The sequence below is a fragment of the Chromobacterium sp. HL1 genome (assembly GCF_057418835.1).
Window position 1 is genome coordinate 4182125 of record NZ_CP162399.1, and the last position, 227230, is coordinate 4409354.

The following is a 227230-nucleotide window of genomic DNA, read 5'->3' on the forward strand; positions in this document are numbered from 1 at the left end:
CAAGAGCAGCACGCCGGGCAAAATGCTGCTGGGCGCTCGCATCGTGGACGCCAAAACCGGCGCGCCGATGACGCCGGGACAGGCGGCGCTGCGCTATCTCGGCTACTTCGTATCCTGCTTCCCCTTCTTGCTGGGCCTGATCTGGGTGGGCCTGGACGCGCGCAAACAGGGCTGGCACGACAAGATCGCCGGCACCGTGGTGGTGCGGGCCAAGCGCCTGGGCAAACAGCCTGTGCGCTTTGAGCAACAAGCCTGATTTTCCCTCGCGCCGCCGGCCCCGGCGGCGCGCTTTCCTGCCCCTCCCCTCCCTAAGCCCGCGCGCAAGCCCCATCTCCTCTTTATTTCCAACTGCCATTAAGTACGGCAGAAAATAAAATTAAAGGTTATATAACTACAGGGCAGCAGCGGTTACCGCCGCGGCTCGCACATCGCCATTGGGCCTGGGCGTCCCACCGGACGCTCCAACTTCTCTGATGTTATTGATCTCAAGGAGTCCAAACATGACTATCGATCGCGATCAAAAATCCGGCCTGTTCATCGTCAGCTACAACGTCAACAAACCCGGCCAGGCGGGCGGCCTGAACCTGCGGCTGGATCTGACCGTGTACACCCCGTCGCGCCATATCACCGGCCGCGCCACCATCACCCACGCCACGCTGCAGCCGCTGGTGTTCGAGCACCCGATCCAGGGCCGCTACGAAGAGCAGGGCCGCGATATCGAACTGCATCTGGTGGGCGCGCCGCGCCTGCACGAGCAGCACGCGCAAAACCAGGCCCACGCGGCCGGCCACGCGCTGCTGGAACAGTTCTTCTTCGACGGCCAACTGAAAGACGGCTGGCAAGCCGGCAACAACTCCAAGGCGCGCTACGCCTTCTTCCAGAACCAGCAATGGCACGAGCAGCTGGGTCAGGAAGTGCGCCTGGCGGATGAAATCAACAACGCGATCAAAGCGTTGAACCTGCGCTAAGCGCATGCGCCCGGTTCCGGGACCGGGCCATCCATCAGTACCCGAAGCCCGCCCCCAGGCGGGCTTTGGGCGTCTTGACGCGGACTCAGGGAAGAAGCGGCAAGCGGCAGCGCAGTCATGGCCGGGCCTCCTCAGAGTGCGGAGACGGCAAGGGGGACGGTAATAAGAAATGAGACAAATAGCGGATGAGCATGGGGCCTCCTTCTTCGAAAAGATCGGCCCGGCACCCGTTTCCACTCGGGTGGCGGGCAGGCGGCAGGGGTGGAAAACCGACAAGAAGGCAATCGGCAGGCGCTAGGCCTCCCTGCCACCCCCCGCCTTGCAGACGTGGAATGGCTCAGACGCGCGCATACAACGCGTCTGCCTTCTTAACAGCAATACGGGTTTCCACTCCCGGTGCTGCTATGGCGGCAGCACGGCAAGGATTGTTGCTTGCCTGTCCATCAGGGTCAAGGCCATGGCGATCAGCGTAAAAATAACACCCCGCCTGGGCGGGTGTTGGCCTGCAATGGACGAAGCTGCTCGGAAGTTCTCTACCTATCGCCCTCTTCCCGTCCATCCTCGACATCGTCCTGAGCCGGGAAGAACACATGCTTGAAGACGGCCAGCCGCACCGGGTCCAGCCGCCTTTCCGCGACGCTCAGCACCGCCTCGGGATCGAAGTCATCGCTGGCCTCGTAAACGAAAAACGGCTCCTCATCGTCAAGCTCGTACACCGCAATCCGCAAAACGCCGTTCGGGCGCAGTTCCAGCTTGAGTTGCGCCATGGGGATGGCACTGCTCACCAAATCGCGTTCTTCCATTTCAAACCCGCTTTCCCACAACGCTCATGCCTCCCTCTCAGCATAGGCCAGAGGCGGCGGGACGCCATCCGCCGTCCAAGCGCGACCCGCCGCGCAAACGCCTCATCAGCGCGTTCTCGCCGCCCGGCCTTAAGGACTGGCATGCGGCGCTTGCTGATAGCCTCGCGCTCGCCTATCTTCACAATCCAAATGGCATTTAAAGATGAAAGATAATTGCCATTTGTATAAATAGGCGACATTTAAGCGCCATTTCACGACGCTAACGCCTCGCCGGCAAGGCCGCTCGCTTGCCGACGGTTCTCAACCATCACCCAAAGGAGCGCCATGCATCCCCCACTCAACTTCCTGTTCCGCCGCGTCGCGGCCTTGCTCGCCGTCAGCGCGCTGTCGCTGACCGCCGGCGGAGCGCTGGCAGCCAATATCAGCGGCAGCCTGCCCAATTACAAGGACAGCGGCATCACCTTCAACTATGTGGAGCAAAAAAGCGGCGGCTCCGGCCCCGGCGCGCGCGGCATTCGCATTTACATCGCCGGCGGCCGCGACCAGAGCTACAAATTCAGCCCCAATCCCCACGACGATCCCTGGTACAACAAGAACCAGATCAAGTTCTACCGGCAAGCGGCCGAGGCGCTGGCGGACGCCTACCTAGCCAAGAAGCCGAACCCGGCCTTCCCGCGCTACGGCTTCAAGTCCACGATCAACGGCATCGAGTACAGCTACAACCAGCCGTGAGCGACGGCAATGCCCCCAGCTCATTAGCCTGTTTGAGATGACAAGCCATTGGTGGGTATCGCCTGCGGCTCCACCCACCCTACGCGCCGCTCGCCGTAGGGTGGGTGGAGCCGCAGGCGATACCCACGCGGAAACGCGCTCGACATCACCGGCCTGTTTGATTTCTGATCATTGGCGGGCATCGCCTACGGCTCTGCCCACCCTACGCGCCGCTCGCCCTAGGGTGGGTGGAGCGAAGCGATACCCACGCGGAAACGCGTTCGACATCACCGGCCTGTTTGATTGCTAATCATTGGCGGGTATCGCCTGCGGCTCCACCCACCCTACGCGCCTCTCGCCGTAGGGTGGGTAGAGCGAAGCAATACCCACGCGGAAACATGCTCGACGCCGCCAGCCTGTTTGATTGCGGATCATTGGCGGGCATCGCCTACGGCTCCGCCCACCCTACGCGCCGCTCGCCGTAGGGTGGGTGGAGCGAAGCGATACCCACGCGGAAACGCGCTCAACATCGCCGGCCTGTTTGATTGCTAATCATTGGCGGGCATCGCCTACGGCTCCGCCGACCCCACGCACCGCTCGCCGTAGGGTGGGTGGAGCGAAGCGATACCCACGCGGAAACGCGCTCGACATCGCCGGCCTGTTTGATTGCGGATCATTGGCGGGCATCGCCTGCGGCTCCTCCCTCCCTACGCGCCGCTCGTAGTGGCGAGGATGGAGCGCAACCGTACGGAAGCTGGGTCTATCTACTCACTCCTTGTGATCGAATCCCCCCGCTCCCCAAACTCGGTGCCCTCGCCATCTCCCCCGGCCCAATCTTCCGGCAACACGCCATGCCTCACGTAACGATGGAAGGAAGACCATGGCCAGTCCGCAAGTGCGGAGACGTAGCCATGTTTGAGCGGGTTGTTGTGGATGTAATCGATATGGCGGGCAAAGTCTTGCTCATCCCGCAAACGGTGCTCCCAATAACGCCGCTGCCAGACATGTCGCTCGCCCTTGCCACGGCGCGAAGCGGAGATTCGCTCTACCGCCGGCAATGATCGGGTAAACATGGTTTTGATCAAACGCCAACGCAGAGGGTAATCCACGTCAACAGCCGGTAGAGTCCACACCGTATGCAGGTGGTCGGGCATGATCACGATGGCCTCAACCCGGAAGGGATGGCGGCGCAAGGTGTAACGGAAAGCTTCACGCAGGGCCTCAACATGGTCGAGCAGCAAACGCTGTCGCCTATCAGCCAAGTTGACGGTGAAGAACCAGCTGCCGCCGGCGCTGCGGTCGCGTCGATAATTGGACATGGGCTCTCCTGACAGAGCTAGGGTCTGTCCATGCTAACAAGCAAAAGCCGCCCCTAGGGGCGGCTGCGCAGTCTGCTCAAGCCGGTTCGCCGCCGTCCGCGCGGCGGCGGGTTTGCAGAATGGGCGGCGCCCATTGCTCTCCCGGCCGCTTCTTGCGGGTGGCCAGCGTCAGCTCCGACGGCGCGAAGATATTGATGTTGTGGGTGTTGGGCGTGGTGATCAGGTACTGCGCCTCGGTGGCTTTGAGGAAGCCGGCGACGCGGTCGATGTTGAAGATGTCCAGGTGGGCGAACGGCTCGTCGATGAAGACGAAGCCGGACGGGTTGGACTCGTCCATCATCAGGCCGATCAGCAGGATCAGCGACTTCATCACCTGCTGGCCGCCGGAGGCTTCGCCGTCGTTCATGCCCATCAGGCCCTTCTGGTCGAAGTTGAACTTGAGCACCAGGCCGGCCTGGGCCAGCGCCGCGTCGTCGTTGGACAGCTGCGGCAGTTCCACTTCCACCTGGATGCCGGCCAGTTCGCCCAGGCGCTTGACGTTCTGACCGTAGACGCGGACGGTGGCGCGCAGCTTGCCCATATAGGCGGCGCGCGCTTCGTCGGTGAGTTCGCGCGAGCGGTCCACTTCGCTCTGACGGCGCTGCCGCTCGCGGTCCAGGCCGGTCAGGTCTTCCACCAGCTTGTCCTTCAGGGCCAACACGGCTTCGTCCTGCTCCCAGTCTCCGCTTTGCAGCCTCTCTTCCAAGTAATTGAGCTGGTGCTTGGCGTCGGCGGCGGTGTCGAACTCGCTTTCGAGCGCCGCGACGTTATCCGCCGCCAGCGCCGCATCGGGCAAGCGCTCCGCCCATTCGCGCAGCTCGGACAGCAGGCGGCGCACTTGGCGGCGCGCCTGCTCCACTTCCTGCTGTTTTTGGCGGAAGGCGGCCAGGCTGTCCTGTTCGCGCTGGCAGACGCGGTCGTGCGCCAGCCTTGCGTCGCTGTAGCGTTGGTCGGCGGCTTCCTTCTCCGCGCTGACCAGGCCCAGCGCCGCGCCCAGGCGGGCGATTTCGCTTTCCAGCCCCTGCTTGCGCGTTTCCAGCGCGGCGAACTCCTCGGCGCGGCTGTCCAGCTGGCGGATGGCGTCCATGCCGCCCAGGTATTCGGCCAGGCCGGCGGCTTCGCGCGTGGCGGCCACCAGCCGCTCTTCATCGGCCAGGATGCGGGTGTTCAGCGCTTTCAATGCCTCGCGCACCGCCAGCAGCCGCGATTGTCGGGCGGCTTCGCCGAAGGCGAACTCATGCGCCGGCACGCCGATGTGGCGCGCGCCGCGGCGTTCGCGGAAATAGCCGTCGCGGGTGATCCAGTCGCCGCTGACGTCGGCGCCCTGCTCGGCGTCGTCGACGCGGCTGACGCTGTTCAATTGCCGATACAGCCATTCCGGCGCGTCGGCGGAGAAGCGCACCACTTCCATCAGGCTGCCGGCGTTGGCGCGCGGCGGGCTGCTGCGCTCCGGCACCACGAAGTGGCGGTAGCGCAGTTTCTCGCCGATGCGCCAGGCTTCGCGGCGGTCGGATTCGCGCTCCAGCAGCACCACGTGGCGATAGCCGCGCAACAGCGCTTCCACCGCCGCCTGCCAGTTGGGGTCCAGCACTTCCACGATGTCGGACAACATCAGGTGGCCGATGCCGGCCTCGTCCAGCGCGGCCTTGAACTGGCGCACGTCTTCCGGCGCGCGGCCGCGGCCTATCTCCAGCGCCTCCAGGTGCTGGGAGCTGTCCTGGCGCTGCTTTTTCAGTTCGCGCAGGCCGTCTTTCAATTGCTCGGCTTCGCCGCGCAAGGCGGAGAGCTTGTCGGCCAGTTGGGCGGCGTCGGCGCCGTATTCCTTGCTGGCCAAGGCTTGCAGCCGGTCCCGTTCCTTGAGCTGGCCGGCCACGCCGGCGTGTTCGCCCTTGGCCGCCATAAAGGCTTCCTGCGCGCCGACACGGGCGGTTTCGGCCGCCTTGCGCGAGGCGTCGGCAGCCACTTCCGCCGCCTTGAGCTTGGCCACCAGTTGCAGGGTGTCGGCGTGCTCGCCCTGGGCCTGGTTCAGCGTGTGGAAGTTGCCGCGGTAGTTTTTCCAGACATTGCCGAGCGCGGACTTGGCGTCCAGATAGGCCAGCACCGGCAGCGCCTCGTCGCGCAGCCGGGCGATGCCGGTTTGCAACTGCCGCCATTCCAGATAGCGGTTGGCGCGGGTCTTCATGGTTTCCACCCGCGTCTGCAGCGCTTCTTCCTGACGGCTCAGCGATTCCAGCTCCAGCTCGGTGGCGCGCTGCTCGTCGCGGGCGCGCTGGTAGTTGTCCAGCACGTCCTTGTCGCCGAAGACCTGGAACACCAGGTCCAGCAGCTGGCGCGGGCTGTATTCGGTGAGCTTGTCGGTATCGCCCTGTTCCAGCGCCAGCACTTCGGCCACCGCCGGGGTCAGGCCGGCCATTTCCAGCCGGCGGCGGTATTCCTGCACGCCCATCCATTGGGCCTGGCCTTCGGCCAGCTCCAGCGGCACGTCGTCGTCCAGGATGGCGTAGTGGCGCACCCAGTCCCCGCCCTGTTTCTTGACCCGGCACAGCAGGGTGACGGCGTCCGCGACGATGGGGAAGAAGGGCGTCGGATACAGGCCGCCGCTGGGGCGGCGCGGATTGTCCACCACGCCGCGCAGATAGGCGAAGGGTTCCTTATTGTTGCGAACGTAGCGCTTGTAATCGCGCTTGCCCGAGCATTTGATCGCCAGCAGGGTGCGCATCGCGTCCAGCAAGGTGGTCTTGCCGGAGCCGTTGGGGCCGATGATGGTGACGATCTGCGCGTCCAGCGGCACGGTCAGCCGCTGCCAGAAGTCCCAGTGCACCATTTCCACCGATTTCATCTGGAACATCAGCGCGTCTCCTCGTGGGCCGCGTCCTCGTCCGGCGGCAGGTCAAACAACGGGCCGGCGGAGTCGTCCGCCTCCGCGGCGGCGTCCAGGCCGTCCTCGGCCGCTTCCGCGCGCTTGTCGGCCAGCGCGTCGCGGCCTTCACGGCGCAGCAGCACGTCGGCCAGCGCGCCCTCGATGATGCGCGGCGCCAGCTGGGCGTAGTCGATCATCAGGTCCAGCATCGGCCCTTCGTCCAGCCAGCGGTTGCGGCGCACGATGAAGCCCAGGTTGACCAGGCGGCCCAGGTTGGCGTTGAAGCGGGTGCGGCCGCCCAGCGCCTTGCCGAAGTCCGCGTAGAGCGCGTCCTCGGACACGCCGGTGGACACGGCGTCGCCGGTTTCCAGCGGCTTTTGCGCGCCGAACATATCGCTCTGATTTTCCTTGCCGGCTTCCACGCGGGCGATCTGGCGCTCGCGCTTGGGCAGGATGATCAGCGACCACAGAATGACCAGCAGCGCCACGCCGTCGCGCGGCAGGCCCAGATTATTGTTGAGCCAGGCGTCGCCGGAGCCGAACACCGGCTCGGTCATTTCCGGCAGCAGCGCCACGGCCACGTGCTCGGCGTAGGGGTTCTCCACCAGGCGCAGGCCGACGGCGGCCAGGCTCTTGTCCAATTCCAGGCGGAAGCTGTCGTCCAGCAGCGCCTTCTTCGCCAGCGCGTCGCCGCGCGGCACCACCCGGTGCGCCAACAGACGGGCGGTCAGGGTTTTGATTTCTGTTTCCATTAAGAACCTTTTTGGGCCGCGGCCACCAGTCGCGCGTCGGACAGCGACGCCACTTCCGGGTGGTCCGGCTCGATCACGCTCTCGCCGCCTTGCAGACTGAACGGCAGCTTGGCCAGCGCGGCGACAATGCTTTGGTCGTTGCTGGTTTCCGGATCCCCGATCAGGGACAGCAGCGACAGCCGATAGGCGGTTTCGTTGTAGCTGTCGGCCAGCACCGCCTGGCTGATGTGGGCGTCGGCCGCGCCGGACATGCCCAGTTCCAGCAAGGCGTCGTACATGGCCTCGGCCTCCAGCAGGCGCTCCATTTCCGGCGCGTCGGCCAGCGGCGCGGCTTCTCCGCCCGGCAGCGTCATGGAGCCGGCCTTGGCGCGCTCGCGCGCTAGCAGTTCGAATTCGGCCACGTCGGCCAGCTCCGGCGTGGACAGGAAGGCGGGCTCGGGGGCGATGGACAGACAGGCGTCCAGCTTGTGCGCCAGCTGGCCGGCCGCCATGCGGCGCAGCCAGTCGGCGATGTCGGTGGAGGTCAGGCCGGAGCCGCCCAGATGCACGCGCTGCGCGGCCAGTTGCGCCAGCCGGCGCTCAAACGTGCCGGCCAGGGCCAGCATGCGGCTTTGCGCCAGCGCGATGGCCTGGGCCTGGTTGAGCACCAGCAGGCTCAGCGTGTCGTCCTGGGTCAGGCTCTTGACCACCTCGGTGGATTTGGCCACCCAGCGCCATACCGCCTCCAGGCGGTGCTGGGCGGCGCGGATGCGGAACTCCGACTGCGATTCCAGCGCTTCTTCAAATTCCGCGTACAGCTCGTTCAGGCGCGCCAGCAGGTGTTTGAGCGCTTCGTCGGAAACCTGGCCCACCGCCTGGCCGGCGGCCACCTGGCTGGTCAGATAGCCCAGCTCCACGTCGTCGCCGGCGAAATCCACCATGGTGGCCAGCGCCGCCAGCGCGACGCGCGCGCCCTCGGACAACTGGTAAACGCCGCCGTCGCTGTCGTAGACCAGCAGGCCGCCCTCGCGCAGCCGGCCCAGGATGGTGGCCAGCTTGGTGTCGTTCAGATAGGCGAAACGCTGGGCGATTTCCTGCGGCGTCCATAGCGGCGCTTCGGCGCGGCCGCCCAGTTCCCGCAACACCAGCAGCCGCATCAGCACTTCTTCGTCGCCGCCGCGGAACAGGGTGACGAAGACGGCGAGATAAGGCCAGGCGCCGGTCAGGCGCGACACCGCCTGCAAGGAGGCGGGCTCGATGCCGGGCTGGAAGAAGTCGGAGAGAGAATCCAAAGGCACTCCACCACGCGCGCGGGCGTGGAATGGCAAAAGCCATGATTGTCCGGGGGGCATGCTCGTTCGTCAACGCATGTCCGCTCGGCGGCCCTATCTTGCCCGGGCCGGTTTGGCATAAGATTCGACGACAGAGCCGCACACCGCAAGAGGAGAACCCATGTACACCCACCGCCAGCCCTTGCTGTCGCCCAGCCTGGGCAGCCAGCGCGACCTGACCAGCTTCCATTTCGGCGTGCCGCAAAGCGGCCAGAAAATCTATATCCAGGCCAGCCTGCACGCCGACGAGCTGCCCGGCATGCTGACCGCCTGGCATTTGAAGCAAGGCTTGCAGCGGCTGGACGCCGCCGGCCTGCTGCGCGGCGAGGTGATCCTGGTGCCGGTGGCCAACCCCATAGGCCTGAACCAGAACCAGAGCGAGAAGCCGCTGGGGCGTTTCGACCTGCAAAGCGGTCAGAACTTCAACCGCTATTACCCGGTGCTGTCCGAGCCCATTTTCGAGGCGGTGAAAGCGCAGTTGGGCCGCGACGGCAAGGCCAACACCGCCTTGATCCGCGCGGAGGCGCGCCAGCAATTGGGCGCGCTGCGCGCCGACAGCGAGCTGCAATCGCTGCGCCACACGCTGATGAAGCTGGCTTTCGACGCCGACGTGGTGCTGGACCTGCATTGCGACTGCCGCGCCGGCCTGCACCTGTACACCGGCACCCCGCTGTGGGAACAGTGCGAGCCGCTGTCGCGCTACCTGGGCGCTTGCGCCACCTTGCTGGCCACCGATTCCGGCGACCATCCCTTCGACGAAGCCTGCGGCCAGCTGTGGTGGCAGCTGCGCGACCTGGCGGCGGCCGAGGGCCTGGACGTCCAGATCGACATGGCCTGCCTGGCGGTGACGGTGGAACTGCGCGGCGAAATCGACGTCCATCACGATTACGCGCGCCGGGACGCGGAAGGCATCCTCAACTTCCTGCGCCACCGCGGCGTGATCGCCGAAGCCGCGCCGCCGCAGCCGGAACTGCCCTTCCCGGCCACCCCGCTGGCCGGCTCGGAAAACCTGTACGCACCGCACGCCGGCGTGGTGGTGTATCACGCCCAACCGGGCAGCGAGGTGGCCAGCGGCGAACTGCTGGCCGAGGTGATAGACCCGATAGGCGACCGCTGCAGCGAGATCCGCGCCAACCGCCCCGGCATGTTGTACGCCACCAGCGCCCGCACCTACACCACCACCGGCCTGTCGCTGGCCAAGGTGGCCAGCCGCGAGGCCTTCAAATCCGGCAAGCTGTTGTCGGCCTGATACTGAAAGGAAAACCGCATGAGAATCTTGATATGCGCCGCCGCGCTCTTGGGCCTGAGCGCCTGCAGCCAGACCAAGCCGCCGGAGCGCCCCGCAGTGGGCATGGCCAATCCGGCCTCCGTGTATTGCGGGGAAAAGGGCGGCAAGCTGTTGCCGCAAAAAGACGCCCAGGGCAATGAGTACGCGCTGTGCCAGCTGCCGGACGGCCGCACGGTGGAGGAATGGACGCTGTTCCGCGCCGATCATCCCCAATAAACCGGCTTATCCACAGCCAACGGCCAAACTCAAACTTATCCACAAAAACCCAACCCGCCGGCCATCGCGCGCCGGCGGGTTTGCTCTTTCTTCAGCGGGGCCGGGCTAGGCTTACTTCAGACTGCCCGACAGGAAGGCCTTCAAGCGCTCGCTCTTGGTGTTGCCGAACACCTCGTCCGGGCAGCCCTCCTCCTCCACCCGTCCCTGGTGCAGGAACATCACGTGATTGGACACATTGCGGGCAAAGCCCATCTCGTGGGTGACCACGATCATGGTGCGGCCTTCCTCGGCCAAGGCCTGCATCACTTTCAGCACCTCGCCCACCAGCTCCGGGTCCAGCGCCGAGGTGGGTTCGTCGAACAGCATCACTTCCGGCTCCATCGCCAGCGCGCGCGCAATCGCCACCCGCTGTTGCTGACCGCCGGACAGATGCGCCGGGTACTTGTCCTGCGCGCGCTCGTCCAGGCCCACTTTGCGCAGGTATTTGACCGCGCGCTGGGTGGCCTCCTCCTTGGAAATCCCCAGCACGTGCACCGGCGCCTCGATGACGTTTTCCAGCACCGTCATGTGCGCCCACAGATTGAAGTGCTGGAACACCATGGCCAGCTTGGTGCGCATGCCCTGCAATTGCTTCTGGTCCGCCGGCGTCAGTTCGCCGTTCTTGGTGGCGGCCAGGCGGATGGGCTCGCCATTGAGGCTGATGCTGCCCTGGTTCGGTTTTTCCAGGAAGTTGATGCAACGCAGAAAGGTGCTTTTGCCGGAGCCGGATGAGCCGATGATGCTGATCACGTCGCCGGCCTTGGCGGTCAGCGAAACGCCCTTGAGCACTTCGTGGCTGCCGTAGCTCTTGTAGATGTTCTGGATATTCAGCTTGTCCATCTTCATAGTCCGTTTCTCAGGTTTTCGCCGGCTGCAAATAAGCCAGCCATCTGGTCTCGGCCTTGCGGAACAGGCCCACCAGGATGAAGGTGACGCCCAGATAGATCAAGGCGGCCAGGCCGAAGGCGTTGAAGGAGTCATAGGTGGCGGCGTTGACGTCGCGCGCCACTTTCAGAATGTCCGGCACGGTGGCGGTGAAGGCCACGGTGGTGGCGTGCAGCATCAGGATCACTTCATTGCTGTACGCCGGCAGCGCGCGGCGCAGCGCGGACGGAATGATCACTCTTCGGTAAAGAGTGAACTTGCTCATGCCGTAGGCGCGCCCGGCCTCGATTTCGCCGTAAGGGGTGGCCTTGATCGCGCCGGCGAAGATCTCGGTGGTGTAAGCGCAGGTGTTGAGCGCAAACGCCAGGATGGTGCAGTTATAGCCTTCCCGGAAGAAGTGGTTGAGGAAGCCCACTTCCCGCACCACGTCCAGGCTGTACATGCCGGTGTAGAAGAACAGCAGCTGCACGTAGAGCGGCGTGCCGCGGAACACATAGGTGTAAAACCAGACGCTGCGCGCCAGCCATTTGACCTTGGACACCCGCGCCACCGCCAGCGGGATGGACACGATGAAGCCAAAGGCGATGGACAGCACCAGCAGCCACATGGTGACGGCGAGGCCGGACAAATGGTAGCCGTCCGACCACAGGAAGGGACGCCAGTATTGCTGAATGATGTCTATCATAGCTCGGCCTCCCGCACGCCCATGGAATAACGGCGTTCCAGCCACATCAACACGAAGTTGGACACCGTGGTGAGCAGCAGATAGATCGCCCCGGCCACCAGGGTGAAGAAGAACACTTTGTAAGTGCTCTTGCCGGCGTCTATCGACACTTTGACCACGTCGGTCAGGCCGATGATGGACACCAGGGCGGTGGCTTTCAGCATCACCTGCCAGTTATTGGAAATGCCCGGCAGCGCGAAACGCATCATCTGCGGGAACTGGACGCGGGAAAACACCTGCCAATGGCTCATGCCGTAAGCGGTGCCGGCTTCCAGCTGGCCCTTGGGCACGGAGATGAAGGCGCCGCGCAGCGTTTCGGTGAAATAAGCGCCGTAGATGAAGCCCAGGGTCACCACGCCGGACACGAAGGGATTGAGGTCAATCCGCTCCATGCCCTGCCATTCGGTCAGATGATTGATGCCGATCTGCAGGCTGTAAAAAATCAGCAGCATCAGCACCAGATCCGGCACGCCGCGAATCAGCGTGGTGTACAAGGTGGACACGCCGCTCAGCAAGGGATTGCTGGACAGCTTGGCCCCGGCCCCGATGAGGCCGATGAGGAAGGCCAGCAACAATGACAACACCGCCAACTCCAGCGTCACCAGCGTGCCGTCCCAGATAATGGAACCGAATCCATGCAAAAACATGCTCTTCCCCTTTCAGGGCGGCGGCGCGCGCCGAACCGGCCCTGACTTGCGCAAAAGACGAGCCGCCGACAAAACGGATGGCCCACTCCGGCCACGGAGGCGCTGCGGGTTCCAATGCAGCGGTTTTGTCGGCGGCTTGCGGCTTAGAACATGTTTACGATCCGCGGCGCGTCGTGGACGCCTTAGGCGATGAGGACTCTGGCTCGCAAGATCGTAAACACACTCTTAGAGCCCGTTCGAAGCCTGCCGCGCGGCGGCCTTGCATGCTTGAACGGGCCCTTGCCGTTTACTTGCCGTAAACGTCGAAGTTGAAGTATTTCTTTTCAAGCTTCTTGTAGGTGCCGTCTTTGAGCATGCCGGCGATGGCCTTGTCGATATCGGCCTTCAGTTCCTTGTCTTCCTTGCGCAAGCCGATGGCGGCGCCTTCGCCCAGGGTCTGCGGGTCAACCAGCTCTTTGCCGGCAAAGGCGAAGCCCTTGCCTTCCGGCTTCTTCAGGAAGCCTTCGTCCGCCTGCACCGCGTCTTGCAACGAGGCGTCCAGACGGCCGGCCCCCAGGTCGGACAGCACTTGGGTCTGGTTCTGATAAGGCACCACTTCCACGCCGGCCGGCGCCCAGTGTTTCTTGGCGTAGGCTTCCTGGATGGTGCCTTGCTCCACGCCCACGCGCTTGCCCTTCAGCGAAGCCGGAGTCGGCATCAGGCCGGAACCGGTCTTGGCCACCATGCGGGTAGGCGTGTTGAACAATTTGGCGGAGAAGCTGATTTCCTTCATCCGGGCTTCGGTCACCGACATCGAGGACAGCACGCCGTCGAACTTCTTGGCTTTCAAAGCCGGGATCATGCCGTCGAAATCGTTTTCCACCCACACGCACTTGGCTTTCAGGCGCTTACAGATTTCATTGCCCAGATCGATGTCGAAGCCCACCAGCTGGCCGTTGGGCGCCTTGGATTCAAACGGCGCGTAACTGGCGTCCACCCCGAAGCGGACTTCCTTCCAATCCTTGGCCCATGCGCCGATAGACGCGGTCATCAGACCCAAAGCCATCACAGCCAATGCTTTCTTCATTTGCTTCTCCTCATAGACTTCATCTACAGCCAACGGTGAAAATCCCGAGCCGACAGCCGGGCATATGCATTTCACAAGTTAAAGCGCACGGGGCTTTTCGCCCTCTGATCCGGCATCGCCCCCGTGGGGGCTGAGCGCTTCATGTTATATAAATAGAGCAATTTGTCTATACCGTCTCCGCCGCCCGCCGCCCACGCCGCTCTTATCTAAGCTTACGTCATGCTGTCATGGAAAATTAATGACTTGGTATTTCAGCGCCAGGGCGAATTTGCGGCTTGTTGAGGACAAAATACAACATCCAGACACCCACTCAAGTAACGCTTGGTATCGGAATGGGTGTACCTGCAAGTGAAAAAGTCTTCATGTGAACAAGCCGCTTCCTCCCGCCGAAGGGGCTGTTCAAATGGCAGACAAGGACAAGGCGGACCGGGAAGAACGCGGGAAGGGTAATGGGCCGCAGCCCTGAAGAATGCGGGAAGGGACAAGCGCCGGCCCAGCGCATGGCTGCACCGCGGCTCCGTCTTTGTCTCGGCCGATCGGCTCAGGCCAGCTTGCGCACCTCGGTGGCCTCGGGCGCCAGTTCGACGCCGTCCGCGTCCCTGGGCGACATCAAGGGCACGGGCTGGCCGGTCCGCTTGTCTATCAACAGCGAATGGCCTTCGCCCGCCTCGAACAAATGCCCTTCGCCCCACTGGCGCAAGGCCAGCACCACCGCGAACAGGCTTTCCCCCTTGGCCGTCAACACATACTCCTGGTAAGCGGAGCCGTCCGAGGCCGCCTGGGTGGCGAGCACCTCGGCGTCCACCAGCTTGCGCAGCCGGTCGGACAGGATGTTGCGGGCCATGCCCAGGCCGCGCTGGAAATCGCCGAAGCGGCGCACGCCGTCGAAGGCGTCGCGCACGATCAACAAGGACCAGCGATCCCCGATCACGTCGACGCTGCGCGCCACCGGACATGGCTCCTGATTCATGGTGTTGTGGCGCGTCATGGGCTCTCCTTGGGTTCTGCGGCGGCGGGATCAATCAGTTGCATTTTAAAACTACCTGCCCTAGCATTCAATCGGTTTCACTTTGCAACCAGATTGAACGGACTCGGAACCATGAACGCCAGGCACGCCCCATCGCCACTCTTGAAACACAAGCCAGCAAACACGCCCGCCGGCCTGGTATGGCTGTTCGCCGTCGCCAGCGGCCTGAGCGTGGCCAACGTCTATTACGCTCAACCCCTGCTGGACGCGCTGGCTCGGGATTTCGCCATCCGCCAGGCGGCGGTGGGCGGCGTGATCACCGCCACCCAGATAGGCTGCGCGCTGGCCCTGCTGCTGCTGGTGCCGCTGGGCGATCTGCTGGAACGCCGCCGCCTGATGGCGGCGCAACTGCTGGCGCTGGCCGCCGCGCTGACGGCGGTGGCCATGGCGCGCTCCACCCCGGCGCTGCTGGCCGGCATGCTCGCGGTCGGACTGCTGGGCACGGCGATGACGCAGGGGCTGATCGCCTACGCGGCCAGCGCCGCCGCGCCGCATGAGCAAGGGCGCGTCGTCGGCGCGGCGCAAAGCGGCGTCTTCATCGGCCTGCTGCTGGCGCGGGCGTTCTCCGGCGCCGTCAGCGACCTGGCCGGCTGGCGCGGCGTCTACCTCGCCGCCGCCGGGCTGATGCTGGCGATTGCGCTGCCGCTGTGGCGACGCTTGCCGCCGCTCCCCGCCGCCGCGAACGCGATGCGCTACCCGGCGCTGCTGGCCTCCATGCTGGACTTGCTGCGACGGGAAAAAACGCTGCAAGCGCGCGGCATGCTGGCGCTGCTGATGTTCGCCGCCTTCAACGTCTTCTGGAGCGCGCTGGCGCTGCCTTTGAGCGCGCCGCCCCACGGCTACTCCCGCACCGCCATCGGCGCCTTCGGCCTGGCGGGCGCGATAGGCGCGCTGGCCGCCGCCCGCGCCGGACGCTGGGCCGACGGCGGACATGGCCAGCGCACCAGCGCGGCGGCGCTGGCTTTATTGCTGCTGGCCTGGTGGCCGCTGTCGCTGATGCGGCAATCGCTAGGCGCGCTGCTGATCGGCATCGTGCTGCTGGACCTGGGCGGCCAGGCGCTGCACGTCACCAACCAGAGCCTGATTTTCCGCGCCCGGCCAGCAGCCCATAGCCGGCTGGTGGGCCTTTACATGCTGTTCTACGCCGTTGGCAGCGGGCTGGGCGCCATCGGCGCAACGGCGGCCTACGCCCATGCCGGCTGGCAAGCCGTATGCTTGCTGGGCGCCGCCGTCAGCCTGCTGGCCCTGCTGTTCTGGTGGGCGACGCGCGGCGTCACCCCCGCGGCGGCGGACTGAAATGAAAAAGGCCAGTCGCGAGACTGGCCTTCTTGCTTGCCGTGGATGCCGGCGCCTGGATGAAAGAACCCACCCAAAGTCTAGCGGGCTAGAACGAGACAAGGCGAAAACGCACTCACCGCGTCACATCCCTCGACGCCCAGCAGATCGTAAACAGGCGCTTATTCTTCCGTCGTGTCCTGATGCATCGCCGCATCCGGAGTAATCATGGTCTGACGCGCGGCGGCGGCTTGCTGCTGCGCCTCTTCCACCTGCTTGCGCTGCTCCGCGCGCACCACGTCCAGATAGGACATGATGGCGAAAGTCAGCTCGCGGGTGCCTTCGTGGTTCAGCGCGGAAATGCTGAACACGCGCGGCGCCTTGAGATCGAAGCCGAAACGGTCGTCCGGCTGCTCTTCCGGCCAGCCATAGGCTTTAAGGAAGGCGGACACCGTCAGCTCGCGCTCGTCCGGCGGCAGCATATCCACCTTGTTCAACACCAGCCAGCGCGGCTTGCCGTGCAGTTCGTCGTCGTACTTCTTCAGTTCCTCGACGATGGCGCGCGCCTCGCGCACCGGATCCACGTCGGGATCGAACGGCGCCACGTCCACCACGTGCAGCAACAAGCCGGTGCGCTGCAAATGCTTGAGGAAGCGGTGGCCCAGGCCGGCGCCTTCCGCCGCGCCTTCGATCAGGCCGGGAATGTCGGCGATCACGAAGCTGCGGGTATCGTCCATGCGCACCACGCCCAGATTGGGGTGCAGCGTGGTGAACGGATAATCCGCCACCTTGGGACGCGCCGCCGACACCGCGCGGATGAAGGTGGACTTGCCGGCGTTGGGCATGCCCAGCAGGCCCACGTCGGCCAGCACTTTCAGCTCCAGCTTCAGCGTGCGCTGCTCGCCCTGCTCGCCCGGCGTGCACTGACGCGGCGCGCGGTTGGTGGAGGATTTGAAATGGATGTTGCCCAGGCCGCCCTTGCCGCCGCGCGCAATCATGATGCGCTGGCCGTGATGGGTCAGGTCCGCCACCAGCTCGCCGGTGTCATGGTCGGTGATCACCGTGCCCACCGGCATTTTCAGGTCGATGTCGTCGCCGCCCTTGCCGTAGCAATCAGCGCCGCGGCCGCGCTCGCCGTGTTCGGCCAGGTATTTCTTGACGAAGCGGAACTCCACCAGGGTGTTGACGTTCTCGTCCGCCACCGCGTACACGCTGCCGCCCTTGCCGCCGTCGCCGCCGTCCGGGCCGCCGAAGGGCACGAACTTCTCGCGACGGAAACTGGCCACGCCGTTGCCGCCGCGTCCCGCGAATACTTCAATGCGGGCTTCATCGATAAATTTCATGTTTTCAACCTCTGTCTTGCGAGGAGTCAGGGGTCAGGATGGACTCGCGGCCACCCTCACGCCTTGCCCCTCAGGGTATGAAAAAAGCCCTATCGCAGGATAGGGCTTTCTCGGTCACTAGAAAGCGAAAAATTATTCGCCGTCTACGCCGGTGTACGGAACCACATTAACGATCTTGCGCTTCATTGCACCTTTAATGGTGAATTCAACGTAACCGTCAACCTTGGCGAACAAGGTGTGATCCTTGCCCTGACCAACGTTTTCACCTGCGTGGAAGCGGGTGCCGCGCTGACGCACGATAATGGAACCTGCCGGAATCAGTTCGCTGCCGTAAACCTTAACGCCCAGGCGTTTGGCTTCGGAGTCACGACCGTTGCGGGAGCTACCGCCTGCTTTTTTGTGTGCCATGACTGTTTATCCTTACTTCGAAATCGCGTCGATGCGGATTTCGGTGAAGTTTTGACGATGACCCTGATGTTTCTGGTAGTGCTTGCGACGACGCATCTTGAAGATGCGGATCTTGTCGCCACGACCGTGGGAAACAACGGTGGCCTTAACAGTGGCGCCGGCAATCATCGGGGCGCCTACAACAACCTGTTCACCGTCAGCAATCATCAGCACTTCTTCAAGTACGATCTGGCTGTCGACGTCTGCAGGTATCTGTTCTACTTTGAGTTTTTCACCAACGACAACTTTGTACTGCTTGCCGCCGGTTTTTATGACCGCATACATTCGCATGAGCTCCTGAATATAAAAATCTCGCCGCCTATTGCGGGAGAACGCGAAACTATACGGACACCCCGTCAACTTGTCAATGATTTCATCGACTTAGTCCTAAGGAGTACGCCCCGTGGCGGCTGGAGGGGCTTTTCTGGTAACATTCCAGCCTTTGGCGTACCCATCTCAAATAACTGGTTGAAATCGTGTCCACCCCGCTTTTCCGTACACTGATAGCCGACGACATGCAGGCCGTAGACCGCGTCATCCGCGCCCGGCTGCACTCCGACGTCGTCCTGATCCGCCAGGTAGCGGAATACATCATTTCCGCCGGCGGCAAACGCCTGCGCCCGGTGTTGACGCTGCTGTCCGGCCGCGCGCTGGGTCACAACGGCGAACAATTGCACGAGCTGGCGGCGATGATCGAATTCATCCACACCGCCACCTTGCTGCACGACGACGTGGTGGACGAATCCGACCTGCGCCGCGGCCGCGAAACCGCCAATGCGCTGTTCGGCAACGCCGCCAGCGTGCTGGTGGGGGACTTCCTCTACACCCGCGCCTTCCAGATGATGGTGACCACCCGCAATATGGACATCCTGGCGGTGATGGCGGAAGCCACCAACATCATCGCCGAGGGCGAGGTGCTGCAGCTGCTCAATATCGGCAACACCGACGTCACCGAAGACGAATACCTGCGCGTGATCAAGTACAAGACCGCCAAGCTGTTTGAAGCCTCCGCCCGCGTGGGCGCGCTCAGCGCCGGCGCCAGCGCCGAACAGGCGCAGGCGATGGCCGAATACGGCATGTACCTGGGCACCGCTTTCCAGATCATCGACGACGTGCTGGATTACAGCGGCGACGCCGACACCATAGGCAAGAGCCTGGGCGACGATCTGGCCGAAGGCAAGCCGACCCTGCCCTTGATCTACACCATGCGCAACGGCGGCCCGGAAGCCTCCGCCATCGTGCGCGACGCGCTGGAACACGCCAGCCGCGATCGTTTCCAGGACGTGCTGGCTGCGGTACAATCCTGCGGCGCGCTGGACTACGCCCGGGCGGAAGCGGTCAAGGTGGCCGAACAGGCCGTGGCCGCGCTGGCGCCGATTCCGGAATCGGACACCCGTCAGGCCTTGGTGGAGTTGGCCCGCCTGTCGGTGGACCGCAGCGCCTGACCCAGCAGTTTTTCTAAGCGTCTCCGTAGTTAAATGGATATAACGGCCCCCTCCTAAGGGGCAGTTACAGGTTCGATTCCTGTCGGGGGCGCCACTTACACTTCCAAAGCAGTCCGAGAAAATCCAAAAACCCGCACCAAATAAGGCTTTGCGGGTTTTTTTACGTCCAAAGCAGTCCGAAACCATCCAAACAAAGCCGGGGGTACGCGGGGGTATTTTTGGTGGTATCTTGTGTACCCCCAGATTTCGATACCCCCAAAGCGAGGAGTACCCCCATGCCCCTAACCGACGCCGCCATCAAAAACGCCAAGCCCCGAGAGGATGGCAAGCATCTCAAGCTCACCGATGGACAGGGGCTGTCTCTATGGGTCATGCCGACAGGCGCGAAGTATTGGCGGCTGAAATATCGTATCAATGGCAAAGAGAAGCTGCTGGCGCTGGGCGTATACCCGGAAATCAGTCTGAAGGAAGCCAGGCTGAAGCGCGATGATGCCCGCAAGCAGATCGCCGATGGCGATGATCCGGCGGCAATGCGCAAGATGGATAAGGTGATCAAGTTGGCCGCCGCCGCCAACACGTTTGAAGCCATCGCGCTGGAATGGCATGAAAGGGAAAGCCACGAATGGTCCGCCGCCCACAGCGAGCGCGTCCTGTCGGCCATGAAGACCCACATCTTCCCTTTCATCGGCGACAGACCCATCAACGACATCCGCCCGCTTGAATTGCTGGAGGTGCTGCGCAAGGTGGAAAGCGCCGGCAACATCGATACCACTAAGCGTCTGCGGCAACGCTGCTCAGCAGTCTTCCGCCTTGCCATCCTGACCGGCCGCTGCGACAGCGACCCGGCCGCCCCCCTGACCGACGCCCTCAAGAGCCAGCAATCCACCCCGCGCAAGGCGCTGATGCGCGAGGACATCCCCAGCTTTCTGGAAGCGCTGGAGAAATACGATGGCAACGTACAAACCAAGCTGATGATGAAGCTGATGCTGCTGACCTTCACCCGCGTCGGAGAAATGGCTATGGCCAGGTGGGAAGAAATCGACTTTGATAAGGCGCTGTGGACCATCCCACCAGAGCATCGCAAGCTACCGGAGAAATCCAAGAAAACCGCGCCGCCTCATCTTGTTCCCCTTTCGCAGCAAGCCATCGAAGTGTTAAAACAGCTAAATAGCATAACCGGTGGGCGAGAACACTTATTTCCAAATCGCAACAATCCACGTCGCTCAATGTCACCTGAGACTTTGCGGCGCGCACTTCATAGCATGGGTTTCAAGGGTAAAGCAGATGTGCACGGATTCCGCTCGACAGCTTCGACCATCCTCAATGAGCAGGGCTTCAATCCAGACGCCATTGAGCGGCAACTGTCTCATATTGAAGGCAACAAGGTACGAGCAGCATACAATCGAGCAGAATACATGGAGGAAAGGAAGAAGATGATGAGCTTCTGGGCCAACTATCTAGAAAATCTATAAATAGGGTAACTTAGGCCATCCTCAATATTCAAACGTGACAGAGCGAGATAATTGATGAACATAGATATAAACACAATTTCATCTAGACTAAAGCAACTGCGAGAGTCTCTAGCATATTCTATTCAGGAGGTTTATGAACTGACGGGAATCAGCTCCGAGCACTTGATAAATATTGAGGCATGCAAATCCATACCATCTGGTGACGACATCTTAATCCTGGCAAGCTTATATAGCTGTGATTTCAGATCAATACTAGACAATCAACTTCCTGCCCCCGCCGAAAAAACAGAAATCCTATTCAGACGCTTTGGCAATAATTTCTCCACAGAAGATCGCCGAACCATTCAGGAGTTTTTATATCAATGCCACAATGAAGAATGGATGCAAAACTCATTAAATAAAGAAAGGCTTAAATTTCGGCACTCACCAACTGGAAAACTACACAAAGAACACGGAGAAAATTCAGCAATAGCGCTGCGTAACCTACTGCAATACAAAGCAAACCAAGTCAATAGGAACATCTACGATGACTTTAGAAAAATCGGCATCCACATATTCAGATGGAAGCTCACCAACCCTGAAATATCTGGACTATATATTAGAGATAAAATTGCAGGGCACTGCGTGCTAATAAACTACAACGAGGATACTTATAGACAAAGATTCTCCACAGCCCACGAAGTGGCACATGCAATCTTCGACTCAGCATCCGAATTCACAGTCACTTTTGAAAATAACAGTAAAAAATACTCCAAAAATGACCTACAAGAGATAAGGGCCAATGCATTTGCATCTAACTACTTGATGCCAAAATCAATACTAAAACAGCTAAGAATATCTGACAAAGACAGCATTGTATATTGGTCAAACCAACTTAATGTCAGCACATCTGCTTTAGCCAAAGCACTAAAAGACGCTAGACTCATCGACGAAGAGCAAGCAAGAATAATAAGAAGTACAAAAATTAGCGCATCTGAAAAAACAGATCCAGAAGCACCAAATTACTTAACTAAAAAACAGAGACAAAGAAGGCTAGATCTTCTAGAAAGAGGGCTATCCGACTACTATGTTACTCTTTGCTTTGAAGCACATGACAAAGCCTTAATTAGCACCGGACGCCTCTCAGAGATCCTTAGAGTTGACATTCTTGAGCTTGATGAAATTTGCTCTATTTTTGGAAGAACCATCAGCCATGACATTTAACCCAAGGCAGTTCAATCCAATGGTCGTAACTGACACCTGCAGCATTTGGAATATACTGTCAGCACAAAAGCTTTACAAGGCATCATTCGGAACAAGCTTACTATTCCTAACCACACCAATGGTTATTTTCGAATGCCTAAAAAAACCAAGAAAATCTACATCCCCAGAAAATGAAGAGCTAATAAGACGCTTACAAGATGCGAGAAAGCAGGGGAAATTTTCTATGCAGCAGTGCGAGCTATCAGAACTACTAGAGATTGCCAAAACTGCACCACTACAGTTAAACAGTGGTGAACTATCATGCTTAGCGATGGCCTCCAAAATAAAATCCATTGCGTTCATGACTGATGAAAAGCGCGCCCGAAGATTTGCAGAAACGCGCTTGGGTCTATACGTGGAAACCACAGCGAAACTATATGGCTGGCTTCACTACCATCGCCACCTTACCGATGCAGACCATCAAGAATTAATTGCAGAGCATGAGAGATATGAAAAGCGCCCCCTGACGGTTCACCTTAACAAAGCATACATAACCGCCCATGAATGCCGCCTCAAGGACAGGGAAATGAAGCAATAACACGCCCCCACCCAGCGCGCGCTATCGAAGCCCCGCCTCGCCCCCGCACTTCATGGGCCGCTAATCATGCAGCTGCATGAACCCGTGCCAGGCCCTTGCCGTATGGCCTGGCGCGCCCTTGTCCCCCCGCCCGGATTCATGCGTTTTCATGCACGCTATGCATGCAGTCGCCGTGTTCGCTGACCGCCCCCGCTTCGCGTTTCCCTGCTGTCCCCCGTTTCCTTACCGCTGAGTCCGTCCTAGCCCGTCCACCGCCATCCGATGCCGTTCCGTGGCGGGCCATTTTGCGCCCGCGTTCCTGTGTTCCCGCCCGTCGTCAAGAGCAAAATCCGCGTTTTTTTGGCATTTCAAATTTTTTTGTTGTGTGGGAGCGCGGCACAACCCAACCCCAAAACCCGGTTTGTCATTTCTGAAATACTGCGTTCGCTGATCGGCGTATCCGATGCCATCCACTGATATCCACCTCCACCGACAAGGACGCTTCATGACCGCTGTTGCCGCTTCGCCCTCTTCTCAACCGCTGCGCTTTCTGCGCTTGCCGGAAGTCATCGCCACCTGCGGCCTGTCCCGCTCGTCGGTGTACGACGCCATCAAGCAGGGCCGTTTCCCGGCCCCGGTGCCGCTGGGCGGCAAGAGCGTGGCCTGGCTGTCCTCTGAAATCGAGAGCTGGATGGCGGCACGCATCGCGGCCCGCCGCGCCTAACCCCACAACTTCCCGGACTCAGACCATGCATATCCAGAACCCCACCACCCAAACCCGTCTCGCCGCGGCCGTGGCCGAGCTGGCCGAACGCCAGACCGCTTTTGAACACGCACTCGACGCCTGGCAGCAGTTGACCAGCCAGACCACGCGCCGTGAGCACACCGCCGCCGCGCTGCGCATGGAGGCCGAGCAGGCGCGCAAGGATTGCCGCCAAGCGATGCGCTCGACCTTGGGCATCCCCACCAAGGCGGTGCGCGAGCTGAAGCACAAGGAGATGGCCAACCTGGAATTGGCCGAGGAAACGCTGAAGATCGCCGAGGAAGAGAAGATTCAAGCCGAGATCCAGCATGAAGCGCTGTTCGAGCAGCGCAAGGCGCTGGCCGAGGCGCGCGACGCGCTGGAGCGCCAGTACTGGGACGCGGTGCTCGACGATCACCTGCCCCAATGGGGCGAGCAACTGCCGGTGCTGACGCTGCTGCTGACCCAAGCGCCGCCGGCCTGCATCGAGCGTGTGTTCGGCAGCGCAGACTGGCACCGCGAGGAAGAGCAAGTCCATGCCGTGCTCAAGCCCGGCGCGCTGCAGCAGACGCTGTGCAACGCTTCGCCGGCGGCCCCAGACACCCTGCTCGCCCGCTTGAACCAGCCGCTGCCGCCGCTGGCCACCCCGCCGCTACAGCAACACAACGTGATTGCCCGACAGCGATACCAAGCCCAGCGCGACGCGCAGTACCAAGCCCTGATCAACCGCTAACCGAGACGAGACATGCAGAACCCCACCCGCCACGCGCTGAACCAGTTCATCGACCACTATTACCACGAGCTGGAACAGTACCGCGCCCAGGACAGCCTGTACGCCACCCCCACGCCCCAAGCGGCGCAAGCCCGCCTCAACGCGCTGAAGGCCCGCAGCCGGCTGCTGTCCGCGATCAACCTGCTCGGCGTTTCCGAGATCCGCGGGCAGGCCAAGCACTTCGATATCGCCGGCACCTTGGCGGCCACCGTCGACACCCAGCGCCATGAACGCCAGCCGGCCGGCAAGACCTGGCGGCCGGCGCAGTACCACTGCCAGCAAACCAACTTCGACGCCGCCTTCAGTTACGACACGCTGGACGCCTGGTGGAGCGAGAGCCAGACCCCGGCCGGCTTTGAAGCCCGCGCGCGGCAGGCGCTGGAACGCCGCATCCTGCTGGACCGCATCATGATCGGCTTCCACGGTCTGCAGCGCGCGCCGGACTCGAACCGGGCCAGCCATCCGCTGTTGGAAGACGTCAATCTCGGCTGGCTGCAGCAGATCCGCGAGCAAGCGCCGCAACACTGGATCGAGGGCGCCCGCATCGGCGAGAGCGAACGCTTCCGCTCGCTGCATCGCCTGGTGCGCTATGCGCTCAAGCAGCGGCTAGCCCCGGCGTGGCGCGATGATCCCGGCCTGGTGGTGCTGGTGGGCGCGGACTTGCTGCCGGATGCGGTCTGCGACGCGAATCCCCAGGACGACCTGGTGTTTCACAAACAGCGCCTGGGCGGCCTGCAAGCGGCGACGGCCGCCTTCTTCCCCGGCGACAGCATCTTGATTACCCGGCTGGACAACCTGTCGCTGTACTTCAATCAGCACGCCAGCCGCTACCACTACCACGAGGAGCCGTCGTTGAACCGGGTGGAGTTCTATCACGCCAGCCACGACGCCTACGTCGTCGAAAACCTCGCCGCTTGCGTGCTGATTGACGCTGTTGAAATCGTCGACTGAAGGAGATTGCATCATGGCCTTCCCTTGCCCCTTATGCGGCGCGGTGTCGCGGGTGCGGACCAGCCGCATGCTGAGCGCCGCGACCAAGGAGATTTACTACAACTGCAGCAACGATGACTGCTGCCACCAGTACAAGACGCTGGAGGGCGAGCCGATCACCCTGGCCCAGCCCATCCACGGCGGCGCGCGGATTCCGCCGGAGCGGCTGCGCACCTTGCCGGGCCTGTCGCCCTCACCTCGGCAAGCACTGATGGTGACGCCCGGCCGCGTGCGGCATCGCGTCCTGGGCTAAACGCCATGGCTCGCCGGCCGGCGGGCCATGTAGTCCCCCTGAAACCGACCTTGAATATCGTTGGCTGAAATGGATTTAATTCACTTATTTAATATTGAATGGCGAATTTAATAAAGTGCCCGCTAAAACCCGGCCCCATTCCCGATGACTCCGCTCCACGCTTTAGCAATATAACCCCCGATGAAATACGCGAATCTGATCTCCCATGCCCGCCAGCGAATTGACAAGCCCGCTCGATTGCGGCACCATCTTTACGTCGCATTCAAAACAGCGACCGGGTTTGGCGACCCGAGCATAGAGGCGGACACCCGCCATAATGGCGGCTTTTTTACGTCCGTTAGAAACACCATTGGTACGTCCTTTTCTATGACAGGCCATGGTGGGGATACCCTAGGGTATGCCGGTGCCTCTATGCCGGTTCGCCAACCTCGCCATGCGCCTGTCACTCCCATTTGGCGATGGGAAGCAGGTCTTCTGACCATAGAGGAGGCTTTCATGCCTAGTATCACCCTACGCGCTTTCCGTGCGCTGTTCCCCCAAGTTGCCCGTCCTGTTTCCACGCTGCCCAACGAAGCCGAAGCCCGCGCGCTCGCCGCCTTGCTGGTCGCCCAGGGTCAACGCGCCTTGATTCATCGCACCGCCGCCGGTTTCGCCGTGGAGGTGCTGGCATGAACGCCCTGATCCTGTCCGCCGTCCATCACCAGCTGGCCCAGCTACAGCAGCTGGCCGACACCCCCGAACATGCCGCGCTGCGCGAGCCGCTGAGCCAACTGGCCAGTCTGTGCCGCCGCATCGAACACACCGTCAGCGCCGGCGTCTCTCGTCTGACGCGCACCGGCGACGGCCTGCAAGGGCTGGTCGAGCTGCTGGACTGCGCCGAGAACCAGCCACTGCCGGCGCAACGCCTGGCCGGGCTGCTGGCGCCGCTGCAGCAACAAGTCATCGACGCCAGCGCCGACATCGGCCAACTGCTCTAAGGACACCCCATGACCGCACGAATCCCTCTCCCGCGTATCTGGCGAGACGCCCCCGGCTTGTCTGGCGGTGCCCCCACTGCCCTCGGCCAATGGTTTGACCAGCTCAAGGAGCAGATCGACTTGCACGACCTGGCGGCCCGGCTGGGCCTGAAGCGTCAGGGCAAGGGCAACTATCACAGCCCGCATCACCCGGACAGCCACGCGTCGCTGTCGATCTTCGCCGACGGCCGCGGCTGGAAGGACTGGAGCGGCGACGCCGGCGGCAGTTGCATCGACATGCTGCGCTACTGCCAGCCGGAGTTGGACACGCCGTTGGCGGCCGCGCGCCTGTTGGGCGACTGGTACGGCCTGCCGCAACCGAAACCCGCAATGAAGGACAAGGCCGCGCCGGTGCGCAAGTCCACCCTCGACTACATTGGCGAGCGCTGCCTGGCCCAAGCCGATGCGGCCATCGCCTACCTCGTCGGCCGGGGCATCGATGAAGCGGTGATCCGGCGCGCGCTGCGCTGCAAGACGCTGGGCTGGAACGATTGGCACAGCGCCAAGATCGCCGCCGGCGAAGTGGGCCACGGCGGCGCGGCCGTCGCCTTCCTGGTGCGCAGCGGCGGCCGGCTGGCGGCGGTGGATCTGCGCTATGTCGATCCGGCCTTGAACGGCGGCGTGAAGACCCAATGCCAAGGCGCGCGCGAGGGCCATGGCTGGTGCAGCGACCCGCAACGGCTGCAGCGCGCCCGCCTGGTCTATCTGGTGGAAAGCCCGATCAATGCGCTGTCGGTGGAGAGCTGCACCCCGCCGGACGTGGCGGCGCTGGCGCTGCGCGGCGTCGGCAATGTCGACAGCCTCGATTGGACCGTATTGCGCGGCAAGGCGGTGCGGGTGGCGCTGGACCATAGCGACCCGGTGAACCCGGCCAGCGGCGTGCGGCCGGGGCTGGCGGCAGCCTGGCGCTTGTCGGAGAAGCTGACGGCGGCCGACATCGGCCATTTGCTGGTGGACATGCAGGACTGGGACGAAGGCGAAGACCTCAACGACGTGTTGCAACGCCATGGCAAAAACGAGCTGACCGCACGTTTGCGCAAGCTGGAGCCGTGGCTGGTGCCCGGTATGCCCGGTGGCGGCGAACGGCTGGAGGGCACGCGACGGGTGCAACTCCCCGGCCATGACTGGGCGGTGTACTGGCGTTTCCGGGTGAAGGAGGACTTCACCCAGTACGTCGACGAGTTCAAGACAGACGACGACGGCAACCGTTCGGAGACGCTCGGCGACCTGTGTTCCTTCCGCGTCGCCAGCCTGTCGCGGCTGCGCATTCAAAGCCATCTGGCCACCATCAGCGGTGCGGCCGACCATCAGCCGGAAACCGTGTTCGGCGTCAGCGCCCAGCTGGCGCGGCATGGGGTGACGCTGCAGCGCGAAGTGGCCACCGACGACAAGCTGTACAACCTCGAATGGTGGAAGAGCCGCTTCGGCGCAATCTGGAAGCCGGCGCAGTTCCAGCGCCTGGTCAACCTGATGGAACGGGCCGCCGACCTGGGGGCGCGCGACGTGGTCAACTTCGTCGGCCTGGCGTGGAAGGCCGGCGCGCTGACGGCGCAGGAGGGGCAGGACTGCTATTTCGTCGAGCCGCAGAAGCAATGCCTCTACTACAACCTGACCTTCCCGCGCGGCACCACGCAACAGGCGCGCACCGTGATCCAAGCCTATCAGGACACTTTCCGCGACAATGCGGCCGCCATCCCCCTGGTGTGGGCCCTGGGCGCGCACCTCAAAACCCTGCTCGGCTTCTATCCGCACTTCCAGATGCAGGCCGAGAAGGGCTCGGGCAAGTCCAAGCTGCTGGAGAGTCTGCAAACCACCCTGGCGTTTCAGGTGCTGTCCGGGCAGATGCTGAAGACCGACCACCGCCGCCGCGCCTCGGTGTCGTTTACCTCTCAGCCGGTGGGCTGGGATGAATTCTCCAAACTGCCGAAAGCGGTGCTGTCCGACATCGACGCGCTGCTGCAGTCGACCTATCGTTTCGAGTTCACCCGCGTCGGGGCCAGCCTGACGCCCTACCTGATGTGCGCGCCGGTGCTGCTGGCCGGCGAGGAAGTGGACGTCCAGAGCCTGCAGTCCAAGCTGTGCCGCAGCAGCCTGTCGGTGGCGCGACAAGGCGCGTTGATTCCGCATGATCTGCCGGCCTTCCCGCTGTGGGCCTGGCTGCAGTTTCTGGCCGACGTCGAGCCGGCCCGGCTGCGCGACCTGCACCGCCATTACCTGGGCCTGTGCGAACGCCACAGCCGCGCCCCCACCGGCGACGCCACCGCGCGGCGGATGATGGAGAACTACGCCGCCCTGCTATGCAGCTGGGCCTTGCTGTGCGAGTTCGCCGACCTCGACCCGCAGCAAGGCGGCTTCATCGAAGACCTGATGGCGGAAATGAACAGCCATATCGTCGACACCGACGGCAGCCGCCTGCCCTGGGTCTGGATCATGGAAATTCTGCTGTCCGAGCTGGAGGCGCGCCGCTTCGACTACCCGCACTGCTGGGACCGGGTCAAACTCCCGGACGGCCGCAGCGAGATGGCGCTGTTCCTCCGGCCGAATCACGTCATGGACCATCTCTCCACCGCCCCGCACCTGCGCGCCAAGTTCGACACGCTGCCGGTGAAGACTGGCCGCATCTTCAAGCATCAGCTGCTGCAAAGCCCGGTGGTGCTGGCCGACGGCGTCGAGAAGACCATCCACGGCCGCCGCCAGGGCCACCTGACCGCCCTCAGCCTGCCGCAACTGGAAAAGCTCGGCCTCTACGCCGCGCCGGACATCCAGCCCTAAGCCCAAACCAACCCACCCTTCCCATCGACAGCCCGCCTTGTGTGGGCTGTCACGCATTCCCCCGCTCAAACTGCAAAATTGCGGAGCCTTTTACACATCAAATATGACATTGACAACACAAAACCAGCGAGAACGGCCGGAAATCGCCGGTTTCCGCGCCATTGGGTAGGGGAGGATGTAAAAAAATTCCGTGGATTGGCCCTTCTCCACGACTTAAGTCATTGATTGTTGAGAAGAACCCATCCACGGTTTGCCCTCCGAAATCCACGGTTTCCCCTCAAACTTCCACGGTTTGCCCCAATTCTTCCACATCGGGGTTTTAGCCTTTTACGGCCTCTAAGTACTTCTTCTTATTTTAAAAACAAAGAGATAGAGATAAAAAGCAATGAAAAAGGAAGGAAGGGGCCATCCACGGTTTCGGAGCGCTGCTTAAAAATTAATCCACGGGTTTGCCGGCGGAAGTCGTGGAAATGGTGGATTCGCCCTTCCCTTCATGGCATTGATTTTATTGAGGTTTATGCGGCATCCACGGAATCGGGGGGAGAGGCCGTGGACAACCCGTGGATGAAAAGCTTTTACAGGACAAAGACTTAGGGTCTGATCCACGGTTTCGGGGGGATTTTAGGTGTGTGTGTCCGGCTGAGCGGCGAGAAAGACGCGATTTACAATTGACTGCTAACGGCCATGTGCTATCGATGGCAAGAACGCTCAAAAGCGGCCACCATGCGCTTTTAGAGCATGCTATTACGTCTTACTCGGCGTGCCGATGGATGCGACTATTGAACCTAAGAGAAGTACTCTAAAGGCGAGGAATCAATCACATGTGACTATGCACTCTCAGCTGCGGCGCGTTGAATAAGCTGCCCTATCTCCAAGACCAGGAAAACGACAACAACATTACGGGAGTCAAGCTCATAATAGGCCTTGAAACCCACGGGCATAGAACTGTAATCCTCCAATTCTTCGGTACGACGGTGGGTGAACCCCGACGGAGGACTGGCGCATGCTGTTCGCAGATGGGCAAGGATGTTTGCACAGTTCGACCGACGGGCATATGTAATGTGAAAGAAGAACTTGCAGGTGTCATACCCCAGCAGCTTCGTGAAGTGCGAGGTGAGATTGCCCTTTGTGACATAGTCAGTGATGAGTGCCTCGATTACAGCGAGAGTTGCCGAACCCTTACTAATAACCAGGTCTCGCTCACCGACCCCGCCTCGTTGAGAGAATCCGCCACGAGACTGGTCTTCTACCGCCCATTGATTAAGCCACAGACGCGAGCGTAAGACTTGCTTCAAGACTGCTGAAATATCATCCTCTAATCGAACCATACCGAGCGCTCTCATCATCGGCGCTAATGCGACGATGCTGGCACATGCCTCCCGAACCTGTTCAATTAAGTAACACTCAAGGCTACCTCGTGACTGAAGGACTTCGGCTTGCTCAACAGCCCCCAATCTGGAGAAGGCATCAAATGCATGACGGATACCTGGTACAGGGTCATCATCCAACAACATATTCGGGGCTGTAGCGTACGGCCGGTGGGTGTCGATATTCGCCCGAATAGCTGAAAGAAGGTCAGAGCGTCCAAATGCTCTCTCAGCTTCAGTAAGCACAACCAAGGCTTCTCTCTTGCGGCCCAGACGTGCCATTGCAAGCGCCCGGAATCCCTCAATACTTGCGTCATGGCTAACATCGCTCAGGTCCATCAAGAGCTGAAGGCTTTCCCGAGCTTGGCCGACGGCAAGCAGCAACATTGCTCGGTTGACGTCCAGGGCCTTCAGGTCTGCCGGCGAGTGCTGGACTAGTGGCCGAGTTTCTTGCTGTGCTTCGGCAAGGTAGCGCTTTGCTTGCGTAAGCGCCTCTCCCGACAGGAGTCCGAAACTATCGCCTCTAAGTAGGCGGGTAACTCGACAAGCAAAAAGATTTATGGAGTAGGACGTAACGCCACGGTTCCGTTGACTTAAGTCCAAAAAAATGGCTTCTGCAGTAGTTGGATTACCATCCGGCTTCTTCAGCTCAGCTATACCTCGGTAGAACTGTAGTAAGTCCCTCCCTTCGCGCCGGATAGCTTCACTCAGGTTCTCTGGAAGGCTGTAAGAGGAAATGGCGGGCCAGTCCTGACGTAGCAGCAGCATACGAAGGGTTGCTCGAAGCGTCGCAACTTCGCGACCCGGCACAGGCCCCCAAGTACTAGCATCACGCTCTGCTGTTATAAACACCTCCGCAACTTCGGGCAGTTCTGCATTCAGTAGTGCATCAACTCGCGCTTGCAACGCCGGCAAACTCCACACTTCAGGCGCATTTTCTGGGGTCAAGGTTTGCAGACGTCTCTTGATTTGCTCGTGAAAAGCGACGGGCGTATTTGCAATGATGCCGGCTAGGACAATAGGCTCATCAATTTGGCAAAGTTCAGTCACAAGCTGCTGGAGTGAATTTCCCTGCAGTCGTCGAAGTGCCGCCGCCAAATCTAGTGCGATTGGCTGCTCCTCCCCCCGCGTGAATCCGAAGCCAGGTCCTGGAACAAATGCATCGACCCTGCCACGCTGTGGTTGGTCCGTTGCACCAGCGTGGACGGCATTAGATAGCGCATCCACAAGTTCTTTCGGCACTTCTGTTGGCCACCCCGCCATGGCCCGGGACAATAAACGAATATGTATCATGATACGTCGGGCCAACAAGTTCAGGAATGAAGGCTGCTCATCTGCGGCTATTGGTGCGGACTGTAGCCAGGCCCGGACATCTACAGCCCCCAAGAAGCGACTACGAAGGGGCTCCTCACATCTCAAAGCAAGGGAAACAAACGACTGTGCGGCAGGCAAGCCGAGTTGGGTAAGTTCCACAGGCTCGCTCTGCAGAAGCAATACGTCTAGGTAAAACGAGACAATCTCTGAAGGGTCAATACGGTCAGCCCCCCCACTCTCAGAAAAATAATCGAGTGCCGCACAAAAACCTGTCACTTTGTCGGTGCCGGTCGAAGCCGATGCAACTAATGCGGCAAATACTTCGTCCTGGATACTTGTGGCTGCTGATGCCAGAACCTGCCGCAGCAATGACAACATTGCTAAACGCCTAGGATTCAACGCCAGTTTGTAGATGTACCGATACAACGCCGCCAATTCAGTAGCAGGCACTCTTTCTGCATCAAGATGACCACCCAATAACGCAATAGCGTCTTCGAACGCGAGCATTGTCGTTGTGTCATTTGCTTGAGCTTGGAAATCACGGTTCCAACCGCCTGAGTTGAACTCCCAGCTTGCGATGAGGCTGCACGCCAATGTACAGGTAGCCGGAGCCATCAACATGTCAGCAAGCAGCACCGGCGCTTGCCGGGCTCTCAATACGAGCAGTTGAAGCAAGGCTGGGCGCTCAACGACAAACTCCATCAACCGGGAAGCCAGGTGCTTTGGATCGAACGTAGCATCCTGAATTTCATTTAGAAGTACGCACAGTAGACTTGTGCCTCTAGTCCCCAAGTATTCGTGGAAGGTTTGCTCAGCGACTCTCCGTGACATCCAGTCCACGCGTTCAAGCGTCGTAGCAGGTACTAATGGAACGACGCTTTCCGCATCTGCGGCTCGATGCGGATATAGCAAGGTTATCGGAGCTCTAGCAGCCTCTCTAAACTCAGTCCAGCCAGGCGAGGTTGTGACTGCCGTGAGTACGGCCAAGCCAACCTCTACGAATTCTTCGAATGAAGCGGGCTCAAGATAACTACTCATTTGAAATGATGGAGAATTTAGGAGCTTCCAACTATCTATCCAGCGACTTAGGCGTTGCTGGGCGTCATCTACGCCGGAACCGGTTGAAGCGTCTACGGGCGTATCCCATAGTCTTGCAGCTATCCAAGGGCGAGAGATACACGCAACCGCACCGGGCTGAAATTGTTGTGTGACGATACTGTTAGCTATGACCTGAAGGTCACCTTCAGGGCTAAACCCGTCCCGCAGCTTGAATTCATCCTGATACCGTGCCTCAACCAACAATTTGAATGCGGTTTCGGTGGCCTGTGGCTGAAGACTGGCCCTCGCAAGGTCATCTGGTACAGAGAATCGCCCCCATGTATGACGAATCCATCCTCGCGCAACCAGTTCGTCGAACGACGGCGGAGGGAATAGCCCATCGAAGCTAGGTGAATCTGGAATAACCTGAACAGAAATCATTACTTGCACGGATGGTGCTTGGGAATCAGGTGCTGCGAAGTTATTTCCGTCCAGTACGCCGTGCTGATCTTCTTCAATCGTGGGAGGCATTGCCTCTAGCTCAGGCGAAGGGGGAGTCCAGGTGAGCGCCTGTCTTTGAGCTGCTTCTTCATATACAACTCGAGCTCGGTCGATGTCATCACCGGGCAAAAATTCAAGGTTCAACAAGAGGTCAACGAGTTCTTTGTCCGAAACAGAAGGACGGACCACCAAGTCCCCCACCCCCCTCATCGTTGAATGCGCGGGCAAAAATCGCGCTAGTCTCTCTCTCAGCATGCTACGTGTCTCAGCCGGCACTTGAGTGCTCTCGATTCGCCTCATCGTTCTTCCTTCCTCTGCACTTTTTGATTTTCACACGAAGGGACACGAATGACTAAGTCATTTCATTCAGTATGGAAAGCTATTTCAGGAGAAGTAACAGCCCCCCCCTGTCAATCTGTTTTAGGTCAGAAAGCAAGCTTCAATTTGGAGCGTCTGCTTTTACTACTGCTTTGGATCGATAGCGGCCATTCCTGCCAGAAAAAATCGCACTGGGGGTACATTTAGGGGTATCTCATCGACAGCAAAAAAAGAAATCAATTTATAAACAGTTGCTTTTAAAATCAATTCAATCCCTGTCGGGGCGCCACCTCTGCTTGCAAAGCAGCAAGCGCCGCAGATCAAACAAGCCGCGACCGGCAAACGGCGCGGCTTTTTTACGCCATGTCCTCCCCCTCAGCGCCGTCCGGCGCGATCCGGCCGCCCGCGCACAGCCCGGCCAGCTCGGTCCTCACGAATTGATGCACCGGATCGTCGTTCACCCTGGGATGCCATAACAACTCCACATCGATCCGCAAGCTCGGTTCGTCGATCTGCGCGCGCGCCATGCCCGCCTGATGCCGGCCGACGATGGCGCAGACCACGGAGGGCAGCACCGCCACCGCCGGCACCGCCGCCAGTATCGGCGGAATGGCCAGCAGGCTGGCGGCGCGCGCCAGGACGCGGCGCTGCAAGCCGCGCAGTTGCAGGTAATGGTCTATCAGGCTGAGCGCTTCGCCGATGTAAGAGGTGTAGACATGCGGCCAGGCCGCCACTTCCTCCGCGCCCACCACGGCCGGCAATTGCAGCTGTCCGCGGTGATAGAGGCAGGCGAAGCCGCTGCGCAGCAAGGGCTGGCGTTCCAGCCGGGGCGTGGGGAAGGGAAAGTAGCCGACGGCGTAATCAATCTGCGCCGACTCCAGCGCCGCCAGCGCCTGAGCGGCGGACAAGGCCGCCACATCCACGCTCAGGCCCGGCGCCCGCTCGCGGCAGGCCCCGAGCAAACCGGGCAGCAAGGCGGCTTCCAGCGCGTCCGGCAAGGCCAGCCGCACCGTTCTTTCCACGGTTTCCAAGTCCACGGGCCGCTGCCGGAACAGGCGCTCGCCGGCGCCCAGCCAGGCTTCCAATTCAGGCAGCAAGGCCTCGGCGAACGGGGTGGGCATCATGCGCTGGCCGTGCCGGTACAGCAAGGCGTCCTGCAACTGCTCCCGCAGCTGCTTGAGCAGATGGCTGACCGCCGGCTGCCCCAGGCACAGCAGCCGCGCGCTCTGGCTGACGCTGCGCGTGCTCAGCAGCGTGTGCAAGGCCACCATATTGTTGAGATCCAGGCGGCGCAGCCAGACCGCGTCTATATCAGTCATTTCGATAGATGCCATGTAAACAATCGATTTCATTGAATTATAGCCGGCTCCGATAATGGGGACACCCTCCCGAGCCCCGAGCCCATGAACGCCGAACGCACGCAAGCCACGCCCTGGTATCTGATTTCCATCATGCTGATCGCCTGTCTGGAGTTTTTCCAGAACGGCCTGCTCAACTTCGCCTCCAGCCAGGTGATGGGCGGCGTGGGCGCCGCGCCGGAGGAGTTCAGCTATGCGGCCATGGCTTACGCCAGCGCCGCCGTTCTGGTGCTGTTGCAACACGAATGGCTGAGCCGCCGCCTGGGGATGCGGCGCTATATCCGCCTGTCCATCATCGTGTTCGGCGTCGGCGCACTGACCTGCGGTTTCGCCAATAGCCCCGGCCAGTTGATACTGGGCCGGGCGCTGCAAGGCCTGGGCGGGGCGGCTTTCTTCACCGCGGCGCGGGTGGAAGTGAACGCGCTGACAGACAAGAGCAAGATGCTGGGCCTGCTCTGTTTCGGCTATGCGCTGATGCTGGGCTCCGCCTGCGGCCCGCTGCTGGGCGCGGAACTGATCAGCCGCCAGGACTGGCGCTGGATTTTCTTCGCCGTGCTGCCGGCGCTGGCGCTGGCCTGGCCGGCCACCCGGCTGCTGAGCCAGCGGGCGGAACCTGCCCATCCGCACACCCAGGGCTCGCGCGCCTTCCTGTGCATGATTGTCGGCGTGCTGGCGCTGCAATGGCTGATTCAACAGCTGCCCTACGATTTCTTCTCCCGCCCCGAATGGCTGCTGGCCATCCTCGCGCTGGCCTTGCTGGCCGGCTGGGGCTGGCAATACCACCGCCGGCGGCACCCGCTGCGCAAGAAAGCCCTGCTCCAACTGCGCTACCTGGCCGGCCTGGGCTTTTACAGCTGCTGCTATCTGCTGGTTTCCGCCAACAGCTACATCCTGCCGGTGATGGCGCAGCAGGCGCTGGGCTTTGACCTGCCGACGACCGGGCGCTTGCTGTCGGTGAGCTTTGTCGCCGGCATCCTGTTTTCCACGCTCTACGCCTTCTTATTGCTCAAGCGCCGGGCGCGCGGCGTGCGCGCCATGATGGCGGCGGCCTGCTGCCTGCTGCTGCTCTACGGCGTGCTGATGTCCGGCCTCAATCAAAACGCGCCGGCCAGCCTGATCGTAAGCATCCTGATCTGCAACGGCGGCTTCATGTCCCTGTTCATCATGGCGGTGGCGCAGGCCACCTTCAGCCATATCGATCAGCCCGACTTCGCCCGCGCCTACCAGACCAAGAACATCGTCCGTCAGCTGTCGCTGTCCATGGGGGTGGCCGCCAGTACAGTGTTTCTGCAAGCGCGCAACGCCTTGCACTACCAGCGCCTATCCGAGGGTTTCAGCGTGCTCAACCCGGCGTTCAACGCCGCGCTGGACCAATTGCAGCAAGCCTTGCCGGAGCTGAGCGCCAAACAAAGAATGGCCGTGCTGGCGGGGCAACTGACGCAGCAATCGCAATTGCTGTCCTGCCTGGACTTCTTCCGGCTGGAATGCGTGATGGCCATAGGTCTTATAGTGATAGTGCTGTGGCAGCAAAGCCTGGGCCGGCAAGACTCCGGCCCGGCCGCATCCAAGCCTTTATGAGCAAGGAGATCCAAATGCTATATGGACTCACCCCGCTGGGGGTCTTTCATACCGCCGTCAGCCTGCTGGCGGTCGCTTTCGGCGCCATCGCGCTGTGGCGCGACGGCAGGATCAGCCCGCGCAATCGCCTGGGCCAGGCTTATGTGATCGGCACCGTGATCAGCTGCGTCACCGCCCTGGGCATTTTTCAGCACGGCGGCTTCGGCAAGCCGCACGCCTTGGCCCTGATCACGCTGGTCGTCCTGCTGCTGGCGCTGCTGGCGGAGTTCAAGGGCCTTTTCGGCGGCAAGGCCGCCCATGCGTCCGCCGTCGGCTTGTCCGCCACCTTCCTGTTCCATTGGATTCCGGCCGTCACGGAAACCTCCACCCGCCTGCCCTTGGGCCATCCCCTCTTGTCCAGCCCCGACGCGCCCGCCCTCCAGATCGCCACCGGCGTCCTGCTGCTGCTCTTCATCGCCGGCGCCGCCCGGCAGTGGAAAACCATCAACGCGGCCTTGAAAGCGGGCGCGGGATGACCACATGCAAGCCATGCTCAAACTGGATATCAAGATACGAGCCGCGCAAGCGGCGGACCTGCCGGCCCTGATCGGCGTCGACGCCATCGCGCAGCGGGACCCCGCCCGACGCAGGATGCTGGGCGAGGCCATCGCCGCGCAAAGCTGCTGGCTGGCCGAGGCCGAGGAGGCGCTGGGCTATGGCATTCTGGACCGCTCCTTCTTTCAACAGCGTTTCATCCCGCTGCTGATGGTGGCGGAAACCGCCAGAGGCCGCGGCGTGGCCAGCGCCTTGATGGCGGAGTTTGAAAGGCGATGCGCGGGCGACAAGCTGTTCACCTCCGCCAATGAATCCAATCTGCCGATGCGGCGCTTGCTGGACAAGCTGGGCTTCCGGGAAAGCGGACGCATCGACAATCTGGACGACGGCGACCCGGAGCTTGTGTTCATGAAGCGGGCTGCGCGCCCAGCCGGTTAAGGCGCCGGCTGCGGCCAGCTCAGCTCGAAACGGCTGCCGCCGCCCACGCGGCTGCAACGGGCCTCGCCGCCGTGAGCCAGCGCGATGGCGGCCACCACCGCCAGCCCCAGGCCGCTGCCGCCCTTGCCGCTTTGCCGCGCCGCGTCCGCGCGGCGGAAGGCCTCGAAGGCGTGCGGCGCGAAATCGTCTGGAATGCCCGGCCCCTCGTCCTCCACCCGCAAGCTGCACAGGCCGTCCTCCATGCGCAGCCGCACCCGCACCAGGCCGGGCTGGGCGTAACGACGCGCATTGTCCAGCAAGGCCAGCAGCGCCTGGCGGATTCGCACCGGATCGCAATGCGCCGGACACTCGTCCAGATCCAGCACCGCCTGCAAGCCGGCCGCCAGCAAGGCGTCCTCGAACACCTCCACCACCGCGCGCACTTCGGCGGCCAGATCGGTGTCTCGCATCTCTATGTCCAGATGCCCGCTTTCCGCCAGGCTGATCACGCGCAAATCCTCGATCAGATGCGCCAGGCTCTCCACCTGGGCCAGCAGCCGGCGGAACTGGTTCTCGTCCGGGGTGAACACCCCTTCCGCCAGCCCTTGCAGCCGTCCGCGCAGCACCGTCACCGGGGTGCGCAGCTCATGGGCGATGGCGGCGTTCCAGAACGCCTGTTCCTTGGTCATGCGCTGCAACTGGTCCGCCAGCGCGTTGAAGTCGTCGGCCAGCGCCGCCGCCTCGCGCAGCGAACGGTCCCCGGCCGCCGCCCGCGCGTCCAGATCGCCCTGAGCCACGCGGCGTATGCCCTCCGCCACCGAGTTGAGCGGCACCAGGATGCGGCGCGCCAGGCGCAGGCCCATCACCACCGACAGCGCCAGGCCCGCCACGGTGCTGGACAGCAGCCACACCCACTCCGGCATCGTCATCTTCCAGCCCGGCGTCTCGAAATGCACCGGCCAGTAAGTCATCGCCACATAGTAGAAAGTGAAGCCGGTCACCACCACCAGCACGGTCACGCAGAAGGCCATCGTCGCCATCGACAGCGCGATCTGCCGGCTCAGCCCCTCCAGCCTCATTCCGCGCCCCACAGCTTGTAACCCACGCCGCGCACGCCCACCGGCACGCCGTCCACGCCGCACTCCTCCAGCTTCTTGCGCAGCTTGCTGATGTGGCTGTCCACGGTGCGCTCCAAGGCGTCGCCTTCCGGCAGGCAGGCGGCCAGCAGCTCGGCGCGGCTGAACACCCGCCGCGGCGCGCGCGCCAGTTGCGCCAGCAGTTTGAATTCGGTCAGGGTCAGCGTCAGCACATGGCGCTGCTTGCCGGCCTGCACAGCCACTTCGTGGTTTTCCAGATCGATCTCGAACGGCTCCGCGCGCAGCACGCGCGGCTCCGCCTGACGCGCGCCGGACATGGAGCGGCGCAGCACCGCCTGCGTGCGCGCCACCACCTCGGCGGGATTGAAGGGTTTGACCACGTAGTCGTCCGCGCCGATGCGCAAGCCCATCAGCTTGTCGATGTCCTGGTCCAGCGCCGTCAGCATGATCACCGGCGTGTCGCCGCGGTGGCGGATTTCCGCCAACACCTGCCAGCCGTCGGCCCGCGGCATCTGCACGTCCAGCAAGACCAGATCCGGCTTCAGCGACAGATGCAGCTCCAGCGCCTGCCGGCCGTCCGCCGCGTGCGCGCAGCGCATGCCGCTGCGGGTCAGATAGGCGGTGAGAATCTCCGCGATCTCGGGTTCGTCTTCAGCGACGAGGATCAAGGCCTGACGGTCTTGAGCCCCGCCGGACGGTCGCATTGTCTGAGTCATGGCGCCGATTTCGCATCCTGTTTGCATCTCCATCGAATCTCCATGCTACCACACGAAAAACCCCATCCGGCCCCGGCATACTGCCGCATATTTTTTACGGGCGGCCCGCCGCCCAAGCCTGATTGGAGTGGAAATGAAGAGTAAACGAGCCAGCCTCTACGGCGGCGGCTGCCTGCTGGCGGCGGCGCTGCTGAGCGCCTGCGGACAAGCCGAGACCCAAGCGCCGCCGCCGGCGATCCCGGTGCGCACCCTCAGCGCGGCCCCGGCCCCGCTCAAACAGAGCGAAGACCTGCCCGGCCGCGTGGCCGCGGTGCGGGTGGCGGAAATCCGCCCCCAGGTCAGCGGCATTGTGCTGCGCCGGCAATTTGAGCAAGGCACCGAGGTGCGCGCCGGCCAACCGCTGTTCCAGATCAACCCGGCGCCGTTCAAGGCGGAAGTGGACACCGCCGCCGCCGCGCTGCAACGCGCCGAGGCCGCGCTGGCGCGCGCGCGGGTGCAAACCGCCCGCCTCAAGCCGCTGGTGGAAACCGACGCCGTCAGCCGCCAGGTTTACGACGACGCCGCGTCCCAGCGCGATCAGGCCGCCGCGGACGTGGCCCAGGCGCGCGCCGCGCTGGCCCGCCGCCAGCTGGACCTGAAATTCTCCCGCGTGGAAGCGCCCATCTCCGGCCGCATCGACCAGGCCCTGGTCACCGAGGGCGCGCTGGTGGGCGGCGCCGACGGCGCCCCGATGGCCCGCATCCAACAGATAGACCAGGTGTACGTGGACGTGCGCCAGCCGGCGGCGGCGCTGGAAACCGTCCGCCAAAGCCTGGCCGCCCAGCCGGACAGCGCCGGCGGCGGCCTGCCGGTGTCCATCCTGCGCGACGACGGCACGCCCTACGGCCTCAACGGCCGCATCCTGTTCTCCGGCGTCAACGTGGACGCCGGCACCGGCGACGTGCTCTTGCGCGTGCTGGTGGACAACCCAGAGCGGCGGCTGCTGCCCGGCATGTTCGTCCGCGCCCGCGTGCCGCGCGCCAGCTACGCGGCGGCGCTGACCGTGCCGCAGCAGGCCGTGGTGCGCATCGGCGGCAAGACCCAGCTGTGGACCGTGGACGCCAAGAACCAGGCGCGGCTGAACGTGGTGGAGCTGGGTGAACTGGCCAACCGCCAATACCGCATCCGCTCCGGCCTGCGGGCCGGGCAGAAGGTCGTGGTCGAGGGCATGGAACGCCTCGCCAACGGCGCCGTGGTGGCCGCCAGCGAAGCTGCGCCCGCGGCCAAGCGCTGATCGAAGGAAGCCGTCATGTCTCAATTCTTCATCCGCCGCCCGGTGTTCGCCTGGGTGATCGCCCTGTTCATCATCCTGCTGGGGGTGATCGCCATCCCGCAGCTGCCGATCGCGCGTTACCCCTCGGTGGCGCCGCCCTCGGTCACCATCACCGCCAGCTACCCCGGCGCCACGCCGCAGACCATGAGCGACGGCGTGCTCAGCCTGATCGAGCGCGAGCTGTCCGGCGTCAAGAACCTGCTGTATTTCGAATCCTCGGCCGATACCTCCGGCACCGCCCAGATCACCGTCACCTTCAAGCCGGGCACGGACCCGGAGCTGGCCCAGGTGGACGTGCAGAACAAACTCAAGGCGGTGGAGCCGCGGCTGCCCGCCCCGGTGCGCCAGAACGGCGTGATGGTGGAATCCGCCTCCTCCGGCTTCCTGATGCTGATCGGCCTGCGCTCGGACAGCGGCCGCTTCGACGAAGGCGCGCTCAGCGACTACCTGTCGCGCAATATCGCTGAAGAACTGCGCCGCATCGAAGGCGTGGGCCGCGTCCAACAGTTCGGCACGGAACAAGCGATGCGCGTCTGGGTGGACCCGGCCAAGCTGATCACCTACGGCCTGTCCATGAGCGAGCTCACCGCCGCCATCGCCCAGCAAAACGTCCAGATCGCCCCCGGCAGCCTGGGCGCCGCGCCCGCCCTGCCCGGCCAGCGCGTCACCGTGCCGCTCACCGTGCAAGGCCAGCTGACCGCGCCGGAAGAGTTCGCCGCCATCGTGCTGCGCGCCAACGCCAACGGCTCCAAAGTGGTGCTGGGCGACGTGGCGCGGGTGGAGATAGGCTCCCAGGGCTATAGCTTCGTCAGCCGCGAAAACGGCAAGCCCGCCTCCTTCGCCGGCGTGCAACTGGCGCCCGGCGCCAACGCGGTCAAAACCGCGGAAGCGGTGCGGGCGCGGCTGGCCGAGCTGAGCACCTCCATGCCGGCCGGCATCAGCTACTCCGTGCCCTTCGACACCGCGCCCTTCGTCAAGATCTCCATCGAAAAAGTGATCCACACCCTGCTGGAAGCCATGGTGCTGGTCTTCCTGGTGATGTATCTGTTCCTGCAAAACGCGCGTTACACCCTGATCCCGGCCATCGTCGCCCCGGTGGCCATGCTGGGCACCTTCGCCGTGATGCTGGCCACCGGCTTCTCCATCAACGTGCTGACCATGTTCGGCATGGTGCTGGCCATCGGCATCATCGTGGACGACGCCATCGTGGTGGTGGAAAACGTGGAACGGCTGATGGCGGAAGAAGGCCTGTCCCCGCGGGACGCCACCTCCAAGGCCATGAAGGAAATCACCGGCGCCATTGTCGGCATCACCCTGGTGCTCACCGCCGTCTTCATCCCCATGGCCCTGTCCAGCGGCTCCGTGGGCGTGATCTACCAACAGTTTTCCCTGTCCATGGCTGTGGCCATCCTGTTCTCCGCGCTGCTGGCGCTGACGCTGACCCCGGCGCTGTGCGCCACCATGCTCAAGCCCATCCCGCAGGGACACCATGAAAAGCGCGGCTTCTTCGGCTGGTTCAACCGCCGCTTCGCCCAGCTCACCGCCTGGTACGAAACCCGCGTAGGCCGGCTGATAGGCCGCGCCGGCCGCGTGATGCTGCTGTTCCTGGCCATCTCCGGCGCGCTGGCCGCCGGCTTCAAGGCGCTGCCCTCCTCCTTCCTGCCGGAAGAAGACCAGGGCTATTTCATGACCAGCTTTCTCTTACCCGCGGACGCCACCGTCGAGCGCACCCGCGACGTGGTTAAAACGCTCGATGACCATCTGGCGACGCGCCCTGCGCTCCAGTCCAGCATCTCCATCATCGGCTACGGCTTCTCCGGCTCCGGCCCCAACGCGGCGCTGAACTTCGCCGTGCTCAAAGACTGGAAGCAACGCGGCGACAGCAGCACCGTGGAAGAAGCCATGCTCGCCCAACATCGCCTGTCCGCCGCCACGGAAGGCGCGGCGATGAGCCTGCTGCCGCCGGCCATCGACGAACTGGGCACCAGCTCCGGCTTCAGCCTGCGGCTGCAAGACCGCGCCAACCAGGGCCACGCCGCGCTCAAAGCTGCCGAAGCCCAATTGCTGGAACTGGCCTCCCGCAGCAAAATCGTCCAGGGCGTCTACCCGGACAGCCTGCCGGCCGGCACCAGCGTGCGCCTGGACATAGACCGGCAAAAGGCCGAGGCGCTGGGCGTGTCCTTCAACAGCGTCAGCGACACCCTGTCCACCGCCATGGGCTCCACCTACGTCAACGACTTCCCGCACGCCGGCCGCATGCAGCAAGTCATCATCCAGGCCGACGCGCCGGCGCGCATGCAGCTGGACAATGTGCTCAAGCTCTACGTGCGCAACGCCAGCGGCGGCATGGTGCCGCTGTCCGAAGTGGTGCGCCCGGCCTGGTCCGAAACCCCGCTGCAACTGGTGCGCTTCCAGGGCTACCCGTCCGCCCGCCTGTCCGGCGGCGCCGCGCCCGGCTACTCCAGCGGCGCGGCCATGGCCGAGATGGAACGGCTGGCCACGCAACTGCCGCCCGGCTTCGCCCTGGCCTGGACCGGCCAATCGCTACAGGAACGCCAATCCGCGGCCCAGGCCCCCATGCTGATGGCGCTGTCCATGATCGTGGTGTTCCTGGTGCTGGCCGCGCTGTACGAAAGCTGGGCCATCCCGCTGTCCGTGATGCTGGTGGTGCCGCTGGGCCTGATCGGCGCCATCGGCGCGGTGATGCTGCGCGGCATGCCCAACGACGTGTTCTTCAAAGTGGGCCTGATCACCGTGATTGGCCTATCCGCCAAGAACGCCATCCTGATCATCGAGTTCGCCAAACAACTGCATGAAGAAGGCAAGAGCCTGGTGGACGCCGCGGTGCAAGCCTCCCGGCTGCGGCTGCGCCCCATCCTGATGACCTCGCTGGCCTTCGGCCTGGGCGTGCTGCCGCTGATGCTGGCCACCGGCGCCAGCGCCGAAACCCAGAACGCCATCGGCACCGGCGTGTTCGGCGGCATGGTCACCGCCACCGTGCTGGCCATCTTCTTCGTACCCGTATTCTTCGTGGTCGTGATGAGCGCGCAAGCGCGCATCGCCAACTGGCGCAAGCCGCGTCCGGCCGCGGAACAGAAAGTTGAATCATGAAAGCGCTCCTCCCTCTGGCCCTGGCCTTAAGCGTCTCCGCCTGCTCGCTGACCCAGCCGCTGCGCAAGCCGGAGCCGCCGGTGCCGGCCCGCTACGCCACGGCGGCCGCGGACGATGCCAACGCCAACGCCGCCGACCTGGGCTGGCGCGCCATGTTCGGCGACCGCCGGCTGCAAAGCCTGATAGAGCTGGCGCTGCGCAACAACCGCGACCTGCGCCTGGCCGCTCTCAACGTGGAAGCCGCCGAAGCCCAATACGGCATCCAGCGCGCCGCGCGGCTGCCGTCCGTGGACGCCGGCGTCGGCCTCAACCGCCAGCGCAGCCCGGCCAACCGCGAAACCGATCCGTTCACCCCGGCCGCCGTGCAAAACCAGTATGGCGTCAACGTGGGCGTCAGCGCGTTTGAAATTGACCTGTTCGGCCGCGTGCGCGCGCTGTCCGACGCCGCCTTCACCCGCTACCTGGCCACCGACCACGGCCGCCGCGCCGCCCAGATCGCCCTGGTGGGCGCGGTGGCGGACGCCTACTTCGCGGAACGGCTGGCGCGCGAACAACTGGCGCTGGCGGAACGCACCCAGGCGGACTGGCGGCAATCGCTGGCGCTGGCGCGCCGGCTCAAGGACGCGCAACAGGCCGGCGGCCTGGACGTGGCCCAGGCCGAAGGCCAAGTGGCCAGCGCCGACGCCGACCTGGAAGCCCGCGCCCGCGCGGCGGACCAGGCGCGCAACGCGCTGCGCCTGCTGCTGGGCGCGGAACCGCCGGAAGAGCTGCCCGAGCCGCTGCCGCTGGACCGCCAGCCGGTGGTGACCCGGCTGGCCGCCGGCCTGCCCTCCGAGCTGCTGTTCCGCCGCCCGGACATCCTGCAAGCCGAACAACAGCTGGAAGCCGCCAACGCCGACATCGGCGCCGCGCGCGCCGCCTTCTTCCCGCGGCTGTCGCTGAGCACCTCCGCCGGCTTCCTCAGCCCCGGCCTGCGCAATCTGTTCGACGGCGGCCAACACGTATGGAGCTTTGCGCCGCAAATCAACATCCCGCTGTTCCAGGGCGGCCGGCTGCGCGCCGAACTGCGGCTGGCGGAAGTGCGCAAATCCAGCGCCGTGGCCGAATACGAACGCGCCATCCAGATCGCCTTCCGCGAAGTGGCCGACGGCCTGGCCGGCCGCGAAACCTTCAGCCGCCAGATAGACGCCCAGGCGCGCGCGGTGGCCAGCGCCGAGCGCCGCGCCGACCTCTCCGGCCAGCGCTACCGCGCCGGCGTGGACGGCCGGCTGGAACTGCTGGACGCCCAACGCCAACTCTACGCCGCCCAACAAGGGCTGCTGGACCTGCGCCGCGGCGAACTGAGCAACGCCATTGCGCTGTACAAGGCGCTGGGCGGCGGCCTCACCGAAAAGTAAGAACGGCGAAAAACCCCTGATGCTGCGTCGGCGCGCCTTGCCTCAGAGATTGTGTTGGCCGCTCTAAGAACGTGTTTGCGATCTCGCGAGCTAGGCGAAAACCGCTGAGAAAGCGGAATGTACGCGGGGTACATCAGCATTTCGAAGGTGTACTCACCGTGTAACGCTCCACGACGCGCAGCAGATCGTAAACAGGTTCTCAGCGCCACTTACCGCACACCCCCATCCCCTCCTTTCGCGCGGCCCTAGTTGGCCGCGCTCTTTTTACCCCGCCTCCCGCCTTGCAATCCCGCGCCCGTGGATACAAACATAAAGCTGTACCACCCCATTGGCCGCATCAAGATGAAGCTTCTCTCCCAGCTCTCGCCGCGCAGTTTCCGGCTGCGGCTCAGCCTGCTGTTCGGCGGCCTGTTCCTGCTCGCCTCCCTGCTGGACACCGCGCTGGAGCCGCAACTGAACCAGGGCCTGCTGCAAGACAAGGGCGAAGCCTTGCAGGCCACCGCGCGCGGCATCGCCAAATCCCTGGCCGCCGGCCTCAGCCAAAGGCGGCGAGAACTGGCCCTGCACACCCAAACCCCGGTCTTCCTCAGCGCCCCGCTGGACAGCCCGGCGCTGCGCGGCGGCCTGGAACACATCAGGCTGCACAACCCGGACTACGCCTGGCTGGGCGTGATCGCGCCGGACGGCCGCATCGTCTCCGCCAGCGGCAAAGCGCCGTCTCCCCGCATTGAATTCGCCGCCCCGCTGCATGACGAGGCCGGCAAGCTGCGCGGCGCGCTGGCCGCCCAAAGCGCCTGGGCCTGGGTGGCGACGCTGATCGCCGACCGCCTGCCGCGCGGCAGCGCCGGGGACGCGCCGCAAGTCTTCATCGTCAACCAGAACAACGCCCCGCTGTTCCCGCCCGGCGCGCCGGGCCAGGCGGACATGCCCGCGCCGCTGAGCGGCCCCGGCTACCAACAGGGCGACTGGGCGGATGGCGAAACCTACCTCTACGCCGACGCCGCGATAGACGACGCCCCCGGCCCCGGCTGGCGCGTCATCGTCCGCCAGCCGCCGCCGCAAGCCTTCGCCGCCCTCAGCCGGCTGCGCTCCGCGCTGACCCTGCCCGGCTTGATCATCACCCTGCTGCTGATGATCGTGGTCTACCGGCTGGCCGCCGCCTTCAGCCGCCCGCTGGAAACCCTGGCCCGCACCGCCCAGCGCGTCAGCGCCGGCGACGAAGAAGCGGACTGGAGCTTGCGCAGCGGCGCCCGCGAACTGCAACAACTGGCCCAGGCCATGCGGCAGATGACCGCCGCCCTGCTGGCGCGCCGCGGCGAACTGGCCGCCGCCAACGCCGGCCTGGAACAAAAAGTGGAGGAACGTACGGAGGCGCTGAGCCAAGCCAAACGCCAATTGGAGGAAAGAGCGGCGCAACTGGAACAGATGGCCCGCCACGACGCGCTGACCGGCCTGGGCAACCGCATGGCCGCCACGGAATGGCTGACGGCGGAATACCAGCGCTACCACCGCAGCCGCGCGCCCTACTCAGTACTGCTGCTGGATGCCGACCACTTCAAACGCGTCAACGACAACCACGGCCACGCGGTGGGCGACCAAGTGCTGCAACAGATCGCCGCCGCCCTGAACGGGGCGGCCCGCGCCACGGACTTCACCGCCCGCTACGGCGGCGAGGAGTTCCTGCTTCTGCTGCCGGACACCGACGCCGAAGGCGCGCTGGTACTGGCCGAACGAGTACGCGCGGCGGTATCCGCCGCTTCCGACACCGCCGCCGGCGTCGTCACCGTCAGCATAGGCGCGGTCACTGCGCGCGACGACGACGCCACCCACGAAACCATCGTCCAGCGCGCGGACGAGGCTTTGTATCGGGCCAAGGCGAATGGGCGGAATCGGGTGGAGCAAGGGAAAATATAAAAGAGAAATTTTTACACGAAGCGAAGCAGCACTCTTACACCTCTATATGGCACACCAGAGATGTCTGCCTAGTGTCGACATGCACAACAAGGTTTCCGAATCCAAAATTTTAATATGCGAACTCTCATCAGACATATGCAAGCAACTAACCGGCGGGAAGAATATTCAGCGACTGATTGCTTAGTATCGCTCTTGTTTCACCGCTACCAGCGTATTATTGGCCTAGTTCTATCGTAACCTCTACTTTCCAGACCCCTCTTAACATATCAATAATCTCTTACCTTCCCCCTTCAAATTGGAAATATCACCATCTATGTTACGTCAACTTAATTCATCAAATAAACACACAGCTCAACTAATCTCTGTGCCTTACATCGCAACACTCTATCACCTAGCAGCATAAAGTTGAACATATAAGAGACAGCGAAGCTCAAAACGTATATCATCTAGCATGATAAAATATGTCATAATTCAAGAATCACTTTGACTTTACGGAGTAGTATCGGGTGCTCTAGATCAATGTCTTTCGCTCGCTCGTCCACTCCAGACCAAAATTTGTCACTTCACTCGGAGATTTTTAATGTCAAGCGCTATGTCACACCCTGCTGCAAGGACATTCTCAGTGGTAGACTTGGTTGATGCGTCCATTGAAGGTCGAATTCGCATTCCAGAGTTTCAACGACCATTGCGGTGGCAATGGCAAGACGTACAACGTCTTTTGGATAGCATTGTCAAAGGTTATCCAATAGGAAATTTACTACTCTGGAAGAGACGAGCTCCTGAGGCCAATGTAAGTCTAGGAGCATTAAAAATCAATGCTCGGGAATTTGACGAAGGATGGTGGGTTGTTGATGGACAACAAAGAATTACAAGTTTAGCAAATGCCCTCACCATCGATGGATTTAATGACGATCGCTTTTCATTAGCATATGATCTTAAAAAAGGATGTTTTGTAAAACCAGGCAGAACCGAAGATGGATTTATTATTCCACTTCCAATTCTTTTTGATCTTCAGCAATTAATACGTTGGTTTACAAAAGATCATCCTGAGGCGAGTGAAAAGCTTGATGAAGCATCACGTGTAACAAGAGCCATACGCGAGTACACTATACCAGCATATTTAGTATCGCAAAATGAAGAGGCTGTATTGCGTGATATTTTTGATCGAATGAACAATTATGGAAAACGATTAAGCTTGGCAGAAGTATTCTCTGCACTTCACCCAGGTGACTCGACAAACACCAGCCCAGAATCATACTTTCAAAAAATTGCTCAAAGCATCAACGTAGACTTACGATTTGGTCTAATTGATGATGACACTATTATGCGTGCAATTCTCGCGAGACGAGGAGGAAATGTCACAAGAGATATACGAGTTGAGTTCACTGAGAACACAAGAGACAGTAGAGACTTCGGCAACGAAGGGCCTGAAGCTGCTTATATAAATGGAGAAAATGCGTTAAATCTTGCCATCAAATTTTTACAAAAAGAAGCAGGAATCCCTCACTTTGCATTCCTTCCCTACCGTTACCTTTTAGTCGTATTAACAAGATTTTTTGCACACTTCCCGGAGCCTAAACCAAGGACAAGGGAACTATTACGGCGTTGGTTTTGGCGTGCGGCAATGGTTGGCCCGGGGCCATTCTCTGCAAGTTGGACTCAAGCAGCGCGAGTACTAGCCACTCGCATCATAGCCAACAATGAAAACCAAAGTATAAACAAGCTGCTTAGCACCCCCATAGACAAAACAACATCGCCACCAAAACTAACAGGATTTAAAACTAGTGCAGCCCATAGCAGAATAATCATGTCCGCCTTATGGGATTTAGCTCCTCGTTCTCCATTAACAGGCGAAGTATATGACATACCTAAGTTGTCTGATGCAATAGATCAAGATGGAACACTCGCAAGTATAGCTCAACGGCTGTTTTCTAGAGAACCTGAAGATTACAGAGGTCTTGCGGCTAATCGATTTATCATTCTTGAGCCTGAACTACCCAATTCGCTGTATAGCCTTTTTATTACACAACAAATTGGTATACAATGCACTCCTGATGACCTTCTTAACTCACACGGCATTAGTAGCTTTTCACTTCAAGCTCTAACATCTGATGATCGTCCCTCATTTTTTGAATATCGCCAAAAAGATCTCGCAAGCATTGTTAAAGAATTTCTAGAAAAAATGTCAGGTTCAAACCTAGAAGACACCCCCTCATTAGACAGCCTCAACCTTGATGATGAATTTGAGGAGCGAGACGATGCCCTTACATGAAGAACAGTTTTGTGTTTACCTGCACGATCAGCTTGTTGGCCGAATTCACCGCATACAAGACACCACTCGATTCTTTTTTGAAGATGACTATTGGAACAACCCTCAACGTCTTGTGTTAGGGCTACGCTTTGAGGACTTTCCAAATGCGAAACATCAAAGCCACTTACGTCTACCGGTGTGGTTCTCTAATTTATTACCAGAAGGCATTTTACGAGAATGGATTGCACAAGCTAGAGGAGTATCTGCACAAAGAGAAATGGAGTTACTAGATCAAGTCGGTCATGACTTACCCGGAGCGGTCCGGATCATAAAATCTGATTATTTACTTCCAACAAATCTTCAAAGCGATCCAAACCTTCTAGACGATCATGACAAAACGAAAGAAAACCTCTGGAAATTCTCTCTCGCAGGGGTAGGTCTAAAATTCTCAATGCGCGCACAAGGAGAACGCTTAACGATTCCAGCAATTGGAAATGAAGGTGATTGGATTGTCAAATTACCAGATGCAATTCACTCCGCTGTTCCGCAGAATGAATTTGCCATGATGAGCTTAGCCAAAGCCGTAGGAATTAACACTCCAGACATTCGCCTTGTTCATAGAGACCACATTGATGGCCTACCTGAAAACTGCTGGCCCAACAAAGAGGTCTTTGCTTATGCAATCAAACGATTTGATCGCGGACCGAATAAAACCAGGATTCACATAGAGGACATGGCCCAAGTCCGTGGATTCTATCCAGAATATAAATACAGCGGTTCATTCGAAACAGTTGGCGCATTAATATTTCGTGATCAAGACGAAAAAAGCCTGCAAGAATTCTCTCGCCGAATGGCCTTCAATATTTTAATAGGGAACGGTGATGCTCACTTGAAAAATTGGTCACTCATCTATAATGACGGGCGCATTCCATCGTTATCCCCAGCATACGACATTGTATCCACCTTTCCATATCGACCAGACTCTGCGGGCCCCGAGTATTTAGCATTGAAATTTGGAAAAACAAAGGACTTTCAAAGTGTAAAAATCAGCGCCTTTGAAGCCCTAGATAGAAGACTAACCGCCAATGCAAACCTTGCCGACATCGCGAACGAAACCATAAAAAAAACCATCCAAGAATGGCAAATTGCAGCAGACATATTATGCAACACCCCATTGACAAGCAAAAAAATATTCCAATTTATGCATGAACGGTCAAAACAATTAACGCGCTAACCTTTTGAAACACCTAAAGTTTAATCAACCATTAATTTCAACACCAGACTATTAATAAGTACATACTTAACAAATCATCGCCTTAGAACATCAAGGAATCGTATCTAGCTGCCGCCACCCTTGACGCCCCCTCCCAGCCTGTTTAGGCTTGGTTCCGCGTCGTGCTCAATCACGCGACGCAGGGCTTGCAAACCCATAACTGACTTTCCCGCAGACACGACAGTCCGCTTTGGCACTGTTACGTCTGCTGCCACGCCGTACCCATTCGGGGCGGGCCGTGGCAGGGAATCCGAGAGGATTGCCGGTCACTGGAAAGTCAGCCGGTTTTGCAACCTTGTCATGTGCCTGCCCTAGCCTCGCCTGGGCAGGTTTCCAAAGATGACATGGAGACCGTGATGACCTTCTCTACCTTTCCCCCCGCAATGCCGCCGCCCGCCTGCCCCCATGACGCAGGAGAACGCCCCGAACCCGCCGCCGCGCCGGTGATGGAGCAACTGCATTCCTGTGCTCAGCGCTTGCCCGCCGCCGCCGGCAATGTGCTGCTGCTGGGCGATCTGGGCCGCCAATTGAACGATTGCTATATCCAGCTGGACTCCGCCTTGCTGAGCGGGGTGATGGACATCCGCGCCGCCCACACCGGGCTGTTGGCACTGCTGACCTTGCTGGAACGCCGCGACGAGCCCTTGCTGTTCAGCAGCGAGGAGGCGCTGGCCTTGCTGGAGCCGATACAGCAGCGTTTGCAACGCGGTCTGGAGCACGTCAACGGAGTGTTGTGATGGCGGCCAAGGAGAGCATTGTCATGATGAGGCTGCTGATCCAGCACCACGACGTCCTCAAACGCGCCGCCAGTTTGATCTCCGCCTATGAAGAGCGCATCGGGGCCATTGCGTTGACGGACGAGCACCCGGACCATCCGGCCGACACCGCCAGCATTCATCTGGAGATCAGGCGGGCGCAGGTGGGTTTTGAGCTTTGGGACCAATGGCGCGGCGAGCACGAGCCAGCCCGTACCGCCTTGTTGCGGATGTGGGCGTCCGGGAAGTGGACCAACCGCGACACCTGTGTGCGGCAGTGTTATCGGCTGGCGGGCTTCAGCAATATGGTCACCGCCCGCCAAGCCTTGGTGGGCGCTCCAATGCCGGAGCCTTTGGCCGTCCAAAGGCAACACACCATGTGGGGGACGCCGTAGCCGGCTGTCCGGCGGTGTGGCGTCAAACTCGTTTCCGCGCGGGTATCGCTGCGCTCCTCCCACCCTACGGTTGGAGCCGTGTTTGAGGCCGCGTTTGGGTAGGGAGGGTGGAGCCGTCAGGCGATACCCACCCAATAGGCGGCTGTCCGGCGGCCTGTAGCGTCAAACCGTTTCCGCGTGGGTATCGCTACGCTCCACCCACCCTACGGTTGGGGGCGTGGGGCGTTTTAGGCGCAGCTGCCAAAGGCCTTCAGCTTGTCCACATCCACCAGCGTGATGTCGCGTCCGTCCACCTGGATCAGCTCCGCCTCGATCAACTGGTGCAACATCCGCGAAAAGGTTTCCGGGGTCAGGTTCAGCCGGGAGGCGATCAGGCTTTTATTCACCGGCAGCGAGACCTGCGGCGTGAGGCTGCCGCCGTCTTCCGGGAGGTGTTGCAGCAGATAGCCAATCACCCGCTGCAAGGAGCTTTCTATGGAGTAGCGCTCCACGTCCCGCACCAGGCCGTGCAGGCGCAGCGACAGGCCGGCCAGCAAGCGCCGGGCGAAGGCCGGATCGTGGTCTATCGCTTGCAGGATGCCGGCCGCCTCCACCTTGAGCAGCATGCCGTCTTCCAGGAACTGGGCCATCACCGGGCAGGGCCGGCCCAGGAACATCACCGCCTCGGCGAAGCTTTGGCCAGGGTGGATGATTTCCATCACTTTTTCACTGCCCTGCGCCGAGGACAGCGCCAGCTTCACCCGGCCGTACACCACCAGGAACATGCCGTCGCAGGGGTCGCCCTTCTGGAAAATCACCTGGCCCTTGAGGCCGCGTAGTTCTTGGGTATGCGGCACCAGCGCCTGGATCTGCTCCGGGGACAATTGCTGGAACAGCGGCTGGTGGCGCAGGAAGGATGGAATGTCCAGATGGCTCATGACGGTGTGGCTCGATAATGGCGGAGGCTTACACTATAAAAGCGCGCTCCGCCAAGGGCCATGGGCCATTGGCAGCAGCGGCCTAGTTCGATGTGATTAGAACCTGTTTACGATCTGCTGCGCGTCGTGGAGCGTTACACGGTGAGTACGCCCTCAAAATGCTCATGTACCACTCGTACATTCCGCTTTTTCGATCGTTTTCGCCTTGTCTCGCTCTTGCTCGCGAGATCGTAAACACGTTCTTAGAAAAAATCTCGCCGGCAGCTGCAATATGTTGAAGCGTTGCATGGATAGGTGGGGAACCGCGTATTCGAGGTTTTGAACCATCATCCCTCTCAAAGAGATCGTAAACAGGCTCTACGGCGCTCGCCTCAATGTTGGGCCGCCCGGCTCCACGGCGTCAGCTCCGGCCGCGCGTGGCGGCCCGGCTCCACGCCGATTTCCGCATCGCTCAGATAACAGGCCGGGTCCGCCGCCCAAAAATCTCCGCTCAGCTCCCAGGCGCGCACCCGGGTATTGCCGTTGCAGATATCCAGGTGGCCACAAGCGCCGCAACGGCCGGCCACCGGGCGCGGGGATTGGCGCAGGCCGCTCATCAGCGGGTGTTGCGGCTGTTGCCATATCGCGGAAAACGGCCGTTCCCGCACATTGCCCAGCGTCACTTTCCACCACATGGTGTCCGGGTGGACGTTGCCCAGGTTGTCGATATTGGCGATGTGGACGCCGCTGGCGTTGCCGCCCCAGCGCCGCAGCGCCCGCAGCAGGGTGTCGGCGCGCTCCGGATAATGCCGGCGCGCCCAGTGCAGCAGGTAGACGCCGTCCGCGTCGTTGTTGCCGGTGACGAAGTCCCGCGGCCGGCCGGCGTCCAGCTGGGCCAGCGCTTGCTGGATCAGCAGCTCCAGCGCCCAGCGGCTGCGGGCGTGGCGGGCGTCGTCCGCGCGGTGCTTGTTGCCGCGTCCGGCGTAGTTGAGGTGGGAGAAATAGAACTTGTCGATGTCTTCGTCCGCCATCAGTTGCAGCAGCGCCGGCAGGTCCGCGGCGTTGTCTTCGGTCATGGTGTAGCGGATGCCCACTTTCAGGCCGGCGTCGCGCGCCAGCCGCAGGCCGCGCAGCGCCAGTTCAAAGCCGCCGTCCAGCCGCCGGAAGCGGTCGTGGGTGGCGCCGATGCCGTCCAGGCTGACGCCCACATAATCAAAACCGATGTCGGCCAAGACGGCGACCTGGTCTGGGTCCATCAGGGTGCCGTTGCTGGACAGGCCGATATAGAAGCCCAGCGCCTTGGCGCGCCGGGCGATGGCCGGCAGGTCCGGCCGCAGCAGCGGTTCGCCGCCGGACAGGATCAGCACGCGCACGCCGTAGGCGTGGAGATCGTCCAGCACCGCATAGGCTTCGTCGGTGCTCAGTTCGCCGGCGAAGTCGCGGTTGGCGGAGGTGGAGTAGCAGTGCTGGCAGGTGAGGTTGCAGCGGCGGATCAGGTTCCAGATCACCACCGGGGCTTGCGGCCCGGCGGGCATGGCGCGCCCTGGCGGCGGGACCGCCGCCGGTTCGCGCAGCAGGCGCAGGTATTGGGTCAGTCGCAACATGGCCGGCTCCGTCGCGGGAAGATGGCTCAGTGTGCGGCCGGGGGCGGCGGCGGCTCCTTGATGCGGGTCAATGGAATCCGCAGCGCCTCAGAACCTGTTTACGATCTGCTACGCGTCGGCGATACAGCGTTGAAACCGGCTTCGAAATGCTCATGTACCACGCGTACATTCCGCTTTCTCAGCCGTTTTCGCCTTGTCTCGCCCTAGCTCGCGAGATCGTAAATACGTTCTCAAAGCCTCAGGCCCGTTTTCTTCAAAATCCGGCTGGAAAACAGCACTTCGTGGCCGCGGCAGGCCTCGCCCAGCAAGGCGCGCGCGTCGTCCACCGCGGCCAGCACCGCCGGCCGCTCGCTGCCGTGCAGCATGGCGAACAGGTTGTACGGCCAGCCCGGCCGGCGCGGTCGGCGGTAGCAATGGCTGACCGCGTCCAGGCCGCCCAGTTGCGCGCCCAGCGCGTCCACCTGTTCGTCGGTCACGTCGAACACCGCCATGCCGTTGGCCCGGTAGCCGATGGCGTAATGGTTGGGCACCGCGCCGATGCGGCGCACCACGCCCTGCTCCAGCCAGCGCGCCAGCCGCGCCGTCACTTCGGCCTCCGCCCAGCCCAGCCGCCGCGCAATGTCGCGGTAGGGCTGCCGGCACAGCGGCAGGCCGGCCTGGGTGGCGCGGATCAGCTTCCGGTCGTCCTCGCTCAGCGCGGCCGGTTCGCCCGTGCGCCGCGCGCCGGCGGCCGCGCCCACCGGGGCCGCGCCGCCCACCTGAAAACGCATGCCCACAAAGTATTCCCGCTCTTTGGGAAACAGGTTCACTTCCAGGCCGGTCACCAGTTCGATGCCGCGCCGGGCGGCGTCGATGGCGGCGGCGCTGTCCGCGGCCAGCACAAACCACATATTGAGCCGGTGTTCCCGGCGGTAGTTGTGCGCCACCGCCGGCAGCGCGTTGACGGCGGCGGCCACCTCGTCGAAGCGCGCTTCCGGCGCGGCCAAGGCGGCCAGCACAAAGCGGCCGCCCAGGCGTTCTATCTGGTACATCGGCCCAAAGCGGCTGAGCACGCCGGCGTGCAGCAGTTGGCGCAAGCGCCGGATCAGGCCGTCTTCGCCCAGGCCCAGGCTGCGCCCGGCCGCCGCGTAGGGACGCGACACCAGCGGGAAACCGCCTTGCAGCCGGTCTATCAGCCGCGCGTCCAAGGCGTCCAGCGTGTCCAGCATTGCCAGCGCTTCAGGCGTATCCATAACAGGCTCCGGTTTGTTTGTAGCGCCGGGTGGAGCGCAGCACCGCCTGCGGCAGCCGTTCCAGGCCGTGCCGGCGGCGGATGTCGGCCAGCGCGGCGTCCAGGCTTTGCGCGTCGCGGGCGTGGACCATGGTGAACAGTTGGTAGGGCCAGTCCGGCGGACGCGGCGGACGTTCGTAGCACAGGGTGACGGCCGGCTCCGCCGCCAGCGCCAGCGCCACGCGCTCGCGTTCGGCGTCGTCGTCTATCCGCCACACCCACATGGCGTTGGCGCGGTAGCCCAGTTCCTGGTGGCGCACCACCATGCCGAAGCGGCGGATGACGCCTTGCTGCCGCCAGTGGGCGATTTGCGCCAGGGTCTGGGCCTCGCTCAGCGCGCATTGCGCGCCCAGCGCTTGATAAGGCCGCGGGGTCAGCGGCAGGCCCGGCGACAACGCCGCCAGCAGCCGCTGGCGCTGGCCGGCGGACAGGCCGGGGTCGTCCGCCGCCGCCGGCGCTTCCGCCGCCGCGGCGGACTCCGCCAGGAAGGAAAAGCCCAGGTCGATGTGGTATTCCCGCAGCAGCGGCAGGTCCAGCGGCGGGATGCCGGTGGCCAGGCGGATGCGGCTCAGCGCCGCGGCCACGCCGGCCGATGAGGCGGCGGCGACGACGAACCACAGATTGTAATGATGGTCCCGCCGGTAGTTGTGGTTGACCTCACGCTGGCGGCTGACGAAGGCGGCCACTTCTTCCAGCCGCTCCGCCGGCGCCGCCATCGCGGCCAGGGTGCTGTTGCCCACGGTGTTGGGGGCGAACACCGCGCCGACGCGGGCCAGCAGGCCGGCCGCCTGGGCGTCTTGCAGCGCGGCCAGCAGCCGGGCTTCGCTCCAGCCCTCCTCCATGCCGACGGCGAGCGCGGCGAAGGGGCGCGGCAGCAGCGGAAAACCGCGCTGGCTGCCGTTGATCAGCCGCAGCAGGGCCGGATCGGCGTCTGAAATTACCATGGCTACATCCCGATGCGGCTGGCGCGCCAGCTGAAGAAGATGCCGGACGGGCTCTGCGCCGGCAGTTCGCGCAGCACTTTGAGGCTGGCGGTGTCCACCACCACCAGCTTGTCGTCGTCGCGGCTGGACAGCCACACCGCGTCGCCGCGCGGGGTGAACTCCATGTGCAGGATGGCCTTGCCCGGCTTCAGGGTGGCGATCACGCTGCGCGTGGGCACGTCGATGACTTGCACCTTGTCGTTGTCCGGGAAGGCGAAGTTGACCCAGACCCGCCGGCCGGACGGTTCCGCCATCACGAACACCGGCTGACCCAGCACCGGGACGGCGGCCTGTTGCGCCCAGCTGCGGTTGTCCGCCAGCAGCACTTCGTGGCGGCCGATGGCGGGCAGGAAGGCGTAATCGCCGGCCAGCGCCCAGCCGCGCAGATGCGGCATCTTGTACACCGGCAGCGGCTGCTGGCCGCGGCCGTAGCCGGCCAGGATGCGGCGCACGCCTTGTTCCGGCCGCCAGGTGTCCAGCAGGGACAGGCCGTCTTCGCCGTAGAGCCCGGCCACGAAGTAGCGGCCGTCCATGCTGGCCAGGCCGTCGTAGGGGCACTTGCCGGCGTCGCGGTAGCGGGTCAGTTTCGGCTGGGCCGGGTCCGCGGCGTCCAGCACATTGATTTCGTCGGCGTCGAACAGCGCGTAAACAAAGCGCCGGCCCGGCAGGTCCGCCAGGCCCACCACGCGCGAGGGTTTGCCGTCCGCGCCCGGCGCGGCGGGCACCGAGGCCAGCGGCGCCAGCGTGGCGGCGTCGAACAGGCGTACGCCGCCCGGCTGGTAGTTTTGCGCGGCCAGCACGCGGCCGTCCGAGGAGATGGCGCCGCCTATGCTGTTGCCGGCCTGCACCACGCGCCGTTCCAGCCGCCGGCGCAGCAGGTCCACCTTGCTGATGGCGCCGTCGCGGCCAAACACGTAGGCGTAACGCGCGTCGCGCGAGAACACCACCGAGGCGTGGGACAGATCGCCCAGCCCTTCCACCCGGCCCAGGCTTTCCGCGCGGGTGTTGTCCACCACTTGCACGCTGCCGCTGGCGCGTTCTATCACCACGCCCAAGTCGCCGGTGCCGCGCGGCGCGGCGCAGCCGCCCAGCAGCGCGGCCAAGGCCGGGATCAGGGCGGCGCGCCCTGCTTTAACCAGTAAACCAGCCATATCGCTTCTTCTTCCGTCAGAAAAGGCCGCCAAGGCGGCATCGGGGTGCCGGGCCGGCCGGCCAGGATCACGGCGGCCAGGCCGGCGTCCGGTTTGTCCTTGAGCGCCTCCGGCGTCAGCGGGCTGCCCAGGCCGCCGCGCAGGCTCAGGCCGTGGCAGGCGCCGCAGTCCTGGCGCGCCAGGTGGCGCAGCTGGGCCGCCCGCTCCGGCGCGGGGGCCGCCGGCGCGGCGGCGACGGCGCCGCAGAGCAGCAGCAAGGCCGCCGCCGCGCCGCGGATCAGCGGTTCAGGATCCATTGCACCATGGCCTTGAGTTCGGCGTCCGGCACTTGCGGGTTGGGCGACATCGGCACCGGGCCGAAGCTGCCGGAGCCGCCCTTTTTCACCTTGTCCATCAGCTTGAGGGCGGCGTCCTGCCCCTTGTACTTGGCGGCCACCTGCTGGTAGGACGGCCCCACCAGCTTGGCGTCCAGCGCATGGCAGGCCAGGCAGTTGTGCTGCTTGAGCAGCGCTTCCGGCGCGGCGGCCGCGGCCGGCAGCGCGTGCAGCGCCAGGGCGGCGCAGGCCAGGATCAGGCTTGTTTTCATTGCGTTCTCCTCCGCCCGCCGGGGCTGGCCCGGCAGGCGTGCTGGCGGGGTCAGTAGATGTCGTGCTGGGTGTTGTAGACGTTGAATTTGCCGGTGGGGGTGACCAGGCGCGGGTCCTTGATCACGGCCTTGAGCTTGCGGGTTTTGTCGTCCACCACCACGATGGCGGATTGCTTGTCCTTGGCGCTCCACACCGAGAACCAGACTTCGTCGCCGGCCTTGTTGAATTCCGGCTGCAACACGCGTTTGGCGCCGTCGCTCAGGCCGGACCATTCGCCTATCGGCAGCATGGAGAAGCCCTTGTCCAGGTGCTTGATGTCGAACACCGCCACGCTCTGGCTGAGCTTGGCGTCCGGGTTGAACACGGTGTCCACCCACAGATTGGCGGATTGCGGATGGGTCTTGATGAAGAGCGAGCCGCCGCCCTGCCCTTTGAGCGTGCGCACCACTTTCCAGGCCTGGGCCTTGTGTTTTTCCGGATCGGTGCCCACCAGGCTGATGCTGTCGTCGCCCAGGTGGCTGGTGGCCCAGACCGGCCCGTATTGCGGATCGGTGAAGTTGGCGCCGCGGCCGGGGTGCGGGGTTTTGCCCACGTCCACCAGCGCCGCCAGCTTGTCCAGCTTGGTGTCCACCACCGCCACTTTATTGGAGGCGTTGGCGGCCACCATGAAGTAGCGGCCGCTGGCGTCGAAGCCGCCGTCGTGCAGGAATTTGGCGGCGTCTATGGTGGTGGTCTTGAGGTTGGCCAGGTCCGAGTAGTCCACCATCATGATCTTGCCGGTTTCCTTGGCGTTGACCACGAATTCCGGTTTGTAATGGCTGGCCACGATGGAGGCCACGCGCGGTTCCGGGTGGTATTCGTTGTCCACCGTCATGCCGCGGGTGCCGACGATTTTCAGCGGCTTGAGGCTGGCCCCGTCCATGATCACGTATTGCGGCGGCCAGTAAGCGCCGGCCACGGCCAGCTTGTCGTCGTAGCCGCGGTATTTGGAGGTTTCCACCGAGCGCGCTTCCAGGCCGATGCGGATTTCCGCCACGCTGTCCGGCTTGGCCATCCACAGGTCCACCAGATTGATCTTGCCGTCGCGGCCGATCACGTACAGGTAGCGGCCGGATTTGGACAGCCGGGAGATGTGCACGGCGTAGCCGGTCTTGATCACGCTGACGATCTGTTTGCTGTGGCCGTCGATCAGCGCGATTTCGCCGGCGTCGCGCAGGGTGACGGAGAACAGGTTGGAGATGTCCAGCTGGTTCTCCTTGCGCCGCGGACGCTTGTCCACCGGCACTTGCACTTTCCAGGTGGCCAGCATGTCCTGCATGCCGAACTCCGGCGGGGTGGGCGGCTCTTGCTGCACGTAGCGCGCCATCAGGTCCACTTGCTGATCGTTGAATTCGCCGGAGGTGCCCCAGTTGGGCATGCCGGCCGGGGAGCCGTATTTGATGAAGGTTTTCAGGTATTCAGTGCCGCGCGCCAGGGTGATGTCCGGCGTCAGCGCCTTGCCGGTGGCGCCTTTGCGCAGCACGCCGTGACAGCCGGCGCAGCGTTCGAAGTAGATTTGCTTGCCGCGGGTGAATTCCGCCTCGGTCATCGGCGGGGCTTTGGCGTTGGCGTTCTGGTGCATCGCCTCGCCGGCGGGCGGGGCGGCGGTGTCCGCCCAGACGGGGGCCGCGGCCAGCGGCAACAGGGCGAGCAAGACGCTCTTGGTGAACAGGGACTGCTTCGGAGACTTAAACTTCATGGCATGCGCTCCAGCGTTAGGAATAACCCTTTTGCGAGCATGATCATCCCGGACGCATATGGACAGCCTTGATTCGAATCAACGCTTGCCGGAGCCGTCCTGTCCTGTGACCGGGGAATCCTCCAGGCCCCAGTCGCCGTATTGATACCAGTCGTCGCCCAGCACTTCCGCCGGATGTTGGGTGCGGCTGGAGCCGTTGCCGCATTGCAGGGAGTGGGCGGGGCAATAGAGGTCGCAGCCCCAGCAGATGCGTTCGGGGTGGGCGGGGTGCAGCGGGAATTTTTTGGCCATGGAACTCCTTGATTACTTGTTCAACTATGCCAGTTCGCCACTTTTAGGACTTTGCGTGTCATCAACGAAGCAAGCCGGTATGCGACGCTACCCCCGCTCCCTTCAAGCCTGCCGTCGGGTGGCAGGCCCGAGGTTTTAAGCGGCTGCCTGTTCGAGCAGCGCGACGTTAGCGCGCTGCGAGTTCAGCCGCGCCTCGGGCCTGACGGGACCCGGCGGGAAGCCGTAGGCCAGGCTTGCAGGGCAGCCTTTGGGGGACTACGTGCGAATCTTTGATTCGCTCAGTGATAGGGGAATTTGGCCGCGCAAATTCCCCTTCCTGCCCGCCGGGCAGCCCCGGCAATCAAAATCATCATCCGCGCAGCGGATACAAAAAGTTGATTCGCCCCAATCTCACGACGTCAGACTGGCATACAGCCTGGTCAACGCCTGCGGCAACCTCTCCGCCTGCCTCACCAGCGCATAACCATTGCGGCCGAATAAATGCGGCAGGTAGTCGCCCGCCTCCCTGTCTATGGTCACGCAGAACGGGGTCAGGCCGGCGCGGCGGGCTTCCAGCACCGCCTGGCGCGTGTCTTCTATGCCGTAGCGGCCTTCGTAGTGGTCCAGATCGTTGGGCTTACCGTCCGAGATCAGCAACAACAAACGGCGCTGCGCCGGCCGCTCGCTCAGGATGCGGGTGCACTGGCGGATGGCCGCGCCCATGCGGGTGTAGTAGCCGGGCCGGATGGCGAGGATGCGGCCGCGGGCGGCGTCGTCGTAACGGTCGGCAAAGTCTTTGAGGATCTGCAAGCGCACTTCCTGCCGCCGCAGCGAGGAAAAGCCGTACAGGCCGAAGTCGTCGCCGCTGGCGCTCAAAGCCTCGGCGAACAGCAGCAGGCTGTCGCGGATCACGTCGATCACCCGGCCGGTTTCGCCCAGCCAGCTTTCGGTGGACAGCGACAGGTCGGCCAGGGTCAGGCAGGCCAGGCTGCGTTCGCCCGGCGGCCAGTCCTGGTACAGCGCCGGTTCGCTCAGCGCCGCGCCGCCGCGCCGTTCCGCGAGGAAGCGGATCAGCCGGTCCAGGTCGATGTCCGGCCCGGCGGTTTCGCCGCTGCGCCGGCGGCGTTCCGGCGCCAGCGCCTGGAATTGCCGCCGCAGCCGGCGCGCCAGCGGCTGCAAGCGTTCCGGCAACGGGGCCGGCGCGGCGTCGCGCGGCAGCATCGGCCGCAATAGGCAGTGGTCCTCCACCAGGCATTGCCGCTTCCAGTGCCATTCCGGCAGCTTGATGCCCGGTCCCAGCGGAGTGTCGTCGTAGGCGGCGGCCGGCAGGTCCAGATCGAAACGCAGCCGGCTGCCGCGGGTATGGGCGTCCTGGCCCAGGGTCAGCCGGTTCATGTCTTCGGCGGCGATTTCGCCGTTGCCGTCGTCGTCGTCGTCGTTGTGGCGGTTGACTTTGACGTATTCGTCCCAGGTGAACAGGCTTTCGGCGCGGAACACCATCAGCATGCCGTTCTTGCGCTGGTCCTGTTCCATGCGCCGGGCACGATAGCGGCGGCGCTGGCGCTGGGCGTCCTTGCCGCCGCCGCGTTCGCCGTCGGCGTGGCGGCTGCCCTGCCCTTCGGCCTCCGTCAGCGGCGGTTCCGGGTGCAACCACAGCGGCACCGGCTGCGGCGGCCGGCTCAACGGCGGCAGCGTCACCGCCTGCTCCGGCCGGCTCAGCGCCGCCTGGATCGCGCGCTCCACCGCGGCTTCCGCCGGCGGCAGGCCGGAGGGCTTCGGCCGCTGCGCCAGCGCGGCCTCCGCCAGCCGGCGGTAAACGGCGGCCAGGCCCGGCATGTCCGCCAAGACGCGCGCCGCGGCCAGGCGGTTGCGGCTCAGCCAGTCTCCGTCGCTGTCGGCGGCGTAGGCGGCCTGGGCCAGCAGCCAGAAGTAACAGTCGCGGTTGAGGGCCGCGCTGGGAAAGCAGTCGATGCGTTCGGGCAGGTAGAGCGCCTGGCTGTCCCGCCAGGCCAGCTCCATCCGCGCGCCGGTGCCGGCCAGCCGTTGCAGCCAACCGCGGCGCGCGCCGTGCTCGGTGCCCACGGTGGTGCGCAGCGCCAGCGCCGGGTCGCCGCCCATGGCGCGGAAGAACAGCGGCGCTTGCGCCGTCACTTGCGCCAGCTCCGCCGCGTATTCCGGAAAGCCGCGCCGCGCCGCGCGCCGCGCCAGTTTGTCCCACCAGCCGCCGACAATGTCTTCCATGCCGTTCAGCCGGGGAATTGGGTCTGGATCACCGCCAGCAGCGCCGCCACGGTGTCGGCGTCGTCGCTCAGCGGTTCCGCCAGCGCGGTGCGGCAGGCTTGCCAGGGCGGCAAGCCGGCCTGGATCAACTTGGCGGCGTACACCAGCAGCCGCGTGCTGGCGGCTTCTTCCAGGTCGTAACCGGACAAGCGCCGCAGCTGGCCGGCCAGCGTCACCAGTTGGCGCGCCAGCGCTTCGCCTATCCCGCTTTCCAGCATCAGCACGCCGATTTCCACTTCCGGCGGCGGAAAATCGAAGCTCATGGCGACAAAACGCTGGCGGGTGCTGGGCTTCAGCGTTTTCAGCACGTGTTGGTAGCCGGGGTTGTAGGACACCACCAGCATGAAGCCCGGCGGCGCTTGCAGCACTTCGCCGGTGCGTTCCACCGGCAGGATGCGGCGGTCGTCGGTCAGCGGGTGCAGCACCACGGTGGTGTCTTTGCGCGCTTCCACCACTTCGTCCAGATAGCAGATGCCGCCTATCCGCACCGCGCGGGTCAGCGGGCCGTCGCACCACACGGTGGCGCCGTCGGCGATCAGGTGGCGGCCCACCAGATCGGCGGCGCTCAGGTCGTCGTGGCAGGAGACGGTGATCAACGGCAGGCCGAGCCGCGCCGCCATATGGGCGACGAAGCGGGTCTTGCCGCAGCCGGTGGGCCCCTTGATCAGCACCGGCAGTTGCTGGCGCCAGGCGGCTTCGAACAGCTCGCACTCGGCGCCTTGCGGCTGATAGAAGGGGACGGGGATAGTCAGGAGTTCAGGCGCGTTCATCGGCGTTCCTTCAGATAAAGCTGAGCAGCAGCGCGGCCGACACCAGCGCCAGCCAGCCCTGCACCAGCGCGCGCAGCCAGCGAGGCGCGTCGCGCAAGCCCATATAGCGCTCCACCAGCAACACGCCCTTGAGCCAGGCCAGGCCCAGCGCGATCAGCGCCAGATGCGGCGGCCGGCCGCCTTCGGCCAGCCAGGCGGCCAGCAGGGTCAGCCCGGACAACAACAGCCACAGGCCGGTTTGCGCAAGAGGAGTGGGATGAGTCATGCGGGCATGATGCCGATGCGGCGCGGCGGCCGCCTTGATGCGAAATAAGGCTTTGCGCGGGCGTTCTATCTCGCCACGTAGACCAGGGCGAACAACAGCAACCACACCAAATCCACCATATGCCAGTAGGCGGCGGCGGTTTCCACCTCGTCCATCGATCCCGGCTTGTAACGGCCGTCGCGGGCCAGCCGCCACACCGCCGCCACGATCACCATGCCCAACACCACATGCAGAAAGTGAAACACCGTCAACGACAGGTAGAACATCCAGAAGTCGTTGCTGGACATGGTAATCCCTTGCAAGGCCTTGCCCACCAGCTCATAGCCTTTCAAACCGAGAAAGCCGCCGCCGGCCAGCAGGGTCAGCGCCAGCCAGCGCCGCCCGGCGCGCTGCCGGTCGGCGGAGAAGGCGCTGAGCGCGGCCAGGACGGCGGCGCTGCCGGCCAGCAGCAACAGGGTATTGAGCGTGGGCAGGCCCAGCTCCAGTTCGCCCTGCCCTGCCGCGAACAACGCCGGCTGTTGCCGGCGGGCCCAGGCGTAGGCCAGGAAGAACACGCCGAACACCGCCAGCTCGGCCAGGATGAAACACCACATCGCCAGATCGCCCGGCACGCGGCGCTCCGGCGGCGCGCTCAGCTCCATGCCAAGGCCTCCCGCGTCGCCGTCCTTGCTTGAGCCACCCTCAATCCTCGCGCTTGCCGGTGACGAAGAAGCTGATCACGTACAACACCAGCCCGCAGAAGAAGCTGATGCCGAACACCCAGCGCCCCCAGTAGATGGGCATGATCCGTTCCTGCGTTTCCATGAAGGACAGCGGCGTGGCGGACATGCGCTGCAACCACACCTGGACCGCGCCGGCGGCGGTCAGGCACAGAGTGATGGCCACGATGGACAGGGTCATCACCCAGAACGCGGTTTTTTCCACCTTCTGCGCCTGCGCGCAATTGGCCTCGCGCCCGCGCAGCAGCGGCATGGTGTAGGAGATCATGGTCAGCACCACCATCACGTAAGCGCCGTAGAAGGCCATGTGGCCGTGGGAGGCGGTTACCTGGGTGCCGTGGGTGTAGTAGTTGACCACCGACAGCGTGCCGATGAAGCCCCACACCCCGGCGCCGAGGAAGGACATCACCCCGGTGCCCAGCGCCCACAAGGTGGCGGCCTGGTTGGGGTGTTCGCGGCGGCGGCGTTTGACCATATTGAAGGCGAACAGGGTCATCATGAAGAAGGGCACCGGTTCCAGCGCGGAGAAGATGGAGCCCCACAGCTGCCAGTAGGCCGGCACGCCTATCCAGAAATAATGGTGGCCGGTGCCGATGATGCCGGTGATCAGCGTCATGGCGATGATCAGGTACAGCCATTTCTCGATCACCTCGCGGTCCACCCCGGTCACTTTCACCAGCACGAAGGCCAGCATCGCGCCCATGATCAGTTCCCACACGCCTTCCACCCACAGGTGCACCACCCACCACCAGTAGTACTTGTCCAGCACCAGGTTGTCCGGGTTGACGAAGGAGAACAGGAAGAACACGGCCAGGCCCCACAGGCCCAGCATCATCACGATGCTGATGCTGGTCTTGCGGCCGGCCAGCAGGGTCATGGACAGGTTGTAGAGGAAGGACAGCGCCACCAGCACGATGCCCACCTTGGTGATCAGCGGCTGTTCCAGATAACCGCGGCCCATGGTGGGCAGCAGATCGTTGCCGGTGAGCCGGGCCAGTTCATGGTAGGGCAGGCCCAGGTAGCCGAGTATGGTCAGCGCGCCGGCCACCAGGAACACCCAGAAGGTGATGATGGCCAGCCGCGGGCTGTGCAGTTCGCGCTCGCTCTCCTCCGGGATCAGGTAATAGCCGGCGCCCATGAAGCCGAACAGCAGCCAGACGATCAGCAGGTTGGTGTGCACCATGCGGGCGGTGCCGAAGGGCACGGCGGGAAACAGGAAATCGCCGATCACGTATTGCAGGCCGATGATCAGGCCAAACACGATCTGGCCGATGAACAGGCCGATGGCGGCGATGAAATAGGGTTTGGCCACGGCCTGCGAGCGGTAGCGCACCTGCGCGACGGCTGCGGTCGCGCCGCGCGGCGGCGTGGCCACGGTAGCGTTGCTCATTGTGTTCTCCAAAGATAAAGGGATGGGACGGGATCAGCCCTCGATATTGGGCGGCCAGTTATTGGTGTTGATCTGCGACGCGTACTTCAGGAAGGCCACCAGGTCGTCCAGCTCGGCCGGGTTCAGATGGAACTGCGGCATCTGGCGGCGGCCCGGCGCGTTGGTCGGCATCGCCTGCATCCAGCCCTTGATGAATTCCGGGCCGCGGCGCACGTAGACGTTGCCCAGCTCCGGCCCAAAGTAAGCACCCTCGCCCAGCAAGGTGTGGCAGCCGCCGCAACTGCGCGTCTCCCAGATCTTCTTGCCGCGCACCGCCTGCTCGGTGAGCTGGGCCTTGGCGTTATGGCTGGGCAGGGCCAGGGTGGTGTCCAGGGTCAGCCCCAGGAACAACAGAAAAAAGAAAACCGAGCCGCCGTAAAAAATATTGCGGGCGGTCGATTTGGTGAAGCTCGCGCTCATCATGTCCTCCTCGAATGCTTGCACCGCCGGCGCGGTACTCGGGCCGAACTGTACGGATTCGGGCATCCCGGGAGCATTGATTCGAATCAACGATTTCCGGCCGTCCGCCTTCCTACACTGGCGCCATCCGTCATCGCCAACCGCAAGGAGGCCGCCATGATCCGCCCCGTCACCCCTCTTCCCCGCGCCGGACTGAACGCCGCCGCCCCGCCCTTTCCGCCCGGCAGCGTCGCGCTCTTGGGCGCCGGCCCCGGCTGCGCCGATCTGCTCACCGTGCGCGCCGCGCAGCGCCTGGCCCAGGCTGACGCGGTGCTGTACGACCACCTGATAGACGCCGAGATCCTGCAATTGGCGCCGCCCAGCGCCCGGCGCGTCTGCGTCGGCAAGCGCGCCAGCCGCCACACCTTGCCGCAGGCCGAAATCAACCAGTTGATGATCGCGCTGGCGCGCCAGGGCCTGCGCGTGGCGCGGCTGAAGGGCGGCGATCCCTTCATGTTCGGCCGCGGCGGCGAGGAGATGCGCGCGCTGCTGGCCGCCGGCATCCGCTGCGAGGCGGTGCCGGGCGTCAGCGCGGCGCTGGGCGCGGCGGCCAGCCTGGCGCTGCCGCTGACCCACCGCGACTACGCCCAGGGCTGCCGCTTCGTCACCGGCCACCGCCGCGAAGGCGCGTCGGCGCTGGCCTGGACCGCGGACAGCGGGCCGGACGAAACCGTGGTGGTCTATATGGGCTTGGGCGAGGCCGCCCATATCGCCGAGCAGCTGCTGAGCCACGGCCGCGCGCCGGACACGCCGGTGGCCATCGTCGAGCAGGCCTGTATGCCGGGCGAGCGCTGCGTCTGCGGCCGCTTGTCCGAGCTGGGCCGGCTGGCGGAGCAATACCGGCTGCGCGCGCCGGCGCTGTTGATCATAGGCGGCGTGGTGCGTCTGCATCAGGAGCTGGCGGCGCTGCGCGCGGCGCTGGGCCATGGTTTGGGATTCCTTGATCCCGGTCATTCTGCCGCCCCCGCCGCCGCGGCCATACTGCGCGCTCCATCCCACGAGTACACGCCATGAGCGCCATCGACACCCTTGTTGAGCAACACCGCGCCTGCGACGCGCGCTTCGCCGATTGCGAAACCGCGGCCCGCGCGCAGGACTGGGCCTTGGCCCTGAGCCATTTCCAGGCTTTCCGCCGGGAGATGGAAGCGCATTTCGCCGTTGAAGAAGACGCGCTGTTCCCGGCTTTCGAAGCCGCCAGCGGCAGCAGCATGGGGCCGACCCGCATCATGCGCATGGAGCATCAGGACATGCGGGATTTGCTGGAGGACATGGACGAGGCGCTGGCCGCGCAGCATCTGCAAGCTTTCCTGGGCCTGAACGACACCCTGCTCATCCTGATGCAGCAACACAATATGAAGGAAGAAAACGTGCTCTACCCCATGTGCGCGCAAGCGCTGCCGGAAATGGCGGAGTTGATTGCGGAAGGCGCGCAGCCATGACCCCGCAAGACCTGCGTCACCTGGCGCCGCCCGAACCTATGGAAATCATTCTGGACGCCGCCGAACAGATGCGGCCCGGCGACAGCCTCGCCTGGGTGCTGCCCCACCATCCCACCCCGCTGCTGCCCATGTTGGAAAAAGCCGGCCTGCGTTATCGCTTTGAACTGTCGGGGGACGGCGGCGTCGTGCTGATTCTGAGTCGGTTATGAGCCAGGCCTGGCTAGACTACCAACAGGCCCCGCCGCTGTGGCTGCCGCTGGCCCATATGCTGGCCGCGCCCTGCTGGCTGCTGGCGACGGCGGCCTTGTTGGTGGCGCTGCCGGACGGCGCGCCGTCGCGCTTTCTGCCCGAGGTGCTGGCGCTGACCCACGCGCTGGCGCTGGGCGTGCTGGGCAATGCGATGCTGGGGTCCCTGTGGCAGTTGTTGGCGGTGACGGCGGGGGTGCCGATTCCGCATCCGCACCGGCTGCTGCTGGCTTGTTTTCTGCCCTTGCAGGCCGGCTGCGCGCTTCTGGTGGCCGGTTTCCAGCTGGGCCTGTCGCCGCTGTGGCTGCAGGCGGGCGCCGCGCTGCTGACGCCAGCCTTGTTGACGCCGGCGCTGTTCGGCCTGCGCGGCTTGCTGCGCAGCCCGGCGCGGGACGCCGGCAGCCGGGGCCTGCGGCTGGCGCTGGGCGCGCTGGCCGTCGCCGCCTGTCTTGGCGCGGCCCTGGTCTTGTTGCTGGGCGGCCGCGTCGCGCTGCCCTTGGGTCCCTTGCTGGACAACCATGTGCTGTGGGCGGCGCTGGGTTGGCTGTGGCTACTAGTGCTGTCGGTGGCGCGCACGGTGATCCCGATGTTTCTGGTCACGCCGCCGTCGGCGACGGGGCGGCTGCCGCGGGAGACGTTGTTGTTCGGCCTGCTATGCCTGAGCGGCGTCGCGCTGATCTGGGACGCGCCCGCCGTCGTCTCCGGCCTGCTGGCCGCCTTGGCGCTGTTCGTGCTGTGGCAGGGCCTGCGGCAATTGGACGCGCTGCGGCGCAGCCAGCGCCGCGCCGACCCCCTGCGCCGCGGCTGGCGGGCCAGCCTGATCTGGATGACGGCGGCCGCGCCCTGCGCGCTCGCCGCGCGCCTGCTGCCGCTGTCGGAAGCGCCGCCCATGCTGGCCGGCTGGCTCTGGCTGGGCGGCTTCGGCCTGGGGGCCGTATTGAGCATGCAGGGCAAGATCCTGCCCTTCCTCGCCTGGCTGGACCTGAAACAGCGCGGCCTGCCCAGGCGGCAATTGCCGGCCACCCATGAATTGCTGGGCGAGGCCTCCCACCGCCGGCTGCTGGGCCTGCACGGCGTCTGGGTCGGCTGCGGCCTGGCCTGGATCGTCGGCGGCTATCGCCTGCCGCTGTTCACCGCCGCGCTGGGACTGGGGCTTTACTGGGCCGGGCTGGCGGCGGCCTTGTTGCGTCGCTATCTCGCCGGCCGGCGCGCCTTGGCCTGAAGACCTGTTTACGATCTGCTGCGCGTCGGCGATACGGCGTTGAAAACAGTTTCGAAATGCTCATGTACCACGCGTACATTCCGCTTTCTCAGCCGTTTTCGCCTTGTCTCGCCTTAGCTCGCGAGATCGTAAACAAGCTCTGAGAGCCTGTTCAAAGTCTGCCGCGCTTCGGCGATACGGCGTTGAACAGGTTCCGGAGCCGCGCCCCAAAAACAAACCCGCGCCGGCAACGCGGGCGCGGGTGAGGGCGATGGCTCAGCCTATCGTCAGTCCCACTGCAAAGCGCCCTTCTTCCATTCATAGATGAAGCCGACGACCAGCACGCCCAGGAACACCGCCATCGCACCCAGGCCGAAGCCGCCCAGCTCCTTCAGCGTCACCGCCCAGGGGATCATGAAAGCGACTTCCAGATCGAAGAGGATGAACAAGATGGCCACCAGGTAGTAGCGGACGTCGAAGCGCATGCGCGCGTCTTCGAAGGCCTCGAAGCCGCACTCGTACGGCGACAGCTTTTCCGGATCCGGCCGGTTTGGCCCCAGCAACTTGCCCATCAGCAGCGGCACCACGCCCACCAGCAGTCCGACGACGATGAATAACAGGATGGGAAAGTAATTCTGCAGCATGGGGCCTACTCCTCCGGATGGTTTGGAAAATGAGATAGACCTCCGCCAAGCGCCAAGTTTGCACCTTGAGGGAAATATACCGTTGGAAAGCGGGCTGTCATGACGACCAGGCGCGGGAGGCGCTTGCGCGGATATCGGTTACACTGGCCTTTCCCGCCCGCCCGGCCACCCCGAACGGCGCGGCTCCCGGCCCCGCCTCCGATCGGACGCTCCCGCCTTCGCCGCCATGCGGCAACCTGCCCGCTACCCGCGGCCAGGCAAACATACCGCCGCTTCGCCGGACACCTCGCTCACAACTCATATCAAGCTTCGGCGCTGCGGATCGCTCTTTACCCGACCCATGACAACACAGGGCCGCCGACGCCTGCGCGGCCCGCCAGACCAAAGGTCTTGTCCATGCATCATGCTCTGCAAACTTTATTGGACCGGGTCCGCCTGCGCGACCCGGAACAGTTCGAATTCCATCAGGCGGCGGCGGAAGTGCTGCACAGCCTGGACGATTTCCTCAGCCGCCATCCGCACCACTTCGACCATGGCCTGCTGGAACGGCTTCTGGAGCCGGAGCGCGTCATTCTGTTCCGCGTGTCCTGGGTGGACGATCACGGCCGCGTCCAGGTCAACCGCGGCTACCGGGTGCAGATGAACAGCGCGCTGGGGCCGTACAAGGGCGGTCTGCGCTTTCATCCCTCGGTGACGCTGGGCACGCTGAAATTCCTGGCTTTCGAACAAACCTTCAAGAACGCCTTGACCGGCCTGCCGCTGGGCGGCGCCAAGGGCGGCGCGGACTTCGACCCCAAGGGCAAGAGCGAGGGCGAGGTGATGCGTTTTTGCCAGGCTTTCGCCAGCGAGCTGTTCCGCCACATCGGCGCCGAGACCGATGTGCCGGCCGGCGACATCGGCGTCGGCGCGCGCGAGATCGGCTATCTGTTCGGGCAGCACAAGCGGCTGAGCAATCAGTTTTCCGGCGTTTTCACCGGCAAAGGCCCCAGTTACGGCGGCAGCCTGATGCGGCCGGAGGCCACCGGCTACGGCTTGGCGTATTTCGTCGAACGCATGCTGGCCACGCGCGGGCAGGCGCTGGCCGGCAAACGCGCGGCCTTGTCGGGCTCCGGCAACGTCGCGCTGTACGCGGCGGAAAAGCTGCTGGCGCTAGGCGTCCGGGTGGTCAGCCTGTCGGATTCGGAAGGCGCGCTCAGCCTGCCGGACGGCCTGAGCCCGGACTTGCTGGCGGCCTTGATCGAGCATAAGCATCAGCGCCGCGGCCGGCTGGCCGCCTTCGCCGCCGACCACGGCCTGGACTTTCTCGTTGGGCAGCGGCCATGGGGTCTGCGCTGCGACATCGCCCTGCCCTGCGCCACGCAAAACGAGCTGGACGCCGACGACGCGGAGTCCTTGCTGGCCAACGGCTGCTGCTGCGTGGCGGAAGGCGCCAATATGCCTTGCACCGCCCAGGCGGCGCAGCGCTTCCAGCGGACCGGCGCGCTGTACGCGCCCGGCAAGGCGTCCAACGCCGGCGGCGTGGCGGTGTCCGGCCTGGAAATGAGCCAGAACGCCACCCACCTGCCCTGGAGCGCTCAGGAGGTGGACGCCCGGCTGCGCCGGATCATGGAGGAGATTCACGAGGCCTGCGTGCGGCATGGCGGCCAGCCGGACGGTGCGGTCGACTACGCCCGCGGCGCCAATGTGGCGGCCTTCGGCAAGGTGGCCGCGGCGATGCTGGCGCAAGGCGTGATCTGAGCCGACGCCAAGAAAAAGCCCCGCCGGAAGGCGGGGCTATGCAGCACTGAATGGAACACGTTTTTAGAACCTGTTTACGATCTGCTGCGCGTCAGCGATGCTGCGTTGAAAACTGCTTCGAAATGCTCATGTACCACATGTACATTCCGCTTCCTCAGCCGTTTTCGCCTTGTCTCGCCTTAGCTCGCGAGATCGTAAACACGTTCTTAGAACAGCTGGTCTTTGACGTTCTCCACCGCATCCTGAGCAGCCGGCTTGTCCGGCGTCTCGCTGGCGCCGCCGCTGGCGTCGCCGCCTGCGCCCGGCACCGCGCCGTGGTTGTCCACTTTCAGCTCCGGATTGGTCTTCTGGAACTCTTCGTAGTAGTACTCGTCGCCGCCACGCTGGCCGGCGCCGGCCTTGACCACGAGGCCTTCCGGCACCGGCATGTCCACTTCCGGCTGGCCCTTGAGCGCGTTGGCCATGTAGTTGATCCATACCGGCAGCGCCGCGGTGCCGCCGTAGCCGTAACGGCCCAGCGAGCGCGGCTGATCGAAGCCCACCCAGGCCGCGGCCACCAGATTGGGGTTGTAGCCGACGAACCAGGCGTCCTTCCAATCCGAGGTGGTGCCGGTCTTGCCGGCCAGATCGGTGCGGCCCAGGCTCATCGCACGGTAGCCGGTGCCGTAGCGCACCACGTCCTTGAGCATGGAGCTCATGATGAAGGCGTTGCGCGGGTCTATCGCCTGCGGCGCGTTCTGACCAGCGACGGTGGGCACGGTCTTGGCCAGCACGCGTCCGGACTGGTCTTCGATGCGGTCGATGAAATAGCCTTTGCTGCGGTAACCGCCGTTGGCGAACACCGAGTAGCCCTCCACCATCTGCAGCGGCGTCACCGCGCCGGCGCCCAGCGCCATGGTCAGATAGGCCGGATGCTGCTTGGCGGCGAAGCCGAAACGCTGGATGTACTGCTGGGCGTAATCGGTGCCGGTGGCCATCAGCACCCGCACCGACACCAGGTTTTTGGACTGGGTCAGGCCGGTGCGCATGGTGATCATGCCGGCGAATTTGCCGTTGTCGTTCTTGGGCTCCCAGCGCTGACCGTCCGCGCCCACCACCGACAGCGGCGCGTCGTTGATCATCGTAGACGGCGTCAGGCCGCGCTCGATGCCGGCGGAGTAGATGAAGGGCTTGAAGGTGGAACCGGGCTGACGCCAGGCCTGGGTCACATGGTTGAAGCTGCGACGGTTGAAGTCGAAACCGCCCACCAAGGCGCGGATCGCGCCGCTGCGGGTGTCCATGGACACGAAGGCGCCTTCCACTTCCGGCATCTGCACGATTTCCCAATAGCCTTTTTCATGCGCGCGGATGCGGATCACCGAACCGCGGCGGATCTGCTGCGCGGCGCTGACCTTGCCGCCCAGCGCGCGGCGCGCGAAGTCCAGGCCGTTGCCCTTGATCACCGCCACCTTGCCGCCGCGCATATAGGCGCGCACTTCCGACGGACTGGCGGACAGCACGATGGCCGGCAGCATGTCGCCGCTGTCGCGCAGTTCGCTGATGGCGTCGTCCAGCGCTTCGGTCTGCTGCTCGCCTTCGACGCCGGACAGTTCCACCGTGCTTTCCGGGCCGCGATAGCCCATTTTGCGGTCGTAATCCACCAGGCCGGCGCGCAAGGCGTCGTACGCCCATTTCTGATGGCGGCTGTCCAGGGTGGTGTAGACCTTGAAACCTTCGGTATACGCCGATTCGCGATAGCGCTCATACATCGCCTGGCGCACCATTTCCGCCACATACTGCGCCGGCTGGCTGCTGCTGTCGGCGCTCTGGCTGGCCAGCTTCATCGGCTCGGCCAAGGCGGCGTCGTATTGCTCCTGGGTGATGAAATTAAGCTCGCGCATCCGGCGCAACACGTATTGCTGACGCAGACGGGCGCGGTCCGGATTGACGATGGGGTTGTAGGCGGACGGGGCCTTGGGCAGGCCGGCCAGCATCGCCATTTCCGCCACGGACAGATCCGCCAGCGGCTTGCCGTAATAGGCCTGCGCCGCGGCGGAGAAGCCGTAGGCGCGCTGGCCCAGATAGATCTGGTTGAAGTACAGCTCCAGGATCTGGTCCTTGCTCAGCGTGTGTTCGATCTTGAAGGCCAGCAGCGCTTCATTGAACTTGCGGGTAAAGGTTTTCTCGCTGGACAGGAAGAAGTTCTTGGCCACCTGCATGGTGATGGTGCTGGCGCCGGAACGGGCGTGCCCGGACACCAGATTGCCGACCGCGGCGCGCACCACGCCGACGTAATCGACGCCGCTGTGCTGGTAGAAACGTTCGTCTTCGGCCGCCATCACCGCCTGTTTCATCAGCTGCGGCACTTCGTGGATGCGGGAGAAGGAACGACGCTCTTCGCCGAATTCGCCTATCAGTTGATTGTCGGCGGAATATACGCGAAGGGGAATTTTCGGACGATAGTCCGTCAGTACATCAAGACTCGGCAAGCGCGGGTAGGTTATGATGATTGCAATGGCACCTGCGCCAGCAACCAATACGGCTCCACCTAGAAACAGACCTGCAAGTATTGCAAGGATTCGTCTTAGCATATTTACAATGGGCTTTCACTGGAAACCGGATTATAACGTCTTGTGAAAGCACGCAAGACAAACAATGGCAGCGACAGGCCAAAAAACTGTCGCATAGGACCAATCGAGGCACCTGATGCTCATCGACAAACTCAAAGCCGCCCCTCCCTGGCTAGAACAACTTGGATTGGCTAAGGCTAAAAATGTTCCAATGTTGGGACTGGATATCAGCAGCACCGCCGTCAAACTGGTGGAGCTTTCACGCTCGGGGAAAAACTGCCAGGTCGAACGCTATGTGATCGAAGCCTTGCCCAAGGACGCGATCAGCGACGGCAATCTGGTGGATATCGAGGGCATCGCGGAAACCCTGCGCCGCGCCTGGAAACGGCTGGGCAGCCCCACCCGCCACGTCGCCATCGCCATCCCCACGGCGATGGCGATTTACAAGAAGCTGCTGGTGCCGGTCAGCCAGACCGACAACCTGGCGGAATTGATCGAATCCGAAGCCAATCAGAGCATTCCCTTCCCGCTGGAAGAGGTGAATCTGGACCATCAGGTGCTGGGCCCGGCGCCGTCCAGCATCGACGATCTGGAAGTGCTGCTCTGCGCCGCCCGCAAAGAGAAGGTGGAGGAGCGCGTGGCTGTGGTAGAGATGGCCGGCCTGCGCGCCCAGGTGGTGGACGTCGAATCCTTCGCCATGATGACGGCCTTCGAACAGGTCGAACAGCAATTGCCGGAACAGGGCATGAACCAGACCTTCGCCCTGTTCGACATCGGCGCCACCCGCATCCACTGCAACGTCATCCGCAACAACCAGCAAGTCTATTATCGCGAACAAGTGTTCGGCGGCCAGCAACTGACGCGCGACATCCAGCGCCGCTACGGCATCAGCTATGAAGAGGCGGAAAGCGGCAAACGCGGGATGAGCCTGCCGGACGGCTATGAATCCGAACTGATGCATCCCTTCGTCGACTCTCTGGCCCAGGAGATACAGCGCGCGCTGCAGTTCTTCTACACCACGGTCAGCGTGTCGCAATACCTGCGTGTCGACTACATCCTGCTGGCCGGCGGCTGCAGCATGCTGCCGGGCCTGGACGACGCGGTGGCCGGCCGCACCCAGATCAGCACCATGATCGCCAATCCGTTCAGCACCATGGTGCAGTCCAGCCACATCCGCCTCAAGGAATTGCTGATGGACGCGCCGGCCTTGCTGGTGGCCTGCGGCCTGGCCATGCGGAGGTTCGACTGATGATACGCATCAACCTCCTCCCCCACCGCGAACAGAAAAAAGCCGCGCACCGGCTGCGCTTCCAGGTGATGCTGGGCCTGACGCTGGTGGCCTCGCTGGCCCTGGTGGTGCTCAGCTATCTGATCATCGGCGGCCGCCTGTCCCATCAGCAGCAGCGCAATGATTTCCTGCAGGGTGAAATCGCCAAGCTGGACAACCAGATCAAGAATATCGGCACCTTGAAGAAGCAGCGCGACGATCTGCTGTCGCGCAAACAGCTGGTGGAACGGCTGGAACAGGGCCGCAACGAAGGCGTCCACGTCTTCGACCAACTGGTGCGCCAAACCCCGGACGGCGTCTATCTGAGAAGCTTCAAGCAGGCCGGCAACCAGTTCACGCTGTCCGGCTACGCCTTGTCCGGCGCGCGGGTCTCCAACTATATGCGCAGCCTGGCCCAATCCAACGTCTTTGACGCGCCGGTGCTGGTCGAAGTGAAGGCCTCCAACATCAACGGCCAGCGCGCCAACGAATTCACCCTGAACTGCAGCCTGCGCGAAGCCGCCCCGCCCAAAGCCGGCAAGCCCGCCTCACCCGGAGCCAAGCCATGACGCTGGACGAATTGCGCACGCTGGACCCCAAGGACATCACCAACTGGCCGTTGCAAGGCCAGGCCATCGCGCTGGCGCTGCTGGTCGCCTGTTTCGTCGGCCTCGGTTATTTCTTCGTGCTCAGCGAGGAACTGGACCGCCTCAACGCCGCCAAGCAACAGGAAGAGCAGCTCAAGCAGACTTATGTCGACAAGAAGCGCCAGGCGGTCAACCTGGACGCGCTGCAACAGCAGTTGAAGGAAATCGACGCCTCCTTCGGCGCCCTGCTCAAGCAGCTGCCGACCAAGTCGAACATGGACACGCTGTTGACCGAGATCAACCAGGCCGGCATCGGACGCGGGCTACAGTTCGAGCTGTTCCGGCCCAACCCGGAAATCAAGACGGCCGAGATGGCGGAAGTGCCGATCACTATCCGCCTGACCGGCAGCTATAACGACCTGGCAGCCTTCGTCAGCGATGTGGCGCAGCTGTCCCGCATCGTCACCATAGCCGACATCAGCCTGACGCCGGACGCCAAGGGCGCGCGCCTGACCATGGACGCCACCGCCAAGACTTTCCGCGCGCTGGAGCCCGAGGAGCGGACCGCGCAGCCGGCCCCTCCCAATAAGTGAGCCTCACAGCCCATGACAAGAACTCTCGCTTGCTTACTGCCCTTGCTGCTTGCCGCCTGCGGCAGCGGCGACACCGACGATCTGCGCCAGTGGATGCAAACCAGCACCCAGGGCCTGCGCGGCCAGATCGAACCGCTGCCCCAGGCGCAGTCCTACCAGCCGTTCGCCTACCAGGCCTTCGACCTGCTCGACCCCTTCAATGCGCAGAAGCTCGCCGCGGCCAAGAATCAGAACCTGGCGAACGCACCGGATATGAAACGGCCGCGCGAGGCGCTGGAAAACTACGATCTGGACAAGTTGAAGATTGTCGGCGTCATCCGCCGCGGCGGCGCCAACTACGGCCTGGTGCGCACGCCCGAAGGCTCGATTTACCGCGTTCAGGCCGGCAATTTCGTCGGTCCCAATTTCGGCCAGATCAAGAAAGTCGGCGACACGGACATCCAGTTGACTGAGACCGTGGAAGATTTGAACGGAGAATGGGTGCAGCGCAACACCAGCATGTACCTGGACGAACAAGGGCAAAACAAATGAGCAAGCACTCCATCAAACTGTTGTCGGGGCTGGGCCTGTCCCTGCTGTTCGGTTTCGCCTACGCCGGTCCGGCGATCACCGCGATCCAGCTGGCCAACGGCGACGGCGACCAGCAGGTGCTGCAGGTCAGCTTTGACGGCCCCGCCGTCCAGCCCAACAGCTTCGCCATCGCCAACCCGCCGCGCATCGCCTTCGACTTCGCCGGCGCCAGCGTCAAGCTGGCCAAGCCGCAGCAGGACTTCGGCGGCCCGCTGGTCAAATCCGCGGTGGCGGTGGAGGCCAACGGCCGCTCCCGGCTGGTGCTGAGCCTGAGCCGCAACGCGCTGTACAGCAGCAGCGTGTCCGGCAACACGCTGCGGGTTACGCTGAACCCGAATCTCGGCAGCGCCGCCCAGGCCGCCACGCCGGTGGAGCGCCCCGCCGCCAGCGCGCAAAGCGCCGCGCGCCCAAGCCCGGTCCAGATCGCCGGCGCCCAGCCGCTGGCGCTGGACTTCCGCCGCGGCAAGAACGGCGAAGGCCGGGTGGAGATCAAACTGCCGTCCGCCAACACCCCGGTCGACATCCGCCGCGAAGGCAAGCAATTGCTGGTGGACGTGCTGGGCACTCAGCTGGACAGGCAGAACCAGCGCCGGCTGGACGTTGCCGACTTCGGCACCCCGGTATCCAAGATCGACGCCCGCAACCAGGGCGGCAACAGCCGCATCCAGATTCAGCCGCAGGGAGACTGGGACTTCTCCTCCTACCAGACCGACGGGCAGCTGGTCGTTGAAATCCGCCGGCCGGCGCCGGAGTCGGCGGCCAGCGCCGATGCCAACCAGAAACCGCAGTACAAGGGCGACAAGCTGTCGCTGAACTTCCAGAACATCGAAGTGCGCACCGTCCTGCAGGTGATCGCCGAATTCACCGGCCTCAACATCGTCACCAGCGATTCCGTCAACGGCAATATCACGCTGCGCCTGAAAGACGTGCCCTGGGACCAGGCGCTGGACCTGATCCTGCAGACCAAGGGCCTGGACCAGCGCCGCGCCGGCAACATCATCCAGATCGCGCCGCGCGAAGAACTGCTGGCGCGCGACAAGCAGGTGCAGGAGGCCAGGCAGCAACTGGCCACGCTGGAGCCGGTCCGCTCGGAAACCTTCGTGCTGCGCTACCGCTCGGCGGAGGACTTCAAGAAGGTGCTGGACGGCACGAACACCACGGGCAAGAAGGAAAGCATCCTGACCGAGCGCGGCAGCGCGCTGATCGATCCCAAGACCAATACCCTGATCATCAACGACACCGGCAGCACCATAGACAAGATCCGCGACATCATCGGCAAGACCGACGTGCCGGTAAAACAGGTGCTGATCGAGGCGCGCATCGTCGAGGCCACCGACAACTGGAGCCGCAACCTGGGCGTCAAGCTGTCTTTCGACCGCGTCGGCAGCACCGGCATCATTTCCGGCGGCGGCTTGACCAACGCCATCACCAACGCCAATGGCCGCCTGGGCATCGTGGGTAATGCCACTCAAGCACCCTATGTCATTTCCCCCGGCGTCAATCTGCCGATCACCAACCCGGCAGGCTCGCTGACCGCGCTCTATAGCGTGGGCAAATCCGCCATCATCGGCCTGGAATTGCAGGCGCTGCAGACCGAGAACAAAGGCCGGGTGATTTCCAGCCCGCGCATCATGACCGCGGACCGGCAGGAAGCCACCATCGAGCAGGGCACCGAGATTCCCTACCAGGAAGCCTCGTCCAGCGGCGCCACCTCCACCTCGTTCAAGAAGGCGGTGCTCAGCCTGAACGTCAAGCCGCAGATCACGCCGGACAATCACGTGATGCTGGACATCAAGGTGAACAAGGACAGCGTCAGCCCCACCTTAAGCGTGGGCGGCACCCCGGCCTTAGACACCAAGAAGGTCAACACCCAGGTACTGGTGGAGAACGGCGGCACGGTGGTGATAGGCGGCATCTACCAGCAGCAAATCAGCGATGTCGTCAACAAAGTACCGCTGCTCGGCGACATTCCCATCTTGGGCGCGCTGTTCCGCAGCTCGCAAAAGTACGATAACCGCACCGAGTTGCTGGTCTTCATCACGCCGCGCGTGGTGGAAGACCTGAGCGGCAATAATCAATAAAACCCCGGCTGCGCAGCGCCCCCGGCGCTGCTGCAACGCCGAAAGACAGCGCGGCCAAGCTCGGCTACAATGCCTGCCATGGAGAAACCGGCAGGCAATTTTTTTCTGGTCGGCTTGATGGGCGCGGGCAAGACCACGGTAGGCCGAGCTTTGGCGCGGCGCACCGACAAAACCTTTTACGACTCTGACCACGAGATCGAGGCCAGGACCGGCGTACGCGTCGCGACCATCTTCGATATCGAAGGCGAGTTGCGCTTCCGCGACCGGGAAACCTCGGTCATCGCCGACCTCGCCCGCCTGGACAACATCGTGCTGGCCACCGGCGGCGGCGCCATCATCCGTCCGCAAAACCGCGCCTGCCTGGCGGCGCACGGCACCGTCATCTATCTGCGCGCCACGATAGACGATTTGCTGGCCCGCACTCTGCACGACAAGAACCGTCCCCTGCTACAGATCGCCGACCCCAGGGCCAAGCTGGAAAGCCTGTTCCAGGAGCGAGACCCCTTATATCGCGAGGTGGCCGACATCGTCGTCGACACCACGCAGCAGAATGTCAGCCTGCTGGTTGCCCGCCTGATGGAGCAATTGGCCGGCCTCCCCCCCAAACACCGCCCCGAACAAGGAAGCTGATTGTGATTACCCTCGACCTGATCCTGCCCGACACCCGTTACCCGATTCACATTGGCCGGGACTTGCTGGAACAGGTCGAGTTGCTGCTTCCCCATCTGCCCCTGCCCAAGGTCGCCATCGTCAGCAACGAGACCGTGGCGCCGCTGTACCTGTCCCGGCTGCAACAGGCGCTGGCCAAACACCGGATTGACTCCTTCAGCGTCGTCTTGCCGGATGGCGAGCGGCACAAGGACTGGAGCACGCTCAACCTGATTTTCGACGCGCTGCTGTCGCGCAACGCCGAACGCAAGACCACCCTGATCGCGCTGGGCGGCGGCGTCATCGGCGACATGACCGGCTTCGCCGCCGCCTGCTATCAACGCGGCGCGCCCTTCATCCAGATCCCCACCACCTTGCTGGCGCAGGTCGACTCCTCGGTCGGCGGCAAGACCGCGATCAACCATCCGCAGGGCAAGAACATGGTAGGCGCGTTCTACCAGCCCAAGGCGGTGATCGCCGATATGTCGCTGCTGGATACGCTGCCGGAACGCGAGCTGTCCGCCGGCCTCGCCGAGGTGATCAAGTACGGCCTGCTGGGCGACGCCGCCTTCCTCGGCTGGCTGGAGGACAATATGCCGCGCCTGCGCGCGCGCGATCCCGACGCGCTGCAACACGCGGTCAAGCGCAGCTGCGAGATGAAGGCGGACATCGTCGGCCAGGATGAAAAAGAGCACGGCGTGCGCGCGCTGCTCAACCTGGGCCACACCTTCGGCCACGCCATCGAGGCCGGCCTGGGCTACGGCGTCTGGCTGCATGGCGAAGCCATAGGCGCCGGCATGGTGCTGGCCGCCGCCGCGTCCGCCGAATTGGGCTGGCTGTCCGCCGCCGACGTCGAACGCGTGCGCAGCCTGGTAGCCGCCGCCGGCCTGCCGGTCAAGAGCCCGCAGATGCCGCTGGCGCGCTGGCTGGAGCTGATGAGCCACGACAAGAAGGTGGAAGCCGGCACCATCCGGTTCGTGCTATTGCAACAACTGGGCCAAGCCGCTATTCAGGCCGGCCTGCCCTCTGCGATACTCGAGAAAATACTGAACAATAATAGTTAGCGTTCAAACGGCATCGGTACAGATTCAATAAGGATTTCTACGGATTGCCGCTTGCGCCGCTTCATCAGAATAATGAATCTACTGGAGATGGAGAAGGCCGGCAGGGACACCCCGCGCAAAGCTTGAAGCCAGAGCGCACAATGTCGGGGAGCCGCCGGCGAGGCCAAGTCGTTGCAAAGCGGAAGGGGAGAAGCCACATGGTAGCGTTGAGCGCGTTTGCCGCCAGTTTTGGACTGATGGCGGGATATTACGCCCTGCGATTCTTATGGAAGAAAGTACGTTACACCAAGCCGTGCCAACGCGGCATCGATCCGGTGGGCGAGGCGGAGGTTTTTCTCGCCTACGGCCGCACCCGCGACGCGGTGCGGGTGCTGAAAGATTCGCTGCGAGACAATCCGGACGATCTGCCGGCCAAGGTCACCTTGTTGCGGGCCTATTCCAGCGAATGCAATCGCGAAGCCTATTGCTCGCTGGCGCGCGACGTTCAATCCCAAGTGCAAGGCCAGCCGGTCTGGCACACCATTCAGGAAAACGGTCGTCGGCTGGCGCCGCAAGATCCGCTGTTCGAAATCAAACTCTGACGTCTTAGCTTGCGAGTCGTAAACGCGTTCTGAGTCCTCGATGCAGTCAAGCCGGCCATGGCTCTCGCCCTGGCCGGCTTGATTTCGTCGCAGCGCCCGCTCAATCCGCGGCGGCGTCCTCGTCCTTGAACTGCAGGCTGTGCAGCTTGGCGTAGAGCCCGTCGCGCGCGAGCAACTGCGCGTGCGAGCCCTCTTCGGCGATCTCGCCCTGATGCATCACCACGATGCGGTCGGCGTTCTCTATCGTCGACAGCCGATGGGCGATCACAATGGTGGTGCGGTTCTTCATCAGATTTTCCAGCGCGCTCTGCACCAGCCGCTCGGACTGGGTGTCCAGCGCCGAAGTCGCCTCGTCCAGAATCAGCAAGGGCGCGTTCTTCAACAAAGCGCGGGCAATCGCCAGCCGCTGACGCTGTCCGCCGGACAGACGCACGCCGTTTTCGCCAATCAGGGTATCGAACCCTTCCGGCATCGCCTCGATGAACTCCAGCGCATTGGCCGCGCGCGCGGCCTCCACCACCGCCTCGCGACTGAACGAGGCTTCGCCGTAGGCGATATTGGCCGCCACGCTGTCGTTGAACAGCACCACGTCCTGGCTGACCATGGCGATATGCCGGCGTAGATCGCTCAAGGGCATGTCCTGCAGGCGCACATCGTCCAGACGGATCTCGCCGCCGTCCGGATCGTAAAACCGCGGAATCAAGCTGACCAAGGTGGTTTTGCCGCTGCCGGACGAGCCCACCAGGGCGACGGTCTCGCCGGGATGGACCTGCAAATTGATGTCGCGCAGCACCTGCCGCTCCGCCGTCGGATAGCGGAAGTTCACTCCCGAGAGCTGCAGCTTGCCGCGCGTGCGCGGCAAGGCGGTGCGGCCGTGATCGGGCTCTTCCGGCAGATCGAGAAAATCGAAGACCGACTCCGCCGCCGCCAAGCCGCGTTGCATCGCCTGGGCAATGCCGGTGATGCGCTTGACCGGCGCGAACAACAACATCATCGCGGTCAAAAAGGACATGAAGTCCCCGGCGGTGAAAGCGCCGCCCTGGGCACGCAGCGTGGCGAAATACAGGATGGCGGCCAGCGCGCAGGCAATCATCAACTGCGTGATGCCGGTGTTGGCGGACGTGGCCGCGCTCTGCTTGACCGCATTGCGGCGGATGGCCGCCGCCGCCTGCTGAAAACGCTCGCTCTCGCGCGCTTCGCCGCCATAGACCTTGATCACGCGCTGGCAGCTGATGCCCTCGCCCAGCACCTGGGTCAACATGGCCATATTCTGCTGGTTCTCGCGCGATAGATTGCGCAGGCGCTTGCCCACCACCCGCATGCACAGGGAGACAATCGGCAGCACCAGCAAGCAGATCAAGGTCAGTTGCCAGTCTATATACAGCAGCCAGGCCAGCAGGCTGACCGCGGTGACGCCGTCCTTGACCGTGACCGTGATCACGCTGAAGCCGGCTTCGGTCACCTGGTTGACGTCGTAGGAAATCCGCGACACCAGACGGCCGGACTGGTTGTCGGCATAGTATTGCACCGGCAGACGCAGCATCTTGGCGAACATCTGTTCGCGCAGCGTCTGCACCAAGTGGCCGGTCAGCCAGCTGGAGGTGTATTCATTGATAAAGCTGGTGACGCCGCGCACCGCGAACACGCCAATGATGGCCAAGGGCACCCAGGCGATCGCATGCGGATCGCGGTTGACGAAACCGCTGTCGATCAAGGGCTTCATCAGGCGGGCGAAGGCCGGCTCGGTCAAGGCCGCCACCGTCATCGACACCAGCGAGATCAGGAAGACCTTCCAGTAACGGCCCAAATATCCCAGCAAACGGCGATAAATCGCCCAGTTGCTTTGCAAAGAATTCTTCATTCGTTCCTATCATCCAACGCCCGCGTCCGCGGGCGGTCATCAAGCCAGTAGTCAAATCCCCGGCGCATCCAGGCCGCTGAGTTCGAGGATCCGCCTCACGTTCCGCTCCGGCGCGAAGCGGGCGCGCACATCGACGCGCCCGGCTTGCGCCCAGGCTTTCATCATCTCCGGCCGGCTCAGCGCCTGGTCGATCGCCGCGGCCCAGGCGGCGCTATCCTCCGGCGGCGCCAACACGCCGGTTTCGCCATTGCGCATGGTCTCGGGAATGCCGCCGGTGTCGCTGGCGATCACCGGCACGCCCAGGCCCAGCGCCTCGATCTGCGACATGCCCAGCGGCTCGTAGCTGGACGGCATCAACACCAGGTCGGCGCGCGCCAACAAGGCAGCCACCGGGCTCACCACCCCGGCCAACAACACTCTATCCTGCAAACCCAACTGCCGCGCCAGCCCGGCGATCGCCTGCTGCTCCGGCCCTTCTCCGGCAATCAGATAACGCGCGTCCGGCCACTTGTCTCTCAGCAAGTCCAAGGCCGCCAACACCGTCCTGTGCCCCTTCTCGCCGCGCAACATCGCCGCCTGCACCAGCAGAGGGCCGGAAGAACGGGACAGCCATTGCTCCAGCTCCGCCGGCAAGGGCTGCGCGGCGGCCTGATCCAAGGCGGAGAAATCAATGCCGGGATAGACCACATGCAGCTTTTCAGGGCGGATGGCCGGGTTCTCCAGCAAACAACGCTTCAGATAGGCGCTGGGCAACATGGTCGCGTCCATCAGCTGGTTATAGCTCCAGGCCGACGCCTGACCCGGCTGATAAGTGCGCGAGCGCAGCAGAAAGGGCCGACCGCGCCCCATTAGCCGCGCGGCAATGGCCAGATTATTGCTGTCGTGGCCGCTGTGGCAAATGGCCAGCCGCGGACGATGACGGCACATCCAAGCGCTCAAGGCCAAGATGGACGGCATGTGGAGGCTGTTGCGAAAGCGCAGCGGCAGCACCTCCAGCCCGCGTTGACAAGCCACCTCCATCACTCGCGTCTGCGCCCGGCAGGCCAGCACCGTACGAAAACCGCGCTCTCCCAGTAGGCGCATCTGCTGCATCAACTGCAGTTCCTGTCCGCCGACATTGGGGGAAGACTCGGTGAACAGCACCCAATCACGCATGCGCGGCGCCTTTCTCCCGCTGTCTCAATTCCGCCAGCAAGGCGGCGGCGGTGAACAAGAAGAGATGCAGCATATGATCCTTGTTCACGCTTTCCAGCAACATGCGTCCGAGAAAGCCGCAGGTCACCAGCATCAAGACCAGACCCAAGGTGTCGCGGCGCAGACGGAAGGCCCGATAGCCGGTCCAGATCAGCACGCCGCAAAACGCCAGCCACAGCGCGACGCCGATCACGCCCAGGCCCACGCCAAGGTCGATGAAGCCGCTATGGCTGTGGCCCACCTGATTGGGATGCCCCGTCGCCGTCAGCGCATTGGTGAAGGCGTTGCGGCTATAGCCATAACCCATGGGCTTGGCCGCGATGAGGTCCAGGCCGCTGTGAATCCAGGCCACCCGTTCGTAGGCGGACGGGTCCACCGACTGACCATTGGCCATCTTCGGATAGGGCTCCATCCGCAGCCAAGCCTTGGTGTCGGCATAGTGCCATCCGGCAGTCGCCGACTCTACAAATACTTGATTCCGGCTATCCTGCTTGATCGTATACGCGGCGATGCTACCCGCCGCGGCCAGGACCACGCCGGTGATAAGCAAAGTCTTGCCCCAGCCTATCTTCAGCCCTTCAAACACGGAATACACCAGCAGCATGGACAGCATCAGGTAGACAAGACCGATCATGCCGTTGCGCGCGCCCGCCTTGAGGCTGACAAACAGAATCAAAGCCGCAGCCAAGCATAGCGCCCAGCGGGGAAAACGCGTGAGCGGGTGGGTCCCGCGCCACCCAAAGCAAAACGCGGCGACGATGAAGGCCAGCACAAAGTTCATGAAGAAGGTGAACTCCAGCTTGGTGGCGGTGGTGTACACCTCGCTGAACGGCCACAGGCCCGTAGTCAGATAGACGTAAGCGCCATGGCTAAACTCGGTTAAGGCCAAGACGCAACCGGCGAGGATGACCAAGTCCGAAATCGTCCAGCGTCGAGGGGGGCGGAACAAAGCCAGGCCGGCCACAAACCACAAGCCTCCCATCAATAACTGGCTGCGGAACTCGCCGGCGGAGGCTTCCGGCCACATCGAGAGCGACACGCTATGCAGCAAGGCGAACAACAGGAACGCGCCTAGGGTCGCGACAGGCCCGCGCTGCTCGCGCCAGTGGCGTTTGAGTTCGGGATAGTCTTTCGCCACCAGAACCAGCATCAACAACAGGATCACATAACGCAGCGCAATCGTGTGAGACACGCTGGCCAAGGTCAGAAACAACAAGGACAGGCCGATGGCCAAACGGCTATGCCAGCGCGGCTCTATGCTCAGATGATCATTCATGCAAAAGTTTTTCCAAAGTTTCGGCCACCTGCCCGGCAGGCAGCGCCGCCATACACTGCGCCTGGCGGCATTCGCCGGCCTGATCGCCAAATTTTCTGAAACAACGCAAGGCCCAATCGACATCGCGATAATGCACGCTGCGCTGATTGCGGCAGGGAAACCACGCAGGACCGACACCGACGCAGGTGAAACCGGCGAAAAACCGGCTCGCGCCGAACAAGGTCTCGCTGCCCGGCCCGAACAACATCAGCAAGGGCGCGCCCGCCACTTTGGCCAGATGCGCGATGCCGGTGTCCGGACACACGCAGGCGCGGGCGCGGCTCAAGACGGCGCGCAATTGCGCCAGGCTCAGCGTGCCAGCCATGACGATATCGTCCGGCCCCAGCTCGACGGCCGATAGCAGATGCTGCTCCCCCGGCCCGCACGACCACAACACCACGCAACGGCAAGCCCGAGCCGTGGCCGCGACCCGGTTCCAACTGGCCGCGGGCCAGAAGCGGGTCGCCGAACTCGCGCCCACGTGCAGTACGACGAAACGCGGCGGCAAGGGCGGCAGCCCTTCAGCCGCTACCGGCCAATCCCGCAAACGAAACGGCTGGGGCTCGGGTCCGTCGATCAAGCGCGCGGCGGTATCGGTCCAGGCTTCCGGCTGCCCGGCGTACGCCACCGCCTCGTCCAGCAGCCAGTTTTTATAGCGTGGCGTTTCGCCGGCAAAGCCCACGATCCAGCGGGCGCCTATCGCGCGGGCGAGAAAGCTGAGCCGGTTTTCGCCCATCATGTAAGCGATATCGAAGCGCGCTTCGGCGAACAAGCGCCGAATCGAGGCGAAGTCGCGCGGCTGCCAGGGCAGCGGCCGAATGCCGTACGGCCGCGACGCATACAGCGGCGCTTGTCCCGGCGGACAGGCCAGCACGATCTCCGCCTTGGGAAAACGCTCGCGCGCCTTGGCCAACAGACTGGTCGCCATCAAGGCGTCGCCCAGCAGAAACTGATGCAGGATCAATACCCGGCGCGTGCGCTCGGGATCCGGCTTGCGGCGCAGCCATTGCCAGGGCAGCCTCAGCAACAGCGCCGTGAAAATCAGCAAGCGCCCGGGAAAGCGTCCCGGCCTCATTCTCCGGCCCCGCCTTCGCCGTCGCCAAGCGACAGCTCCCGGTACAAAGCCAGCATCTGCGCCACCATCGTGCCCTCGCTCAAACCCGCCACCCGCGCGCGCGCAAGCTCGCCGCTGCGCGGCCAGTCCGCGCGCGCGGCCAGCCAGGCCGCCACATTGTCTTGCCAGGCGGCGGCGTCTCCCGCCGCGGCCAGCCAGCCGGTGACGCCCGGCTCCAGCAGCTCCGCGCCGCCGCAACGCGTGCTGGTCAGCACCGGCAAGCCGCAGGCCATCGCCTCGATCACCACCGAGCCAAACGGCTCGTACAGCGTCGGCAGGATGAAGCCGTCCGCCAGCCCGTAATGGCTGCGCACATCGCGCTGCGGACCGGTGAAGTGTGCGCGCTCGGACAGGCCCAGCCGGGCCGCCAGCCGCTGATAGCGCGCCAGCTTCTTGTCTCCGCCCACCACCACCAGATGCACGGCGGCGTGCGGCGCGACGGCGCGCAGCGCCTGCGCTACGCCCTTGCGCTCGAAACCGGACCCCACGTAGACCAGCGTCGGCGCCTCCGGCGGAATGCCGTAACGCTCGCGCAGCGCCGCCCTCTGCTCGCGCGCCGCCGCCGGATTGAAAAACCCGCTGTCCACGCCGTTGTGGATCACCGCGCAGCGCTTCGGATCCACGCCGAAACGGCCGACCACGTCGTCGCGCACCAAGGCCGAATTGCAAATCACCGCGCGCAAGGCCGGATGCCGGAACATCGCACGCTCGGTGCGCAGCATGAAATGGTGGTAAGGATTGCAAAAGGTGCTCAGCCGCCGCCACCAGGGCCGGCCTTCCAGCCGCGCGTCCAGCCAGGCCGCGTGCACGCCGTCGCCGGCGCGGAACACATGGCAGCCGGGAATGCGCTCGTGCGATTGCACCAGATCGGCGCCGGCCTGCGTCCACGCGGCGCGCGCGGCGCGGGCGAAGCTCCAGTCGCGCCAGACGCTGCCCAGATAAAACGGCTTGACCCGCAGCGTTTCCACGCCCGGCAGGCTCTCCCAATTGCGGCTGATCAATAGCGGACGGAACTCCCCGCCGGTCTGCAATTGCTTGACGATGGCGCTGACGATGCGTTCCGCGCCGCCCGCCGGATTGTACTTCTGCCGGATAATCGCCAGCCGCTTCATGCGCTTTCCTTCAAGACCGCATCCACCGCCGCCAGCACCGTGTCCACATCGATGCGCTGCAGGCATTCGCTTTGCCAGCCTCCGCCGCAACCGGCGTTGCCGCAGGGGCGACAGGGCATGGGCTCGGACACCACGCGGTGCGGCACCTGCCACGGCCCCCATTCGATATCGCCAGATGGCCCGAACAAGGCCACGCACGGCGTTTTCATCGCCGAGGCGATATGCATGGGCACCGAATCCACGCCGATGTACAAACGCGCCTGGTCTATCGCCGCCGCCAACTCCTTCAAGCTCAGCGCGCCGGCCAGACTGGCCACCGGCCGTTCCAGCCGCGCTTCGATGTCGGCGATCATCGCCATTTCTTCCGCGCCCGGCGCGGCCGACAAGACCAGTTGTTCGCCGCGCGCGCTCAAGGCGTCGATCAAGGCGCTCATTTTCTCCGCCGGCCAGCTCTTGAACGACCAGCGCGAGGTCGGATGCACCAGGATGTAAGCGCCGGGCCGCAGACCGCGCTCGGCCAGCTTGGCCGCCAGCGTGGCCTCGGCGTTGTGCCCCGGCACCAGAACCAGCTCGCGCTGGCTTGCGTCCGGATACACGCCGATGCGCCGCAAGGCGTCCAGATGAATTTCAATCGTGTGGCGGCGATTGCCCGGCACCTGCAAATAACGGTGGGTGAAGCTTTTTTTGAAGAAGCGGCCGTAAGGGCCCTGCGGGCCCACAGACCAGCGCGGCGCAAGCAGGCGCGCCAGCCAGGCGCCGCGATTATGCTCGGTCAGCGTGATCACCAGATCGTAGCCGCGGGCGCGCAACTGGCTCAGCAGGGCCAGTTCGGCCCGGGCCTGGCCCAGCGGCCCCCGTTTTTTCCAGCCGCGATCTATGGTGTGCAGTTGCGCGATAGCTGGATGCAGACTCAGCATTTCCCGGGTGTCGTGGTAAACCAGCGCGTCGATCTCCAGATGCGGCGCCCGCTGTTGCAGCGCGGAAAACAGCGGAGAAGTCAGCAGCACGTCGCCGTGGTGGCGCAGCTTGATGACCAGCACCCGCCGCACGGCGTTCAGGTCGATGGGATCGTTCAGCATAAGAAAGGAAAAAGCCGGATCAGACACCCGGCTCGGCATTCAATTGTTGCAAAAGATCGGCGATTTTATCAGGGTCTTCGCTTCTAAGCATGCGCGCCGTAATCGGCGCGATCTGATCCAGGTGGGTATTGAGCACCTGTTGCTTGACCGCCAGCAAGTTGGCCGGATGCATGGAGAACTTGCGCAGGCCCATGCCCAGCAGCAAACGCGTCAGCCGGGCGTCGCCGGCCATCTCGCCGCACACCGACACCGGCACCCCGCCCTTAATGCCGGCCTTGATGGTGTGCAGGATCAGTTTCAGCACCGCCGGATGGATGGGGTCGTACAGATGACTGACCGAGTCGTCGTTGCGGTCGATCGCCAGCGTGTACTGGATCAAATCGTTGGTGCCCACCGACAGGAAGTCGATATGCTTGAGAAAGCTGCCCACCACCAGCGCCGCCGACGGGATTTCAATCATCGCGCCCACTTCGATGTCCTCGGCGTAGGCGATGCTTTCCTCGCGCAGCTCCTGCTTCGCGTATTCGAACTGCGCCAGCGCCTGCTTCAGCTCCGGCAAGGAATTGACCATGGGGAACAGAACCTTGATCTTGCCGTGCACCGAAGCGCGCAGCAGCGCCCGCAGCTGCGCGCGGAACATCAGCGGCTCGGCCAGGCATAGACGGATGCCGGTCAGGCCCAGCGCCGGATTGTCCGCCACCGCGTGGTTCAGCCATTTCGGATTCTTGTCCGCGCCCAGATCCATGGTGCGTATGGTCACCGGCAAACCCTTCAGGGTTTCCGCCACGTGCCGGTAGGCCTCGTACTGCTCGTCCTCGTCCGGCAAGGTGTCGCGTCCCAGAAACAGGAATTCGCTGCGGAACAGGCCCACGCCCACCGCGCCGGACTTGCGCACGTCTTCCACGTCCTGCGGCAGCTCGATATTGGCCAGCAGTTCGATCGCGGTGCCGTCCTGGGTCTTGGCGTTGGATTTGCGGATGGACGACAGCTTGCGCCTTGCGTCGCGCCAGGCGCGCAGCCGGCGTCGATACTCCGCCAGCACCAAATCGTCCGGATTGATGATCACCACGCCTTGCAAACCGTCGACGACGATCAGTTCGTCTTCGCGGATCAGTTCGCGCGAATGATGCAGGGCGATCACCGACGGCAGGTCCAGGCTGCGCCCCAGAATCGCGGTATGCGAAGTGGCGCCGCCCACGTCGGTGATGAAGGCGGCGAAGTTGGAATCCTTGAAATAAACCATGTCGGCCGGCGACAGATCGTGCGCCACCAGAATGTGGTCGTCGACCAGATCCTCCGGCGCCGGCAGCTGCGGCACGTCGCCGTCCAGGTTCTTGAAGATGCGCTCCACCACTTGCAGCACATCGTTCTTGCGTTCGCGCAGATAGTCTTCCTCGATCGCGTCGAATTGCTCGACCAAGGACTCGCATTGCAGCTTCAACGCCCACTCGGCGTTGCAGTGCTGTTTCTCTATGATTTCGCGCGGCTCGCGCGAGATGGTGACGTCGCCCAATAGCATGATGTGCAAAGACAGGAAGGCGCCCAACTCCGCCGGCGCGTTCTCAGGAATGCTGCCCCACAGCATTTCCAGCTCTTTGCGGGTGTCGCGAATCGCTTCGTCGAAACGCGCCAATTCCGCCGGGACTTCCTCGTCGTCCAGCAGATAATGCGCGACATCGTCCATGCTGCGCGAAATCAAATGGGCGCGGCCAATGGCAATGCCGCCGCCTATGGCCACCCCGTGCAGGATGATGCTCATCGTCCCATCCTCAGACTCCGGCTTATTCGGCCTCGTCGAACCGGTTGTTGATCAGGGCCACCAGGGCGTCCAGCGCCACTTGCTCATCCTCCCCGCTCACTTCCAGTTCCACGGTCGCGCCCTTGGCCGCCGCCAGCATCATCACGCCCATGATGCTCTTGCCGTTGACCCGGCGATTGTTGCGCGCGATGAAGATATCGCTTTTATAGCGGCTGGCCAATTGGGTGAACTTGCTGGAAGCGCGTGCATGCAGGCCGAGCTTGTTGATGATTTCGACTTCAATTCGCAGCATTGCCTTCCCCCGGAATAATATAAAGCACGCCCTCCAGGCCGCCCGTGATCGCCTTGCTGACGACGATCTCCAACGGCTGGCTGCTATAGCACAAGGCTCGGACCACCATGGGCAGGCTCGCCCCGGCCACCGCCTCCACCCGCCCCGGCCGGATCAGCCGGCTGGCGATATTGGACGGCGTGCCGCCATACATATCGGTCAGGATCACCACCCCGTCGCCCGCGTCCAGCCTGTCCACCAACAACTGGGCTTCGGCTTGCTTGCTTTCCGGGTCATCGGTCTTGTCGACCGCCATCACCGCCAGATTTTCCGGCTCTCGGCCCAGGATATGCCTGGCGCAATCCGCCAGACTGCGCCCCAGGTCGCCATGCGCGATTATCAATACACCTACCATGCCTGATTCTTCATGTTGGCAGCGTCGTCGGCGCAGAGCCGGGACGCTGAAGCAAAAAGGTTGATCAACACGTCAGTCCGCCATTGTATCAGCAGTATTCCGCCAGAGGCGGCCGGCGTCAGCTTTAAACCGCGGCCCTCCGCCTTGTATAGCGCGCTTTTCTCGGCCAGCGCAACGGCAAAAAAACGTCAGCACACCCGGCTCCGGTACCAGCCCAGCTTATCCGCCAAGCCCACCACCTCGCCGACGATGATCAGGGCGGGCGACGCGATATGATGTTTGGACATCAGTTCCGGCAGGTCTTCCAGCGTGCCCGCCACCGTGCGCTGACGCTCGGTGGTGGCCCACTCCACCGCGGCGGCCGGCGTCGTCGCCGGCTTGCCGTGTTCGATGAAGGCCCGGCACAACTCCTGGGCGGTGGAAACCCCCATGTAGACTACTACGGTCTGGGCCGGCCGAGTCAACGCCGGCCAGTCAAGGTGAATGCTGCCATCCTGCTTGTGGCCGGTGACGAAGGTCACCGACTGCGCGTAGTCGCGATGAGTCAGCGGGATGCCGGCGTACGCCGCCGCCCCGCTGGCGGAGGTGATGCCGGGCACCACTTCGAAGGCGACGCCGTGCGCCGCCAGCGTCTCGATCTCCTCGCCGCCGCGGCCGAAGGTGAACGGATCGCCGCCCTTGAGCCGCAGCACCCGCTTGCCTTGTTGCGCCAGTTCTACCATCAAAAGATTGATGTCGCCTTGCGGCAACGCATGGTTGGCCCTGGCCTTGCCCACGTAAATGCGCTCGGCGTCGCGCCGCACCAGTTCCAGCAGTTCCGGCGCCACCAGATTGTCGTGCAAGACCACGTCGGCCTGCTGCATCAAGCGCAACGCGCGGAAGGTCAGCAAATCCGGATTGCCCGGCCCCGCGCCCACCAGATAGACCGCGCCCTGCGCCGTCTGCGCGTCGGCGTTCTCCAAGCGGCGCTCCATCGCCTGCTCGGCGGCGGCTTCGTCGCCGTTGATCACCGCCTCGGCCAGCGGCCCCTCCAGCACCGACTCCCAAAACACCCGCCGCCGCTCGACGTCGGGAATGCCGGCCTTGACCCGGTCGCGAAACCCGGCGGCAAAGCGCGCCAGACGGCCGAAGCCGCTGGGAATCAGGCTTTCCAGCCGGCCGCGAATCAAGCGCGCCAACACTGGCACGCCGCCGCCGGAGGAGACGGCGATCAGCAGGGGGGAACGATCCACGATGGCCGGGGTGATGTAGCTGGACAATTCCGGGTCGTCCACCACATTGACCGGGATATTCAAGGCCTGGCAGGACATCGACACTTGGCGGTTGATCTCGCGGTCGTTGGTGGCGGCCACCACCAGGCGCCGGCCCCGTACTTGGGCCGGCTCGAAACAGGCGCTCAAATGCGTCAACTGCCCCTGCCGCGCCATCTCGGCCAGCTCCGGCGTCAACTCCGGCGCCGCCACCGTCAGCTCCGCGCCGGCGGACAGCAAAAGCCTCGCCTTGCGCAGCGCCACCTCGCCGCCGCCCACCAGCAAACAGGAAGCGCCTTGCAATTTAAGGAAGATCGGGAAGTAATCCATATGGCCAGCTCCGCAACAATGTTTGCAGCATACTGCATTTGTTGCATAAAAACGACGCTGGCGAATGCTATCAATATTACGAAAAGCGCCCTGTTTTGCGCCTGGTGCCATCATGGCAGCTTTGCGCGCCATCGCGCCTCCGGAGATCTGTTTGAACCCAGCCTTACGCCGCCGGGCCAGCCCGCGTCGCCGCCTGTTCGCCGCTGCGGCTTCGCTATGCCTGTTCGGGGCCGACTACGCGTACGCCGCGGCCTCGGACTGGCTCGCCGGCTGGCCTTTGCTCGTCCCCATGCTGGCGTTGCTGGGCCTGCCGCTCTGGCGGCGCCGGCGGCAGCTGAGCGCGCTCCGCCGCCAGGTCAGGGACAGCCGGCAAGCGCTGGCGCTGTGCGACGCCGCCGGCCGCCTGCTCGCCGTCTCCGGCCATGCGCCCGCGCCCACGCGCCAGGACGGCGGCCTGAGCGGCTACGGCTTCAGCCCGCACGATCTCGCTTTGCTGCTGGACCCGACTCATCCCGGCCATCGCGACGGCCTACTGGCGGCCCACGCCGATTTGCTCGCTTTTCCGCTGCCCTGCCCGCTCCCCGGCCATCTCTTGCTGCGCCTGCAGCCGCCGCCCGCCATTCACGGCCCCGGCGGCGATTGGGGCGGCTGGCGGCTGGCGCTGCAGGACGCGCGGCTGGGCTTGCTGGAATTCGACCTGGCCGGCCAAGCGGTGCGCGGCGCGCCGCAAACCCTGCACGCCCTGCTGGGCCTGCCGGCCGACGCCGAACGCCTGACGTTCTCGCGCTGGCTGGAACTGTTGCACCCGGAGGACCGTTCGCTGTTCACCGCCCTGCTCAGCCATCCGGAGCAAAGGCAGGAAAGCGCCAGCGGCATGGAGTTCCGCGTGCGTCACGCCCACGGCCACTGGGAATGGCTGGAGCAGCGCACCCAGTTCCACAAGGACGAGACGGGCCGCATCAGCCATATCCACGCGCTGTGCCAGATCGTCACCGCGCGCAAGCTGGCCGAGTCCGCGATGCTGCGGCGCGAACAGGAATTCCGCACCTTGGTGGAGAACTCGGAAGACGTCATCGCCCGCTACGACCTGGAGCTGCGCTGCCAATTCATCAACCGCAGCGTCAGCCGCTATTCGACGCTGACGCGCGAGGAACACCTCGGCCGCAGCGTCCACGACAAAGCCTGGCCAGAAGCCGCGCGCGCGCGCTTCGCCGAGGAGTGCGAACAACTGATCGCCGGCGGCGAGGCGCGCCGCTTCGAGCTGGAGCTGAGCCTTGGCCCTCGGCGCTGCATTTTCGAAGTGAGGCTGTTTCCCGAATTCGGGCTGGGCGGCGAACTCCGCAGCATTTTGGCGGTGGAGCGGGAAATCACTCACAGCCGCCAGAGCGAACGTTTGCTGGCGGAGGAAAACGCGGTGATGGAGATGATCGCCGGCAATGCGCCGCTGCAAGACACCTTGAATCAGATCTGTCGGATGATGGAGTCGCAGCTGAATCGCGGCGTCTGCTCCATCATGCTGCTGGACCCCGCGGGGGAAACGCTGAGGCTGGCCGCCGGCCAAAGCCTGCCGGCCGGTTATCGCAAGCTGCTGGAACAGGTGCCGGTGGGCCCGGAGGCCGGCTCCTGCGGCACCGCCGTCCACCGTAAAAGCCTGGTCATCGTCGAAGACATCGCCAGCAGCCCGCTGTGGGCCGGCTACCGCGAGCGGGTGGCGCCCTTCGGCCTCAGCGCCTGCTGGTCCACCCCCATCTTCTCCAGCGACCGCCGCCTGCTCGGCGCCTTCGCCATCTACCATCCTGAGCCGCGCCAGCCCGAGCCGGAAGAACTGCAGCTGGCGCAGCGCAGCACCCACCTGATCGCCATCGCGCTGCAACGCGACGCTCACGAGAAAAAGCTCTATCAGCTCGCCACCCTGGACGAGCTGACCGGCCTGTGCAACCGCCGCCAGTTCATCGCGCTGTCCAGCCGCGAGATCGAGCGCAACCGGCGTTATCAATTGTCCTTGACCGTGTTGATGATGGACCTGGACCACTTCAAGAACATCAACGACCGTTACGGCCACGCCAAGGGCGACGAGGTGATCGTCCACTTTGCCCAAAGCTGCCGCAATGTGTTGCGCAGCACCGACATCTGCGGCCGCCTGGGCGGCGAGGAGTTCGCCGCGGTGCTGCCTGACACGCGGATGGAAGACGCGCTGCTGGCGGCGGAACGCCTGCGCCGCGTCGTGGCGGAGGCCCGCCTGCCGGGCGGCGAGGCCGGCCCTCTGCAATACACGGTCAGCATCGGCGTCGCCGTGCTGCGCGCCGACGAGACCGACATCGACGAAGTATTGGGCCGCGCGGACAAGCAGCTGTACCAGGCCAAACACAACGGCCGCAACTGCATCAGCGGCGAGGAATTGCTGCTATTGCGCTAAAATGCCGGCTTGAATCTCTCTCCCAAGATGTCCACCGTGAGCGCCTGGCAAACCGATTACCTCTCCCATCCGCTGTATCTGCCCGTCCGCGACGCCGCCGCGCTGATCGCCCCCGCTTCCTGGCCGGAGCAGGCGGATTACGACCAGTTGCTGCGGCGCTATCGCCGGCAGCGCCCGGACGCGCTGCCGGCCGAGCTGCGCTTCGCCTGCGATCTGGAGCCGGAAGCCTATTACGAGATGCATATCGGCCATACCGGCGAGATTCCCACGCGCACCGGCAATTGGCATGACTGGTTCAACGCGCTGGCCTGGCTGGCCTGGCCGCTGAGCAAGCTGGCGCTGAACCGCCGCCACCTGCGCGCCATCGCCCGCGGCGAAACCAAGCGCGGACCACTGCGCGACGCCGCCACGCTATTGGACGAATGCGGCGTCGTCGTCGCCGTCGCCGATCCCGACTTCAGCCGGATGCTGGACGATATGGAGTGGCAGCGCCTGTTTCTGAAACACCGCCAGGACTGGGGCCGGCGCATCGGCGTCCACGCCATCGGCCACGCGCTGTTCGAAGTCGGCCTGCGGCCGCATATCGGCTGGTGCGGCAAGGCCTTGCCGCTGCAGGTGCCGGCGGAATTCTTTGCTTGGGAAGAGGCGCGCCGTCTGGCGCACTTGGACGAGGCGCTGGCGCGCCGGCTGGACGACGACGCCTTCATGCCGGCGCCGCGCGCGCTGTGGCCGCTGCCGCTGCTGGGCATTCCCGGCTGGTGGCCGGACAACGAAGACCCGGCCTTTTACGATAATCGCGATTATTTCCGGCCGACGCGGCGGGCGAAGTCCTCCAGCGTCACCGACTGAAGCTCGGCCGTCATCGGCCCCAGCAGGCTTTCCACCCCGGCGCCGACATCGTCGTCGCGGTAGTTGTCGCTGCGATAGACGAATAGTTCGAACAGCTCCACCATGCAGATGGCCGACAACTTCTTGCCCAGCACCCAGCCGTCGCGCTGGCTTTTCTGCACAAAGCCGCGGGAGCTCAACATGTCCAGCACCCAGCCCAACTCGTCGTAGCCCACCTTCACCTGGCTGCGCAACTTCACCGGGCTCAACAATTCGCCGCGATTCTGCGCCTCGTCCAGCAACAGCAGCACTTCCACCGCGTCGAGAAAGCGCCGCCTGGGCTCGAAGCGCCGCCGCCAGGCGTCGCCTTCCCAATAGGACAGCGAGGCGGTGAACACCGCGCCGCTGAGCACCACCATCCACAAGCAATACACCCACAGCAGAAAGATGGGGATGCTGGCGAAAGCACCGTAGACCAGCTGATAATTGGCCACCTGGCCAATGTAAAAGCCGAACAAGGCGCGGGTGGCCTCCAGCAGGATCGCGGTCAGCAAGGCGCCGACGCTGGCGTGCTTGATCGGCACGAAGCGATTGGGCACGATGCGGTACAACAGCGACAGCACCAAAGCGGTCAGCAGGATGGAGCCGCCGGCCTCGACCACATTGGCCAGCACCGGCAGCGCGTGGTCGAACTTGCTGATCTTGAACAGGCTGCGCCAGGCCAGCAGGCTGCCGCCCAGCACCAGCGGCCCCAGGGTCAGCACCGTCCAGTACACCATGCTTTGCTGCAACAGCGGCCGCCCGCGGCGCACGCCCCAGATGGCGTTGAAAGTCCGGTCTATGGTGGACATCAGCATCAACGCGGTCACGCCAAGCATCACGATGCCGGCGGCAGTCAGCTTTTCCGCATTGTCGGCGAACTGGCGCATGTAGACGGTGATCACCTTGCCGGCGAACTCTGGCACCAGCGTGGACAGCAGCATGATCTTGAAACGGGTGCTCAGATCGGAGAACACCGGAAACGCGGAAATCACCGTCAAAGCGATGGTGAACAAGGGCACCAGCGCCAGCAGCGTGGTGAAGGTCAGGCTGCCGGACACTTGCGCGACGCGATGGCTGCCCATGCGCCGGGCCAGAAAGCGGGCGAAGCCCAGATACGGTTCGATTCGACTCATTTGCATCCCGGCAAAATAATGGCAAAGCGCGGATCAGGCAAGCCGCGAAGACTTGCTTTATCATGCACCGGCTCGCGCAACGGCGCGCGCCTTATCGTTTTTTTGACCTCAGACGGAAGATTCCAAACCCATGCAAGACCTCCTGGTGCTCTATTACAGCCAGCACGGCGCCACCCGCGAGCTGGCCCGCCTGATCGCCCGCGGCATAGAGAGCGTGCCCGGCTGCCAGGCCCGGCTGCGCACCGTGCCCAAGGTGTCCGCGGTCTGCGAGGCCACCGAGGCCGCCGTCCCCGAGTCCGGCGCGCCCTATGTCGAAGCCGCGGACCTCGCCGAGTGCATCGGTCTGGCGCTGGGCAGCCCCACCCGCTTCGGCAATATGGCGGCGGCGGTGAAATATTTCCTGGACGGCACCAGCCCGGAATGGATGCAGGGCGCGCTGGCCGGCAAGCCCGCCTGCGTGTTCACCAGCAGCGCCTCGCTGCACGGCGGCCAGGAATCCACGCTGCTGACCATGATGGTGCCCTTGCTGCACCACGGCATGGTGATGGTGGGTCTGCCCTATACCGAAACCGCGCTGACCCAGACCCGCAGCGGCGGCACCCCCTACGGCGTCAGCCATGTCGCCGGCGTGCGCAATGAGCAGCCGATCAGCGACGATGAAAAACAACTGGCGCTGGCCCAGGGCCGCCGGCTGGCGGAGATGGCGCTGAAGCTGGCCGCTCCGATTTAAACCTCCGGCGCATCGAAGAAAGCGCTGGGCGACGCGCCCAGCTCGCGCTTGAACATTGTCGCGAAGGCGCTGGGACTGGCGTAGCCCAGATCCAGCGCCACCTCCAGCACGCTGGCGCCGCGCGCCAGACGTTCCAAGGCCGCGATCAGCCGCGCCTGCCGCCGCCACTGTCCGAAGCTGAGCCCGGTCTCGCGCTGAAAACGGCGCTGCAAAGTGCGCGGGTCCATCGCCGCCTGCGCCGCCCACTCGGCGACGCCGCGCGCGTCGCCGGGCTGACCGAGCAGTTGCCGGCACAGCTGGTCCAGCGCCGGCGACGCCGGCTGCGGCAGGGACAAAGCCAGGCTGGGCAGGCTGCGGATCTCATCCAGAATCAAGCCCATCACCCGCTCCGCGCGGCTATCCGGCGGATAAGGCACGGCAATGCCGGTCGCCGCCTGGATCAGCTCGCGCAACAAGGGCGACACCGCCAGCACGCAGCACGTCTCAGGCAAGCCGTTCAAGGCGTCGCCGCGCACGTACACCGTGCGCATCCGCACCCGGCTCAGCATGTTCACCTGATGCCAGGTGGCGATGGGCAGCCAGATGCCGCGCGTCGGCGGCACGATCCAGCGCCCCTGATCGGTGGTGACCATCATCACGCCCTCCACCGCGTACAACAGTTGGGCGGTGGGATGGGCGTGCCGCGGAGATACGCCGCCGGCCGCGTAATCGCGCGCCTTGCCCACCACCGGCGCCGCGCCGCCGTCGTAGTCATGCAAATGATCAAAATCCGTCATAACGCCTCTTTTGCAAAGATGCCTGCCCTATTTTCGCAGGACGGGCGTTGCTTTGCTCGCTAGTATGACTTCACCCACTAGCTGAATGATTCTCAAGCCCATGACTACCGCCGCCGCCTCCGCGCCAGATCAAGACAGCACCCGTTTCCGCGTGCTGGGCGCCATCAGTTTCTCCCATTTTCTCAACGACATGCTGCAATCGCTGCTGCTGGCGATCTACCCGCTGCTCAAGGGCAATTACCAGCTCAGCTTCGCCGAGATCGGCCTGATGACCTTGACCTATCAGTGCACCGCCTCGCTGCTGCAGCCGCTGGTCGGGCGCTATACCGACAAGAAGCCGATGCCGTATTCGCTGGTGCTGGGCATGGGCGCCACCCTGTGCGGCCTGCTGCTGCTGTCCAGCGCCGGCAGCTTCCCGCTATTGCTGCTGGCCGCGGCGCTGGTGGGCACCGGCTCCTCGGTGTTCCATCCGGAATCGTCGCGGGTGGCGCGCATGGCCTCCGGCGGCCGTCCCGGTCTGGCGCAATCCATCTTTCAGGTGGGCGGCAACGCCGGCAGCGCCAGCGGGCCGCTGCTGGCGGCCTTGATCGTCATCCCCCTGGGCCAGGGCAGCATCGCCTGGTTCGGTCTCGCCGCCTTGCTGGCGATGGCGGTCTTGTTCAAGATCGGCCAGTGGTACAGCCATCAGCAGCGCAAGGCCAAAGCCGCCGCCGCCGTTACGCCGCCGCCGCTGTCGCCGGCGCGCGTGAAGCTGACGCTGTTCGCCTTGCTGGTGCTGCTGTTCTCCAAATACTTCTACACCGCCAGCATCACCAGCTACTTCACCTTCTATCTGATTCAGCATTTCGGCCTGGGCGTGCAAGCCGCGCAGCTGCATTTATTCCTGTTCCTGCTCGCGGTCGCGCTGGGCACCATCTTCGGCGGGCCGATAGGCGACGCCATCGGCCGCAAGCGGGTGATCTGGTTCTCCATCCTCGGCATCGCGCCGCTGACCCTGATACTGCCCTACGTCAATCTGTTCTGGACCAGCGTGCTGTCGCTGGGCATAGGCTTTGTGCTGGCCTCCGCCTTTCCCGCCATCATCATTTACGCGCAGGAACTGTTGCCGGGCCGGGTGGGCATGGTGTCCGGCATGTTCTACGGCTTCGCCTTCGGCATCGGCGGCATAGGGGCCGCGGTGCTGGGCCAGCTGGCCGACAGCCACGGCATCGAATTCGTCTATCGCTTGTGCGCCTTCCTGCCGCTGCTGGGCCTGGTGGCCGCCCTATTGCCGGATCTGCGCGGCGACAAGGTTTGACACTGGCGCCGCCCTGCCCGGATACTTCCGCCATTCAATTTTTCCAACGCGCCTGCGGCGCCGTCCGAGCGCTCGGCGGCTTGCCGGGCGCGTTGCCCATTCGGACAGAAAATCATGTGTGGAATCGCCGGCTTCTTCTCTCAACGCCCCGCCGCCGCGGCCACCGCCCAGGCCATGTTGACGGAGCTGGGCCGGCGCGGACCCGACGCCGCCAATCAATTATTGCTGAACGCGGACTGGCAGCCTGCGGCGGACGGCGACATCCACAACGCGCTGCTGCACGCGCGTCTGTCCATCATCGACCCGCGGCCCATCGCCAATCAGCCCATGGCCAGCGACGACGGCCAGGTCTGGATCTGCTACAACGGCGAAGTCTACGACTGGGCCGCCGACAAGGCCGAACTGGAAGCCGGCGGCGCGCGCTTCGCCACCCACTCCGATACCGAATTCATCCTGCGCGGCTACCAGGCCTGGGGCATTGAGGCCCTGCTGCAACGTCTGCGCGGCATGTTCGCCTTCGCCATCCTGGATCTGAAGCAGCGCAAGGTGCACCTGGCGCGCGATCGCATGGGCGAGAAGCCGCTGGTCTATTCGCTGCTGGACGGCGATTTCGCCTTCGGCTCGCTGGTGCGCTCGGTGCTGCCCTTCTTGCCGCCGCAGCGGCGAGGCTTCTCCGCCGACGCCATCGACGCCTATCTGGCTCACCGCTACATTCCGGCGCCCGCCACCTTGTTCAGCCATATCCAGCGTCTGGAGAACGGCCACCGGCTGGAGTTCGATCTGGATACCCGTTCCTTACGCAAACTGCGCTACTGGCAGCCGGCCAAGGACGGCGGCGACTGGCTTCAGGAACTGGACCGCGCGGTGGCGATGCGCACCGTCGCCGACCGCCCGCTGGGCGTGCTCTTGTCCGGCGGCATAGACTCCACCGTGATCGCCAGCCGGCTGGCCACGCAGCAACTGACGCAATTCAGCAGCTTCACCGCCGCCTTCCCCGGCTCCAAGCTGGACGAGGCCGCCGACGCCGCCGATTCCGCGCGCAGAATGGGCCTCGCCAACCTGGCGGTGCAGATGCCGGACAATCTGGCGGCCGACTTCGAACGCATCGTCGCCGACCTCGATCAGCCCTTCGCCGATCCGTCCAGCTTCCCCACGTGGTACCTTGCGCGCGAAGTCAGCCGCCACGTCAAAGTGGTGCTCTTGGGCGACGGCGGCGATGAGCTGCTGGCCGGCTACAAGCGGATCAACAAACATCTGCGCACTCGCTGGCGCAGCCTGATCAAACTGCCGCTGGCGATCAAACCGTCGCTGGACGGCAAAGGCGCCGGCAAGCTGGCCACCGAGCTGGCGATGAGCTGGCAAGACGCCTATTCGCTGCGTTTTTCCGGCTTCACCCCCGGCCAACGCCTGTTCCTGCAAAGCAATCGGCCGCTGTCGCGGCTCTGCCACTGGCGCGCGCCGGACGACATCGGCCCGCCGCCGGCCAATGCGCCGGCCGGTCTGCATCATTTGCTGGCGATAGACTTCGCCAACTATCTGCCGGACTACATTCTGCAAAAGTCCGACCTGTGCACCATGGCCCACGGCCTGGAGGGCCGCGCCCCGCTGGTGGATCACCGCTTCTATCAGACTTTGCTGGCGGTGGACGGCAAACAGCGCTTCACCCAGCCTGCCAAGCTGATCTTCCGCCGCGCCATCCACCCGGCGCTGCCGGCGGACTTCTTCCAGCGCAAGAAGCGCGGCTTCAATCCGCCGCTGTCCGGCTGGCTGAAAACCAGCCTGGCCCCGCGCATGGACGGCCTGGGCGAGCGCCTGGCCCGCTTGAGCGGCGGCCAGCTGGACGCCGCCGCGGTGGACGCCTTCGCCGCCGCCTACCGCGACGGCGCGGAGCACCTGGCCGAGCAGATGCTGCAATTGCTGATCCTGGACGAAAGCCTGGCGCAGCTCAGCCGGCTGGCGGCGCAGGACTGAGAGTCGCCCGGAATCCAAGCCGGCTGAGGAAGCCGAATGCTCATGGAATTGACGACGCTTTCAAAGCCGCCTCGTCAACACGCGCCAACACTACGGACGGGCGCTGAGCGACGCCGCGACGCATGCCATACCTATGGCCAGCGCCGCCCGGCGTCGCATCTGCTACATTCGACAACACATTTTCGTTTGAAAACGATAATGATTAGCATTAGTATTTTTAGGCAAGCCAAGCAAACAAAAATAAAGCGCTTACCCGCCAGGCTGGCGCCTTCAAGCGCCAAGCGGCCCGCTCGGGCCAAGCAGTGCCCTACTCAATTGAAACCAAAAGGAAACACTATGCGTCGCTTTGTTCAACTGGCTATCGCCACCGCAGCACTGACCGCTTCCGCCGCCGCCATGGCCAAGGAATACCCGATCGGCAAGCCGGCCCTGAAAAACGGCATGGAGATCGGCGCGGTCTACCTGCAGCCGACCAAGATGGAACCGGAAGGCATGATGCGCAAGGCCGAGGAATCCGACATCCACCTGGAGGCCGACATCCACGCCACCAAGAACAATCCGAACGGCTTCGAAGAAGGCGCATGGATGCCCTATCTGGTGGTCAAGTACGAGTTGAGCAAAGTCGGCGGCAAGGAAGTGCTCAAGGGCGATCTGATGCCGATGGTGGCCAACGACGGCCCGCACTACGGCGACAACATCAAGCTGCAAGGCCCAGGCAAATACAAGCTGAAATACACCATCCTGCCGCCGTCGGCCAATCAGCACGCCCACTTCGGCCGTCACATCGACAAGGAAACCGGCGTGGGCCCGTGGTTCAAGCCTTTCGAACTGAACTATGAGTTCACTTATGCCGGCATCGGCAAAAAAGGCGGCTATTAATCCCGTTGTTCTTGTAAAAACAGGATTAATGCGAATGAGAATGTAAACGCCAGTCATTCTCATGCGTTAAAATAAGACAGCGCATGCCCTCGCCTGCGCTGTTTTCAATCCGGAGACCCTTTCCGATGAAGTTCGCGCGCATGCTCCTGGCCGCCCTCGCGGCCTGCCTAGTGTCAATGTCTGTCCTCGCCGACGAGATGCCGGTATTCAAGCTGGTGATGAAAGACGGCGTGTTCACGCCCGCCCGCCTGGTGGTGCCGGCCGGCAAGAAGTTCAAGGTTGAAGTGATCAACGCCGGCAAAACGCCGGCGGAATTCGAAAGCACGCCGCTGCGCAAGGAAAAGGTGCTGGGCCCCGGCGCGGAATCCTTCCTGGTGTTCCAGCCGCTGTCCCCCGGCGAGTACAAGTTTTTTGACGAATTTCACATGAAGACCGGCCAAGGCGTCATCGTCGCCAAGTAAACGCGGCCCGTCCGCCGTTTAAGGCCGTATTCAGGAGTGCACCTCATGGGACAAGTCCTATTCATTGTTTGGCGTGAAAGCGTCGAAGCCTTGCTGGTCGTCGGCATCCTGAATGCCTGGATGAACCAGAACCCGGCCGGCGCCGCCGGCAAACGTTATCTGTGGGCCGGCGTGGCGCTGGGCCTGTTCGCCGCCGTCGGCCTGGCCGTGGCCCTGTTCGCCGCCAGCAGCCTGATGGCCGGCGCGCAAGACGTGTTCCAGACGGTGATGGTGTTCACCGCCGCCGCGCTGATCGTGCATATGGTGCTGTGGATGCGCGAGCATGGCCGCACGCTGAAGAAAGAACTGGAGGCCGGCCTCCGCGAGAACGCCAGCAGCGCCAACTGGTGGGGCGTCACCTTGCTGGCCGCCATCGCCATCGCCCGAGAAGGCAGCGAAACCGTGGTCTTCCTCTACGGCATGCTGGCCGAGGCCGACGGCTCCACGCTGGCCAGCATGAGCTTCGCCGCCTTGATCGGTCTGGGCCTGGCCTTCCTGACCTTCTATCTCTTGCAGCTGGGCGGCAAATACCTGTCCTGGCGCTTGTTCTTCCGCATCACCGAAATCATGCTGCTGCTGCTCGGCGCCTCGCTCTTCCTCAGCGGCGTGGAAAAGCTGATCTCGATGGACATTCTGCCGGCGCTGATCGATCCGCTGTGGGACAGCTCCGCGCTGCTTGACGATATGAGCCCCGCCGGCGGCGTCATCGCCTCGCTCACCGGCTATCGCGCCCACCCCGCCCTGATGAGCCTGATCGCCTACGCGCTGTTCTGGGCGACAATCTGGGCGCTGTTCCAGTGGCGCAACCGCAAACACGCGCTGGCAGTATGAAATCCGCCCGCCCGCCCCTTCCCCATTCCGCCGACGCTTGCGCCGGCGCTTCCTGTAGTCAGCCGACGGCCCCCGGTTTCATGGCCGCCGTCGGCTTGTGGCTGCGCGATCACGCCGGCCTGCTGCGCGCGCTGCAATGGGGGGTGGTGCTGGTCTACGCCGCGCTGCTGATCGTGCCGGCCTGCCTGGACCTGCCCGGAGACACCGCCCGGATCTGGAACAATCTGACCATCTTCGCCCAATTCGTGTTCTGGGGCATCTGGTGGCCCTTCGTGCTCTTGTCCATGGTGCTCTTCGGCCGGCTGTGGTGCGGCGTGTTGTGCCCGGAAGGCGCGCTGTCCGAATGGGCGGCCAAGAAAGGCCTGGGGCGGCCCATCCCGCGCTGGATGCGCTGGGGCGGCTGGCCCTTCGTCGCCTTCGCGCTGACCACCATCTACGGCCAACTGGTCAGCGTTTACCAATACCCCAAGGCCGCGCTGCTGGTGCTGGGCGGCTCCACCGTGGCCGCGGTGATCGTCGGCTTCATCTACACCCGCGGCAAACGCGCCTGGTGCCGCCACCTGTGCCCGGTCAACGGCGTGTTCGGCCTGCTGTCCAAGCTGGCGCCGATGTACTACCGGGTGGACGAAGCCGCCTGGAAAGCCTCGCAGCAAGGCAAAACCATCCCGATACAGGCGGTGGATTGCGCGCCGCTGCAACCGCTGCGCCATATGCAAGGCGGCAGCGGCTGCCATATGTGCGGCCGTTGCAGCGGCCATCGCGACGCCATCGAACTGAGCCTGCGCTCGCCCACTGAAGAAGTGGTCAAAGTCGCCGCCAAGGAAGCCGACGGCTGGCAAACCGCGCTGATCGTCTACGGCCTTCTGGGCGTGGCGATGGGCGCCTTCCACTGGACCATGAGCCCCTGGTTCGTGGCCATGAAGCAGGCGGCGGCGGAATGGCTGGTGGACCGCGACATCCTGTGGCCGCTGGACACCGAGGCGCCGTGGTGGCTGCTGACCCACTACCCGCAGCATAACGACGTATTTTCCTGGCTGGACGGCGCGGCGCTGATCAGCTACGTACTGATCACCGCGCTGGCGCTGGGCAGCGGCCTGCTGCTCTGCCTGGCGGCCGGCGTGCGCATCGCCGGCCCCTGGCGGCTGCAACGCCTGCACCACCTGGCGCAGAGCCTGATCCCGCTGGCCGGCTGCGGCGTGTTCCTGGGCCTGTCCGCGCTGACGGTGACGCTGTTGAAAGCCGAAGGGGTGCCGATGTTCTGGGCCAACGACGCGCGGCTGGCCTTGCTGGCCGGCGCCAATCTGTGGTCGCTGTGGCTGGGACGCGCCATCCTCGCGCGTTGGAGTGCCGGCTGGCGTCAGGCGCTGGCCTTGCTTCCCTTGCTGGCGGCGCTGGCCCTGGTGGACGCCGCCTGGGGCTTCATGTTCTGGTGGTGGTAGCCGTCCCGCTGGCGACGGGGTGGGCGCTGTGCGATAACAAAGCATGCTCCCACCCTGATCCTGGAGTCGCGCCATGTGGCGTCCGCTGCTGCTTGCCCTCTATTGCCTGGCCGCGACCGCGCGCGCCGAAACGCCGGCGATAGACTTCGCCACCGGCGAGTGGCCGCCCTATGTGTCGCGCAGCTTCACCGCCGACGGCGTGTTCGCCGACATGGTGCGGCAAATCTGCCGACGCGCCGGCTATACCGCGCGTTTTCACTATATGAGCTGGCCCCGCGCGGAAGCCGAAGTCAAAGCGGGCCGCGCCGCGGCGGCCTTTCCCTACCGGCCGACGCCGGAACGCGCGCTCAGTTTCGATTTCTCCCCGCCGCTGATCCACAGCAGCAGCTACTTCTTCTACTACAAGCCCCGGCTCGCCAATCCCCCCTACGACTTTCACAGCCTGGCCGACTTGCGCGCCTACCGCATCGGCGTGCAGCTGGGCTATTGGTACCAGCCGTTGTTCAAGCAATACCGCCTGAACACGCTGAACACCAACGACGAGGAAAACGCGATCAGGCTGCTGCGCGCCGGCCACCTGGACCTGGCGCCGCTGACGCTGGAACGCGGCCTGTTCCTGATCCGCACCCAGGCCGCCGGTCAGGAGCGCGACTTCGCCTACATTCCCACGCCGCTGGACAAGGCCACCTCGCTGTCGCTGATGTACTCGCGCACTTATCCGAACATCGTCAAACTACGGCACGCCATCGATCAGACCCTGCAAGCGATGCAGGCCGACGGCAGCCTGCAAGCCATTTACCAGCGCAACTTTCCCGAACTCAAGCCGCGGCGCTGACCAGAACCGGCTGCAGCACCCGCAGCGCGTCCTTGGGCGACATCCCGATCAGAAAACCGCGCTTGCCGCCGTTGATGTAGATGCGCTCCAGTTCGACGATGCTGGCCTCCATATACACCGGCATCGGATGGCGGGCGCCGAAAGGACTGGTGCCGCCCACCTGGTAGCCGCTGTGCTTGTCCGCGGTCTTGGGATCGCAGGGATGGACCTTCTTGACGCCGATCTGCTTGGCCAGCATGCCGGTGCCCACTTCGCGGTCCCCGTGCATCAGCACGATCAAAGGCCGCTTGTTCTCGTCCTCCATGATCAAGGTCTTGATCACGCAGTGCTCGTCCACGCCCAACTCCCGCGCCGACACCGTGGTGCCGCCCTTTTCCTCGTACTTGTACAGATGCTCGCTATAAGCGACCTGATGCTCGCGCAATACCCGGATCGCCTGAGTGACCGGGGCTTTCTCCTTGGACATGATCTTCACGGTGAAAAACAAAACGCCACTGTAGAAGTTTGAGCGCCGGCTGGCAAACCCCAAGCCGCCGCTTCGCCGCTCCAGTGCGGGGGATTTGTCCCAGCTCAAGCGCCGCCTGGCCGGCGCAGCCGCCACCACAGCCGCAGCCCCAGCAGCACAGCCAACACCGCCGCGTAGATCAAGGGCTGGCTCAGGTCCTTCTTCACCAACCACCAGTAATGGATGACCGCCAGCAAGGCCGTCGGATAGACCAGCCGATGCAGCCGGCCCCAGTTGCGCTTGAGCCGGCGCATCCAACCCTGGGTGGAGGTCAGCGCCAACGGCGTCATCAGCAAGAGCGCGGCGAAACCGACGGTGATGAAGGGCCGCTTGTAGATGTCCCTGACGATGCCGGCCCAATCGAAAAACTGGTCCAGCCACAAATAGGTCAGGAAATGCAGGCTCAGGTAGAAAAAGGCGAACAAGCCCAGCATGCGCCGGCACTTGAGCGGCCAGCCGCCAGCCCCCAAACGCCGCAAGGGCGTCATCGCCAGCGTCGCCAGCAGCCACACCAAGGTCCAGGTGCCGGTGGAACGAGTGATGAACTCCACCGGGTTCACCGCCTCGCCGGACAGCACAATCCAGGCGGCGCGCGCCAGCGGCAACAGACAGACCGCGAACAGCAGGCATTTGAACCAGACCAACGCGCGATCGGCCGGCCGGGCGGAAGCGGATTTAAGGCGCAATGTCGTCATCCTCGCCCCGTCAATAGTTCTTGCGCAGATCCAGGCCGCGGTACAAACCCGCCACCTGCTCGGCGTAGCCGTTGAACATCAGCGTCTTGCGCTTGAAGAACTCGCCGATGCGGCGCTCGCTGGCCTGGCTCCAGCGCGGGTGATCCACCTCCGGGTTCACATTGGAATAGAAACCGTACTCGCGCGCATTGGCCCTATTCCAACTGGTGGCCGGCATGGTTTCCTGCAAATGGATGCGCACGATGGACTTGATGCTCTTGAAGCCGTATTTCCACGGCACCACCAGGCGGATCGGCGCGCCGTTCTGATTGGGCAGCACATCGTTGTACAGGCCGACGGCCAAAATGGTCAGCGGGTGCATCGCTTCGTCCATGCGCAGGCCCTCGCGGTAGGGCCAGTCCAGCACCCGGCCGCGCTGGCCGGGCATTTCCGCCGGCCGCTGCAGGGTTTCGAAGGCCACGTACTTGGCGCGCGAGGTCGGGTTCATCTGCTTGAGCAGACTGGCCAGCGGAAAGCCCACCCATGGAATCACCATGCTCCAGCCCTCAACGCAGCGCAGCCGGTAAACGCGCTCCTCCAGCGGCATTTTCAGCAATTGCTCGATGCCGAAGCTGCGCGGCTTGGCCACCTCGCCGTCCACCAGCACGTTCCAGGGACGGGTTTTCAGGCTGCCGGCATTCGCCGCCGGGTCCGACTTGTCGGTGCCGAACTCGTAGAAATTATTGTAGCCGGCAATCTCTTTCAGGCTATTGGCCTTGTCGTTGCCGGCCAGCGTCGACAAGGGGCTTTTCTTGGCGGCCAGCGCCGCCAGCGTCTCGGCGGACAGCAGCAGGCCGGCGCTGCCCAGCATGAAGTGGCGGCGGTTCAGGTACACGCCTTCCGGCGTGATGTCCGACGAGGGAATATCGGCGGGTTTCTTGATCAGCATGGCGGTGTCTCCAGTCTTTACCCCCATGAGTCGGGAGCGGCTCCTGAATCTGACAATCGACCACGCCGATAATTTACGCAAGCGGCTCCGCACCCGCCCGCCAGGCCTGACCCAAGGCGCTGCCCTGGCCCCCGTCGCGCGCCAGGCGCCGGCCTATGGCCTGCAAGGCGGTCCAGCGCGGCCCGCACCAGTCCGGCGCGATCAAGGTGGGCGCTTGCGCGGTGGCCGACACCCGATGGTAGACCACCTGCTGCGGCGTGCGGCGGATCAGGCTGGCCGCCAGCTCGGCGTAGTCGTCCAGGCTCCACGGCGTCACTTCGCCGCGCCGGTATTGCGCCGCCATCCGCGATCCGCGCACCACCATCAGCGGATGCAGCTTCAGCCCTTCCACGCCGATATCCAATACCGTGTCCAGCGAGGCGTGGACGGCGGCGGCGTCCTCGCCGGGCAGTCCGGCAATCAGATGGGTGCAAATCTTGAGCCCGTGCCGGCGCGCGCGTCGCACCGCGTCGCGATATTCGGCCAGGCCGTGGCCGCGCCGGATCAAGGCCTGGGTCTGGTCATGCGCGGTCTGCAAGCCCAGTTCCAGCCACACCTCGCCGCCTTGGTCCTGATATTCCGCCAGCAGGGCCAGCGCGGCGTCCGGCACGCAATCCGGCCGGGTGCCGACGCACAGGCCCACCACATCGGCGCCTGCCAGCGCCTCGTCGTACAGCCGGCGCAGCAGCTCGGTTTCGGCATAAGTGCTGGTATAAGCCTGGAAATAGGCGAGGTAGCGCCGCGCGCGGTCGGTCTTCTCCTTCTCCCGCGCCAACTGCTCGCTGATAGACAAGGCGGCCGGGTCGCGGCCGAAACTGCGCACATTGCAAAAGGTGCAGCCGCCGCGCCCCAGCGTGCCGTCGCGGTTGGGACAGGTGAAATCGCCGGCCAGCGACAATTTGTGCACCGGCTCGCCGAAGCGGCGTTTCAGATAATAGCCAAAGGTATGCAGATGCCGGGTCAGGTCCATCGCCAAACAAAGCCCAAAGCCGGGCAGTCTAGCAAGCAAGCCGCCCGGAAGCGCTGAGCGGGATCAAGGATGGACGCGGCGGCACCGCTCTTAAAGACGATGCCAGCCCAATAGATACAGCAGCGAAAACAGCCCGGCGCTGAGCAGCAGCGCCAGCGCCAAGGTGCTGAACAGCTCGTGCAGGCTCTGCCGCTGGCGCCGGTTTAGCAGCCAGCGCGCCAGCATCAGCAAAACGCCGCACAATACGAAAAACTTGAAGAGACGACCGAACATGGCGGGCCAGCGGAAGAAAGTCGCCCGATTATCCGGCGCGCCGCCCCGGCTGGCAAGACGGCTGTCGCCGGCGGCGAAAGACATGCTAAAGTCCTGGCTGTAGCCTACAGGAGGCTCCGCGACAGAGAATGGCCGGCATGGACCGGCCGCCGGCGGAGCGACAGCATGCGCGCAGCCGGCCCCGGCTCGCCGCGCATGCCGAAAATAGCAAAAGAGGCACTCAAGTCACCATGTCCGAGCTCCACGACTCCGTCGGCATCGTCACGGCCCAAACCGCCGTGTTCGATACCCCCTTGCCGCTGAACAGCGGCGCCGTCCTGCCCGACTATCAGCTGCGCTTCGAAACCTACGGCGAACTCAACGCCGCCAAAAGCAACGCCATCCTGATCTGTCACGCCTTGTCCGGCCATCATCACGTGGCCGGCCGACACCAGGCGGACGACAAGGCCGCCGGCTGGTGGGACAATATGGTGGGCCCCGGCAAGCCCATAGACACCCGCCGCTTCTTCGTGGTGGGCGTCAACAATCTGGGCGGCTGCCACGGCAGCACCGGCCCGTCCAGCGTCAATCCGGCTACCGGCCGGCCCTGGGGTTCCGGCTTTCCCGTCGTCACCGTGTCAGACTGGGTCACCAGCCAGGCTCGGCTGGCGGACCGGCTGGGCGTGGAACGCTGGGCGGCGGTGATAGGCGGCAGCCTGGGCGGCATGCAGGCCATGCAGTGGAGCATCGACTACCCGGAGCGCATCGCCCACGCGTTGCTGATCGCCTCCGCGCCCAAATTGTCGGCGCAGAACATCGCCTTCAACGATGTGGCGCGCCAGGCCATCCTCACCGATCCCGAATTCCACGGCGGCGATTTCTACGCCCACGACGCGCTGCCGCGGCGCGGCCTGCGGCTCGCGCGCATGCTCGGCCACATCACCTATCTGTCCGACGACGGCATGGGCGAGAAATTCGGCCGCATGCTGCGCTCCGGCGAGTACCGCTTCGGCTACGACGTGGAGTTCGAGATCGAATCCTATCTGCGCTATCAGGGCGACAAGTTCTCCGACGCCTTCGACGCCAACACCTATCTGCTGATGACCAAGGCGCTGGACTACTTCGATCCGGCCAAGGACTTCGGCGGCGATCTCGTCGCCGCGCTGAAAAAGGCCAGCGCCCGCTTTCTGGTGGCCAGCTTCACCAGCGACTGGCGCTTCTCCCCGGAGCGCTCGCGCGAAACCGTCAAGGCGCTGGTGGCCGCCAACCGGCCTGTGTCCTACGCCGAGATCGAATCCGTCCACGGCCACGACGCCTTCTTGATGACCGACGAGCCCTATGTCCAATTGATGCGCGCCTACCTCGACCGCGTGGCGCGGGAGGTGCAAGCATGAACGCTCCGCAAACCACGGCGCCCTTGCGCGCCGACCTGCGCCTGATCGCCGACTGGATCGCGCCCGACAGCCGCGTGCTGGACCTGGGCTGCGGCGACGGCGCGCTGCTGTCCTGGCTGGGCCGCAACAAACAGGTGGTCGGCTACGGCGTGGACCTGGATGTCGGCAATGTCGTCAAATGCGTAAACGCCGGCGTCAACGCGCTGCAAGGCGATCTGGAAACCGGCCTGGCCGAATTCGACAGCGACGCCTTCGACCACGTGGTGCTGTCGCAAACCATACAGGCGATGCGCGAGACCGAGCAGATCCTGAACGAGATGCTGCGCGTCGGCCGCGAAGCCATCGTCACGTTTCCCAACTTCGGCTATTGGGAAAACCGCTGGCAGATCCTGCAAGGCCACATGCCGGTCTCCGACACCATTCCCTACCAGTGGTACGATACGCCCAACATTCACTGGTGCATGCTCGGCGACTTCGAAGCGCTGTGCGCCAAGAATCGGCTGCGCGTGGTGGAACGCGTGGTGATGAACGGGGTCAAACGGGTGACTTTCATGCCCAATCTGCGCGGCAGCCTGGCCTTCTACCGGGTGGCGCGCCAATAACAACAAGCGGCGGGCTCGTCTCGCCGCGCGATCCGTAGAAACTGGCCTGCCCATGAGCAACACAACCATAGACTGGCGGCGCGACGTCTTTTCGCGCACGATGCTGATCTGCGTCTTCACCGGCTTCGCCTCCGGTCTTCCGCTGTACACCCTGATCAATCTGCTTCCCGCCTGGCTGCGCAGCGAAGGCGTCGACCTCAAGGCCATCGGTCTGTTCGCGCTGATCGGCCTGCCCTATACCTGGAAATTCCTGTGGTCCCCCTTGATGGACCGCTACGTGCCGCCGCTGCTGGGCCGCCGTCGCGGCTGGATGCTGCTGACCCAGCTGGCGCTGATCGTCACCATGGCCGGCTTCGGCCTGTTCAACCCGGCCCAGCACATCTGGAGCATCGCCGCGCTGGCGGTGGGCGTGGCCTTCTTCTCCGCCAGCCAGGACATCGTGCTCGACGCCTATCGCCGCGAGATCCTCAGCGACAACGAACTGGGCCTCGGCAATACCGTGCACATCAACGCCTACCGCTTGGCCGGCCTGGTTCCGGGTTCGCTGTCGCTGATCCTGGCCGATCACATCTCCTGGGACCGAGTCTTCCTGATCACCGCGCTGTTCATGATCCCCGGCCTGCTGATGACGCTGCGAGTCAGCGAGCCCAAGCTCGCCGGCCAGGCGCCCAAGACCCTGCGCGAAGCCGTGGTCGAACCCTTCCATGAATTCATCACCCGCCAGGGCTGGCAGGGCGCGGCCTGGATTCTGGGCTTCATCTTCCTGTACAAGCTGGGCGACAGCATGGCCACCTCGCTGGCCACCCCCTTCTACATGGACATGGGTTACGCCAAATCCCAGATCGGCCTGGTGGCCAAGCACGCGGCACTGTGGCCGGCGGTGATAGGCGGCCTGCTCGGCGGCCTGTGGATGATCAAGCTGGGCATCAACCGGGCGCTGTGGGCCTTCGGCGTGGTGCAGGTGCTGTCCATCCTGGGCTTCGCCTGGCTGGCCAGCTACGGCCGCTTCGCCTCCATCGGCGCACATGAACTGAGCATGCTGGCCGTGGTCATCGGCTTCGAGGCGCTGGGCGTGGGTCTTGGCACCGCGGCCTTCGTCGCCTTCATCGCCAAGAGCACCCACCCGGCCTACACCGCCACCCAGTTCGCCTTGTTCACCAGTCTGGCGGCCGTGCCGCGCACCCTGGCCAACGCCTCCACCGGCTACATCATCGACGCCATAGGCTGGACCAGTTTTTTCCTGTTGTGCACCGCGCTGGCGCTGCCCGGCATGGTGTTGTTGCTGAAAGTCGCCCCATGGAGGGAAAAGGAGGGAGCATGAAGGCATGGAAACCAGCGTTGCTCTGCGCAACGCTGCTGAGCGCGTCCTGCGCCGCGTCGGCCTCCGCCGACACGGCCATGCAAACCGTCAAATACCGCTGCAACGGCAGCAAAATGGTGGTGGTGGAGTATCCGCAGCAGCAAAGCGGCGCCGCCATCCAGCTGAACTGGAACCATCACCGCTACCGGCTGACGCCGGCCAAGGTCGCCCAGGGCGAGCGTTACGTCAGCCAACAACTGATCTGGTCGCTGCTGGACGAGCAAGCGCGCCTGACCACTCGCGGCGGCCGCGTGCTGGCGCAAGGCTGCCGCAAGATCCAGCTGCCGGCAACGGCCGACGGCGCTTAATCTCCCCAGGCCCGGCACGACTGCGGGCCGGACTCCTCCGGCCCGCATTGCGCCAGATTGCCGTCCTGATCCAGGCTCAGCTGCAAGCGGCCGGCCAAACGGTGGCCGGCCCTGGGCTTGGCCAGCAGACGGAAACTGGCTTGTCCGGCGCTGTCCGAGCCCAGGCTGACGCTGCCCAGCCGAATGTCGAAATCGCGGGTGGCGGGTCGCGGCAGAGGCGGCCATGCCGTGGATCCCGAGCGGTTTTCCAGGTGCCAGCGCTGGATGAAATGCAGATTCTCCAATAGCGCCGCGCGCGCCTCCGCCAACTGCCCGCGCAATATCTGCTGCTGATAGGCCGGCCAGGCCATCGCGGCCAGAATGGCCGCCACCGCCATCGCCGTCAGCAATTCCAGCAAACTCATGCCCGCTTGCGCCCTCATTGCGCCTCCTCCGGCAAACGCCAATTCAAACGCCCGCCGCGGCCGGCCTGCGCCCCCGCCCCGGCCCAGAACCAACTCTGCACGGTCAGCATGTCGCGCTCGCTCTCGCCCCAGACCCTCACGCTGACTCGATACAAGCGGCCGTCCACGCCGGCGATCCCGAACGCCGGATTGAGCAATTCCAGCACATAACGCGGCGAACTCCAGCGCTGCCCTGCGCGCGGCCGCGCCGGCAAGCAGGACGCCGGCGGACGGCCCGGCGTCGCCTCCAAGCCGCGGCTGGGGCCGCAAGGATGCAAGAGCGGCCATCTCGCCCCATTGATCTGGGCGCTACGCCGCCACACATCGGGCTCGGTCGCGCACAAGCCGTATCCGACGCCGGCGACGGCGGACAGGCAATCCGGCATGAACCAGCCCAGGCCGCGGGCGTCTCCTTGCCAGGGAATGCCGGCTTCGCTCGTCAGAGCGTCCTCGAAACGGAGGTTCAAATCTAAGGTCCGCCGTTCCGCCGCCCGCAAAGCCTGCAAGGCCGCCAGCCTCAATGCGCGCTCCTCCGCCAGGTTGCGCGTAGCGCGCTGCTCCACCGCCACCGAGCGCGCGCTGCCCATGGCCAACACCGTCAGCAGACTGAGCAGCGGCAGAATCAGCCACAACACCGCTCCGCGCCGCCGGGCCCTCATCCGCCCGGCTCCAGCGCGCACGGCAGGGCCGGCGTCAGCGCCACCACCGTGGTCCAGCTCCGCCGGCGGCCGCCCGCTTGCAACTCAAGCGCCAGTTCCACCCGCGACAGCCGCTTCCAATCCTCCGCGGCCAATTGCTCCGGCCCCTCCCTCCAGGCCAGCGCCAATGGTCGGCACCCGCTGCGAACGCCAAGGCGCTGCCTCAACGCCGCCACGCCCGTCGCCAGCAATTGCGGCGGCTCCGCCGCCCTGCCGGGCAGGCTTTCCTCCAACCACAGCGCGTCGCCATCGTCACCCTCGCGACGCAGAACGTAACGCTGCGAGGCGATGGCCAAGACCTCCAAGGAGGCGATGTCCACGCCGCTCAAGAGCCCGGCCCTCGCCGCCCCCGGCCAGGTCAGCACATGCGCGCCGGCCTCCCGTCGCCATTCCAGCCCCGGCTCGCCCCGCTTCAACAGCCTCAGGCTGGAACAACTGGCCAGCGCCGCCTCTTCCCAATCCGCCTCGCCTTGCCAACTCAGCGTGGTCCGCGTCGCGTCCTCCGCCAGCAAGGCCGCCGCCGCGCCAACCCCGTAGCGAAAGCGCATGCCTTCCGGCGCCTCGAACCCTCGCCCCGGCGACTCCATTGCCTTCGCGCAAGCGAAACGTCCATGCTTGCGCCAGCTTTCCGCCAATTGCGCCAGCGCGAACTGTCCATCCTGATGTTGACGCAAACCGTTCTCCAACACGCGCAAGCTGCCCTGCATCGTCAACGCCCCCTGCAAGGCCAGCGCCAACACCAGCAGCCCCATGCTCGTCGCCACCATCATTTCCACCAGGGAGAAGCCCTGGACGCGCGTGCGGGCCGCCACGGTCAAGGCTCGTCCAAGGCCAGCGCGTAACGGCGCTCAAAACGGCCGGAGCCATCTCCGGCCGACAAGCCGGTCCAAGTCAGCCTCACATAGGCAACGGCGCCCTGCTGTTCGCAAAGCGCCGTCATCGCGTCCAGCGCGCCGTGGCATGAGCTCGCCTCAATCGCCCCTTCCAAGCCTTCCAGCCGCTGCCGCAAACGCGCCCAATCCGCCAGAGCTTGCGCCGACGCTTGCTCCGCCGCCGTCTCCGGCCACAGCAGCGCCGCCTCCCCCAGTTCGAGCGCCGCCGCGATCGCCTCCGCCCGCAGCAAGGCGTCGCGGCCATGCAGCAGAGCGCGCAATTGCACCGAGGACAGCGCCAGCATCGACACCATGACCAAGAACAAGGCCAGCATGGTTTCCAGCAAGACGCCACCGCGCACGGCGGGCTCAGGCCGGGCAGTCATGATCCGCCCTGCCGACTTCCGCCCTGCCATGAGCGCTGACCGTCAGCGTCAAGCACACGCCGGCGCGCGGGCTTTCCAGCAACAGGCGCGCGCTCTGGCCGCGCGCCAGCCGCCCGTTCGGCATGAATTGCAGCTGATCCCGTTCCGCGCGCATCCTGACCTTGCCCACGGCGAACACCAGCAGATGCAAACGCTCCTGGCTGTCGTAGCCGGCCTGGGCGCCACCCCCTTTATCCGCATACACCAACGCGCCGCGGTCCCACACCTGCCGCTGCTTGGCGCAGCCTTGCAATTGCAGATTGCGCTTCAGATTGGCCGCGCACACGTATACCGGCCGCTTGCTCCTCAGCGCCTCGCTACGGGCAAAGTGCAATAGATTGGCCATTGCCTGGGCATGGCTGCGCAATTGCTGCGTCGACAATAAACGGCCCAGTCCCGGCGCGGCGATCGCCAGACAGAGCAGCATGATCGCCAGAACCGTCATGGCCTCAATCAGGGTGAAACCGGTCTGAGTTCGCATCGCAGGCTCCCCGTCTCATTGGGCACCTGGGTAATATATTAAGCAAAGCGAGGCGGACGGAACCGATCTTGTTCCCGCCGACGCCCGTCTGGCCAAGCATTTAGACCAGGACCAGGAAAACGACACAGGCATGAAAAAAGCCAGCCTGAGCGGCTGGCTTTCAGATGGCGACGCAAAGCTGGCTCAGTGCGCGCTTTCCCAGCTTTCCCCCGCGCCCACTTCCGCCAGCAAGGGCACCTTGAGCTTGGCCACGCCGGCCATAATCTCGGGCAAGCGGCGTTTGACCAACTCCAGCTCGGCGTCCGGCACTTCCAGCACCAGTTCGTCATGCACCTGCATGATCAGCTTGCTGCCCAGGCCCTCGCCCTGCAGCCAGTCCTGCGTCGCAATCATCGCCAGCTTGATCAGATCCGCCGCCGTGCCCTGCATCGGCGCGTTGATCGCCGCGCGCTCGGCGCCGGCGCGGCGCGCCGGATTGGACAGCTTGATTTCCGGCAGATACAGGCGACGGCCGAACACGGTTTCGACATAGCCTTGCTCGCGCGCGGTCTCACGCGTGGTCTGCATATACTCGGCCACGCCCGGGTAGCGCATGAAATAACGGTCGATGTATTGCTGGGCGGCGCTGCGCTCGATGTCCAGCTGCGCGGCCAGACCGAAGGCGCTCATGCCGTAGATCAGGCCGAAGTTGATCGCCTTGGCGGCGCGGCGCTGATCGGCGCTGACCTGGGACAGCTCGACGCCGAACACCTCGGCGGCGGTGGCGCGATGGATGTCCTCGCCGCTGGCGAAGGCCCGCAGCATGCCGGCGTCGTCGGACAGATGCGCCATGATGCGCAGCTCGATCTGCGAATAATCGGCGCTGACGATCACATGCCCAGGCGGCGCGATGAAGGCCTCGCGCACGCGACGCCCTTCCGAGGTGCGCACCGGAATGTTCTGCAGATTGGGATCCGAGCTGGCCAAGCGCCCGGTGATCGCCACCGCCTGCGCGTAATTGGTGTGCACGCGGCCGGTGGCCGCGTTGATCAGCTGCGGCAATTTGTCGGTGTAGGTGGACTTGAGCTTGGCCAGGCCGCGGTACGCCAGAATGCATTTGGGCAGCGGGTGCTCCAGCGCCAGCGTCTCCAGCACCGACTCATCGGTGGAGTAGCCGCCGGACGGGGTCTTCTTCACGCCCTTGGTGGGAATGCCCAGCTTGCCGAACAGGATTTCCTGCAACTGCTTGGGCGAATTCAGATTGAAAGGCTGGCGGGCCAGATCGTAGGCCTGGTTTTCCAGCTTCAGCATTTCGGTGCCCAACTGATGGCTCTGCGTCGCCAGACGTTCGCGGTCTATCAGCACCCCGTGGCGCTCCATCGCGAACAGCACCTCGGCCACCGGCAGCTCGATATCCCGGTAGACCTCGCGCAAGCGACCGTTCAGCAGGCCGGAGAAATATTGATTCAAGCGCAGCGTGATGTCGGCGTCCTCCGCCGCGTAATTGGCGGCGGTGTCGATGTCCACCTCGCCGAAGCCGATCTGCTTGGCGCCCTTGCCGCAGATCTCCTCGTAGCTGACCGTGGATTCGCCCAGATGGCGGCGCGCCAGATCGTCCATATTGTGGCGTTCATGGCTTTCCACCACATAGGACGCCAACAGCGAGTCATCGACCACGCCGGCCAAGCGGATGCCGTGGTTGGCGAACACATGGCGGTCGTACTTCAGGTTCTGGCCGCACTTTTTCTTGCCGGCGTCTTCCAGCCAAGGCTTGAGTTTGGCCAGGCTACGCTCCAGGTCCAACTGCTCGGGCGCGCCGGCGTAATGATGGCCCAACGGCAGATAGGCGGCTTCGCCGGAGCGCACCGAGAAGCTGACGCCGATGATGCGCGCCTGCATCTGGTCCAGGCTGGTGGTTTCCGTGTCCAGCGACACCACGTCCGCCGCGGCCAGCTTGGCCAGCCAGGCGTCCAGCTGCGCGGCCTCCAGAATGGTTTCATAGCGCCGCTCCGCCGCCGTTTCCGGCAAGGCCGGGCTGTCCTGCGCGGCCTCGATGGCGAACAGATCGTCGCCCTGGGCTCCGCCCGCGGTCTGCGCCACCGCCGGCATCTCCTCGCCCTCGGTCACCTCGCGGTAAAAGGTGCGGAAGCCCAAACCCTGATACAGCTCGGCCAGACGCGGCTTGTCCTTGAGGCCGTGCTGCAAACTGTCCAGGCCATAGGGCATGTCCGCGTTCAGATCCACGTCGCACTTGATGGTGATCAGCTCGCGGCCCTTGGGCAGCCAATCCAGCGCCGCGCGCAGGTTCTCGCCCACCTTGCCGCCCACTTCCGCCGCCTGGGCGATGACGGCGTCCAGGCTGCCGTACTGCTCCAGCCACTTGACCGCGGTCTTGGGCCCGCACTTGTCCACGCCCGGCACATTGTCCACCTTGTCGCCGATCAGGGTCAGATAGTCGACGATCAATTCCGGCGGCACGCCGAACTTGTCCTTGACCCCGTCGCGGTCGAAGGTTTCATTGGTCATGGTGTTGACGATGGACACCTGTCCGTCCACCAACTGCGCCATATCCTTGTCGCCGGTGGAGATGACCACCCGCATGCCGGCGGCCGCGCCGGCGCGCGCCAGCGTGCCGATCACATCGTCAGCCTCCACGCCCGGCACCACCAGCATCGGCCAGCCCGAGGCTTGCACCACCTCATGGACCGCCGTAATCTGGGAGGCGAGTTCCTCCGGCATCGACGGGCGATTGGCCTTGTACTCGGGGTAAAGGTCGTCGCGAAATGTCTTGCCTTTGGCGTCGAAAACGCAGGCGCTATAATCGAACTGCACTTCCTTCTCCAGCCGCCTGAGCATGTTCACCATGCCATAGACAGCCCCCACCGGGCGGCCATCCGGAGAACGCAAATCGGGCATCGCGTGAAAGGCGCGGTACAAATAAGAAGAGCCGTCGATCAATAACAGTGTTTTCATAAAAAGAGGCAGAATATGAGCTTGTCCGATAAATTACCGCAAACCAGCGATCGTCACGCGATGATGCAGCGTTTCCGTTCCCGCGAAGCCTGGCATGTGATGAAGATCATGTCGGAGTTTGTCGATTCGGCGGAAGCCTTGCAAGGCATCATGCCGGCGGTGAGCATCTTTGGCAGCGCGCGCACGCCGCGCGACCACAAGTATTACAAATTGACCGAAGAAGTCGCGCGTCTGCTGTCGGACTCCGGCTTCTCCGTTGTTTCCGGGGGCGGCCCCGGCATCATGGAGGCCGCCAATAAAGGGGCATTCTACGGCAGAAGCCCGTCGGTGGCGCTGAATATCGTGCTGCCGCACGAACAAAAACCCAATGAATACCAAGACCTGAGCATCAAGTTCAACCACTTCTTCAGCCGCAAGGTCATGTTCGTCAAGCACGCTATCGCCTACGTGGTGATGCCGGGCGGCTTCGGCACCCTGGACGAAATGTTCGAGGCCCTGACGCTGATACAGACCGGCAAGAGCCGCAAGATCCCCATCATCCTGTGCTGCCGCGAGTTCTGGGAGGGCCTGCTGGACTGGGTCAAGGACAGGCTGATCAGCGAAGGCATGATCAATCCCGAAGACATGAATCTGATCCAACTAATCGACGATCCGCGGCAAATCGTCGAAACTATCTTCAAACATTACGAAACCCGCGGTTTTGAAGCGCTGCCGGAAGAGCGCGAACAACTGCTGCACCTTTAAAACTGATGACAATCAAGGACCACGCCATGCGCCGCCTGCTCGCCGCCCTCGCCCTGCTGCCATTGACAGCCGCCTGGGCCGATACGCCCCCTCCCGCCAAGACCCCGGTGCCGCCGCCGCCGACGATCAGCGAACAAAACGCCGCCACCGCGGAACCGGAGGTGCGCATCATCCAGAAGGGCGAGGAGAAGATCGAAGAATACCGGCTCAACGGCCACCTCTATATGGTCAAGGTGACGCCGTCGCACGGCGTGCCCTATTACCTGATGGACGACAACGGCTCCGGCACCATGAAGCAGATCGACCCCGCCAACCGCATCATCATCCCGCGCTGGGTGCTGATCCGGTTCTGAGAGGGCCACTATGTCGGTTTACACCACGGTCAGCCATGACCAGATGCAGGAATGGCTCAAGCGCTACACCTTGGGCCAGTTGCTGGACTTGAAGGGCATTGCCTCCGGCATCACCAATACCAATTACTTCCTCACCACCACGCACGGCCGCTATGTGCTGACGCTGTTCGAAGCGCTGAAGCTGCAGGAACTGCCTTATTACCTGACGCTGATGAGCCACCTGGCGCGCCACGGCGTGGCCTGCCCGGCGCCGGTGGCCGACAACACCGACCAGTTCGCCTCGATGCTGGCCGGCAAGCCGGCCTGCCTGGTCAGTTGCCTGGACGGCGCCGACGTCGCGCAGCCCACCCCGGCGCAATGTCGCGCCGTAGGAGAAATGCTGGCGCAAATGCATATCGCCGGCGCCACCTTCCCCGGCAAAATGGCCAATCCGCGCGGTCCGCGCTGGTGGAGCGAAACCGCGCGCCAGGTCTACCCCCGCATGGACGAAGACGCCGCAGCCTTGCTGCGCGAAGAAGTGCAACTCCAGGACAGCCACCGCTTCGATCACCTGCCCTCCGGCGTGATCCATGCGGATCTATTCCGCGACAATGTGCTGCTGGACGGCGACCGCATCGCCGGCTTCATCGACTTTTACTACGCCTGCAACGACGTGCTGCTCTACGACCTGGCCATCGCCGTCAATGACTGGGCCCGCAAGGCGGACCACGGCATAGACGACGAGCGCGCCGCCGCGCTGCTCTCCGGTTATCAGTCGGAACGCGAACTCACCGCGGAAGAGAAAAAAGCCTGGCCGCTGATGCTACGCGCCGCAGCGCTGCGCTTCTGGGTGTCGCGGCTGCAGGATCTGCATTTCCCGACGGCGGGCGAGATGACCTATACCAAGGATCCTGGCGTTTTTCAAACCGTTCTCAGTGCCCATAGGACTCGCCTACACCTCTGGGTGTAAGTATGTTATTCAGTTCCTTCCGCTGCCACATGATATTCACTTTGCAAAGACCAAAGGCTGCCTTATGATATAGTGTGCTGGGCTTTGTCAGCATCCCCACATAATTTTTGCCTTTCAGTACATAAGGATTTGATCATGTTGAAAAAAGTCATGATTGTCGCTTTGGCATTCGCTTTTGCCACACCTGCATTCGCTGCGGAAGAAGCTGCGGCAACCTCTGCTGCCGGCTCCAGCGCTGCCGGCACCACCTCGGCAGCCGCTGCAGGCGCCGCTGGCACCACCGCGGGTATTGCCGGCTTGAGTGTTGGCACCATCGCCGCCATCGGAGCCGCTGTGGCAGCTGCGGTAGCCGTCTCGAGCAACAGCGATTCGTCGACCAGCCACTCGGCAACCACTCATCACTGACAGTCCATCCATTAAGCCTAGTTTCCCTAAGGGAAAATAGGCTTGGCGGCATCAATCAGGCAGTTTATCTTCGACAAACAAAGATAACTGCCTGATGTTTTATTCTCTCAAAATTTTGGGCTATGCGTCGCCCGTAAACAGCGCGCCCGTATAGCATCATAGAAAATTAAATAATTTAAAATATTGTGTCGATATCACTTTCTTTGCGCAGCGGGATAATCAAAGGGGTTTTAATCAGTGGCGCATATTACTATTGCACACCACTCGCTTTGGCTCAACCAAGCCTCAATGGCCAACTTGGCTATATCAATATGCCCTCTGCCGACGTTGGGCGCGATGGCTCCCTGAGATTTGGTTTCAGCACAGACAAACCATATGACACCCTATGGACTTCAGCGACCATTCTGCCATTTTTAGAAATTTCAGGCCGCTACATTTCCATAGCTGGCATTGCTGGATTTGATGACCAACAGTATGGTGGTGGTTATGGCAGTTATAAGGACAAAGCCATCGACACCAAGTGGAAAATATTCTCTGAATCCTCAATATGGCCCGCCATCTCCTATGGCCGTACAGATATATTCGGTACCGCCTTATGGAGTGGTGACTATATTGTCGCCAGCAAGCATTTCCTGCCTAACTTAGAGGCTTCGATCGGTCTGGCCTCCGGCCGCACCAAAGGTCCTTTTGGCGGAGCCCGGTGGAGCCCCCAAAGCTATCCGAATTGGTCACTGATAGCCGAGTACGATGCCAACAATTACCCAAAAGATTTTCGCTCGGTAGACACCTTCGCCAGTCAAAGAAAAAAGGGCCCAGCGGCGGGCATAGAATATCGTTGGGGCTGGTTAGGACTTCAACTTGCTAAACAAAATACCCATACCAGCCTAAACGCATCCATTGAGATTCCCCTCAATGAACGTGAGTTCGTACCCAAAATCTCCGAGCCCGCCTACTTTTCAGGCAGCCCGGAAGTGCCAATCCGTCCCACTATCAATCAATGGCAAAACGATTCTAGTTATGGACACCATTTAGTGTCGGCACTCAGCCGTCAGGATTTCAAGAATATACGCATCAGCACCCAAGGGGATGAACTGCTTCTGGAGCTCACCAATAGTCGTATTTCCAATGTAGGTCGCGCCGTTGGCCGCGCAGTACGTACAGCCCTTTATTTTGCTCCGATAGAAACACGCAACATCCGCGTCGTATACACCAAGCTGGAACAGCCTATCGTCACCTATAGTTTCTTTAATTTGACGGTGCTGAACAACTACTTGCTGGGCAAAGTCGACCGGCAAACTTTTCTGGACAGCGTCTCGGTCAAACCTGGCAGAGATACAGAACTGGCAGAGCGCTCGGCCGAGCAACTGGTCTCTACCATTCGAGATGGCATAAGTCTTGAAGTCATGGCAGGCAAGGATGGCGACCTTGTCCAGATCAATGCGGAAGATAACGAGGCCAATCGCTTCCGCCTTGTGCCCAAAACTGGCGTCTACTTCAATGATCCAAGTGGTGCCTTCCGTTACGAGATCGCCGCTGCGGCAACCTATACCAAAAGACTTGGCAGTGGCCTGTACCTGAATAGCGCCTTGAGCACCAATCTGTACAATACGGTTTCTGGCGTGAAACAGCCATCCAATAGCCTATTACCCCATGTCCGTTCCGATGTTGCTGATTACAAAAAAACCAATACCCCCAAGCTTGATCGCCTACTACTTAACCAATACCTGACACTTGGCCCTAATACCTATGCGCGAGCCTCCGCGGGCATTTACGAGGAAATGTTCCGCGGCGCAGGCGGCCAAGTCTTGTACTTCCCGGAAACGCGGCACTGGGCGGTAGACCTCACTGTCGATGCATTGCAGCAGCGCGATGTGAAAGGCTGGTTTGGCAAACGTGACTATCAAACCGTGACCGCTCTCGCCGCCCTGCACTACCAGTTACCAATGAATGTGACCGCTACAGTCCGCGCCGGGCGTTTCCTAGCCAAAGACATGGGAGCGCGTCTCGAGCTAAAGCGCCGCTTCCATTCAGGCATAGAAATTGGCGCTTGGTATACCAGCACCAATGGCAACGACATCACCTCCCCCGGCACTCCAAGCTCACCTTATAAAGACAAAGGCCTGTTCATATCCATTCCGCTGAACAGCATGCTGACTTTGGACACTCAGGCCGTTGGCAATTTTTCTATCTCGCCATGGACTCGGGATGTTGGCCAAATGGTCATGTCGCCTGGCGACCTTTACGATATTCTCAGTGACCCGCGTCGTGATGTGGAAATGTATGATGGACTAGGCAATTTTGCAGAGCGCGCCGATGAGCAGAACCTGCCGGCGGTCCATCCGCCATTGCCAACTTTCCAGCCCTGGCCTGCGATACGCCTACGTCTCGAGGATAGCGGCCGGCAATTTTCCCATCTCGACGATAAGACTAGCGCGCTGACAACCGCAGCCGGGCTAACCTTGGCTGCCATGGTGCTGGACAAGCCCATTTATAAGGCAATCAACAAACGACAAGACCACCACCTGCTACGTGGCTGGAAACACATCGGTGACGCTGCGCCTCTGGTAGCCATCGGCCTGGCTGGCAGCGCCTTCGCCTTTGGCGATGAGCGTTTGAGCAACACCAGCCTGATTTCCCTAGAGTCCGCCGCACTGGCGAGTGCCGGCAGCATCGCATTCAAAGGCCTGGTCAATCGGGCTCGGCCAGACAGCAGTGACAGCCCGTGGCGCAAACAAAGCGCCGACGCCGCCCGCTTTCAGAGCAGCTTCACGTCCAACCATGCGGCCGCTCTATTTGGAGCCGTCACCCCGTTCGCCAAAGAGTATGACCAGCCTTGGCTCTACGGTTTGGCCGCCATTGGTGCGCTGGGGAGGGTTGCCGGCAAAGAACATTGGCTATCGGACATCGCGGCTGGCAGTCTGCTCGGCTATGCCTCCGGTGCTTGGCTGTGGCAAGCCCAGCGAGATGAATCCCGATATCGCACCACAATGATGCTTGGACCCAATCAAGCCGGGATTCAAATTTCGAAATCATTAAACTGAATAACTATTGAATATGGCCTTATAAGCAATGACAAACTTCCTAAATGGTTCAAGCGGCATTTCCATCAGCCTTATCGCGGGCATCTTCGTTCTCAGCGCAGCATCTGCCCATTCAGCTCCAACTAGCAGGCCTGCTGCCGGCGGCTTCTCGGAAACAATGATGCAGGGCTATGATAATGACCCCTCATTCGGCATGCCCAATATTGCCAACCAGCAACCCTTTCCAAATCAAACCTCGCGGTTTGGGCAAGCAAACCCAATGCGCCCCGTCAAGGCTCACAAGCAAGATGAGCAGCAACTAAGCCCATTTGTTGAGTTTGTACGGGTAGCCACAAGTAAAACCTTACCCATTTTTGGCAGCGACCTATTCAACACCCCTCCATCGACCTTTGCGCCAACCGATTCGGCTCAGGTCAACCCTGATTACATCATTGGGGTGGGAGATCAAATTCAGGTCAAGGGCTGGGGGATGGTAGATATTGACCTGACCTTGACCGTAGAACGCAACGGCACAGTCTACCTGCCCCGTGTCGGTGCTGTAGCCATTGCCGGCATCAAATTCAAGGACCTGCAAGATACCCTCAAGAAAAGCGTTTCTCGCGTTTTCAATAACTTCGAACTCAGCGCCAGCCTGCTGCAAGCTCGCGCAGTGCAAGTCTATGTGGTCGGCAATGCCCAGGCCCCAGGCAGTTACACCCTAAGCGGGATGAGCACTCTGTTGAATGCTCTGTTCGCCTCCGGCGGCCCCAACGACAATGGCTCAATGCGTAACATCCAACTGATGCGCGATGGCAAGATGGTCGGTTCGCTCGATTTGTACAAGATTCTGGTTGATGGGGACAAATCTACCGACCTGACCTTGCGCGACGGAGATGTCGTTCACATTTCCCCGGCCGGTAAAAGAGTTGCCCTGCTAGGCGACGTCAAGCGCCCCGCCATTTATGAGTTCTCCTCCGGAGAAAGCGCCACGGACTTGTTGCGTTGGGCCGGTGGTCTGGAATCCACTGCAGAAAACAAGGCGTGGCGACTGGAGAAAAATACGGACAATCAATTCGAGTTGCAATGGCAGGCCCGCCCGGATACCAACATCATCAACACGCCATCTTTGAAGCAACTAAAACTGGCCGCAGGCGATATTTTCCGAGTGTTCTCACCTGGGGCCTTGCCGGTGGATATCCGCCAAGAAACCGAGTTCGTCCGGATCAGCGGTGAAGTTAAACAAACCGGCACCTTTCAACTGCAAAAAGGCGAAACGCTGCGCGAACTGGTCATGCGACTGGGCGGGGCAACCGAATATGGCTATATCTTTGCCACTGCCTTGCAGCGTGAAAGCATACGCAAGGAGCAACAACTTAAGCTGGATGAGGTTGCCTCTCGTTTCGAGAAAGAGTTGGAACAAACCGCGGCAGCCAGGCTCTCCAAGCAAACCGACAAAGACAATGTCACCGCAATCACGGCTGAAGTGGAGCGTCAGCGCAAGTTGGCCGAGAAAATGCGCTCGGTCAAAGCTGAAGGCAGAGTGGTGCTGGAACTCAGTGGAGCCAATGCCCAAGTCAAAGACCTGCCAGACCTGCCATTACAGAATGGCGACACCATCTCCATTCCCCGCCGACCTGGCACCGTCAATGTCTTAGGCGCGGTCTATCAAAGCAATGCCTTCATCTACCGTCCACAACGCGCGGTCAAAGACTACCTCGACCTTGCCGGCGGCATCACTCAAACCGGCGATAAGTCTGCCACCTATGTGCTGCGGGCGGATGGTACCGTAGCCAGCAACAATAATGCCGGCTGGTTCTCCAGCTTAGGCGGTAAGCGCATCAATCCAGGCGATACCATTGTCGTACCTGACGAAGTCGTCAGCAGCAGTTGGACTCAGTCGTTGAAAGAATGGACCTCGATTCTTTACCAGTTCGGCTTGGGTGCTGCCGGCCTTAAAGTCCTGAAATAAACGGGTCGCCACCTTAACATCCGGAATTGAAATATGTCCATGAATGAGAACACTGCACGATCAAGCGACGACTCCGAAGAAATCAGCCTTCTTGAAATCATTCGGGTATTGGTACAGCAAAAATACTGGATTATCAGCAGCACCGCCTGCCTGGGAGGAGGAGCGTTGCTATTGAGCCTATTGCTACCACCCTCGTTTACCTCGACCGCAAAAATCTTACCTCCGCAACAGCAAAGCGCCGGCATGAGCACCCTGCTGGGGCAGCTCGGTGGCTTGGCTGGTGTTGCCGGCGGCGTCTCTGGATTAAAAAACCCAAACGACCTTTATATCGGTATGCTGCAAAGCAGAACCATTGCTGATAGTTTAATTCAGCAATTCAAGCTAAAACAACGCTATCAGGCAGACTCTATGGATGCCACCCGTAAAGAGCTACAAAACGCCAGCACAATCAGTAGCGGCAAAGATGGCATAATCACCATCAGTGTGGATGACATCGAACCTCAGTTTGCAGCCAAACTAGTCAATGCCTATATCGAGCAGCTTATAAAGCTGAATCAAAACCTGGCCGTGACGGATGCGGCTAAGCGACGCTTATTCTTTGAAAACCAGCTAAAACAAACCAAAATGCAGCTTGCAGAGGCCGAAACATCTCTGCGCCGAACTCAGGAGCGCACCGGCATGATACAACCGGAAGGGCAGGTATCGGCAATCATGAATACGGTTACCCAGCTCAAAGCCAGTATCGCAGCTAAAGAAGTCCAGCTGGAAGCCATGCGCAGTTATGCAACCGAGCAGAACCCTTTGTACCAGCGTACAAGCCAAGAACTTGCCGGCTTAAAAACCCAGCTAGCCAAGCTGGAAACCGGCAAAGAGACCGCTGGTGACGTGATGGTGCCAACCGGCAAAATGCCTCAGTCCGGGCTTGAGTATCTGCGCCGGTTACGGGATGTCAAATATCAGGAAACCATCTTTGAACTGCTCTCCAAACAATACGAGTTGGCTCGTATCGAGGAGGCCAAGGACTCTTCTCAGATTCAGGTACTGGATAAGGCGGACATCCCTGAGCTGAGGAGCAAACCCAAGCGCGCACAGATCACCATGCTGGGTATTTTGGGGGGGCTGGCGATAGGCATTCTGCTGGCCTTCCTGCGTGACCGCATGATCGTCGCCAAGCAATCCGGGCGCTTGCGCGAGTTTGCCTTAGCCCTCAAAGAAAGTTAAGTGCTCAAAAAACACCACAGCAGAGTTGTGGTGTTTTTATTTAAATGAAATTATTGTGACCCTCGGCCATTACTGAGATGCCATTGTCACCCGCCGCCTATACCCCATCCGGAACACGAAGCCCAAGACCAGCATCACCATCATGCTGGCCGCCAGGCTCAGCGGGCTGGACCAGACCAGCGGCGCGATCAGGCCGGCCACCACGCTGGACATCATGGTCTGGAAGAAGCCCTGCAGCGAGGAAGCGGTGCCACGCAGCGATGGGAACTGGTCCATCAGGTTTAGGGTGATGGACGGCGCGGCGATCGACATGCCGGTGGTGTACAGCGCCAACGGCAATACCGCCCACGGCATCGCGGCCTCCGGCGCCAGCAGGTTGTACAGCAGATTCCAGCCTGCGGCGACGAACATCACCACATAGCCCCGCGACACGATGTCCTTCTGCGCCACCCGTCCGGCCATCTTGCCGGACAGATAGGCGCCCAACATGATGCCGGACACGGCCGGGCCGAACATCCATAGAAACTGTTCCGGCCCCAGGTGCAGATGCTGCATCAGGAAGACCGGCGCCGACGGTATGTAAAGGAAGAAGCCGGCGAAATTAAAGGACACCGCCGCGGTCAGCAACTGGAACTCGCGCTTGCGTCCCACCTGCCAGTAATTGGCCAACAAGTATTTAACCTTCAAGGGCTGGCGCGCGGACTCATGATGGGTTTCCGGCAAGGCGAACCAGCTCATCAGGAACAGCGCCAGACCGATCAGCGCCATGAAAACGAAGATGGAATGCCAGCCGAAGGCGCCGAACAGCCAGCCGCCCACCACCGGCGCAATCGCCGGCGACAGCGAGAACAGCATGGTCACCTGCGACATCAGCCGCTGAGCGTCGGCGCCGTCCAGCTTGTCGCGGATGATGGCCCGCCCCACCACCAGGCCGGCGCCGCCGCAAAAGCCTTGCAGCGCGCGGAACAACAGCAATTGCCCCAGGCTGTCCGACAGCGCGCAGCCTATCGACGCCAGGCTGAACAGCAAGGTGGTGACCAGCACCACCGGACGGCGGCCCACCGCATCCGAGATGGAACCGTGCCACAACATCATCACCGCGTAAGACAATAGATATACCGTCAACGCCTGCTGCATCTGCAAGGGCGAGACCGCCAGGCTTTGCCCGATCGCGCTCATCGCCGGCAAGAAGGTGTCGATCGAAAACGGCCCCAGCGTGGACAGGGCCGCCAACAGGATTGCCAGCCCGAAGTGGCTGCGTGTGGTGGGATGCATGGCGGATAAATAACAATGAGAGTCAATGCATGGTAACGGTTGGGCCGGAACTTGCCAAACCGGACTGATGTAAATAAAACGTCATAGCCTGATATCGCTACGCTCAGGCGCGCGCCGCTGGCGCCGGCTTCGATTTCGTGCCACGATCAATCCACTCCACGCCGGCCATAACAAGGAGAGACCAGCATGATTCGCCTGTACCACAACCCGCGCTGTTCCAAATCCAGGGAGGCGCTGAGCCTGCTGGAGAACGCCGGCGCGGAAATCGAAATCGTCGAGTATTTGAAGCACCCGCCCAGCTATGAAGAGCTGGAGCGCCTGTTGACGCTGCTGAATATGGAGCCGCGCGATCTGATCCGCCAGAAAGAGGAGGAGTACGCCGAACTCTATCTGGACGACATCACGCTGGAACCCAAGCACCTGATTACCGCCATGATAGACAATCCCAAGCTGATTGAACGCCCTATCGCCGTTTGCGGCGATCGCGCCGTGGTGGGACGTCCGCCGGAGCGGGTGCTGCAGCTGCTGGGCTAGCCTTAGCCGGCATCGCCCATCAGCGCCCAGGGCTTTGGCCTTGGGCGTTTTTGCATGCGGCCGCCCCTGCCCAGCCCATTGCCTTCAAAATTATCACTTGCGGAATAGTAACTTCCGTTACTAAAATAACGGCTATGAATCCAACCAAGTCATTTCAAACGCTTGAGCAGGCCGTCAACCGGATCGAAGCGCGTTTTCCCGGCGTGCCGCGCCAGGAAGTCATTCTGGCGCGCTTGCTGTACCACATCCTGCCGCGGCTGTCCGCCCACCTGTGCGACAAGCTGAAGCATCACGGTCTCAACGAGACGGTGTGGATGGCCTTGCTGGCGCTGTACGCCTGTCCGCAACAGGCGCTCTACCCGTCTGAAATCAGCGACACGCTGGATTCATCGCGCACCAACGCCACGCGCATCGCCGACGAACTGGTCAAAAACGGCTGGGCGGCCCGCTCGCCCAGCGCGGAAGACCGACGCAAGATCCTGCTGGAGTTGACGCCGGGGGGCGTGCAACTCGTCGAATCGCTGCTGCCCGTCTCCCGCGAATGTCACCGGGAGCTGTGGTCGGATTTCGACGCTGCGGAAAAGCAGGAGTTCGAACGCTTATTGCGCAAACTGCTCTGCAGCCTGGGCGGTTGAAGCTGGGGAACCGGCTTTTTTTCGTCCTTATAATAACTTGCGTGACTATCACATCATCAATCACTTCATCAATTGCTAATACAGCAAGTGAACACGGGGAGTCCCACAAGGTGAAAAAGACTCAATGGCAGCACGGCGTCAGCGCCCTGCTGCTCAGCGCCCTGTTGGGCGGCTGCGCGAGCTTCGGCCCGGACAGCGCGCCGGCCACGCAGCTCGATGCCGGGCAATTGCGGCTGAGCGACGGCCAGGACGGGCAGATCGCCAGCGACTGGTGGACCCAGCTGAACGACGCGACGCTGAACCAGTTGGTGGCGCGCGCCCTGCAAGAAGCGCCGTCCTTGAAGCTGGCTGAAGCCCGGCTGCGCCAGGCGCGCGCCGCCGTCGGCATCGTCGAAGGCAATAGCGGGCCCAAACTCGATTTCAGCGCCAATATGACCCAGCTGAACTACGAGTTTCCGGCGCCGATCTCGCGCGACTACGTCAACGCCTACACCGCCATGCTGATGGGCAGCTGGGAGTTCGACTTCTGGGGCAAGCACCGCGGCCAAATCGACGAAGCCGTCGGCCAACAGCAAGCCATCGCCTTCGAAGGCGCTCAGACCCGGCTGACGCTGACTCAGGCCGTCATCGCCCAATACACCCAGTTGCAGCGGCTGCAGGCGCAAAGCGCGGTGCTGGCCAAGCGCATCCAGCTGGCGGAAAGCCGTCAAACGCTGACTCAGGCCCGCATCAACGCCGGCCTGCTGCCGGGCGACAACCAGCGCGGCAACGAAGTCTCGCTGCACCGTCTGCGCCAACAACAAAGCGCCTTGACCCAGGACAGCGACCGCGCCCGCCACGCGCTGGCGGCGCTGACCGGCCAGGGACCGGACGCCTTGAACGCGCTGCAAGCCGCCAAGAGCGCGGCGCTGCCGCCGCTGGACGCGGACAGCCTGCACGCGGAACTGCTGGGCAAACGCCCTGACATCGCCGCCCAACGCGCGCGGGTGGAAGCCATGGCCGGCGCGGTCAAAGCCGCGCGCGCCGAGTTCTACCCCAATATCAAGCTGACCGCCTTCGCCGGCCAAACCTCGCTGGAACTGAACAAGCTGATGAACGGCGACTCCACCTTCTGGGGCTTCATGCCGGCGATCAGCCTGCCCATTTTCCACTCCGGCGCGATCCAGGCCAATCTGGGCAAGCAAAAGGCCGGCTACGACCTGGCCGTGCACAGCTACAACCAGACCGTGTTGGACGCGATGCGCGACGCCGCCGACGCCGTCAGCGGCTGGCAGCAAAGCGGCAAGCAACTGGAACAGGCGCGCCAGGCGCAGGACAGCAGCGGCCGCGCCGCCGACTCCGCCGCCGCCCGCTTCAAGGCCGGCATCATCAACAAGCTGAACCTGCTGGACGCCCAGGACAGCGCGCTGGCGCAACAGTCGGCGCGCATCGACGCCGAAGCCGGCCGCAAACTGGCTTGGGTCTCCCTGAACACCGCATTGGGCGGCGGCTTCAACGCTGCGCCCGCCACCCACTGAGAACGCATCCATGGACAAGAAAACCAAAACCGCGCAAGGGCGCAAACGCAATCTGATCGTCGCCACCACCCTGTTCGCCGCCATCGCCATCGGCTACGGCGCCTACTGGGCGCTGGTGCTCAGTCATCAGGAAAGCACCGACGACGCCTATGTCAGCGGCCACCTGGTGCAAGTCACCCCGGAAGTGGGCGGCACCGTCGCCAAGGTGCTGGTGGACGACACCCAGCACGTCAAGGCCGGTCAATTGCTGGTCAGCCTGGACAAGAACGACGCGCAGCTGAACTTCGACCGCTCCCGCAATGAATTCGCCCAAGCCGTGCGTCAGACCCGCCAATTGATGAGCAACACCCAGCAGCTGGCGGCCCAGGTCACCCTGCGCGAAACCGAGCTGGCCCGCGCCGACGCCGACCTGAAACGCCGCAAACAGTTGGCCGGCACCGACGCGCTGTCGGCGGAAGAACTGGGCCACGCCAACGACGCCGTCGCCGCCGCCAAGGCCGCGCTGGACGCCGCGCGCGAACAGCAAAAAGCCAGCGCCGCGCTGCTGGGCAAGGACGCGCTGGCGCAGCAGCCTGCGGTCAAGGCCGCAGCCAGCCGGCTGAAGGAAGCCTGGCTCGCGCTGCAGCGCACCGAGATCAAGGCCCCGCTGGACGGCGCCGTCGCCCGCCGCAATGTGCAGGTTGGCCAGCGCCTGGCCGCCGGCACCCCGCTGATGTCGGTGATCCCGCTGCAAAACCTGTGGGTGGACGCCAACTTCAAGGAAGGCCAGCTGGCCAAGATCCGCATCGGCCAGCCGGTGGAACTGAAGTCCGATCTCTACGGCGGCAAGATCGTCTACCACGGCAAAGTGGTGGGGCTGTCCGCCGGCACCGGCAGCGCCTTCTCGCTGCTCCCGGCGCAGAACGCCACCGGCAACTGGATCAAGGTGGTTCAACGCGTGCCGGTGCGCATCCAGCTGGACCCGAAAGACCTGCAATCGCACCCGCTGCGCGTCGGCCTGTCCATGGACGCCGTGGTGGACACCTCCAGCACGGACGGCAAGGCCGTGGCCGAAGCCCAGCCCTTCGTCGCCCACCAGGACGTCTCCGGCCAGCTGCCGGACCTGAAACAGGCCGACGAACTGGTGCGGACGCTGCTGGCGGCCAACGCAGGTGAAGGCAAGGCCGAATAAGGGGTCCGGACCATGAATCATCCACCACTGACCGGCTCCAAGCTGGTCTGGATCACGCTGGCGCTGTCGATGTCGGTGTTCATGCAAGTACTGGACACCACCATCGCCAACGTGGCCTTGCCCACCATCTCGGGCAACCTCGGCGCGGCCACCAGCCAGGGCACCTGGGTGATCACCTCCTTCGGGGTGGCCAACGCCATCGCGGTGCCGCTGACCGGCTGGCTGGCCAAGCGCTTGGGCGAGGTGAAGCTGTTCACCGCCTCCACCCTGCTCTTCGTGCTCACCTCCTGGCTGTGCGGCATGTCCAGCAGCCTGGAAATGCTGATTTTCTTCCGCGTGCTGCAAGGCGCGGTGGCTGGCCCGATGATTCCGCTGTCGCAGAGCCTGCTCTTGTCCTGCTACCCGCCGGAGAAGAAAGGCATGGCGCTGGCGCTATGGGCGATGACGGTGATCGTCGCGCCGGTGTTCGGCCCGATTCTGGGCGGCGTGATCAGCGACAACTGGCACTGGGGCTGGATCTTCTTCATCAACGTGCCGGTGGGACTGGCGGCGGCCTTCATTTCCTGGCGCATCCTCAAGCCGCGCGAAACCGAAACCGTCGATCTGCCCATCGACCGCATCGGCCTCGCCTTGCTGGTGGTCGGCGTCGGCGCGCTGCAAATGGTGCTGGACCGCGGCAAGGAGCTGGACTGGTTCAACTCCACCGAGGTGGTCACCCTGGCGGTGATCGCGGTGCTGGCGCTGGTCTATCTGGTGATCTGGGAGCTGGGCGAGAAACATCCCATCGTCGACCTGAGCCTGTTCAAGCAGCGCAACTTCACCGTCGGCACCGTCGCCATCAGCCTGGGCTTCATGCTCTACTTCGGCACCGTGGTGCTGCTGCCCCTGATGCTGCAGACCCAGATGGGCTACACCGCCACCTGGGCCGGCCTGGCCGCGGCCCCCATCGGGCTGATCCCGGTGGTGCTGTCGCCCATCATCGGCAAGTACGCGCAGCGGCTGGACATGCGCTGGGTGGTGACGGTGAGCTTCAGCGTGTACGCGATCTGCTTCTTCTGGCGCAGCACCTTCAACCCGCAGATGGACTTCGCCTACGTGGTGTGGCCGCAGGTGGTGCAGGGCATAGGCGTGGCCTGCTTCTTCATGCCGCTGACCACGATCACCCTGTCCGGCCTGCATCCCAGCCAGATCGCCAGCGCGTCCAGCCTGTCCAACTTCCTGCGGATTCTGGCCGGCAGCATCGGCACCTCGATCACCACCACGATGTGGGACCGTCGCGAGGCGATGCACCACGCGCGCCTGACCGAGCATGTCAGCCTCTACGATCAGGCGTCCAACGCCTGGTTCCGGCTGCTGGACATGGCCGGCCTGTCCTCCGGACAGCAGGCGGCGCTGACCTCGCTGCAAATCACCAAGCAGGGCTACATCATGGCGGCCAATGAGATTTTCTGGCTGTCCGGCGTGCTGTTCGTGCTGTTGATCGGCCTGGTGTGGTTCGCCAAGCCGCCGTTCACCGCTGCTGGCGGCGACAGCGGCGCGCATTGAGAACCTGTTTACGATCCGCATCGTAAATAGATTCTAAGCAAGTAAAGCGGACCGGGCGGCAAGATCATTGCCGCCCGGTTTTTTTATTCGCCGCGGAACACCGCCGCGCGCTTGTCCAGAAACGCCCGCATGCCCTCCTTCTGATCCCGCGACGCGAACAAGAGCTGGTACGCCTTGCGCTCCAGCATCAGCGCCGTCGCCAACGGCGCGTCGGCGCCGGCCAGCACCACTTCCTTGATCTGCGCCACCGCCAGCGGCGGCAGCGCGGCGATCTGAGTCGCCAATTCCAGCGCCCGCGTCTCCAGCGCCTCGTCCGCCGTCACCTCGCTGACCAGGCCCATCGCCAAGGCCTCCACCGCGCCGATGCGTTCGCCGGTCAACAACAGCTTCATCGCGCGGAACTTGCCCACCGCCCGCAGCAGCCGCTGGGTGCCGCCGGCGCCCGGCATCACCCCCACCTTGACTTCCGGCTGGCCGAACTGGGCGGATTCGGCGGCGACGATGATGTCGGCGTGCATCGCCAGCTCGCAGCCGCCGCCCAAGGCATAGCCGGCCACCGCCGCGATCACCGGCTTGGAACAGTCGGCAATCGCCTGCCATAGCTTGTGCAGCTGGCGCTGCATCAGTTCTATGCTACCGCAGTCGGCCATCTCGGTCAGGTCCGCGCCGGCGGCGAAAGCGCGATGATCGCCGCACAGCAGAATCGCCCTGACGTCGGCCGCGGCGGCCAGCTCCTGGAAACGCCGCGCCAACTCCCGCCGCAGCGCCGTATTCAAGGCATTGAGCGCCTGCGGGCGGTTCAGGCGCAGCCGCGCCACGCCGTCAGCCGGATAATCCAGCAAGATCAGTTCGTCCATCACGCCTCCTCCACCCGCTCCAACACCAGGGCCACGCCCTGGCCGACGCCGACGCACATCGCGCACAGCGCCAGCCTATCTCCGCTGGCCTCCAGCTGACGCAGCGCGGTCAGCGCCAGCCTGGCGCCGGAAGCTCCCAGCGGATGGCCCAGCGCGATCGCGCCGCCGTTGGGGTTGACCCGGGCGTCGTCGTCGGCCAGGCCCAGTTGGCGCATCACCGCCAGCGATTGCGAGGCGAATGCCTCGTTCAGCTCGATCACGTCCATATCCGCCACGCTCAGGCCCAGCCGCCGCAACAGCTTTTCCGCCGCCGACGCCGGCCCCATGCCCATGATGCGCGGCTCCAGCCCCACCGAGCACATGCCCAGAATCCGCGCCCGCGGACGCAGGCCGTGGCGCTTGAGCCCGGCGCCGCTGGCCAGCAGCAGCGCCGCCGCGCCGTCGTTGACGCCGGAGGCGTTGCCGGCGGTGACCGAGCCGTCCGCCACCACGCCCTTGAGCCGCGCCAGCTCCGCCAGCGTGGTGGTCGGCCGCGGGTGTTCGTCCCGGATCACCCGCAGCGGCTCGCCCTTGCGCTGCGGCAGCTCCAAGGCCAGGATCTCCGCGTCGAAGAAACCGCGCTCGCGCGCCGCGGCGTAACGCTGCTGGCTGCGCAGCGCGAAGGCGTCCTGATCGGCGCGGGAAACCTTGAACTGGCGCGCGACGTTTTCCGCGGTTTCCGGCATGGAGTCGATGCCGAACTGACGCTGAAACGCCGGGTTGACGAAGCGCCAGCCTATGGTGCTGTCCTCTATCCGCGCATTGCGCGCGAACGGGCTCTCGGCCTTGCCCAGCACGAAGGGCGCGCGCGACATGCTCTCCACGCCGCCGGCCAGCACCAGTTCGGCTTCGCCTGCGGCGATCGCCCGCGCGGCCAGACCCACCGCGTCCAGTCCGGACGCGCACAGGCGGTTGACCGTGATCGCCGGCGCGGACTGCGGCAGGCCGGCCAGCAAGGCAGCCATCCGCGCCACATTGCGGTTGTCCTCGCCGGCCTGATTGGCGCAGCCCAGAATCACCTCGTCCAGGCAGGACCAGTCCAGCGGATGGCGCCGCATCAGCGCGGCGAGCGGCAGCGCCGCCAGATCGTCGGCGCGCACGCCGGAAAGCGCGCCGCCGTAACGGCCGAACGGGGTGCGAATGCCGTCACAGATATAGGCATGGGGCATGGGAAACCTCCTGGATCAACGGTGTTGGAACTGCGGCGGCCGCTTGTCGAGAAAGGCCTGCATGCCTTCCTTCTGGTCGGCCAGCGAGAAACTGGCGTGAAAGGCGCGCCGTTCGAACAGCAGGCCTTCGGCCAGGCTGGATTCGAAAGCGCGGTTCAAGGACTCCTTGATCAGCATCAGCGCCGGCAGCGAGTAGCCCGCCATCCGCGCGGCCAGCGCCTGCGCCGTCGTCAGCACGTCGGCGTCCGCCACCACCCGCGACACCAGGCCGGCGCGCTCGGCTTCATCGGCGCTATAGAGCTGACCGCTCAAGCACCATTCCATCGCCTTGGCCTTGCCAATGGCGCGCGGCAGCCGCTGGGTGCCGCCCATGCCGGGCAGGGTGCCCAGCTTGACTTCCGGCTGGCCAAAGCGGGCGGACTCGCCGGCGATGATCACGTCGCACATCATCGCCAGCTCGCAGCCGCCGCCTATCGCCAGGCCGCGCACCGCGGCGATTAGCGGCTTGCGCACGCCGCGCGCGCGCTCCCAGTGCCGGCTTACGTAATCGTCGAGAAAGACTTGCTGATAATCCCATTCGGCCATGCGGCCGATGTCGGCGCCGGCGGCGAAGGCCTGCTCGGTGCCGGACAGCAGAATGACGCTGATGTCGGGATCGCCGTCCGCCGCGTCCAGCGCGAACTCCAGCTCCCGCATCAGCTCGGGGCTCAGCGCATTGAGCTGCGCTGGCCGGTGAATTTCCAGGTGGCAGATCCGCTCAGCGCGGCGCTCCCTCAGATGCTCGCTCATGGTCAGTTCCCTCTCCACATCCGTACACCCCGTGAAGAAACAACTGGCTGACTATCCGCGCCATGCCCTGCCGGTCCACCGCGCCGTCCGCGCGGAACCAGGTGAAGGTCCAGTTCATCATGCCGAACAAGGTCATCGTCACCGGTTTGACCTCCGTCGCCGGCAGCTCCGGCCGCAAGCGGGCGATCAGTTCGGCAAAGGCGGACACCACGCCGGCCTGCTTGGCCTTCACCTTCAGCCGGTCCGCCTCGCCCAGGAATTTGACGTCCTGCACCAAGACCATGTGGTAATGGCGCGAGAACGCGTACTCCTCCATGAAGCGCTCGATCAGCAGCCGCAAATGCGCGTCTGCCGGCAGCGCTTGCCGCGCCGCCTCGTCGACGATGCCCACCAACCTATCCACATAGGTGTCGGCGATGTCGAACAGCAGATGCGATTTGTCGCGGTAGTAGTGATACAGCAGCGGCTTGGACATACCGCACAGCTCAGCCAGTTGGGCTATCGAAGCACTGGGAAAACTCTGCTCGGCAAACAGGCGGGCAGCGTTCTCCAGTATGTTTTGTTGCTGCGCCTCGTAATTGGGAGATTTTGTTCTGGCCATATCCGCATATCGGTTGAATGAAAAGACCAGACGCGGCACCAGCGAACCTCCCCGATGACTACGAGCCGCCAGGCAAACCCCGGTCAAACCGGGGCTTGCCAGCGGTTCTAGACAAGCAACCGTCAACGCTCATCAAAACTGAGCACCACTTGCTGGGTCCGTGGACGCGCCTGACAGGCGAGCACGAAGCCTTGTTCCACCTCGGCCGCTTCCAGGGCGAAATTCTTGTCCATGGACACGCGGCCGGACAGCACCTTGGCTCGGCAGGTGCAGCATACCCCACCTTGGCAAGAGTAAGGTAGGTCGACCCCGGCCGCGGTAGCCGCTTCCAGGATGCGCTCGCCGGCGCTCAGTTCCAGTTGGCGCTGCTGTCCGTCGATGATCAGGGTGACGCTGGCCGCCGGATTGTCCTCGGCCGCCGCAGCCGGTTTGGCCGCGCCGCGCCCCGGTACGCCGAAACGTTCGTAATGGATGCGTCCGGCGGCCAGCCCGACGCGTTCCAGGCAGGCGCAGGCCTGATCAATCATATCGTTGGGACCGCAAACGAAGGCTTCGTCCACCGCGCCGTCCGGCAGTAGCGCGGCCAGCGCCCTGTGCAGCCGTTCGCCGTCGAGACGGCCGTGAAACAGCTCCGGCTGCTGCGCTTCGCGGCTGAGGAAGTGATACACCGCCAGGCGCGCCGGATAGCGCGACTTCAGCGCCGCCAGCTCGTCGGCGAACAGAATGCCGCCGCGCCGCCGATTGCCGTACAGCAAGGTGAAACGGCTGTGCGGCTCTCGCCGCAAGGTGGTTTTCAAGGTGGACAGCAAGGGGGTGATGCCGCTGCCGGCGACGATGCCCAGATAGTGCTTGCGCTGCTCCGCCGCCAGCGGCGTGAAAAAGCGCCCCTCCGGCGGCATCGCTTCCACCTCCTGCCCAAGCTGCCAATGCCGGTGGACGTGGCTGGAGAACACGCCGCCCTCCACCCGCTTCACCGCCACCCGTAAAATGCCTTCGTCCACGCCGCAGCACAGCGAATAAGTGCGCCGCTGCTCCACGCCGTCGATATGTTCGCGAAACACCAGGTGCTGGCCCTGGGTGAAGCGGAAGCGCTCCTTAAATTCCGCCGGCGGCTCCAAGGTCAGCGAAATGGCGTCGTCGGTTTCCTGGCGACGTTCGACGACGCGCAGGCGATGGAAAGCTAGTCTCATCCCGGTCTCCTTACTCCGGTCCCTCAGTGGACTCAGATCGGCTTGAAATACTCGAATGGCTCCAGACAGGCCTCGCAGCGGTAGAGCGCCTTGCAGGCGGTGGAGCCGAACTGGCTCAGCCGCCGGCTGCGGACGGAGCCGCATTGCGGACAGGCCGGCGCCGCCGTTTGGAAGCGCAGCGGCTGCCAGTCGTCCTCGGCCGCCCTTGCGCAGGCCGGCGGCGCAATGCCGTAACGGCGCAGCTTTTCGCGGCCGTCGGCGCTGATCCAGTCGCTGCTCCAGGCCGGACTCAGCTGGGTGCGCAACACCACCCGCTCTTCGCCCGCCTGACCCAAGGCCTGCCGCACCGAGGCGGCGATGGCCTCGGTCGCCGGGCAGCCGGAATAAGTGGGGGTCAGCGTGACCTCCAGATCCTCCCCCACCCGCGCCACCTTGCGCACGATGCCCAGATCGCACAGCGACACCGCCGGCACCTCGGGATCCGGCACCTGGTCCAGCACCCGCCAGGCTTGCGCCACGCTCAGCCGCGCGGCGCGCATCACCAGCGCCCTCCGGGATAGGCGCGCTGCAGAAACTGCATCTCCGCCAGCACATGGCCCAAGGATTCGCTGTGTTCGCCGCGCTTGCCTCCGGAACGATATTCGGTGTCCGCCGGGGGCCGCAGCGTGGCTTCCGCCAGCACCGGCAGCATCAGCGCCTCCCATTCCTTCCGCAGAAGAGCCGCTTGCGGCGCGACGCCGTCCAGGCGCCGCTCCAGCGCGTCCTCGTCGAACATCTCGGCCAGATACGGCCACCAATGCGTCAGCGCCCGCTGCATGCGCCGCCGCGATTCGTCGGTGCCGTCGCCCAGCCGCACCACCCATTCCGCCGCGTAGCGCAGGTGGTAGCGGCTTTCCGCCAGCGCCTTGCCGGCGATCGCCGCCAGCCGCGCTTCGCCGCCGCCGCGCAAGGCCCGCCACACAGCCACTTGGTAGGCGCTGAACAGGGCGATGCGCAACACGGTCTGGCCGAAATCGCCGTTGGGCAGCTCCAGCAAGGTCAGGTTGCGGAACGCCGGCGCGTCGCGCAGATAGGCCAGCGCGTCCTCGTCCCGGCCCCGTCCCTCCCATTCGCCGGCCAGACTCAGCAGCAAGCGCGACTGGCCTATCAGATCCAGCGCGATATTGCTCAGCGCGATATCGTCTTCCAACTCCGGCGCGTGGCCGCACCATTCACCCAGGCGCTGGCCCAGCAACAAAGTGTTGTCGCCCAGCCGCAGCGCGTATTCGATCAGGTCCGCCGTCGCCGGCGGCTGCGTTTGCACAGCTATCTGCACAGACATCGCGCACTCCTCACATATGGTTCACGGCTTCCGGCAACTGGAAGAAGGTGGGCAAGCGATAAGTCTTGCTGACCATCGGTTCGAACAGCATCTCGCGTTCGTCCGGCTCGCTGCAGCTCAGCGCCGCGCTGGGCAGCGCCCAGACCGCGCCGGGCGGGAACTCGCCAAAGGCCCGCTCCGCCCGCTCCAAGGCCTGCGATGCCGACGCTGCCAGCAGGCTGGCGACGTGCAGATGATCCAGACCCGGCTTGAGCTGCAGAAACACTTCGTACTGTTGCGACGCCTCGGCCTCCGTCGAAGACGGCGGCTCGCCGTTCTCGCTTAGGCGGGCGCTGGGCGCCACCCACAGGCTGATGCCCTCTTGGCGGCGGAAATAGATGTCTCTGGCCAGCAACAGCGCATGGCGCGCATCGGCGGCGTGCAGGCTGCTGGAGTGCTTGTATTGCAAGGCGTTGCGGCCAAGGACAAAGACCTCGAAACGCGGCCAGGCGTTAGGCTCGGACATGGTGGCTCCTGATCAGGCGGCGGCGCGCGCCGCCTGTTTGTCGGCATAGGCTCGGGCTGCGGCGCGCACCCAGGCCCCCTCTTCATGCGCACGGACGCGCGCGGTCATGCGTTCGCGGTTGCAGGGGCCGTCGCCCGCCAACACCCGCTTGAACTCCGTCCAATCCGGCTCGCCGAAGTCGTAATGACCGCGCGCCTCGTTCCAGACCAGCGCCGGGTCCGGCAGCGTGATGCCCAGCACTTCGGCCTGGGGCACGATGGCGTCGACGAACTTCTGCCGCAAATCGTCATTGGAAATGCGCTTGATGCCCCATTGCATGCTACTGGCGCTGTGCACCGAATCCCGGTCCGGCGGGCCGAACATCATCAGCACCGGCCACCACCAGCGGTTCACCGACTCCTGCACCATGGCCCGCTGCTCCGCGCTGCCGCCCATCATCGTCAGCAGCAGATCGTAGCCCTGGCGCTGGTGAAAGCTTTCTTCCTTGCAGATGCGCACCATGGCGCGGGCGTACGGGCCGTAGGAACAGCGGCACAGCGGAATCTGGTTCATGATCGCCGCGCCGTCCACCAGCCAGCCTATGGTGCCGATGTCGGCCCAGGACAAAGTGGGGTAATTGAAGATGCTGGAGTACTTGGCGCGGCCGGACAGCAAGGTCGCCACCATTTCGTCGCGCGGGCTGCCCAGGGTTTCCGCCGCCGCGTACAGATAAAGGCCGTGCCCGCCCTCGTCCTGCACCTTGGCCAGCAGAATGGCCTTGCGCTTGAGCGTGGGCGCGCGGCCGATCCAGTTGCCTTCCGGCAGCATGCCCACCACTTCGGAATGCGCATGCTGGGAGATCTGCCGCAACAAGGTTTTGCGGTAGGCGAGCGGCATCCAGTCGCGCGCTTCTATCTTGTCCTCCGCCTGCAGCTTGGCGTCGAAGGCCTGCTGCTGAAGCGACGGCTCGGCCGCCGCCGCGGCGATGTCCGGCTGATCCAGGGCTTGGGTGTACATGGCGCATCCTCCTAGGTGAGCATCGCCGGAAGCGGATGTCCGGCGCGCTGAAACAGCATATTAATTAATTTACCGATCGTTCAATTAAAATACAAGCATTAACGCAACCTGCCCCTCGTCGCCTAGTCGCGCGGCCGCTTGTCCACCACCCGCCGCGCCTTGCCCACCGAGCGTTCTATGGTCATCGGCTCCACCACCTGCACTGTGGTCGTCACGCCGACATGGCTCTTGATGCTGTGCTGCAACTGCCGCGCCGCCAGCTGTTTGGCGTCGTCGCGCGCCGGCCCGCTGGGCTCGCGCTCGACGAAGACCGCCAGGCTGTCCAGGTGGCCGTCCTTGTCGACCTCCAGATAGAAGTGCGGCGCCAGCCCCGTTTGCCGCAGAATCACTTCCTCGATCTGGGTGGGGAACACATTGACGCCGCGGATGATCAACATATCGTCGGACCGGCCGACGATCTTGCCGATGCGCCGCATCGAACGGCTGCTGGGCGGCAGCAGCCGGGTCAGGTCGCGGGTGCGGTAGCGGATCACCGGCATCGCTTCCTTGGTCAGCGAGGTCAGCACCAATTCGCCCTCCTCCCCGTCCGGCAGCACTTCGCCGCTGTGCGGATCGATGATTTCCGGGTAGAAGAAATCCTCCCAGATCACCGGGCCGTCCTTGCTTTCCACGCACTCGCTGGCCACGCCCGGCCCCATCACCTCGGACAGGCCGTAAATGTCCACCGCGTCTATGCCGGCGCGGCGCTCGATCTCCTGCCGCATCTGCCCGGTCCACGGCTCGGCGCCGAAGATGCCCACCTGCAAGGAGCAGGCCGCCGCATCCATGCCCCGGCGCTCCATTTCATCGAGGATGTTCAACATATAGGACGGCGTGACCATGATGATGTCCGGGCGGAAATCCTGGATCAGCTGCACCTGGCGCTCGGTCTGACCGCCGGACATCGGCACCACGGTGCAGCCCAGGCGTTCCGCGCCGTAGTGCGCGCCCAGCCCGCCGGTGAACAGGCCGTAACCGTAAGCGATGTGCACCATGCTGCCGCGCCGGCCGCCGGCGGCGCGGATGGAGCGCGCCACCACCGTGGCCCAGGCCTCGATATCGTTGCGGGTGTATCCCACCACCGTGGGCTGGCCGGTGGTGCCGCTGCTGGCGTGGATGCGCGACACCTGGTCTCGCGGCACCGCGAACAGGCCGAACGGGTAGTTGTCGCGCAAATCCGCCTTGCTGGTGAACGGGAAGCGGCTCAGATCCTCCAGCCGCCGCAATTGCCGGGGATGGACGTCGGCTTGCTCGCACTTGGCGCGAAAGGGCGCGACATTGTCGTAAGTGTGTTGCAGCGTCCATTGCAGACGCTGCAGCTGCAAGGCGGACAGTTCGTCGCGGCTGGCGGTTTCCATCGCGTCCAGCTCGCTGGACATAGGGCGGGTGACGGGCATGGTGCTTCTCCTGTGTGGGTTCGGGGCTGGCTCTGCGGCCAATTGCTGCTGGCTGGACAAGACGGCGGGCTTGCGCTCCTTGGACGGGCGTTGAGAAACAAAAAACGGCATGCGGCCTTTTACTCGGCCCGCTCTCCGCTCCGATGCGAGCGGCCGCGCAGCAGGGCCAGGGTTTCGCCGCGCTGATTGCTGATCCGCACATCGTAAAGACCTTGCCGAGCCCCCTGATGCAGGCACTCGGCCTCCGCCAGCAGGCAGTCCCCGCCGCGGGCCGGCAGCAGATACTCCACGCTGACGGCCGCGCCGACCGTCCTCGGCCCCCAGCTATTGCAGGCAACGGCGAAAGCGGTGTCCGCCAGCGCGCACAGCAGGCCGCCGTGACATAGCTGGAAGCCGTTGAGCATGTCGTCGCGCACTCGCATGCGTAGCCGGGCCCGGCCCGGCGCCACGTCCAGCAGCTCCATGCCCAGGCTGGCCGACGCCCGATCCTGGCTCAGCATCGCCAGCGCGCTGTTCTCGGCAAGTTGCCGAGCGGCTTCTGTCTCAGTCATGGAAGCGTCCTCCGGACAAGGCCAGCCGCCGCAGCAGCGGCGAGACGCGATAACGATCGTCGCCGTAGTGCGCGTGCAAAGCGTCCAATGTCTGCGCCAGATAGTCCGTGCCGAGCTTATCGGCCCAGGCCAGCGGACCGCGGGGATAAGCGGCGCCCAGGCACATCGCCTGATCCACGCTGTCCGCCGCGGCCACGCCCTGCCCCACCGCGTCGGCCGCCTCGTTGGCCAGCATCGCCACGGTGCGCAACACCGCCATGCCGGCGGCGTCGTCCATCCGCGACACCAGCAGGCCGGCCGCCTGCAACACGCCCTCCGCCCGCGCCGCCGCCTCCGGCGCGGCCTGGTCCGCCACGGCCAGCGCCAGCCGCGGCGCGCTGGCGTAATCCAGAGCCAGATCGAACACCGCCCAGCCGGCGTGGCCGCTATCCGCGGCGCGGCGGGTGGCACTGCGGCCGTCGGACAGGGCCAGCCGCAAATCATCCCAACTCAGCCAGCCCTGCTCCGGCCCCGGCTCGCGTTCCACACGCACGCCGCCGGCCCGCAAGCGCGCCAGCAAGGGTTCGGCCGCGCCCAAGCCGCCATGCACGCGCAGCGCCGCGGGCGCCGCTTGCGGCGGCGCGGCGTCCGGCGCCGGCAAGGCCTGGCCGTAATCGTAAAAGCCGCGACCGCTCTTGCGGCCCAGGCGGCCGGCCGTGACCAACTCCTGCTGCAGCGGCGACGGCCGGAAACGCGGGTCCTGCTGCATCGCCTGATACACCGACTGCGTCACCGCGAAATTCACGTCATGGCCGATCAGGTCCATCAACTCCAAGGGCCCCATCGCGAAGCCGCCGGCTTCGCGCAGCAAGGCGTCCAATGTGGATGGCTCGCAAGCGCCTTCTTGCAGCAGCCGCAAGGCCTCGGCGTAGAAAGGCCGCGCCACCCGGTTGACGATGAAGCCGGGAGTGGACGCGGCCGGCGCCGGCGTCTTGCCCCAAGCGCGCATCCACTGGCACAGACGCTCCGACAAAGCCGGCGCGGTCTCCAGCCCGCTCACCACTTCCACCAGCCTCATCCGCGTGGCCGGATTGAAGAAATGCAGACCGATCACCCGCTCGGGATGACGCAGACCCGCCGCCAGTGCGGTGATGGACAGAGAGGAGGTGTTGCTGGCCAGAATGGCGGCGGCCGGCAACAGGGCGTCCAACTGACGCAGCAGCGCCTGCTTGGCGTCCAGACGTTCGACGATGGCCTCTATCGCCAAGACGGCGTCGGCCAGCTCCTCCAGACAGGAGGCCGGCCGCAGCCGGCGGCGCGCGGCGTCCAGTTGCGACTGGCTCCATTTGCCGCGCCGGACCAGGCCGGCCCAGTCCGCGGCGATCGCATCCGGCGCCGCCGCCGCAGCAGCCGCGTCCTGATCGTAGAGATAGACCTCATGCCCCGCCGCAGCGGCCACCGCGGCGATGCCGCGCCCCATCGCGCCGGCGCCTATCACCGCCACGCGCTGTTCCTTGTCCGGTTTCATGGTCATCGTCCTCCAAAGCGCGGCGGCCGCTTGCCCAGAAAAGCCGCCACGCCTTCGCGGTAATCGGCGCTGAAGCCCAGCTCCCGCTGCGTGTCGCGCTCCAATTGCAGTTGCCGCTCCAGACTGTTGCCCTCGGCCGCCTGCAGCGCCTGCTTGATCCTCGCGTAGGCCAGCGTCGGCCCGCAGGCCAGTTGCTCGGCAAGCTGCCGCACCGCGGCGGGAAAATCGTCGTCGTCTACGCAGCTCCAGATCAAGCCCCATTGCTCGGCACGCTCGGCCGGCAAGGGCTCGGCCAGCAGCGCCAGCCCCATCGCCCGCGCCTGGCCCAGCAAACGCGGCAGCCAGTAGCTGCCGCCGGCGTCCGGCAGCAGACCGATCTTGCTGAAGGCCTGGATGAAACTCGCCGAGCGGGCGGCGATCACCAGATCGCAAGCCAGGGCGATATTCGCTCCAGCCCCGGCCGCCACGCCGTTGACCGCGGCGATCACCGGCTTAGGCATATCGCGCAGCCGCCGCACCAGCGGCGCGTAGTAAGCCTCGATGGACAAGCCCAGATCCGCCGGCGGCTGTCCCGGCTCCGGCGCCCGGTCGCTCAGATCCTGGCCGGCGCAGAAGGCGCGGCCGGCGCCGGTCAGCACCAGCGCCCGGACCTCGGCGTCGTCGCGCAGGCGGTCCAAGGCCGCCGCCAAGGCCTGGTGCATGGCGGGGTTGAAGCTGTTCAGCCGTTGCGGCCGGTTCAGCGTCACGGTCGCCACTCCGGCCTCCAGATTCACCTCAATACTCGTTTCCGCTGCCTGCATGCTCGCCTCCCCTTTGGGCGCGGCCTTGGCTCACTGGCCAAACCGCCACTTCGGCAAACGCTATCATTGACCGACCGGAAAATCAATTATAAGCTGACCCACATCAATGACAGTGCGCTGAAACTGTTGTTACCGTGCCCGGCTTGCCGCTGACATGGCGCAGGCCGGCCTCTCATCCCTCCGCCCGAGGAGAACGTCCATGTCTCACCCTCTGTTCCAGCAGCATCAAGCCACCTTGGACCAGGCCCTGCAGGCCTTGAGCGAGCGCCAGTACTGGTCCCCGCACCCGGAAATGCCCAGCCCCAGAACTTATGGCGAAACCGCCGCCGCGGACGGCCAGGCGGCGTTTGAGGCTTTATTGCAACAAGACTTCCAGCTGGACGGCCTGCCGGCCGGCCAGGGCTGGGTGGGCAGCGAACGCTCTCCCTATCGCGGCGCTTTGCGCATCCGCTATCCGCGCCATGACGCCGACGCCTTGCTGAACGCCTCCACCGCGGCGCTGCAATCGTGGCGGCAAGCCGGCCCGCAGGCCTGGGTGGGCGTTTGCCTGGAAATCATTCAGCGACTGAACCGCCGCAGCTTCGAGATCGCCCACGCGGTGATGCACACCACCGGCCAGGCCTTCATGATGGCCTTCCAGGCCGGCGGCCCGCATGCGCAGGACCGCGCCTTGGAGGCCGTGACCTACGCCTGGCGCGAGATGTCGGCCATTCCCGGACACTGCCGCTGGAGCAAGCCGCAGGGCAAACATGAACCGCTGGTGCTGGAGAAAAGCTGGAAGGTGATCCCGCGCGGCGTCGGCCTGGTGATAGGCTGCAGCACCTTTCCCACCTGGAACGGCTATCCGGGACTCTTCGCCAGCCTGGCCACCGGCAACAGCGTCATCGTCAAGCCGCATCCCGGCGCGGTGCTGCCGCTGGCCCTGACGGTGCGCATCGCCCGCGAAGTGCTGGCCGAGGCCGGTTTCGATCCCAATACCGTGCTGCTGGCGGCGAACCAGCACGGCGAGCCGCTGGCCAGCCTGTTGGCGCAGCGGCCGGAGGTGAAGCTGATCGACTTCACCGGCAGCAGCGCTCACGGCGAGTGGCTGGAGAGCCAGTGCCGCCACGCTCAGGTCTACACCGAAAAAGCCGGCGTCAACTGCGTGGTGCTGGACTCCACCGCCGATTTCCCCGGCCTGTGCCGCAACCTCGCGCTGTCGCTGGCGCTGTACAGCGGCCAGATGTGCACCGCGCCGCAGAATATTTTCATCCCGGCCGACGGCATCCACACGCCCGAAGGCAAGCTGTCCTACCAGCAAACGGTGGAAGGCCTGTGCGCGGCGCTGGAAGCGCTGTGCGCGGAGCCGGCCAAGGCGGTGGAACTGCTGGGCGCGCTTCAGAACCCCGGCGTGGTCCAAAGGCTGGAGGCGGCGCGCGCGCTGGGCCGGCCGGCGCTGGACAGCCGGAGGCTGAGCCACCCGCAATACCCGGAAGCCGAGGTGCGCACTCCGCTGTTGCGCCAGTTGACGATGGAGGACCGCGCCGTTTACGAGCAGGAACACTTCGGGCCGATCAGCTTCCTGATTCAGACGCCGGACAGCGCCGCCGCGCTGCGCCAGGCGGAAGACAGCATGCGCCGCCACGGCGCCCTGAGCTTCTCGGTCTACAGCACGGACCAGCAGGTGCAGGCGCTGGCCCGACAGGCGGCGGAAAACGCCTGCGTGTCGCTGGCGCTCAATTTCACCGGCGCGGTGATGGTCAATCAGTCCGCCGCCTTCAGCGACTTCCACGGCAGCGGCGGCAATCCGGCGGCCAACGCCAGCTTGTCCGACAGCGCCTTCGTCGCCAACCGCTTCCGCGTGGCGCAAACCCGCAGCTTCGTCTGAGCCCCGGCCCCGGTCTCGGCCGGGGCGCCACCCGCCATCGTCAAAAGCGCGTTTACGATCCGGAAAGCCGGAGCGAGACAAGGCCTTGCCGCGGAAGAACAGGAATGTGCCGGCGATGCGCCGGCGTTCTTGCGCGGCGCTCGCCGGCTAACGCTCCACGCCGCGCAGCTGATCGTAAGCCGCTTGTTAAGGAGCCGCGCCATGAGCCCGCAACAACAGCAAGCGATTCTGAATCATCCCGCCTTTCAACAACTGGCCCGCGGCAAAGCGCGGCTGGGCTGGAGCCTGACCGCCGTCATGCTGCTGCTCTATTACGGCTTCATCCTGGTGCTGGCCTTCGCGCCGCAGTGGCTGGCCCGGCCCATAGGTGCCGGCGTCACCACCGTGGGCATGCCGGTGGGCGTCGCCATCATCCTGGCCGCGTTTGCGCTGACCGGGATTTACGTGCGCCAGGCCAACAAGCGGCTGGACCCGCTGAACGAACAAGTGCTGAAGGAGTGCCAGCCATGAGAATCCCTGTCGCCATGCTGGCGCTGACGCTGGCCGGCCCCGCCTGGGCCCAGTCCGGCGCGCAACGGCCCTTGAACTGGAACGCCATCCTGATGTTCCTGCTGTTTGTGGCGCTGACCCTGTTCATCACCGCTTGGGCCGCCCGTCGCACCCGTTCCGCCTCGGACTTCTATACCGCCGGCGGCGGCGTCACTCCCCTGCAAAACGGCCTGGCCATCGCCGGCGACATGATCTCCGCCGCCTCCTTCCTTGGCATCTCCGCGATGATGTTCAGCAAGGGCTACGACGGCCTGATCTATGCGCTGGGCGTGTTGGCCGGCTGGCCCATCATCATGTTCCTGATCGCCGAGCGGCTGCGCAATCTGGGCCGCTTCACCTTCGCCGACGTGGTGTCCTACCGCTTGAGCCAGACCCCGGTGCGCATCACCGCCGCCTGCGGCACGCTGACGGTGGCGCTGCTCTATCTGGTGGCGCAGATGGTGGGCGCCGGCAAGCTGATCGAACTGCTGTTCGGCGCCAGCTACCTGAGCGCCGTGATCATCGTCGGCGCGCTGATGGTCTTGTACGTGATGTTCGGCGGCATGCTGGCCACCACCTGGGTGCAGATCGTCAAGGCGGTGCTGCTGCTGTCCGCCACCAGCTTCATGGCCTTCATGGTCTGGCGACGCTTCGGCTATAGCAGCGAGGCCGTGTTCGCCGCCGCCGCCGAGCTCCGCGGCCAGGCCATCCTGGCGCCGGGCGGCCTGGTGTCCAATCCGGTGGACGCCGTCTCCCTGGGGCTGGGCATGATGTTCGGCACCGCCGGCCTGCCGCATGTGCTGATGCGCTTCTTCACCGTGGCCGACGCCCGCGCCGCGCGCCAATCCGTGTTCTACGCCACCGGCTTCATCGGTTATTTCTATCTGCTGCTGATCCTGGTGGGCTTTGGCGCCATCCTCATCGTCGGCGGCGACGCCGGCTTTCGCGACGCAGACGGCGGCATTGTCGGCGGCGCCAATATGGTGGCGGTGCACCTGGCCCAGGCGGTGGGCGGCAATCTGTTCCTCGGCCTGGTGTCGGCGGTGGCCTTCGCCACCATTCTCGCCGTGGTGGCCGGCCTGGCCCTGTCGGCCGCGTCGGCGGTGTCCCACGACCTGTACGCGGTGGCGCTGCGCAAAGGCAAGGTGAGCAGCGCCGAGGAAATGCGGGTGTCGCGGCTGGCCACGCTGGTCATCGGACTGCTGGCCATTCTGCTGGGCTTGTTGTTCGAGAAGCAGAACATCGCCTTCCTGTCCGGCCTGGTGCTGGCGATTGCCGCCTCGGTGAATTTCCCGGTGCTGTTCCTGGCGATGTTCTGGCCCCGGCTCACCACCCGCGGCGCGGTGGGCGGCAGCCTGGCCGGCCTGGCGTCCGCCATCGCGCTATTGGCGCTGGGGCCCATGGTATGGGTGGATATCCTGGGCCATCCGCGGCCGATCTTCCCCTACGCCAACCCGGCGCTGTTTTCCATGAGCGCGGCCTTCGCCTGCGCCTGGTTATTGTCGATCTGCGATCGTTCGTCACAGGGCCAATTGGAACGCAGCCGCTTCCCGGCGCAATACATCCGCGCGCTGACCGGACTGGGGACCGGCGCCAAGCCCTGATGGGGTTCAGGCCAGCAGCGCCGCCATCGTCATGTTCTGGAACGCGGCCATGCCGCGGGTCAGCGTCTTGTCGCGGTGCTGCACCTGGTACAAGGTGCGCGTCAGCACCGGCAGGCCGGCGTTCAGCTCCACCACCGCGCCGGTCTGCAACAGATCGGCCACCACCCGCCGCGACAGGCAGCTGACCCCCAGGCCGGCAGCCACCGCGTGCTTGATCGCTTCGGAATGGCCCAGCTCCATGCTGACGTTGAGCATGGCCAGGTGCGGCAGCAATAGCCGATCCACCTCCTCGCGCGTGCCGGAGCCGGCTTCGCGCAGAATCCATTCCGCTTGCGCCAGGTCCTGGCGCGCCGCCTCGCCCCGCGCCAGCGGGTGATCCGCGGCGGCGAACACCACCAGCTCATCCTGTCTCCAGGGCTGGGCGACCAGATCCGGGTGATGGCAAGGCCCTTCGATGAAACCGAAGTCCACCCGCAGGGCCGCCACCGCGTCGACGATGTCGCGGGTATTGGCCACGTCCAGCTCCAAGCGCGCCAGCGGCCAGGCGGCGCGGAAGGCCGCCAGCTGCTGCGGCAGCAGATAGTTGGCCACCGTGCTGCTGGCGCCTATCTTCAAGGACATCGCCCCGGCGTTGAACAGACTCTGCATGTCCTGAGCCGCGTCCAGCATGGCCCGCGCCTTGGGCCACAGCAGCCGGCCATGCTCGTTCAGGCTCAGCCGTTTGCCGATGCGGTCGAACAAGCGCACGTCTAGGCCGGTTTCCAGCTTGTCCAGCGCCTGGCTGGCGGCGGACTGGGTCAGCGCCACCTGTTGAGCCGCCTGAGTGACGGTGCCGTATTCGGCCACCGCGACGAAGACCTCCAGCTCGCGCAGGGTCAGCTTCAAGGCCATACCCCCTCCTTATATTGATTTTGCTACTGACATATATCCATTTTATCCGTTTCTCTACTGAAAACGAGGGGCGTATCGTTAGCCTCATCCGCCATAGACCAAACAGGCATTTACTTATGACAAACCTTCGCCAAATCATGCCGGGCCTGGCGTTGGCCATCGCCCTCGCCGTCGCCGCGCTCTACGCCGCGGATTTGCCGGCGATGAAACATCTGGGCTTCTCCGCCCTCACCCTCGCCATCCTGGGCGGCATGCTGATAGGCAACACCGTCTACCGCTACTTCGCCGGCGCCAGCCACCACGGCATCCAGTTCTCCAAGCAGAAGCTGCTGCGCCTGGGCATCATCCTGTTCGGCTTCAAGCTGACCTTCCAGGACATCGCCGCCGTCGGCTTCGCCGGCGTGCTGATCGACACCCTGGTGCTGTGCACCACCTTCCTGCTGGCCTTCCGCATCGGCCGCAAGTATTTGGGCATGGACGAGCAAAGCGTGATCCTGATCGGCGCCGGCAGCTCCATCTGCGGCGCGGCCGCGATCCTGGCCACCGAGCCGGTGCTCAAGGCCCACGCGGAAAAAGTGGCGGTGGCCGTCGCCACCGTGGTGGTGTTCGGCACCGTGGCGATGTTCCTGTGGCCGATGCTGTATCAGTGGACCAGCCATCTGGGCATTTCCGAGTTCAGCTACGGCGTGTTCGCCGGCTCCACCATCCATGAAGTGGCGCAGGCGGTTGCCGCCGGCAAATCGGTCAGCGAGGCGGCGATGACCACCGCAGTGATCACCAAGATGATACGGGTGATGATGTTGGCGCCCTTCCTGATCGCCCTGTCCAGCTGGCTGGCCGCCAAGCCGCACGGCAGCCGTCAGCAGAAGGGCCGCATCGCCATCCCCTGGTTCGCCGTCGCCTTCCTGGGCGTGGCCGCCTTCAACTCCTTCAATCTGCTGCCGACCGCATGGGTCAACGCCATCGTCTCCCTGGACAATCTGCTGCTGGCCGCCGCGATGGGCGCGTTGGGCATCACCACCCATTTCTCCGCCATCCGCCAGGCCGGCGCCAAACCGATGTTGCTGGCGTCCATCCTGTTTGGCTGGCTGATCGTCGGCGGCGGCCTGATCAACTTCGGCGTCAGCCATCTGCTGCACTAAACCCCGCTCGCGCAAAATCAAAACCGCCCGGTTTACGCCGGGCGGTTTTTTTCACTGAGCAGCCATCATGGTTTAGAACAAGCCACGGAAAGGGTTCCATCCCTTATAGCCTTTGACCTTCTTTTGGTAATACAGATAATTCACCGACATGCCGGCCAGCGCGCTAAAGCCGAAACCAAGCCCGCGGGTGATCGACTCAGGCACATCCAGCAAGACGAGGACCAGGTTGATCAGCAGCGCCACGCCCAGCAAGGACAGCATGTTCTTCCACAAGCCCAGCACCAGGTAATAGATTGGCCAGAAGAAAAAAGCGATGAAATTCATCTGCACCTTAAGGCGGTCGCCAAACGACAAGGCTTTGAACGCCTCCTTGTAACTGGCGCTATTCGGCGCGCCGTGCTGATCGAAGAAGGCAAAGCGCATCTGCCATTTGTCGCTGTAAGCGGCGTAAACGGAAGGTTCTGACATGGCTTTTCCACATGTGGTTAATAATGACATTATTTTGCGGCATGCCAAAGGATAGGACAATGAAATCGCGGTCAGGACCAGTCCCAAGCCAAAACAAAACCGCCCGGCTTGCGCGCGGGCGGTGGCAGTGGCAGTGGCAGTGGCTTACATTACGACCAGGCCTCAGCTCCGCTCCTGTTCAGCCTCCTTCCAACGTACTCCCTATCACTCCCATGCCTGCTCGCGTGACTGCCCCTGCATAACCTTCTGCTGGCTTTTCACCAAGGCCGTCGTGAACTGTCTCTTGAAGTTGTCCGCCGGGCGCCAGCCTTTGCCGTCCCGGACAAAGCTGAACTCGCCTTCCAATAACAAACGGCCCTTCTTGCCGATCATCGTCATGAATGGGTCGCGATACTGAACCATCAACTTGCAGTTCCAGACGCCGCCTGCGCCTTGCACGCAGTCGCTCAAGGGCAGTACTTCACCGAGCGCAAATTCCGGCTTCCCCAGCGCCCCCAGCGCACGGGTCAAAGGGTCGACACCTGGCCCACCCAGCTTGCGAAAATCGAGCACGCCTTGTTGCAGCGCCTGCCTCACGCCCAGCCGGCCCAAAGGCTTGCCCAACTCCGGCAACATACCATCCGCGTCCAACTGAGCATAACGTGTGCGCAGCACACGTTCATCGCTTCCCTTTACATGGATAGCGTCGTCTTTTCCCTGTACCTCGTAGGCGATGGGCGCGCGCTGCTGCTCATCCGCCACCAGAACCGCCACGCAGCCACGGGCGCGCTCCATCTTGATGTATCCCAGCTCCTTGACCTGCTCCAACTTGAGATTCCGCAGATTGAAGGTTTCCGGCGCACTCGCGCTGAGCTTTGACGATATCTGGTGCAGCTTCTCAGACATCAAAGAGGCCCGTATGCTTTTCTTCACCACGGACGCTTCGCATCTCGGCACCAGCGGCGGGGTCAGGAAATACCAGCCGGCCGCGCCGAGCAGGGCCGCGCTCCCCAAGCCCCAAGCCAGCTTTCCACGCCATGTCGTCGCCTTTTGTCGCTGGAGCAGCGCCAATTCCAGCTCCAGATCCTGGTTGTACTCATCCACCGCCTGCCTGCGCACCGCATTGGACGTGAAACCTTCGTCCGCATCCGCCTTGGCTTCGATTTCAATCATTTGCTCAAAGCTCAGCACTTCCTCTTCTTCCAACCAGTCCAGGCCTCCGCCCAAGGTGGAGAAGGGCTCCGCGCCCTGCTCGCGCAGTTTGTCGCGCGCGGCTTCGTAAATCGCCTGGTCAATCACTCCGCCCGCCAGCAGACGGTCAAGAATCGGGCTTGCAAACGTGGAATCGCTCATATCGTCCATCAACGGCGCGCATTTCGCATACGCAGCCGGGCTAGTGGAAAGGGCGTTCAGCATAAACCACGCCTAAAACTCAAGCCAATTTGGATTTAAAATCCACAAAAAAATGCCAAAAAAAATAGAAACACAATTCCCACGGAGCGCGCCCGCGCATGCAATGAAAAACGCCCGGCCAAGCCGGGCGCTATCAAGTATGACTAACCGTTAGAACTCAGCACGGACACTTCTTCATGCTCTTGCCGCCATAGCGTTCGTCCTGACAATGGCGGAAGAAAGCCTCGCGGCTCATCACCTCCGCCTTGGGATCGAAGCGGCGGCGGCTGGCGACGTAAGCGTCATAATCCTTGACCCCCACCATCAACCGGGCGGTTTTCGCCCATTGTTGCCATAGCTTGCCCATCACGCGCCCTCCTCCCGGAACATCGCCGGCACCTCCTTGGCGGTGGACCATTTCACCGCCAGGGACTTGCGCATCACGTTCAGCGCAAACACCAGCATGGCGATCACCACCGCCATGAAGAGCGCCGTCAAAGTGGCATCCACATAGTCATTGAAGATGATCTGATGCATTTGCGCCATATTCTTGGCCGGCGCCAGCACCTCGCCCTTGGCCGCGGCGGCGGAGAATTTGTCCGCGTGGGCCAGGAAGCTGATCTTGGGACTGGCGTGGAACAGCTTCTGCCAGCCGGCGGTCAGCGTCACCACCAGCAGCCACAAGGTGGGCACGGCGGTGACCCAGATGTAGCGAGTTTTCTGCATTTTGATCAGCACCGCGGTGGCCAGAATCAGCGCGATGCCGGCCAGCATCTGGTTGGCGATGCCGAACAGCGGCCACAAGGTGTTGATGCCGCCCAACGGATCCACCACGCCCTGGTAGAGGAAGTAGCCCCAGCCGGTCACCGCCAGGCCGGTGGCGATCAGGTTGGCCGCCCAGGATTCCGTGTTGGCCATAGGCTTGACCACCAGGCCCAGCAGATCCTGGATCATGAAACGCAGCACGCGGGTGCCGGCGTCGATGGTGGTGAGGATGAACAGGGCTTCGAACAGAATGGCGAAGTGATACCAGAAGGCCATCATCGCCGGCCCGCCTATCACATTGGACAGAATGTGCGCCATGCCCACCGCCAAGGTCGGCGCGCCGCCGGCGCGGGACAGGATGGTGCTCTCGCCCACGTCCTTGGCCATCTGGGTCAACATGTCCGGCGTGATGAGGAAGCCCCAGCTGGAAATCACCTGGGCGGCTTCTTCCGCGGTCTTGCCTATCACCGCCGCCGGGCTGTTCATCGCGAAGTACACGCCCGGATCCAGCACGCAGGCGGCGATCAACGCCATGATGGCGACGAAGCTTTCCATCAGCATGGAGCCGTAGCCTATCATGCGGGCGTGGGTTTCGTTCTCCAGCATCTTGGGCGTGGTGCCCGAAGCCACCAGCGCGTGAAAACCGGACACCGCGCCGCAGGCGATGGTGATGAACAGGAAGGGGAACAGATTGCCGGCGAACACCGGGCCGCTGCCGTCGATGAATTTGGTCACCGCAGGCATGTGCATATTGGGCGCCACGATCATGATGCCGATGGCCAGGCCGACAATGGTGCCGATTTTCAGGAAGGTGGACAGGTAGTCTCTCGGCGCCAGCAACAGCCATACCGGCAGCACCGAGGCGACGAAGCCGTAGCCGATCAGCGTCCAGGCCAGCGTGGTGCCGCTCAGGGTGAACAAGGGCGCCAGGGTTTCGTTCTTGGCGATGTCGCCGCCGTAAACAATGGCCAGCATCAGCAGGATGAAGCCGATGACGGAGATCTCGCCGATCTTGCCCGGCCGGATGTAGCGGGTGTAAACGCCCATGAACAGCGCGATCGGTATCGTGGCGGCAATGGTGAAGGTGCCCCACGGGCTGCCGGTCAGCGCCTTGACCACCACCAGCGCCAGCACCGCCAGCAGGATGACCATGATCATCAGGATGCCGATGGAGGCGATGACGCCGGGGATGGCGCCCAGTTCGGTGCGGATGATCTCGCCCAGCGATTTGCCGTCGCGGCGCACCGACAGGAACAGGATCAGGAAATCCTGCACCGCGCCGGCCAGCATCACGCCGACCAGAATCCACAGCGTGCCCGGCAGATAACCCATCTGCGCGGCCAGCACCGGTCCCACCAGCGGCCCGGCGCCGGCGATGGCGGCGAAGTGGTGGCCGAACAACACCCATTTATTGGTGGGCACGTAGTCCAGGCCGTCATTGTATTTTTCCGCCGGGGTCAGCCGGCGAGCGTCCAGTTCCAGCACTTTGTGGGCGATGAAGCGGCCGTAAAAGCGATAGGCGATGGAGTAGACAGACACCGCCGCCACGATCAGCCAGACCGCGTTGACCGGCTCGCCGCGATTGAGGGCCACCACGGCGAAGGCCGCCGCGCCCGCCAGGGCGACGGCCAGCCACACGGCCCATTCTCTTATCTGTTGCATATGGCAAGTTCCTATTCTCTTTATCCCGTTTTAATTTATCGGTCCCTGGCGGCAACGGCGGCCACGGCCGGCTTTTTGTGCCTGACCGATTCTGGATTGATAGCGCCGGAAAATCAAGCAGGCCAAACCATTTGTAAAAACTATCGATAGTTTATGACGAATAGCAGTCACGATAATGCTAAAGTCGCCGGCAAACCTCGCGTGCTAATATTTTGATTTGAACCACCGAAATCCCGTCGACGGACATGAACAGCGATACCCCCCATATTCTCATCGTCGAAGATGACGTGAGACTAGCCGAATTGATAGGCGCTTATCTGAGCAAGCACGGCTATCGCATCTCCCAGCACGGCCGCGGCGACACCGCGCCGGCCATCATCCTGGAAGAAAAGCCGGACCTGGTGATCCTGGACATCATGCTGCCGGGCAAGGAAGGCTTCGACGTCTGCCGTGAAATCCGCCCGCGCTATAACGGCCGAGTGCTGATCATGACGGCGCGCGACGAGGACGTGGACGAAATCCTGGGGCTGGAACTGGGGGCCGACGACTACCTGGCCAAGCCGGTGGAGCCGCGCCGCTTGCTGGCGCGGGTGCGCGCGCTGCTGCGCCGCGGCGGGCCGGGGGCGCAGGCCGACGGCGAGACCGGCGACGAAGACAGCTTCACCTTTGGCCAGTTCTGCATCAGCCAGGCCACGCGCGAGGCCACGCTGAACGGGGAGCTGATCGATCTGACCACCGCCGAATTCGACCTGCTGTGGCTGTTGTCCTCCCACGCCGGCCAGGTGCTGTCCCGCGACGACATCATGAGCGAGCTGCGCGGCATCGGCTTCGACGGCTTGGACCGCTCCATCGACGCGCGCATTTCGCGGCTGCGCCGCAAGCTGGGCGACAATCCCGACGCGCCGGCCCGAATCAAGACCGTGCGCGGCAAAGGCTATCTGTTCTCGCGCAGCGACTGGGAATAAGGCATGAGCACTCGTCGTTTGCGCGGCTGGCTCAAGCCGTCGCTGGGCACCCTGTTCGCCCGTTATTTCTTCGCCACCATGCTGGTGGAGCTGATCATCATCATCGGCTTCGGCTTCCTGGTCACCAAGCTGTACGAGAACAGCGACCGCGACGGCAAGCTGCAATTCATGAACGGCACCGTGAGCCTGATCCGCGAGCAGCTGGCTCAGACGCCGCATCGGGACTGGGACCGCAAGCTCGCCGACATCGCCCGCGCCTTCAGCTATCCGGTCAAACTGATCGCCCATCCTCCCGACGATTTCGAACCGGAAGGCCATGCCACGCTGCAAGGCGGCCGCCCCTATCTGGATTTCGACAGCCAGTTGCTCTACGTGCCGCTGCCCCATGATCCGCGTCTCTTGCTGCTGGGCCCGCTGGAAGCCCCGGCCAGCAACAGCAGCTGGATCAGCGAAGACATGGAGATCCTGCTGCTGTGGATTCTGCTGACCGGCTCCACGCTGGGCACCCTGATCTACTTCAGCCTGCGCCCGCTGTGGAAGGACTTGCTGGAAGTGCGCCGCAAGGCGGAGGTGTTCGCCGACGGCGACTTCAGCGCCCGCGCCCAACCGTCCAAAAGCCGGCTGCTGGCCCCCTTGTCCCTGGCCTTCAACAGCATGGCCGCGCGGCTGGAGCGGCAGATGGAAACCCGCCAGGCCCTGTCCCACGCCATCGCCCACGAGATCCGCACCCCGATCGCGCGGCTGCGCTTCGGTCTGACCATGCTGGAGGAAGAAGAGGACGAACAGGAATGGCGGCGCTACCGCGAAGGCATGGAGCGCGATATGCAGGAGCTGGAGGAGCTGTTCAACACCAGCATGGAGTTCGCCAAGCTCAACCGCAACGAAGTGCCGCTGCACTGGGAAACCGTGGACCTCTACGACTGGTTCGACGATCTGGTCGACCTGGTGACGCCGCTGAAACCGCCGGGCATCGCACTGGAGCTTGACTGCGCGCTGGGCAACGGCGCGTTCGACCGCAAGCTGATGTATGTGGCCAGCCGCAACCTGCTGCTCAACGCCTTCAAATACGCCAACGCTCAGGTCCGGCTGACCGTGTGTCACAACGCTTCCGGCCAGCTGCTGATTCATGTCGACGACGACGGCTGCGGCATTCCCGAGGCTGAACGCGACAAGGTGTTCGAACCCTTCCTGCGGCTGGACCGCAGCCGCGACCGCGCCACCGGCGGCTACGGCCTGGGGCTGTCCTTCGTCAAGCTGATCACCGAACACCACGGCGGCCAGGCCAGCGTGAGCGCCAGCGAACTGGGCGGCGCGCGCTTTACTCTGCGCATCATGCAACCACAGCAATAAGACCCGCTAAACCAACCCCTGATCCTGCGCTGCGCGGTTTAATTAGCGGCTCTATGAGCGGCTCAGCGCCCGCTTGCGACCCGTGGGGCCTCACGCGGCGAACACGGCTTCAGAATACGCATCGACCGCTTCTCCGCTTCTTCCTTGTCTCGCTCTTGCCCGCGAGACTTTGAAGAGGCGGCCAAGAACGCCGGCGCCGTCGAAAAGTAAAGCCGCAGTTTGTTAAGCAATCTGAATGGGGTCACGCGCCGTCACAAAGCGGGGACAGGAAGCCAACAGACCCCAAGCCGCCGCGTCGGGATAATGCCAGCATCTCAACTTGGATTCGGGTATTTCCCATGGTTTCTTCACGACCGGCCGCCCTGCTGGTACACGGTCTGGGCGGCAGCGCATACGACCTTGGCGCGCTTGGACGCACGCTGGAGGAGGCGGACATCGTCACGCACACCCCGCTGTTGCCGGGACATGGCGGCGAGCCGGAAGATCTGCTGTCCGTCCGCTGGCAGGACTGGGTGGAAACCATACGCAAGGAATACCTGGAACTGAAGACGCGCCACAAGGTGGTGCATCTGGCCGGCGTTTGCCTGGGCGGCCTGGTGGCGCTGGAAGTGGCGCGGCTGGAAAACCATCAGGACGGCCTCGCCTTGTACGCGCCGCCACTGTTCCTGGACGGCTGGAGCCTGCCCAAGCTGACCTGGGCGCGCCACATCGTCTACCGCATTCCCGGCCTGGCCAAGAAGATGCGCGTGCCGGAAGTCGAACCCTTCGGCATCAAGAACGCCCGCATCCGCAAGGCCATCCAGCAGCGCTTCGAACGCGGCGAACGCTTCCACTACGCCTACATCCCGCTGGCCTGCATCCGCCAAGTGGATGGGCTGCGCCGCCAGCTGATGTCGCGGCTGGAAGAGATCACCTGCCCGACGCTGATCGTGCATGCCGACGAGGACGACATCACCAGCCCACGCTCGGCCCGCTACTTGCAGCGCTATCTGGGCGGCAAGGTCGACTTCATGCCCTTGTCCAATAGCTACCACATGGTGATGGTGGACAATGAACGCGGCGAGGTGCTCAAGCGCAGCCTGAAGTTTTTCAACCAGCGCGCCCAAGCCCGGGCCGCCGCCGCTGAGCACGCCGACTGGGCCGTCTTCGCCGCCGCCTGAACGCCGCGTCGCCGCCATCAGGGCAAGCCTCAGGCTTGCCTTTTTTCTTGCCTGCGCCAGCCGCGCCCGTCCCTTCTTCAACTAAAGTTGCAAGCAATCACAACTAAACATTGAATTTAACAGCTGCGCAAACTTCCCGGCCGCCCCGTCATCAACCGTCATCAAGCCAGAACACAGCGACAATGGAAGACGAGGACCGGCTGAAGCAAACTGTTTGCACGAGCCGGATCGGCCCCCCGCCGGTCTTGCAACGGTTCCGTTCTCTTTTCCCTTTGTGTGACTTTGCGTGCCCGCCGGCTCCGGCGGGCATCTTTTCTTTTCCCTGCCCGTCCCGCTTTGTTACAGATCGTTACACAAGCCCTCCATCGATCACACAAAGAGCGTTTACAAGCTCAACAGACTGACTTGGTTCCTGTTCGCACAATATCGCAGTTATCAACAAAGCAAACAGTCGCAAAAATGAAAAAACTGATTACCGCTTCCGTGCTGAGCCTGGCAGCTCTGACCGCACACGCCGCCGATCCGGGCTTCTACGTCTTCGGCAACACCGGTTACAACTTCTCCAAGCCGGAGTCCGGCAACCGCAACATCATCCTGAAAGACGCCAAGGCCGCCGGCACGGTATGGGAACTGGGCGCCGGTTACCGCTTCAACCAATACCTGGCTACCGAGCTGTCTTACGCTGACTTCGGCAAATCCACGGCCAACGGCTCCTTCAGCGGCCGCACCGGCAACGGCTCCGTCGCCACCAAGGCCGAGCGCATCGCCGTGCTGGGCATCCTGCCGGTGACCCAGGATTTGGAAGTTTTCGGCAAGGCCAGCCTGAACAACGTGCACACCAAGCTCAAGATCGACCGAGTTGCCAACAAAACTTTCAACGACACCCGATTGGGTCTTGGTTTCGGCGCGCAGTATCAGCTGCACAAAAACCTGTCCTTGCGTGGCGAATACGAATACATCGCCGGCACTGACTTCCAGATGGCGGGCCAAAGCGTGGTCAAGACTTCCGGCACCAGCGTGCTGAAGGCCGGCATCAGCTACCACTTCTAATCTCAGCCTTGCCACGCCCTTCCATCGCCAGCCGCGGCCCCTGTGTCCGCGGCTGGTTTTGCGTTTCAGGCCGCCGGCACCGCCATGCCGCGCCGCACCGCCGGCCGCTCGCCGACGCGTTGGAACCAATCGCTTACCCGCGGAAACGCCGCCAGATCCACCTGATGCCAATCATGACGCGCCGCCCATGGGTAGAGCGCGATGTCGGCGACGCCGTACTCGCCGGCGACGTAATCCCGCCCGGCCAACTGCCGGTCCAGCACGCCGTACAGACGCAAGGCCTCGTCGTGGTAGCGCTTCTGCGCATAGGGAAGGCTTTCCGGCGCATAGCGCAGGAAATGGTGGGCCTGCCCCAACATCGGTCCGAAGCCGCCCATCTGGAACATCAGCCATTGCAGCGCCTCGTAGCGCGCCGCGCCCGCCGCCGGCAGCAGGCGGCCGTGCTTTTCCGCCAAATATTGCAAAATGGCGCCGGACTCGAACATCGCCAGCGGCCGACCATCCGGCCCCTCGCTGTCGACGATGGCCGGAATCTTGTTATTGGGACTGATGGCCAGAAAGGACTCGGCGAACTGCTCGCCCTTGCCGATATCCACGGTGTGCACGGCGTATGGCAGCTCCAGTTCTTCCAGCATGATGGAAATCTTGCGCCCATTGGGCGTGCCCCAGGTATACAGATCAATCACGATGCGCGTCTCCCATGTTCAAAGCCCGGGCGGCGCGCCTGCGCGCGCCGCCCCGTCTGCTACAATGCAGCCCATTTCAAGCCTTCAGGATACTGCGATGAGCCAGCCGCGCGTCAATGATGTCAAAGCCTTTCTCTTGGACCTGCAAGACCGCATTTGCGCGGCGCTGGAGCAGGCCGACGGCGGCGCTCAATTCGTCGAGGACGCCTGGCAGCGCCCGGGCGGCGGCGGCGGACGCAGCCGGGTCCTGACCAAGGGCGCGCTGTTCGAGCAGGCCGGCGTCAATTTCTCCCATGTCCACGGCGACGCGCTGCCCGCCTCCGCCACCGCCCACCGGCCGGAGCTGGCCGGCCGCGGCTTCCAGGCCATGGGCGTGTCGCTGGTGATCCATCCGGAAAACCCGCACATTCCCACCAGCCACGCCAATGTCCGCTTCTTCATCGCGGAAAAAGAAGGGGAAATGCCGGTATGGTGGTTCGGCGGCGGTTTCGACCTGACCCCGTTCTACCCGGTGGAGGCCGACGTGGTGCACTGGCACCGCGTGGCCCGCGACTTGTGCCTGCCTTTCGGCGAACAGGTCTACCCGGACTACAAGCGCTGGTGCGACGAGTATTTCTTCCTGAAGCACCGCCAAGAGGCGCGCGGCGTCGGCGGCCTGTTCTTCGACGATCTGAACGCCTGGGGCTTCGACTCCTGTTTCCGCTTCATGCAGGCGGTGGGCAAGGGCTTCACCGACGCCTACCTGCCCATCGTCGAGCGCCGCAAAGGCGATAGCTGGGGCCACCGCGAACGTCAGTTCCAGCTTTATCGCCGCGGCCGCTATGTTGAATTCAATCTGGTTTGGGACCGCGGCACCCTGTTCGGTCTGCAGTCCGGGGGACGCACCGAATCCATCCTGATGTCGATGCCGCCGCTGGCGCGCTGGGAGTACGATTATCAGCCGGAGCCGGGCAGCCCGGAAGCGGCGCTGACCGAGCGCTTTCTGGCCCCGCGCGACTGGCTGGCCTAAGCGCCGCGGCCAAGCCGGATGCCGCCGCTTTCTCCAGCCCGCACATGAGTTTAGCCAATCACAAGGACGGCGAAATCGGGTATCCTTGCGCAGCTGTCCATAATAATCCAATGACTATCCGTTCCGCATGAATCAACCCCATTTTTCGGCCGGGCGCTCCGGCCCCGCCGCCCGTCCCTGGCTGGAGCCGGCGCTGTGGCTGCTGTTCGCCGTCGTCTGGTTCGGCTCCCTCGGCTACCGCGGGCTGATTCACGCCGACGAGGGCCGCTACGCCACGCTGTCGCTGTCCATGTTGCACAGCGGCGACTGGATCACGCCGCGACTGAACGGCCTGCTGTATTTCGAAAAACCGGCGCTGCAATATTGGATGGGCGCGCTGAGTTTCGCCGCCTTCGGCGTCAACGAGTTCGCCGCCCGCTTCTGGCCCGGCCTGACCGGCTTTCTGACGGTGGCGATGTGCGGCTTCACCGCGCGCCGGCTGTGGGGCGTCGACGCCGGCCGCTACGCGGCGCTGGCCGCCGGCAGCTGCGCCTGGATCGTGGCCAACAGTCATTTCCTGTCTCTGGACATGGGCGTCAGCTTTTTCCTGACCGTGGCGCTGTGCGGCTTCCTGCTGGCCCAGCGCGACGACGCCGGCCCGCGCGAAACGCGCCACTGGATGTGGCTGACCTGGGCGGCGATGGCCGCCGCCACGCTGAGCAAGGGCTTGATCGGCCTGCTGATCCCCGGCGCCACCCTGGTCTTGTACAGCCTGCTCAACTGGCAATGGGGCTTCTGGAAACGCATGCACTGGCTGAGCGGCCTGGCGCTGTTCCTGCTTCTGACCGCGCCCTGGTTCATCCTGGTGTCCCAGCGCAATCCCGACTTCGCGCATTTCTTCTTCATCCGCGAGCACCTGGAGCGCTTCCTCACCACCGAGCACAAGCGCACCGGCGCGCCGTGGTATTTCGTGCCCTATCTGCTGCTGGGCCTGCTGCCCTGGACCAGCCTGCTGCCGGCGCTGTGCCGCGACGGCTGGCGCGAGCCGGGCGCGCGGCTGCGCGCCGGCCGCCTGCTGCTGATCTGGTCGGTCTTCATCTTCGCCTTCTTCAGCAAGTCCAGCTCCAAGCTGCCGTCCTACATCCTGCCGATGTTCCCGGCGCTGGCGCTGCTGCTGGCGCCCACGCTGCTGCGCATGCCGGCCGCCGCGCTGAAGAAGCACCTGCTGCCGGCGCTGCTGCTGTGGCTGGCCGCGCTTGGTCTTTACCCCTTCGTCGACCGTTTCGCGTCCGAGGACATCCCGCTCGGCGTGCTGCACGGCTTCGCCCATTTCGTCGTCGCCGCCGCGCTGCTGTTCCTGGTCTGCGCCGTCGTCGCCTGGCGTTTGCTGGGCCGCGAGCGCAAACTGGCCGCGCTGTGCTGGCTGGCCTTCGGCAGCCTGCTCGCCGTCAGCGTCGCCGCCGCCGGCCACGACAGCTACGGCCGGCTGAAGGGCAGCAAGGAAATCGTGCGCCAGATTCAGCCCTATCTGGGGCAGGACACCCCGGTGTTCTCGGTGCGCTATTACGATCAGACCTTCCCCTTCTACCTGGGCCGCCCGGTCACCCTGGTGCAGTTCGTCGACGAGTTCGAGTTTGGCGAAGGTCAGGAGCCGCAGCGCTGGATGCCGCGGCTGGAACAATTCGTCGCCGCCTGGAAGGCCGCGCCGCGCGCGCTGGCGATGACCGACCCCGCCACCTATCAGGAACTGCAAGCCCAGGGCCTGCCGATGCGGGTGGTCTACCAAGATCCGCGCCGCCTCGTCGTGGCCAAGCCGTGAAACCGCCAACCTTTGGACCCCTTCTAATATGAAGTTGATCGAATTCGGCCTGATTCTGCTCGGCGTGCTGCTCAACGCCGCCGCCCAGCTATGCTTGAAGGCCGGCGTGCGCCAAATCGGCCACTTTGACTTTTCCGCCGCCAACGTGTTGCCGATAGGCTGGTCGCTGGCCACCAATCTGCCCATCGTCGGCGGCCTGTCCTGCTACGTGGTCAGCGTGGTGGTCTGGATCATGGCGCTGTCGCGGGTGGAGGTCAGCATCGCTTATCCCATGCTGTCCATCGGCTACGTGGTCAACGCGCTGCTGGCCTATTGGCTGTTCGGCGAGGCCTTGAGCGCGCAGAAACTGATCGGCATCGGCGTCATCATCATCGGCGTGGTGCTGGTGGCACGTAGTTAAGGCTTATTTTTGCCACGGAAACACACGGAATGACACGGAAAATAAAACGCCCGCTCAGCAGCCGACAAGATTCAATGGCGCAAAACGAATTTGAATGACTGTTTTTGTCCGTGCATCTCCGTGTGCTTCCGTGGCTAATTTTCAGGGTTTGAATATGGATTTTCTACCGTTTACCCGCCCGGACATCGACGAAGCCACCATCGCCGCCGTCGGCGAGGTGCTGCGCTCCGGCTGGATCACCACCGGTCCCAAGTCCCGCCAACTGGAAGCCGAGTTGTCCGCCCATGTCGGCGGCCGCCCGGTGCGGGTGGTGGCCTCCGCCACCGCCGCGCTGGAAATGGCCTTGCAGGTGGCCGGCGTCGGCCCCGGCGACGAGGTGATCACCTGCCCGCTGAGCTGGGTGGCCACCGCCAACGTCATTCTCAAGGTGGGCGCCAAGCCGGTGTTCGTCGACGCCGACCGCGCCAGCCGCAATATCGATCTGGACCTGGCGGAACGGGCGATCACGCCGCGCACCCGCGCCATCATCCCGGTGGACTTGGCCGGCCTGCCGGTGGATCGCGACCGCCTGTACGACATCGCCAAGCGCCACCGTCTGCGCGTGGTGGAGGACGCCGCCCAGTCCATGGGCGCCAACTGGCGCGGCCGCCGCATCGGCAGCGACGGCGATCTGGTGTCCTTCAGCTTCCACGCCAACAAGAACATGACCAGCGGCGAAGGCGGCTGCCTGGTGCTGAACGACGAGAACGAGGCGCGCCTGTTCGAGAAGCTGCGGCTGCAGGGCGTGACCCGCCACGCCGACGGCGGCATGGACGTGGACGTGCTGGGCGGCAAGTCCAATATGACCGACATCGCCGCCGCCATCGGCCTGGGCCAACTGCCGCGGCTGGAAGGCTTCAACGCCCGCCGCCGCGAACTGGCCGCGCTGTATTTCCGCCATTTCGACCGCGAGCTGGGCTGCGAGCTGCCGCTGGAGGACATGGCCCAGAGCAACTGGCATATGTTCCAGCCGCTGCTGCCGCTGGATCGGATGAGCATGGACCGCGGCGAATTCATCGCCCGGATGAAAGACCTGGGCATAGGCGTGGGCGTGCACTACCCCGCCATGCATTTGTTCACCCTGTTCCGCGAGATGGGCTTCCAGCCGGGCGACTTCCCTGTGGCGGAAGACATCGGCCGCCGCACCGTCACCCTGCCGCTGTTCCCGGCCATGGCCGACGAGGACGTGGAACGCGTGTGCGCTGCCGTGAGCGGCGTGCTGAAGCCCGTGCTGAGCGTATAAAACATTATGAAAAGCGTAATCGATCTTTCCGTCGTCATCCCGGTATACAACGAGCAGGACGTGCTGCCGGCGCTGTTCGACCGCCTCTACCCGGCGCTGGACGCGCTGGGAGTACGTTATGAAGTCGTCTTCGTCAACGACGGCAGCCGCGACAAGAGCCCGGCCATGCTCGCCGCGCAGTTCGACCTGCGCCCGGACGTGACCCGGGTAGTGCTGTTCAACGGCAATTTCGGCCAGCATCGCGCCATCCTGGCCGGCTTCGAATACAGCCGAGGCGAGCGGGTGGTGACGCTGGACGCCGACTTGCAGAACCCGCCGGAGGACATCAAGCTGCTGCTGGCGGAAATGGACAAGGGACACGACTACGTCGGCTCCATCCGCCGCCAGCGCAACGACAGTCTGTGGCGCCATCTGGCCAGCCGCGCGATGAACCGCCTGCGCGAGAAGCTGACCCGCATCAAGATGACCGACCAGGGCTGCATGATGCGCGCCTACAGCCGCCGCATCATCGACACCATCAATCAGTGCAACGAACTGCACACCTTCATCCCGGCGCTGGCCTATCAGTTCGCGCAGAACCCGACCGAAGTCACCGTCGGCCATGAAGAGCGCTTCGCCGGCGAATCCAAGTATTCGCTGTACAGCCTGATCCGCCTGAACTTCGACCTGATGACCGGCTTCTCCATCGTGCCGCTACAGCTGTTCTCGCTGCTGGGCATGCTGGTTTCCGCCGGCTCCGGCGTGCTGGTGGTCTATCTGGTGCTGCGCCGCCTCATCGTTGGACCGGAAGTGGGCGGCCTGTTCACCCTGTTCGCCATCGCCTTCTTGCTGATCGGCATCGCGCTGTTCGGCATCGGCCTGCTTGGCGAATACATCGGCCGCATCTACCAGGAAGTGCGGGACAGGCCGCGCTATGTGATCGGCGCGGTGCTGGAGCAAAAGGACAAGCCATGAAAGCCGTGGTCTTCGCTTATCACAATGTCGGCGTGCGCTGCCTGAAGGCGCTGATCGGCGGCGGCGTGGAAGTGGCGCTGGTGGTCACCCACCGCGATAATCCCAAGGAAAACATCTGGTTCGCCAGCGTGGAGCAAGTCGCCCGCGACTACGGCATTCCGGTGATCACCCCGGACGACCCGAACACGCCGGAAACGCTGGCCCAAGTGCAGGCCGCGCGGCCGGACTTCCTGTTCTCTTTTTATTACCGCCACATGCTGAAGGCCCCGCTGCTGGAATCCGCGGCGCGCGGCGCCTTCAATATGCACGGCTCGCTGCTGCCCAAATACCGCGGCCGGGTGCCGATCAACTGGGCCATCATCCACGGCGAAACCGAAACCGGCGCCAGCTTGCACGTGATGAACGTCAAACCGGACAACGGCCCCGTCGTCGACCAGATGGCGGTGCCCATTCTGCCGGACGACAACGCCGACGAAGTGTTCGCCAAGGTCACCGTGGCCGCGGAAATGGTGCTGGCCCGCAGCCTGCCGGCCCTGCTCGCCGGTCAGACCGAGTTCCGCCGGCAGGACTTGAGCCAGGGCGGCTATTTCGGCGGCCGCAAGCCGGAAGACGGCCGCATCGATCCGCGGGCCGGCGCCGCCCAGCTGCACAACTTCGTGCGCGCGCTGACCCACCCGTTCCCGGGCGCCTTCGCCGACACCGAAGGCGGACGGCTGGTGATCTGGAAAACCCTGCGCGCCGGCGGCCACGGCCAGCAATTGCAAGCGGCCCGGCTACACTCAGAACACGGCGCGCTGTGGCTGGACGCCGTGGACGGCGGCCGCCTGAAGGTTCTGTCCGCCACGCTGGACGGCGCGGCGCTGGATCCGGCGACGACACTGGCGCTGACGCTGGCCTGAGGCGGCGGACTCACGGAATACACATGCAAATCACAGCTCCCTTCCGGGGGGCGATGAAGGAAATCTCAATGAAAAAAGTACTGATCCTCGGCGTCAACGGCTTCATCGGCCACCACCTGACCAAGCGCATCATCGAAACCACCGACTGGCACATCTACGGCATGGACATGCACGATGACCGCGTGGCCGAGTGGAAAGATCATCCGCGCTTCCACTTCTTCGAAGGCGACATCACCATCAACAAGGAGTGGATCGAGTACCACGTGAAGAAGTGCGACGTGGTGCTGCCGCTGGTGGCCATCGCCACCCCGTCCACCTATGTGAACAATCCGCTGCGCGTGTTCGAACTGGACTTCGAAGCCAACCTGCCCATCGTGCGCCAGTGCGTGCAGTACAAGAAACATCTGGTGTTCCCGTCCACCTCGGAAGTCTACGGCATGTGCCATGACGAAGAGTTCGACCCGGAAAACTCCGAGCTGATCTGCGGCCCGATCAACAAGCCGCGCTGGATTTACTCCTGCTCCAAACAGCTGATGGACCGCGTGATTCACGCCTACGGCATGCAGGAAGGCCTGAACTACACCCTGTTCCGCCCGTTCAACTGGATCGGCGGCGGCCTGGACAACATCAACACGCCGAAGGAAGGCTCCAGCCGCGTGATCACCCAGTTCCTGGGCCACATCGTGCGCGGCGAGACCATCAAGCTGGTGGACGGCGGCCATCAAAAGCGCGCCTTCACCTATGTGGACGACGGCATCAGCGCGCTGATGAAGATCATCGAAAACCAGGACGGCAAGGCTTCCGGTCAGATCTACAATATCGGCAACCCGGCCAACAACTACTCCATCCGCGAACTGTCCTCGATGATGCTGGACCTGGCCCGCGTCTACCCGGAATACCAGCTGAACGCCGACAAGGTGAAGATTGAGGAAACCACCTCCGGCGCTTACTACGGCAAAGGCTATCAGGACGTGCAGAACCGCGTGCCCAAGATCGCCAACACCATGGCGGACCTGGACTGGAAACCGAGCGTGACCATGGCCGACGCGCTGCGCGGCATCTACGACTACTACCGCGACCAAGTAGCAGCCAGCCGCGACCTGTCCGAGTAAGCGGCTCCCGGCGCCAGGCGAGATAGAAAGCCCGGCGCCGGTTTCAGAGATACCCCATGAAAAAACTCGCCCTTAAAATCGACGTCGACACCTGGCGCGGCACCCGCGACGGTGTGCCGCGGCTGATGCACATGCTGCAGCAGCATCACGCCAAGGCCACGTTTTTGTTCAGCCTGGGCCCGGACCACACCGGCCGCGCAATCAAACGGGTGTTCCGTCCCGGCTTCCTGTCCAAGGTGTCGCGCACCTCGGTGGTGGAGCACTACGGCATCCGCACCCTGCTCTACGGCACCGTGCTGCCCGGCCCGGACATCGGCAAGCGCGAGGCGGAACTGATGCGCGAAGTGCGCGCGCAGGGCTTCGAGGTCGGCATTCACACCTGGGACCACATCAAGTGGCAGGATTACGTCGCCGGCAAGGACGCCGCCTGGACCCGCGCCGAAATGCGCAAGGCGGCCGAGCGCTTCGAACAGATCTTCGGCGAGCCGGCGCGCACCCACGGCGCGGCCGGCTGGCAGATCAACGACGCAGCGCTGGCCTATGAGCGCGAACTGGGCATGCTTTACGCGTCCGACGGCCGCGGCAGCCACCCCTTCCAGCCGGTGGACGCCGCCGGCCAGCCCCTGGGCGTGCCGCAGCTGCCCACCACGCTGCCGACGCTGGACGAATTGATAGGCCTGGACGGCCTCACCGCCGACAACGTCCATCACCATATCCTGGCGCTGACCGAAGAAGCGCCGGCCACCGGCCATGTGTACACCCTGCACGCCGAGCTGGAAGGCCTGCGTCTGGGCTATACCTTCGAGCATCTGCTGGTGGGCTGGCAAGCCCAGGGCTATCAGCTGTGCAGCTGCATCGAGCTGTTCAGCAGCCTGGACGCGGCCGCGCTGCCCGCCGGCCGCGTGGTGATGGGAGAGATTCCCGGCCGCAGCGGCACGCTGGCGCTGCAAGCCTAAGAACCAGTGCTCTATCTTTTAGGGCTGAAACGATAGCCCACCCAGCCGCCGCCCGGTTTCATTTCCCGGCCGGCGGCGTCTGCGTGGCCAGTTGGTCCAGCATCGCGCGCAAAGCGTCCATGCGCTCCTCCAAGCCTTCCGCGCCGCCCTGCAACAGCATGCCCTCCAGTTCCCGCGCCAATTCCGCCAGCTCGGGCTGCTCCATGGTCAAGGCCGCGCCGGAGATCCGGTGCAGATGCTGGCTGGCCGTGGACCAGTGAGCGTGCTGGACCGCCCGCACCGCCTGGCGGTAATCGCGCTCGTTATGCTCGATGAACATCTGCCATAGACCGCTGACCTGGGGCGGAGATTCGACGGCCTCGGAGACCGGCGCCGCGTCCGGCAGCCACATGAGCAAGATATGCTGCAAATCCCTGAGCCGCAGGGGCTTGACCAGCACGCCGTTCATGCCGCTGTCCATGCACCGTTCCCGGTGCAGATCGTCATTGGCCGCGGAAATCGCCACGATGGGCAGCAAGACGCCGCCCTCCTCGCGCTCCCATGCGCGGATGCGCCGCGTCGCCTCGTAACCGCTGATGTCCGGCAGGCTGCAGTCCATCAGGATCAAGCGCACCTCCGGGTGTTCCTTCAGGATGGACAAGCTGCTCATGCCGGTGCTGGCCACCGTGGCGCGGCAGCCCAATTGGCGCAGCTGCTCGCAAATCATCAGCTGATTGGCCGGATGGTCTTCTACCACCAGCACCAGCTGCCCCTGCCCCACCGCCTGCGGCGGGCCGGAGGCTTCTTCCTCCGCCGCCTCCTTGACCAGCGCCGGCCCCAAACGCACCGGCAGCTTGATGGTGAGAATGGTCCCGGACGCGCCGTCGCTGTCCAGCGTGATGCGCCCCTGCATCAACTCCACCAAACGCTTGCAGATGCTCAGCCCCAGCCCCGAACCGCCGAACTTGCGGGTGGCGACGGAATCCGCCTGCACGAAAGCGTCGAAAATATTCTTCTGCGCCGCCAGCGGCACGCCTATGCCGGTGTCTATCACCTGGCACACCAGCACGCCGCGCTTGCGGCTTGATTTTCCGCGGCGCAAGTCCGCCTTCAACGTGACCGTGCCCTTGTCGGTGAACTTGATCGCGTTGGACATCAGATTGTGCAGCACCCGCTGCAAATGCGAAGCGTCCAGCCAGAAGGCGCGCTCCGGCAGTGCATGGACGTAGCGCAGCTCCAGCCCCTTCATCTTGGCCGCCAAGGCGTACAGCCTGACCTGGTCTTCCAGAATGGAGCCGACGTTGACGAAGGACGGGTCCAGGCTTTCCTGGCCCGCGTCCAGCCGCGAGGCGTTGAGAATATTGTTGAGCAGTTGCAGCAGGCTGCTGGCCGCCAGATTGGATTGCAGCACCAGCTCCCGCTGTTTCTCGCCCAAGGACATGGTCTGCAGCAGTTCGCCGGCGGCGATGATGGCGTTCATCGGCGTGCGGATTTCATGACTGACCACCGCCAGAAACTCGCTCTTGGCCGCTTCGCCCGTCCTCGCCTTGCGCAGCAGCAAGGTGGTGGTGCGTATCACCAGCAGCAGGACGAAGAACAGCAGCACCAGCAGGGTGCCTTCGCCGGCGTAACTCCTGAACACGCTGGAGACGGACGGCCGCGGCGCCACTTGCTCCTCCCAGGCGGAGCGGGCGGCGTCGACGTCGTCGGCCGACATCGTGTCCAGACTGCGCCGCAGGATGGCGTAGAGCAAGGGCTGATGCTTGCTGACCCCCATCCGGTAAATGGCGTAATAGCCGGGCAGCGCGCCGGAGCTGCTCAGATCGGGGAAGCGGTAATTCAGCAGGAAGCGCGCATAGCTTTCCGGCACCAGGCCGATGTCCGCCCTCCGGTCCTGGATCGCCAGCAAGGCCTGAGTGGGCGTCTCCGCCGCCACCAGGTCCGGGTTGGCGTGATCGCCCAACAGCCAGGAGCGCGAGTTGTCGTTGAAGATGAAGGCGAGCTTGCGCCCGTGCAGATTGTCGTGGTTGAACACCACCGGGTAGTCGCGGCGCGTGATCGCCATCAAGGGCTGCGAGGAATACGGCTGGGTGAAGTAGTAATTCTTGTTCAGGTTCAGTTCGCCGATCGCGTCCTGATTGATGCTGGCCAGCATCATCGCCCGCCCATTGCCGCTGGCCTCGATCAGGGCCTGCGCCGAATGCACTTGCACGATATTGAAGCGCAAACCGCTTTTCTCGCTGACGTATTGCAGGAAAAAAGCCTCGACCCCCTTGTAATGGACGTTGCTGTTCTTGCGCTTGGCCGCCGGTTTGGACCTGAGCACGTACACGTCCACCACCGGATTCCGGCTGACCCAGGCCTCTTCCTCCCGGCTCAGCGGGATCTTGCTGCCCTGGTCGGCGCAAGCGGACAAAACGCCGCACAGGACGAGCAGGCCGCTCAAATGTTGAAATCGCACCGCTACTCCAATTTGGAGTTCAATAAAAACAACTCCCTGTCCGTATTGATGCCCAGTTTCTGGAAAGCCGCTTTTTTCTGAGTGCTGACCGTCTTGATGCTGCGCGAGAACTTCTCCGCGATCTGGCTGGTGCTCATGCCGTCCAGACAGCAGCGCACCACCTCGCGCTCCCGCGGCGACAAACGCGCATACGGGTCCAGCGTCCGCCCCTCCTCCAGCTTGATGTCGCCCGACAGCAAGAGATTCATCTCGCTCATCATCTTGACGGTCAGGTACACCCGCCCGGCATAAACGCTGTGGATGGCGCCCGCCAGCGCGTCCACCGGCTGCGACTTGCTGAAAAAACCCCTGGCGCCCGCGCGCAGCATCAGATTGACCGTTCCCACCAGGTCCACCGACGACAGCACCAGGACTTTGCACTCCGGATAACGGACATTGATGGACTGAATCAGGTTCAGCCCGTCCACCTCGTTGCTGCCCAGGGAGAAATCCATCAACAAGACATCCGGCAGCCGCTTGCGGAAAACCGCCAGCAACTGGGTGCTCTGCGCGAAACTGCCGACAATCTCGAACTCCGGGTATTGCTTGAGCTTGGCCTCCAGCCCCACCCTGACCACGTCATGGTCATCCAGAATCATCAGCGATATTCTTTTTCTCATGCCGTTCTCGTTAAAGTTGACCAATTCGCTTCCCGCCGCATCCCCTGTCCCGGCGGAACGCCTTGGGGCCGCGCCTAATCGCCCGCGCCGCGCGCGCTCCACTCCTCCGGCGCCTGCCGCGCCAGCTCTATATAGCGCGACGGTGCCATCGGGCGGTACAGGCCGAAGCCCTGGCCGGTCTCGCAGCCCATCTCCCGCAAGGCCTTGACGTGGCGCGTGCTCTCCACGCCCTCGGCCACCACCTGCAGATTCAACTCCTTGCCCAGCAGGATGGAGGAGCGGACGATTTCATAATGCCGCGAGCTCTCCAGCATCGAGGCGACGAATAATTGATCAAGCTTCAAGGACGAAAACGGCATGGCGGACAACATCTTCAGCGAGGAGATGCCTATGCCGTAATCGTCGCAGGCAATGTCGAAACCATTGGCGCGCAGCTGGTTCAGCGCCACCATCAAATCGAGTCCGATTTCCGGCTCCAGGTTTTCCGTCAGCTCGATCACCAGCAGCGAGCGTTCCAGCTTGGTCTTGTCCCAGCGCATGGTGATCTCGCGCACGAGATTGGGCGACGCCAGGGTGGCCGCCGACGCGTTGATGGAAATCGGCAAGCGCACGCCCTTCGCGTTCAGCGCCTGCTGGGTGGAGATCACCCCGCTGAGCACATGGAAGAACAGCAGCAGATCCAGCCCCAGCTTGCTCACCACCGGCAGAAACACCGATGGCCGGATATTGCCCCGCGTCGGGTGCATGCAGCGCGCCAGCGCCTCGGCGCCGACCACCACCCCGTCGCTCAAGCGCACCTGCGGTTGCAGGTCTATCGAGATATTGCCTTTGGAGCACAAGGCCTCGATCACCTCCTGCTCGCTGAAGGGCCGGGTTCCCAAGCGTCCCGGCACGCCGTTGACTCTGGCCGCCTCGGCCATGGCCGCGCGCGCCAGTTCAACCTGGCGCAAAAACTGCGCGCATTCGCCGTCGTCCATGGTCGGATGCGCCGCCCAGACGTAGTTGAAGCCGGCCTCGCGCGCCAGCCTGACGTGCGACTCCTGCAACAGCTTGCCCGCGGCGCTGTGCCACAACAGCATGGGCGCGTCGGCCAGTTCGCCGCGACGCACGCCGGCATGCACCTTGGCGATCAATTCGGCGCCGCCGCCGTCCGGCATCTGAATATCGCACACCAGCAAATCCACCGGCTCGCGCAGCAATTGCTGTTCCGCCTCGCGAATATGGCCGCAATGGCGAATATTGCGAATGCCGGCCTGCGACAGCATGCGCTGAAGGCGCTCATTGTCCCGCGATGATCCGGACACCACCATGACATTAAGATTTTCCATGGATTCCCTACCATTTGGAATACCGACAGCTGAATATCCGCCATGCCCGCGTTGGCGCGCTGTCACGTTTCAACATCCCAAAAAGCATACGATTGATCAGCTTAATTTCCGGAATTGCTTTAGCTAATTCGATAATGACAATGTGGCGGCACATTGCCGGAAGGACGCGGCCAAGGTCAATGAATCTAAAAAAATCATTCAAGGCCGAAAACCCGGTCCGGCAAGCGTCTCCGCCCTCGCCCGGCAGCGGCGGGAAACCACGCTGCCGCTGCCGCTTAATTGACATCGCCAAGCAAGATCCGTCATTCAATGAGCCGGCCATATCGGTTCAATTCACAGCGCGCAGCACACCCGCGCGTCCTATGGTCATCGTTCCGGAGACGCCTGCTCGGGTGTGGAATCAAACTGAATCACGCCGTTCTATTTAGGGCTTGTAGACGCCATGATAAGAAAATCCGCTGAAATCAAATATAGGATTTATCTTAAAAACAAATCCAATTGTCATTTTTGTTTTTTAAATATATTTACAATATAAAAACAGGAATCAATTAAACATTAAAAACCGGCATCATCACGAATGGAAAGCGTCAAACGCGCACGCGGACTCCAAGCGGCATGGTCAAACGCGGCCGGCAATGGATTGGGAAAGGGAAACAATAAGCGCCTGCGAGCAAGCGCAAGACCAGGCCTTATGGCGCAGCAAGCGGAATCACAAGGAGGGAATGGGCATGGCTAAGCTGAACTCGCCGTGCAAGGCTTTATCCGCGCAGCGGACTTTGAACAGCTTAGCGCAGGACCAGGCGGCAACGCCCCCTGGCCTGAAATCTGGCGGACGGTTTCGCGCCGGGCCTCTAGCCCGGCGCGGCAAGACTCCGCGGGCGGTCAGCCGCGCTTGTTCAGGCGCAGGGTCAGGGTCAACTCGCCCTCGCCGTCGTTCTGCGACTGAATATTCTTCAACGTGATGCCCGTGGGCAGCAGCACGCTGATGCCGTGGCCGACACCGTACTTGGACAGGGTTTTTTCCAGCTGCCGCGCCATGCCCTTGGCCGGCAGCTTCGCCTCCTCGTCCAGCGCGAAGCCGTAGGATTCGGCGGCGGAGCCCATGGCCTGGTCCACCTGCTCGCGCGGCACGAACTTCTCGGCGGCGCTGGCCAGTTGGCGGGCCGACACGTCTTCCTCGCTGCTCACCAGATTGAGGAATTCATCCTTGAAACGCGCCTGTTGCAGCGGGTCCTCTATCTCCTCCGACAGCTGCTCCACCACGCTGGCCATCATCTTGCTGCTGGACGCCTTGTCCGGCACCCGCATCGCTTTCAGGAAATCGTCCAGCCAGAACTTGGCCTCGCGGCTGAGCCGGTCCACCGCGTAGACCGTGGGGCCGTGCTCCAGGATCAGCGCGCCCTTGTCGATCAAGCGCGGATTGATGCCGGACGCGTGGCTGATGTCGAACACGTCGCCGGACTCCACCACGGTAAGGAAGTCGTCGCGGATTTCGGACTTGAACACCCCCAGCGCGCGCAGTTCGCGATCGCCGTCGTTGAGACCGGAAAACAGGATCACCAGCAGATCGCCGGCGTTGATGTTGGGATGCTGCGAACGCGCGTACAAATGCTTGGCGATGCGCTGGGACACCGCCAGGAAATCCAGCTCGCCGCGGAAGAACTGCCGGGTGTAATGGTAGATTTCGTTCAGATTCAGGTCGGACTCATGGAAAAACTGATGCTGGCGCTTGTCCGACACGATGTTCTTCAGATAACCGCCCAGCAACAGCGAGGACACTTCCTCGTCCACGGAGCTGGCCCGCTCGGACAGGCGCGCGCCCTCGCCGCGCGCGGCATTGCCCACCCGGTGCACCACCAGCCGCTCCACCCTGCATTCGCCAATCGCCAACATTTCCGCGCTCCCGCCTAAAAATCGAATGCGCGATTATTGCCACTGCGCCCGGGCTTGGCAACCGCGAAAGCGGCCGGCTATTCCGGCAAGGCCAGCGGATCGTCGGTCAGGGAGTCCGCCAGAAAGTCCATCAGCAGCCGAACCTTGGGCGACAGCTGGCGGTTATGCGGCGTCAAAGCCCAGATGCCCTCTTCCGGCTCGCGGTAATCGGCCAGCACCTCGATCAGCTCGCCGCTGCTCAAATAGGCGGCGACGTAGTAATCCGGCAATTGCGCCAGCCCCAGGCCCAGCCGCGCCGCGTGCGCCAGCGCGTGGCCGCTGTTGCAGCGCAAGCTGCCCTTGATCCGCACCTGCCGCCTGCGGCCGCCGTCCAGCAGATGCCAGTGCTCGCCGCTCAAAGACAGGCAGTTGTGGCGCTCCAGGTCCGCCGGTTCCAAGGGCGCGCCGCAGCGCTCCAGGTAGGCCGGCGCGGCGCAGACATGGTGCCGGCGCGAGGCCAGCCGCCGCGCCATCAGCGTGGAGTCGCTCAGATGGCCGATGCGGATCGCCAGATCGTAACCGTCCTGCACCAGGTCCAGCACCTCGTTGGACAGGTTCAAGCTCGCCTCCAGCTGCGGATGGCGTTGCAGGAAACGGGTCAACAGCGGCGCGATATGGCTTTGGCCGTAAGCCAGCGGCGCGGTCAGCTTGAGCTTGCCCTGCGGCTGCGCCTGATGGCGCGAGATCGCCTGTTCCGCCTCCTCCAGCGAATCCAGCAGCTGCCGGCAGTGGCGCAGATACAACGCGCCGATCTCGGTCAGCGCCTGATGGCGGGTGGTCCGGTACAGCAATTTGGCGCCCAAGCGCTGCTCCAGCTGCGTGACCTGGCGGCTGACCTGGGCGACGGAAATGCCCAGCGCCAGGGCCGCCTTGGTGAAACTGCCCTGTTCCGCCACGCTGACGAATTCGCAGATGCCTTCCCAACCCAGCATTATTCCACCTCGGAAAAAATCATTTACCAATTGCCACGATTATCTATTCAAACCCGAGAAATACAATCAAAGTTTTGCCGTCGCCCGGCCTATGGCCCGCGGCGGCTATCCAACACCAAGGAGGGCTCATGAGCCAGGACATCATCAAGTGCAAGGCCGCCGTGGCCTGGGCCGCCGGCCAGCCGCTGAGCATAGAAGAAGTGGAAGTGCAGCCGCCGCGCGCCGGCGAGGTGCGGGTGAAGATGGTGGCCACCGGCGTCTGCCACACCGACGCCTTCACCCTGTCCGGCGAAGACCCGGAAGGCGTGTTCCCCTGCATCCTGGGCCATGAAGGCGGCGGCGTCGTCGAATCCGTCGGCCCCGGCGTCAGCAGCGTGGCGGTGGGCGATCACGTGATCCCGCTGTACACCCCGGAATGCCGCGAGTGTAAATTCTGTCTGTCCGGCAAGACCAATCTGTGCCAGAAGATCCGCGCCACCCAGGGTAAGGGCCTGATGCCGGACGGCAGCACCCGCTTCTCCAAGGACGGCAAGCCCATCTATCACTATATGGGCACGTCCACCTTCGCCGAATACACGGTGCTGCCGGAAATCTCGCTGGCCAAGGTTAATCCGGCCGCGCCGCTGGAAGAGGTCTGCCTGCTGGGCTGCGGCGTCACCACCGGCATGGGCGCGGTGATCAACACCGCCAAGGTCAAGGCCGGCGACAGCGTGGCCATCTTCGGCCTGGGCGGCATCGGCCTGTCCGCCATCATCGGCGCGCGCATGGCCGGCGCCGGCCGCATCATCGGCATCGACATCAACGAGAGCAAGTTCGAGCTGGCGAAAAAGCTGGGCGCCAGCGATTGCGTCAACCCCAACGATTTCGATAAGCCCATCCAGGACGTGATCGTGGACATGACCGACGGCGGCGTCGACTTCTCCTTCGAATGCATAGGCAACGTCAAGGTGATGCGCGCGGCGCTGGAGTGCTGCCACAAGGGCTGGGGCGAATCGGTGATCATAGGCGTGGCCGGCGCCGGGCAGGAAATCTCCACCCGCCCGTTCCAGCTGGTCACCGGCCGGGTATGGCGCGGCTCCGCCTTTGGCGGCGTGCGCGGCCGCAGCGAGCTGCCGGACTACGTGGAGCGTTATCTGAAGGGCGAATTCCGCCTGGACGACTTCATCACCCACACCATGCCGCTGGAGCGCGTCAACGAAGCCTTCGATCTGATGCACGAGGGCAAGAGCATCCGTTCCGTGATCCATTACTGAGCCGGAGAGCCGCGTGAACCTGGAAAACATCAGCGCCAACAAATCGTTTGGCGGCTGGCATCGGCAGTATCTGCATGATTCGACGACGCTGGGCTGCCGGATGCGCTTCGCCGTCTACCTGCCGCCGCAGGCCGGCGCCAACCGGCGCGTGCCGGTGCTGTACTGGCTGTCCGGCCTGACCTGCACCGACGAGAACTTCATGCAAAAGGCCGGCGCGCAACGCGTCGCCGCGGAACTGGGAATGGCCATCGTCGCGCCGGACACCAGCCCGCGCGGCGCGGAGGCGGCGGACGACGAAGCTTTCGATCTGGGCCAGGGCGCCGGCTTTTACCTGAACGCCACCCAGGCGCCGTGGGACCGTCACTACCGGATGTACGACTACGTCAGCCAGGAACTGCCGGCGCTGATCGAGGCCAACTTCCCCGTCACCGGGCTGCGCGCGGTGGCCGGCCACTCCATGGGCGGCCACGGCGCGCTGATCTGCGCGCTGAAGCGGCCGCAGGACTATGTCTCGGCATCGGCGTTCAGCCCCATCTGCCACCCGGTCAACGCGCCCTGGGGGCAGAAGGCTTTCGCCGCCTATCTGGGCGAAGACCGCGCCGCCTGGGAAGCCTGGGACGCCAGCCTGCTGCTCAAGCACGCGCCGCGGCAACTGCCCCTGCGCGTGGACATTGGTCTGGCCGACAGCTTTCTGGACGTGCAATTGCAACCTGAGGCGCTGGAGAAGGCGGCGCGGGCCTGCGGCTACCCGCTGGAACTGCACCGCCACGCCGAGTACGACCACAGCTATTACTTCGTCGCCAGCCTGATCGAGGAGCAGTTGCGCTTCCACGCGCGCCACCTCGGCTTGTGAGACGGCGGAACGCAAAAAAGCCAGGCAGAGCCTGGCTTTTTTGTTGAATCTGGTGGAGGGAGAAGGATTCGAACCTTCGAAGGCAGAGCCGTCAGATTTACAGTCTGATCCCTTTGACCGCTCGGGAACCCCTCCAGAGAGAGGCGGATAATATAGCTCCGCGGCGACGGCGTCAATCACCTGCGTGCAATCCCCTCCGCCGACGCGCCGTCTCCAGCCGCGGATTTGGCAAATCTGCGCGCGCGGACGCTCAAGCGCGCCAAGAAAGCGCGCCGTGCCATTGGCATGATCTCGCCATCGGGGACACGCCCCGACATACGGAGACAAGCCATGCAGACCCTTTCTCTCGCCGCCCTGTGCCTGAGCCTGGCCGCCGCCTTGCTGGCGCAGCCGGCTCTGGCCGCGCCCAAGCTGCAAAAAGCACCGCACCAGGCGCAAGCCCGGCCGAAACAAGCGCCGCCGCCGCGGCAATGGCAACAGCGTCCGCCAAGCGACGCTCAATCCCGCTACCAGTTGCCGGACGACCGCACGGTGATCGGCAAGCCCAAAAGCAAGCTGATCCGACGCGCCGCCGTCGCGCAATGCCCGGATGTCGGCGCCATGGCCGGCTACAGCGGCGCGGCCTTGGCCAACTACCTGGCCGGCCTGCCCGACTACACCTGCACCTACGGCCTGTTCTCGCTGGACAGCAAGCTGGCCGCCACGCTTTACAGCGCGGCCAATCTCAACGCCGTCGCCGGCCGCTTCGCTCAGGAGGCCGCCGCCTACAACGCCGGCTCCATGGCCCTGGTCAACCTCACCCTCTACCTGCGCGCCGGCTACTACCTGGCCAGCGGCGGCGCCTTGCCGGCGCTGGACCCCAATCTGCTCGCCGTGCTGCGTCCCGGCATCAAGCAACTGGCCGACGGCAACGCGCTGTTCTCCGCCAACGCCCAGGCCTCCACCACCGCCGGCGAGGTGATGAAGCTGATCACCAATATGGCGGACGAGGCCTATTACCTGCCCAGCATGCGCGCCATCGTGCAGCGCTACACCAATAGCGCCAGCCAGCCCAACGCCGCCCAGTCCCTGCGCGAAACCACCGCCAACCAAGGCTTCACCGGCGCGCTGACCGTGTTCTTCTACGCCCACGGCCGCGCCAACGCCGCGCCGCTGCTGCAGAACGACGGCAGCTATTCGGCGGCGCTGACCCGCTTCGCCCTGTCCAACAAGAGCAGCCTGCTCGGCACCGAAAGCGCCTTCCAGCTGGGCGACGCCACCCGCGAAGGGCTGCGCTTCATGCAATACCCGGCGCTGAAGCCGGCGATCAAGCCGCAAGCCCAGGCCATACTGTCCGGCAGCAGCATGAGCGGCAACGACAATGAGCTGTGGCTGGCCGCCGCCGAAGCGGTCAAGTATTACGACGCCGCCAACTGCGCCGACTACGGCACCTGCAATTTCGAAACCCGGCTCGCCGACGCCATCCTGGTCAACCGCTACACCTGCAGCGCCAGCATCCGCATCCGCGCCCAGGAAATGAGCGCCGAGCAACTGCAGTCCTCCTGCGCGCTGCTGCAAAAAGAAGAGTCCTATTTCCATCAGATGCTGCAGACCCGCAAGCAGCCAGTGGCCAACGACAACAACAGCTCGCTGGAAGTGGTGGTGTTCGACGACTACAACAACTACGCCAAATACGCCTCCATAATCTACGGCATCAGCACCGACAACGGCGGCATGTATCTGGAAGGCGACCCGGCCGCGGCCGGCAACCAGGCGCGCTTCATCGCCCACGAAGCCTCCTGGCTGCGCCCCGCCTTCAAGGTCTGGAACCTGGAGCACGAATACATCCACTACCTGGACGGCCGCTTCGACATGTACGGCGACTTCGGCACCAGCACCCGTCTGCCCACGGTCTGGTGGATTGAAGGGCTGGCCGAATACCTGTCGCTGGGCAACGGCAACCAGCCGGCCATCGACGCCGCCCGCAGCGGCAACTACACCTTGAGCCAGATCTTCGGCAACACCTACGACATGACGGACTACGTGACCCGCGCCTATCGCTGGGGTTATATGGCCACCCGCTTCATGATGGAGCGCCACCGCGGCGACGTGGACGGCTTCCTCGCCCGCTTCCGCAGCGGCGATTACAACGGCTACCGCAGCCAGATCCAGCTGATAGGCAGCCGCTACGACGCCGAGTTCGCCAGCTGGGCGCAAAGCGCCACCACCGCCGGCCAGCCGCCCTTGCCGTCCGACCCCGGCCTGCCGCCGTGCAAGGAGGCTTCGCCCAGCTATCTGGGCAAGAACTGCTCCATCGGCGGCCTTTCCGCCTCCGCGTCCGGCGCGGCCTACGCCACCATCCTGCTGCCGGCCGGCGCGCGCAACCTCAAGCTGTGGACCAGCGGCGGCAGCGGCGACGTCGATCTCTACGTGGCGCTGGACCGCTACCCGACGCCCGGCAATTACGACTACGCGTCCGCCGTCGCCGGCAACGAGGAAAGCGTGGCCATCGCCGCGCCGCAAACCGGCCGCTGGTACTACCTGACGCTGCAGGCGCGTCAGCCCTTCGCCAACGTCACGGTCAGCGCCAGCTACGACTAAGAGTCCGTTTACGATCTGCGGCGCGGGGCCTTACGCGGTGAGTACGGCTTTGAAATGCTCATGTGCCGTTTGCACATCCCGCTTTCTCGGCGGTTCTCGCCTTGCCCCGCCCTCGCTCGCGAGACCGTGAGCAGGCTCCCAGGCCGGTTCAAAGCCCGGCGCCCGCCTCGCCAAACCAAGCCGCCGCGGCCCGTCCGCGGCGGACTTGCAAAATGGGTTGAATTAATGCATTTTGTTTTCAAACAATGCTTAATGAATGACATCAAGATTGGATAGCCCGGTCCGCCTCAGGCGGCCGGCTGTTTCCTTGGAGCGCAACACACCGTAAACCGCTTAAAAGGCCGCCCGCCATGTCCATGCCGCCGCAACGCCCCTACATCGTCAGCGATCTGAACGCCATGCAGGCGATGGCGGCCTTGTTCGATCAGTTGCCCGACGTGGTGTTCGCGGTCAAGGACCTGGACAGCCGCTACCTGGCCTTGAGCGAGGGCTGCGTCGGCCGTTGCGCGCTGCGCAACAAATGGCAGGCGGAAGGCAAGACCGCGCACGAACTGTTTCCCAGCGCCATGGCCAACCGCTACCGCAGCCAGGATTTACAGGTGTTCTCTGAACGGCGGCCGGTGCGCAACCGGCTGGACCTCACCGTCTACCACGACCGCGCGCCCGGCTGGTGCCTGACCAACAAGCAATCGCTGCACGACCCGGACGGCCGCCTGCTCGGACTCGTCTGCATCTCCAAAGACCTGACCGAACTGACCCGCGAAAAACTGCTGGACGAGCGCTTCGCCGCCTGTGTCGATCACATCCAGACCCATTTCGACCGCCCCTTGCACCTGGAGGAGCTGTGCGATCTGTCCGGCCTCAGCGTCGGCCAGATGGACCGCCGCATGAAGCGGGTGTTCCAGGCCAGCGTCGGCGAATTCATCCGCCGCACCCGGATGGAAGCCGCCTGCCACGCCATCCAGCACAGCGGCCGGCCGCTGGCCGACATCGCCGCCAGCTGCGGCTTTTCCGATCAAAGCGCGCTGACCCGGCTGTGCCGGCAAATGTTCGGCCTCAGTCCGCGCCAATTGCGGCTGCGGACGCCGCCCGCCGCGGCGGCCATGGGCGCGGCCGCCTGGGCCGCCAGCCCCTGACCAGGCCGTAGCGCGACGGACCTCGCACGGGTTCCCGGAACGGGTTCACGGTCTCGCAAGCTAAGGCGAGACAAGGCGAAAACCGCTGAAGGAGCGGAGCGCGCATACGGCGCGTAAGCATTTCGTAGCCGGTTTCAACGCCCTTTATCTATCCATTCCGCCAACGCGCAGCAGACATTGAACAGCTTCTCAGACCCCGCCCCGCCAGGCCGCCACCGTCGCCACGCTCTGCCAGGCCGCGCGCAGAATGCGCTCGCAGGCCGCGAACGGCGCCTTGCCGCCGTCCAGCATCCCGTACATGCCCTCGAACAAGCGCACCAGGAACTCCGCGGCGATGCCCACCTCGATATCCCGCGGCAGCTCGCCCTGGGCGATGGCGCGCCGCAGCTGGCGGCGCACATAGTGCATGGTGGCGCGGTCCATCAGTTCGCGGCGGCGCAGGATGCCGCGGTTCTCCCGGTTGCGCTCGCACTTGTGGTACAGAAACTCCGTCACCCGCTGCGCCGGCCCCGGTTCGTGGAACTGGCGCAGGTAATACATGCCCACCGCCACCAGGGTCTCGCCCGCCGACGCCCGCTCCGCCGGGAAACGCAGCGCGTCCAGTTCAAACACGCGGTCCACCATGGCCCGGCACACTTCCATCTTGTTGTCGTAATGCCCGTAGACCGCGCCGCGCGACACCCCCGCCTCGTCGGCGATTTGCGCCATGGTGGCGTTGGCCACGCCCTGCCGCAGAAACACCCGCTCCGCGCCGTCCAGGATCGCGTCCCGGGTTTTTTGCGATTCTTCCTTGGTTTTCCTGGCCATATCCGCCTCTGAACTTTTCCCCGAATGCTACCTCAAAGGATTAATTAATCAAGCGTGATTGATTAATTAAACGGACGACACTCGACGCGCTCAAGGCAAGGCGCGCCGGCCTGGCGTCCCTCGATCTTTTGAAACTCTTCTTAGGCACTACCCATGTCACACACAACGACAAACCACCGCGATCTGGACACGTTGCCGGTGTCCAAACTGTTCTGGCAATACACCATTCCCTCCCTCGCCGGCATGCTGGCCACCGGCCTTTACGTGGTCATAGACGGCATCTTCGTCGGCCACTTCGTCGGCAGCCACGGCCTGGCGGCCATCTCGCTGGCCTACCCGCTGGTGATGATGCAAGTGGGCCTGGGCGCCATGCTGAGCATGGGCGCGGCCACCCGCATCGCCATTTTGCAAGGCGGCGGCGACTATGATCGCGCGCGCTCCACCCTGCTGGCGGCGCTGGCGCTGCTGGCCCTGATCAGCCTGGCCATCCCGCTGCTGGGCCTCACTTATCTGGACACCCTGCTGCAATGGCTGCAAGCCGACAAGCAGCCTATCGTGATGGCGGAAGCGCGCAACTACCTGCAATGGATGCTGGGCGGCGCGCTGTTCACCATGGGCCAGATGGTGGCCACCTATCTGCTGCGCAACGACGGCCGCCCGCGGCTGGCCACGCTGCTGATGGTGATAGGCTCGCTGTTGAACGTGGTGTTCAATTACCTGTTCGTCGGCGTGTTCAAGCTGGGTCTGGCCGGCTCGGCCCAGGCCACCTTGCTGTCCGAATCGGTGGTGATGCTGGGCGGCCTCGGCTATTTCTTCACCCGCCACGCGCGGCTGCGCCTGCGCTTGACGCACCTGCGGCTGGACTGGCGCTGCTGCGGCCCCGTCCTGGCGCTGGGCCTGTCCAGCCTGCTGATGGAGTTCAATCTGGCCTTGCTGATGTTCGCCCACAACTTCCAGCTGCTGCGCTGGGGCACGGACCTGAGCGTGGCCGCCTACGCCACCGCCGGCTACAGCGAGGCCTTGTTCACCCTGGTGGTGCACGGGCTGGCGGTGGGCCTGCAGCCGCTGCTCAGCCACTCCACCGGCGCCGGCCGGCCGGAACGCACCCGCGAAGCGCTGCGCTACGGCCTGCGCGTCACCCTGCTGCTGGGGTTCACCGCGCTGGCGGCGGTGCAATTGTTCCCCACCCTGATCGTGCGCATGTACAACAGCGAAGACCTGGCGCTGATCGCCGCCGGCAGCCACGCGCTGCGCCTGCACTTGCTGGCCATGCCCTTCGACGGCCTGGTGATCATCGGCATTCTCGCGCTGCAGGCGATGGCGATGACGCGGGCGGCGCTGCTGCTGACCATAGGCAAGACCCTGTTGCTGCTGCCGGCCTTGTGGCTGTTGCCGCTGTGGCTGGCGCTGGACGGCGTCTGGCTGGCGATGCCGCTGGTCAATCTGCTGCTGGGCACGGCCGCCGCACTGGCCTTGTGGAGCGCCTTGCGCCGGCTGAAACGCGAAGAGAAGCCGGCGACCGCGGCCTGATCGCTTCCGTTCTCAACCAATGGCCGGATTTCCGGCCATTTTTTTTAGGCATTGGCGAACCGGTTCCAATTGCCATTGTCTATATCCTTCGCGCGCACGTCGCGCCTCCTTGCTCTTGCCCCCCGCTTCGGCGCCCCGCCGCGCTTAAAGCCTGCTCCACGTCTCAGACAAGGCGTTGAACAGCTTCTTAAGGCGTGTTTACGATCTCGCGAGCTAAGGCGGGACCAGACCTTGCGGCTGAGAAAGCGGAATGTACAGGGGGTACACGAGCATTTCGAAGGCGCACTCGCCGTGTGACGTCTCACGACGCTCAGCAGATCGTAAACAGGTTCTTAGGGGTCGCGGGATCCCGGGCCGATTCGTATAGTGATAGCACCCGTCTGTCGGCGCCCACGCCGCGGCTTGACTCCAATCCGTCAATAACAAGGAAAACAATGTCTCTGACCACCATTCCCCGCTGGACCGTCGCCGCCCCGCTTGTCGCCTGGGCCGCAATCGTGGCAGCGCCCACCTTTGCCGCCTCCGCGCTGTTCACCGCCTTGCTGGCCGTCTTGCTGGCCGGCACCGTCTTCGCCGCCGTCCATCACGCAGAAGTGGTGGCGCACAAGGTGGGCGAACCGTTCGGCACGCTGATCCTGGCGCTGGCGGTGACGGTGATCGAAGTGGCGCTGATCGTCTCCTTCATGCTGGCCGGCGGCGAAAGCAAGCTGGCGCTGGCGCGCGACACCATTTTTTCCGCCATCATGATCACCTGCAACGGCATCGTCGGCATCTGCCTGCTGCTGGGCGGCCTGCGCCATCGCGAACAGAACTTCCAGCTTAGCGGCGCCAAGGTGGCGCTGACCGTGCTGGCCGCCATCTCCGTGCTGGCGCTGGTCTTGCCCAATTACGGCACCAGCGAGCCCGGCCCGCTGCTGTCCTCCTCGCAACTGGCCTTCACCGGCGTGGTGTCGCTGGTGCTGTACGGCGCCTTCGTCTTTGTGCAGACCATACGCCACCGCGACTACTTCCTGCTGGAAGGCAGCCGCAGCGAGGACGAGCACGCGCCGCCGCCGTCCGTCAAAGTCACGCTGACCAGCCTGGCGCTGCTGCTGGTCTGCCTGGTGGGCGTGGTCAGCCTGGCCAAGCTGCTGTCGCCGTCGATCGAAGGCTTCGTGGCCGCCGCCGGCGCGCCGGCCGCCGTGGTGGGCATCATCATCGCCGCCCTGGTGCTGCTGCCGGAAGGCCTGGCCGCCGCCAACGCCGCGCGCGCGGACCGGGTGCAGACCAGCCTCAACCTGGCGCTGGGCTCGGCGCTGGCCTCCATCGGCCTGACCATTCCCACCGTGGCGATGATCTTCGTGGCGATGGGCGAGCCGCTGATCCTGGGCCTGGAAAACAAGGAAACCATCTTCCTGGTGCTGACCCTGCTGGTCAGCTCGATGTCGCTGGCGGTGGGCCGCACCACCATTTTGCAGGGCATCGTCCACCTGGTGATCTTCGCGTCCTTCGTGTTCTTCGCCATCAGCCCCTGAGCGCCTGCTGTACGCAAAACAAAACCGCCAACCGTTGCCGGCTGGCGGTTTTTTCATTGGCGGACCTGGTTCTCAGAACCGGTTCATGAGCTCGCGAGCTAAGGCGAGACAAAGCGAAAACGGCTGAGAAAGCGGAGTGTACACACGGTACATGAGCATTTCGAAGCCGGTACTCACCGTGTGACGCCTCACGACGCGCAGCAGATCGTAAACCGGTTCTCAGACCGACATCGCTTCCAGCACCTTGGCGCTGTCCACAATCTGCACGAACTTGACGATCTTGCCGTCCCGCAGCGTGTAAATGTGGGCGAAAGAGGCGACGAAGCCCTTGCCGGTGGCGCGGTAAACGCCGTGGTAGAAGCCCTGGGCGATCACATGCTCGCCGGCGTCGTAGAAGCTGTCCACCGCCGCGCGGTAGCCTTCCCACTCGCGGCCCAGCCGCTCGTGCACGTTCTTGACGATGGACTCCGCGCCGACATAGGTGCCGGCGTAAGGGAAGCCGGCGGCTTCGGTCCATTCCGCGTCCGGCGCCAGCGCGGCCAAGAGATTGCGGCCGTTGGCCTCGGAATCGCCTTCATAGGTGGCGCGGACGATGTCCACATTGCTCAGGTGGCCCTGGCCCGGGGTTTGATTAGCGTTCATGGTATTCCATCCAAAAATCGGTTTGCTCATGCCCTTCCTTCATTGCGGCAACACACAGCTGTCCGGCCCGCAAGCCAGCGTCTCCGCCGCGGCCGGCGCCGCGCTGGACGCGGCCTGGCTCAGGCGGGCGCGCCAAGCGTCCGGCCGGCCCAGATAAGCGCCCAGGTCCAGCACCGTCAGCCGGCCGTTTTCCTCCAGCGCCAGCGTGGGGAAGCCCTGGCCGCCCACTTGGGCCAACAGCCGGCGGCTTTCCTCGAAGTGGGCGTCGGTGGCCGAGCCTTCCAGGCGATGGTAAGCCGCGGCGAAAGCCTCCGTGTCCAGGCCGATGTCGGCGGCCAGTTCGGCCAGCACCGGGAATTCCGCGATACGGCGGCCTTCCACGAAGTGGGCGCGCTGGATGCGATGCAGCAGTTCCAGCCCGCCGCCGGCCGCTTCCTCCGCCGCCAGCACGGCGGTGGTGGGCGGCGCGGAATCCATCACCGCGCCGTGGTCCTTGAGCAGGCCGTCGAAATACGCTTCGCCGAAAGGCTGGCCGGAGACTTCCGCGATGCGGCGGTCGTGCGGCAGCACGAATTGGCGCCACTCAGGGCTGACCCGGCGGCGATTGGCGCCCACCATCATGCCGCCGCCGTGCAGCGCCACCGTCAGGCCCGGCACGCCGCGCGCGGCTTCCAGCAAGGGCGCGGCGCCGTAGCACCAGCCGCAGAGCGGATCGAAAATAGTGTGCAAAATAATGCCGGACATGGCGGTTTCCTTTCTTGCGCCGCCCGCGACGCGGGCGGCCATACATTCAAATCATCAGACGTAGAAAGCATCAAGGGCGGCAAACGAATCCTGAGGCAAGGCGCGCCGACGCCGGCTGTACATGGAGTACGGCAAGTCGGCGCCGCGCAGCATCAGGACTTCGCTGGCTGCCCTCAGAGCCTTATTGCGGCCACTTCATCTCGCCCTTGAGCACCTTGGCGCTCAGTTCCAGATCCGCTACGCCGTCCAGCTTCGGATAACGCTGCTTCATCGCCGTCACCAGCTCGGCCGAGTTCTTGGCCTTGGGCAGTTCCGCTTCCAGCGTTTTCAGGTAGTCGCTGGTGAACTTCACCGAAGCCAGGGTATGCGGCGCGTTGTTCAGGAAATGACCGGGCACCACGACCTTGGGCTTCAGCGCCTGCAGGTTTTTCAGCGACTTCTGCCAGTCGGCGCGGTCTTTCGGGGTTTGGGTGTCCGCGGTCCAGACATGCATATTGCCGTAGGTCAGCACGCCGCCCATCGCGGTCTTGATCGACGGCGCCCAGATATAGGTGCGGTCCGGAGTCGGGCCTTTCAGACCCATGACCTGCAGTTTCTGGCCGTCCACTTTCAGGGTGTCGCCCTGGATGGGTTCCGGCACGATCACGGTCTTGGGCGCGTTGTCCTTCAGGATCGGGCCCCAGTAGGCCATCTTGCCGTCCTTGGAAGCCTTGATCGCTTCAATGGTGGCGGCGGTGGCCAGCACCTTGGCGTCCGGGAAAGCGGCCTTGATCACATCCAGGCCAAAGTAGAAGTCCGGGTCCGGATGGGAGATGAACACCGTGGTCAGCTTCTTGCCGCTGGCCTTGACCTTGGCCACCAGAGCCTCGGCATCGTTGCGCTGGAACTGGGCGTCGATCAGCACGGCCTCGCTCTTGCCGGTGACCAGTTCCGAGGACACGGGGAACAGGCTCTTGGCGCCGGGGTTGTAGACATCGACTTTCAAAGCGTCGGCTTGGGCGAAGGCGGCGGACATCAACAGGGCGCCTGCTACAAAGCTGCCGGAAATGCGGTGTTGGATCATGATGGTTTCCATTTGGTGAATTTGAGATCGGTCGGCTTGGTAGCAAGCCTGATGTGAATCATAGATTGCTATTTTCGAATCAAAAACCGGATAATAAGCAATGGTTAGTTGCATGAATCGAGCGAATCATGGATAGGATCACCGCGGCGCAAGTGTTTGTGACCATTACCGAACGCGGCAGCCTGGTGGCCGCGGCGGATACGCTGGACATGTCGCGGGCGATGATCACCCGCTATCTGGCGGAAATGGAGGAATGGGCCGGCACCCGGCTCCTGCATCGCACCACGCGGCGGCTGAGCCTGACTCCGGCCGGGGAGGAGACGCTGGCGCGTTGCCGGCAGATGTTGGAAATCGCCGGGCAGATGCCGGCGGCCAACAGCGCGGACCCCGGTCAGCCGCAGGGCCTGCTGCGCATCAGCTGCGCGCAGTCTCTGGCGCAGGACGCGCTGGCGGCGGCGGTGACCGAGTTTCTGCGCCGCTATCCGCAAACCGCCATCGATCTGCAGATCAGCAACCGCGCGGTCAATCTGGTGGAAGAAAGAATCGATCTGGCCATCCGCATCACCAATGCGCTGGACCCCAGTCTGATCGCGCGGCCGCTGGCCAGTTGCGCGTCGGTGATCTGCGCCTCTCCCGCCTATCTGGCCGCCCACGGCGCGCCCAAGCGGCTGGAGGATTTGTCTCTACACAACTGTCTGACCTATTCCTATTTCGGCAAGAGCTTGTGGCGTTTCCAGCGTCACGGCGAGCAGTTGGCGGTGCCGGTCAGCGGCAATCTGAGCGCCAATGAGTCCATGGTCTTGTTGTCCGCCACCGCAGCCGGCGCGGGCATCGCCTTGCAGCCCTTGTATTCCGCCGCGCCGCTGATCGCCAGCGGTCAGTTGGTGGCTTTGTTGCCGGAGTACCAGCCGCAGGAGTTGGGCATTTACGGTATTTACGCTTCGCGCCGGCAGATGCCGGCCACCTTGCGGGCGATGCTGGATTTTCTGGTGGAGCGGTTCGCCAGCGATCCGGCCTGGCAGGCGCGTACCGCCGGGGGCTGAGGTCGGGTGGGGTGCTTGCTTCGGCTAGGTAAGGGGTTTGAATCCGCTGCGCGGATGATGGATTTGATTGCCGGGGCTGCCCGGCAGGCAGGAAGGGGAACAACTCGGCCAAATTCCCTATCACTGAGCAAATCAAAGATTCGCACGTAGACACCCCAAAGGCCGCCCTGCAAGCCTGGCCTGCGGCTTCCCGCCGGGGCCCGTCAGGCCCGAGGCGCGGCTGAACTCTCTACGTGCGAATCTCTGATTCGCTCAGTGATGGCGCGCTACCGTCGCGCTGCTCGAACAAGCAGCCGCTTAAAACCTCGGGCCTGCCACCCGACGGCAGGCTTGAAGGGACCAGGGGCGCGTCGGATACATGCTTTCTTTTAGGAAACAAGACTTATCCACAGATAAAAGCAATGGGCCAAGTTACCCACAAGAATGGCCCACTTCGCTAAACCACCCCTCTTAATTCAAAAAAGACCACCTCGTGTAGCGCCCAAGTGTCCCCTCGGGGCGCGCTCCGGGTTTCGCGTCCTGGGGGACGAGGGGGGCTGGAAGGGGGCGGCGGCCCGCCCCCTCCCCGTCTTATTCCCTCGTGACGCTGCGCTTGCCTCGCTCGGTCAGCAACGCTCAAGGCGCGGCCAGGTAATCCTGCAGGCATGCCTGCAAATGCTCGCGCAGCGCCGCCACCGCCGGCGACAGCATCAGACGATGCGGGATCACCAGACACAGCGGCGTGGCCTCGGTCTGCCAATCTTCCAACAGCGGCAGCAAACGGCCGGCGCGCAGATCGTCCAGCGCGTCCAAACGCGATTTATAAGCGATGCCCAAACCCTCCAGCGCCCAGCGCCGCACCACCTCGCCGTCGTCGCTCTGGCGGCGGCCGTCCACCGTCACCTGCTCCCGCAGCGGACCCTGGCTGAAACTCCAGCGCTCGTGCAAGGCCGCGCCCAACACCAGCCGCAGGCATTGATGGCGGCGCAGTTCCTGCGGCGATTGCGGCCGGCCGTGGCGCGCCAGATAGTCCGGCGACGCGCACAGCACCCGCCGGTTGTCCGGCGCCAGCGGCAGGGCCACCAGGCTGGAGTCTTCCGGCACGCCGTAGCGCAGAGCCACGTCCACCGGCTGCCGGTACAGATCCGCCACCCGGTCGCTGATCCGCAATTGCAGGCGCAGGCCGGCGTGCCGCTCCAGAAAGGCGTCCAGCCAGCCGCGCAGCCGGCTGCGCCCCAGGTCCGACGGCATGGACAGCGACAGCTCCCCGCTCAAAGCCTGACGCTGCAAGGCCAGCGCCTGGCCGCCGGCCTCCACCGCCTCCAGCGCGGCGCGCGCATGGGCCAGGTAGCGCTCTCCGGCCAGGGTCAGCCGCAGGCTGCGGGTGGAGCGCGCCAGCAATTGCGCGCCCACGGTTTTTTCCAGCCGCTTCAGCGCCGCGCTGGCCACCGCCGGGCTCAGATCCAGCTGGCGCGCGGCGGCGGACAGGCTGCCGTTGTCGGCGGCGCGGACGAATACCTGCAAATCTTCGAAACGGACCATGATCGTCAAAATTTTTTTGAAACTGAATCGAATTTTAGCCGGCTTTTCGTTGGGTCGAATAGGAATAGCATAAGCACCATCAAGACCGGGCCTTAGAACCTGTTCAAAGTCTGCTGCGCTTCGGCGATACGGCGTTGAAAACAAGCTCAAAATGCTCATGTACCACGTGTACATTCCGCTTTTTCGCTCGTTTTCGCCTTGTCTCGCTCTTGCTCGCAAGACTTTGAACAGACTCTTATCGGCCCACACGCTATGGAGCATACCAAGATGAAAGCCGTCGCCTATTACCAGAATCTGCCGATCGACCACCCGGAATCGCTGCAGGACGTGCAGCTGCCCGAGCCCGCCATCGGCGAGCACGACCTGTTGGTGGAGGTCAAAGCCGTTTCAGTGAACCCGGTGGACACCAAGGTGCGCGCCGGCGCGGCGCCGGAAGCCGGCCAGGCCAAGGTGCTGGGCTGGGACGCCGCCGGCGTGGTGCGCGCAGTGGGCGACAAGGTCAGCCTGTTTCAGCCCGGCGACAAGGTGTGGTACGCCGGCGCGCTGCACCGCCCCGGCGCCAATAGCGAATTGCACGCGGTGGACGAGCGCATCGTCGGCCGCATGCCGCACAGCCTGGACTTCGAACAGGCCGCCGCCCTGCCGCTGACCGCCATCACCGCCTGGGAACTGTTGTTCGACCGGCTGCAAGTGCTGGACAACCGCGCGCCCAGCGGCCGGAGCCTGCTGGTGGTGGGCGCGGCCGGAGGCGTCGGCTCCATCCTGGCGCAGCTGGCGCGCCAGCTGACCGGGTTGACCGTGATCGGCACCGCCTCGCGACCGGAAACCCAGGCCTGGGTCACGGAGCTGGGCGCTCACCATGTGATCGACCACCGCCTCCCGCTGAGCGAGGAGCTCAAGCGCATCGGCTACCCCAGCGTCGATTACGTGGCCAGCCTGAACCAGACCGACGCCCACTTCAAGGAGATCGCCGCCGCCATCGCGCCGCAGGGCAAGCTGGCGCTGATCGACGATCCGGCGGCCCTGGACGTGCGCGAGCTGAAGCGCAAGAGCGTGTCGCTGCACTGGGAGTTCATGTACACCCGTTCGCTGTTCGGCACCGACGATCAGATTGAGCAGCACCGCCTGCTGAACCGGCTGGCCGAGCTGGTGGACGCCGGCCTGATCCGCAGCACGGTGGCCGAGCGCTTCGGCCGCGTCGACGCCGCCAATCTGAAACGCGCCCACGCCTTGCTGGAGAGCAACCGGGCCAAGGGCAAGATCGTGCTCTCGGGTTTCTAAGAACCGGTTTGCGATCCGCTGCGCGTCGTGAAGCGTTGCACGGTGAGGACGAGCTCAAAATGCCCATGTACCACAAGTGCATTCCGCTTTTTCGCTCGTTTTCGCCTTGCCTCGCTCTCGCTCGCGAGAGCGTAAACGCCTTCTAAGAACCGATACACGCCATCGCGCCGGCGGCGGCGCCTCGCCGCCGGCCTCATGCCAGCGCGCTAAGCGTCGCCGTCCGTCGCCGAAATCGCTTCACAAGGCGCAGCCGGCGCGGAATAATGGCCTGCTGGCTGTCTTTAACAATCCGGGGAACGAGATCACGAATGCGCACGCTTTCGCCTCCGGCCCCGCCGCAGGCGACGCCGGCCGCGCAGCAGCGCCTGGCCCGTCCCGCCATTCCACCCTCCGTTCCCTCAGCCGGCCAGACCGGCGGCGCAAGCGCTCCCTGCCGCCAAACCTTTGCGTAATGGCCTATACCAAGCCTGAGGCCGAAGCGAAACCGGAGCCGCCGCCCGCGCAACAGAATACACAGGTTCAGAGACATAACCATGGCGCAAGGCGCAGCCGCGCCGCCATCTGTTGGGATACTCATATGCCTGATGCCAAATCATTGCGGAGCCAGCCGATACAGATCACCTTGCTGGACGATCACCTGATGGTGCTGAACAGCCTGGCCGGCCTCCTGGCCGATGAAACCGACTTGAACGTAACCGGACAGTTCACCAGCAGCGCGCCGCTGATTCAGCATCTGAAGCAGCACGACGGCATCGACGTCGTGGTCACCGACTACGCGCTCAGCCCCGGCGACATCGACGGCTTCAGCCTGATCCGCGGCCTGCGCCGGCGTTTCGCCCGCGTGCGCATCCTGGTGATGTCGGCCTATTACACCCCGGCCACGGTGGCGCTGGCGCTGCGCTGCGGCGCTCACGGCTTCATCGGCAAGGAGCAGAGCCTGGACGAACTGGTGGCCGCCATCCGCCTGCTGGCCGACGGCCACAGCTATCTGAGCCCGGACATGAGCGCCGCGCTGAACGAGAGCTGCGCCAACCTGCCGGCGCCGCAAAAAGCCATGTTGCGCAGCTTGCTGGACCATCCGGAGCTGTCCCCGCGCGAACGCGAGGTGCTGCGCTGCTGCCTGGACGGCATGACGGTCAGCGATATCGCCGTCAAGTTCTCGCGCAGCATCAAGACCATCAGCAATCAGAAGCAGTCCGCGCTGAAAAAGCTGGGCCTGCGCAGCGACAACGAGCTGTTCCAGCTGCAAAGCCGGCTGGCCAGCCACTGAAGCCATGCGCGCGCGCTCCTTTCTGCTCTCCTGTCTGCTGCCGGCCTTCTGCCTGTCCGGTCTGAGCCACGCCGGCTTCAAGCCGGCGGAACGCGCCTGGCTGGCCAAGCACCCGGTGGTACGCTACGCGATAGACCCCCACGGCTGGCCTATCGAATACATGGAGGACGGCGAGCACCGCGGCCTGACCCAGGCTTATCTGAACCGCATTTCCGAGATCAGCGGCCTGCGCTTCGAACTGGTGCCGGTGGCCAACCGCCAACAGGCGGTGGACATGATGCTGAGCGGCCGCATCGATCTGCTCACCGCGCTGTCCTCCGGCCTGATTCCGCCGGAGGTGGGCCGGCGCATCCGCTTCAGCGACCCCTATTTTTCCGGCAGCACCGTGCTGGTCACCCAGCCGGACAAGCCCATCGTGTTCAACACCTCCAAGCTGGCCAACAAGACCATCGCGGTGGAAAGCGGCGACCCTTACGAATACTTCCTGCGCGAAAACTTTCCCGCGGTGGACATCGTGGCCACGCCCACGCCGCTGGCGGCGCTGGACGCGGTGGCGGACGGCAAGGCCTACGCCGCGGTGGGGCTGGACGCGGTGATGCAGTCCGTGATCCGCCGCCGTTATTACGGCTCGCTGCGCATCGCCGGCAGCGTCAGCGAAATGCCCAGACTGGTGTCGATGGCGGTGAACAAGGACCAGCCGCAACTGCTGTCCATCATCAACGGCTCGCTGGCGCGGCTGACCGCGGACGACACCCAGCACATGCTGGAAGACTGGTTGCAGACCACCGACTACGGCGCGCCGTCCTGGCGCTCCATCGCCCGTTATTACGCGCTGGAGCTGTCCGGCGTCGGCCTGGTCCTGCTCTTGCTGCTGCTGTTCGCCCAGCGCGCCCACGCCGCGCGCCGCGCCGCCCAGCGCAGCGAGGCGGAGAAATCCACCTTTCTGGCGGTGATGAGCCATGAAATCCGCACGCCGATGAACGCGGTGCTGGCCTCGGTGGAGCTGCTGCGCCAGGCCGAGCTGCCGCCGCGCGAACGCGAGCTGGCGGCGCTGGCCAACGCCTCGGCGGTGAATTTGCTGGAGCTGCTGGACAATGTGCTGGACGTGTCCAAGCTCAACGCCAGGCGGCTGCGGCTGGAGCCGCTGGCCACCGACGCGGCGGCGCTGTCCAGCGGCGTGGCGGCGATCTACCGCGCCTGCGCGGAAAAGAAAGGGCTGGAACTGCGGCTGGAGCTGCTTGGCCTGTGCGGCCGCCTGCTGGTGCTGGACCCGGTGCGCCTGCGCCAGATCCTGAGCAATCTGCTCAGCAACGCGGTCAAGTTCACCCGCCAGGGCGAGGTGTGCCTGCGATTGGAACTACAGGAAATAGAGGAAGAGCGGGCGCTGCTCTGCGTCCAGGTCAGCGACACCGGCATCGGCATCGCGCCGGAACAGCAGGCCCGCTTGTTTCACGAATACGCGCAGGCGGACCATACCCAGCAACGCTACGGCGGCACCGGGCTGGGCTTGTTGATCTGCCGGCAACTGGTGGAGCTGATGTCCGGCCGCATCGCGCTGGACAGCCAGCCGGAACAGGGCACCACGGTGACCTTGTGGCTGCCGGTGCGCCATGCGCCGGCCGAGCCGGCTGCGGCCGCCGAGCCGGACGTCGCCAGCCCGCCGGCCGCCCTCAAGGAAGCCTGCGATCCCATCCTGGTGGTGGAGGACCAGCCGGCCAATCGCTTCATCATCGCCCAGCAGCTGTTGCAACTGGGCTACCGCGCGGTGACGGCGGACAACGGCGCCGCCGCGCTGGGCTTGCTGGATCAGGGCCAGCGCTTCGCCATGGCGCTGCTGGACTGCAATCTGCCCGGCATCAGCGGCTATCAACTGGCGCTGCGGCTACGCCGCCACCCGGCCTTGCAGTGGCAGCCCTATCTGCCCATCATCGCCATCTCGGCCACCACCGGCATAGAACACCAGCAGCGTTGCCTGGACAGCGGCATCGACAGCTGCCTGACCAAGCCCTTGCGGCTGGCCCAGCTGGAACAGATCATGACGCTGTGGCTGGATCACCGCCCCGGCCCGGCGCCGGCAGCGCCGGTCCCGCCCGACGGCGAGCTGACGCAGTTGCTAAGCCACAGCTGCGACGCCGACGCCGCCTCCTTGCGCCAGGCCTTGCAGGCGCGGGACTGGCCGCAGGCGGAACACTACGCGCACCGCCTGCACGGCGTGGCGCTCAGCGCCGGCCTGCCGCGCCTGCCGGCGCTGGCGGCGGACATGCAGACCGCGCTGCGCCAGCCGCAGCCGGACGCCGCCCGGCTGCAAGACCTGCTTCAGGCGCTGGAGGCGGCGCTGCCGCAAGCGGAGCCGAGCGGCGACTGAGCGAGGCGACCCGCCAGCTGCCGCTCCACCACCTGGCAGACATGGGCCACGGTCTTGATGTCGACGATGTCGTCGACGCCGATCTCGATGCCGAACTCATCGTTCAGCAAGAGCACCATGTCCAGCAGCTCCATCGAGTCCGCGTACAACTCGTCCACCAGCCGCGCCTGCGGCTGCAGCTTGGACTCCTCCACCGATAAACAGCAGGCCATCACCGCCACCACTTGTTGCTCAAGACTGATTGCCACGGTTGCGCTCCCGGATGCGGTTGGGATCGAGATGCAGGCCGTCGGTGGTCAGGGTGACGCCCGAAGACGAGCTCAAGGCTTCGCCGCGCCGCGCCTCCGCGGCCGCGTCTATGCTCAGCCCGCTGAGCAACGCCGTCACCAGCGGGTTGGCCGGCTTGCCGCGCGGCAATAGATTGGCCTCGCGGATCAAGGTGCGCGCGAAGCTGCTCAGCGCCTGGCGCTGTCGCTCCAAACCCGGATGCTCCGCCAGCACTTGCCGCAACTGCGCGGCATCGTCGCCCAGCGTGCCCGCCTTGCCGTCGGCGAAGTCCTTCAGCACGCCGCTCTGCTGGGTGCTGTTGCCCGGCAACACGCGGTTGCGCAGCGCTTCGAACTCGCGTCGTTGCGCGAAGGGCTGCGTCGCGTCGGGCTCCAAGGCGCCGCGCACCGCGCGGATCAGCTCGCTGCCGGCGTCCAGCGCGAAAGCGCGGCTACGCAGATAGGCCTGGGTCGGCAGCGTGTACAGATTGCCGTCGCGGAACTTGAGCCCGCCAAAACCGCCGCCGTCTCGTTCTGCCGTCGGAGCCGTAGCCTCCGCCGTCGGCGCGCGGCCAAGCTGAGACGCTTGTCCATTGGCCTCCGGTTCGCCGGCCGCGCTCTGGCCGGCGGCGGCGTTCAAGACTTGGGATAAGCCATCCGCCACCTGTCGCGCGGCTTGATGCAGACTCGAACCGGCATCGGCGGCCGGCGCGTCTCCGGCCGACAAGCGAACCGCCTGGTCCAACGGCGTGCTGGCCGCTTGCCGGATATCGACGCGTTCGGCCCGCAACTCGCCTTCCACGCGCCGGCCGGCCGCGGTGTCCAGCACCTGGGACAAGCCGTCGGCTACCTCGCGCGCGGCCTGATGCAGGCGAGAGCCGGCATCCGCCGCCGGCGTGTTGCGCGGCTGAAGACCCAAGCCGCTCAGAAACTCGCCCAACAAGGGATTGGCGCGTCCGCCCGGCGGCAGCAAATTGGTTTCCCGGATCAGGGTTTGCGCAAAACCGCCCAGCGCCTGGCGCTGACGCTCCAGGCCGGGGTGCTCGGCCAGCACCCCGCCCAGCCGGCGCGCGTCGGCGGCCAGCGCTTCCGGCGCGCCGTCGGCGAATTGCCGCAGCAAATCGTCCTGCTGCGCGCGGCCGCTGGGCAACATCCGGTTGCGCAAGGCTTCGAACTCGCGCCGTTGCGCGAAGGGCTGCGTCGCGTCGGGCTCCAGCGCGTCGCGCAGCGCCTTGATCAGTTCCCGGCCGGCGGCATGGCCGTCCAAGGTCGAATGAAAAATCTGGCTACGCAGATAGGCCTGGCTGGGCAGATTGCGTAGCGGGCCGCCACGGAAGGCCAGCCCGGCGAACTCCCCGCCTAGGCTGGCGGTTTGCGGCTGGGCTGCCGCGTCGAGCTGCGCCTGACGCGCCGTCGCCTCCAACTTGCCCGCTTGCGCCGCGCCGGGAATGGGCGTCGCCAGCGTTTCTTCGCCCAAGGCCGTGTTCATCAGCTCGGACATGGCCGTCGACACCTGGCTGGCCGCGTCGCGCAAAGCCTGGCCGGCATCGGTCTGCGTGCCCTGTTCCACGCCGGACGGCACGCCGCCGAGAGTCGCGGACTGCGGCGTGGCCGGCTGGCTGAGCCGCGCCTGACGCGCCGTCGCCTCCAGCTTGCCCGCCTGCGCCGCGCCGGGCGTGGGCGCCGTCAGCGTTTCCTCGCCCAGCGCCGTGCCCATCAGCTCGGACATCGCCTCCATCACCTGGCTGGCCGCGTGATGCAAAGTCTGGCCGCCATCGGTCTGCGTGCCCTGCTCAACGCCGGACGGCGCGCCTCCCAAGATTGCGGATTGCGGTGCGACCGGCTGGCTGATCCGCGCCTGACGCGCGGTCGCTTCCAGTTTGCCCGCCTGCGCCGAACCGGCCGTGGGCGCCGGCAGCGTTTCTTCGCCCAGCGCCGTGTTCATCAGCTCGGACAAGGCGCCCGTTACCTGGCTGGCCGCGTCCAGCAAGGGATGGCGCGTTTCCAACAAGGTAGCCTGCTGCGGCTTGGGCAAGTCCTGGCTGCGGGCGACTTGCGGCGCCGGCATGCGCAAGGACGTCACCAGGCGCGAGGGCGCTCCGCCATGATGGCGGTTGCCCTTGTTCACATCGCCCAGATACATGTCGCCGCGCTTGTCCCAACGCCGGTTGTCCTGACGATTGTCCTGACGATTATCGTTATTGGTGGTGTAGTAGTTATTCACCACCATCGGCTGCTGCGCGCCCCCCGGCTCGGTCGGGCCTGGTTGAGGGCCCGGGCCGGGATCGGGCTGACCATCGCGGGCGGGGTCCGGTTGTTGCGGGCCTTTCGGGTCTTGCCCCAGCCCCTCCAGCACACTGCGCAGCAATTGCGGCAGGATGGCGACGGTGTCGAGGTCGCGCGCCTGCCGGCCCAGGCTCGGGCCGCTCAGCCCCAGCATCTCGCCGCGGCTCTGGCGCAACGCGTCGAAGGCCAGCTTCGCCGCGCTGTCCACCAGTTCCATCACCTTCTCGCCGGTAGCGGTGTCCAATGAGCGCCCCAGCTGGGTCTCGACATAGGACAGGATGAAGGTGCTGACCTCGCGCTGCATGAAGTCGTTGCCCAGCTTCATGGTGTCGCCGCCGCAATGCTGGTGCGCCAACAAGGCCAGCTTGTGCTCCAGCTGATTGCGCAGCTGGTATTGCTTATTGGTGCTCTGGGTCCACGGACCGAAGGCGGATTTGGCGCCCAGGCCGTCTTTCAGGACCCTAGCGGTGTAGTGCTGCGCCAGATCGTCCAGAGATTTGGCATCCTGCGGGCTCAGGTCCGGCTGCTGCTTCAACTGCGCGTAAACCTTGGCGAACTCCGCAATTTCCAATTGGGCGTAGACATTGGGCGAAGCCAGGTAGAGCTTGTCCAGCGCCTTGGCGTCCGTCGAGGCGGCGAACAAGGCCGCCACGCTGTCTCGGGTGTGCTGGGCCTTGAAGCTGGCCGGATCCATCAGCGAGTGGCGACGCGCCGGCGTGGCGGCGCTGCTGCGCCCGCCGTTGAAACGCTCGGAGAGCGGGGTGGCCGGCCGCCGCGACGCGTCCGCCGGCATGGACAGGGAGCGCGTCAGAAGGGGGGATGCTCCGCTAATGGGCATGGTGTGGTTCTCCTTAGCCTTATAGAGCGGCTAATAGAAGTCGGTTTTACGGCTGAGGCAAGGCGCGCCGACGGTAGCCGTCATACGGCAAATCGGCGCGCGGCGCCGCGGGAGTTTTGTCAGCCGCGCTTAACCTTGCAGGAAGGACTTGGCGGTTTCCGTGCAGCTGCTGATGGTGCTGCTGAGCACCTTGACCAGATTGTCGAACAGCGAGTTGGCGTTGCTGTATTTCTGGGTCAGCGTCTGCAAGGTGTTCTTCAGGTTTTCCTCCTGCGCCTTGAAGCCGGACTGCCAGGACTGGAATTTGGCATTGTCCATTTCCACCTTCTGCCCTTGCGACGGCACCTTGTTGCCCGCCAGCCCTTCCAGCGCCTTCATCATTTTATCCACTGGACCGGTGTCGATGACCACCACATACCTGCCTGAACCCTTGGGTTGTTCCTTCACACATTCCTTGGGCAAGCCCAATTCCGCGGCCCATTTTTCCGCTTCTTCCTTGGCCTTCTCTGGCGTATCGGCGGTACTGGCAAACAACTCCGTGTTCTCGTATTTCTCCTTCAATGTCTTCAGCTCGGCATACAGATCGCCCACATTCAAAGTGACTTTGTCGCCCTTGTCGTTGGATGAAATCCAACCGGCCATCTTGGCCAAGATGTCGCTGAACTCCTGGTAGAACTCGATGTATTTGCCCACCACGTTCTCATACACGCCCAGATAGCCGTCCTTGATGTTGCCGATGGAGTTGCCGATCAGCTCCCACAGTTCGCGGTCGGAAATCACACCGCCTGAGGCGTCCCGGGCCGCGTTCAGCATCGGCGCGGCAAACTCCCGCGCCGTCGGCGAAATGTCGGCGACTTCCTTCTCGATACCGTCGAGCAGCTGCTGCTTTTGCTGCGGCGTCATCACATAGCCGCTTTCTCCCACGCTCTTCAGCGCGCCAACGAACTGTTGGGTTGCCAGGGTCTGCATGTCGCGGGCCTCGTCCAAGGCCCGCGTCAGCGCGCCGCGCTGGAATGCCACGCGCTCGGCCGGCGGCTGCTCGCCGCCGGAGATCGCCGCCTGCCAGCGCTGGTCCGCCAGCTTGTTTTCATAGGTGGTCTGTCCTTCGATGACGCGACGGACGGTTTCGTTGACCTGACGCAGCGCGTCGGCCTTGTTCTGAGCGGTATTGAGCGCGGACAGCTCCGGTCCTTGCGGCGCGGCGGAGCGGATTTCGGCAGCGACGCCGCCGACATCGGCGCGCGGCGCGGCGGCCGGGGTTTCCGTCATTTGCGGCCGCGTCAGCGGCAAGGAGGATGTGGTTTGAATGCCGTTCATGGGAATTCCCCTGCATGGCCAGCGCCGAGGCAGGCGCCAAGGCGCTGGCGGGATGAATGGTGTGGAAGGCCGGCCCGGCCGGGATGGCCGGGCCGGCGGACGGCGCCTGGGATGGCTCCGCCCGGTTCCGGGCTAGCGGATCAGGCGCGAATATTGCCGGCTACCGCGCCCATGGCCGCGTTCTTGGATTGGCTGATGCTGTCCAAGGTGCGCAGCAGCTCCTGGATGAAGCTGTCGGACTTGCGGCTGCTCTCGCGGGTTTCCTCGGAGGCGGTATTGGCCACCCGGCTGGAAGCCTGGCTGATCTGCTGCTCGGACTGCTCCAGCGTGGCCGCGTAGCGGCCGGAGCCGCCGGCGATATTGCTGGCCGCGGACGAGCTGTCCATGATGGCCCGGCCGGTGGTTTTCTTGGCCTCGGCCTTGAGCTTGGTGTCGTCCATGGCCAGTTGTTCCGCCTGTCCCTTCACCGACAAGTTCTCGCCGGCGCCGCCCAGCGCGGTTTCATGCTCCTTGGACAAACGCTGCTTGCTGGACTGCAGGTCGATCTTGTCGCCGGCCATGCCGTCGGCCACGCTGCCGGCGGCGTTGGACTGCGCGTTCAAGTCGCCCGCGCCCGGCTTGGCCGCGCCCGGCTGCTGCGGCTTCAGGCCCACCTGCTTCAGGCTGTCGGCGTCGGTGCCCAGCTTGACGGTGTTCTGGCGGCCCAGCGCGGACTGGATATTGCGGCCCTCATCGCCCAGCTTGGCCAGCTTGGGCGCGTTGTTCTTCAGCGCGCCGCGCTCGGCGCTCAAGCCGCTCAGGTTCTTCTTGGCGCCGACGCCGGTGATGGCCATCTGGCCCACGCCCTGGGCGATGCTGCTGGACAGGTTGGCCACGCCCTCGCGCACCATGGAGGCGGCGGTGGCTTTGGTGGCGTCGAAGCCTACCAGCGACAGCTTGCTGCTCAGCGTGTTGTCGGCGGTGCGCAGCGCCGACATCAAGACAATGGCGGCCACCATCAGCGCCGCGCCGTTGGGCGCCATGCCGCTGATGTCGAAGGGCTTGCCTTGCTCGGCCTGCTCCTTGACCTTGTCGTCCACCAGCTTGCTGACGCCGGACTCGACCTTCTGATACACCGCGCCCAGATCCTGGACGAAAGCCGGGTCCTGGGCTTTTTCGCTCAGGTAGCTCTTCAGCGCGTCGGTCACCTGCTTGCTCACCTCGGCGGACGGCGGACGCAGTTGCGGCCCGCTCATCGCCTCGGCCAGCGCCTTGCCGTCGCGGCCGGCGCTGTTCAGGATGGGCAGGATGTCCTTGATGTCCACCAAGGACTTGGCGACAGGGGATTTTTCAGCCGCGCCGGATTCAAGCGCCGCCGGAAACGGATTGTGGGTGGAAACACTGCCGATAATAGTTGCCATAATATTCTCTCCTAACTCAAGCGTGACTCTGACGCAGCACGAAACGGCCGGCTTCGGCGTTCTGCTGCAACGCGGAAGACATCATCGTGGTCAGGTCTTGGGTAACTTTCTGGGTGCTGGCGAAGACTTCCACCGCCTGCTTCAGCCATTGTTCGATCTGCTCCATCGCGGCGCGCGCCAGGGTGAAGTCGGCCAGCATATCGCTGGCGTTCTTCATGAACACGCCCTGCGCCACATTGCCGCCGGCCTGAGAGGTGGCTTGCGCCACTTCCCCGCCCACCACCACGCGGTTGAGGGTGTTGGCCATCAGTTGCTTGGAGGCGGCGTCGGTGCGCAGGCCCAGGCTGTTGGCCAGGCGCTGGAAGCCCTGGGTCAACATCTTGCTGCCGTTCTTGGCCAGTTCCTTCAGCACATTGGGCACCATCTTCTTGATGGCGTCGCCCATCAGCTTGCTGAGCGCGCCGCCCAGCTTGCTGGCGGCGCCCTTGCCCACCACGGCCACCACCACCATCACCGCGACCATGGCCACCGCGGCCAGCACCGCGCCGATGATGGAGCCGGCCAGCTCGGCGGTCTTCTTGTCCACCCCCATGCTTTCCAGCGCCTTGGTAATGGCTTTGCCTATCAGGTCCATCAAGGGTTTGAGCACCTTGTCCATCAAGGGCTTCAACGCCTCTTCCATGAAAGACACCCCGGTGGTGGCCTTGACCACCTCGTCCGCCACCATCAGCGCGACGCCCACCGCGGCCAGCGCCAGGCTGGCGCCGCCGGTGAATGCTGCGGCCACGACGCTGATCACCGTCAGCACCGCGCCTAGAATCTTGCCAATGCACCCCATGGTGCGATTGAGTTCTTCCGCCTTGCGCACTTCTTCCTGGTACTCGGCGGATTTTTTGTCCATTTCCTTCTGGCGGCCTTCCTGCATGGCCTGGAACAATGCCAGATCGCTTTTCAGGCTTTCTTCGCTGTTTTTGCCCACCATCTCGACGAACATCGCCATCAACATGGTCAGCTTGGCCACATTGGACAGGTTGTCCTCGCCGGTTTTGCGCGCGACATCGCCGCCCACATTGGCGCCTTGCACCTTGCCGGCCAGATCATCGGCGATCTTGCCCTTTTCCACCGCCACCACGCGGGCCTTTTCCGCCACCTCGAACGCCTTGTCGGCTTTCTGCTTGGCTTGCGCGGCTTCGCCGGAGGCTTGCTGGCTGGCGGCCTGGGCGTCGGCGTAACCCGGATCGTCCGGCGACATGCCGTTCAGCTTGGCCAGGGCCGCATCGGCTTTCTTCTGGGCGGCGTCCGCGGCCTGTTTGGCGCTGTCGTAGTTGCCCACCGCGTCTTTCAACGCCTCGGTGGCTTCGCTCGCCGCCTTGAACGCGTCCTGGAACTCTTTGGACAGTTTCTCGCCCATCGCCACTTGCGCTTCCATCATCGCGCGCCAGGTGGCGATGCGGCTTTCCAGCTGCGACAGCGAGACATTGCCCAGCAAGGACATCAACTGTCCCAGCAGCAGCGTCAGCTTGCCCGCGCCGTCCAGCTCTTCCTTGGCCTTGGCCGTGGGCTGGGTCAGCGGCGGCGTGTTCAAGTCGCTGCGCGGCTTGGCGGCGCCGGCGTCGTCGCTGACGCGCATCGTGAACAGCGCTTGCGCCGACTTCTGCGCGGCGTCGACGAATTTCTCGCTCGCCTGGGTGTTACCCGATAGCGCTTTCGCCAGCTTGGCACTGTCAAGATTGAAGCTTTGACCGATAGTGTTACCGCTCATGCTTGCTCCTTTTCCTGCTGACGGGATTGCTCGGCCTCCGTCTCCTGCAAACTGTCCAGATACACTTGGGCCTTGGCGCGCAGCGACTCGTCGTCGCTTTGTTCGCACACCAGCTCGAAACACTGCCTGGCCTTGGCCGCCTTGCGCATGAACAGCTGGCACTGCCCGGTGAAGAACACCGGCCGGTAGTCGTTCTTGCTCAGGGCGAAGGCCACCGCGTACAGATCGGCGGCCTTCTGGAACTGTTTCTTGAGCTGGCACACGGCGGCCAGCCCCATGATGTAGTCGGGGTTGTAGAAGTCGTAGATGCACAGAAAGCGGAAGAAGGTTTCCGCCTCGTCGAGCCTTCCCTTGTTGTAAAAATCGTAAGCGTGGGCGTACAGGCCTTCCATCATGTCCGGCGGAATGCCGTGCACGTCTTTCAGGGTGGCGCCCGCGCTTACCGCTTCCCAGACCATCTCTGCCAGGCGGTCGTCGCTGACACTGTCTTCAGGGTTCATCAAACTTCTCCTAGTCGCTGTCACCAACCCGGCAGAGCTGGCTAGAGACGACGGTTGTCTTGGGTGTGAAATGACCGTCGTCGCTGTCATTTAACAGCGGTCGGCGGGGGGAAACATTCAGGAATCGCTCATGGCGACGGCGCATCGGCTATCCGGGCGTGTTCAATATGGCCTTACGGGTTTTGAGGCCGCCGCCGCGCGGGGGAAGATTGGCGTTGCCGGGCTGGATGGGCCTGAGAACCTGTGTACGATCTTTCGTCCGCGCTTTGAAACACGGTTTGATACACAGGAAGCCGCGTATCCGACGCGCCCCTGGTCCCTTCAAGCCTGCCGTCGGGAGGCAGGCCCGAGGTCTTAAGCGGCTGACCTGTTTGAGCGATTTGACGTTAGCAAATCGCGAGTTCAGCCGCGCCTCGGGCCTGACGGGACCCGGCGGGAAGCCGTAGGCCAGGCTTGCAGGGCGGCCTTTGGGGTGAAGGGGAATTTGGCCGAGCAAATTCCCCTTCCTGCCCGCCGGGCAGCCCCGGCAATCAAAATCATCATCCGCGCAGCGGATTCAATGCCTTGGGTCATGATCCCTCTCGAAAAGATCGTGAACAGGCTCTTAGCGGCGCGTCTATGCGCTCAGCCCTCCTGGTCGTTTTGTTTATCCACAGAGGCGGGCTTGGCGGCGGATTTATCCACAACCGGCCCGGCGGCGTTCGCGTCCTTCCCCTGTTGCTCCGCCGCTAGCCTCGATGGCTCCGGCTCCGGCTCCGGCTCCGACGCCTGCGCTCCGGCGTTTTCCACCTGCTCCAGCCACATCAGCAAGCGCAGCACTTCCTCCACCTCGTCCAGGCTGACCAGGGAATAACGGCGGTGGCTGGCGAAAATGCGCCGCGCCAGCGGGATGTCGCGCACCACCGGCACGCCCACTTTTTCCGCATAGGCCCGCACCGCCAGCGCGCGCTGATTGGTCTCCATCACCGAGATGAAGGGGATGGGCAGCAGCTCGGGCTTGAAATAGATGCCGACGGCGATATGGGTGGGGTTGGCCACGATCAGGCGCGAGTTTTCGATGTCGGACTTCACCTGCTCGGACAGGATCTCCATATGCGCCTCGCGGCGGCGAGACTTGATCTCCGGATTGCCCTCCTGCTCCTTCATCTCGCGTTTGACCTCCTGCTTGTCCATCTTCATATCCTTCATGAACAGGAAGTACTCGGCGATGGCGTCCAGCACCAGCACCGCCACGATGCAGCCCAGGCAGGTCAACACCAGCGCCAGCAGCAGTTCGCGCCAGATCGCCGCCATGCCTATGGGGTCGCCGTTGAGCTGGGCGAACAGCAGGGCCTTGTGCTTGTGCCACAGCACCAGCACCGCCACCACGAAACTGGCCAGGTAAAGCAAGGCCTTCACCGCCTCCTTCACCGTGCGCAGGCTGAACAGCTTCTTGAAGCCGTTGACCGGGTTCAAGGCCTCCAGATTGAGCTTCAAGGCCTCGCTGGCCAGCACAAAGCCGCTTTGCAGCAGGGAGGGCAAGGCGGAGGCGACGATGCACAGCAGAAAGATGGGCAGCAAGAGCTTGATGCCCAGCCAGGCCACCGCCTGGGCGTAGCCCTGCATGTCCTGCTGGAAGCCGCCGGCGATCACCTGGCGGAAAGCGCCCATCAGTTCCACCAGCGAGCCGAAGGACACCAGATAGGCGACGCCGCACAGGGTCAGGCAGGCCACCACCAGATCGCGGCTCTTGAAGGACTGGCCTTTCTTGGCCGCGTCCTGCAAGCGCTTGCGCGTGGGTTGTTCGGTCTTGTTCGACATCTCAGCGCACCGGCGCGCTCAGCCAGCCGGGCAGCGCCGTCGGCGGGAAGGCCAGCCGCATCACCGTGTCGGGCAACACCGGGCCGAAATACATCAACATGATCAGCAAGGCCGCCGCGCTCTTCACCGTCAGCGACACCGCGAAGGCGTTCATCTGCGGCGCGAAACGCGACAGCAGGCCCAGCACCACCTCGGACAGCAGCAAGGCCGCCACCACCGGGCTGGCCAGCACCACCGCCTTGCTGATCACCTGATTGAGCAGGCTCAGCGTCGGCTGCAAGGCCGGCGCGCACACGCCCAGCGGGTCGCACAGCTGATAGCTCTGACGGAACAGGTCCAGCATCAGGCTCATGCCGCCACCTTGCAGATAGACCGCGGCGGCGAACAGATTGAACATATTGGCCAATTCCGAAGTGTCCACGCCGTTGGCCGGGTCTATGCTGCTGCTCAGCGTCGCGCCGCGCTGGTTGTCTATGATGCTGCCCAGCGCGTGAAACACCCAGAACGGCCAGGCCAGCAGGCAGCCCAACAACAGGCCCACCGCAGCCTCGCGCGCGATCAGCGCGATAAAGGGCAGCGCCTGAAAGGCCGGCAGCGCCTCCACCGGATGCGGCCACAGCCCCAGCGCCACCAGCATGGTGGCCGAGGTGCGCACCACGCCGCTGAGCACATTGCTGTTCAGGAAGGGCAGGATGAAGAACACCGGCGCCACGCGGGCGAAGCCGAGCGCGGCCGAGGCCACCCAGCCGTGGATCTCGAAGAACAGGCCGAACTGCATCCGTCTCAGCCCCGGGCCAGCGCCATGCGCATCACCTCCCGGCCAAAGCCGAGCAGGGTTTCGCCGTACCAGCCGGACAGCAGGAACAGGCACAGGCTGACGCCGAACAGCTTGATGCCGAAGGGCAGCGTCTGCTCCTGCAACTGGGTCACGGTCTGGAACAGGCCCACCAGCAGGCCGATGGCGGTGGCCACGATGATGGGCCAGGCCGACATCAGCAGCACCAGGTACAGCGCCTTGTTGCCGGCGAACACCAGATCATTCATAGCAAAACTCCAAAATTGAGGCGGACGGCATGGGCAGCAAAACCGAGCGCAGCGCCATGCCGTGGCGGGACGGTTTGCTCCGCCCGGCTAGGTCGCCAAATCCAGGTACTGCAACACCAAGCCCTTGGACAACAAAGTCCAGCCGTCCAGCGCCACGAACAGCACCAGCTTGATCGGCACCGAAATCGTCACCGGGCTCATCATCATCATCCCCAGCGCCAGCAAGATGCTGGAGATCACCAAATCCACCACCACGAAGGGCAGGTAGAGATAAAAGCCGATCTTGAACGCGCTCTTGATCTCGCTGAGCGCGTAGGCCGGCAGCAAGGCGAAGAGGGACGGCTGTTCGTCCTCGGCCGCGTTGCCGGTTTCGCGCTCGGTGCGCTGCGCCTGGGCTTTTTCAAAGAAACTCACCAGTTCCGGATCGGAATACTTCTGCAAATAGCCGCGATAACCGTCCAGGCCGTTTTCGACGAAGTTGCTCACCGATTCCACGCTGTTGAAGCTGACCTGTTCTTCCTGGTAGTGACTGTAGGCCTGCTGCGCGATCGGCAGCATCACGAACATCGACAGCATCAGCGCGATGCCGTTGAGCGTCATATTGGACGGCACCTGCTGCAGGCCTAGCGCGTTGCGCACCATCACGAACACGATGGAGAACTTGATGAAGCAAGTCCCGGAAGCGATCAGGAAAGGCAGCAGCGTGGCGAAGGCCAGCAGCGCGATCAGCGAAATATCATTCGACATCGGCGGCTCCGCCCAGCCACTCCGTCACTTCCACCCCCAGATGGCCGGCCAGCTGCACCAGTTCGCCGCGTCCCAGCAGCGCGCCGTTGGCGCGCACTTCCACCCGCCGCTCCACGTCCGCCGGCAGGTTCAACAACTGGCCCCGGCACAAGTCCTGCAGCTCCGTCAGCGTCACCCGCCCGCGGTGCAGCACGAATTCCAGCTCCACCGGCAGCTGTCCCATGTCGCGCGCCGGCGCTTCCTGCTCCGCCGCCTGTTGCGATTCATCCCATTCCATGACGATTCCTTCCTCATACGTTTGATAAGTGCCCAGCGCGCGGTCGTGGCAGCGCACCGCCGCCGCCGGCTCGCGGATCAGCAGCACGTCGCCGCGCGTCACGCCGCGCAACAAGCCCAGGCTGATGCGGCTGTCGCCGATGACGAAGCGCAGCGGCCAGCTCAACAAGGGCGCCGGGTCCGGCGCGTCTCCGGCCTCGAACGCCGGCGCGCGCTCCAGCCACAGCGGCCCCTCGGCGCACATCACCCGCAGCAGCGGCTGGCGCGGCAAGGCGTCGCCCGGCCCCGCCTCGCCCAGGCTCAAGCGCTGGTAGGCCAGCTCCGGCATCGGCGGCGTCAGCGGCCGTTCCGCCGCCGCCAGCCATTGCGCCGCCTGCGCCTCCACCCCGGCGGACAAGGCCAGCCGCGCCAGTTCCGGCGCGGCGTTCTCCAGCCAGGCGCGCGCTTGCAGCCAGCCCTGCCAACGCTGGTCCGCGTCGGCCACAGGCAGCCACAAGCCGCCGCGTGGCGGCGTTTCCAGCGTCGCGTCCCAGCCCTGGCGCCGCCAGGCGGCGGCGGCAAGGCTCAAGGCGCGTTCACGCGCGTCGATTTGTCTGAGCGCCAGCATCAGGCGTCCTCCTCCTCATCCCGCTGCGGCTGCTGCCGGCCCTGCTCGCGGCCGTCGTCGCGGGCCATCTGCCATTGCTGCGGGTTGCCGGACTGCCATTGCTCGCCCAGCCGCTGTTGCACCAGGCTGTCCGAGGGCTGCAGGCTGAGCACGCCGCCGGGCTGGCTCTGCACGTTCACCGCGTGTTCGCCGCCCCAGCGCTGAAAGCGGTAGGTCAGGCCCGGCTGGGCCGGCTCCGGCGCGCTGGGCGCGGACGGCGTCGTCTGGCTCAAGGCAGGGTCCTGCCGCGGCCGCGCCTGCGGAGCGGCTTCGCGCGGCGGCGGCGTCGCCGGCGCGGACGGTTGGGCCGGCGGAGGCGTCAGCGCCGCGGCCGCCGGAGCGGATTCGGTCTTGCGCGTCTCTCCGCCTTCGCGCGCGGCGGCCGGCGTCGGCGTCGGGATCGGCGCGGCGGCTTCGGCTTTCGACACGGTCCGTCCGGGCGGCGGCGCGGCAGCCGGCGTCGCGATAGACGCTTCGGCGCGCACGGCGGCCACCGGAAGCGCGGCCTCGCCCTTGGCCGGCGCGTGCTCGGTTTTGCGCAGCGCCGGCTCAGCCTTGGACTGCGCCCCCAGCGTCTGCGCCACGACTTTGACCGGCACGTCGGCCGTCGGCGCCAGGCTGGCCGCATGCTGGGCCGCCAGCGCCGCGGCGGCGGCCTGCGCGCCTTGCGGCCGGGCCGCGGTCTTGCCGCGCGCGCCGGCGTCCGGTCCTTCGCCCTCGCCCAGCAGCGTCCGGCCGCGCTTGCCCGGCGCGGACAGCGCGGCTTCCGCCGCATGGCGGCCGCCGGCGCTCAGCCGCGCCGCGTTCCAGTGCGGCGGCAGCGGCGGCTGCCACAGCGCCCCGGCCGGCAGGCGGGAGCGGTCTTGCTCGCGTCCGCCGGCCTCGTCCTCGCCGTCGCGTTCCGGATCGGCGGCGTCTTGCCGCTGCCTTTGGGCTTCGCGGGCAAAGGCTTCGGCGGCGCCGTCGGCTTCGGCCGCCGGCCGGGCGTCCATGCTCGGCACGGGAATAGGCGTCATCGCTTCCATATCGTCCTCTCTTCCTGCTCGGCCTCGTCCAGCCGCAAACGCCGCATGCGTTCCTGGCGGCGCTGCAGCTTGGCCCAGCGTTGATACTTGTCTTCCTTGCGCAGCCATTGCCGACGCATGACCTGTTGTTCCTCGCGCCGGCCGGCCAGGCCCTGGCGCTGTTCTTCTAGCTGTCCGCTTTGCAGGTCCAGGTTCTGCAACTGGCGTCGCAGCACCGCCTGCTTGCGCTGCAGCGCGAACAGTTGGCCGCGGCTCATCGCCCCGGCCGGCCGTTGCGCCAGCAGCAATTGGCGCAGGCCCTGGCCCTGCGAGGCCAACGCCTCTTGCTCCGCCGCCAGCGCGCCGTCCTGGCGCGCCAGCTGAGCCAGCTCGGCCTCGCAACGCGATTGCGCCGCCTGACAACGGCGCAGCAGCGCGCCCAGCTTAGGCAACAAGCTCATGCAGGCTGCGCAGGGTGTCGGCGAAACCCGCGCCCTCGTCCACCGGTTGGCGCAGCCAGCGGCGCAGCGCCTCGCGCGCGTTCATCGCCCGGTCGTTGTCGGGGTTCTCGCCGGGGCGGTATTCGCCCAGGTCGATGAAGACTTGCAACTCTTCCAACCGCGCCATCAAGGCGCGCAGCGCCGAGGCCGCCTGCAGATGGCCGCCGTCGCAGACCTGCCCCGCCACGCGGCTGGCGCTCTTGAGCACGTCGATGGCCGGGTAATGGCCCTGACCGGCCAGCTTGCGGCTCAGATAGATGTGGCCGTCCAGGATGGAGCGGATCTCGTCCGCCATCGGGTCCGGCTCGTCGTCGCTCTCCAGCAGCACGGTGTAGAAGGCGGTAATGCTGCCGCCTCGGGTGGCGCCGGGGCGCTCCAGCAGCCGCGGCAGGCTGTCGAACACCGAGGCCGGGTAGCCACGCCGCGCCGGCGGTTCGCCGGCGGCCAGCGCCACGTCGCGCAGCGCGCGGGCGTAGCGGGTCATGGAGTCGACGAAGAGCACCACTTTCTTGCCCTGGTCGCGGAAGTACTCGGCCACCGTGGTGGCCAGCAGCGCCGCGTTGCAGCGGTCCACCGAGGAGAAGTCCGAGGTGGCGAACACCAGCGCGCAGCGCTCGCGCTTGGGCGAGGCGCGCAGCGATTCGGCGAATTCGGTCACTTCGCGGCCGCGCTCGCCGATCAGGCCTATGACGAAGACGTCGGCGTCACTCTGCTCGATCAGCATGTGCATCAGCACGGTCTTGCCGCAGCCGGCGGAGGCGAAGATGCCGACGCGCTGACCGACGCCGCAGGTCAGCAAGCCGTCGATGGCGCGCACGCCGGTGGCCAGCGGCTCGCGTATGCCCACGCGCCGCGAGTACGGCGGCGGATCGGCGTCGATGCCGCGCTCCTCGCCGCCGACGCCGGCCTCGGGCGCGAAGCGCTCGACGATGCGGCCGGTGGGGTCCAGCACCGCGCCCAGCGCCGACTCGCCTATCCAGGCCGCCAAGGCGCGGCCGGTGGGCTGCAGCACCGCCTCGCGCGACAGGCCGCGCGCGTTGCCGATCAGACTGAGCACGGCGCGCGGGCCTTGAAAGCCCACCACCTGGGCGCGGGCCACCACCTCGCGGTCCTGCCAGCTGCGGCGGATGTCGCACAGCTCGCCTATCGCCACCTCGGGCAGCGCGGCTTCCAGAATGGGGCCGGACAGGCGTTGCGGATACGCCAGCCGGCGCAGCAGGCGCGGCGCTTTCATCGCAGCAGCGACTCGCTGAAGCGTTCCAGCGCGTCGAAGAAGCCGTTCAGCGCCTCGGAGAAGCGCTTGCCGTCGGCCAGATAATCCGGGTGGGCCATCGCCTTCAGCTCCAGATAGCCGTCGTTGGCGGCCAGTTGCAGCTGGCCGCCGCGGGCGAAGTGGCAGCCCTGCATCAGGTCCTGCAGCAATTGGCCGGCGCGCTGGGCCAGCACCGCCTCGTTGTGCTCGCCCAGCCGCGACCACAGCCACACCTCGCCGTCCTGGGCGCTGACGTGGATGCTGGGCAGATCGTGCAGATCCAGCGCGATGGTGGAATGGCTGTCCAGCTCGCCCAGCAGGGCGGGATCGCAGCCGCTCTCTTCCAAGGCGGAGCGGACCAGTTGGGCGATATCCATGGCGAACATAGGCGGAATCCTTTTTTAAATGGTTTTGATCACGTTCACCGACACGCTGTCGGCGATTTCGCCGAAGGACACCACTTCCAGGTCGCGGAAGCGGGTTTCGACCAGTTTCTTGATGAAGCGCCGCACGTCCACCGAGGCCAGCAGCACCAGGTCCTTGTGCGCGATGCCCATGCCGTCCAGGCCTAGCGCGAACAGGTCCATCAGCTCGTCCGAAGCCGCCGGCTCCAGGTTGAGGAAGGCGCCGGCCGAGGTCTGGCGTATGCCCTTGCGCACCATGTCCTCCACCTCGGCGGACATCATCACCGCGCGCAGTTCGCCGCCGCTGGCGAACTTGTGGCAGATGTAGCGCGCCAGCGCGCCGCGCACATGCTCGACCAGATTGATCACGTCTTTCTCGCGCGGCGCCCACAGCGCCAGCGCCTCCATGATCAGCTTCATATTGCGCACCGAGATGCGCTCGGCCAGCAGCCGTTGCAGCACTTCGGCGATGCGCTGCACCGTGGCGTGGCGCAGCACTTCCTTGAGCAGGTCCGGGTATTTGGCCTCCAGCTGATCCAGCATGTGCTTGGTTTCCTGGACGCCGAAGTATTCGTTGACGTGGCGCGCCAGCAGCGCGGCCAGGCAGTGATAGAGCTCGTCCAGCGCCGGGCGCAGCTGGTAGCCCAGTTTGGCCAGCTTGTCGCCGTCGGCCGGGCGCACCCAGGCGCACTGGCTGGCGCCCTGGGCGCTGAACACCGGCTGCACCAGCGCGGCGGCCTCGTCCGAATAATTGATCACCCGCAGCAGATCGAAATGCAGTTCGAACTCGTCGGCGCGGATTTCGTTGATCAGCACTGCCACCCGGTTGTCCTGCAGGCCTTCGCCGTCGCGCAGCAGCATGTCCGGCAGCCTCACCCCGTAATCAATGAAGAACTGGCTGCGCAGGCGCTCGGCCAGCTGCGCCTGCTCCAGCGCGGCGCGGCGCGCCTTGGGCACCAGCAGGATCAGCGGCACGGTTTCCGCCGCCACCTTGTCCAGATTGCCGATCAGGCCCAGGGAGCTGTCCTTGCCGCTCGCCGGCGCCCCGCCGGCCGCGGCCGCCGCCGGAGACTGGGCCGCGCCCGGCGCGCCTTTGCCGGCCATGCGGCGCTTGTAATAGAACAGGCCGCCCAGCGCCGCGGCCAGGATCAGGAACACGATCAGCGGGAAGCCGGGCAGCATGCCCACCGCCAAAGCCAGCACCGCGGTCACCACCAGCACGAACGGGTTGCCCAGCAACTGGCTCATGATGTTGCGGCCCATATTGTCGCTGTCGCCGTTGACGCGGGTGACGATGAAGCCGGCGCTGATGGCGATCAGCAGCGCGGGGATCTGCGCCACCAGGCCGTCGCCGATGGTGAGCATGGTGTAGGTGGACAGCGCGGTGGACAGGTCCATGCCGTGCTGGGTCATGCCCACGGCGATGCCGCCGATGAAGTTGACGAAGATGATGATGATGCCGGCGATGGCGTCGCCCTTGATGAACTTCATCGCGCCGTCGAAGGAGCCGTAAAGCTGGCTTTCGCGCTCCAGCACGCTGCGGCGTTCGCGCGCGCCGTCGGCGTCCACGATGCCGGCCTTGAGGTCGGCGTCGATGCTCATCTGCTTGCCGGGCATGCCGTCCAGCGAGAAGCGCGCCGCCACCTCGGCCACCCGCTCCGAGCCCTTGGTGATGACGATGAACTGCACCACGGTGACGATGGAAAACACCACGAAGCCCACCGCCAGGCTGTCGCCGATGACGAACTGGCCGAAGGTGTTGATGATCTCGCCGGCGTCCGCCTCGATCAGGATCAGGCGGCTGGTGCTGATGGACAGCGCCAGCCGGAACAGGGTGGTGATCAGCAGCACCGAGGGAAAGGTGGAAAAGCTGAGGATGCGGTCGATGTAGAAGGAGCCCATGAACACCAGCACGGCGATCACGATGTTGAGGCCGATCAGGAAGTCCACCAGATAGGTGGGCAGCGGGATGATCAGCATCGCGATGATCATCACCATCAACAGCAGGATCAGCAATTCCGGCCGCGAGCGCGCGCCGTTGAGCAGGGAATTAAACACCGTTAGTCATCCAAAGCGATTCGATATTGGCGACGGGCCGCGGCCCGCCGGGAAAAACAGCCAGGCAAGACGGGACGTGTCCCCCCGCCTTGCCTGGCGGCTCTCGTTTACTCCGCGCCGCCGCCCTCGGCCTCGCGCCGGCGCTCGGCCAGCTCGTGGCGATAAGCGATGGCGGCCAGGCGGCGGAATTCCTCCTGCAAGGCGTCCAGCCAGCGTTCGTCGACGAACAACTGCGGCGGCAGCGCCTTGCAGGCCTGGTACAGCGCCTGCAGCAAGGTGGAATGCTCGCTGTGGCGGCTGAGCAGGGCGGTGTCGCCCACCGTCTCCGCCAGCAGGCCGTCCAGCTGCTGCGGCTGTTGCAGCAGCGACAGCAGGAACAACAGCCAGTCCGCCTCGCTGGGGTTGAAGGCGCATACCTGCGGGTTGGCCAGCATGCGGCCGACGAAGAGCGCGTCGGCCGAACGCAGCAGCTTGAGCTGGCTCAGCCGGCCCAGCAGGTTGCCGAACTCCAGCCGCGAACAGCTGGCGTCCAGCGAATCGATGTCGGCCAGCAGCGCGCCTTCGATGAAATCCAGCACCACCGCCCGGCGCTGGTAGCCGTAGCTGCCCACCCAGTCGGCGTAAATCTCCACTTCCGCCGCCTCGCTCTCCAGAAACTGGCGGTAGCTGGCGCGCAGCAGGCCGGGGCTCAGGGACAAAGCCTTGCCGAACAGCCTCGCCTTCAGCGCGCAATTGATGCCGGCCTTCAAAGGCTTGGCCTCGGCTTGCTCCTCCACCTGCTTGAGCAGGGCCTGCAGGCGTTTGCGCACCACCTCGTCCAGCTGACGGCGGCGCAGCAGTTCGCGCAGCACCAGCACCAGATCGCTGTCGTCCGGGAACAAGGAACGCGCCTGGCGCAGCAAGTCCTCGGCGCTGATCCCGTGGGACTTGGCCACGTTCACGATCTGCTGCGCCTTGGGCTGGGCTTCCTCGTCCAGCACCCGTTCGAAACTGTCGGCCAGATGGCCCAGCTTCTTGTCGTAATCGCGGCGGTTGCGGAACTGGGTCAGCGCCGCCGACATTTCATCGGTGGACTGGACGAAGCGCTGCACCTCGGCCGCCGGGCTGGCGTCCTCCACCTGCTGCGCGTCCGCCTGCCGGGCCTCGCCCTGGCGCTGGGCGTCGCGCTGGGCGTCCAGCTTGCCCTGGTGCTTGGGCGAGCGGACGCCGAAGACCGGCGGCGGACGGCCGCTAATGTCCACGCGTCGCGCCCTTGGCCGCGCCCTCGGCGCGCTGTTCGCGGTCCAGATAATCCCGCACCCATTGCTGCAGCGGATCGCTGGAGATGCCGCCCTCCTTGGCCACCGCCGCCGACAGATCGCTGGCGTCCGGCGTCAGCGGGTCGTCGATCTCGCGCGGCTGAATCAGGAACACGCGCACGGTATTGCTCTGGTTCTGGCTGCGGTAGCGGAACAGGCCGCCCACCAGCGGCAAGCTGCCCAAGAACGGCACCTTGTTGTTCTGTTCGATATTGGCGTCGCGGGTGTAACCGCCTATCAACAGGCTCTTGCCCTGCGGCACCCGGGCCACGGTGCTGATGCGGGTGCGGCCCACCTCGGGCAAGGCGTCCTGCGGGTCCTTGTCGTAATCCGGACTCTTGGCCTCGCGGCCGTCCTCGATATTCAGCGACATCTCGATCTGGCCGTCGGCGGAGAAGCGCGGCAGCACGCTGACCAGGGTGCCGTAGGTCACGTGCTGCAGGCTGGCATTGCGCTCGCCCACCAGCTTGGCGTAGAAGGTGCGGTTGTTGTCGAAGATGGCCGGCACGTTTTCCTGGGTCAGCACCACCGGGCGCGACACCACATTGGCCTTGTTCTTCTGCGACAGCGCCATCACCGAGGCGATGAAGCGGGTGCCGTCCAGCGTGCTGATCGAATTGCTGGGGTTCAGCGCCACGCCCAGCTTGTTGCCCACGGTGACGCTGCCGCTCCAGTTGACGCCCAATTGATCCAGATCGCCCTTGTCCAGATCGATGATCCACAGCGACAGCTCCACATGGCGCTTGGCCACGTCCAGCGCCAGCGCCAGGTTTTCGATGAAGCGCACCTGTTCGGTGGTGCCCTTGATCAGCAAGCTGTTGGTGTCCGGATAGGCGATCACCTTGATGTCGCCGGCCGCCGTGTCCTGCTTCAGCGCGTCGGGCAGGCTGAGGCCGGCCTGGTAGGCCGGCGCCTTGAGCTCCCCGCCGGCGGGGAAGTCCGGCATCGCCGGGATGTCGCTGCCCCGCGCCGGCGGCCGCGCCGGATTGGCGGCGGTCTGCAAGGGCTTGTCCTCGCCCTGCAGCAGCTTCTCTATCACCGTGGCCATGCCGGGGATGACGATTTTCTGGTCGCGCAACTCATAGCTGCGGTCGCTGACGAAGGTGTTGTTGAGCCGCACCACGCCGATCTTCTGCCGACCCAGCTCGATGCCGTCGCTCTGCTTGTCCATGAAGCCGGCGGCGTTGACCACCAGATCCACGAAGACCGGCGGCCCGGACACGTAGAAAGTGCCGCTGCGGTTGTCTCCGCGCAGCGGATAGCGCTTGTCGTAGAGGCCGGACTTGCGCAGGAAGTCGTTGAAGGCGGAGAGCGAGACATTGCGCAGCGACACCACCGCGTTGCGGGTTTCGCTGGCGTCGTAGACGTAGATGGCCTGGCCGTCGTGATACCAGATCAGGCCCAGCTGCTGGGTCATCTTGTCCAGCAGCGCCTGCGGATTGGCCAGGTCGAAATCGCCGCTGATCTGCTTGCGCGCCGCCTGCTTGCTGACGATCACCGGCTTTTTCAGCCGCGAGGAAATCGCGTCGAAGAAAGAACGCAGGCCCTCCTTCTTGGCGACGTAGCCGGCGGAGTCGGCGGCGCGCGCCGGTTCCGGCGCGGCGGCGGCCGGCAGGGCCGCGAGCAGCGTCGCGGCCAGCAGCGCGGCGGATAAAAAGCTTCGATTCATTTGGTGGCCAGTTGAATGATATTGGACAGACCGCGCGGCGAAACGCCGATCAGTCCCTTGATTTCGTTGGAAAAATGCGACGACGAGGCGTAGCCGTGCTTGAGCGCCACCTGGGTCAGGTTTTCCCGTCCCTCCGCCACGTCCAGCAGCGAGCGGGCCATGCGCCAGTCGCGCAGCTCGGTCTTGGCCGCGTTGCCCAAGGCGTGGCGGCACAAGCGGCGGAAGTGGGAGTAGGACACGCCGTAGCGTTCGCCCAGCGCCTGCAGCTTGTCGCCGCAGGTGGACTGGGCCAGCAGGAAGCGCACCAGCCAATAGCTCTCGCTGCGGCGCAATAGCGACAGCAGCGCGGCGAAGGCCGGCGACGGCGTCAACACTTGCAGCAAGAACCAGTATTCGCAGCGCTTGCGGTCCTGCCAGGCGCTCAGATCGGCCAGCGGCAATTGCGCGCAACGCGCCTCGCCAGCCGGCGCGTCCGCGTCGCGGGCCTCGTCGGTCTTGGCTTCGTCGACAAAAGCCAGCAGCTTGCTCAAGGGCTCCAGCCGGACCGGCTGGAAGGCCAGCGCGCCGGCGGCCACGCTCACATCCACGCGGTCCAGCAGCAGCAGGCCCTGCCAATCCGCCGCCAGGGTCAGCGTTTCCGCGCCCTCTTCCCAGCTCAATTCCAGCCGCGCCTCTTCCCGGCGCGGCGGCAGCAGCCAGACGTCCTGGGCCGGCGCGCAGCGCTTGGCGGCGGCCTCCAAAGTCTCCAGCGGGAGCAACACATCGTTATCGGTCATCGGTCAAACGCCCTGCCGGGCTCGTGCTTGGACCGGGAAAGTGTCCCCCAGCGCCGCGGGCGAATCCTGATGCAAATCTGATGGGGTCCCGAGTTTTCGCTCCAGCGCCCGCCAGATAGAAAGAACAGGCCCGCCGCGACGGCCCTCGCGCGGCGCAGGCCGCAGCGAGCGCGCAGGCGCGCCCCGCTTGAACCGGGATCAGCGCCGCGATTATCCCTTTCCCCGCCGCGGGCAACTTTCAACTATCGACCATGGCGCCGGCTTTTCGCCATCCGTAAGAACGCTCAGCAAAACTACGCGGGCGCGGCCGCGCCGCCGCCGTGCTATAGGCAGAGATAGGCCCGACATGCCAAATAAATGATCGAACCAAAATCAAAAACCGCCGTGCTGCCGATGGAGAGAATGCGATGGCCCAGTTGACCCCTACCCTGCGCCGGGGAGCGGCGTTGCTCTTGCTGTTGAGCCTGGCCGGCTGCCGGGACGGCGAGCCCAAGCCCGGCACCGTGCTGGACGAAGCCAAGCAGGCCCAACGCACGGTGGAATCCTTCCCCGCCGCCGACGAGGACTACTTCAAGGACATGGACAGCGCGGTGGCGCTGGACGCCGCCGAAGTCAAAGGCCGCAACACCTGGCTGGTGTGGACCGGCGGCAACGACAGGCTGTGGGATAAGCTCGCCACCGTCAGCGTGGGCAATCTGGACCTGCTCAAAACCCTGTCCTCCCACCCCGGCCTCAAGTTCAGCCGCGACAACCGCTGGAACTATCTGGGCCTGGTCAACGAGCCCTGTTTCGACAAGGCGGGCGGCCCGGACGACAAGCGCTTCGGCCTGTGGCTGGACCAACGCCGCGCCGATTGCCCGAAAGACCCGTTCGAGAACGAGCAGAAATATCCGGGCGTGGCCATAGGCGCGCGCGGCAAGAACCTGCCCGCCGGCTCCTTCTACGGCTACGCCACCGGCGTGGTGGGCCTGCGCCTGTTTCCCAACCCGGCCTTCGACGAAGCCGCGGCCAAGAAATGGGACGCCAAGCGCTATTACGAAGACCCGACGTATTACAACGACAAGGACCTGATCCGCCCCTACCGCGTGGGCATGTCCTGTGCGTTCTGCCACGTCGGCCCCAATCCGGTGAAACCGCCGGCGGACCCGGAACATCCGAAGTGGGAAAACCTGAGCTCCAACGTCGGCGCCCAGTATTTCTGGGTGGACCGCATCTTCTCCTGGCAGGCCGACCCCAGCAGCTTCCCCTTCCAGCTGTTCCACACCTCGCGCCCCGGCGCGCTGGACACCTCGCTGATCTCCACCGACTCCATCAACAACCCGCGCACCATGAACGCGGTGTACGGCCTGGGGCCGCGGCTGGACATCGCCAAGCGCTGGGGCAAGGAAACCCTGGCCGGCGGCGGGCTCAACAACAAGCAGTTCAACGACTTCGTCAAAGACGGCCCGCTGACCCAGTTCTTCCAGCCGCCCAAGACCGTATGGACGCCGCGGGTGCTGAAAGACGGCTCGGACTCGGTGGGCGCGCTGGGCGCGCTGAACCGCGTGTATCTGAACATCGGCCTGTTCAGCGAGGAATGGCTGCTGCATTTCAACCCGCTGGTGGGCGGCAAGACCATCACCCCGATCCAGATCGCGGACGCGCGCAAGAACTCGGTGTACTGGCAATCCACCGAGCAGCAGACCGTGAACATGGCGCTGTTCTTCCTGAAGAGCACGGACCCGCACAAGCTGAAGGACGCCCCCGGCGGCGAGCAATACCTGAGCCGCGACGCCGCCCAACTCAGCCGCGGCAAGGTGGTGTTCGCGGAAAACTGCGCGCGCTGCCACTCCAGCAAGCTGCCGCCCAAAGTGCCGCCGCTGGACCCCACCGCCGGCTGCGCCGGCCCGGACTACCTGGGCTGCTTCAACAAATACTGGGACTGGACCAAGACCGAGGACTTCAAATCGCAAATGCGCCAGATCGTCCAGGCCGACGACTTCCTGAAGGACAACTACCTGTCCACCGAGCTGCGGGTGCCGGTGACCTTGCTGCAGACCAATGCCTGCAGCCCGCTGGCCACCAATGCGCTCAAGGGCAATATCTGGGACAACTTCTCGTCCAAAACCTATAAAGACCTGCCCTCGGTCGGCGAGATCACCGTGCACAACCCCTTCACCGGCGCGCCCTCGCAATACAAGATGCCGGCCGGCGGCCGCGGCTACACCCGTCCCGCCTCCTTGATCAGCGTCTGGTCCACCGCGCCCTTCCTGCTCAACAACAGCCTGGGCAAATTCAATCCCAGCCCGTCGGTGGCCGCGCGCATGGAGTCCTTCAACGACTCCATCCAGAAACTGCTGTGGCCGGAAAAACGCGAGAAGGACACGATGCTGGGCGCCAAAATCCCCGGCCTGATAGACCGCACCACCGCCCGCAGCTATCTGCGCGTGCCCACCGGCTACCTGCCGGACGCGCTGCAAGAACTGCAAGGCCCGCTGCAACGCTATCTGCCCTGGCTGTTCGGCAAGGACGGCGTGGAACTGGGCCCGATTCCGGCCGGCACCCCGGTCAATCTGATCTCCAACCTGCAGGTGACGCTGGACAACCCCTCGCTGGGCGAACGGCTCAAGCACGACAAGAAGCTGCTGGACCTGCTGCTCAAGATCAAGCACGACCTCAAGGCGCTGCCGCCGGGCGCCAGCGACGAAGAGGCGCGCAAGGTGTTCGCCAACCTGGCGCAGCCGATGCTTGAGCTGAGCACCTGCCCGGACTTCGAGGTCAACCGCGGCCATTACTTCGGCACCGGCTACCAAAGCAAGGAACCCGGCCTCAGCGACAGCGACAAGTACGCGCTGATCGAATTCCTGAAAACCTTCTAAAGGCGCTCCATGGACGAATACGAATACATCGTGGTGGGTTCCGGCGCCGGCGGCGGCACGCTGGCGGCGCGGCTGGCCGAGGCCGGGCACCGGGTCATGCTGCTGGAGGCCGGCGGCGACCCGCGCGCGCTCAAGGGCGGCGACGCCTGGCAGCCCCAGGCGGAACGGCTGCCCGACGATTACGATGTGCCGGTGTTCCACGCGCTGGCCTCGGAAAACGAAGCAATGAAGCTGGACTACTTCGTCCGCCACTACGCCGACGACGCCCAGCAAAAGCGCGACCCCAAATACCGCGCGCAATGGAACGGCCAGAACGTGGACGGCGTGCTCTATCCGCGCGCCGGCGCGCTGGGCGGCTGCACCGCCCACAACGCCATGATCACCGTCTACCCGCACAACGCGGACTGGGACGGCATCGCCCAGCTCACCGGCGACCCCAGCTGGCGCGCGGACCACATGCGCGGCTATTTCGAACGGCTGGAGAACTGCCACCACCGCCCGCTCTACCGCTGGCTGGGCCTGCTCGGCGTCAACCCCACCCGCCACGGCTGGCGCGGCTGGCTGCAAACCGAGAAGGCGATCCCGGAATCCGCGCTGGGCGACGCCGGCCTGGTGGACACCCTGCTGGTGTCGGTGGACAAGGTCTTCCAGGAGGTGGACGTGCCGCACCGCAGCTGGCGCTGGCTGCTGCAAGGCCAGGCCGATCCCAACGACTGGCGGCTGGTGCGCGACAACGCCGTCGGCGTCTGCTACCCGCCGCTGGCCACCCGCAATCATCAGCGCAACGGCAGCCGCGAACGGGTGCTGGACGCGGCGGCCCGCCACCCGGACCGGCTGCGCGTCGAGCTGGACGCGCTGGCCACCCGGGTGCTGTTCGACGAAGGGCAGCGCGCGGTCGGCGTGGAATACCTGAAGGGCGCCGGCCTTTACCGCGCCAGCGGCCGGGTCAGCGACGCCGCCGGCGAGCGCCGCGAAGTCCGCTGCAGCCGCGAAGTCATCCTGGCCGGCGGCGCCTTCAACAGCCCTCAGCTGCTGATGCTGTCCGGCATCGGTCCGGCCGCCCATTTGCAAGAGCACGGCATCGCGCCGCGGGTGGACCTGCCCGGCGTCGGCCAGAACCTGCAGGACCGCTACGAAGTGGGCGTGGTCAACCGGATGAACTTCAAGCACTGGGAAGTGTTGAAAGACGCGGAATTCGCGCCCGGCGACCCGCAATACAAGCAATGGGCGGAAGGCCGCAAGGGCGTTTACACCACCAATGGCGCGGTGCTGGCGGTGATCCGCCGCTCGGCGCAGGAACGGCCGCTGCCGGACCTGTTCTGCTTCGCGCTGCTGGGCCTGTTCAAAGGCTATTTCCCCGGCTACTCGCGCCTGTTCCCCGAACACCTGAACTACCTGACCTGGGCCATTCTCAAGGCGCACACCAATAACCGCGCCGGCACGGTGAAGCTGCGCTCCGCCGACCCGCGCGACCCGCCGGACATCAACTTCCACTACTTCGAGGAAGGCAGCGCCGGCGGCGATCAGGATCTGGACTCGGTGGTGGAAGGCATCAAGTTCGTGCGCAGCCTGACCGCCGATCTGAAAAAGCAGAACCTGATCGCGGAGGAGGAACTGCCCGGCGAGGCGCTGCAAAGCGATGACGAACTGCGTCAGTTCGTCCGCGACAACGCCTGGGGCCACCATGCCTCCTGCAGCTGCGCGATCGGCGCGCGCGAAGCCGGCGGCGTGCTGGACAGCCGCTTCCGCGTCCACGGCGTCAGCGGCCTGCGCGTGGTGGACGCCTCGGTGTTTCCGCGCATTCCCGGCTTCTTCATCGTCTCCGCGGTCTACATGATCGCGGAGAAGGCGGCGGAGGCGATTTTGGAAGACGCCAAGCGCTCATAAGCGCTGCGGGATGGCGTCCAGGCGCGAACCGGCCTTGCCGAGTGGCCTTTAGGCGTGGAGAGGATAGGGAAGCAAACCCATATCATCTCCCCGCCCCACCCGCGCCGCCACCTCGACCCATTCCGTCGGAAAGGACCCGATGAGCACCCCGACCCAGCCCTTCTCCCAAGTCCACGCCGACGAACGCGCCGGCCTCGCCGCCGCGCGGGCGGAAGAAGGCGTGGAACGTCCAGGCGGCGGCGAAGCGCCGCAAGCCGGCCTCGCCTTCTCCGGCGGCGGCATCCGCAGCGCCACCTTCAACCTGGGCGTGCTGCAGGCGCTGGCCAGCAGCCGCTGGCTGCGCGAGTTCGACTACCTGTCCACCGTGTCCGGCGGCGGCTACCTCGGCGGCTGGCTGTCCGCGCTCAAGCGCCGCGCCGGCAATGCCGGCATGGAACAGACGCTGCGCGACCATCAGGGCCGCCAGCCGGCCATCCAGTTCCTGCGCGACTACAGCAACTACCTGACGCCCAAGACCGGCCTGTTCAGCCTGGACACCCTGTCCGCCGTCATCACCTACTGGCGCAACTTCATCCTCAACCAGATCGTGCTGCAAAGCCTGCTGCTGGCGCTGCTGCTGGGCCCCCATTTCCTGGTGGGCCTGGCGCGCAGCCTCGCCGCCTGGCCCTACGCGGGCACCGCCGCGCTGGCCGTGGCCGCCGCCTCCGCCGTGCTGTCCGCCCTGCTGGCGCGCGCCACCACCCGCGACGGCAAAACCGCCGCCTCGCCCAATGCCCCGGCCTGCAGCATAGGGCTATTGCTGCTCTTCTGTTACGCGATGGCGGTGTTCACCCTCCAGCAACTGGAAAACCGCGCCGATTTCTGGCACCAGCTGCCGCTGTGGCGGGTGGCCCTGGTCTCCAGCCTGGCCTACGCCGGCTACTGGGCCTTGCTCGCGCGCGGCTTCAGCCAGCTGCGCGGCAACGGCTATCTGCGCAGCGTGCTGTGGGCGCTGCTGGCCGGCCTGGCCGGCGGCGGCAAGCTGTGGCTCTTGCTGCAGGCGCTGGATTACGGCCTGGGCATCCGCGCGCCGCTGGCCCAGGCCTGGTATGTGGTGGCCGGCGCCTTCGCCGTGCTGCCGCCGGTGTTCGCCCTCAGCGCCGCGCTGCACATCGGCCTGGTCAAACGCAGCTTCTCCGATCTGCAGCGCGAATGGTGGTCGCGCCTGGGCGGCCTGCTGCTGGCGCTGGATCTGGCGCTGGTGCTGCTGTTCCTCGTGGTGGCGCTGTCGCTGCCGCTGCTGGCGGTGACCGCCGACTGGCTGCGCGCGCTGACCCTGCCGGCCTGGCTGCTGACCACCTTGGCCGCGGTCTGGCAAGGCCAGTCCGCCAAAACCGGCTGCGGCCAGTCCGCCGGCTGGCGCGACCTGGTCGCCCGCATCGGGCCTTACGTCTTCGTCGCCGGCTTGCTGATCCTGCTCAGCGCCGGCCTCAGCTGGCTGCTGGCGGCGCTGGAGATCCACGCCGACGGCTGGCAGCTGCGCCAACAGTTGTGCGGCTTTCAGCGCTGCGGCCTCAGCGATTGGACCGCGCTGCATTTCGCCGCCTCGGAACAACAGGGCATGGGCGGCGGGCTGTACGCGGCGCTGATCCTGGCCTTCGTCGGACTGGCCGTGTTCGCCTCCTCCCGCTTCGACATCAATCTGTTCTCGCTGCACAACTTCTACCGCAACCGGCTGACGCGCGGCTATCTGGGCGCCAGCGCGCCGCAACGGGCGGACACGGTCAACCGCTTCACCGGCTTCAACGCCGGCGACGACCTGCCGCTGGCCGAGCTGGCCGGCTCGCCTTCCGGCCCGCCGCAGCGGCCCTACCACCTGATCAACACCGCCCTCAATCTGGTGGCCGGCGACGACCTGGCCTGGCAGCAGCGCAAGGCCGCCTCCTTCACCTTCACCCCGCTGTACTGCGGCTACAAATTTCCCGACAGCGCGCCGGAAGTCATCGACGCCTTTGTGCCCACCCGCGCCTATATGCACGACGACGCCACCGGGGCCGAGCAGGGACCGATGCTAGGCTCGCTGATGGCGGTGTCCGGCGCCGCGGTCAGCCCCAACCAGGGTTATCACAGCTCTCCGGCGGTGACTTTTCTGCTGACGGTGTTCAATGTGCGGCTGGGACGCTGGTGCCCCAATCCGGGCAAGCCCGGCGCCGCGCTGCAGGCGATGTCCCCGCCGCAAGGCTGGGTCTATCTATTGAATGAATTGCTGGGCCGGACCAACGCCCGTTCGGACTTCGTCTATCTCAGCGACGGCGGCCACTTCGAAAACCTGGGCCTGTATGAACTGCTGCGCCGGGAATGCCGGCTGATCGTGATCAGCGACGCCGGTCAGGACGAACAAATGACTTTCGAGGACCTGGGCAACGCCATCCGCAAATGCCGGATAGACCTGGGCGCGGAAATCCACATCGACGTGGACGCCATCCGCCGCGATCCGGCCACCGGCCTCAGCCGGTCCGCCTTCGCCGTCGGCTACATCCGCTACGCCTCCGGCGCCAACGGCCACCTGCTCTACCTGAAGCCCTGCCTGCAAGGCCAGGGCATGGAGCCGGTGGACGTGCTGCAATACCAGGCCGAGCATCCGGCCTTCCCGCACCAGTCCACGCTCAATCAGTGGTTCGACGAATCCCAGTTCGAGAGCTACCGCAAACTGGGGCTGTGCATAGGCGAACAGGCGGTGCGGGAACTGGACCGCAACGGCGCGGGCTGGCTGGCCGCGGACGGGGGAGCCTAAACGGAAGCAGGCCGGACCTTCCCGAGCCGCCGGACAGCAGCGAGTTGGCGGGTATCGCCTGACGGCTCCACCCTCCCTACCCAAACGCAGCCCAAACACGGCTCCAACTGTAGGGTGGGTGGAGCGCAGCGATACCCACGCGGAAACGGGTGCGACGCCACACCGCCGGACAGCCGGCTACGGCGTCCCCCACATGGTGTGTTGCCTTTGGACGGCCAAAGGCTCCGGCATTGGCACGCCTACCAAGGCCTGGCGGGCGGTGACCATATTGCTGAAGCCCGCCAGCCGATAACACTGCCGCACACAGGTGTCGCGGTTGGTCCACTTCCCGGACGCCCACATCCGCAACAAGGCGGTACGGGCTGGCTCGTGCTCACCGCGCCATTGGTCCCAAAGCTCAAAACCCACCTGCGCCCGCCTGATCTCCAGATGAATGCTGGCGG

Annotated in this window: 203 protein-coding genes and 2 tRNA genes (2 of these 205 cut by a window edge); 97 read left to right on the forward strand and 108 right to left on the reverse strand. The window is 64.3% G+C overall.

The features are described 5' to 3' along the window. Positions 1-256, forward strand: partial view of an RDD family protein gene (locus AB1Z25_RS19050; protein WP_486635915.1) — the 3' portion only. The gene continues 272 nt to the left of window position 1, outside the view; only the last 256 of its 528 coding nucleotides appear in the window; its start codon lies off the left edge, out of view; the stop codon is at positions 254-256. Between the two features lie 244 nt (positions 257-500). Further along, positions 501-968, forward strand: coding sequence for a DUF1842 domain-containing protein (locus tag AB1Z25_RS19055; RefSeq protein WP_043589836.1), 468 nt, complete (start codon positions 501-503; stop codon positions 966-968). Positions 969-1501: 533 nt separating this feature from the next. On the opposite strand, the gene AB1Z25_RS19060 is transcribed toward AB1Z25_RS19055, so the two are convergent. After that, positions 1502-1771, reverse strand: a complete 270-nt coding sequence (locus tag AB1Z25_RS19060; RefSeq protein WP_486635916.1) for a hypothetical protein — start codon at positions 1769-1771, stop codon at positions 1502-1504. 324 nt (positions 1772-2095) lie between these two features. On the opposite strand from AB1Z25_RS19060, the gene AB1Z25_RS19065 reads away from it, so the two are divergent. Beyond that, on the forward strand, positions 2096-2503 hold the full coding sequence (locus AB1Z25_RS19065) for a hypothetical protein (protein ID WP_107800679.1): 408 nt from the start codon (positions 2096-2098) through the stop codon (positions 2501-2503). 743 nt (positions 2504-3246) lie between these two features. On the opposite strand, the gene AB1Z25_RS19070 is transcribed toward AB1Z25_RS19065, so the two are convergent. The 4 genes from AB1Z25_RS19070 to AB1Z25_RS19085 all read right to left on the reverse strand — a co-directional run bounded on the left by AB1Z25_RS19070 (position 3247) and on the right by AB1Z25_RS19085 (position 8729). Next, complete coding sequence (locus AB1Z25_RS19070; RefSeq protein ID WP_486635917.1) at positions 3247-3801, reverse strand: REP-associated tyrosine transposase; 555 nt, start codon at positions 3799-3801, stop codon at positions 3247-3249. Positions 3802-3877: 76 nt separating this feature from the next. Further along, a complete protein-coding gene (locus AB1Z25_RS19075) occupies positions 3878-6688 on the reverse strand; it encodes an ATP-binding protein (protein WP_486635918.1) in 2811 nt (936 codons plus the stop codon). Then, positions 6688-7452, reverse strand: coding sequence for a hypothetical protein (locus tag AB1Z25_RS19080; protein WP_486635919.1), 765 nt, complete (start codon positions 7450-7452; stop codon positions 6688-6690). The genes AB1Z25_RS19075 and AB1Z25_RS19080 overlap by 1 nt, the downstream gene beginning before the upstream one ends. Beyond that, positions 7452-8729 carry a hypothetical protein gene (locus AB1Z25_RS19085; protein WP_227105088.1) on the reverse strand — a complete coding sequence of 426 codons (1278 nt, stop codon included), beginning with the start codon at positions 8727-8729 and terminating at the stop codon, positions 7452-7454. The genes AB1Z25_RS19080 and AB1Z25_RS19085 overlap by 1 nt, the downstream gene beginning before the upstream one ends. A 154-nt stretch (positions 8730-8883) precedes the next feature. Here AB1Z25_RS19085 and AB1Z25_RS19090 point away from each other — a divergent pair, with 154 nt between their 5' ends. Further along, positions 8884-10011 (forward strand): succinylglutamate desuccinylase/aspartoacylase family protein, encoded by a 1128-nt coding sequence (locus tag AB1Z25_RS19090; RefSeq protein WP_107800684.1) that lies wholly within the window; start codon positions 8884-8886, stop codon positions 10009-10011. A gap of 18 nt (positions 10012-10029) precedes the next feature. Continuing rightward, complete coding sequence (locus AB1Z25_RS19095; protein WP_166453390.1) at positions 10030-10266, forward strand: putative hemolysin; 237 nt, start codon at positions 10030-10032, stop codon at positions 10264-10266. 111 nt (positions 10267-10377) lie between these two features. Here AB1Z25_RS19095 and AB1Z25_RS19100 read toward each other — a convergent pair whose 3' ends face one another. The 5 genes from AB1Z25_RS19100 to AB1Z25_RS19120 all read right to left on the reverse strand — a co-directional run bounded on the left by AB1Z25_RS19100 (position 10378) and on the right by AB1Z25_RS19120 (position 14615). After that, on the reverse strand, positions 10378-11145 hold the full coding sequence (locus tag AB1Z25_RS19100; protein ID WP_107800686.1) for an ABC transporter ATP-binding protein: 768 nt from the start codon (positions 11143-11145) through the stop codon (positions 10378-10380). Between the two features lie 16 nt (positions 11146-11161). Further along, positions 11162-11875 carry an ABC transporter permease gene (locus AB1Z25_RS19105; protein WP_107800687.1) on the reverse strand — a complete coding sequence of 238 codons (714 nt, stop codon included), beginning with the start codon at positions 11873-11875 and terminating at the stop codon, positions 11162-11164. Continuing rightward, positions 11872-12561: an ABC transporter permease gene (locus AB1Z25_RS19110; RefSeq protein WP_107800688.1), complete on the reverse strand. Its 690-nt coding sequence runs from the start codon at positions 12559-12561 to the stop codon at positions 11872-11874. Before AB1Z25_RS19110 ends, AB1Z25_RS19105 begins: the two co-directional genes overlap by 4 nt. A gap of 286 nt (positions 12562-12847) precedes the next feature. Next, on the reverse strand, positions 12848-13627 hold the full coding sequence (locus AB1Z25_RS19115) for an ABC transporter substrate-binding protein (RefSeq protein WP_107800689.1): 780 nt from the start codon (positions 13625-13627) through the stop codon (positions 12848-12850). 541 nt (positions 13628-14168) lie between these two features. Then, positions 14169-14615, reverse strand: coding sequence for a winged helix-turn-helix transcriptional regulator (locus tag AB1Z25_RS19120; protein ID WP_227105092.1), 447 nt, complete (start codon positions 14613-14615; stop codon positions 14169-14171). 111 nt (positions 14616-14726) lie between these two features. Here AB1Z25_RS19120 and AB1Z25_RS19125 point away from each other — a divergent pair, with 111 nt between their 5' ends. Beyond that, positions 14727-15950 carry an MFS transporter gene (locus AB1Z25_RS19125; RefSeq protein WP_486635920.1) on the forward strand — a complete coding sequence of 408 codons (1224 nt, stop codon included), beginning with the start codon at positions 14727-14729 and terminating at the stop codon, positions 15948-15950. A 161-nt stretch (positions 15951-16111) separates the two neighbouring features. On the opposite strand, the gene obgE is transcribed toward AB1Z25_RS19125, so the two are convergent. The 3 genes from obgE to rplU form a co-directional block, all read right to left on the reverse strand. After that, positions 16112-17272, reverse strand: coding sequence for a GTPase ObgE (gene obgE, locus AB1Z25_RS19130; RefSeq protein WP_107800692.1), 1161 nt, complete (start codon positions 17270-17272; stop codon positions 16112-16114). A 132-nt stretch (positions 17273-17404) separates the two neighbouring features. Further along, a complete protein-coding gene (rpmA, locus tag AB1Z25_RS19135) occupies positions 17405-17680 on the reverse strand; it encodes a 50S ribosomal protein L27 (protein WP_019099926.1) in 276 nt (91 codons plus the stop codon). 12 nt (positions 17681-17692) lie between these two features. Then, the gene (gene rplU / locus AB1Z25_RS19140; RefSeq protein WP_039753142.1) at positions 17693-18004 is read right to left on the reverse strand and encodes a 50S ribosomal protein L21; all 312 of its coding nucleotides are present in this window, start codon (positions 18002-18004) and stop codon (positions 17693-17695) included. Positions 18005-18234: 230 nt separating this feature from the next. Here rplU and ispB point away from each other — a divergent pair, with 230 nt between their 5' ends. The 12 genes from ispB (at position 18235) to AB1Z25_RS19200 (ending at position 28940) form a co-directional block, all read left to right on the forward strand. Then, positions 18235-19164: an octaprenyl diphosphate synthase gene (ispB, locus tag AB1Z25_RS19145; RefSeq protein ID WP_486635921.1), complete on the forward strand. Its 930-nt coding sequence runs from the start codon at positions 18235-18237 to the stop codon at positions 19162-19164. Between the two features lie 19 nt (positions 19165-19183). Then, positions 19184-19258, forward strand: a tRNA-Arg gene (locus AB1Z25_RS19150). Positions 19259-19439: 181 nt separating this feature from the next. Further along, a complete protein-coding gene (locus tag AB1Z25_RS19155) occupies positions 19440-20636 on the forward strand; it encodes a tyrosine-type recombinase/integrase (protein ID WP_486635922.1) in 1197 nt (398 codons plus the stop codon). Between the two features lie 54 nt (positions 20637-20690). Further along, the gene (locus tag AB1Z25_RS19160; protein ID WP_486635923.1) at positions 20691-21839 is read left to right on the forward strand and encodes a helix-turn-helix domain-containing protein; all 1149 of its coding nucleotides are present in this window, start codon (positions 20691-20693) and stop codon (positions 21837-21839) included. Continuing rightward, positions 21793-22416, forward strand: coding sequence for a PIN domain-containing protein (locus AB1Z25_RS19165; protein ID WP_486637353.1), 624 nt, complete (start codon positions 21793-21795; stop codon positions 22414-22416). The genes AB1Z25_RS19160 and AB1Z25_RS19165 overlap by 47 nt, the downstream gene beginning before the upstream one ends. A gap of 484 nt (positions 22417-22900) precedes the next feature. Then, positions 22901-23119, forward strand: a complete 219-nt coding sequence (locus AB1Z25_RS19170; RefSeq protein ID WP_019100960.1) for an AlpA family transcriptional regulator — start codon at positions 22901-22903, stop codon at positions 23117-23119. A 25-nt stretch (positions 23120-23144) separates the two neighbouring features. After that, complete coding sequence (locus AB1Z25_RS19175; RefSeq protein ID WP_486635924.1) at positions 23145-23870, forward strand: hypothetical protein; 726 nt, start codon at positions 23145-23147, stop codon at positions 23868-23870. A 12-nt stretch (positions 23871-23882) separates the two neighbouring features. Continuing rightward, positions 23883-24860 (forward strand): P2 family phage major capsid protein, encoded by a 978-nt coding sequence (locus AB1Z25_RS19180; RefSeq protein WP_486635925.1) that lies wholly within the window; start codon positions 23883-23885, stop codon positions 24858-24860. Positions 24861-24873: 13 nt separating this feature from the next. Then, on the forward strand, positions 24874-25152 hold the full coding sequence (locus AB1Z25_RS19185; protein WP_486635926.1) for an Ogr/Delta-like zinc finger protein: 279 nt from the start codon (positions 24874-24876) through the stop codon (positions 25150-25152). Positions 25153-25647: 495 nt separating this feature from the next. Beyond that, a complete protein-coding gene (locus AB1Z25_RS19190) occupies positions 25648-25824 on the forward strand; it encodes a hypothetical protein (RefSeq protein WP_162835140.1) in 177 nt (58 codons plus the stop codon). Beyond that, entirely contained in the window at positions 25821-26129 is a 309-nt protein-coding gene (locus AB1Z25_RS19195; protein ID WP_118268187.1) for a DUF1484 family protein, read from the forward strand. Before AB1Z25_RS19190 ends, AB1Z25_RS19195 begins: the two co-directional genes overlap by 4 nt. Before the next feature lie 9 nt (positions 26130-26138). After that, positions 26139-28940: a toprim domain-containing protein gene (locus AB1Z25_RS19200; protein WP_486635927.1), complete on the forward strand. Its 2802-nt coding sequence runs from the start codon at positions 26139-26141 to the stop codon at positions 28938-28940. Positions 28941-29767: 827 nt separating this feature from the next. On the opposite strand, the gene AB1Z25_RS19205 is transcribed toward AB1Z25_RS19200, so the two are convergent. Both AB1Z25_RS19205 and AB1Z25_RS19210 read right to left on the reverse strand, forming a co-directional pair. Then, positions 29768-33361, reverse strand: coding sequence for a hypothetical protein (locus tag AB1Z25_RS19205; RefSeq protein WP_486635928.1), 3594 nt, complete (start codon positions 33359-33361; stop codon positions 29768-29770). Between the two features lie 473 nt (positions 33362-33834). Continuing rightward, a complete protein-coding gene (locus tag AB1Z25_RS19210; protein WP_486635929.1) occupies positions 33835-34797 on the reverse strand; it encodes a LysR family transcriptional regulator in 963 nt (320 codons plus the stop codon). An 84-nt stretch (positions 34798-34881) separates the two neighbouring features. On the opposite strand from AB1Z25_RS19210, the gene AB1Z25_RS19215 reads away from it, so the two are divergent. From AB1Z25_RS19215 to AB1Z25_RS19225, 3 genes are read left to right on the forward strand one after another with little or no spacing between them, the layout of a single operon-like run. Next, entirely contained in the window at positions 34882-36414 is a 1533-nt protein-coding gene (locus AB1Z25_RS19215) for an MFS transporter (protein ID WP_486635930.1), read from the forward strand. 14 nt (positions 36415-36428) lie between these two features. Further along, complete coding sequence (locus AB1Z25_RS19220) at positions 36429-36929, forward strand: hypothetical protein (protein WP_235086302.1); 501 nt, start codon at positions 36429-36431, stop codon at positions 36927-36929. 4 nt (positions 36930-36933) lie between these two features. Continuing rightward, the gene (locus tag AB1Z25_RS19225) at positions 36934-37386 is read left to right on the forward strand and encodes a GNAT family N-acetyltransferase (RefSeq protein ID WP_486635931.1); all 453 of its coding nucleotides are present in this window, start codon (positions 36934-36936) and stop codon (positions 37384-37386) included. Here the strand turns inward: AB1Z25_RS19225 and AB1Z25_RS19230 are convergent. After that, positions 37383-38444, reverse strand: coding sequence for an ATP-binding protein (locus AB1Z25_RS19230; protein WP_486635932.1), 1062 nt, complete (start codon positions 38442-38444; stop codon positions 37383-37385). The genes AB1Z25_RS19225 and AB1Z25_RS19230 overlap by 4 nt on opposite strands. Beyond that, positions 38441-39178 (reverse strand): response regulator, encoded by a 738-nt coding sequence (locus AB1Z25_RS19235; RefSeq protein WP_107801976.1) that lies wholly within the window; start codon positions 39176-39178, stop codon positions 38441-38443. Before AB1Z25_RS19235 ends, AB1Z25_RS19230 begins: the two co-directional genes overlap by 4 nt. Positions 39179-39311: 133 nt before the next feature. Between AB1Z25_RS19235 and AB1Z25_RS19240 the strand changes: the two genes are divergently transcribed. The 8 genes from AB1Z25_RS19240 (at position 39312) to AB1Z25_RS19275 (ending at position 51586) form a co-directional block, all read left to right on the forward strand. Beyond that, a complete protein-coding gene (locus AB1Z25_RS19240; RefSeq protein ID WP_486635933.1) occupies positions 39312-40451 on the forward strand; it encodes an efflux RND transporter periplasmic adaptor subunit in 1140 nt (379 codons plus the stop codon). 15 nt (positions 40452-40466) lie between these two features. Next, positions 40467-43601 (forward strand): multidrug efflux RND transporter permease subunit, encoded by a 3135-nt coding sequence (locus AB1Z25_RS19245; RefSeq protein WP_486635934.1) that lies wholly within the window; start codon positions 40467-40469, stop codon positions 43599-43601. Further along, positions 43598-44998, forward strand: a complete 1401-nt coding sequence (locus AB1Z25_RS19250) for an efflux transporter outer membrane subunit (protein ID WP_486635935.1) — start codon at positions 43598-43600, stop codon at positions 44996-44998. Before AB1Z25_RS19245 ends, AB1Z25_RS19250 begins: the two co-directional genes overlap by 4 nt. A 297-nt stretch (positions 44999-45295) precedes the next feature. After that, positions 45296-46912, forward strand: a complete 1617-nt coding sequence (locus AB1Z25_RS19255) for a GGDEF domain-containing protein (RefSeq protein ID WP_486635936.1) — start codon at positions 45296-45298, stop codon at positions 46910-46912. 622 nt (positions 46913-47534) lie between these two features. After that, entirely contained in the window at positions 47535-49184 is a 1650-nt protein-coding gene (locus tag AB1Z25_RS19260) for a DUF262 domain-containing protein (RefSeq protein WP_486635937.1), read from the forward strand. Beyond that, positions 49171-50397: a type II toxin-antitoxin system HipA family toxin gene (locus tag AB1Z25_RS19265; protein WP_486635938.1), complete on the forward strand. Its 1227-nt coding sequence runs from the start codon at positions 49171-49173 to the stop codon at positions 50395-50397. Before AB1Z25_RS19260 ends, AB1Z25_RS19265 begins: the two co-directional genes overlap by 14 nt. 395 nt (positions 50398-50792) lie before the next feature. Continuing rightward, positions 50793-51173, forward strand: coding sequence for a hypothetical protein (locus AB1Z25_RS19270; protein ID WP_486635939.1), 381 nt, complete (start codon positions 50793-50795; stop codon positions 51171-51173). A gap of 23 nt (positions 51174-51196) precedes the next feature. Next, the gene (locus AB1Z25_RS19275) at positions 51197-51586 is read left to right on the forward strand and encodes a hypothetical protein (protein WP_486635940.1); all 390 of its coding nucleotides are present in this window, start codon (positions 51197-51199) and stop codon (positions 51584-51586) included. Positions 51587-51813: 227 nt separating this feature from the next. On the opposite strand, the gene AB1Z25_RS19280 is transcribed toward AB1Z25_RS19275, so the two are convergent. The 15 genes from AB1Z25_RS19280 to AB1Z25_RS19350 all read right to left on the reverse strand — a co-directional run bounded on the left by AB1Z25_RS19280 (position 51814) and on the right by AB1Z25_RS19350 (position 66034). Next, the gene (locus AB1Z25_RS19280) at positions 51814-52503 is read right to left on the reverse strand and encodes a Crp/Fnr family transcriptional regulator (RefSeq protein WP_486635941.1); all 690 of its coding nucleotides are present in this window, start codon (positions 52501-52503) and stop codon (positions 51814-51816) included. Positions 52504-52874: 371 nt separating this feature from the next. Then, positions 52875-54086, reverse strand: a complete 1212-nt coding sequence (nirJ, locus tag AB1Z25_RS19285) for a heme d1 biosynthesis radical SAM protein NirJ (RefSeq protein ID WP_235086282.1) — start codon at positions 54084-54086, stop codon at positions 52875-52877. A 230-nt stretch (positions 54087-54316) separates the two neighbouring features. After that, entirely contained in the window at positions 54317-55318 is a 1002-nt protein-coding gene (ahbB, locus tag AB1Z25_RS19290) for a siroheme decarboxylase subunit beta (protein ID WP_486635942.1), read from the reverse strand. Next, entirely contained in the window at positions 55305-56300 is a 996-nt protein-coding gene (gene ahbB, locus AB1Z25_RS19295) for a siroheme decarboxylase subunit beta (protein WP_486635943.1), read from the reverse strand. Before ahbB (AB1Z25_RS19295) ends, ahbB (AB1Z25_RS19290) begins: the two co-directional genes overlap by 14 nt. A gap of 2 nt (positions 56301-56302) precedes the next feature. Beyond that, positions 56303-57490 (reverse strand): cytochrome D1 domain-containing protein, encoded by a 1188-nt coding sequence (locus AB1Z25_RS19300; protein ID WP_486635944.1) that lies wholly within the window; start codon positions 57488-57490, stop codon positions 56303-56305. Beyond that, positions 57451-57786, reverse strand: coding sequence for a c-type cytochrome (locus AB1Z25_RS19305; RefSeq protein ID WP_486635945.1), 336 nt, complete (start codon positions 57784-57786; stop codon positions 57451-57453). The genes AB1Z25_RS19300 and AB1Z25_RS19305 overlap by 40 nt, the downstream gene beginning before the upstream one ends. Next, on the reverse strand, positions 57768-58076 hold the full coding sequence (locus tag AB1Z25_RS19310; RefSeq protein WP_227105249.1) for a c-type cytochrome: 309 nt from the start codon (positions 58074-58076) through the stop codon (positions 57768-57770). The genes AB1Z25_RS19305 and AB1Z25_RS19310 overlap by 19 nt, the downstream gene beginning before the upstream one ends. Positions 58077-58126: 50 nt before the next feature. Then, on the reverse strand, positions 58127-59815 hold the full coding sequence (locus tag AB1Z25_RS19315; protein WP_305883550.1) for a nitrite reductase: 1689 nt from the start codon (positions 59813-59815) through the stop codon (positions 58127-58129). 78 nt (positions 59816-59893) lie between these two features. Then, positions 59894-60106: a DUF3079 domain-containing protein gene (locus AB1Z25_RS19320; protein ID WP_107800712.1), complete on the reverse strand. Its 213-nt coding sequence runs from the start codon at positions 60104-60106 to the stop codon at positions 59894-59896. 390 nt (positions 60107-60496) lie between these two features. Continuing rightward, positions 60497-62326: a nitric oxide reductase activation protein NorD gene (locus AB1Z25_RS19325; protein WP_486635946.1), complete on the reverse strand. Its 1830-nt coding sequence runs from the start codon at positions 62324-62326 to the stop codon at positions 60497-60499. A gap of 5 nt (positions 62327-62331) precedes the next feature. Next, on the reverse strand, positions 62332-63135 hold the full coding sequence (locus AB1Z25_RS19330; RefSeq protein WP_107800714.1) for a CbbQ/NirQ/NorQ/GpvN family protein: 804 nt from the start codon (positions 63133-63135) through the stop codon (positions 62332-62334). 10 nt (positions 63136-63145) lie between these two features. Then, complete coding sequence (locus tag AB1Z25_RS19335; protein ID WP_048414063.1) at positions 63146-63400, reverse strand: cytochrome C oxidase subunit IV family protein; 255 nt, start codon at positions 63398-63400, stop codon at positions 63146-63148. Positions 63401-63465: 65 nt separating this feature from the next. Continuing rightward, positions 63466-64041, reverse strand: a complete 576-nt coding sequence (locus AB1Z25_RS19340; RefSeq protein ID WP_253314223.1) for a cytochrome c oxidase subunit 3 — start codon at positions 64039-64041, stop codon at positions 63466-63468. 40 nt (positions 64042-64081) lie between these two features. Further along, a complete protein-coding gene (locus tag AB1Z25_RS19345; RefSeq protein WP_227105255.1) occupies positions 64082-65509 on the reverse strand; it encodes a cbb3-type cytochrome c oxidase subunit I in 1428 nt (475 codons plus the stop codon). Positions 65510-65542: 33 nt separating this feature from the next. After that, a complete protein-coding gene (locus AB1Z25_RS19350) occupies positions 65543-66034 on the reverse strand; it encodes a c-type cytochrome (protein WP_269473792.1) in 492 nt (163 codons plus the stop codon). 90 nt (positions 66035-66124) lie between these two features. On the opposite strand from AB1Z25_RS19350, the gene cobA reads away from it, so the two are divergent. Genes cobA through AB1Z25_RS19370 form a run of 4 tightly spaced genes read left to right on the forward strand, consistent with a single transcriptional unit; the run spans position 66125 to position 68914 of the window. After that, positions 66125-67021: a uroporphyrinogen-III C-methyltransferase gene (gene cobA, locus AB1Z25_RS19355; protein WP_486635947.1), complete on the forward strand. Its 897-nt coding sequence runs from the start codon at positions 66125-66127 to the stop codon at positions 67019-67021. Continuing rightward, complete coding sequence (locus tag AB1Z25_RS19360) at positions 67018-67446, forward strand: hemerythrin domain-containing protein (protein WP_048409437.1); 429 nt, start codon at positions 67018-67020, stop codon at positions 67444-67446. Before cobA ends, AB1Z25_RS19360 begins: the two co-directional genes overlap by 4 nt. Continuing rightward, complete coding sequence (locus tag AB1Z25_RS19365) at positions 67443-67655, forward strand: DUF2249 domain-containing protein (protein ID WP_486635948.1); 213 nt, start codon at positions 67443-67445, stop codon at positions 67653-67655. The genes AB1Z25_RS19360 and AB1Z25_RS19365 overlap by 4 nt, the downstream gene beginning before the upstream one ends. Then, positions 67652-68914 (forward strand): hypothetical protein, encoded by a 1263-nt coding sequence (locus tag AB1Z25_RS19370; protein ID WP_486635949.1) that lies wholly within the window; start codon positions 67652-67654, stop codon positions 68912-68914. Before AB1Z25_RS19365 ends, AB1Z25_RS19370 begins: the two co-directional genes overlap by 4 nt. A gap of 266 nt (positions 68915-69180) precedes the next feature. On the opposite strand, the gene AB1Z25_RS19375 is transcribed toward AB1Z25_RS19370, so the two are convergent. Beyond that, on the reverse strand, positions 69181-69537 hold the full coding sequence (locus AB1Z25_RS19375) for an NADH-quinone oxidoreductase subunit A (RefSeq protein WP_019103334.1): 357 nt from the start codon (positions 69535-69537) through the stop codon (positions 69181-69183). A 396-nt stretch (positions 69538-69933) separates the two neighbouring features. Here AB1Z25_RS19375 and gdhA point away from each other — a divergent pair, with 396 nt between their 5' ends. Further along, positions 69934-71274 (forward strand): NADP-specific glutamate dehydrogenase, encoded by a 1341-nt coding sequence (gene gdhA, locus AB1Z25_RS19380; protein ID WP_486635950.1) that lies wholly within the window; start codon positions 69934-69936, stop codon positions 71272-71274. 206 nt (positions 71275-71480) lie between these two features. On the opposite strand, the gene AB1Z25_RS19385 is transcribed toward gdhA, so the two are convergent. Then, a complete protein-coding gene (locus AB1Z25_RS19385) occupies positions 71481-73844 on the reverse strand; it encodes a penicillin-binding protein 1A (protein WP_107800721.1) in 2364 nt (787 codons plus the stop codon). A 190-nt stretch (positions 73845-74034) separates the two neighbouring features. Here AB1Z25_RS19385 and AB1Z25_RS19390 point away from each other — a divergent pair, with 190 nt between their 5' ends. From AB1Z25_RS19390 to AB1Z25_RS19425, 8 genes are all read left to right on the forward strand, one after another. Then, positions 74035-75072, forward strand: coding sequence for a pilus assembly protein PilM (locus AB1Z25_RS19390; RefSeq protein ID WP_227105261.1), 1038 nt, complete (start codon positions 74035-74037; stop codon positions 75070-75072). Next, complete coding sequence (locus AB1Z25_RS19395) at positions 75072-75659, forward strand: PilN domain-containing protein (RefSeq protein WP_107800723.1); 588 nt, start codon at positions 75072-75074, stop codon at positions 75657-75659. Before AB1Z25_RS19390 ends, AB1Z25_RS19395 begins: the two co-directional genes overlap by 1 nt. Beyond that, complete coding sequence (locus AB1Z25_RS19400) at positions 75656-76270, forward strand: type IV pilus inner membrane component PilO (protein ID WP_474454701.1); 615 nt, start codon at positions 75656-75658, stop codon at positions 76268-76270. Before AB1Z25_RS19395 ends, AB1Z25_RS19400 begins: the two co-directional genes overlap by 4 nt. A 12-nt stretch (positions 76271-76282) precedes the next feature. Beyond that, a complete protein-coding gene (locus AB1Z25_RS19405) occupies positions 76283-76801 on the forward strand; it encodes a pilus assembly protein PilP (protein ID WP_107800725.1) in 519 nt (172 codons plus the stop codon). Next, positions 76798-78921 carry a type IV pilus secretin PilQ gene (locus AB1Z25_RS19410; RefSeq protein ID WP_486635951.1) on the forward strand — a complete coding sequence of 708 codons (2124 nt, stop codon included), beginning with the start codon at positions 76798-76800 and terminating at the stop codon, positions 78919-78921. The genes AB1Z25_RS19405 and AB1Z25_RS19410 overlap by 4 nt, the downstream gene beginning before the upstream one ends. A gap of 69 nt (positions 78922-78990) precedes the next feature. After that, entirely contained in the window at positions 78991-79551 is a 561-nt protein-coding gene (gene aroK / locus AB1Z25_RS19415) for a shikimate kinase AroK (RefSeq protein ID WP_227105266.1), read from the forward strand. A gap of 2 nt (positions 79552-79553) precedes the next feature. After that, a complete protein-coding gene (gene aroB / locus AB1Z25_RS19420) occupies positions 79554-80633 on the forward strand; it encodes a 3-dehydroquinate synthase (RefSeq protein ID WP_486635952.1) in 1080 nt (359 codons plus the stop codon). A 197-nt stretch (positions 80634-80830) separates the two neighbouring features. Further along, positions 80831-81214 carry a type IV pilus assembly protein FimV gene (locus tag AB1Z25_RS19425; RefSeq protein WP_227105271.1) on the forward strand — a complete coding sequence of 128 codons (384 nt, stop codon included), beginning with the start codon at positions 80831-80833 and terminating at the stop codon, positions 81212-81214. 100 nt (positions 81215-81314) lie between these two features. Here the strand turns inward: AB1Z25_RS19425 and msbA are convergent, their stop codons facing one another. From msbA to cysG, 10 genes are all read right to left on the reverse strand, one after another. Continuing rightward, positions 81315-83075 carry a lipid A export permease/ATP-binding protein MsbA gene (gene msbA / locus AB1Z25_RS19430; RefSeq protein WP_235086245.1) on the reverse strand — a complete coding sequence of 587 codons (1761 nt, stop codon included), beginning with the start codon at positions 83073-83075 and terminating at the stop codon, positions 81315-81317. Positions 83076-83126: 51 nt separating this feature from the next. Beyond that, positions 83127-84230, reverse strand: a complete 1104-nt coding sequence (locus tag AB1Z25_RS19435; RefSeq protein WP_486635953.1) for a glycosyltransferase family 4 protein — start codon at positions 84228-84230, stop codon at positions 83127-83129. Continuing rightward, on the reverse strand, positions 84223-85545 hold the full coding sequence (locus AB1Z25_RS19440; protein ID WP_486635954.1) for an O-antigen ligase family protein: 1323 nt from the start codon (positions 85543-85545) through the stop codon (positions 84223-84225). Before AB1Z25_RS19440 ends, AB1Z25_RS19435 begins: the two co-directional genes overlap by 8 nt. Next, positions 85538-86659 carry a glycosyltransferase family 9 protein gene (locus AB1Z25_RS19445; protein WP_486635955.1) on the reverse strand — a complete coding sequence of 374 codons (1122 nt, stop codon included), beginning with the start codon at positions 86657-86659 and terminating at the stop codon, positions 85538-85540. The genes AB1Z25_RS19440 and AB1Z25_RS19445 overlap by 8 nt, the downstream gene beginning before the upstream one ends. Then, positions 86656-87810 carry a glycosyltransferase family 4 protein gene (locus tag AB1Z25_RS19450; RefSeq protein ID WP_486635956.1) on the reverse strand — a complete coding sequence of 385 codons (1155 nt, stop codon included), beginning with the start codon at positions 87808-87810 and terminating at the stop codon, positions 86656-86658. Before AB1Z25_RS19450 ends, AB1Z25_RS19445 begins: the two co-directional genes overlap by 4 nt. Continuing rightward, on the reverse strand, positions 87807-88889 hold the full coding sequence (rfaQ, locus tag AB1Z25_RS19455) for a putative lipopolysaccharide heptosyltransferase III (RefSeq protein ID WP_486635958.1): 1083 nt from the start codon (positions 88887-88889) through the stop codon (positions 87807-87809). Before rfaQ ends, AB1Z25_RS19450 begins: the two co-directional genes overlap by 4 nt. 19 nt (positions 88890-88908) lie before the next feature. Continuing rightward, on the reverse strand, positions 88909-90648 hold the full coding sequence (gene ptsP / locus AB1Z25_RS19460) for a phosphoenolpyruvate--protein phosphotransferase (protein WP_486635959.1): 1740 nt from the start codon (positions 90646-90648) through the stop codon (positions 88909-88911). Positions 90649-90670: 22 nt separating this feature from the next. Continuing rightward, complete coding sequence (locus AB1Z25_RS19465) at positions 90671-90940, reverse strand: HPr family phosphocarrier protein (RefSeq protein WP_019100446.1); 270 nt, start codon at positions 90938-90940, stop codon at positions 90671-90673. Next, positions 90927-91334, reverse strand: coding sequence for a PTS sugar transporter subunit IIA (locus AB1Z25_RS19470; RefSeq protein WP_048414043.1), 408 nt, complete (start codon positions 91332-91334; stop codon positions 90927-90929). Before AB1Z25_RS19470 ends, AB1Z25_RS19465 begins: the two co-directional genes overlap by 14 nt. Positions 91335-91522: 188 nt before the next feature. Further along, positions 91523-92914 carry a siroheme synthase CysG gene (cysG, locus tag AB1Z25_RS19475; RefSeq protein WP_227105279.1) on the reverse strand — a complete coding sequence of 464 codons (1392 nt, stop codon included), beginning with the start codon at positions 92912-92914 and terminating at the stop codon, positions 91523-91525. A gap of 151 nt (positions 92915-93065) precedes the next feature. Between cysG and AB1Z25_RS19480 the strand changes: the two genes are divergently transcribed. Then, positions 93066-95330 carry a sensor domain-containing diguanylate cyclase gene (locus AB1Z25_RS19480; RefSeq protein WP_486635960.1) on the forward strand — a complete coding sequence of 755 codons (2265 nt, stop codon included), beginning with the start codon at positions 93066-93068 and terminating at the stop codon, positions 95328-95330. Between the two features lie 27 nt (positions 95331-95357). Next, a complete protein-coding gene (locus AB1Z25_RS19485; RefSeq protein ID WP_486635961.1) occupies positions 95358-96179 on the forward strand; it encodes a DUF3025 domain-containing protein in 822 nt (273 codons plus the stop codon). Here the strand turns inward: AB1Z25_RS19485 and AB1Z25_RS19490 are convergent. Then, positions 96131-97333: a YihY family inner membrane protein gene (locus AB1Z25_RS19490; RefSeq protein ID WP_082158910.1), complete on the reverse strand. Its 1203-nt coding sequence runs from the start codon at positions 97331-97333 to the stop codon at positions 96131-96133. The genes AB1Z25_RS19485 and AB1Z25_RS19490 overlap by 49 nt on opposite strands. A gap of 130 nt (positions 97334-97463) precedes the next feature. On the opposite strand from AB1Z25_RS19490, the gene wrbA reads away from it, so the two are divergent. Further along, positions 97464-98063 carry an NAD(P)H:quinone oxidoreductase gene (gene wrbA, locus AB1Z25_RS19495; protein ID WP_235086219.1) on the forward strand — a complete coding sequence of 200 codons (600 nt, stop codon included), beginning with the start codon at positions 97464-97466 and terminating at the stop codon, positions 98061-98063. On the opposite strand, the gene AB1Z25_RS19500 is transcribed toward wrbA, so the two are convergent. After that, on the reverse strand, positions 98060-98839 hold the full coding sequence (locus AB1Z25_RS19500; RefSeq protein ID WP_227105284.1) for an AraC family transcriptional regulator: 780 nt from the start codon (positions 98837-98839) through the stop codon (positions 98060-98062). The two genes, wrbA and AB1Z25_RS19500, sit on opposite strands and share 4 nt — an antisense overlap. 100 nt (positions 98840-98939) lie before the next feature. Here AB1Z25_RS19500 and AB1Z25_RS19505 point away from each other — a divergent pair, with 100 nt between their 5' ends. From AB1Z25_RS19505 to AB1Z25_RS19535, 7 genes are all read left to right on the forward strand, one after another. Continuing rightward, on the forward strand, positions 98940-100136 hold the full coding sequence (locus AB1Z25_RS19505; protein ID WP_486635962.1) for an MFS transporter: 1197 nt from the start codon (positions 98940-98942) through the stop codon (positions 100134-100136). A gap of 114 nt (positions 100137-100250) precedes the next feature. Beyond that, entirely contained in the window at positions 100251-102107 is a 1857-nt protein-coding gene (gene asnB / locus AB1Z25_RS19510; RefSeq protein ID WP_486635963.1) for an asparagine synthase (glutamine-hydrolyzing), read from the forward strand. 336 nt (positions 102108-102443) lie between these two features. Further along, complete coding sequence (locus AB1Z25_RS19515; RefSeq protein ID WP_019100457.1) at positions 102444-102986, forward strand: iron transporter; 543 nt, start codon at positions 102444-102446, stop codon at positions 102984-102986. A gap of 140 nt (positions 102987-103126) precedes the next feature. Beyond that, complete coding sequence (locus AB1Z25_RS19520) at positions 103127-103447, forward strand: cupredoxin domain-containing protein (RefSeq protein WP_255411676.1); 321 nt, start codon at positions 103127-103129, stop codon at positions 103445-103447. A gap of 45 nt (positions 103448-103492) precedes the next feature. Then, complete coding sequence (locus AB1Z25_RS19525) at positions 103493-104317, forward strand: FTR1 family iron permease (protein ID WP_486635964.1); 825 nt, start codon at positions 103493-103495, stop codon at positions 104315-104317. After that, the gene (locus AB1Z25_RS19530; protein WP_486635965.1) at positions 104314-105756 is read left to right on the forward strand and encodes a 4Fe-4S binding protein; all 1443 of its coding nucleotides are present in this window, start codon (positions 104314-104316) and stop codon (positions 105754-105756) included. Before AB1Z25_RS19525 ends, AB1Z25_RS19530 begins: the two co-directional genes overlap by 4 nt. 73 nt (positions 105757-105829) lie before the next feature. Next, the gene (locus AB1Z25_RS19535) at positions 105830-106591 is read left to right on the forward strand and encodes a substrate-binding periplasmic protein (protein WP_486635966.1); all 762 of its coding nucleotides are present in this window, start codon (positions 105830-105832) and stop codon (positions 106589-106591) included. Here the strand turns inward: AB1Z25_RS19535 and ybaK are convergent. The 5 genes from ybaK to AB1Z25_RS19560 all read right to left on the reverse strand — a co-directional run bounded on the left by ybaK (position 106575) and on the right by AB1Z25_RS19560 (position 110001). Then, on the reverse strand, positions 106575-107057 hold the full coding sequence (gene ybaK, locus AB1Z25_RS19540) for a Cys-tRNA(Pro) deacylase (RefSeq protein WP_486635967.1): 483 nt from the start codon (positions 107055-107057) through the stop codon (positions 106575-106577). The two genes, AB1Z25_RS19535 and ybaK, sit on opposite strands and share 17 nt — an antisense overlap. Positions 107058-107161: 104 nt before the next feature. After that, positions 107162-107791 (reverse strand): protein-methionine-sulfoxide reductase heme-binding subunit MsrQ, encoded by a 630-nt coding sequence (locus AB1Z25_RS19545; RefSeq protein WP_486635968.1) that lies wholly within the window; start codon positions 107789-107791, stop codon positions 107162-107164. 10 nt (positions 107792-107801) lie between these two features. After that, on the reverse strand, positions 107802-108719 hold the full coding sequence (gene msrP / locus AB1Z25_RS19550; RefSeq protein ID WP_486635969.1) for a protein-methionine-sulfoxide reductase catalytic subunit MsrP: 918 nt from the start codon (positions 108717-108719) through the stop codon (positions 107802-107804). Positions 108720-108792: 73 nt separating this feature from the next. Further along, positions 108793-109728: a tRNA modification radical SAM protein MnmL/YtqA gene (gene mnmL / locus AB1Z25_RS19555; protein WP_486635970.1), complete on the reverse strand. Its 936-nt coding sequence runs from the start codon at positions 109726-109728 to the stop codon at positions 108793-108795. A 90-nt stretch (positions 109729-109818) separates the two neighbouring features. Then, positions 109819-110001, reverse strand: coding sequence for a protein MIGRI (locus AB1Z25_RS19560; protein WP_048413183.1), 183 nt, complete (start codon positions 109999-110001; stop codon positions 109819-109821). Between the two features lie 230 nt (positions 110002-110231). On the opposite strand from AB1Z25_RS19560, the gene metX reads away from it, so the two are divergent. Genes metX through AB1Z25_RS19580 form a run of 4 tightly spaced genes read left to right on the forward strand, consistent with a single transcriptional unit; the run spans position 110232 to position 113644 of the window. Continuing rightward, on the forward strand, positions 110232-111374 hold the full coding sequence (gene metX, locus AB1Z25_RS19565) for a homoserine O-succinyltransferase MetX (protein ID WP_486635971.1): 1143 nt from the start codon (positions 110232-110234) through the stop codon (positions 111372-111374). Next, positions 111371-111976, forward strand: a complete 606-nt coding sequence (gene metW / locus AB1Z25_RS19570; protein ID WP_227105300.1) for a methionine biosynthesis protein MetW — start codon at positions 111371-111373, stop codon at positions 111974-111976. The genes metX and metW overlap by 4 nt, the downstream gene beginning before the upstream one ends. Positions 111977-112028: 52 nt before the next feature. After that, positions 112029-113297 (forward strand): AmpG family muropeptide MFS transporter, encoded by a 1269-nt coding sequence (locus AB1Z25_RS19575; protein WP_486635972.1) that lies wholly within the window; start codon positions 112029-112031, stop codon positions 113295-113297. Continuing rightward, on the forward strand, positions 113294-113644 hold the full coding sequence (locus AB1Z25_RS19580; RefSeq protein WP_253314195.1) for an MliC family protein: 351 nt from the start codon (positions 113294-113296) through the stop codon (positions 113642-113644). The genes AB1Z25_RS19575 and AB1Z25_RS19580 overlap by 4 nt, the downstream gene beginning before the upstream one ends. Here AB1Z25_RS19580 and AB1Z25_RS19585 read toward each other — a convergent pair. From AB1Z25_RS19585 to polA, 6 genes are all read right to left on the reverse strand, one after another. Then, entirely contained in the window at positions 113641-114066 is a 426-nt protein-coding gene (locus tag AB1Z25_RS19585; protein ID WP_486635973.1) for a type IV pilin protein, read from the reverse strand. The genes AB1Z25_RS19580 and AB1Z25_RS19585 overlap by 4 nt on opposite strands. Beyond that, positions 114063-114719: a hypothetical protein gene (locus tag AB1Z25_RS19590; RefSeq protein ID WP_486635974.1), complete on the reverse strand. Its 657-nt coding sequence runs from the start codon at positions 114717-114719 to the stop codon at positions 114063-114065. The genes AB1Z25_RS19585 and AB1Z25_RS19590 overlap by 4 nt, the downstream gene beginning before the upstream one ends. A gap of 23 nt (positions 114720-114742) precedes the next feature. Beyond that, positions 114743-115597 (reverse strand): PilW family protein, encoded by an 855-nt coding sequence (locus AB1Z25_RS19595; RefSeq protein WP_486635975.1) that lies wholly within the window; start codon positions 115595-115597, stop codon positions 114743-114745. A 2-nt stretch (positions 115598-115599) separates the two neighbouring features. Continuing rightward, on the reverse strand, positions 115600-116043 hold the full coding sequence (locus AB1Z25_RS19600; RefSeq protein WP_486635976.1) for a hypothetical protein: 444 nt from the start codon (positions 116041-116043) through the stop codon (positions 115600-115602). Then, a complete protein-coding gene (locus AB1Z25_RS19605; RefSeq protein ID WP_253314190.1) occupies positions 116027-116563 on the reverse strand; it encodes a GspH/FimT family pseudopilin in 537 nt (178 codons plus the stop codon). The genes AB1Z25_RS19600 and AB1Z25_RS19605 overlap by 17 nt, the downstream gene beginning before the upstream one ends. A gap of 183 nt (positions 116564-116746) precedes the next feature. Next, positions 116747-119515, reverse strand: coding sequence for a DNA polymerase I (polA, locus tag AB1Z25_RS19610; RefSeq protein WP_474454733.1), 2769 nt, complete (start codon positions 119513-119515; stop codon positions 116747-116749). Positions 119516-119530: 15 nt separating this feature from the next. Here polA and AB1Z25_RS19615 point away from each other — a divergent pair, with 15 nt between their 5' ends. From AB1Z25_RS19615 to AB1Z25_RS19645, 7 genes are all read left to right on the forward strand, one after another. Further along, positions 119531-120259 carry an LOG family protein gene (locus AB1Z25_RS19615; RefSeq protein WP_048413174.1) on the forward strand — a complete coding sequence of 243 codons (729 nt, stop codon included), beginning with the start codon at positions 119531-119533 and terminating at the stop codon, positions 120257-120259. A gap of 5 nt (positions 120260-120264) precedes the next feature. Then, on the forward strand, positions 120265-120612 hold the full coding sequence (locus tag AB1Z25_RS19620; RefSeq protein ID WP_253314188.1) for a DUF2782 domain-containing protein: 348 nt from the start codon (positions 120265-120267) through the stop codon (positions 120610-120612). Positions 120613-120622: 10 nt separating this feature from the next. Continuing rightward, entirely contained in the window at positions 120623-121561 is a 939-nt protein-coding gene (thrB, locus tag AB1Z25_RS19625; RefSeq protein WP_486635977.1) for a homoserine kinase, read from the forward strand. 135 nt (positions 121562-121696) lie between these two features. Continuing rightward, entirely contained in the window at positions 121697-121966 is a 270-nt protein-coding gene (locus AB1Z25_RS19630; RefSeq protein ID WP_474454735.1) for a hypothetical protein, read from the forward strand. A gap of 185 nt (positions 121967-122151) precedes the next feature. Continuing rightward, positions 122152-125007, forward strand: a complete 2856-nt coding sequence (locus AB1Z25_RS19635) for a YjbH domain-containing protein (RefSeq protein WP_486635978.1) — start codon at positions 122152-122154, stop codon at positions 125005-125007. A 28-nt stretch (positions 125008-125035) separates the two neighbouring features. Next, the gene (locus AB1Z25_RS19640; RefSeq protein ID WP_486635979.1) at positions 125036-126955 is read left to right on the forward strand and encodes an SLBB domain-containing protein; all 1920 of its coding nucleotides are present in this window, start codon (positions 125036-125038) and stop codon (positions 126953-126955) included. A gap of 39 nt (positions 126956-126994) precedes the next feature. Further along, positions 126995-128176 carry a GumC family protein gene (locus AB1Z25_RS19645; protein ID WP_486635980.1) on the forward strand — a complete coding sequence of 394 codons (1182 nt, stop codon included), beginning with the start codon at positions 126995-126997 and terminating at the stop codon, positions 128174-128176. 69 nt (positions 128177-128245) lie between these two features. On the opposite strand, the gene AB1Z25_RS19650 is transcribed toward AB1Z25_RS19645, so the two are convergent. Continuing rightward, complete coding sequence (locus AB1Z25_RS19650; protein WP_486635981.1) at positions 128246-129451, reverse strand: multidrug effflux MFS transporter; 1206 nt, start codon at positions 129449-129451, stop codon at positions 128246-128248. A gap of 186 nt (positions 129452-129637) precedes the next feature. On the opposite strand from AB1Z25_RS19650, the gene arsC reads away from it, so the two are divergent. The 5 genes from arsC to AB1Z25_RS19675 all read left to right on the forward strand — a co-directional run bounded on the left by arsC (position 129638) and on the right by AB1Z25_RS19675 (position 134853). Then, on the forward strand, positions 129638-129985 hold the full coding sequence (arsC, locus tag AB1Z25_RS19655; protein WP_235086136.1) for an arsenate reductase (glutaredoxin): 348 nt from the start codon (positions 129638-129640) through the stop codon (positions 129983-129985). 134 nt (positions 129986-130119) lie between these two features. Beyond that, on the forward strand, positions 130120-130620 hold the full coding sequence (locus tag AB1Z25_RS19660; RefSeq protein ID WP_043635397.1) for a MarR family transcriptional regulator: 501 nt from the start codon (positions 130120-130122) through the stop codon (positions 130618-130620). Between the two features lie 110 nt (positions 130621-130730). Next, a complete protein-coding gene (locus AB1Z25_RS19665) occupies positions 130731-132137 on the forward strand; it encodes an efflux transporter outer membrane subunit (RefSeq protein ID WP_486635982.1) in 1407 nt (468 codons plus the stop codon). Between the two features lie 10 nt (positions 132138-132147). Continuing rightward, positions 132148-133308 carry an EmrA/EmrK family multidrug efflux transporter periplasmic adaptor subunit gene (locus AB1Z25_RS19670; RefSeq protein ID WP_486635983.1) on the forward strand — a complete coding sequence of 387 codons (1161 nt, stop codon included), beginning with the start codon at positions 132148-132150 and terminating at the stop codon, positions 133306-133308. Positions 133309-133320: 12 nt separating this feature from the next. After that, positions 133321-134853 (forward strand): DHA2 family efflux MFS transporter permease subunit, encoded by a 1533-nt coding sequence (locus tag AB1Z25_RS19675; protein ID WP_486635984.1) that lies wholly within the window; start codon positions 133321-133323, stop codon positions 134851-134853. A gap of 83 nt (positions 134854-134936) precedes the next feature. On the opposite strand, the gene AB1Z25_RS19680 is transcribed toward AB1Z25_RS19675, so the two are convergent. The 13 genes from AB1Z25_RS19680 to paaG all read right to left on the reverse strand — a co-directional run bounded on the left by AB1Z25_RS19680 (position 134937) and on the right by paaG (position 146614). After that, positions 134937-135710 carry an enoyl-CoA hydratase-related protein gene (locus AB1Z25_RS19680; RefSeq protein ID WP_486635985.1) on the reverse strand — a complete coding sequence of 258 codons (774 nt, stop codon included), beginning with the start codon at positions 135708-135710 and terminating at the stop codon, positions 134937-134939. Continuing rightward, the gene (pcaF, locus tag AB1Z25_RS19685; protein ID WP_486635986.1) at positions 135710-136918 is read right to left on the reverse strand and encodes a 3-oxoadipyl-CoA thiolase; all 1209 of its coding nucleotides are present in this window, start codon (positions 136916-136918) and stop codon (positions 135710-135712) included. Before pcaF ends, AB1Z25_RS19680 begins: the two co-directional genes overlap by 1 nt. Positions 136919-136933: 15 nt before the next feature. Continuing rightward, positions 136934-137707: an enoyl-CoA hydratase-related protein gene (locus AB1Z25_RS19690; RefSeq protein ID WP_486635987.1), complete on the reverse strand. Its 774-nt coding sequence runs from the start codon at positions 137705-137707 to the stop codon at positions 136934-136936. Beyond that, complete coding sequence (locus tag AB1Z25_RS19695; RefSeq protein ID WP_107800769.1) at positions 137676-138308, reverse strand: TetR/AcrR family transcriptional regulator; 633 nt, start codon at positions 138306-138308, stop codon at positions 137676-137678. The genes AB1Z25_RS19690 and AB1Z25_RS19695 overlap by 32 nt, the downstream gene beginning before the upstream one ends. Positions 138309-138430: 122 nt before the next feature. Continuing rightward, positions 138431-139498, reverse strand: coding sequence for a 1,2-phenylacetyl-CoA epoxidase subunit PaaE (paaE, locus tag AB1Z25_RS19700; protein ID WP_486635988.1), 1068 nt, complete (start codon positions 139496-139498; stop codon positions 138431-138433). Between the two features lie 32 nt (positions 139499-139530). Next, positions 139531-140037 carry a 1,2-phenylacetyl-CoA epoxidase subunit PaaD gene (gene paaD / locus AB1Z25_RS19705; RefSeq protein WP_107800771.1) on the reverse strand — a complete coding sequence of 169 codons (507 nt, stop codon included), beginning with the start codon at positions 140035-140037 and terminating at the stop codon, positions 139531-139533. Further along, entirely contained in the window at positions 140037-140819 is a 783-nt protein-coding gene (gene paaC / locus AB1Z25_RS19710; RefSeq protein ID WP_486635989.1) for a 1,2-phenylacetyl-CoA epoxidase subunit PaaC, read from the reverse strand. The genes paaD and paaC overlap by 1 nt, the downstream gene beginning before the upstream one ends. A gap of 10 nt (positions 140820-140829) precedes the next feature. Beyond that, a complete protein-coding gene (locus tag AB1Z25_RS19715; protein WP_486635990.1) occupies positions 140830-141324 on the reverse strand; it encodes a hypothetical protein in 495 nt (164 codons plus the stop codon). Positions 141325-141336: 12 nt separating this feature from the next. Next, on the reverse strand, positions 141337-142320 hold the full coding sequence (gene paaA / locus AB1Z25_RS19720) for a 1,2-phenylacetyl-CoA epoxidase subunit PaaA (RefSeq protein WP_486635991.1): 984 nt from the start codon (positions 142318-142320) through the stop codon (positions 141337-141339). Positions 142321-142442: 122 nt separating this feature from the next. Beyond that, positions 142443-143756 (reverse strand): phenylacetate--CoA ligase PaaK, encoded by a 1314-nt coding sequence (paaK, locus tag AB1Z25_RS19725; protein ID WP_107800773.1) that lies wholly within the window; start codon positions 143754-143756, stop codon positions 142443-142445. A gap of 119 nt (positions 143757-143875) precedes the next feature. Beyond that, the gene (gene paaI, locus AB1Z25_RS19730; RefSeq protein WP_107800774.1) at positions 143876-144307 is read right to left on the reverse strand and encodes a hydroxyphenylacetyl-CoA thioesterase PaaI; all 432 of its coding nucleotides are present in this window, start codon (positions 144305-144307) and stop codon (positions 143876-143878) included. Then, positions 144300-145814, reverse strand: a complete 1515-nt coding sequence (locus AB1Z25_RS19735) for a 3-hydroxyacyl-CoA dehydrogenase (protein ID WP_486635992.1) — start codon at positions 145812-145814, stop codon at positions 144300-144302. The genes paaI and AB1Z25_RS19735 overlap by 8 nt, the downstream gene beginning before the upstream one ends. Before the next feature lie 2 nt (positions 145815-145816). Beyond that, positions 145817-146614, reverse strand: a complete 798-nt coding sequence (gene paaG, locus AB1Z25_RS19740; RefSeq protein WP_486635993.1) for a 2-(1,2-epoxy-1,2-dihydrophenyl)acetyl-CoA isomerase PaaG — start codon at positions 146612-146614, stop codon at positions 145817-145819. A 199-nt stretch (positions 146615-146813) separates the two neighbouring features. On the opposite strand from paaG, the gene paaN reads away from it, so the two are divergent. The 3 genes from paaN (at position 146814) to AB1Z25_RS19755 (ending at position 150613) form a co-directional block, all read left to right on the forward strand. Then, the gene (paaN, locus tag AB1Z25_RS19745) at positions 146814-148481 is read left to right on the forward strand and encodes a phenylacetic acid degradation protein PaaN (RefSeq protein WP_486635994.1); all 1668 of its coding nucleotides are present in this window, start codon (positions 146814-146816) and stop codon (positions 148479-148481) included. 201 nt (positions 148482-148682) lie between these two features. Further along, entirely contained in the window at positions 148683-148991 is a 309-nt protein-coding gene (locus tag AB1Z25_RS19750) for a DUF485 domain-containing protein (RefSeq protein WP_486635995.1), read from the forward strand. Then, a complete protein-coding gene (locus AB1Z25_RS19755) occupies positions 148988-150613 on the forward strand; it encodes a cation/acetate symporter (RefSeq protein WP_370646569.1) in 1626 nt (541 codons plus the stop codon). Before AB1Z25_RS19750 ends, AB1Z25_RS19755 begins: the two co-directional genes overlap by 4 nt. Positions 150614-150619: 6 nt before the next feature. Here the strand turns inward: AB1Z25_RS19755 and AB1Z25_RS19760 are convergent, their stop codons facing one another. Beyond that, positions 150620-151504, reverse strand: coding sequence for a LysR family transcriptional regulator (locus tag AB1Z25_RS19760; protein ID WP_107800780.1), 885 nt, complete (start codon positions 151502-151504; stop codon positions 150620-150622). A 116-nt stretch (positions 151505-151620) separates the two neighbouring features. Between AB1Z25_RS19760 and AB1Z25_RS19765 the strand changes: the two genes are divergently transcribed. Beyond that, the gene (locus tag AB1Z25_RS19765; protein ID WP_486635996.1) at positions 151621-152646 is read left to right on the forward strand and encodes a YeiH family putative sulfate export transporter; all 1026 of its coding nucleotides are present in this window, start codon (positions 151621-151623) and stop codon (positions 152644-152646) included. Positions 152647-152718: 72 nt separating this feature from the next. On the opposite strand, the gene AB1Z25_RS19770 is transcribed toward AB1Z25_RS19765, so the two are convergent. The 4 genes from AB1Z25_RS19770 to AB1Z25_RS19785 form a co-directional block, all read right to left on the reverse strand. Then, positions 152719-153114: a DUF2628 domain-containing protein gene (locus AB1Z25_RS19770; protein ID WP_486635997.1), complete on the reverse strand. Its 396-nt coding sequence runs from the start codon at positions 153112-153114 to the stop codon at positions 152719-152721. Positions 153115-153318: 204 nt separating this feature from the next. Further along, the gene (locus tag AB1Z25_RS19775) at positions 153319-154509 is read right to left on the reverse strand and encodes a hypothetical protein (protein ID WP_486635998.1); all 1191 of its coding nucleotides are present in this window, start codon (positions 154507-154509) and stop codon (positions 153319-153321) included. 154 nt (positions 154510-154663) lie between these two features. Continuing rightward, positions 154664-154852, reverse strand: a complete 189-nt coding sequence (locus tag AB1Z25_RS19780) for a YbdD/YjiX family protein (RefSeq protein ID WP_486635999.1) — start codon at positions 154850-154852, stop codon at positions 154664-154666. Continuing rightward, the gene (locus AB1Z25_RS19785; RefSeq protein WP_486636000.1) at positions 154852-156912 is read right to left on the reverse strand and encodes a carbon starvation CstA family protein; all 2061 of its coding nucleotides are present in this window, start codon (positions 156910-156912) and stop codon (positions 154852-154854) included. The genes AB1Z25_RS19780 and AB1Z25_RS19785 overlap by 1 nt, the downstream gene beginning before the upstream one ends. A gap of 245 nt (positions 156913-157157) precedes the next feature. On the opposite strand from AB1Z25_RS19785, the gene AB1Z25_RS19790 reads away from it, so the two are divergent. From AB1Z25_RS19790 to AB1Z25_RS19805, 4 genes are all read left to right on the forward strand, one after another. Continuing rightward, positions 157158-157877 (forward strand): response regulator, encoded by a 720-nt coding sequence (locus AB1Z25_RS19790; RefSeq protein ID WP_486636001.1) that lies wholly within the window; start codon positions 157158-157160, stop codon positions 157875-157877. 3 nt (positions 157878-157880) lie between these two features. Further along, a complete protein-coding gene (locus AB1Z25_RS19795; RefSeq protein ID WP_486636002.1) occupies positions 157881-159227 on the forward strand; it encodes an ATP-binding protein in 1347 nt (448 codons plus the stop codon). Between the two features lie 338 nt (positions 159228-159565). Then, a complete protein-coding gene (locus AB1Z25_RS19800; protein WP_107800787.1) occupies positions 159566-160387 on the forward strand; it encodes an alpha/beta hydrolase in 822 nt (273 codons plus the stop codon). A gap of 459 nt (positions 160388-160846) precedes the next feature. Beyond that, the gene (locus tag AB1Z25_RS19805; RefSeq protein WP_486636003.1) at positions 160847-161437 is read left to right on the forward strand and encodes a porin family protein; all 591 of its coding nucleotides are present in this window, start codon (positions 160847-160849) and stop codon (positions 161435-161437) included. 65 nt (positions 161438-161502) lie between these two features. On the opposite strand, the gene AB1Z25_RS19810 is transcribed toward AB1Z25_RS19805, so the two are convergent. Next, positions 161503-162123, reverse strand: a complete 621-nt coding sequence (locus AB1Z25_RS19810; RefSeq protein WP_253314166.1) for a glutathione S-transferase family protein — start codon at positions 162121-162123, stop codon at positions 161503-161505. A gap of 97 nt (positions 162124-162220) precedes the next feature. On the opposite strand from AB1Z25_RS19810, the gene hemF reads away from it, so the two are divergent. From hemF to AB1Z25_RS19850, 8 genes are all read left to right on the forward strand, one after another. Continuing rightward, positions 162221-163132 (forward strand): oxygen-dependent coproporphyrinogen oxidase, encoded by a 912-nt coding sequence (gene hemF, locus AB1Z25_RS19815; RefSeq protein WP_486636004.1) that lies wholly within the window; start codon positions 162221-162223, stop codon positions 163130-163132. 127 nt (positions 163133-163259) lie between these two features. Further along, positions 163260-164930, forward strand: a complete 1671-nt coding sequence (locus AB1Z25_RS19820) for a phospholipid carrier-dependent glycosyltransferase (protein ID WP_486636005.1) — start codon at positions 163260-163262, stop codon at positions 164928-164930. Between the two features lie 28 nt (positions 164931-164958). Then, complete coding sequence (locus AB1Z25_RS19825) at positions 164959-165330, forward strand: SMR family transporter (RefSeq protein ID WP_107800792.1); 372 nt, start codon at positions 164959-164961, stop codon at positions 165328-165330. Between the two features lie 154 nt (positions 165331-165484). Continuing rightward, a complete protein-coding gene (locus AB1Z25_RS19830) occupies positions 165485-166612 on the forward strand; it encodes a DegT/DnrJ/EryC1/StrS family aminotransferase (RefSeq protein WP_227105349.1) in 1128 nt (375 codons plus the stop codon). A 6-nt stretch (positions 166613-166618) separates the two neighbouring features. Then, positions 166619-167566, forward strand: a complete 948-nt coding sequence (locus AB1Z25_RS19835) for a glycosyltransferase (protein ID WP_107800794.1) — start codon at positions 166619-166621, stop codon at positions 167564-167566. Further along, positions 167563-168465: a formyltransferase gene (locus AB1Z25_RS19840; RefSeq protein WP_486636006.1), complete on the forward strand. Its 903-nt coding sequence runs from the start codon at positions 167563-167565 to the stop codon at positions 168463-168465. The genes AB1Z25_RS19835 and AB1Z25_RS19840 overlap by 4 nt, the downstream gene beginning before the upstream one ends. Positions 168466-168533: 68 nt before the next feature. After that, complete coding sequence (locus AB1Z25_RS19845; protein WP_486636007.1) at positions 168534-169577, forward strand: bifunctional UDP-4-keto-pentose/UDP-xylose synthase; 1044 nt, start codon at positions 168534-168536, stop codon at positions 169575-169577. A 56-nt stretch (positions 169578-169633) separates the two neighbouring features. Next, entirely contained in the window at positions 169634-170533 is a 900-nt protein-coding gene (locus AB1Z25_RS19850; RefSeq protein WP_107800797.1) for a 4-deoxy-4-formamido-L-arabinose-phosphoundecaprenol deformylase, read from the forward strand. 58 nt (positions 170534-170591) lie between these two features. Here the strand turns inward: AB1Z25_RS19850 and AB1Z25_RS19855 are convergent, their stop codons facing one another. The 5 genes from AB1Z25_RS19855 to AB1Z25_RS19875 form a co-directional block, all read right to left on the reverse strand. Further along, positions 170592-172973 (reverse strand): ATP-binding protein, encoded by a 2382-nt coding sequence (locus AB1Z25_RS19855; protein ID WP_486636008.1) that lies wholly within the window; start codon positions 172971-172973, stop codon positions 170592-170594. Between the two features lie 2 nt (positions 172974-172975). Further along, entirely contained in the window at positions 172976-173632 is a 657-nt protein-coding gene (locus AB1Z25_RS19860) for a response regulator transcription factor (protein ID WP_146176722.1), read from the reverse strand. Positions 173633-173706: 74 nt separating this feature from the next. Continuing rightward, entirely contained in the window at positions 173707-174960 is a 1254-nt protein-coding gene (locus tag AB1Z25_RS19865; RefSeq protein ID WP_227105357.1) for an EAL domain-containing response regulator, read from the reverse strand. An 882-nt stretch (positions 174961-175842) separates the two neighbouring features. Further along, complete coding sequence (locus tag AB1Z25_RS19870; RefSeq protein WP_227105359.1) at positions 175843-176853, reverse strand: nucleoid-associated protein; 1011 nt, start codon at positions 176851-176853, stop codon at positions 175843-175845. A gap of 77 nt (positions 176854-176930) precedes the next feature. Continuing rightward, positions 176931-177824: a LysR substrate-binding domain-containing protein gene (locus AB1Z25_RS19875; RefSeq protein WP_235086081.1), complete on the reverse strand. Its 894-nt coding sequence runs from the start codon at positions 177822-177824 to the stop codon at positions 176931-176933. A gap of 128 nt (positions 177825-177952) precedes the next feature. On the opposite strand from AB1Z25_RS19875, the gene AB1Z25_RS19880 reads away from it, so the two are divergent. Further along, positions 177953-179077 carry an S-(hydroxymethyl)glutathione dehydrogenase/class III alcohol dehydrogenase gene (locus AB1Z25_RS19880; protein ID WP_486636009.1) on the forward strand — a complete coding sequence of 375 codons (1125 nt, stop codon included), beginning with the start codon at positions 177953-177955 and terminating at the stop codon, positions 179075-179077. A 19-nt stretch (positions 179078-179096) separates the two neighbouring features. After that, positions 179097-179930 (forward strand): S-formylglutathione hydrolase, encoded by an 834-nt coding sequence (gene fghA / locus AB1Z25_RS19885; RefSeq protein WP_486637354.1) that lies wholly within the window; start codon positions 179097-179099, stop codon positions 179928-179930. Between the two features lie 50 nt (positions 179931-179980). Here the strand turns inward: fghA and AB1Z25_RS19890 are convergent. After that, a tRNA-Tyr gene (locus AB1Z25_RS19890) sits at positions 179981-180065 on the reverse strand. 195 nt (positions 180066-180260) lie between these two features. Between AB1Z25_RS19890 and AB1Z25_RS19895 the strand changes: the two genes are divergently transcribed. Both AB1Z25_RS19895 and AB1Z25_RS19900 read left to right on the forward strand, forming a co-directional pair. Next, the gene (locus AB1Z25_RS19895; RefSeq protein ID WP_486636010.1) at positions 180261-182510 is read left to right on the forward strand and encodes a M9 family metallopeptidase; all 2250 of its coding nucleotides are present in this window, start codon (positions 180261-180263) and stop codon (positions 182508-182510) included. 350 nt (positions 182511-182860) lie between these two features. Further along, complete coding sequence (locus tag AB1Z25_RS19900) at positions 182861-183646, forward strand: PAS domain-containing protein (RefSeq protein ID WP_486636011.1); 786 nt, start codon at positions 182861-182863, stop codon at positions 183644-183646. Positions 183647-183835: 189 nt separating this feature from the next. Here the strand turns inward: AB1Z25_RS19900 and AB1Z25_RS19905 are convergent, their stop codons facing one another. After that, positions 183836-184453, reverse strand: a complete 618-nt coding sequence (locus AB1Z25_RS19905; protein ID WP_486636012.1) for a TetR family transcriptional regulator — start codon at positions 184451-184453, stop codon at positions 183836-183838. Between the two features lie 153 nt (positions 184454-184606). Here AB1Z25_RS19905 and AB1Z25_RS19910 point away from each other — a divergent pair, with 153 nt between their 5' ends. After that, complete coding sequence (locus AB1Z25_RS19910; RefSeq protein ID WP_227105367.1) at positions 184607-185983, forward strand: MATE family efflux transporter; 1377 nt, start codon at positions 184607-184609, stop codon at positions 185981-185983. A gap of 434 nt (positions 185984-186417) precedes the next feature. Continuing rightward, positions 186418-187497: a calcium:cation antiporter gene (locus AB1Z25_RS19915; RefSeq protein WP_107800807.1), complete on the forward strand. Its 1080-nt coding sequence runs from the start codon at positions 186418-186420 to the stop codon at positions 187495-187497. 219 nt (positions 187498-187716) lie between these two features. On the opposite strand, the gene AB1Z25_RS19920 is transcribed toward AB1Z25_RS19915, so the two are convergent. The 3 genes from AB1Z25_RS19920 to AB1Z25_RS19930 form a co-directional block, all read right to left on the reverse strand. Beyond that, complete coding sequence (locus AB1Z25_RS19920; RefSeq protein WP_227105369.1) at positions 187717-188139, reverse strand: nuclear transport factor 2 family protein; 423 nt, start codon at positions 188137-188139, stop codon at positions 187717-187719. A 39-nt stretch (positions 188140-188178) separates the two neighbouring features. Then, positions 188179-188883 carry a DsbA family protein gene (locus AB1Z25_RS19925; RefSeq protein ID WP_486636013.1) on the reverse strand — a complete coding sequence of 235 codons (705 nt, stop codon included), beginning with the start codon at positions 188881-188883 and terminating at the stop codon, positions 188179-188181. A 181-nt stretch (positions 188884-189064) separates the two neighbouring features. Beyond that, a complete protein-coding gene (locus AB1Z25_RS19930; protein WP_107802004.1) occupies positions 189065-189946 on the reverse strand; it encodes an MBL fold metallo-hydrolase in 882 nt (293 codons plus the stop codon). Between the two features lie 128 nt (positions 189947-190074). On the opposite strand from AB1Z25_RS19930, the gene AB1Z25_RS19935 reads away from it, so the two are divergent. Further along, positions 190075-190989, forward strand: coding sequence for a LysR family transcriptional regulator (locus AB1Z25_RS19935; protein ID WP_107800809.1), 915 nt, complete (start codon positions 190075-190077; stop codon positions 190987-190989). A 615-nt stretch (positions 190990-191604) separates the two neighbouring features. On the opposite strand, the gene AB1Z25_RS19940 is transcribed toward AB1Z25_RS19935, so the two are convergent. Then, positions 191605-192510 (reverse strand): LysR family transcriptional regulator, encoded by a 906-nt coding sequence (locus AB1Z25_RS19940; RefSeq protein ID WP_107801872.1) that lies wholly within the window; start codon positions 192508-192510, stop codon positions 191605-191607. A gap of 267 nt (positions 192511-192777) precedes the next feature. Between AB1Z25_RS19940 and AB1Z25_RS19945 the strand changes: the two genes are divergently transcribed. The 3 genes from AB1Z25_RS19945 (at position 192778) to AB1Z25_RS19955 (ending at position 197426) form a co-directional block, all read left to right on the forward strand. Beyond that, positions 192778-193791: a zinc-binding alcohol dehydrogenase family protein gene (locus tag AB1Z25_RS19945; protein WP_486636014.1), complete on the forward strand. Its 1014-nt coding sequence runs from the start codon at positions 192778-192780 to the stop codon at positions 193789-193791. A gap of 577 nt (positions 193792-194368) precedes the next feature. Then, on the forward strand, positions 194369-195061 hold the full coding sequence (locus AB1Z25_RS19950; RefSeq protein ID WP_486636015.1) for a response regulator: 693 nt from the start codon (positions 194369-194371) through the stop codon (positions 195059-195061). A gap of 4 nt (positions 195062-195065) precedes the next feature. After that, entirely contained in the window at positions 195066-197426 is a 2361-nt protein-coding gene (locus AB1Z25_RS19955; protein ID WP_486636016.1) for an ATP-binding protein, read from the forward strand. On the opposite strand, the gene AB1Z25_RS19960 is transcribed toward AB1Z25_RS19955, so the two are convergent. From AB1Z25_RS19960 to invF, 19 genes are all read right to left on the reverse strand, one after another. Next, entirely contained in the window at positions 197378-197674 is a 297-nt protein-coding gene (locus AB1Z25_RS19960; protein ID WP_227105378.1) for an acyl carrier protein, read from the reverse strand. The genes AB1Z25_RS19955 and AB1Z25_RS19960 overlap by 49 nt on opposite strands. Next, the gene (locus AB1Z25_RS19965) at positions 197658-200816 is read right to left on the reverse strand and encodes a hypothetical protein (RefSeq protein WP_486636017.1); all 3159 of its coding nucleotides are present in this window, start codon (positions 200814-200816) and stop codon (positions 197658-197660) included. Before AB1Z25_RS19965 ends, AB1Z25_RS19960 begins: the two co-directional genes overlap by 17 nt. 129 nt (positions 200817-200945) lie before the next feature. Continuing rightward, positions 200946-202133, reverse strand: coding sequence for a type III secretion system needle tip protein SctA (sctA, locus tag AB1Z25_RS19970; protein ID WP_486636018.1), 1188 nt, complete (start codon positions 202131-202133; stop codon positions 200946-200948). Between the two features lie 140 nt (positions 202134-202273). Further along, the gene (locus AB1Z25_RS19975) at positions 202274-203533 is read right to left on the reverse strand and encodes an IpaC/SipC family type III secretion system effector (protein ID WP_486636019.1); all 1260 of its coding nucleotides are present in this window, start codon (positions 203531-203533) and stop codon (positions 202274-202276) included. 16 nt (positions 203534-203549) lie between these two features. Beyond that, entirely contained in the window at positions 203550-205295 is a 1746-nt protein-coding gene (locus tag AB1Z25_RS19980) for a type III secretion system needle tip complex protein (RefSeq protein ID WP_486636020.1), read from the reverse strand. After that, positions 205292-205795, reverse strand: a complete 504-nt coding sequence (gene sicA, locus AB1Z25_RS19985; RefSeq protein WP_019103389.1) for a type III secretion system translocator chaperone SicA — start codon at positions 205793-205795, stop codon at positions 205292-205294. The genes AB1Z25_RS19980 and sicA overlap by 4 nt, the downstream gene beginning before the upstream one ends. Positions 205796-206419: 624 nt before the next feature. Then, a complete protein-coding gene (locus AB1Z25_RS19990; protein ID WP_486636021.1) occupies positions 206420-207595 on the reverse strand; it encodes an EscU/YscU/HrcU family type III secretion system export apparatus switch protein in 1176 nt (391 codons plus the stop codon). Position 207596: 1 nt separating this feature from the next. After that, positions 207597-208373 (reverse strand): type III secretion system export apparatus subunit SctT, encoded by a 777-nt coding sequence (sctT, locus tag AB1Z25_RS19995; RefSeq protein WP_235086041.1) that lies wholly within the window; start codon positions 208371-208373, stop codon positions 207597-207599. A 5-nt stretch (positions 208374-208378) separates the two neighbouring features. Next, a complete protein-coding gene (locus AB1Z25_RS20000; RefSeq protein WP_019104573.1) occupies positions 208379-208639 on the reverse strand; it encodes an EscS/YscS/HrcS family type III secretion system export apparatus protein in 261 nt (86 codons plus the stop codon). Positions 208640-208726: 87 nt separating this feature from the next. Next, positions 208727-209386, reverse strand: coding sequence for an EscR/YscR/HrcR family type III secretion system export apparatus protein (locus AB1Z25_RS20005; RefSeq protein ID WP_107798946.1), 660 nt, complete (start codon positions 209384-209386; stop codon positions 208727-208729). After that, positions 209376-210269: a YscQ/HrcQ family type III secretion apparatus protein gene (locus tag AB1Z25_RS20010; protein ID WP_486636022.1), complete on the reverse strand. Its 894-nt coding sequence runs from the start codon at positions 210267-210269 to the stop codon at positions 209376-209378. Before AB1Z25_RS20010 ends, AB1Z25_RS20005 begins: the two co-directional genes overlap by 11 nt. Then, complete coding sequence (locus AB1Z25_RS20015; protein WP_486636023.1) at positions 210269-211324, reverse strand: SpaN/EivJ family type III secretion system needle length determinant; 1056 nt, start codon at positions 211322-211324, stop codon at positions 210269-210271. The genes AB1Z25_RS20010 and AB1Z25_RS20015 overlap by 1 nt, the downstream gene beginning before the upstream one ends. Continuing rightward, complete coding sequence (locus AB1Z25_RS20020) at positions 211321-211773, reverse strand: hypothetical protein (protein ID WP_486636024.1); 453 nt, start codon at positions 211771-211773, stop codon at positions 211321-211323. Before AB1Z25_RS20020 ends, AB1Z25_RS20015 begins: the two co-directional genes overlap by 4 nt. After that, a complete protein-coding gene (gene sctN / locus AB1Z25_RS20025) occupies positions 211757-213046 on the reverse strand; it encodes a type III secretion system ATPase SctN (protein WP_227105388.1) in 1290 nt (429 codons plus the stop codon). The genes AB1Z25_RS20020 and sctN overlap by 17 nt, the downstream gene beginning before the upstream one ends. After that, positions 213043-213450, reverse strand: coding sequence for an SPI-1 type III secretion system chaperone SpaK (gene spaK / locus AB1Z25_RS20030; RefSeq protein WP_107800828.1), 408 nt, complete (start codon positions 213448-213450; stop codon positions 213043-213045). Before spaK ends, sctN begins: the two co-directional genes overlap by 4 nt. Positions 213451-213465: 15 nt before the next feature. After that, a complete protein-coding gene (locus AB1Z25_RS20035; RefSeq protein WP_486636025.1) occupies positions 213466-215526 on the reverse strand; it encodes an EscV/YscV/HrcV family type III secretion system export apparatus protein in 2061 nt (686 codons plus the stop codon). A gap of 107 nt (positions 215527-215633) precedes the next feature. After that, positions 215634-216767 (reverse strand): YopN/LcrE/InvE/MxiC type III secretion system gatekeeper, encoded by a 1134-nt coding sequence (locus AB1Z25_RS20040; protein WP_304502826.1) that lies wholly within the window; start codon positions 216765-216767, stop codon positions 215634-215636. Beyond that, positions 216757-218493 carry a type III secretion system outer membrane ring subunit SctC gene (sctC, locus tag AB1Z25_RS20045; protein ID WP_305883571.1) on the reverse strand — a complete coding sequence of 579 codons (1737 nt, stop codon included), beginning with the start codon at positions 218491-218493 and terminating at the stop codon, positions 216757-216759. Before sctC ends, AB1Z25_RS20040 begins: the two co-directional genes overlap by 11 nt. Continuing rightward, positions 218490-219269 carry an AraC family transcriptional regulator InvF gene (gene invF / locus AB1Z25_RS20050; RefSeq protein ID WP_107800831.1) on the reverse strand — a complete coding sequence of 260 codons (780 nt, stop codon included), beginning with the start codon at positions 219267-219269 and terminating at the stop codon, positions 218490-218492. Before invF ends, sctC begins: the two co-directional genes overlap by 4 nt. 407 nt (positions 219270-219676) lie before the next feature. Here invF and AB1Z25_RS20055 point away from each other — a divergent pair, with 407 nt between their 5' ends. The 3 genes from AB1Z25_RS20055 to AB1Z25_RS20065 all read left to right on the forward strand — a co-directional run bounded on the left by AB1Z25_RS20055 (position 219677) and on the right by AB1Z25_RS20065 (position 226787). Beyond that, positions 219677-222127 (forward strand): c-type cytochrome, encoded by a 2451-nt coding sequence (locus tag AB1Z25_RS20055; protein ID WP_107800832.1) that lies wholly within the window; start codon positions 219677-219679, stop codon positions 222125-222127. Between the two features lie 9 nt (positions 222128-222136). Further along, positions 222137-224014, forward strand: a complete 1878-nt coding sequence (locus AB1Z25_RS20060) for a GMC family oxidoreductase (protein ID WP_486636026.1) — start codon at positions 222137-222139, stop codon at positions 224012-224014. A 139-nt stretch (positions 224015-224153) separates the two neighbouring features. Further along, positions 224154-226787, forward strand: a complete 2634-nt coding sequence (locus tag AB1Z25_RS20065; protein WP_486636027.1) for a hypothetical protein — start codon at positions 224154-224156, stop codon at positions 226785-226787. 177 nt (positions 226788-226964) lie between these two features. Here AB1Z25_RS20065 and AB1Z25_RS20070 read toward each other — a convergent pair whose 3' ends face one another. After that, positions 226965-227230 carry the 3' portion of a hypothetical protein gene (locus AB1Z25_RS20070; protein ID WP_486636028.1) on the reverse strand. 124 nt of this gene lie beyond the right edge of the window, so the window shows 266 of its 390 coding nt (coding positions 125-390); the start codon falls outside the window, past its right edge; its stop codon occupies positions 226965-226967.

Coding starts and splice junctions, on each gene's coding strand:
- AB1Z25_RS19055 (WP_043589836.1), top strand. CDS start 501: ATGACTATCGATCGCGATCAAAAATCCGGCCTGTTCATCGTCAGCTAC.
- AB1Z25_RS19060 (WP_486635916.1), bottom strand. CDS start 1,771: ATGGAAGAACGCGATTTGGTGAGCAGTGCCATCCCCATGGCGCAACTC.
- AB1Z25_RS19065 (WP_107800679.1), top strand. CDS start 2,096: ATGCATCCCCCACTCAACTTCCTGTTCCGCCGCGTCGCGGCCTTGCTC.
- AB1Z25_RS19070 (WP_486635917.1), bottom strand. CDS start 3,801: ATGTCCAATTATCGACGCGACCGCAGCGCCGGCGGCAGCTGGTTCTTC.
- AB1Z25_RS19075 (WP_486635918.1), bottom strand. CDS start 6,688: ATGTTCCAGATGAAATCGGTGGAAATGGTGCACTGGGACTTCTGGCAG.
- AB1Z25_RS19080 (WP_486635919.1), bottom strand. CDS start 7,452: ATGGAAACAGAAATCAAAACCCTGACCGCCCGTCTGTTGGCGCACCGG.
- AB1Z25_RS19090 (WP_107800684.1), top strand. CDS start 8,884: ATGTACACCCACCGCCAGCCCTTGCTGTCGCCCAGCCTGGGCAGCCAG.
- AB1Z25_RS19095 (WP_166453390.1), top strand. CDS start 10,030: ATGAGAATCTTGATATGCGCCGCCGCGCTCTTGGGCCTGAGCGCCTGC.
- AB1Z25_RS19100 (WP_107800686.1), bottom strand. CDS start 11,145: ATGGACAAGCTGAATATCCAGAACATCTACAAGAGCTACGGCAGCCAC.
- AB1Z25_RS19105 (WP_107800687.1), bottom strand. CDS start 11,875: ATGATAGACATCATTCAGCAATACTGGCGTCCCTTCCTGTGGTCGGAC.
- AB1Z25_RS19110 (WP_107800688.1), bottom strand. CDS start 12,561: ATGTTTTTGCATGGATTCGGTTCCATTATCTGGGACGGCACGCTGGTG.
- AB1Z25_RS19115 (WP_107800689.1), bottom strand. CDS start 13,627: ATGAAGAAAGCATTGGCTGTGATGGCTTTGGGTCTGATGACCGCGTCT.
- AB1Z25_RS19120 (WP_227105092.1), bottom strand. CDS start 14,615: ATGACGCGCCACAACACCATGAATCAGGAGCCATGTCCGGTGGCGCGC.
- AB1Z25_RS19125 (WP_486635920.1), top strand. CDS start 14,727: ATGAACGCCAGGCACGCCCCATCGCCACTCTTGAAACACAAGCCAGCA.
- obgE (WP_107800692.1), bottom strand. CDS start 17,272: ATGAAATTTATCGATGAAGCCCGCATTGAAGTATTCGCGGGACGCGGC.
- rpmA (WP_019099926.1), bottom strand. CDS start 17,680: ATGGCACACAAAAAAGCAGGCGGTAGCTCCCGCAACGGTCGTGACTCC.
- rplU (WP_039753142.1), bottom strand. CDS start 18,004: ATGTATGCGGTCATAAAAACCGGCGGCAAGCAGTACAAAGTTGTCGTT.
- ispB (WP_486635921.1), top strand. CDS start 18,235: ATGCAGGCCGTAGACCGCGTCATCCGCGCCCGGCTGCACTCCGACGTC.
- AB1Z25_RS19155 (WP_486635922.1), top strand. CDS start 19,440: ATGCCCCTAACCGACGCCGCCATCAAAAACGCCAAGCCCCGAGAGGAT.
- AB1Z25_RS19160 (WP_486635923.1), top strand. CDS start 20,691: ATGAACATAGATATAAACACAATTTCATCTAGACTAAAGCAACTGCGA.
- AB1Z25_RS19165 (WP_486637353.1), top strand. CDS start 21,793: ATGAAATTTGCTCTATTTTTGGAAGAACCATCAGCCATGACATTTAAC.
- AB1Z25_RS19170 (WP_019100960.1), top strand. CDS start 22,901: ATGACCGCTGTTGCCGCTTCGCCCTCTTCTCAACCGCTGCGCTTTCTG.
- AB1Z25_RS19175 (WP_486635924.1), top strand. CDS start 23,145: ATGCATATCCAGAACCCCACCACCCAAACCCGTCTCGCCGCGGCCGTG.
- AB1Z25_RS19180 (WP_486635925.1), top strand. CDS start 23,883: ATGCAGAACCCCACCCGCCACGCGCTGAACCAGTTCATCGACCACTAT.
- AB1Z25_RS19185 (WP_486635926.1), top strand. CDS start 24,874: ATGGCCTTCCCTTGCCCCTTATGCGGCGCGGTGTCGCGGGTGCGGACC.
- AB1Z25_RS19190 (WP_162835140.1), top strand. CDS start 25,648: ATGCCTAGTATCACCCTACGCGCTTTCCGTGCGCTGTTCCCCCAAGTT.
- AB1Z25_RS19195 (WP_118268187.1), top strand. CDS start 25,821: ATGAACGCCCTGATCCTGTCCGCCGTCCATCACCAGCTGGCCCAGCTA.
- AB1Z25_RS19200 (WP_486635927.1), top strand. CDS start 26,139: ATGACCGCACGAATCCCTCTCCCGCGTATCTGGCGAGACGCCCCCGGC.
- AB1Z25_RS19210 (WP_486635929.1), bottom strand. CDS start 34,797: ATGACTGATATAGACGCGGTCTGGCTGCGCCGCCTGGATCTCAACAAT.
- AB1Z25_RS19215 (WP_486635930.1), top strand. CDS start 34,882: ATGAACGCCGAACGCACGCAAGCCACGCCCTGGTATCTGATTTCCATC.
- AB1Z25_RS19220 (WP_235086302.1), top strand. CDS start 36,429: ATGCTATATGGACTCACCCCGCTGGGGGTCTTTCATACCGCCGTCAGC.
- AB1Z25_RS19225 (WP_486635931.1), top strand. CDS start 36,934: ATGCAAGCCATGCTCAAACTGGATATCAAGATACGAGCCGCGCAAGCG.
- AB1Z25_RS19230 (WP_486635932.1), bottom strand. CDS start 38,444: ATGAGGCTGGAGGGGCTGAGCCGGCAGATCGCGCTGTCGATGGCGACG.
- AB1Z25_RS19235 (WP_107801976.1), bottom strand. CDS start 39,178: ATGACTCAGACAATGCGACCGTCCGGCGGGGCTCAAGACCGTCAGGCC.
- AB1Z25_RS19240 (WP_486635933.1), top strand. CDS start 39,312: ATGAAGAGTAAACGAGCCAGCCTCTACGGCGGCGGCTGCCTGCTGGCG.
- AB1Z25_RS19245 (WP_486635934.1), top strand. CDS start 40,467: ATGTCTCAATTCTTCATCCGCCGCCCGGTGTTCGCCTGGGTGATCGCC.
- AB1Z25_RS19250 (WP_486635935.1), top strand. CDS start 43,598: ATGAAAGCGCTCCTCCCTCTGGCCCTGGCCTTAAGCGTCTCCGCCTGC.
- AB1Z25_RS19265 (WP_486635938.1), top strand. CDS start 49,171: ATGCCCTTACATGAAGAACAGTTTTGTGTTTACCTGCACGATCAGCTT.
- AB1Z25_RS19270 (WP_486635939.1), top strand. CDS start 50,793: ATGACCTTCTCTACCTTTCCCCCCGCAATGCCGCCGCCCGCCTGCCCC.
- AB1Z25_RS19275 (WP_486635940.1), top strand. CDS start 51,197: ATGATGAGGCTGCTGATCCAGCACCACGACGTCCTCAAACGCGCCGCC.
- AB1Z25_RS19280 (WP_486635941.1), bottom strand. CDS start 52,503: ATGAGCCATCTGGACATTCCATCCTTCCTGCGCCACCAGCCGCTGTTC.
- nirJ (WP_235086282.1), bottom strand. CDS start 54,086: ATGTTGCGACTGACCCAATACCTGCGCCTGCTGCGCGAACCGGCGGCG.
- ahbB (WP_486635942.1), bottom strand. CDS start 55,318: ATGGATACGCCTGAAGCGCTGGCAATGCTGGACACGCTGGACGCCTTG.
- ahbB (WP_486635943.1), bottom strand. CDS start 56,300: ATGGTAATTTCAGACGCCGATCCGGCCCTGCTGCGGCTGATCAACGGC.
- AB1Z25_RS19300 (WP_486635944.1), bottom strand. CDS start 57,490: ATGGCTGGTTTACTGGTTAAAGCAGGGCGCGCCGCCCTGATCCCGGCC.
- AB1Z25_RS19305 (WP_486635945.1), bottom strand. CDS start 57,786: ATGGATCCTGAACCGCTGATCCGCGGCGCGGCGGCGGCCTTGCTGCTG.
- AB1Z25_RS19310 (WP_227105249.1), bottom strand. CDS start 58,076: ATGAAAACAAGCCTGATCCTGGCCTGCGCCGCCCTGGCGCTGCACGCG.
- AB1Z25_RS19315 (WP_305883550.1), bottom strand. CDS start 59,815: ATGAAGTTTAAGTCTCCGAAGCAGTCCCTGTTCACCAAGAGCGTCTTG.
- AB1Z25_RS19320 (WP_107800712.1), bottom strand. CDS start 60,106: ATGGCCAAAAAATTCCCGCTGCACCCCGCCCACCCCGAACGCATCTGC.
- AB1Z25_RS19325 (WP_486635946.1), bottom strand. CDS start 62,326: ATGGAAGACATTGTCGGCGGCTGGTGGGACAAACTGGCGCGGCGCGCG.
- AB1Z25_RS19330 (WP_107800714.1), bottom strand. CDS start 63,135: ATGAACGCGCCTGAACTCCTGACTATCCCCGTCCCCTTCTATCAGCCG.
- AB1Z25_RS19335 (WP_048414063.1), bottom strand. CDS start 63,400: ATGACTCATCCCACTCCTCTTGCGCAAACCGGCCTGTGGCTGTTGTTG.
- AB1Z25_RS19340 (WP_253314223.1), bottom strand. CDS start 64,041: ATGGAGCTGAGCGCGCCGCCGGAGCGCCGCGTGCCGGGCGATCTGGCG.
- AB1Z25_RS19345 (WP_227105255.1), bottom strand. CDS start 65,509: ATGAGCAACGCTACCGTGGCCACGCCGCCGCGCGGCGCGACCGCAGCC.
- AB1Z25_RS19350 (WP_269473792.1), bottom strand. CDS start 66,034: ATGCCCGAATCCGTACAGTTCGGCCCGAGTACCGCGCCGGCGGTGCAA.
- cobA (WP_486635947.1), top strand. CDS start 66,125: ATGATCCGCCCCGTCACCCCTCTTCCCCGCGCCGGACTGAACGCCGCC.
- AB1Z25_RS19360 (WP_048409437.1), top strand. CDS start 67,018: ATGAGCGCCATCGACACCCTTGTTGAGCAACACCGCGCCTGCGACGCG.
- AB1Z25_RS19365 (WP_486635948.1), top strand. CDS start 67,443: ATGACCCCGCAAGACCTGCGTCACCTGGCGCCGCCCGAACCTATGGAA.
- AB1Z25_RS19370 (WP_486635949.1), top strand. CDS start 67,652: ATGAGCCAGGCCTGGCTAGACTACCAACAGGCCCCGCCGCTGTGGCTG.
- AB1Z25_RS19375 (WP_019103334.1), bottom strand. CDS start 69,537: ATGCTGCAGAATTACTTTCCCATCCTGTTATTCATCGTCGTCGGACTG.
- gdhA (WP_486635950.1), top strand. CDS start 69,934: ATGCATCATGCTCTGCAAACTTTATTGGACCGGGTCCGCCTGCGCGAC.
- AB1Z25_RS19385 (WP_107800721.1), bottom strand. CDS start 73,844: ATGCTAAGACGAATCCTTGCAATACTTGCAGGTCTGTTTCTAGGTGGA.
- AB1Z25_RS19390 (WP_227105261.1), top strand. CDS start 74,035: ATGTTGGGACTGGATATCAGCAGCACCGCCGTCAAACTGGTGGAGCTT.
- AB1Z25_RS19395 (WP_107800723.1), top strand. CDS start 75,072: ATGATACGCATCAACCTCCTCCCCCACCGCGAACAGAAAAAAGCCGCG.
- AB1Z25_RS19400 (WP_474454701.1), top strand. CDS start 75,656: ATGACGCTGGACGAATTGCGCACGCTGGACCCCAAGGACATCACCAAC.
- AB1Z25_RS19405 (WP_107800725.1), top strand. CDS start 76,283: ATGACAAGAACTCTCGCTTGCTTACTGCCCTTGCTGCTTGCCGCCTGC.
- AB1Z25_RS19410 (WP_486635951.1), top strand. CDS start 76,798: ATGAGCAAGCACTCCATCAAACTGTTGTCGGGGCTGGGCCTGTCCCTG.
- aroK (WP_227105266.1), top strand. CDS start 78,991: ATGCCTGCCATGGAGAAACCGGCAGGCAATTTTTTTCTGGTCGGCTTG.
- AB1Z25_RS19425 (WP_227105271.1), top strand. CDS start 80,831: ATGGTAGCGTTGAGCGCGTTTGCCGCCAGTTTTGGACTGATGGCGGGA.
- msbA (WP_235086245.1), bottom strand. CDS start 83,075: ATGAAGAATTCTTTGCAAAGCAACTGGGCGATTTATCGCCGTTTGCTG.
- AB1Z25_RS19435 (WP_486635953.1), bottom strand. CDS start 84,230: ATGCGTGATTGGGTGCTGTTCACCGAGTCTTCCCCCAATGTCGGCGGA.
- AB1Z25_RS19440 (WP_486635954.1), bottom strand. CDS start 85,545: ATGAATGATCATCTGAGCATAGAGCCGCGCTGGCATAGCCGTTTGGCC.
- AB1Z25_RS19445 (WP_486635955.1), bottom strand. CDS start 86,659: ATGAGGCCGGGACGCTTTCCCGGGCGCTTGCTGATTTTCACGGCGCTG.
- AB1Z25_RS19450 (WP_486635956.1), bottom strand. CDS start 87,810: ATGAAGCGGCTGGCGATTATCCGGCAGAAGTACAATCCGGCGGGCGGC.
- rfaQ (WP_486635958.1), bottom strand. CDS start 88,889: ATGCTGAACGATCCCATCGACCTGAACGCCGTGCGGCGGGTGCTGGTC.
- ptsP (WP_486635959.1), bottom strand. CDS start 90,648: ATGAGCATCATCCTGCACGGGGTGGCCATAGGCGGCGGCATTGCCATT.
- AB1Z25_RS19465 (WP_019100446.1), bottom strand. CDS start 90,940: ATGCTGCGAATTGAAGTCGAAATCATCAACAAGCTCGGCCTGCATGCA.
- AB1Z25_RS19470 (WP_048414043.1), bottom strand. CDS start 91,334: ATGGTAGGTGTATTGATAATCGCGCATGGCGACCTGGGGCGCAGTCTG.
- cysG (WP_227105279.1), bottom strand. CDS start 92,914: ATGGATTACTTCCCGATCTTCCTTAAATTGCAAGGCGCTTCCTGTTTG.
- AB1Z25_RS19485 (WP_486635961.1), top strand. CDS start 95,358: ATGTCCACCGTGAGCGCCTGGCAAACCGATTACCTCTCCCATCCGCTG.
- AB1Z25_RS19490 (WP_082158910.1), bottom strand. CDS start 97,333: ATGAGTCGAATCGAACCGTATCTGGGCTTCGCCCGCTTTCTGGCCCGG.
- wrbA (WP_235086219.1), top strand. CDS start 97,464: ATGCAAGACCTCCTGGTGCTCTATTACAGCCAGCACGGCGCCACCCGC.
- AB1Z25_RS19500 (WP_227105284.1), bottom strand. CDS start 98,839: ATGACGGATTTTGATCATTTGCATGACTACGACGGCGGCGCGGCGCCG.
- AB1Z25_RS19505 (WP_486635962.1), top strand. CDS start 98,940: ATGACTACCGCCGCCGCCTCCGCGCCAGATCAAGACAGCACCCGTTTC.
- asnB (WP_486635963.1), top strand. CDS start 100,251: ATGTGTGGAATCGCCGGCTTCTTCTCTCAACGCCCCGCCGCCGCGGCC.
- AB1Z25_RS19515 (WP_019100457.1), top strand. CDS start 102,444: ATGCGTCGCTTTGTTCAACTGGCTATCGCCACCGCAGCACTGACCGCT.
- AB1Z25_RS19520 (WP_255411676.1), top strand. CDS start 103,127: ATGCTCCTGGCCGCCCTCGCGGCCTGCCTAGTGTCAATGTCTGTCCTC.
- AB1Z25_RS19525 (WP_486635964.1), top strand. CDS start 103,493: ATGGGACAAGTCCTATTCATTGTTTGGCGTGAAAGCGTCGAAGCCTTG.
- AB1Z25_RS19530 (WP_486635965.1), top strand. CDS start 104,314: ATGAAATCCGCCCGCCCGCCCCTTCCCCATTCCGCCGACGCTTGCGCC.
- AB1Z25_RS19535 (WP_486635966.1), top strand. CDS start 105,830: ATGTGGCGTCCGCTGCTGCTTGCCCTCTATTGCCTGGCCGCGACCGCG.
- ybaK (WP_486635967.1), bottom strand. CDS start 107,057: ATGTCCAAGGAGAAAGCCCCGGTCACTCAGGCGATCCGGGTATTGCGC.
- AB1Z25_RS19545 (WP_486635968.1), bottom strand. CDS start 107,791: ATGACGACATTGCGCCTTAAATCCGCTTCCGCCCGGCCGGCCGATCGC.
- msrP (WP_486635969.1), bottom strand. CDS start 108,719: ATGCTGATCAAGAAACCCGCCGATATTCCCTCGTCGGACATCACGCCG.
- mnmL (WP_486635970.1), bottom strand. CDS start 109,728: ATGGACCTGACCCGGCATCTGCATACCTTTGGCTATTATCTGAAACGC.
- AB1Z25_RS19560 (WP_048413183.1), bottom strand. CDS start 110,001: ATGTTCGGTCGTCTCTTCAAGTTTTTCGTATTGTGCGGCGTTTTGCTG.
- metX (WP_486635971.1), top strand. CDS start 110,232: ATGTCCGAGCTCCACGACTCCGTCGGCATCGTCACGGCCCAAACCGCC.
- metW (WP_227105300.1), top strand. CDS start 111,371: ATGAACGCTCCGCAAACCACGGCGCCCTTGCGCGCCGACCTGCGCCTG.
- AB1Z25_RS19575 (WP_486635972.1), top strand. CDS start 112,029: ATGAGCAACACAACCATAGACTGGCGGCGCGACGTCTTTTCGCGCACG.
- AB1Z25_RS19580 (WP_253314195.1), top strand. CDS start 113,294: ATGAAGGCATGGAAACCAGCGTTGCTCTGCGCAACGCTGCTGAGCGCG.
- AB1Z25_RS19585 (WP_486635973.1), bottom strand. CDS start 114,066: ATGAGGGCGCAAGCGGGCATGAGTTTGCTGGAATTGCTGACGGCGATG.
- AB1Z25_RS19600 (WP_486635976.1), bottom strand. CDS start 116,043: ATGACTGCCCGGCCTGAGCCCGCCGTGCGCGGTGGCGTCTTGCTGGAA.
- AB1Z25_RS19605 (WP_253314190.1), bottom strand. CDS start 116,563: ATGCGAACTCAGACCGGTTTCACCCTGATTGAGGCCATGACGGTTCTG.
- polA (WP_474454733.1), bottom strand. CDS start 119,515: ATGAAAACACTGTTATTGATCGACGGCTCTTCTTATTTGTACCGCGCC.
- AB1Z25_RS19615 (WP_048413174.1), top strand. CDS start 119,531: ATGAGCTTGTCCGATAAATTACCGCAAACCAGCGATCGTCACGCGATG.
- AB1Z25_RS19620 (WP_253314188.1), top strand. CDS start 120,265: ATGACAATCAAGGACCACGCCATGCGCCGCCTGCTCGCCGCCCTCGCC.
- thrB (WP_486635977.1), top strand. CDS start 120,623: ATGTCGGTTTACACCACGGTCAGCCATGACCAGATGCAGGAATGGCTC.
- AB1Z25_RS19630 (WP_474454735.1), top strand. CDS start 121,697: ATGTTGAAAAAAGTCATGATTGTCGCTTTGGCATTCGCTTTTGCCACA.
- AB1Z25_RS19640 (WP_486635979.1), top strand. CDS start 125,036: ATGACAAACTTCCTAAATGGTTCAAGCGGCATTTCCATCAGCCTTATC.
- AB1Z25_RS19645 (WP_486635980.1), top strand. CDS start 126,995: ATGAATGAGAACACTGCACGATCAAGCGACGACTCCGAAGAAATCAGC.
- AB1Z25_RS19650 (WP_486635981.1), bottom strand. CDS start 129,451: ATGCATCCCACCACACGCAGCCACTTCGGGCTGGCAATCCTGTTGGCG.
- arsC (WP_235086136.1), top strand. CDS start 129,638: ATGATTCGCCTGTACCACAACCCGCGCTGTTCCAAATCCAGGGAGGCG.
- AB1Z25_RS19660 (WP_043635397.1), top strand. CDS start 130,120: ATGAATCCAACCAAGTCATTTCAAACGCTTGAGCAGGCCGTCAACCGG.
- AB1Z25_RS19670 (WP_486635983.1), top strand. CDS start 132,148: ATGGACAAGAAAACCAAAACCGCGCAAGGGCGCAAACGCAATCTGATC.
- AB1Z25_RS19675 (WP_486635984.1), top strand. CDS start 133,321: ATGAATCATCCACCACTGACCGGCTCCAAGCTGGTCTGGATCACGCTG.
- AB1Z25_RS19680 (WP_486635985.1), bottom strand. CDS start 135,710: ATGGACGAACTGATCTTGCTGGATTATCCGGCTGACGGCGTGGCGCGG.
- pcaF (WP_486635986.1), bottom strand. CDS start 136,918: ATGCCCCATGCCTATATCTGTGACGGCATTCGCACCCCGTTCGGCCGT.
- AB1Z25_RS19690 (WP_486635987.1), bottom strand. CDS start 137,707: ATGAGCGAGCATCTGAGGGAGCGCCGCGCTGAGCGGATCTGCCACCTG.
- AB1Z25_RS19695 (WP_107800769.1), bottom strand. CDS start 138,308: ATGGCCAGAACAAAATCTCCCAATTACGAGGCGCAGCAACAAAACATA.
- paaE (WP_486635988.1), bottom strand. CDS start 139,498: ATGAGACTAGCTTTCCATCGCCTGCGCGTCGTCGAACGTCGCCAGGAA.
- paaD (WP_107800771.1), bottom strand. CDS start 140,037: ATGCGCGCCGCGCGGCTGAGCGTGGCGCAAGCCTGGCGGGTGCTGGAC.
- paaC (WP_486635989.1), bottom strand. CDS start 140,819: ATGTCTGTGCAGATAGCTGTGCAAACGCAGCCGCCGGCGACGGCGGAC.
- AB1Z25_RS19715 (WP_486635990.1), bottom strand. CDS start 141,324: ATGTCCGAGCCTAACGCCTGGCCGCGTTTCGAGGTCTTTGTCCTTGGC.
- paaA (WP_486635991.1), bottom strand. CDS start 142,320: ATGTACACCCAAGCCCTGGATCAGCCGGACATCGCCGCGGCGGCGGCC.
- paaK (WP_107800773.1), bottom strand. CDS start 143,756: ATGCCCGTCACCCGCCCTATGTCCAGCGAGCTGGACGCGATGGAAACC.
- paaI (WP_107800774.1), bottom strand. CDS start 144,307: ATGACTGAGACAGAAGCCGCTCGGCAACTTGCCGAGAACAGCGCGCTG.
- AB1Z25_RS19735 (WP_486635992.1), bottom strand. CDS start 145,814: ATGAAACCGGACAAGGAACAGCGCGTGGCGGTGATAGGCGCCGGCGCG.
- paaG (WP_486635993.1), bottom strand. CDS start 146,614: ATGCAGGCAGCGGAAACGAGTATTGAGGTGAATCTGGAGGCCGGAGTG.
- paaN (WP_486635994.1), top strand. CDS start 146,814: ATGTCTCACCCTCTGTTCCAGCAGCATCAAGCCACCTTGGACCAGGCC.
- AB1Z25_RS19750 (WP_486635995.1), top strand. CDS start 148,683: ATGAGCCCGCAACAACAGCAAGCGATTCTGAATCATCCCGCCTTTCAA.
- AB1Z25_RS19755 (WP_370646569.1), top strand. CDS start 148,988: ATGAGAATCCCTGTCGCCATGCTGGCGCTGACGCTGGCCGGCCCCGCC.
- AB1Z25_RS19760 (WP_107800780.1), bottom strand. CDS start 151,504: ATGGCCTTGAAGCTGACCCTGCGCGAGCTGGAGGTCTTCGTCGCGGTG.
- AB1Z25_RS19765 (WP_486635996.1), top strand. CDS start 151,621: ATGACAAACCTTCGCCAAATCATGCCGGGCCTGGCGTTGGCCATCGCC.
- AB1Z25_RS19770 (WP_486635997.1), bottom strand. CDS start 153,114: ATGTCAGAACCTTCCGTTTACGCCGCTTACAGCGACAAATGGCAGATG.
- AB1Z25_RS19775 (WP_486635998.1), bottom strand. CDS start 154,509: ATGCTGAACGCCCTTTCCACTAGCCCGGCTGCGTATGCGAAATGCGCG.
- AB1Z25_RS19780 (WP_486635999.1), bottom strand. CDS start 154,852: ATGGGCAAGCTATGGCAACAATGGGCGAAAACCGCCCGGTTGATGGTG.
- AB1Z25_RS19785 (WP_486636000.1), bottom strand. CDS start 156,912: ATGCAACAGATAAGAGAATGGGCCGTGTGGCTGGCCGTCGCCCTGGCG.
- AB1Z25_RS19790 (WP_486636001.1), top strand. CDS start 157,158: ATGAACAGCGATACCCCCCATATTCTCATCGTCGAAGATGACGTGAGA.
- AB1Z25_RS19795 (WP_486636002.1), top strand. CDS start 157,881: ATGAGCACTCGTCGTTTGCGCGGCTGGCTCAAGCCGTCGCTGGGCACC.
- AB1Z25_RS19800 (WP_107800787.1), top strand. CDS start 159,566: ATGGTTTCTTCACGACCGGCCGCCCTGCTGGTACACGGTCTGGGCGGC.
- AB1Z25_RS19805 (WP_486636003.1), top strand. CDS start 160,847: ATGAAAAAACTGATTACCGCTTCCGTGCTGAGCCTGGCAGCTCTGACC.
- hemF (WP_486636004.1), top strand. CDS start 162,221: ATGAGCCAGCCGCGCGTCAATGATGTCAAAGCCTTTCTCTTGGACCTG.
- AB1Z25_RS19820 (WP_486636005.1), top strand. CDS start 163,260: ATGAATCAACCCCATTTTTCGGCCGGGCGCTCCGGCCCCGCCGCCCGT.
- AB1Z25_RS19825 (WP_107800792.1), top strand. CDS start 164,959: ATGAAGTTGATCGAATTCGGCCTGATTCTGCTCGGCGTGCTGCTCAAC.
- AB1Z25_RS19830 (WP_227105349.1), top strand. CDS start 165,485: ATGGATTTTCTACCGTTTACCCGCCCGGACATCGACGAAGCCACCATC.
- AB1Z25_RS19835 (WP_107800794.1), top strand. CDS start 166,619: ATGAAAAGCGTAATCGATCTTTCCGTCGTCATCCCGGTATACAACGAG.
- AB1Z25_RS19840 (WP_486636006.1), top strand. CDS start 167,563: ATGAAAGCCGTGGTCTTCGCTTATCACAATGTCGGCGTGCGCTGCCTG.
- AB1Z25_RS19845 (WP_486636007.1), top strand. CDS start 168,534: ATGAAAAAAGTACTGATCCTCGGCGTCAACGGCTTCATCGGCCACCAC.
- AB1Z25_RS19850 (WP_107800797.1), top strand. CDS start 169,634: ATGAAAAAACTCGCCCTTAAAATCGACGTCGACACCTGGCGCGGCACC.
- AB1Z25_RS19860 (WP_146176722.1), bottom strand. CDS start 173,632: ATGAGAAAAAGAATATCGCTGATGATTCTGGATGACCATGACGTGGTC.
- AB1Z25_RS19865 (WP_227105357.1), bottom strand. CDS start 174,960: ATGGAAAATCTTAATGTCATGGTGGTGTCCGGATCATCGCGGGACAAT.
- AB1Z25_RS19870 (WP_227105359.1), bottom strand. CDS start 176,853: ATGTTGGCGATTGGCGAATGCAGGGTGGAGCGGCTGGTGGTGCACCGG.
- AB1Z25_RS19875 (WP_235086081.1), bottom strand. CDS start 177,824: ATGCTGGGTTGGGAAGGCATCTGCGAATTCGTCAGCGTGGCGGAACAG.
- AB1Z25_RS19880 (WP_486636009.1), top strand. CDS start 177,953: ATGAGCCAGGACATCATCAAGTGCAAGGCCGCCGTGGCCTGGGCCGCC.
- AB1Z25_RS19895 (WP_486636010.1), top strand. CDS start 180,261: ATGCAGACCCTTTCTCTCGCCGCCCTGTGCCTGAGCCTGGCCGCCGCC.
- AB1Z25_RS19900 (WP_486636011.1), top strand. CDS start 182,861: ATGTCCATGCCGCCGCAACGCCCCTACATCGTCAGCGATCTGAACGCC.
- AB1Z25_RS19905 (WP_486636012.1), bottom strand. CDS start 184,453: ATGGCCAGGAAAACCAAGGAAGAATCGCAAAAAACCCGGGACGCGATC.
- AB1Z25_RS19910 (WP_227105367.1), top strand. CDS start 184,607: ATGTCACACACAACGACAAACCACCGCGATCTGGACACGTTGCCGGTG.
- AB1Z25_RS19915 (WP_107800807.1), top strand. CDS start 186,418: ATGTCTCTGACCACCATTCCCCGCTGGACCGTCGCCGCCCCGCTTGTC.
- AB1Z25_RS19920 (WP_227105369.1), bottom strand. CDS start 188,139: ATGAACGCTAATCAAACCCCGGGCCAGGGCCACCTGAGCAATGTGGAC.
- AB1Z25_RS19925 (WP_486636013.1), bottom strand. CDS start 188,883: ATGTCCGGCATTATTTTGCACACTATTTTCGATCCGCTCTGCGGCTGG.
- AB1Z25_RS19930 (WP_107802004.1), bottom strand. CDS start 189,946: ATGATCCAACACCGCATTTCCGGCAGCTTTGTAGCAGGCGCCCTGTTG.
- AB1Z25_RS19935 (WP_107800809.1), top strand. CDS start 190,075: ATGGATAGGATCACCGCGGCGCAAGTGTTTGTGACCATTACCGAACGC.
- AB1Z25_RS19940 (WP_107801872.1), bottom strand. CDS start 192,510: ATGGTCCGTTTCGAAGATTTGCAGGTATTCGTCCGCGCCGCCGACAAC.
- AB1Z25_RS19945 (WP_486636014.1), top strand. CDS start 192,778: ATGAAAGCCGTCGCCTATTACCAGAATCTGCCGATCGACCACCCGGAA.
- AB1Z25_RS19950 (WP_486636015.1), top strand. CDS start 194,369: ATGCCTGATGCCAAATCATTGCGGAGCCAGCCGATACAGATCACCTTG.
- AB1Z25_RS19955 (WP_486636016.1), top strand. CDS start 195,066: ATGCGCGCGCGCTCCTTTCTGCTCTCCTGTCTGCTGCCGGCCTTCTGC.
- AB1Z25_RS19965 (WP_486636017.1), bottom strand. CDS start 200,816: ATGCCCATTAGCGGAGCATCCCCCCTTCTGACGCGCTCCCTGTCCATG.
- sctA (WP_486636018.1), bottom strand. CDS start 202,133: ATGAACGGCATTCAAACCACATCCTCCTTGCCGCTGACGCGGCCGCAA.
- AB1Z25_RS19975 (WP_486636019.1), bottom strand. CDS start 203,533: ATGGCAACTATTATCGGCAGTGTTTCCACCCACAATCCGTTTCCGGCG.
- AB1Z25_RS19980 (WP_486636020.1), bottom strand. CDS start 205,295: ATGAGCGGTAACACTATCGGTCAAAGCTTCAATCTTGACAGTGCCAAG.
- sicA (WP_019103389.1), bottom strand. CDS start 205,795: ATGAACCCTGAAGACAGTGTCAGCGACGACCGCCTGGCAGAGATGGTC.
- AB1Z25_RS19990 (WP_486636021.1), bottom strand. CDS start 207,595: ATGTCGAACAAGACCGAACAACCCACGCGCAAGCGCTTGCAGGACGCG.
- sctT (WP_235086041.1), bottom strand. CDS start 208,373: ATGCAGTTCGGCCTGTTCTTCGAGATCCACGGCTGGGTGGCCTCGGCC.
- AB1Z25_RS20000 (WP_019104573.1), bottom strand. CDS start 208,639: ATGAATGATCTGGTGTTCGCCGGCAACAAGGCGCTGTACCTGGTGCTG.
- AB1Z25_RS20005 (WP_107798946.1), bottom strand. CDS start 209,386: ATGTCGAATGATATTTCGCTGATCGCGCTGCTGGCCTTCGCCACGCTG.
- AB1Z25_RS20010 (WP_486636022.1), bottom strand. CDS start 210,269: ATGCTGGCGCTCAGACAAATCGACGCGCGTGAACGCGCCTTGAGCCTT.
- AB1Z25_RS20015 (WP_486636023.1), bottom strand. CDS start 211,324: ATGACGCCTATTCCCGTGCCGAGCATGGACGCCCGGCCGGCGGCCGAA.
- AB1Z25_RS20020 (WP_486636024.1), bottom strand. CDS start 211,773: ATGAGCTTGTTGCCTAAGCTGGGCGCGCTGCTGCGCCGTTGTCAGGCG.
- sctN (WP_227105388.1), bottom strand. CDS start 213,046: ATGAAAGCGCCGCGCCTGCTGCGCCGGCTGGCGTATCCGCAACGCCTG.
- spaK (WP_107800828.1), bottom strand. CDS start 213,450: ATGTTCGCCATGGATATCGCCCAACTGGTCCGCTCCGCCTTGGAAGAG.
- sctC (WP_305883571.1), bottom strand. CDS start 218,493: ATGAATCGAAGCTTTTTATCCGCCGCGCTGCTGGCCGCGACGCTGCTC.
- invF (WP_107800831.1), bottom strand. CDS start 219,269: ATGACCGATAACGATGTGTTGCTCCCGCTGGAGACTTTGGAGGCCGCC.
- AB1Z25_RS20055 (WP_107800832.1), top strand. CDS start 219,677: ATGGCCCAGTTGACCCCTACCCTGCGCCGGGGAGCGGCGTTGCTCTTG.
- AB1Z25_RS20060 (WP_486636026.1), top strand. CDS start 222,137: ATGGACGAATACGAATACATCGTGGTGGGTTCCGGCGCCGGCGGCGGC.
- AB1Z25_RS20065 (WP_486636027.1), top strand. CDS start 224,154: ATGAGCACCCCGACCCAGCCCTTCTCCCAAGTCCACGCCGACGAACGC.